This is a genomic window from Burkholderia sp. AU30198, from assembly GCF_020419825.1.
GTDB lineage: Bacteria > Pseudomonadota > Gammaproteobacteria > Burkholderiales > Burkholderiaceae > Burkholderia.
This window is the reverse complement of sequence record NZ_JAIZSA010000006.1, coordinates 1-230,686: the sequence shown is the minus strand read 5'-3', so window position 1 is coordinate 230,686 and position 230,686 is coordinate 1. Positions and strand designations below refer to the sequence as shown.

General features: G+C 67.3%; 194 protein-coding genes, 2 tRNA genes and 2 pseudogenes (1 of these 198 cut by a window edge). 136 read left to right on the top strand and 62 right to left on the bottom strand.

The window, feature by feature from the left end; all coding sequences use genetic code 11:
• The 8 genes from glmM to phoR form a co-directional block, all read left to right on the top strand.
• A protein-coding gene (gene glmM, locus LGN19_RS15945; RefSeq protein WP_226215851.1) for a phosphoglucosamine mutase crosses the window boundary here: on the top strand, positions 1-289 show its 3' end. It extends 1,067 nt beyond the left edge of the window; only the last 289 of its 1,356 coding nucleotides appear in the window; its start codon lies beyond the left edge, outside the window; its stop codon occupies positions 287-289.
• A gap of 453 nt (positions 290-742) precedes the next feature.
• Positions 743-1,777 (top strand): phosphate ABC transporter substrate-binding protein PstS, encoded by a 1,035-nt coding sequence (gene pstS / locus LGN19_RS15940; protein WP_174957194.1) that lies wholly within the window; start codon positions 743-745, stop codon positions 1,775-1,777.
• Positions 1,778-1,871: 94 nt separating this feature from the next.
• Positions 1,872-2,858 carry a phosphate ABC transporter permease PstC gene (pstC, locus tag LGN19_RS15935; protein ID WP_031400991.1) on the top strand — a complete coding sequence of 329 codons (987 nt, stop codon included), beginning with the start codon at positions 1,872-1,874 and terminating at the stop codon, positions 2,856-2,858.
• Positions 2,855-3,748, top strand: coding sequence for a phosphate ABC transporter permease PstA (pstA, locus tag LGN19_RS15930; protein WP_122944996.1), 894 nt, complete (start codon positions 2,855-2,857; stop codon positions 3,746-3,748). Before pstC ends, pstA begins: the two co-directional genes overlap by 4 nt.
• Before the next feature lie 15 nt (positions 3,749-3,763).
• On the top strand, positions 3,764-4,612 hold the full coding sequence (gene pstB, locus LGN19_RS15925; protein ID WP_069247653.1) for a phosphate ABC transporter ATP-binding protein PstB: 849 nt from the start codon (positions 3,764-3,766) through the stop codon (positions 4,610-4,612).
• Positions 4,613-4,630: 18 nt separating this feature from the next.
• The gene (gene phoU / locus LGN19_RS15920; RefSeq protein ID WP_122944997.1) at positions 4,631-5,335 is read left to right on the top strand and encodes a phosphate signaling complex protein PhoU; all 705 of its coding nucleotides are present in this window, start codon (positions 4,631-4,633) and stop codon (positions 5,333-5,335) included.
• Between the two features lie 31 nt (positions 5,336-5,366).
• Positions 5,367-6,068 (top strand): phosphate regulon transcriptional regulator PhoB, encoded by a 702-nt coding sequence (phoB, locus tag LGN19_RS15915; protein ID WP_043182296.1) that lies wholly within the window; start codon positions 5,367-5,369, stop codon positions 6,066-6,068.
• Between the two features lie 57 nt (positions 6,069-6,125).
• Positions 6,126-7,445, top strand: a complete 1,320-nt coding sequence (gene phoR, locus LGN19_RS15910; RefSeq protein ID WP_226215849.1) for a phosphate regulon sensor histidine kinase PhoR — start codon at positions 6,126-6,128, stop codon at positions 7,443-7,445.
• A 126-nt stretch (positions 7,446-7,571) separates the two neighbouring features.
• Here the strand turns inward: phoR and ppk1 are convergent, their stop codons facing one another.
• Complete coding sequence (ppk1, locus tag LGN19_RS15905) at positions 7,572-9,635, bottom strand: polyphosphate kinase 1 (protein ID WP_226215847.1); 2,064 nt, start codon at positions 9,633-9,635, stop codon at positions 7,572-7,574.
• A 279-nt stretch (positions 9,636-9,914) separates the two neighbouring features.
• Between ppk1 and ppx the strand changes: the two genes are divergently transcribed.
• Complete coding sequence (gene ppx / locus LGN19_RS15900; protein WP_043182302.1) at positions 9,915-11,429, top strand: exopolyphosphatase; 1,515 nt, start codon at positions 9,915-9,917, stop codon at positions 11,427-11,429.
• Between the two features lie 86 nt (positions 11,430-11,515).
• Here ppx and LGN19_RS15895 read toward each other — a convergent pair whose 3' ends face one another.
• Entirely contained in the window at positions 11,516-11,950 is a 435-nt protein-coding gene (locus LGN19_RS15895) for a hypothetical protein (protein WP_122946640.1), read from the bottom strand.
• Positions 11,951-12,107: 157 nt separating this feature from the next.
• On the opposite strand from LGN19_RS15895, the gene LGN19_RS15890 reads away from it, so the two are divergent.
• The gene (locus tag LGN19_RS15890) at positions 12,108-12,563 is read left to right on the top strand and encodes a hypothetical protein (protein ID WP_226215845.1); all 456 of its coding nucleotides are present in this window, start codon (positions 12,108-12,110) and stop codon (positions 12,561-12,563) included.
• A gap of 157 nt (positions 12,564-12,720) precedes the next feature.
• On the opposite strand, the gene LGN19_RS15885 is transcribed toward LGN19_RS15890, so the two are convergent.
• Positions 12,721-12,797, bottom strand: a tRNA-Pro gene (locus LGN19_RS15885).
• Between the two features lie 160 nt (positions 12,798-12,957).
• Here LGN19_RS15885 and sixA point away from each other — a divergent pair.
• Both sixA and LGN19_RS15875 read left to right on the top strand, forming a co-directional pair.
• Positions 12,958-13,419: a phosphohistidine phosphatase SixA gene (sixA, locus tag LGN19_RS15880; RefSeq protein WP_122945001.1), complete on the top strand. Its 462-nt coding sequence runs from the start codon at positions 12,958-12,960 to the stop codon at positions 13,417-13,419.
• A gap of 170 nt (positions 13,420-13,589) precedes the next feature.
• Positions 13,590-14,396 (top strand): GNAT family N-acetyltransferase, encoded by an 807-nt coding sequence (locus LGN19_RS15875; RefSeq protein ID WP_011351620.1) that lies wholly within the window; start codon positions 13,590-13,592, stop codon positions 14,394-14,396.
• Positions 14,397-14,595: 199 nt separating this feature from the next.
• Here the strand turns inward: LGN19_RS15875 and LGN19_RS15870 are convergent, their stop codons facing one another.
• Positions 14,596-14,814 carry a hypothetical protein gene (locus tag LGN19_RS15870; RefSeq protein WP_226216037.1) on the bottom strand — a complete coding sequence of 73 codons (219 nt, stop codon included), beginning with the start codon at positions 14,812-14,814 and terminating at the stop codon, positions 14,596-14,598.
• A gap of 88 nt (positions 14,815-14,902) precedes the next feature.
• Between LGN19_RS15870 and LGN19_RS15865 the strand changes: the two genes are divergently transcribed.
• Positions 14,903-15,079 (top strand): hypothetical protein, encoded by a 177-nt coding sequence (locus tag LGN19_RS15865; RefSeq protein ID WP_164462558.1) that lies wholly within the window; start codon positions 14,903-14,905, stop codon positions 15,077-15,079.
• Between the two features lie 19 nt (positions 15,080-15,098).
• Here LGN19_RS15865 and LGN19_RS15860 read toward each other — a convergent pair whose 3' ends face one another.
• From LGN19_RS15860 to LGN19_RS15850, 3 genes are all read right to left on the bottom strand, one after another.
• The gene (locus LGN19_RS15860; RefSeq protein WP_226215843.1) at positions 15,099-16,478 is read right to left on the bottom strand and encodes an MATE family efflux transporter; all 1,380 of its coding nucleotides are present in this window, start codon (positions 16,476-16,478) and stop codon (positions 15,099-15,101) included.
• A gap of 10 nt (positions 16,479-16,488) precedes the next feature.
• A complete protein-coding gene (locus LGN19_RS15855; protein ID WP_226215837.1) occupies positions 16,489-16,812 on the bottom strand; it encodes a DUF2288 domain-containing protein in 324 nt (107 codons plus the stop codon).
• A 76-nt stretch (positions 16,813-16,888) separates the two neighbouring features.
• Positions 16,889-18,508, bottom strand: a complete 1,620-nt coding sequence (locus tag LGN19_RS15850) for an acyl-CoA synthetase (protein WP_226215835.1) — start codon at positions 18,506-18,508, stop codon at positions 16,889-16,891.
• A 141-nt stretch (positions 18,509-18,649) separates the two neighbouring features.
• On the opposite strand from LGN19_RS15850, the gene LGN19_RS15845 reads away from it, so the two are divergent.
• Positions 18,650-18,805, top strand: a complete 156-nt coding sequence (locus LGN19_RS15845) for a hypothetical protein (RefSeq protein WP_155291875.1) — start codon at positions 18,650-18,652, stop codon at positions 18,803-18,805.
• 71 nt (positions 18,806-18,876) lie between these two features.
• Here the strand turns inward: LGN19_RS15845 and LGN19_RS15840 are convergent, their stop codons facing one another.
• Complete coding sequence (locus tag LGN19_RS15840) at positions 18,877-19,578, bottom strand: peptidoglycan DD-metalloendopeptidase family protein (RefSeq protein ID WP_027787858.1); 702 nt, start codon at positions 19,576-19,578, stop codon at positions 18,877-18,879.
• Between the two features lie 152 nt (positions 19,579-19,730).
• Positions 19,731-20,642 carry an aldose epimerase gene (locus LGN19_RS15835; protein WP_226215833.1) on the bottom strand — a complete coding sequence of 304 codons (912 nt, stop codon included), beginning with the start codon at positions 20,640-20,642 and terminating at the stop codon, positions 19,731-19,733.
• A gap of 478 nt (positions 20,643-21,120) precedes the next feature.
• On the opposite strand from LGN19_RS15835, the gene LGN19_RS15830 reads away from it, so the two are divergent.
• The 6 genes from LGN19_RS15830 to LGN19_RS15805 all read left to right on the top strand — a co-directional run bounded on the left by LGN19_RS15830 (position 21,121) and on the right by LGN19_RS15805 (position 24,843).
• Positions 21,121-21,951, top strand: coding sequence for an undecaprenyl-diphosphate phosphatase (locus tag LGN19_RS15830; RefSeq protein WP_027787856.1), 831 nt, complete (start codon positions 21,121-21,123; stop codon positions 21,949-21,951).
• A gap of 168 nt (positions 21,952-22,119) precedes the next feature.
• Positions 22,120-22,196: transfer RNA gene (locus tag LGN19_RS15825), tRNA-Arg, on the top strand.
• Between the two features lie 305 nt (positions 22,197-22,501).
• The gene (locus LGN19_RS15820) at positions 22,502-22,783 is read left to right on the top strand and encodes a type II toxin-antitoxin system HigB family toxin (RefSeq protein ID WP_226215831.1); all 282 of its coding nucleotides are present in this window, start codon (positions 22,502-22,504) and stop codon (positions 22,781-22,783) included.
• On the top strand, positions 22,771-23,205 hold the full coding sequence (locus LGN19_RS15815) for a helix-turn-helix domain-containing protein (protein WP_226215830.1): 435 nt from the start codon (positions 22,771-22,773) through the stop codon (positions 23,203-23,205). Before LGN19_RS15820 ends, LGN19_RS15815 begins: the two co-directional genes overlap by 13 nt.
• Positions 23,206-23,332: 127 nt before the next feature.
• Positions 23,333-23,515 carry a hypothetical protein gene (locus tag LGN19_RS15810; RefSeq protein ID WP_226215828.1) on the top strand — a complete coding sequence of 61 codons (183 nt, stop codon included), beginning with the start codon at positions 23,333-23,335 and terminating at the stop codon, positions 23,513-23,515.
• A gap of 1,085 nt (positions 23,516-24,600) precedes the next feature.
• A complete protein-coding gene (locus LGN19_RS15805) occupies positions 24,601-24,843 on the top strand; it encodes a tyrosine-type recombinase/integrase (protein ID WP_226216030.1) in 243 nt (80 codons plus the stop codon).
• Positions 24,844-24,899: 56 nt separating this feature from the next.
• Here LGN19_RS15805 and LGN19_RS15800 read toward each other — a convergent pair whose 3' ends face one another.
• Together LGN19_RS15800 and LGN19_RS15795 are read right to left on the bottom strand one after the other, a co-directional pair.
• Positions 24,900-26,588, bottom strand: a complete 1,689-nt coding sequence (locus LGN19_RS15800) for a hypothetical protein (RefSeq protein ID WP_226215826.1) — start codon at positions 26,586-26,588, stop codon at positions 24,900-24,902.
• Positions 26,589-26,824: 236 nt separating this feature from the next.
• Positions 26,825-27,256: a recombinase family protein gene (locus tag LGN19_RS15795; protein WP_226216028.1), complete on the bottom strand. Its 432-nt coding sequence runs from the start codon at positions 27,254-27,256 to the stop codon at positions 26,825-26,827.
• A gap of 303 nt (positions 27,257-27,559) precedes the next feature.
• Here LGN19_RS15795 and LGN19_RS15790 point away from each other — a divergent pair, with 303 nt between their 5' ends.
• The 10 genes and pseudogenes from LGN19_RS15790 to LGN19_RS15745 all read left to right on the top strand — a co-directional run.
• Complete coding sequence (locus LGN19_RS15790) at positions 27,560-28,276, top strand: TetR/AcrR family transcriptional regulator (RefSeq protein ID WP_226215824.1); 717 nt, start codon at positions 27,560-27,562, stop codon at positions 28,274-28,276.
• Positions 28,277-28,546: 270 nt separating this feature from the next.
• Complete coding sequence (locus LGN19_RS15785) at positions 28,547-30,541, top strand: TonB-dependent siderophore receptor (protein ID WP_226215822.1); 1,995 nt, start codon at positions 28,547-28,549, stop codon at positions 30,539-30,541.
• The gene (locus LGN19_RS15780) at positions 30,538-31,365 is read left to right on the top strand and encodes an energy transducer TonB (RefSeq protein ID WP_226215820.1); all 828 of its coding nucleotides are present in this window, start codon (positions 30,538-30,540) and stop codon (positions 31,363-31,365) included. Before LGN19_RS15785 ends, LGN19_RS15780 begins: the two co-directional genes overlap by 4 nt.
• Positions 31,366-31,381: 16 nt before the next feature.
• Positions 31,382-32,122, top strand: coding sequence for a MotA/TolQ/ExbB proton channel family protein (locus tag LGN19_RS15775; protein ID WP_226215819.1), 741 nt, complete (start codon positions 31,382-31,384; stop codon positions 32,120-32,122).
• Positions 32,122-32,529, top strand: coding sequence for an ExbD/TolR family protein (locus LGN19_RS15770; protein ID WP_174957179.1), 408 nt, complete (start codon positions 32,122-32,124; stop codon positions 32,527-32,529). The genes LGN19_RS15775 and LGN19_RS15770 overlap by 1 nt, the downstream gene beginning before the upstream one ends.
• 119 nt (positions 32,530-32,648) lie before the next feature.
• Positions 32,649-34,487: an extracellular solute-binding protein gene (locus LGN19_RS15765; protein ID WP_226215817.1), complete on the top strand. Its 1,839-nt coding sequence runs from the start codon at positions 32,649-32,651 to the stop codon at positions 34,485-34,487.
• A gap of 5 nt (positions 34,488-34,492) precedes the next feature.
• Positions 34,493-35,542 (top strand): ABC transporter permease subunit, encoded by a 1,050-nt coding sequence (locus LGN19_RS15760; RefSeq protein ID WP_226215815.1) that lies wholly within the window; start codon positions 34,493-34,495, stop codon positions 35,540-35,542.
• A 14-nt stretch (positions 35,543-35,556) separates the two neighbouring features.
• On the top strand, positions 35,557-36,789 hold the full coding sequence (locus tag LGN19_RS15755) for an ABC transporter permease (protein WP_226215814.1): 1,233 nt from the start codon (positions 35,557-35,559) through the stop codon (positions 36,787-36,789).
• Positions 36,786-38,375 carry an ABC transporter ATP-binding protein gene (locus LGN19_RS15750; protein ID WP_226215812.1) on the top strand — a complete coding sequence of 530 codons (1,590 nt, stop codon included), beginning with the start codon at positions 36,786-36,788 and terminating at the stop codon, positions 38,373-38,375. The genes LGN19_RS15755 and LGN19_RS15750 overlap by 4 nt, the downstream gene beginning before the upstream one ends.
• Before the next feature lie 286 nt (positions 38,376-38,661).
• A pseudogene (locus LGN19_RS15745) lies at positions 38,662-38,934 on the top strand (transposase); the annotation flags it as partial.
• 15 nt (positions 38,935-38,949) lie between these two features.
• Here LGN19_RS15745 and glmS read toward each other — a convergent pair.
• Entirely contained in the window at positions 38,950-40,767 is a 1,818-nt protein-coding gene (gene glmS, locus LGN19_RS15740) for a glutamine--fructose-6-phosphate transaminase (isomerizing) (RefSeq protein ID WP_226215810.1), read from the bottom strand.
• Positions 40,768-40,816: 49 nt separating this feature from the next.
• The gene (locus tag LGN19_RS15735; RefSeq protein WP_226215809.1) at positions 40,817-41,905 is read right to left on the bottom strand and encodes a hypothetical protein; all 1,089 of its coding nucleotides are present in this window, start codon (positions 41,903-41,905) and stop codon (positions 40,817-40,819) included.
• Between the two features lie 1,325 nt (positions 41,906-43,230).
• Here LGN19_RS15735 and wecB point away from each other — a divergent pair.
• The 7 genes from wecB (at position 43,231) to LGN19_RS15700 (ending at position 52,194) form a co-directional block, all read left to right on the top strand.
• On the top strand, positions 43,231-44,448 hold the full coding sequence (wecB, locus tag LGN19_RS15730; protein WP_226215807.1) for a non-hydrolyzing UDP-N-acetylglucosamine 2-epimerase: 1,218 nt from the start codon (positions 43,231-43,233) through the stop codon (positions 44,446-44,448).
• A gap of 403 nt (positions 44,449-44,851) precedes the next feature.
• Entirely contained in the window at positions 44,852-45,148 is a 297-nt protein-coding gene (locus LGN19_RS15725) for a hypothetical protein (RefSeq protein ID WP_226215805.1), read from the top strand.
• 357 nt (positions 45,149-45,505) lie between these two features.
• Positions 45,506-45,967, top strand: a complete 462-nt coding sequence (locus LGN19_RS15720) for a (2Fe-2S)-binding protein (RefSeq protein WP_011351636.1) — start codon at positions 45,506-45,508, stop codon at positions 45,965-45,967.
• Entirely contained in the window at positions 45,964-48,288 is a 2,325-nt protein-coding gene (locus LGN19_RS15715) for a xanthine dehydrogenase family protein molybdopterin-binding subunit (RefSeq protein ID WP_226215797.1), read from the top strand. Before LGN19_RS15720 ends, LGN19_RS15715 begins: the two co-directional genes overlap by 4 nt.
• A 72-nt stretch (positions 48,289-48,360) precedes the next feature.
• Entirely contained in the window at positions 48,361-49,128 is a 768-nt protein-coding gene (locus LGN19_RS15710) for a class II aldolase/adducin family protein (protein ID WP_174983278.1), read from the top strand.
• A gap of 107 nt (positions 49,129-49,235) precedes the next feature.
• Positions 49,236-51,065 carry an acyl-CoA dehydrogenase gene (locus LGN19_RS15705; protein ID WP_226215795.1) on the top strand — a complete coding sequence of 610 codons (1,830 nt, stop codon included), beginning with the start codon at positions 49,236-49,238 and terminating at the stop codon, positions 51,063-51,065.
• Between the two features lie 148 nt (positions 51,066-51,213).
• Positions 51,214-52,194: an NADPH:quinone oxidoreductase family protein gene (locus LGN19_RS15700; RefSeq protein ID WP_089450266.1), complete on the top strand. Its 981-nt coding sequence runs from the start codon at positions 51,214-51,216 to the stop codon at positions 52,192-52,194.
• 70 nt (positions 52,195-52,264) lie between these two features.
• Here LGN19_RS15700 and LGN19_RS15695 read toward each other — a convergent pair whose 3' ends face one another.
• Both LGN19_RS15695 and LGN19_RS15690 read right to left on the bottom strand, forming a co-directional pair.
• Positions 52,265-52,909 (bottom strand): SGNH/GDSL hydrolase family protein, encoded by a 645-nt coding sequence (locus LGN19_RS15695; RefSeq protein ID WP_122946641.1) that lies wholly within the window; start codon positions 52,907-52,909, stop codon positions 52,265-52,267.
• A gap of 22 nt (positions 52,910-52,931) precedes the next feature.
• Complete coding sequence (locus LGN19_RS15690) at positions 52,932-53,468, bottom strand: PadR family transcriptional regulator (protein WP_226215793.1); 537 nt, start codon at positions 53,466-53,468, stop codon at positions 52,932-52,934.
• 150 nt (positions 53,469-53,618) lie between these two features.
• Between LGN19_RS15690 and LGN19_RS15685 the strand changes: the two genes are divergently transcribed.
• Both LGN19_RS15685 and LGN19_RS15680 read left to right on the top strand, forming a co-directional pair.
• Complete coding sequence (locus tag LGN19_RS15685; protein ID WP_226215791.1) at positions 53,619-55,643, top strand: NADPH-dependent 2,4-dienoyl-CoA reductase; 2,025 nt, start codon at positions 53,619-53,621, stop codon at positions 55,641-55,643.
• Positions 55,644-55,686: 43 nt separating this feature from the next.
• On the top strand, positions 55,687-56,127 hold the full coding sequence (locus LGN19_RS15680; RefSeq protein WP_122945027.1) for a nuclear transport factor 2 family protein: 441 nt from the start codon (positions 55,687-55,689) through the stop codon (positions 56,125-56,127).
• Positions 56,128-56,159: 32 nt separating this feature from the next.
• On the opposite strand, the gene LGN19_RS15675 is transcribed toward LGN19_RS15680, so the two are convergent.
• A complete protein-coding gene (locus LGN19_RS15675) occupies positions 56,160-57,593 on the bottom strand; it encodes a PLP-dependent aminotransferase family protein (RefSeq protein WP_226215789.1) in 1,434 nt (477 codons plus the stop codon).
• Positions 57,594-57,759: 166 nt separating this feature from the next.
• On the opposite strand from LGN19_RS15675, the gene LGN19_RS15670 reads away from it, so the two are divergent.
• A complete protein-coding gene (locus tag LGN19_RS15670; RefSeq protein WP_226215787.1) occupies positions 57,760-58,920 on the top strand; it encodes a pyridoxal phosphate-dependent aminotransferase in 1,161 nt (386 codons plus the stop codon).
• Positions 58,921-58,976: 56 nt separating this feature from the next.
• Positions 58,977-59,708, top strand: coding sequence for a transporter substrate-binding domain-containing protein (locus LGN19_RS15665; protein WP_226215785.1), 732 nt, complete (start codon positions 58,977-58,979; stop codon positions 59,706-59,708).
• 48 nt (positions 59,709-59,756) lie between these two features.
• On the opposite strand, the gene LGN19_RS15660 is transcribed toward LGN19_RS15665, so the two are convergent.
• Genes LGN19_RS15660 through LGN19_RS15640 form a run of 5 tightly spaced genes read right to left on the bottom strand, consistent with a single transcriptional unit; the run spans position 59,757 to position 64,820 of the window.
• The gene (locus LGN19_RS15660) at positions 59,757-60,833 is read right to left on the bottom strand and encodes an alpha/beta hydrolase (RefSeq protein WP_226215783.1); all 1,077 of its coding nucleotides are present in this window, start codon (positions 60,831-60,833) and stop codon (positions 59,757-59,759) included.
• A gap of 13 nt (positions 60,834-60,846) precedes the next feature.
• The gene (locus LGN19_RS15655) at positions 60,847-62,514 is read right to left on the bottom strand and encodes a bifunctional 3-(3-hydroxy-phenyl)propionate/3-hydroxycinnamic acid hydroxylase (RefSeq protein WP_226215781.1); all 1,668 of its coding nucleotides are present in this window, start codon (positions 62,512-62,514) and stop codon (positions 60,847-60,849) included.
• A gap of 50 nt (positions 62,515-62,564) precedes the next feature.
• Positions 62,565-63,632: a maleylacetate reductase gene (locus tag LGN19_RS15650; protein ID WP_122945033.1), complete on the bottom strand. Its 1,068-nt coding sequence runs from the start codon at positions 63,630-63,632 to the stop codon at positions 62,565-62,567.
• A gap of 7 nt (positions 63,633-63,639) precedes the next feature.
• Complete coding sequence (locus LGN19_RS15645) at positions 63,640-63,942, bottom strand: Dabb family protein (protein WP_174957156.1); 303 nt, start codon at positions 63,940-63,942, stop codon at positions 63,640-63,642.
• The gene (locus LGN19_RS15640) at positions 63,939-64,820 is read right to left on the bottom strand and encodes an intradiol ring-cleavage dioxygenase (protein WP_226215779.1); all 882 of its coding nucleotides are present in this window, start codon (positions 64,818-64,820) and stop codon (positions 63,939-63,941) included. Before LGN19_RS15640 ends, LGN19_RS15645 begins: the two co-directional genes overlap by 4 nt.
• Before the next feature lie 118 nt (positions 64,821-64,938).
• Between LGN19_RS15640 and LGN19_RS15635 the strand changes: the two genes are divergently transcribed.
• From LGN19_RS15635 to LGN19_RS15610, 6 genes are all read left to right on the top strand, one after another.
• Complete coding sequence (locus LGN19_RS15635) at positions 64,939-65,862, top strand: LysR family transcriptional regulator (RefSeq protein WP_226215777.1); 924 nt, start codon at positions 64,939-64,941, stop codon at positions 65,860-65,862.
• Between the two features lie 162 nt (positions 65,863-66,024).
• A complete protein-coding gene (locus LGN19_RS15630; protein WP_226215775.1) occupies positions 66,025-66,933 on the top strand; it encodes a transporter in 909 nt (302 codons plus the stop codon).
• Between the two features lie 270 nt (positions 66,934-67,203).
• Positions 67,204-69,294, top strand: coding sequence for a TonB-dependent receptor (locus tag LGN19_RS15625; RefSeq protein WP_226216026.1), 2,091 nt, complete (start codon positions 67,204-67,206; stop codon positions 69,292-69,294).
• 29 nt (positions 69,295-69,323) lie between these two features.
• On the top strand, positions 69,324-70,091 hold the full coding sequence (locus LGN19_RS15620) for an ABC transporter ATP-binding protein (RefSeq protein ID WP_226215773.1): 768 nt from the start codon (positions 69,324-69,326) through the stop codon (positions 70,089-70,091).
• The gene (locus tag LGN19_RS15615; RefSeq protein WP_226215772.1) at positions 70,088-71,098 is read left to right on the top strand and encodes an ABC transporter substrate-binding protein; all 1,011 of its coding nucleotides are present in this window, start codon (positions 70,088-70,090) and stop codon (positions 71,096-71,098) included. The genes LGN19_RS15620 and LGN19_RS15615 overlap by 4 nt, the downstream gene beginning before the upstream one ends.
• Entirely contained in the window at positions 71,095-72,135 is a 1,041-nt protein-coding gene (locus tag LGN19_RS15610) for a FecCD family ABC transporter permease (protein WP_164462564.1), read from the top strand. The genes LGN19_RS15615 and LGN19_RS15610 overlap by 4 nt, the downstream gene beginning before the upstream one ends.
• A gap of 106 nt (positions 72,136-72,241) precedes the next feature.
• Here the strand turns inward: LGN19_RS15610 and LGN19_RS15605 are convergent, their stop codons facing one another.
• A complete protein-coding gene (locus tag LGN19_RS15605; protein WP_226215771.1) occupies positions 72,242-73,618 on the bottom strand; it encodes an ATP-binding protein in 1,377 nt (458 codons plus the stop codon).
• The gene (locus LGN19_RS15600; protein ID WP_226215770.1) at positions 73,619-74,344 is read right to left on the bottom strand and encodes a response regulator; all 726 of its coding nucleotides are present in this window, start codon (positions 74,342-74,344) and stop codon (positions 73,619-73,621) included.
• Positions 74,345-74,590: 246 nt separating this feature from the next.
• On the opposite strand from LGN19_RS15600, the gene LGN19_RS15595 reads away from it, so the two are divergent.
• From LGN19_RS15595 to tssF, 3 genes are all read left to right on the top strand, one after another.
• Entirely contained in the window at positions 74,591-75,337 is a 747-nt protein-coding gene (locus tag LGN19_RS15595; RefSeq protein WP_226215769.1) for a MipA/OmpV family protein, read from the top strand.
• 327 nt (positions 75,338-75,664) lie between these two features.
• Positions 75,665-75,994, top strand: a complete 330-nt coding sequence (locus LGN19_RS15590; RefSeq protein ID WP_122945042.1) for a hypothetical protein — start codon at positions 75,665-75,667, stop codon at positions 75,992-75,994.
• Positions 75,995-76,273: 279 nt separating this feature from the next.
• On the top strand, positions 76,274-78,127 hold the full coding sequence (tssF, locus tag LGN19_RS15585; protein WP_226215768.1) for a type VI secretion system baseplate subunit TssF: 1,854 nt from the start codon (positions 76,274-76,276) through the stop codon (positions 78,125-78,127).
• Between the two features lie 31 nt (positions 78,128-78,158).
• Here tssF and LGN19_RS15580 read toward each other — a convergent pair whose 3' ends face one another.
• Complete coding sequence (locus LGN19_RS15580) at positions 78,159-79,556, bottom strand: hypothetical protein (RefSeq protein ID WP_226215765.1); 1,398 nt, start codon at positions 79,554-79,556, stop codon at positions 78,159-78,161.
• A 53-nt stretch (positions 79,557-79,609) separates the two neighbouring features.
• Complete coding sequence (locus LGN19_RS15575) at positions 79,610-79,873, bottom strand: PAAR domain-containing protein (protein ID WP_122945045.1); 264 nt, start codon at positions 79,871-79,873, stop codon at positions 79,610-79,612.
• Between the two features lie 494 nt (positions 79,874-80,367).
• On the opposite strand from LGN19_RS15575, the pseudogene LGN19_RS15570 reads away from it, so the two are divergent.
• From LGN19_RS15570 to LGN19_RS15505, 14 genes and pseudogenes are all read left to right on the top strand, one after another.
• A pseudogene (locus LGN19_RS15570) lies at positions 80,368-83,162 on the top strand (type VI secretion system Vgr family protein).
• Positions 83,163-83,164: 2 nt separating this feature from the next.
• Positions 83,165-84,025, top strand: coding sequence for a DUF4123 domain-containing protein (locus LGN19_RS15565; protein WP_226215763.1), 861 nt, complete (start codon positions 83,165-83,167; stop codon positions 84,023-84,025).
• A gap of 121 nt (positions 84,026-84,146) precedes the next feature.
• Complete coding sequence (locus LGN19_RS15560; RefSeq protein WP_226215761.1) at positions 84,147-84,749, top strand: DUF3304 domain-containing protein; 603 nt, start codon at positions 84,147-84,149, stop codon at positions 84,747-84,749.
• Positions 84,746-87,148 (top strand): phospholipase effector Tle1 domain-containing protein, encoded by a 2,403-nt coding sequence (locus LGN19_RS15555; protein WP_226215759.1) that lies wholly within the window; start codon positions 84,746-84,748, stop codon positions 87,146-87,148. Before LGN19_RS15560 ends, LGN19_RS15555 begins: the two co-directional genes overlap by 4 nt.
• A gap of 112 nt (positions 87,149-87,260) precedes the next feature.
• Positions 87,261-91,073 carry a type VI secretion system Vgr family protein gene (tssI, locus tag LGN19_RS15550; protein WP_226215757.1) on the top strand — a complete coding sequence of 1,271 codons (3,813 nt, stop codon included), beginning with the start codon at positions 87,261-87,263 and terminating at the stop codon, positions 91,071-91,073.
• 53 nt (positions 91,074-91,126) lie between these two features.
• Complete coding sequence (locus LGN19_RS15545; RefSeq protein WP_226215755.1) at positions 91,127-91,999, top strand: hypothetical protein; 873 nt, start codon at positions 91,127-91,129, stop codon at positions 91,997-91,999.
• A gap of 229 nt (positions 92,000-92,228) precedes the next feature.
• Positions 92,229-93,155: a hypothetical protein gene (locus tag LGN19_RS15540; RefSeq protein ID WP_226215753.1), complete on the top strand. Its 927-nt coding sequence runs from the start codon at positions 92,229-92,231 to the stop codon at positions 93,153-93,155.
• A gap of 16 nt (positions 93,156-93,171) precedes the next feature.
• On the top strand, positions 93,172-94,092 hold the full coding sequence (locus LGN19_RS15535; protein WP_226215752.1) for a hypothetical protein: 921 nt from the start codon (positions 93,172-93,174) through the stop codon (positions 94,090-94,092).
• A gap of 1 nt (position 94,093) precedes the next feature.
• Positions 94,094-95,110, top strand: coding sequence for a hypothetical protein (locus tag LGN19_RS15530; RefSeq protein WP_226215750.1), 1,017 nt, complete (start codon positions 94,094-94,096; stop codon positions 95,108-95,110).
• 69 nt (positions 95,111-95,179) lie between these two features.
• Positions 95,180-97,984, top strand: a complete 2,805-nt coding sequence (locus LGN19_RS15525; RefSeq protein WP_226215748.1) for a type VI secretion system Vgr family protein — start codon at positions 95,180-95,182, stop codon at positions 97,982-97,984.
• A gap of 5 nt (positions 97,985-97,989) precedes the next feature.
• Positions 97,990-98,880, top strand: a complete 891-nt coding sequence (locus LGN19_RS15520; protein ID WP_226215746.1) for a DUF4123 domain-containing protein — start codon at positions 97,990-97,992, stop codon at positions 98,878-98,880.
• Complete coding sequence (locus tag LGN19_RS15515; RefSeq protein WP_226215744.1) at positions 98,877-99,251, top strand: DUF805 domain-containing protein; 375 nt, start codon at positions 98,877-98,879, stop codon at positions 99,249-99,251. Before LGN19_RS15520 ends, LGN19_RS15515 begins: the two co-directional genes overlap by 4 nt.
• A gap of 8 nt (positions 99,252-99,259) precedes the next feature.
• Positions 99,260-99,739, top strand: coding sequence for a DUF3304 domain-containing protein (locus tag LGN19_RS15510; RefSeq protein WP_122945056.1), 480 nt, complete (start codon positions 99,260-99,262; stop codon positions 99,737-99,739).
• A 5-nt stretch (positions 99,740-99,744) separates the two neighbouring features.
• The gene (locus tag LGN19_RS15505; RefSeq protein ID WP_226215742.1) at positions 99,745-101,868 is read left to right on the top strand and encodes a phospholipase effector Tle1 domain-containing protein; all 2,124 of its coding nucleotides are present in this window, start codon (positions 99,745-99,747) and stop codon (positions 101,866-101,868) included.
• Positions 101,869-101,919: 51 nt separating this feature from the next.
• On the opposite strand, the gene LGN19_RS15500 is transcribed toward LGN19_RS15505, so the two are convergent.
• Entirely contained in the window at positions 101,920-103,167 is a 1,248-nt protein-coding gene (locus tag LGN19_RS15500) for a transglycosylase SLT domain-containing protein (RefSeq protein ID WP_226215740.1), read from the bottom strand.
• A 412-nt stretch (positions 103,168-103,579) separates the two neighbouring features.
• Positions 103,580-104,740, bottom strand: a complete 1,161-nt coding sequence (locus LGN19_RS15495; protein ID WP_122945059.1) for a porin — start codon at positions 104,738-104,740, stop codon at positions 103,580-103,582.
• Between the two features lie 571 nt (positions 104,741-105,311).
• Here LGN19_RS15495 and LGN19_RS15490 point away from each other — a divergent pair.
• Genes LGN19_RS15490 through LGN19_RS15475 form a run of 4 tightly spaced genes read left to right on the top strand, consistent with a single transcriptional unit; the run spans position 105,312 to position 110,277 of the window.
• The gene (locus LGN19_RS15490; RefSeq protein WP_226215732.1) at positions 105,312-105,821 is read left to right on the top strand and encodes a sigma-70 family RNA polymerase sigma factor; all 510 of its coding nucleotides are present in this window, start codon (positions 105,312-105,314) and stop codon (positions 105,819-105,821) included.
• Between the two features lie 3 nt (positions 105,822-105,824).
• The gene (locus LGN19_RS15485; RefSeq protein WP_226215730.1) at positions 105,825-106,811 is read left to right on the top strand and encodes a FecR domain-containing protein; all 987 of its coding nucleotides are present in this window, start codon (positions 105,825-105,827) and stop codon (positions 106,809-106,811) included.
• Between the two features lie 54 nt (positions 106,812-106,865).
• The gene (locus tag LGN19_RS15480) at positions 106,866-109,442 is read left to right on the top strand and encodes a TonB-dependent siderophore receptor (RefSeq protein ID WP_226215728.1); all 2,577 of its coding nucleotides are present in this window, start codon (positions 106,866-106,868) and stop codon (positions 109,440-109,442) included.
• 55 nt (positions 109,443-109,497) lie between these two features.
• Positions 109,498-110,277 (top strand): hypothetical protein, encoded by a 780-nt coding sequence (locus tag LGN19_RS15475; RefSeq protein WP_122945063.1) that lies wholly within the window; start codon positions 109,498-109,500, stop codon positions 110,275-110,277.
• Between the two features lie 23 nt (positions 110,278-110,300).
• Here the strand turns inward: LGN19_RS15475 and LGN19_RS15470 are convergent, their stop codons facing one another.
• On the bottom strand, positions 110,301-111,173 hold the full coding sequence (locus tag LGN19_RS15470) for a LysR family transcriptional regulator (RefSeq protein WP_226215727.1): 873 nt from the start codon (positions 111,171-111,173) through the stop codon (positions 110,301-110,303).
• 112 nt (positions 111,174-111,285) lie between these two features.
• Between LGN19_RS15470 and LGN19_RS15465 the strand changes: the two genes are divergently transcribed.
• Together LGN19_RS15465 and LGN19_RS15460 are read left to right on the top strand one after the other, a co-directional pair.
• Positions 111,286-111,711, top strand: coding sequence for a VOC family protein (locus LGN19_RS15465; RefSeq protein ID WP_226215725.1), 426 nt, complete (start codon positions 111,286-111,288; stop codon positions 111,709-111,711).
• Between the two features lie 133 nt (positions 111,712-111,844).
• Entirely contained in the window at positions 111,845-112,429 is a 585-nt protein-coding gene (locus tag LGN19_RS15460) for a flavin reductase family protein (RefSeq protein ID WP_122945065.1), read from the top strand.
• A gap of 214 nt (positions 112,430-112,643) precedes the next feature.
• On the opposite strand, the gene LGN19_RS15455 is transcribed toward LGN19_RS15460, so the two are convergent.
• Both LGN19_RS15455 and LGN19_RS15450 read right to left on the bottom strand, forming a co-directional pair.
• Positions 112,644-113,465 (bottom strand): nitrilase-related carbon-nitrogen hydrolase, encoded by an 822-nt coding sequence (locus LGN19_RS15455; protein ID WP_226215723.1) that lies wholly within the window; start codon positions 113,463-113,465, stop codon positions 112,644-112,646.
• Between the two features lie 178 nt (positions 113,466-113,643).
• Positions 113,644-114,435, bottom strand: a complete 792-nt coding sequence (locus LGN19_RS15450) for a response regulator transcription factor (protein ID WP_226215720.1) — start codon at positions 114,433-114,435, stop codon at positions 113,644-113,646.
• A 224-nt stretch (positions 114,436-114,659) separates the two neighbouring features.
• Here LGN19_RS15450 and LGN19_RS15445 point away from each other — a divergent pair, with 224 nt between their 5' ends.
• The 6 genes from LGN19_RS15445 (at position 114,660) to LGN19_RS15420 (ending at position 125,192) form a co-directional block, all read left to right on the top strand.
• Positions 114,660-116,999, top strand: a complete 2,340-nt coding sequence (locus tag LGN19_RS15445) for a hypothetical protein (protein WP_226215719.1) — start codon at positions 114,660-114,662, stop codon at positions 116,997-116,999.
• The gene (locus LGN19_RS15440) at positions 116,996-118,216 is read left to right on the top strand and encodes a hypothetical protein (protein ID WP_226215717.1); all 1,221 of its coding nucleotides are present in this window, start codon (positions 116,996-116,998) and stop codon (positions 118,214-118,216) included. The genes LGN19_RS15445 and LGN19_RS15440 overlap by 4 nt, the downstream gene beginning before the upstream one ends.
• 13 nt (positions 118,217-118,229) lie before the next feature.
• Complete coding sequence (locus tag LGN19_RS15435; protein ID WP_205191970.1) at positions 118,230-118,901, top strand: DUF1266 domain-containing protein; 672 nt, start codon at positions 118,230-118,232, stop codon at positions 118,899-118,901.
• Positions 118,902-118,961: 60 nt separating this feature from the next.
• Positions 118,962-119,753: a topoisomerase IV gene (locus LGN19_RS15430; protein WP_226215715.1), complete on the top strand. Its 792-nt coding sequence runs from the start codon at positions 118,962-118,964 to the stop codon at positions 119,751-119,753.
• Between the two features lie 323 nt (positions 119,754-120,076).
• Positions 120,077-121,741 (top strand): ShlB/FhaC/HecB family hemolysin secretion/activation protein, encoded by a 1,665-nt coding sequence (locus tag LGN19_RS15425; protein WP_226215713.1) that lies wholly within the window; start codon positions 120,077-120,079, stop codon positions 121,739-121,741.
• A gap of 118 nt (positions 121,742-121,859) precedes the next feature.
• Positions 121,860-125,192, top strand: a complete 3,333-nt coding sequence (locus LGN19_RS15420) for a filamentous hemagglutinin N-terminal domain-containing protein (RefSeq protein ID WP_226215711.1) — start codon at positions 121,860-121,862, stop codon at positions 125,190-125,192.
• A gap of 148 nt (positions 125,193-125,340) precedes the next feature.
• Here the strand turns inward: LGN19_RS15420 and LGN19_RS15415 are convergent, their stop codons facing one another.
• The 3 genes from LGN19_RS15415 to LGN19_RS15405 all read right to left on the bottom strand — a co-directional run bounded on the left by LGN19_RS15415 (position 125,341) and on the right by LGN19_RS15405 (position 127,273).
• Positions 125,341-126,270 carry a phosphatidate cytidylyltransferase gene (locus tag LGN19_RS15415; protein ID WP_122945072.1) on the bottom strand — a complete coding sequence of 310 codons (930 nt, stop codon included), beginning with the start codon at positions 126,268-126,270 and terminating at the stop codon, positions 125,341-125,343.
• Positions 126,271-126,307: 37 nt separating this feature from the next.
• Positions 126,308-126,940: a lysophospholipid acyltransferase family protein gene (locus LGN19_RS15410; RefSeq protein WP_226215709.1), complete on the bottom strand. Its 633-nt coding sequence runs from the start codon at positions 126,938-126,940 to the stop codon at positions 126,308-126,310.
• Between the two features lie 102 nt (positions 126,941-127,042).
• The gene (locus LGN19_RS15405) at positions 127,043-127,273 is read right to left on the bottom strand and encodes a hypothetical protein (protein ID WP_174957126.1); all 231 of its coding nucleotides are present in this window, start codon (positions 127,271-127,273) and stop codon (positions 127,043-127,045) included.
• Between the two features lie 124 nt (positions 127,274-127,397).
• On the opposite strand from LGN19_RS15405, the gene LGN19_RS15400 reads away from it, so the two are divergent.
• The 4 genes from LGN19_RS15400 to LGN19_RS15385 all read left to right on the top strand — a co-directional run bounded on the left by LGN19_RS15400 (position 127,398) and on the right by LGN19_RS15385 (position 131,711).
• Positions 127,398-128,003: a CDP-alcohol phosphatidyltransferase family protein gene (locus LGN19_RS15400; protein ID WP_089450299.1), complete on the top strand. Its 606-nt coding sequence runs from the start codon at positions 127,398-127,400 to the stop codon at positions 128,001-128,003.
• 80 nt (positions 128,004-128,083) lie between these two features.
• A complete protein-coding gene (locus tag LGN19_RS15395) occupies positions 128,084-129,853 on the top strand; it encodes a bifunctional alpha/beta hydrolase/class I SAM-dependent methyltransferase (protein ID WP_226215707.1) in 1,770 nt (589 codons plus the stop codon).
• Complete coding sequence (locus LGN19_RS15390) at positions 129,850-131,259, top strand: phosphatase PAP2/dual specificity phosphatase family protein (protein ID WP_226215705.1); 1,410 nt, start codon at positions 129,850-129,852, stop codon at positions 131,257-131,259. The genes LGN19_RS15395 and LGN19_RS15390 overlap by 4 nt, the downstream gene beginning before the upstream one ends.
• Positions 131,259-131,711: a hypothetical protein gene (locus tag LGN19_RS15385; protein ID WP_226215703.1), complete on the top strand. Its 453-nt coding sequence runs from the start codon at positions 131,259-131,261 to the stop codon at positions 131,709-131,711. Before LGN19_RS15390 ends, LGN19_RS15385 begins: the two co-directional genes overlap by 1 nt.
• A gap of 81 nt (positions 131,712-131,792) precedes the next feature.
• Here the strand turns inward: LGN19_RS15385 and LGN19_RS15380 are convergent, their stop codons facing one another.
• Positions 131,793-132,815 carry a sensor domain-containing diguanylate cyclase gene (locus LGN19_RS15380; RefSeq protein ID WP_226215701.1) on the bottom strand — a complete coding sequence of 341 codons (1,023 nt, stop codon included), beginning with the start codon at positions 132,813-132,815 and terminating at the stop codon, positions 131,793-131,795.
• Positions 132,816-133,298: 483 nt separating this feature from the next.
• On the opposite strand from LGN19_RS15380, the gene bcsB reads away from it, so the two are divergent.
• The 10 genes from bcsB (at position 133,299) to LGN19_RS15330 (ending at position 148,306) form a co-directional block, all read left to right on the top strand.
• Positions 133,299-135,611, top strand: coding sequence for a cellulose biosynthesis cyclic di-GMP-binding regulatory protein BcsB (bcsB, locus tag LGN19_RS15375; RefSeq protein ID WP_226215691.1), 2,313 nt, complete (start codon positions 133,299-133,301; stop codon positions 135,609-135,611).
• A gap of 3 nt (positions 135,612-135,614) precedes the next feature.
• Positions 135,615-136,853, top strand: a complete 1,239-nt coding sequence (bcsZ, locus tag LGN19_RS15370; protein ID WP_226215689.1) for a cellulose synthase complex periplasmic endoglucanase BcsZ — start codon at positions 135,615-135,617, stop codon at positions 136,851-136,853.
• Positions 136,838-140,740 carry a cellulose synthase subunit BcsC-related outer membrane protein gene (locus LGN19_RS15365; RefSeq protein WP_226215687.1) on the top strand — a complete coding sequence of 1,301 codons (3,903 nt, stop codon included), beginning with the start codon at positions 136,838-136,840 and terminating at the stop codon, positions 140,738-140,740. The genes bcsZ and LGN19_RS15365 overlap by 16 nt, the downstream gene beginning before the upstream one ends.
• 9 nt (positions 140,741-140,749) lie before the next feature.
• Entirely contained in the window at positions 140,750-142,711 is a 1,962-nt protein-coding gene (gene bcsE / locus LGN19_RS15360; RefSeq protein WP_226215685.1) for a cellulose biosynthesis protein BcsE, read from the top strand.
• Entirely contained in the window at positions 142,708-142,926 is a 219-nt protein-coding gene (locus LGN19_RS15355; RefSeq protein WP_226215676.1) for a hypothetical protein, read from the top strand. The genes bcsE and LGN19_RS15355 overlap by 4 nt, the downstream gene beginning before the upstream one ends.
• Entirely contained in the window at positions 142,923-143,702 is a 780-nt protein-coding gene (gene bcsQ, locus LGN19_RS15350) for a cellulose biosynthesis protein BcsQ (RefSeq protein ID WP_122945083.1), read from the top strand. The genes LGN19_RS15355 and bcsQ overlap by 4 nt, the downstream gene beginning before the upstream one ends.
• Positions 143,699-146,236 (top strand): UDP-forming cellulose synthase catalytic subunit, encoded by a 2,538-nt coding sequence (bcsA, locus tag LGN19_RS15345; protein WP_226215674.1) that lies wholly within the window; start codon positions 143,699-143,701, stop codon positions 146,234-146,236. The genes bcsQ and bcsA overlap by 4 nt, the downstream gene beginning before the upstream one ends.
• A gap of 27 nt (positions 146,237-146,263) precedes the next feature.
• The gene (bcsG, locus tag LGN19_RS15340) at positions 146,264-147,820 is read left to right on the top strand and encodes a cellulose biosynthesis protein BcsG (RefSeq protein ID WP_174961379.1); all 1,557 of its coding nucleotides are present in this window, start codon (positions 146,264-146,266) and stop codon (positions 147,818-147,820) included.
• Positions 147,802-148,008 (top strand): hypothetical protein, encoded by a 207-nt coding sequence (locus LGN19_RS15335; protein WP_226215672.1) that lies wholly within the window; start codon positions 147,802-147,804, stop codon positions 148,006-148,008. Before bcsG ends, LGN19_RS15335 begins: the two co-directional genes overlap by 19 nt.
• A 100-nt stretch (positions 148,009-148,108) precedes the next feature.
• Positions 148,109-148,306 carry a hypothetical protein gene (locus tag LGN19_RS15330; RefSeq protein WP_226215670.1) on the top strand — a complete coding sequence of 66 codons (198 nt, stop codon included), beginning with the start codon at positions 148,109-148,111 and terminating at the stop codon, positions 148,304-148,306.
• Between the two features lie 10 nt (positions 148,307-148,316).
• Here the strand turns inward: LGN19_RS15330 and LGN19_RS15325 are convergent, their stop codons facing one another.
• Genes LGN19_RS15325 through LGN19_RS15310 form a run of 4 tightly spaced genes read right to left on the bottom strand, consistent with a single transcriptional unit; the run spans position 148,317 to position 151,537 of the window.
• A complete protein-coding gene (locus tag LGN19_RS15325) occupies positions 148,317-149,201 on the bottom strand; it encodes a pirin family protein (protein ID WP_174961375.1) in 885 nt (294 codons plus the stop codon).
• 30 nt (positions 149,202-149,231) lie between these two features.
• Positions 149,232-149,624: an OsmC family protein gene (locus tag LGN19_RS15320; protein ID WP_122945088.1), complete on the bottom strand. Its 393-nt coding sequence runs from the start codon at positions 149,622-149,624 to the stop codon at positions 149,232-149,234.
• A 46-nt stretch (positions 149,625-149,670) separates the two neighbouring features.
• Complete coding sequence (locus LGN19_RS15315; protein ID WP_174961373.1) at positions 149,671-151,251, bottom strand: cation:proton antiporter; 1,581 nt, start codon at positions 151,249-151,251, stop codon at positions 149,671-149,673.
• 25 nt (positions 151,252-151,276) lie between these two features.
• On the bottom strand, positions 151,277-151,537 hold the full coding sequence (locus LGN19_RS15310; RefSeq protein ID WP_122945090.1) for a XapX domain-containing protein: 261 nt from the start codon (positions 151,535-151,537) through the stop codon (positions 151,277-151,279).
• A gap of 274 nt (positions 151,538-151,811) precedes the next feature.
• Between LGN19_RS15310 and LGN19_RS15305 the strand changes: the two genes are divergently transcribed.
• Entirely contained in the window at positions 151,812-152,498 is a 687-nt protein-coding gene (locus LGN19_RS15305) for a hydrolase (RefSeq protein ID WP_043182441.1), read from the top strand.
• Positions 152,499-152,561: 63 nt separating this feature from the next.
• Here LGN19_RS15305 and LGN19_RS15300 read toward each other — a convergent pair whose 3' ends face one another.
• On the bottom strand, positions 152,562-153,485 hold the full coding sequence (locus tag LGN19_RS15300) for a LysR family transcriptional regulator (protein WP_122945091.1): 924 nt from the start codon (positions 153,483-153,485) through the stop codon (positions 152,562-152,564).
• A 98-nt stretch (positions 153,486-153,583) separates the two neighbouring features.
• Between LGN19_RS15300 and LGN19_RS15295 the strand changes: the two genes are divergently transcribed.
• From LGN19_RS15295 to LGN19_RS39795, 7 genes are read left to right on the top strand one after another with little or no spacing between them, the layout of a single operon-like run.
• The gene (locus LGN19_RS15295) at positions 153,584-153,751 is read left to right on the top strand and encodes a DUF1427 family protein (RefSeq protein ID WP_043182444.1); all 168 of its coding nucleotides are present in this window, start codon (positions 153,584-153,586) and stop codon (positions 153,749-153,751) included.
• 18 nt (positions 153,752-153,769) lie between these two features.
• Entirely contained in the window at positions 153,770-155,659 is a 1,890-nt protein-coding gene (locus LGN19_RS15290) for an amidohydrolase (RefSeq protein ID WP_226215669.1), read from the top strand.
• A gap of 1 nt (position 155,660) precedes the next feature.
• Complete coding sequence (locus LGN19_RS15285; protein WP_226215667.1) at positions 155,661-156,122, top strand: DoxX family protein; 462 nt, start codon at positions 155,661-155,663, stop codon at positions 156,120-156,122.
• A 26-nt stretch (positions 156,123-156,148) separates the two neighbouring features.
• The gene (locus LGN19_RS15280) at positions 156,149-157,063 is read left to right on the top strand and encodes a VOC family protein (protein WP_122945094.1); all 915 of its coding nucleotides are present in this window, start codon (positions 156,149-156,151) and stop codon (positions 157,061-157,063) included.
• Positions 157,060-157,755, top strand: a complete 696-nt coding sequence (locus LGN19_RS15275; protein ID WP_226215665.1) for a YoaK family protein — start codon at positions 157,060-157,062, stop codon at positions 157,753-157,755. Before LGN19_RS15280 ends, LGN19_RS15275 begins: the two co-directional genes overlap by 4 nt.
• Positions 157,752-159,224 (top strand): alginate export family protein, encoded by a 1,473-nt coding sequence (locus LGN19_RS15270; protein WP_226215663.1) that lies wholly within the window; start codon positions 157,752-157,754, stop codon positions 159,222-159,224. Before LGN19_RS15275 ends, LGN19_RS15270 begins: the two co-directional genes overlap by 4 nt.
• A gap of 54 nt (positions 159,225-159,278) precedes the next feature.
• Positions 159,279-159,779 carry a DUF3331 domain-containing protein gene (locus LGN19_RS39795; RefSeq protein WP_122945097.1) on the top strand — a complete coding sequence of 167 codons (501 nt, stop codon included), beginning with the start codon at positions 159,279-159,281 and terminating at the stop codon, positions 159,777-159,779.
• A gap of 111 nt (positions 159,780-159,890) precedes the next feature.
• Here LGN19_RS39795 and LGN19_RS15255 read toward each other — a convergent pair whose 3' ends face one another.
• Complete coding sequence (locus LGN19_RS15255; protein ID WP_174961365.1) at positions 159,891-161,477, bottom strand: acid phosphatase; 1,587 nt, start codon at positions 161,475-161,477, stop codon at positions 159,891-159,893.
• A gap of 225 nt (positions 161,478-161,702) precedes the next feature.
• Here LGN19_RS15255 and LGN19_RS15250 point away from each other — a divergent pair, with 225 nt between their 5' ends.
• The 3 genes from LGN19_RS15250 to LGN19_RS15240 all read left to right on the top strand — a co-directional run bounded on the left by LGN19_RS15250 (position 161,703) and on the right by LGN19_RS15240 (position 164,070).
• Positions 161,703-163,088 (top strand): cytochrome-c peroxidase, encoded by a 1,386-nt coding sequence (locus LGN19_RS15250; RefSeq protein WP_226215661.1) that lies wholly within the window; start codon positions 161,703-161,705, stop codon positions 163,086-163,088.
• 113 nt (positions 163,089-163,201) lie between these two features.
• Positions 163,202-163,588, top strand: a complete 387-nt coding sequence (locus LGN19_RS15245) for a hypothetical protein (RefSeq protein ID WP_122946647.1) — start codon at positions 163,202-163,204, stop codon at positions 163,586-163,588.
• Between the two features lie 11 nt (positions 163,589-163,599).
• Complete coding sequence (locus LGN19_RS15240; RefSeq protein WP_174961391.1) at positions 163,600-164,070, top strand: NUDIX hydrolase; 471 nt, start codon at positions 163,600-163,602, stop codon at positions 164,068-164,070.
• Positions 164,071-164,208: 138 nt separating this feature from the next.
• On the opposite strand, the gene LGN19_RS15235 is transcribed toward LGN19_RS15240, so the two are convergent.
• Positions 164,209-165,918: a glutamine--tRNA ligase/YqeY domain fusion protein gene (locus LGN19_RS15235; protein WP_122945100.1), complete on the bottom strand. Its 1,710-nt coding sequence runs from the start codon at positions 165,916-165,918 to the stop codon at positions 164,209-164,211.
• Positions 165,919-166,166: 248 nt separating this feature from the next.
• Between LGN19_RS15235 and LGN19_RS15230 the strand changes: the two genes are divergently transcribed.
• Together LGN19_RS15230 and LGN19_RS15225 are read left to right on the top strand one after the other, a co-directional pair.
• Positions 166,167-166,376 (top strand): ornithine acetyltransferase, encoded by a 210-nt coding sequence (locus LGN19_RS15230; protein ID WP_011351716.1) that lies wholly within the window; start codon positions 166,167-166,169, stop codon positions 166,374-166,376.
• Between the two features lie 178 nt (positions 166,377-166,554).
• Positions 166,555-167,109 carry an RBBP9/YdeN family alpha/beta hydrolase gene (locus LGN19_RS15225; protein WP_226215659.1) on the top strand — a complete coding sequence of 185 codons (555 nt, stop codon included), beginning with the start codon at positions 166,555-166,557 and terminating at the stop codon, positions 167,107-167,109.
• 69 nt (positions 167,110-167,178) lie between these two features.
• On the opposite strand, the gene LGN19_RS15220 is transcribed toward LGN19_RS15225, so the two are convergent.
• The gene (locus LGN19_RS15220) at positions 167,179-168,399 is read right to left on the bottom strand and encodes a CaiB/BaiF CoA transferase family protein (RefSeq protein ID WP_226215657.1); all 1,221 of its coding nucleotides are present in this window, start codon (positions 168,397-168,399) and stop codon (positions 167,179-167,181) included.
• Between the two features lie 248 nt (positions 168,400-168,647).
• Here LGN19_RS15220 and alaS point away from each other — a divergent pair, with 248 nt between their 5' ends.
• The gene (alaS, locus tag LGN19_RS15215) at positions 168,648-171,272 is read left to right on the top strand and encodes an alanine--tRNA ligase (RefSeq protein ID WP_226215655.1); all 2,625 of its coding nucleotides are present in this window, start codon (positions 168,648-168,650) and stop codon (positions 171,270-171,272) included.
• Positions 171,273-171,398: 126 nt separating this feature from the next.
• Here alaS and LGN19_RS15210 read toward each other — a convergent pair whose 3' ends face one another.
• The gene (locus tag LGN19_RS15210) at positions 171,399-172,313 is read right to left on the bottom strand and encodes a LysR family transcriptional regulator (RefSeq protein ID WP_122945104.1); all 915 of its coding nucleotides are present in this window, start codon (positions 172,311-172,313) and stop codon (positions 171,399-171,401) included.
• Between the two features lie 123 nt (positions 172,314-172,436).
• On the opposite strand from LGN19_RS15210, the gene LGN19_RS15205 reads away from it, so the two are divergent.
• The 8 genes from LGN19_RS15205 (at position 172,437) to LGN19_RS15170 (ending at position 179,452) form a co-directional block, all read left to right on the top strand.
• A complete protein-coding gene (locus LGN19_RS15205; RefSeq protein WP_226215653.1) occupies positions 172,437-173,678 on the top strand; it encodes a YbfB/YjiJ family MFS transporter in 1,242 nt (413 codons plus the stop codon).
• Between the two features lie 121 nt (positions 173,679-173,799).
• Positions 173,800-174,336 (top strand): NUDIX domain-containing protein, encoded by a 537-nt coding sequence (locus LGN19_RS15200; protein ID WP_226215652.1) that lies wholly within the window; start codon positions 173,800-173,802, stop codon positions 174,334-174,336.
• Between the two features lie 139 nt (positions 174,337-174,475).
• Positions 174,476-174,913 (top strand): acyl-CoA thioesterase, encoded by a 438-nt coding sequence (locus tag LGN19_RS15195; RefSeq protein WP_226215651.1) that lies wholly within the window; start codon positions 174,476-174,478, stop codon positions 174,911-174,913.
• A gap of 7 nt (positions 174,914-174,920) precedes the next feature.
• On the top strand, positions 174,921-175,856 hold the full coding sequence (locus LGN19_RS15190; protein WP_174961389.1) for a branched-chain amino acid ABC transporter permease: 936 nt from the start codon (positions 174,921-174,923) through the stop codon (positions 175,854-175,856).
• Positions 175,849-177,078 (top strand): branched-chain amino acid ABC transporter permease, encoded by a 1,230-nt coding sequence (locus LGN19_RS15185; protein WP_226215650.1) that lies wholly within the window; start codon positions 175,849-175,851, stop codon positions 177,076-177,078. The genes LGN19_RS15190 and LGN19_RS15185 overlap by 8 nt, the downstream gene beginning before the upstream one ends.
• Positions 177,075-177,827 carry an ABC transporter ATP-binding protein gene (locus LGN19_RS15180; protein ID WP_226215649.1) on the top strand — a complete coding sequence of 251 codons (753 nt, stop codon included), beginning with the start codon at positions 177,075-177,077 and terminating at the stop codon, positions 177,825-177,827. The genes LGN19_RS15185 and LGN19_RS15180 overlap by 4 nt, the downstream gene beginning before the upstream one ends.
• Positions 177,824-178,528, top strand: a complete 705-nt coding sequence (locus LGN19_RS15175) for an ABC transporter ATP-binding protein (protein WP_226215648.1) — start codon at positions 177,824-177,826, stop codon at positions 178,526-178,528. The genes LGN19_RS15180 and LGN19_RS15175 overlap by 4 nt, the downstream gene beginning before the upstream one ends.
• Positions 178,529-178,705: 177 nt before the next feature.
• Entirely contained in the window at positions 178,706-179,452 is a 747-nt protein-coding gene (locus LGN19_RS15170) for a glucose 1-dehydrogenase (RefSeq protein WP_122945110.1), read from the top strand.
• Positions 179,453-179,505: 53 nt separating this feature from the next.
• On the opposite strand, the gene LGN19_RS15165 is transcribed toward LGN19_RS15170, so the two are convergent.
• The 5 genes from LGN19_RS15165 to LGN19_RS15145 form a co-directional block, all read right to left on the bottom strand.
• Positions 179,506-180,000: a heme-degrading domain-containing protein gene (locus LGN19_RS15165; RefSeq protein ID WP_122946648.1), complete on the bottom strand. Its 495-nt coding sequence runs from the start codon at positions 179,998-180,000 to the stop codon at positions 179,506-179,508.
• Positions 180,001-180,083: 83 nt separating this feature from the next.
• On the bottom strand, positions 180,084-180,899 hold the full coding sequence (iolB, locus tag LGN19_RS15160; RefSeq protein ID WP_226215647.1) for a 5-deoxy-glucuronate isomerase: 816 nt from the start codon (positions 180,897-180,899) through the stop codon (positions 180,084-180,086).
• A 44-nt stretch (positions 180,900-180,943) separates the two neighbouring features.
• A complete protein-coding gene (gene iolE, locus LGN19_RS15155) occupies positions 180,944-181,873 on the bottom strand; it encodes a myo-inosose-2 dehydratase (RefSeq protein WP_226215645.1) in 930 nt (309 codons plus the stop codon).
• Positions 181,874-181,934: 61 nt separating this feature from the next.
• On the bottom strand, positions 181,935-183,818 hold the full coding sequence (iolD, locus tag LGN19_RS15150) for a 3D-(3,5/4)-trihydroxycyclohexane-1,2-dione acylhydrolase (decyclizing) (RefSeq protein ID WP_226215643.1): 1,884 nt from the start codon (positions 183,816-183,818) through the stop codon (positions 181,935-181,937).
• Positions 183,819-183,858: 40 nt separating this feature from the next.
• The gene (locus LGN19_RS15145) at positions 183,859-185,817 is read right to left on the bottom strand and encodes a bifunctional 5-dehydro-2-deoxygluconokinase/5-dehydro-2-deoxyphosphogluconate aldolase (protein ID WP_122945113.1); all 1,959 of its coding nucleotides are present in this window, start codon (positions 185,815-185,817) and stop codon (positions 183,859-183,861) included.
• A 307-nt stretch (positions 185,818-186,124) separates the two neighbouring features.
• Between LGN19_RS15145 and LGN19_RS15140 the strand changes: the two genes are divergently transcribed.
• From LGN19_RS15140 to LGN19_RS15105, 8 genes are all read left to right on the top strand, one after another.
• Positions 186,125-187,051 (top strand): sugar ABC transporter substrate-binding protein, encoded by a 927-nt coding sequence (locus tag LGN19_RS15140; protein ID WP_226215641.1) that lies wholly within the window; start codon positions 186,125-186,127, stop codon positions 187,049-187,051.
• A gap of 68 nt (positions 187,052-187,119) precedes the next feature.
• Positions 187,120-188,703, top strand: a complete 1,584-nt coding sequence (locus LGN19_RS15135) for a sugar ABC transporter ATP-binding protein (RefSeq protein ID WP_174961344.1) — start codon at positions 187,120-187,122, stop codon at positions 188,701-188,703.
• A gap of 26 nt (positions 188,704-188,729) precedes the next feature.
• Positions 188,730-189,755: an ABC transporter permease gene (locus LGN19_RS15130; protein ID WP_031402340.1), complete on the top strand. Its 1,026-nt coding sequence runs from the start codon at positions 188,730-188,732 to the stop codon at positions 189,753-189,755.
• A 76-nt stretch (positions 189,756-189,831) separates the two neighbouring features.
• The gene (locus tag LGN19_RS15125; RefSeq protein WP_226215639.1) at positions 189,832-190,743 is read left to right on the top strand and encodes a sugar phosphate isomerase/epimerase family protein; all 912 of its coding nucleotides are present in this window, start codon (positions 189,832-189,834) and stop codon (positions 190,741-190,743) included.
• A 59-nt stretch (positions 190,744-190,802) separates the two neighbouring features.
• Entirely contained in the window at positions 190,803-191,816 is a 1,014-nt protein-coding gene (locus LGN19_RS15120; protein ID WP_226215637.1) for a Gfo/Idh/MocA family protein, read from the top strand.
• A gap of 30 nt (positions 191,817-191,846) precedes the next feature.
• Positions 191,847-192,773 (top strand): TIM barrel protein, encoded by a 927-nt coding sequence (locus LGN19_RS15115; RefSeq protein ID WP_226215635.1) that lies wholly within the window; start codon positions 191,847-191,849, stop codon positions 192,771-192,773.
• A gap of 32 nt (positions 192,774-192,805) precedes the next feature.
• A complete protein-coding gene (locus LGN19_RS15110) occupies positions 192,806-193,978 on the top strand; it encodes a Gfo/Idh/MocA family protein (RefSeq protein WP_226215633.1) in 1,173 nt (390 codons plus the stop codon).
• Between the two features lie 298 nt (positions 193,979-194,276).
• Positions 194,277-195,161 carry a MurR/RpiR family transcriptional regulator gene (locus LGN19_RS15105; RefSeq protein ID WP_043182499.1) on the top strand — a complete coding sequence of 295 codons (885 nt, stop codon included), beginning with the start codon at positions 194,277-194,279 and terminating at the stop codon, positions 195,159-195,161.
• A gap of 59 nt (positions 195,162-195,220) precedes the next feature.
• Here the strand turns inward: LGN19_RS15105 and LGN19_RS15100 are convergent, their stop codons facing one another.
• Entirely contained in the window at positions 195,221-196,741 is a 1,521-nt protein-coding gene (locus tag LGN19_RS15100; RefSeq protein ID WP_174954531.1) for a CoA-acylating methylmalonate-semialdehyde dehydrogenase, read from the bottom strand.
• A gap of 113 nt (positions 196,742-196,854) precedes the next feature.
• Between LGN19_RS15100 and LGN19_RS15095 the strand changes: the two genes are divergently transcribed.
• The 7 genes from LGN19_RS15095 (at position 196,855) to LGN19_RS15065 (ending at position 204,134) form a co-directional block, all read left to right on the top strand.
• The gene (locus LGN19_RS15095) at positions 196,855-197,790 is read left to right on the top strand and encodes a LysR family transcriptional regulator (protein WP_226215631.1); all 936 of its coding nucleotides are present in this window, start codon (positions 196,855-196,857) and stop codon (positions 197,788-197,790) included.
• A 117-nt stretch (positions 197,791-197,907) separates the two neighbouring features.
• Positions 197,908-198,135 (top strand): sulfurtransferase TusA family protein, encoded by a 228-nt coding sequence (locus tag LGN19_RS15090; protein WP_006402122.1) that lies wholly within the window; start codon positions 197,908-197,910, stop codon positions 198,133-198,135.
• A gap of 195 nt (positions 198,136-198,330) precedes the next feature.
• Positions 198,331-198,753 carry a peptidase gene (locus LGN19_RS15085; RefSeq protein WP_122945122.1) on the top strand — a complete coding sequence of 141 codons (423 nt, stop codon included), beginning with the start codon at positions 198,331-198,333 and terminating at the stop codon, positions 198,751-198,753.
• A 268-nt stretch (positions 198,754-199,021) separates the two neighbouring features.
• Positions 199,022-199,726, top strand: coding sequence for a response regulator transcription factor (locus LGN19_RS15080; protein ID WP_006490421.1), 705 nt, complete (start codon positions 199,022-199,024; stop codon positions 199,724-199,726).
• A complete protein-coding gene (locus tag LGN19_RS15075) occupies positions 199,723-201,084 on the top strand; it encodes a FecR domain-containing protein (protein ID WP_226215629.1) in 1,362 nt (453 codons plus the stop codon). The genes LGN19_RS15080 and LGN19_RS15075 overlap by 4 nt, the downstream gene beginning before the upstream one ends.
• 10 nt (positions 201,085-201,094) lie before the next feature.
• Positions 201,095-203,482 carry a CHASE2 domain-containing protein gene (locus tag LGN19_RS15070; protein ID WP_226215627.1) on the top strand — a complete coding sequence of 796 codons (2,388 nt, stop codon included), beginning with the start codon at positions 201,095-201,097 and terminating at the stop codon, positions 203,480-203,482.
• 37 nt (positions 203,483-203,519) lie between these two features.
• Positions 203,520-204,134 carry a DUF4136 domain-containing protein gene (locus tag LGN19_RS15065; protein WP_122945125.1) on the top strand — a complete coding sequence of 205 codons (615 nt, stop codon included), beginning with the start codon at positions 203,520-203,522 and terminating at the stop codon, positions 204,132-204,134.
• Positions 204,135-204,194: 60 nt separating this feature from the next.
• Here the strand turns inward: LGN19_RS15065 and galU are convergent, their stop codons facing one another.
• Both galU and LGN19_RS15055 read right to left on the bottom strand, forming a co-directional pair.
• Positions 204,195-205,079 (bottom strand): UTP--glucose-1-phosphate uridylyltransferase GalU, encoded by an 885-nt coding sequence (galU, locus tag LGN19_RS15060; RefSeq protein ID WP_122945126.1) that lies wholly within the window; start codon positions 205,077-205,079, stop codon positions 204,195-204,197.
• A gap of 87 nt (positions 205,080-205,166) precedes the next feature.
• Positions 205,167-208,034 (bottom strand): valine--tRNA ligase, encoded by a 2,868-nt coding sequence (locus LGN19_RS15055; RefSeq protein WP_226215625.1) that lies wholly within the window; start codon positions 208,032-208,034, stop codon positions 205,167-205,169.
• 272 nt (positions 208,035-208,306) lie between these two features.
• Here LGN19_RS15055 and LGN19_RS15050 point away from each other — a divergent pair, with 272 nt between their 5' ends.
• A complete protein-coding gene (locus LGN19_RS15050) occupies positions 208,307-210,670 on the top strand; it encodes a UvrD-helicase domain-containing protein (protein WP_122945128.1) in 2,364 nt (787 codons plus the stop codon).
• Positions 210,667-211,464, top strand: coding sequence for a 5'-methylthioadenosine/adenosylhomocysteine nucleosidase (locus tag LGN19_RS15045; RefSeq protein WP_174961319.1), 798 nt, complete (start codon positions 210,667-210,669; stop codon positions 211,462-211,464). Before LGN19_RS15050 ends, LGN19_RS15045 begins: the two co-directional genes overlap by 4 nt.
• A gap of 77 nt (positions 211,465-211,541) precedes the next feature.
• Here LGN19_RS15045 and LGN19_RS15040 read toward each other — a convergent pair whose 3' ends face one another.
• Positions 211,542-212,780, bottom strand: coding sequence for an MFS transporter (locus tag LGN19_RS15040; RefSeq protein WP_122945130.1), 1,239 nt, complete (start codon positions 212,778-212,780; stop codon positions 211,542-211,544).
• Positions 212,781-213,188: 408 nt separating this feature from the next.
• Between LGN19_RS15040 and LGN19_RS15035 the strand changes: the two genes are divergently transcribed.
• The gene (locus LGN19_RS15035; RefSeq protein ID WP_226215622.1) at positions 213,189-214,862 is read left to right on the top strand and encodes a methyl-accepting chemotaxis protein; all 1,674 of its coding nucleotides are present in this window, start codon (positions 213,189-213,191) and stop codon (positions 214,860-214,862) included.
• A 21-nt stretch (positions 214,863-214,883) separates the two neighbouring features.
• On the opposite strand, the gene LGN19_RS15030 is transcribed toward LGN19_RS15035, so the two are convergent.
• From LGN19_RS15030 to LGN19_RS15015, 4 genes are read right to left on the bottom strand one after another with little or no spacing between them, the layout of a single operon-like run.
• Positions 214,884-215,759, bottom strand: a complete 876-nt coding sequence (locus tag LGN19_RS15030) for an HlyD family secretion protein (protein ID WP_043182521.1) — start codon at positions 215,757-215,759, stop codon at positions 214,884-214,886.
• A gap of 12 nt (positions 215,760-215,771) precedes the next feature.
• Positions 215,772-215,975 (bottom strand): DUF1656 domain-containing protein, encoded by a 204-nt coding sequence (locus LGN19_RS15025; RefSeq protein ID WP_043182522.1) that lies wholly within the window; start codon positions 215,973-215,975, stop codon positions 215,772-215,774.
• Positions 215,972-218,179 (bottom strand): FUSC family protein, encoded by a 2,208-nt coding sequence (locus LGN19_RS15020; RefSeq protein ID WP_226215620.1) that lies wholly within the window; start codon positions 218,177-218,179, stop codon positions 215,972-215,974. Before LGN19_RS15020 ends, LGN19_RS15025 begins: the two co-directional genes overlap by 4 nt.
• A 14-nt stretch (positions 218,180-218,193) precedes the next feature.
• The gene (locus LGN19_RS15015; RefSeq protein ID WP_226215619.1) at positions 218,194-219,771 is read right to left on the bottom strand and encodes an efflux transporter outer membrane subunit; all 1,578 of its coding nucleotides are present in this window, start codon (positions 219,769-219,771) and stop codon (positions 218,194-218,196) included.
• 157 nt (positions 219,772-219,928) lie between these two features.
• Here LGN19_RS15015 and LGN19_RS15010 point away from each other — a divergent pair, with 157 nt between their 5' ends.
• Together LGN19_RS15010 and LGN19_RS15005 are read left to right on the top strand one after the other, a co-directional pair.
• The gene (locus LGN19_RS15010; RefSeq protein WP_122945134.1) at positions 219,929-220,870 is read left to right on the top strand and encodes a LysR family transcriptional regulator; all 942 of its coding nucleotides are present in this window, start codon (positions 219,929-219,931) and stop codon (positions 220,868-220,870) included.
• Between the two features lie 117 nt (positions 220,871-220,987).
• On the top strand, positions 220,988-221,140 hold the full coding sequence (locus LGN19_RS15005; protein WP_006476208.1) for a hypothetical protein: 153 nt from the start codon (positions 220,988-220,990) through the stop codon (positions 221,138-221,140).
• Positions 221,141-221,200: 60 nt separating this feature from the next.
• On the opposite strand, the gene LGN19_RS15000 is transcribed toward LGN19_RS15005, so the two are convergent.
• Genes LGN19_RS15000 through wrbA form a run of 4 tightly spaced genes read right to left on the bottom strand, consistent with a single transcriptional unit; the run spans position 221,201 to position 224,506 of the window.
• On the bottom strand, positions 221,201-222,031 hold the full coding sequence (locus LGN19_RS15000) for a metallophosphoesterase (protein ID WP_122945135.1): 831 nt from the start codon (positions 222,029-222,031) through the stop codon (positions 221,201-221,203).
• 25 nt (positions 222,032-222,056) lie between these two features.
• On the bottom strand, positions 222,057-223,478 hold the full coding sequence (locus tag LGN19_RS14995) for an FAD-binding oxidoreductase (protein ID WP_226215617.1): 1,422 nt from the start codon (positions 223,476-223,478) through the stop codon (positions 222,057-222,059).
• An 18-nt stretch (positions 223,479-223,496) separates the two neighbouring features.
• A complete protein-coding gene (locus LGN19_RS14990; RefSeq protein ID WP_226215615.1) occupies positions 223,497-223,889 on the bottom strand; it encodes a DUF2069 domain-containing protein in 393 nt (130 codons plus the stop codon).
• Positions 223,886-224,506, bottom strand: a complete 621-nt coding sequence (wrbA, locus tag LGN19_RS14985; protein ID WP_011351764.1) for an NAD(P)H:quinone oxidoreductase — start codon at positions 224,504-224,506, stop codon at positions 223,886-223,888. Before wrbA ends, LGN19_RS14990 begins: the two co-directional genes overlap by 4 nt.
• 145 nt (positions 224,507-224,651) lie before the next feature.
• On the opposite strand from wrbA, the gene LGN19_RS14980 reads away from it, so the two are divergent.
• Positions 224,652-225,983: a YihY family inner membrane protein gene (locus tag LGN19_RS14980; protein WP_226215613.1), complete on the top strand. Its 1,332-nt coding sequence runs from the start codon at positions 224,652-224,654 to the stop codon at positions 225,981-225,983.
• A gap of 16 nt (positions 225,984-225,999) precedes the next feature.
• Here the strand turns inward: LGN19_RS14980 and LGN19_RS14975 are convergent, their stop codons facing one another.
• Entirely contained in the window at positions 226,000-226,317 is a 318-nt protein-coding gene (locus tag LGN19_RS14975) for an Mpo1-like protein (RefSeq protein ID WP_043182533.1), read from the bottom strand.
• A gap of 159 nt (positions 226,318-226,476) precedes the next feature.
• Here LGN19_RS14975 and LGN19_RS14970 point away from each other — a divergent pair, with 159 nt between their 5' ends.
• The 3 genes from LGN19_RS14970 (at position 226,477) to aroC (ending at position 230,373) form a co-directional block, all read left to right on the top strand.
• A complete protein-coding gene (locus LGN19_RS14970; RefSeq protein ID WP_043182535.1) occupies positions 226,477-226,932 on the top strand; it encodes a CBS domain-containing protein in 456 nt (151 codons plus the stop codon).
• Between the two features lie 139 nt (positions 226,933-227,071).
• Positions 227,072-229,006 (top strand): MFS transporter, encoded by a 1,935-nt coding sequence (locus LGN19_RS14965; protein ID WP_226215608.1) that lies wholly within the window; start codon positions 227,072-227,074, stop codon positions 229,004-229,006.
• Between the two features lie 266 nt (positions 229,007-229,272).
• Positions 229,273-230,373, top strand: coding sequence for a chorismate synthase (aroC, locus tag LGN19_RS14960; protein ID WP_226215606.1), 1,101 nt, complete (start codon positions 229,273-229,275; stop codon positions 230,371-230,373).
• Between the two features lie 137 nt (positions 230,374-230,510).
• Here the strand turns inward: aroC and LGN19_RS14955 are convergent.
• The coding region (locus LGN19_RS14955) for a 4Fe-4S dicluster domain-containing protein (RefSeq protein ID WP_174928750.1) at positions 230,511-230,686 on the bottom strand (176 nt) is incomplete at its 5' end.

Below are 230,686 nucleotides of genomic sequence, written 5' to 3'. Positions count from 1 at the left end.
GCTCAAGCGCAGCGGCGAGACGCTCGCGCAGATGCTCGACGGCGTCACGCTGTTCCCGCAGAAGCTGATCAACGTGCGGATGAAGCCGGGCGCCGACTGGAAGGGCAGCACGTCGATTCGCGCCGCGATCGAGGCAGCCGAAGCCGCACTCGCCGGCAGCGGCCGCGTACTGATCCGTGCATCGGGCACGGAGCCCGTGCTGCGCGTGATGGTCGAAGCGCAGCAGGCGGCCGATGCGGTCCGCCATGCGGAGGCGATTGCCGACGCGGTGCGTGCTGCGACAACCTGACGCGCATGCCCGGCGCGCGGCGGTCAAGCGCCCGCGCGCCGGCGCCCCGGTGAACCGGCATGCGGCGCCTTCGGGGCGCCGCGATTTCGTCAGACGCAAAGGTTTGCGCTACCTATAAGAAGCGTGCATCGATCACCGCATGCCGGGGTCGAAAAATCGTCGAACCCCTGATGTCGGGTGAGCCACGGGCGGTGCTTTCCGTCCCGCAGATGCTGCGCTACCATCCGCTCGCACCCATGTGAAACGGGTCGTCATTCCGTCCCTTCCTGGCCGGCAATTCTTGCCGCCATCGCCGTTCCGGCGCCGTCCGGGCGCCGCGTGCGCCGCACCCGATACTCCCTTTCAACCAGTCATGTTACTGTCACGCCAGTTTCATCGATTGTCACATTACCGTCATGAGGAGCCCCTAACCTTCGCGGTGCCGTAGTCATCCGCTCACACACTGGAGGTCTCATGAAATTGATGCAAACCGCGATTGCCGGCCTGGCTGGCGCGCTTTTCGCCGTCGCCGCTCACGCTGCCGACATCACGGGCGCAGGCAGCACGTTCGCGATGCCGATCTATACGAAATGGGCTGCTGACTACCAGCAGACCGGCGGCGCGAAGGTCAACTACCAAGGTATCGGTTCGTCGGGCGGCCTGAAGCAGATCGTCGCGAAGACGGTCGATTTTGCCGGTTCGGACGCTCCGCTGAAGGATGACGAGCTCGCGAAGGAAGGCCTGTTCCAGTTCCCGACGGTGGTCGGCGGCGTGGTGCCGGTCATCAACGTGCCGGGCGTGAAGGCCGGTGAACTGACGCTGTCGGGCCCGGTGCTCGGCGACATCTACCTCGGCAAGATCAAGAAGTGGAACGACCCGGCGATCGCCGCGCTGAACCCGAAGGTCAAGCTGCCGGACACGGACATCGCCGTGGTTCGCCGCGCTGACGGTTCGGGCACGAGCTTCATCTGGACGAACTACCTGTCGAAGGTCAACGACGAGTGGAAGTCGAAGGTCGGCGAAGGCACGACGGTCAACTGGCCGACGGGCACGGGCGGCAAGGGCAACGACGGCGTCGCAGCCTTCGTGCAGCGCCTGCCGGGCGCAGTCGGCTACGTCGAATGGGCGTACGCGAAGAAGAACAACATGATCTACACGGCCCTGAAGAACTCGACGGGCACGGTGGTCGAGCCGAAGACGGAAACGTTCAAGGCCGCTGCCGCAGGCGCGAACTGGTCGAAGTCGTTCTACCAGATCCTGACGAACCAGCCGGGCAAGGAAGCATGGCCGGTCGTCGGCGCGACGTTCGTGCTGCTGCACGCGAAGCAGGACAAGCCGGAGCAGGGCGCGGAAACGCTGAAGTTCTTCAGCTGGGCGTTCAAGAACGGCGAGAAGGCTGCTGACAGCCTCGACTACATCTCGCTGCCGCCGGCAGTCGAAGTGGAAATCCGCAAGCAGTGGAAGGCCAAGGTGACGGACGCTTCGGGCAAGTCGGTCGCCGCCGAGTAAGTATTGCAGCGGTTCGCTGCCCGGCCGTGCAGGTCGGGCAGTGTGTGCGGTAAAGCCGGGCGTTACGGCGTCCGGCAATCAAAAGCAGGCACCCATGTCTGATATTTCCTATACGTCCTCACGGTCCGCCGACGTTGCGCAGCAACGCGCGCCGAGCCGCCTCGGGGATGTCGTATTCGGCGGTCTTGCACGGCTGGCCGCCATCGTGACCCTGCTGCTGCTCGGCGGGATCATCGTTTCCCTGATCATCGCGTCGATGCCGACCATCCAGAAGTTCGGCCTCGGATTCCTGTGGCAATCCGAGTGGGATCCCAACTCGGACATCTATGGCGCGCTCGTGCCGATCTACGGCACGATCGTGACGTCGCTCATCGCGCTCGTCATCGCCGTGCCGGTCAGCTTCGGCATCGCGCTGTTCCTCACCGAGCTGTCGCCCGTGTGGCTGCGCCGTCCGCTCGGCATCGCGATCGAGCTGCTCGCTGCGATTCCGTCGATCGTCTACGGCATGTGGGGCCTGCTCGTGTTCGCGCCGATCTTCGCGGAATATTTCCAGAAGCCGCTCGGCCGTCTGTTCAAGGACGTGTGGATTCTCGGCCCGCTGACCGCCGGCCCGCCGATCGGTATCGGCATCCTCGCCGCGGGCGTGATCCTCGCGATCATGATCATCCCGTACATCGCATCGGTGATGCGCGACGTGTTCGAAGTCACGCCCGTGCTGCTGAAGGAATCGGCATACGGCATCGGCTGCACGACCTGGGAAGTGATGTGGAAGGTCGTGCTGCCCTACACGAAGACCGGCGTGATCGGCGGCGTGATGCTCGGCCTCGGCCGCGCACTCGGCGAGACGATGGCCGTGACCTTCGTGATCGGCAACACGAACCTGCTCGACAGCGTGTCGCTGTTCGCGCCGGGTAACAGCATCACGTCGGCGCTCGCGAACGAATTCGCAGAAGCGCAGCCGGGCCTGCATACGTCCGCCCTGATGGAACTGGGCCTGATCCTGTTCGTGATCACGTTCATCGTGCTGACCATCTCCAAACTGCTGCTGCTTCGTCTCGAGAAGGGAGAGGGCAAGAAATGAGCGAGCCCATCATGAATTTCCCGGGGCCGGACGGCGCCGTGCTCGACGCGATGCGCAACCGCCTGCAGCGCAAGCGCAAGGCCGTCAACGCGATCGCGCTGACCGCGTCGCTCGGCGCGATGGCCTTCGGCCTGCTGTGGCTCGTGTGGATTCTCTACACGACGGTGCATCTCGGCATCGGTGGCCTGTCGCTGCAGCTGTTCACCGAATCGACGCCGGCCCCGAACACGGAAGGCGGCGGTCTCGCGAACGCAATCGTCGGCAGCCTGCTGCTGTGCGGTTTCGGCACGCTGGTCGGCACGCCGATCGGCATCCTCGCGGGCGTCTATCTCGCCGAATACGGCCAGAAGAACCTGCTGGCGAGCACGATCCGCTTCATCAACGACATCCTGCTGTCCGCGCCGTCGATCGTCATCGGCCTGTTCGTGTACGCGATCGTCGTCGCGAAGTCGGGGCGCTTCTCGGGCTGGGCCGGCGTGATCGCGCTCGCGCTGCTGCAGATTCCGATCGTGATCCGCACGACCGAGAACATGCTGAAGCTCGTGCCGAACGCGCTGCGCGAAGCGGCCTTCGCGCTCGGCACGCCGAAGTGGCGCATGGTGCTGAAGATCACGCTGCGCGCCTCGGTCGGCGGGATCATCACGGGCGTGCTGCTCGCCATCGCGCGGATCGCCGGCGAAACGGCGCCGCTGCTGTTCACCGCGTTGTCGAACCAGTTCTTCTCGTGGGACATGAGCCAGCCGATGGCGAACCTGCCCGTCACGATCTACAAGTTCGCGATGAGCCCGTTCGCCGAATGGCAGTCGCTCGCATGGGCGGGCGTGTTCCTGATTACGCTCGGGGTGCTGGGACTCAACGTTCTGGCGCGCTCGATCTTCTCGAAAAAGTAACGGCGGAGCAATCCGATGAATATGGCAGAAAGCCACCTGAATCCCGTCGAGCGCACCGCAGCGCCCGCCGGCACGCAAGATGCGGCGCACGGCCGTCCGCTCGAGCCGCTGAACGCGAAGATCGAGGTCAACAACCTCAACTTCTTCTACAACAAGTTCCATGCGCTGAAGAACATCAACCTGAGCATTCCCGAAGGGAAGGTGACGGCGTTCATCGGCCCGTCGGGCTGCGGCAAGTCGACGCTGCTGCGCACGTTCAACAAGATGTTCGCGCTCTATCCGGAGCAGCGCGCCGAAGGCGAAATCCTGATGGACGGCGAGAACCTGCTGACGACGAAGCGCGACATCTCGCTGCTGCGCGCGCGGATCGGCATGGTGTTCCAGAAGCCGACCCCGTTCCCGATGTCGATCTACGACAACATCGCGTTCGGCGTGAAGATGTTCGAAAAGCTCACGCGCTCGGAAATGGACGATCGCGTCGAGTGGGCGCTCACGAAGGCCGCGCTGTGGAACGAAGTGAAGGACAAGCTGAACCAGAGCGGCTACGGCCTCTCGGGCGGCCAGCAGCAGCGTCTGTGTATCGCGCGCGGCATCGCGATTCGTCCGGAAGTGTTGCTGCTCGACGAACCGTGCTCGGCGCTCGACCCGATCTCGACCGGCCGCATCGAGGAACTGATCGCGGAGCTGAAGAGCGACTACACGGTCGTGATCGTCACGCACAACATGCAGCAGGCCGCACGCTGCTCGGATTTCACGGCCTACATGTACCTGGGCGAGCTGATCGAATTCGGTGAGACCGAAAAGATCTTCATCAAGCCGGTGCGCAAGGAAACGGAAGACTACATCACCGGCCGCTTCGGTTGATGACGGAGAACAACAGCCATGTCGGATAAACATCTGTCGAGCCAGTTCGACGCGGACCTGAATGCCGTGTCGTCGAAAGTGCTGGAAATGGGCGGGCTCGTCGAGTCGCAGATCGTCGGCGCGATGCACGCGTTGAACGATTTCGATCGCGACGCGGCCGAGAAGGTGATCACGAACGAAGAAGTCCTGAACACGATGGAAGTCGACATCGATCAGGAATGCGGCAACATCATCGCGCTGAGGCAGCCTGCCGCGCGTGACCTGCGTCTTTTGATGTCGATTTCGAAAACGATTACGAACCTCGAGCGCGCAGGCGACGAGGCCGAGAAGATCGCGAAGCGCGTGCGCCGCCTGGTCGACGAGCCGGCCGCACGCACGGTCAACATCGCCGAGATCAAGGTGTCGGGCGAAATGGCCGTGACGATCCTGCGCCGCGCGCTTGACGCGTTTGCGCGTCTCGATACGGTGGCTGCCGCGCAGATCGTCAAGGACGACAAGGAAATCGACCTGGAATTCCGTGCATTCGTGCGCAAGCTCGTGTCGTACATGCAGGAAGATCCGCGCACGATCTCGGTCGGCCTGGAATACCTGTTCATCGCGAAGGCGATCGAGCGGATCGGCGACCACGCGAAGAACATCGCCGAGTTCATCATCTACATCGTGAAGGGCACGGACGTGCGGCACCAGCCGCGCGACACGCTCGATCGCGAAGCCAACAGTTAATCGACTCCGTATAGGAAGAATAGAGGTGCCGATGCCCAGCAACATACTCGTCGTTGAAGATGAGCCCGCGATTTCCGAACTGATCTCGGTGAATCTCCAGCACGCCGGTCACTGCCCGATTCGGGCGTACAACGCCGAACAGGCGCAAAACCTGATCAGCGACGTGCTGCCCGATCTCGTGCTGCTCGACTGGATGCTGCCGGGCAAATCCGGTATCGCGTTCGCGCGCGACCTGCGCAACAACGAACGGACCAAGCACATCCCGATCATCATGCTGACTGCACGCGGCGACGAGCAGGACAAGGTGCTCGGCCTCGAAATCGGCGCGGACGACTACGTGACGAAGCCGTTCTCGCCGAAGGAGCTGATGGCGCGGATCAAGGCCGTGCTGCGCCGCCGCGCGCCGCAGCTGACCGAGGACGTCGTGTCGATCAACGGGCTGCGCCTCGACCCGGCCACGCATCGCGTCGCCGCGCACGGAGAAGGCAACGAGATCAAGCTCGATCTCGGTCCGACCGAGTTCCGCCTGCTGCATTTCTTCATGACGCATCCGGAGCGCGTGCACAGCCGCACGCAACTGCTCGACCAGGTGTGGGGCGACCACGTGTTCGTCGAGGAGCGCACTGTCGACGTGCACATCAAACGATTGCGCGCGGCCTTGAAACCGGCCGGCTGCGATGCGATGATCGAGACCGTGCGCGGCAGCGGCTACCGGCTCGCCAAGCACGCGTAACGTATCCCCGCATGCCGTGTGCCACGGCATGCCGTTCATTCTTTCGGGCGCTGAATCATGAACATCATCTGGGCGCGCTTTCTGGTGTCGCTCGTGCTGCTCGTGCTGATCGGCGTATTGGTCGGCGTCTTCGCCGGCCCGACCGCGGGCCTCGTGTTCGTGGTCGTGATGCTGATCGCGCAGGGCTTTTTCAGCACCTTTCATACGCAGCGTCTGTGGCGGCTGCTCGATGCGCCGGTCTATGGCGAGGTGCCGAGTGCGCCGGGCATCTGGGGCGAGATCTACTATCGTTTGCACAAGCTCGCGAAGCAGTGGCATGCGCAGGTGCGTCAGGTCGAGCAGCAGCATTCGCGCTTCATCCAGGCGATCCAGGCGTCGCCGAACGGCGTCGCGATGCTCGACGACCACGACCAGATCGAGTGGTGCAATGCGATCGCCGAGGTTCACTTCGGCCTCGATGCGAAGCGCGACCTGCGCCAGCACATCACCAACCTGGTACGCCATCCCGAGTTCGTCCGCTATCTGAACGCGCAGCATTACGACGAGACGCTCGTGATGCGGGGCATGGGCGATTCGCGGCAGAACGTGCTGGAAGTGCAGGTGTTTCCGTATGGCGAGAATCGCAAGCTGCTGCTCACGCAGGACATCACGGAGCTCGAGCGTACCGATGCAATGCGGCGTGACTTCGTCGCGAACGTGTCGCACGAGCTGAAGACGCCGCTCACCGTGCTGTCGGGTTTCCTCGAGACGATGCGCGAGCTGCCGCTGAACGAGGAAGACCGTGCACGTTATCTCGAGATGATGGAGCAGCAGGCATCGCGGATGCGGCACATCGTGACCGACCTGCTGGTGCTCGCGAAGCTGGAGGGCGAGAGCAAGCCGCCGCTCGATCGCGCGATCGACATGCGCGCCGTGTTCGACCATCTGAAGGAAGACGCGCAGACGCTGTCGAACGGGCATCACGACATCGCGTTCTCGATCGACGAGACGCTCGGTGTCACCGGTGCGCAGACGGAGCTGTTCAGCGCGTTCGCGAATCTCGTCACCAACGCGATTCGCTATACGCCGGAAGGGGGCAAGATCGTCGTGACGTGGCGGCGCGAAGGCGCGCAGGGCGTGTTTTCCGTCACGGACAGCGGCTTCGGCATCCCGGCCGCCGACCTGCCGCGGCTCACCGAACGTTTCTATCGCGTTGACCGCAGCCGTTCGCGCGATACGGGCGGCACGGGGCTCGGGCTTGCGATCGTCAAGCACGTGCTGCAGCGGCACGACGCGCATCTGTACGTGCAGAGCGAGGAAGGACGCGGCAGCACGTTCACCGCGCGGTTCCCGGGCTCGCGCATCATCGCGATCCGGCCGGCCGCGTACGAGGCGTGATCGCGTAACGGCATCCGTCGCTCGCCCGGCGAGCGGCGGCCTGTCGGCTCCGCCATAAAAAAACGCAGCCCGCGGGCTGCGTTTTTTTATGGCGATGCGGCGCGCCACTCGCGCCGCGCTGCCGGATCAGGAGCAGAACTTCCCGAGCAACCCGAGTTGCGCGTTGCGGATCGTCTTGCCCGCGCGGCGCCGGCGGTAGTGGCCGTCGCTGTGCATCAGCCACGCCGACTGGTTGTCGCCGAGGCACACCGACAGGCCTTCGGCGATCACGCGCCGCTTGAGCTTGCGATCGCGAACCGGGAACGCGACTTCGACGCGGCGGAACAGGTTGCGGTCCATCCAGTCGGCGCTCGACAGATAGACGTCCTCGGCGCCGTTCGCGTGGAAATAGTAGATCCGGTGATGCTCGAGGAAGCGGCCGACGATCGAGCGCACGGTGATGTTGTCCGACAGCCCCGGCACGCCGGGCTTCAGCGCGCAGACACCGCGTACGATCAGGTCGACCTTGACGCCGGCCTGCGACGCTTCGTACAGCGCGGCGATCACCGTCGGCTCCAGCAGCGCGTTCATCTTCGCGACGACGCGCGCGCGCTTGCCGGCGCGTGCATTGTCGATCTCCGCGCGGATCGCGTCGATGATGCGCGGATGCAGCGTGAACGGCGACTGCCACAGTTCGTGCAGCGTGAGTTCGCCGCCGATGCCGGTCAGTTGCTGGAACACGTGATGGACGTCCTCGCAGATCTTCTGGTCGGCCGTCATCAGCCCGAAGTCGGTGTAGAGGCGTGCCGTGCGCGGGTGGTAGTTGCCGGTGCCGAGGTGCACGTAGCGGCGCAGCGACGCCTTGCCGGCCTGCACGACGCGCCGCACGATCAGCATCATCTTCGCGTGGCACTTGTGGCCGACCACGCCGTATACGACATGCGCGCCGACGGCTTCGAGCTGCGACGCCCAGTTGATGTTGGTTTCCTCGTCGAAGCGCGCGAGCAACTCGACGACGACGGTCACTTCCTTGCCGTTGCGCGCGGCTTCCATCAGCGCGTCCATCAGCGGCGAATCGGTGCCGGTGCGGTAGATCGTCTGCTTGATCGCGACGACGCTCGGATCCCTCGCAGCCTGCTGCAGCAGTTCGAGCACCGGCTGGAAGCTCTCGTACGGGTGGTGCAGCAGGATGTCGCCGTTGTCGATCGCGTCGAACATCGTCGGCGTGTTCGTGATCGCGGCCGGGGTCGACGCGGTGAACGGCGTGAACTTCAGGTCGGGGCGGTCGACGAGATCGGGAATCTGCATCAGTCGCACGAGGTTCACCGATCCGGCCACGCGATAGCAGTCCTTCTCGCCGAGTTCGCTTTCCACGAGCAGGCGTCGCACGATGTGCGGCGGCGTGTCGGCCGACACCTCGAGGCGCACCGCGTTGCCGAGGTGTCGCGCGGGCAGTTCGCCCTGCAGCGCGACGCGCAGGTTCGTGATTTCGTCTTCGTCGACGAACAGCTCGCTGTTGCGCGTGATACGGAACTGGTTGCAGCTCTTCACGACGAGTTGCGGGAAAAGTTCGCCGACGAAGCACTGCATGAACGAGCTGAGCAGCACGAAGCCGTGCTCGAAGCCCGACAGCGCGTGCGGCATGCGCACGACGCGCGGCAGCGCGCGCGGCGCCTGCACGATGCCCATCACGGCCTGGCGGCCGAATGCGTCGCGGCCTTCGAGCTCGACGACGAAGTTCAGGCTCTTGTTCAGCACGCGCGGGAACGGGTGGGCAGGATCGAGGCCGATCGGCGTCAGCACGGGCAGCAGCTCGTCGAGGAAGTAGCGCCGCGCCCATTCGAGCTGCTCGTCGTTCCACGTGTCGCTCGCATGGAAGTAGATGCCTTCCTGTTCGAGCGCGGGCAGCACGGTTTCGTGCAGCAGCGTGTACTGTCGATGGACGAGCCGCTGCGCGCGTTCGACGACGAGATCGTAAGCATGTTGTAACGACATGCCGTCGGGCGTCAGCGCGCCGGGGTTGTCGCGGATCTGCTCCTGCAGGCCGGCCATCCGGACTTCGAAGAATTCGTCGAGGTTGCTGCTGGTGATGCAGATGAAGCGGAGGCGCTCGAGCAGCGGGACTTGAGGATCGGCTGCCTGGGCCAGCACGCGCTCGTTGAAGCCGAGGATGCCGAGTTCACGATTGAGAAGCGGGTAACGGACGGACATCGGCAGAGTAGGGGGTGATTCGGGCGATGATTCGAAAGGACGCTCGGAAACTCTCACGGTACGATGACGTGCTGATGACACGGGTGTATTTATATCGGGAAATTCTACGCTGTAACCGTTTCGTCTCATAAATGTTTCGACGATATGCAAACGAGCAGTGTGCATGCCCGTGAAGCGTGGCAATGGCAAGCGTTCCACGCTTAAAATGTCGCCTTTGATTGATCGCCCATGGCTGTCGCACCGGCTGCCGCGGGAGAACGCGCACGGAGCCCCCTTCTGATGGTTACAACCCCCCACTTGCTGGCTGCCGTGGATCTCGGCTCGAACAGCTTCCGGCTGATCGTCGGTCGCGTCGAGGAAACGTCGGCGGGCAGCCAGATCTATCCCGTCGACGCGCTGCGCGAGCCCGTCCGGCTGGCCGCCGGCCTGTCGAGCGACAAGATGCTCGATCGGGCGTCGCAGGAGCGTGGCTGGGAGGCGCTCAAGCGGTTCGGCGAGCGCCTGCGCGATTTCCATCCCGACCATGTGCGCGCGGTGGCAACCAACACGCTGCGTGTCGCGAAGAACGCGGGCGAATTTCTCGGTGAGGCCGAAGCGGCGCTCGGTTTCCCGATCGAAGTGATTGCGGGCCGCGAAGAAGCGCGCCTGATCTATGCGGGCGCCGCGCACTCGGTGCCGGCGAGCGCCGGCAAGCGGCTCGTCGTCGACATCGGCGGCGGCTCGACCGAATTCATCATCGGCTCGCACTACACGCCGATCGTGATGGAGAGTCTCTATATCGGCTGCGTGAGCCACAGCCGCACCTTCTTCCCGGCCGGCAACGTCGACGAATACACGATGCGGCAGGCCGAACTCGCGGCCAAGCGCGAGATCCAGATCATCTCAAGCGAGTACAAGAAGGCCGGGTGGGATCAGGCGATCGGCTCGTCCGGCACCGCGCGCGCACTCGCGGAGCTCGTCGAGGCGAACGGCTTCAACGATCCGGGCATCACGCACGGCATTTCGCGCGGCGGCCTCGAGCGCCTGAAGCGTGCGCTGATCAAGTCGGAGAACGTCAACCGGCTGAAGCTGATCGCGCTGAAGCCCGACCGCGTGCCGGTGCTCGCGGGCGGCCTTGCGATCATGCTCGCGGTGTTCGAGGAGCTGGGTGTCGACTACGTCGATACGACCGACGGCGCGCTGCGCCTCGGTGTGCTGTACGACCTGCTCGGCCGGACGCAGCACGAGGACATGCGTGCGGTGACCGTCGAGGGCTTTACGCGCCGCTACGGTGTCGATCGCGCGCAGGCCGAGCGGATCGGCGCGCTGGCGGTGCGTTTCTACGATGAACTCGAGGAAGCCGACGACGAAGCACGCGAGGAAGGGCGGATGTTCCTCGGCTGGTCGGCCGCGTTGCACGAGATCGGCTTGTCGATCTCGCACAGCGCGTATCACAAGCATTCGTCCTATATCGCGAGCAACGCGGACATGCCGGGTTTTTCGCGTACCGACCAGGCGCGCCTCGCCGCGCTCGTGCTCGGTCACGCAGGCAAGCTCGGCAAGCTGTCGCAGGCGCGCGAGGTCGAGTGGCCGCTGCTGTTCTGCCTGCGGCTCGCGGCATTGCTGTGCCGGCGCCGGACCGATGCGGGGCTGCCGGACATTTCCGTTTCGCAGATGAAGAAGGGCGGCTATGAAGTGCGCCTGCCGAGCGCGTGGGTCGAGCAGAACCCGCTGACCGACTACAGCCTCAGCCAGGAGGCGGCCGAGTGGGAGAAGGTCGGTATCCCGTATCGCGTGGTGTACACCGGCGCGTAAAAGGTTGCTGGCGGGGCCGGGAGCGGCCGGGCAGCAGGAGGGCTTGCTGCCCCTCTGGATGGCCGTTCGGGCGTCCCGGCGGCCGCTTAGTCCGACGAGCAGACGATCGCGGTCAGGAACGGAAACGCCTGCCTGACGGTCGCGTCGCTGCCTGCCTTGCGCACGGCTTCTTCCACCGCGCTCTTCGTGCCGCGCACCACGACGCCGTAGGCCCAGTCGCCGATCGGCGTGCCGTCGCCCGTGCGGAAGATCGGGTCGTTCGCCTGGTATCCGAGTACGACATACACGCCGAAGCCGTACGCCGTCAGCGAGTGGCTCGTGCGGAATGCGTTGACCGAGTTCGATTCGACGTGCATCGGCTCCGACTGGATGTCGCCGGCGGCGAGCAGCGGCGCGACGAACTTGTGGCCGGTCGAATGGCAGTCGAGCGCGTCGTCGAGCGCCTTGGCCGACGCGGAGCCGGAGGTTGCCAGTGCGAGCAGGGATGCGCAGAGGGCGATCTTGAGAATGTTGTTTTTCATGCGCGGAGGCGGGTTGTCCACGCGCATTATCGCGTGTTCCGGCCCGTGTCGTGTGCGGGCTGCGGGCGGCTCGTTGGCCTGTATCGCGTCGGCAACCCGACGGGCTGGCCAGACGAACTTCGATTATTTCCAGCTGGTCTTTCCACGAACCTTTTCGATGATGAAGCTATCCGCACATGCCGCATGCGCGTTGATCCTGGCCGTGACCTCGGTTACCGCGGCGCATGCCCGCGATCTCGACAAGAGCGACCCCGACCGCGCGCAGATACTGGCAGCCGTCCATCGGCTGAACGACAGCAATTCGAACCTGAAGGACTATCGCTATGTCGTGGTCGATCTGGTGAAGGACCGTGACGCCGCGTTCTTGTGCGTTGCATTGGCGGATCAGGACGGCGGCTTGATATCGACGGACGACCAGGCCGGGATCATGACGTTCGCGCTGGAAAAGCGTGATCCGCGATGGGTGGCGATCAATCTCGGGGGTGTCGGATTTGCTGCCGGCGCCAGGCCCGTGCAATCGGATTGCGTGGTGAACGGCCGTACCGTGAATACGCGGGCTGATATCAATGCCGCATTGAAAGCGAAAGGCCGTCAGCCGTTTGCTTCGCGCTGACCGCCGAAAAGTGTCCGCCGGAGAGGGGCGTTGTAGCTTCGATGCCCCAATGGAACCCTACAATGGATTGAGGCGCGGCGAGAATCCCGATCGACGTTTCAAGGGCCCGGAAATGGAAAAGGGGCTACGGTGTTTAACCGTAACCCCTTGATTCCTTTGGTCGGAGCGATAGGATTCGAACCTACGACCCTCTGATCCCAAATCAGATGCGCTACCAGGCTGCGCTACGCTCCGACAAGCCAAAGAGTATAGCGTTGAATGAATGATCAGGTCAATTGCGATATGCGGGTAAATGCCGCGGCGGCGAACCGGCCGAATTTGCGACAATTCGCACGGTAATCGGCCGGCCCGGACGCATGGGCGCGGAGCCGCTCGCCGAAGCAAGGAGAACATCATGATGAACCTGATCCTGTGGCGCCACGCCGAAGCCGAAGACTACGCGACGAGCGATCTCGCGCGCCAGTTGACCGTTCGGGGCCGCAAGGACGCGCAAGCGATGGCCAAATGGCTGCGTGGCCGGCTCGAGACGAATGCCGTGATCCTCGCGAGCCCGGCGGCCCGCACCGTGCAGACCGTCGAGGCGCTGACCGACCAGTACCGGACGGTCGACGCGCTCGCGCCGGGCGGCAGTGTCGACGACGTGCTGGCGGCGGCCGGCTGGCCGGAAGGCATCGCGCCGACGGTCGTGATCGTCGGGCATCAGCCGACGCTCGGCAGCGTCGCCGCGCAGCTGATCGCCGGCGACGACGACAGCTGGAGCGTCAAGAAGGGCGGAATCGTGTGGCTCGCGAGCCGCACGCGTGACGGCAGCCGGCAGGCCGTGCTGCGGGCGGTATTGACGCCCGACCTGGTGTGAGGCCCGCCTGAAGCGCCTTGCAGGGATTCATCATACGGTTTCGCAAGCTTTCTGCTAAAGTCAATTCGGCGACACGTCATTGAAAGGACATGGTCGTGCCACATGACGGTCACGGCCGATTACTACATTGGCGGGCATGTCGTCCTATTCCTTACGACCAGGAAAGCCTAATGCGAGAACTGCCGACGCCTACGCTCCCTTTTGCCTCGCTGCCCCTCGACACGTCGCGGCGCCACCTGCCGCGCGCTGCTGAAACCGTCACATCGGAGTATCGCCTGCGCGCCGCGTGGGCGCGTACCGAAGACGAATTGCGCGAAGCCCAGCGCCTGCGTTACAGCGTGTTCGCCGAAGAGATGGGCGCGCAGGTCAGCGGCCCCTCCGGTCTCGATGTCGATCCGTTCGATGCGTACTGCGACCATCTGCTGGTTCGCGATCTCGACACGTTGAAAGTCGTCGGTACGTACCGCGTGCTGCCGCCGCACCAGGCGGCGCGGGTCGGCCGCCTGTACGCCGAAGGCGAATTCGACCTGTCGCGCCTCACGCACCTGCGCGGCAAGATGGTCGAGGTCGGCCGCTCGTGCGTGCACAGCGACTACCGCAGCGGCGCCGTCATCATGGCGCTGTGGGGCGGCCTTGGCGCGTACATGATGCAGAACGGCTACGAGACGATGCTCGGCTGCGCGAGCGTGTCGATGGCCGACGGCGGCCACTATGCGGCGAACCTGTACCAGTCGCTGTCGGCCGGCTCGCTGACGGCGCCCGAGTATCGCGCGTTCCCGCACACGGCCCTGCCGGTCGACGAACTGCAGACGGGCACCGTCGTGGCGCCGCCGCCGCTGATCAAGGGTTACCTGCGTCTCGGCGCGAAGATCTGCGGTGCACCGGCCTGGGATCCCGACTTCAACTGCGCGGATTTCCTGACGCTGTTCCGACTGTCCGACATCAACGCGCGCTACGCCCGCCACTTCCTGGGCTGAGCCGTCCGAACCGCATCGCGCCTCCGGGCGCGCGCAAGCGAACGCCGTCGCGTGGCCTCAGCCGCGCGGCGGCGTTGGTCCATCTGACCAACGTGCGTGAATCGAACCCTGTTAATTTCGGCGATACGCGATTACCACCGTGCCGCGGGACGGCACGTTCGCGAATGGCCCGGGGAGGGGCCGGACGGCAGCGGCGGGCTTAGTGCTTGCGCCGCCAGTCGAGCAAGTGGTGTTCGGCCATCCAGTGATGGATCATCCCTTCGCCGCCATGGCTGCGCTTGTATTCGCGCGACTCGAAGAACGACAGGGCGACGAGCACCATCAGACCGACAATCAGACCGATCAGGCCGGCAATTTCTTCAGACGACATGGCAGCCTCCTTTCCACGGCACAGCGCCATGCGTACATAGTAGGACATGCGCGGCACGACTCCGAAGCCCGATTTCCGCTAGACTCGGCGCGGTCCCGGCGTGCGATGGGCGCGCCGATTTCCGGAGCCATACCCGATGACCCGTTTCGTGCTGGCCGTGCTGGCCGCATCTTTCCTCGCCGCCTGTACCAGCGATCCGCACCAGGCCCGTCGCGGCCATCCGCCGGAAGATCCGGCCGACTATCACGGCGTGCCGACCGACATGACGCCGCCGTCGATGCTCGACGCGCCGCCGCCGAAACCCGTGCAGTAACGGCCGGTTCGGCCCGCCGTCAGGCGCGGGCCGCGGGCGCGTCGGTGCCGATGTGCCGCAACAGCCCCGGCAGGTAGCGCGCCAGCGTCGCGCCGCGTGCGGCCATGAACAGCAGCAGCGCGAACCAGAGACCGTGATTGCCGAACGTGCCGACGGCAGCGAGCGTGGCCACGACAAAGATCGAGAATGACGCGACCATCGCGCGCATCAGCGACTGCGTCTGCGTGGCGCCGATGAAGACGCCGTCGAGCAGGAAGCCCCAGACCGACACGATCGGGGAAATCGCGGCCCACGGCAGGTAGCGCAGCGCCACGTCGCGGATCTCGGCCTGATCGGTCAGGCGCGCGATGATCCAGCCGCCGGCGGCCCAGTACACGAGCGCGAACAGCAGCGCGCCGAGCGCCGACCAGAACAGCGTGACGCGCACGGCCTGCCGGAACGCGCGGCGGTCGCGCGCGCCGGCCGCCGCACCGACGAGTGCCTCGGCCGCATGGGCGAAGCCGTCGAGGCCGTACGCCATGAACGTCTGGAAATTCAGCAGCAGTGCGTTCGCCGCGAGCGTCGCATCGCCCTGTTTCGCACCGAGGTGCGCGAACCAGCCGAATGCGCCGAGCAGGCACAGCGTGCGCAGGAAGATGTCGCGATTGAGCGCGATCAACCGCTTGAGCGCGACGCGGTCGGCGAGCGCACGCGCGACGATCGGCGCAAGGCCGCGCGGTCGCAGCCGCCACAGCATCCATGCGCCGAGCGCGAAACCGCATGCGTCCGCGGTGGCGGTCGCGGCGCCGATGCCGGCGATGCCCCAGCCGAAGCCGTAGACATAGAGCAGTACGGCGCCGATGTTCACGGCATTGATGAACACCTGCGCGACGAGCGCGAGCCGCACGCGCTGCATACCGAGCAGGTAGCCGAGCACGACGTAGTTCGCGAGCGCGAACGGCGCGCTCCAGATCCGTGTGTGACTGTAGGCAAGCGCCGTCGCGCGGACGGCATCGCTGCCGCCGAGCGCGGACAGCGCAAATGACAGCAGCGGCACCTGCAGCGCAAGCACCGCGGCGCCGAGCGCGAATGCGACGATCAACGCGCGCAGCAGGTTCAGGCGGATCCCGGCGGCGTCGCCGGCACCGTGCGCCTGCGCGACGAGGCCGGTCGTCCCCATCCGCAGGAAACCGAACCCCCAGAACACGAAATTGAAGAACAGCCCGCCGAGCGCGACGCCGCCGAGGTACTGCGCGCCGTCGAGGTGGCCGGCGACGGCCGTGTCGACGGCACCGAGGATCGGCTGGGTCAGGTTCGCGAGGACGATCGGGAATGCGAGCGCGAGGACGCGCCGGTGCGTGACAGTGGCCGACGTAGCTGAGCCCGTGCCGGCGCCGTGCGGTAACGCGGATTCGGACATGGCGGACGCGTCAGGAGCGTTCCTGCACGCAGACCCACGGCGATACGACGACCGCCCACAGCTCCGGGTTGCGCGCCGCGTAGTCGGCAGCGGTTTCGGCCGGCATGCGCGCGACGAGGCCCGCCGACAGCCAGCGCGTGACCTGTTCGGCATCGTCGTCGGCAACCGCTTCCGCGACGCTGACGAGATCGAGGTCGCGCGCAACGGACAGCAGCTTGCCCTGCGCGAAGAAGCGTTCGAGATCGCACCAGTCGATCTTGGCGGTTTCGCCGAGGAGTTTGGCGTAGAGCGGGCTGTGCGACGCGCCCGCGTCGGAGTGGTGATCAGAGGACATCGTTTTCTTGGAAAGACTGCGTGGTGGCGCCACTATAAACCATCCGGCCGGGCGGGCGGCGCGGGTGGCGGCCGGCTTACGCGTCGCGCAGCGCGCGGCGCACGATCTTGCCGGTTGCGGTCATCGGCAGGCTGTCGACGAACGCGATCGCGCGCGGATACTCGTGCGCGGCGAGGCGCGTGCGCACGTGCGCCTGCAGTGCCTGAACGAGCGCATCGTCGCCGGCGTGGCCGGGATTCAGTACGACGAACGCCTTGACGATCTCGGTGCGCGTCGCGTCGGGCACGCCGACGACAGCCGCCATCCGCACCGCCGGATGCGTGAGCAGGCAGTCCTCGATCGGGCCCGGGCCGATCCGGTAGCCGGCGCTCGTGATCACGTCGTCGTCGCGGCCGACGAAGCGCACGAAACCGTCGGCGTCGATCATGCCCGTATCGCCGGTGAGCAGGTAGTCGCCCGCGAACTTGTCGCGGGTCGCGTCGGCGTTGCGCCAGTATTCGAGGAACATCACCGGGTCGGGGCGGCGCACCGCGATGCGCCCTTCGACGCCGGGCGGCAGCGGCGTGCCGTCCGCATCGACGATCGCGACCGCGTGGCCGGGCACCGCTTTGCCGATTGCGCCGGGCTGCGCATCGAACAGCGCCGCGCATGACGACAGCACCATGTTGCACTCGGTTTGCCCGTAGAACTCGTTGATCGTCACGCCGAGCGCGTCGCGCCCCCAGGCCGTCAGTTCGGTGCCGAGCGACTCGCCGCCGCTCGCGACCGATTTCAGCGACAGCGCGTAGCGTTCGCGCGGTGCCACGACGGTGCGCATCAGCTTCAGCGCGGTGGGCGGCAGGAACGCGTGGGTGACGCCGTGCCGTGCCATCAGCGCGAATGCCGCGTCGCCGTCGAATTTCTCGAAGCGGCGGGCGAGCACGGGCACGCCGTGATGCCATGACGGCAGCAGCACGTCGAGCAGGCCGCCGATCCACGCCCAGTCGGCGGGAGTCCAGAACAGGCGCGCATCGCGCGGGAAGCACTGCTGCGACATCTCCACGCCGGGCAGGTGGCCCAGCAGCACGCGATGCGCGTGCAGCGCGCCTTTCGGTTTGCCCGTCGTGCCGGACGTATAGATGATGACCGCCGGATCGTCGGCAGCCGTATCGGCCGGCACGAAGTCGGGCGTTTCGGCGGCGAGCGCCGCGTCGTAGCGCAGCACGCCCGGCGCGTCGGGCGCATCGTCGCCGATGCAGTAGATGGCATGCAATGCCGGCAGCTGCGCGCGCAGCGGCGCGATCTTCGCGTAGCCGGCCGCGTCGGTGACGAGCGCGGCCGCCTCGCTGTTCGCAAGCCGGTATTCGAGCGCATCGACGCCGAACAACGTGAAGAGCGGCACCGCGATCGCGCCGAGCTTGTAGGCAGCGAGGTGCGCGATGGCCGTTTCGGGCCCCTGCGCGAGAAAGATGCCGACGCGGTCGCCGCGCCGCAGGCCGGCGCGCACGAAGCTGTTCGCGAGCCGGTTAGAGGCACTCCTCAGGTCGTCGAACGTGAGGCGGGACACGTCGCCTTGCGCCGTTTCGTGGATCAGCGCGAGGCGTCCGCTGCCGTCGGCCCATTTGTCGCAGACGTCAACACCGATGTTGTAGCGCGCCGGAACGTCCCACGCGAAGCGGGAGAGCAGGTCGTCGTAGCGGTCGGTGGCGGGCAGCATCGCGTTGTCTCCGGGGTGGCGGGCGTGGTGTCGGGCGGACGGCTTACATCAGGGTTTCACGCAGGCGAATCCACAATGTCGTCTGAGGGCAGGGAATCTTCGCACTCGTCCGATAGCCTCGGCTCAGTGCACGATTCCACAATGACGCATAAGATCACGAAAAAACAGTGTGTGACCATGGATTTGCTTCTGATAGCTGCGGGGTTCAGCCTGATCGGGATCGGCCTGCTGGTAGCGTTTGCGCGTCACGTCGATCCGTTGTCCGGCCGTTTCACCGGACGTCTGCGCAAGCGCTGACACCACCTTTCCCGATGTTTGCCGCGACGGCACGCGATGCGCGCCGGCATCGCGTGTCGCCTATCGGGTGCTCAGCGCGCCGGCAGGTAGCGTGACGGGTCGATCGATCGGCCGCCGTAGCGCAACTCGAAATGCAGCGCGACGCGATCGCTGTCGCTGTTGCCCATCTCGGCGATCGATTGCCCCTGCGTGACCGACTGGCCTTCCTTCACCAGCAGCGCGCGGTTGTGCGCGTAGGCGGTCAGGTAGTCGGCGTTGTGCTTGAGGATGATCAGGTTGCCGTAGCCGCGCAGCCCGTTACCCGCATAGACCACCACACCCGGCGCAGCCGCGACCACCGGCGTGCCCGGCGAGTTCGCGATGTCGATGCCCTTCGATTTCGAGCCGTCGAACGTGCGAACCACGTTGCCGGCTGCCGGCCAGATCAGCGCGATGCTCGTGGCCGGCTTGACGGCCGACTCAACCGGTGCGGACGGCGCGGGGCGGGCCCGGCCGGCACTGCCGGTACCGGTGGTCGACGGCGTCGATGCGGTGGTCGTGCCGGGCGGCGGCGCGACGCGCAGCACCTGGCCGACTTCGATCGCATCGGGGTTCGTCATCTGGTTCCAGCGCACGATGTTCGATACCGACGTGCGGTTGTCGCGCGCGATCTTGTAGAGCGTATCGCCGCGCTCGACGCGATAGAACCCGGGGCCGACAGGCGCGGAGCCGCACGCGACGAGCAGGGCGGCGCAGGCGGCTGCGAAGAGTCGCTTCGTTGTTGTTCCGAACATTGAACCTCGCAAAACCCTGCCGCTCGTGACGCGGCAGGCAACACAAAACGTCCGATTTTAACGGGTTCGACCCGCGCTACGCAGTTTGGGCCGTTGCCGGGGCTGCGGCGCGCCGGTTCGGAGCGCTGCTTGATGACGTCTCAGCCTGCGTATCAGCCGGCGAGCGGGACGACGCGAATCCGCAGTGTGGCGGTTTCCGTTGCGCCCGGTGCGAGCATGCGCAGCCCGAGGCCGTTGTGGATCGCATCCGGCAGGCCAAGCCACGGTTCGACGCAATAGAAGTCCGAATCCGGCTTCTCGGTCCAGGTCGTCACCGCGTACCACGGGATCGAACCCGGCACGTCGAGCGAGATCTCGATCGTGCGGCGGCGGCCCGGCATCACGATGCGCACCGGCGTGGCCGGTACACCGTCGAGGCAGTGGAAGCGGTCGAGGATGTCCGCGTTGTCGAGGCGATAACGGGTGTCGCCCGGTTCGGGCGTGCTGATCGAACCGTCCGGCTGCTGCGCGCAACGATGCGTAGGCGGCAGCTCAAGCGTGGTTTCGGCGCGTTCGCCGTGGGGCAGCGCGAAATAGAAATGGTGGCCGGCGTAGTAGGGTAGCGGCGTGTCGCCGCGATTGGTCGTCGTCAGTGCGACTTCGAGCGTGTGCGCGTCGGCCAGCCGGTAGGTCGTTTCGAACCGGAAATCGAACGGGTAGCTCGCCCGCAGCGCGTCGGTCGCGTCGAGCGTCATCGACAACGCGGCGCCATCGGCCGACGGTTGCGCGGCGAACGGCAGGTCGCGCGCGAAGCCGTGCATCGGCAGGTCGCGCACCACGCCGGCGGCGTCGCGCCAGCGGCCCAGTTCGCCGTCGACGCGGTGACGGCCGAGGAACGGGAACAGCAGCGGGTTGCCGCCGCGCACGCGCGCAAGGTTGCTCCAGTCAGCCGTTTCCGGCCAGAAGATCACCGGTTCGCCGTCGACATGCCAGGACAACAGGCGGCCGCCGAATTGCGGAGCGACCCGGACGAGCGACGGGCCGGCGTGAAGTTCGTGAATCTCGTGTTGCTGGAAGGTCGGCATGGCGAATCGGGGTGGGCGGGTGGACGGGAACGGCGCGCTCCATTATCGGGCCGTGGCGGCTCGGGGAAAACCCTTCTCGGGAAATCGCGAGTTTTTAAGACTGTCAACGGTCGGGATAATGCCTCTAAACCGGTGAGGTTGCCGGGTCATGACACTTCGTGGAGGGGGCCATGGATCTGGCAATGGCAATGGGTATCGCACTGTTCGGCATGTTCACCGGCAGCACGGTATTATTTTTCTATCAGCTCGGCCGCTGACGGCAATTCCTGCCGAAGTCGAAAGGCCCGCCATGCAAATGGCGGGCTTTTTGCTTTCTGTGTGCTTACAAATTGCAAGCGTTTGTGTGCAATGCCGCAATATCCAGCCAAATGCCTTGGCGCAGTAATCCGGGCTCGGCATAATCGGGGCGCGTTTTTTCGGACGCGCATCGCGTCGTCCGTCTTTCTTCCCGCTTAATCTCGACTAAAAGGACCGACGCGTGAGTCTCTGGTTTCTGGTATTCCTGAGCGTCCTGCAGGGCGTCACCGAACTCTTTCCCGTCAGCAGCCTTGGCCATACGCTGCTCGTGCCGGCACTGTTCGGCATGCACATCGACAAGCACGCACCGCAACTGCTGCCGTTTCTCGTCGCGCTGCACCTTGGCACCGCGCTGGCGCTGCTGTGGTATTTCCGCGCGCGCTGGATCGCGCTGATCGGCGGCTTCTTCGCGCAACTCGGCGGCCGCAAGAACGATGACGGGCACCTGATGTGGGCGCTCATCATCGGTACGATTCCGACCGGCATCGTCGGGCTGCTCCTCGAGAAGCGCATCGAACGCGTGTTCCACGACCTGCGGATCGTCGCGATCGCGCTGATCGTGAACGGCGTGCTGCTGTGGCTTGGCGATCGCATCCAGCGCAGCCGCGCGCATCAGGCGCCCGAGAAGATGACGTTCAAGCAGGCGTTCTTCGTGGGTCTCGCGCAGATCGGCGCGCTGATTCCGGGTTTCTCGCGCAGCGGGCTGACGATGATCGCCGGCAATGCGGCGGGGCTGACGGCGGAGAAGGCCGCGGAATTCTCGTTCCTGCTCGGTACGCCGATCATTTTCGCGGCGGGGGTGCTCGAACTGCCGAAGCTGTTCCATGCACGCGACCAGCTCGCCGATGCGCTGCTCGGCGGCGTGCTGACGGCGATCGCCGCCTACCTGAGCGTGCGGTTCCTGATGCGCTATTTCGAAGGACGTGGCCGGTTGGCTTCGTTCGGCGTGTATTGCGTGATCGCCGGTGTGTTCTGCCTCGGCTGGTTCATGATGCATCCGCAGCCGGTTTGATGCTGCGAAGGCCGGTCTCGCGTGATGTGACGCGATGATCGGGTATAATTTCGGGCTCGGCTTCATGCCGGGCCCGTTTTGTTTCTCGGCTTTGGTTTTGGCGGTTCTGCCGTCGCTCGAAGCCCTGTGTCAAATTCGGCCCGCGCCGGCCGTGTCTTTTCTCCCCGACCGCCCTTAGCTCAGTTGGATAGAGCAACGGCCTTCTAAGCCGTAGGTCACACGTTCGAATCGTGTAGGGCGGGCCAGTCCGAGCGCTTCCAGACATCCCGGGGTTACGCCGGGGTTACGCGCGTCCGTGAACAAAGGTTCGTGGTCTTGAGTCGACAAACGAGCGCAATCTCAACCGAGACCGGATCGAGCGGCAACTTGCCCACACCGAGCGCGATGAGACTCGGGCGGCGTAGAACCGTTCCGAATACCTGCCCGAGCGTCGGGAGATGATGCTGTGGCGGGGCAATTACCGCCAGCAAAGGGTGACCCAGAAGAGAGCCTCGTTATCTAATGTGTAACAGCGCTCGGATGCAATCTCATCCTGAGATATCGTCACTTCATGCGAGTCATCTCCAACAAAGCCTTGACTGATTTCGCCACCCAGCATCCGGACGCTGGCGTGCCGCTCCAGATATGGAGAAAGACGATCGAGGCTGGATCGTTCGTGAGCTTTGCGGACCTGAAGAAAGCTTTCAACGCGACGGACAAGGTTGGAGCGTTTTATGTGTTCGATCTCGGCGGCAATAAGTTCCGGATCATTGCTGCAGTGCACTTCAACGTGCAGAAGTTATACGTGCGTTATGTATTCACGCACCGGGAGTACAACAAATGGAAGCTTTGAGTTTTACGCGGAATGACATCGAGGAGCTGGCCGCACACTTCGAGGCTATCTCCAAAAAAGTGCCGCTTCATCCAATCAACTCGGATATCGAGTACGACTTTGCTGTGCGTGCGTTGAACGCATTGCTTGACGCTGGCGCCGCTGACGAAGGACATCGACTCGCTCCGCTCGCTGACACGCTGGGCGACTTCATCAGTGAATACGATGAAGGGCATCATCAACTGCCAGATGCATCGCCCGCTGACATCCTCAAACACCTAATGCTAGAGAATGATGTCCGACAGGCTGATCTGCCCGAGATTGGGAGTCAGGGGGTGGTTTCTGAAATCCTCAGTGGGAAGCGAGAGCTGAATGTACGGCAGATCGCGGCATTGGGTCGTCGATTCAATGTCAGCCCGGTGGTATTTCTGCCGTTTGATTAATTCGACTTTCCACGGGATAACTCATCCTAAGACTGCCGCAGTCATGTTGCGACAGCCGTCCGAAGCCGGACATGCCTCACCAAGCCCCGTCCCAGAAAAGGCACTGTATTTCTGCCAGGAGAGTGACGTGAAGAAACTCGCAGTTGCTCTCGTTGCATCGATGTTCGCTACGGTCGCATTCGCTCAGGCTTCGGCACCGCCCGCTGCCCCTGCGAAGGTGAGTGCCAAGGTGAAGAAGCACAAGCCTCATAGCAACAAGCCGTTCACCTTGGATAAATCGAAGCTCGATAGCGGCGACAAGTTGCAGTGAGTGCGACGTAGCCGAGACAAAGCCCTGCCCCGAGCGGGGCTTTTCACATCTGGTGGCGCCAGGTCGCGGACGACCGAGGCTACTTGCTTCGAGTTGAGCCGGCGTCAATGGCGCCGGCACTTATCATCACGCCATAGTCGCGAAGAGTTCCTCCACTCCTCGCGCGCTCGATGCAGCCCTGAATCGTCAATGCCTACGGTGCATCCAACTCATGTGATGCGCGTCGAGCCATTGACCCATGCTGGCTCCCGGATGTTCGCCCCTGTAACGACGCACAATCGCGAACGCCACTACCAACGCAGCTGCTAGACCGACCAACCAGCTAATCATCGACTGAGACATGGCAGGCTCCTTATCAGGTCCAAACCATGCTTACATTCTAGGTGATCGGATTCCGCCCGACCTACTTCACCAAACGCGTGCGCCGCCGCCGCACTGATTCGACGCTGCATCAGCGTTACCGCATCCCCGCGCGTCTCGTCTCCTCGCGTAGCAGATGCATCAATCGATGCAGTTGCCCCTGCGCCCCGGCGAGATCACCTTTGTTCGCGACGTTCTTGGGCGGCGGCGCCTGAAGCGCGACGAGATATTTGATGCGCTGCCGCAGTACAGCAGCCGTACGAAGGAGCCGCGGCCGCTGTCGAGCACCACGAAGAACCTCTATCTGTCGACTTTGCACGGGATGCTGAATCGCGCAACGCCCGAATGGGACTGGATCGACAAAGCACCGAAGCTGTCCGTCCTGCCCGGCAAGCCGAAGCGGATCCGCTGGGTAGCGAGGGAGGAAGCGCAGCGCCTGATCGACGTTATTCGCGCTGACTGGCTGCGCGATTTAGCAATCCTGGGCTTTGCTACGGGCCTGCGCCGTGCGAATCTGCTGAATCTGGAGTCGTCACTGGTCGATCTGGTGAATCGGCGCGCGAGGATTCACTCCGACCAGGCGAAGGCGGGCAAGTCTATCGATGTGCCATGCGGCTATCCGCAGGTGAATCGGCAAGCACCAGACCCGCGTGTTCGTCCGGAACGGGCACCCGATCGAGAGCTAGGACAACGAGCAGTGGCAACGCAGCTGCGAGCGTGCCGGCATCGAGAATTTTCGGTTCCACGACGTCCGCCATACGTGGGCAAGCTGGCACGTGCGGGCCGGTACGCCGCTGAATCGGCTCATGGAGCTCGGCGGCTCGTCGAAGTACGAGATGGTGCTGCGTTACGCCCACCTCGCGCCCGATCACTTGGCGGCGCATGCGGCAGCGGTCACAATCTGGGCTGGCGACAAATCGACGGTTGGTGAGCCGGGGCCGTCGGGGCTGCGCCTGCTAGTGGGGTGAGTGGAAAACTGTTGAAAGGTGCTGATGAAGGGCGTGGAAGACTGCGCCCTCGAACATCAGGCGCGAGGCATTTTTTCTCGGTCACGCATAGTTGCGCGCCAGCGTCCGTCAATCGAGCGCCACCCGTTGATCATCGTTCCACCGTCGATTTCGAAAGCAAATGTTTCCCCAACATTCACTGCGTCTGCGGTGACATCTTCGAATGACAACCGGATGTTCGACACCCCGACTCCATCGGCAGTGTCGTTGGCGACATCCTCGCCGAGCCAGAGGGTCAACCGACCGGAAAGGCCGTTGTGAAGATCCTGCGAATCTGATCCGGTTTCGACTGCATGCAGTTCGCGCATGCCGTCCGCATTCATTTGAATGTGTCCGATCAATGCTCTTGAATTGAACGAGATACCGTCGTGCGGGAGGTCGCGAAGTTGCAAAGCCTCAAGTAAAGGTTGGGTACCGAGTTCAATTTGCCTAAAGAGATCAGAGTGTTCAGTAACCGCCGGCCACGGTAGCAACGTCGTCTCGCTTGCGAAAGCGTGATTCTCTGACGCGAGCAACGTCGTCTGAATTTCGTTCACCTGTTCACCGAGGTTCGCGTATGCCAGATGTAGCTCGTGCACGTAGTAGCCCCAGCGTTCAGCAAGTAGGCGTGCAGCCGCTCGCACTAGTTTCGCTGCGCTTACCCACCACACCAGACTTTCGTCGTCGTTCTCATCGATGAAAGCGCGGTGCAGGTCGACCCGCTGATGCATATTCCAGAACGCAACGTACACCGCCGGAACGCATTGGCTCCAGTGTGCTCGTTCGAAATCGCGGTAGTGATCAAGAAAATTGAAAAAGGTCGAAGCGGAGAGTGGGCGCGATTTTCCTGAAGATGCTGGTGAAAGTGTCGTGACGCGATGAAGTAGTTCGGTGCCGAAGGGGTCTCCTTCGAGCCAGATCAAGCGCTTTTCTGCCATTACCGCAATCAAGTTGGCCATGTACGGGGCCGGTGCTGGTAACGTGGGGTCGATGGGGATCGCATTGCGATGGACGATGCAAGGGCCACACGAATCACCTTGACACGCTCGATCTGGAATCGGTGCGAGTGCCAGTGGCCACGCACTCGCGAAACGGCCGTCGGGAACGCTGACGCACGAAATCGCAGCCGAATGTGCCGGGAGCGTCAGTATCCCGCCTTGTGACACACTGATCGAAGCGCCCGGGCGACCGTGGGCAAGCCGGCTGTCGAGTTGTCCGCGAGCTGAATTTCGCTGATCAGCCAAACCTGCACAGACATAAAGGGATGAGCCGTTATTGCGCTTGACCGCGAAATGATCCACGGTCGAGCCTTTGCACTCAAGCAAATGATAGGAACGATGCGCCATTGCCTGACTGATGAGCAAATAGTCAGGCGAGGGACCTTCGTTCGATTCTACGATGCGAACAATGTCGAGCCGTCCACCGAGCTGTGCAATGCGCAGCATTAACCCGAATAACTCGCCATAGGTCGATGTGAATGCATCCTGCGGCTCGTCGCTGGTCGATGTGAGTTGTCCTGTTAGCGTTTCCCACACGGACGGCGCGACTGCACGGGTTGCCGATGGCGCCAAGCGTCGACCGCTGATGCTCAGCAATATGTCCACCGTGGTGTCGTCAAACTCTAACGTACCGGATGGCTGTCTGACCCGGTCGGTCTGCTTATGCAGTCGCATTGAGGGGAGGAGATCCACTTCGGCGAAGCGAATCGGCAGTTTCCAAGTCGGCATGGTTTTGATTGAAACGGCAGCGTGTGGGTACAGTAGAGCGTTAACTGGTGCATAGCTCTATACAGTGCGGGGCGATTGTATGCTCGCAAACGCGGTGTGGCTATGACCGTGCATGCTGGGGCGGCAGCGTCGACGGGGCAGGGCGGCCGGCTACAGCCGTGCGAGCACGCGTTGCAACTGCGCAAGGGGCCACTCGCCGCCGCGCGCCGTCTTGACGCCGAGCTTGTTCAGTTCCGTCACCATCGCTCGCTGTGACAGGCCGGCGGCGCGGAACCCGCCCAGAACGCCCGAAAGTGACCCGGCAAACGCATCAGCAGCCTCCTGGCGGGCTTCGATGTTCCGCTTGAGGTTCCCGGCCCAGTCGCGCCCAGGACAATGCTACGGACCTTTGCTGCGGCCAGCGCGTCCCTCGTGCGTTCGCCGATCCGCCTTGCCTCGTGCTCGGCAAAGGCGGCCATGATGTGGATCGTCAGCTCGGTGGCCTCCGGCATGTCGGCCGCGCCGAACTTCACCTTGCTTTCCATGAGTCCCGAGATGAAGTGCACGTTGCGCGCGAGGCGGTCGAGCTTGGCGATCAGCAGTCGGGCGCCATGTTTGCGGCAGCGCTCGAGCACCGCGTGCAGTTGCGGACGCTTTGCTAGCGCGTCGGCACCCTTGCCTGTTTCGATATCAGTGAACTCGCCGACGAACTCCCAGGATCCGCCGTTGAGGTATCACGTGACTGCCTTACGCTGCGCGTCGAGGCCCAGGCCGCTCGCGCCTTGATTCGCTGTCGACATGCGGTAGTACGCCACGAATTTCCCGTTTGCCATCACGTCATCCCGCGTTGACTTCGTTTAAGGACGAAGGCACAACCCGTACATTCGCATCCACCTGAAACCGTACGGACGCGCGGATTCTCCAGCTAAGCATGTGAAGGAAATTTCTTGGACACGTCGATGCCCGCTCAATAACATGACAGTCGTACTGTTTTGCTGCAGCGACGCAGCAAAGTTTTAACGAGCAACCTCAATGAGCCGTTGTCCGATCGAGCAGGATGTGAGATGGACGCGCCAAGCATCATGACGAATCCGACATCCGATACCGGTAAACCTACGAGGCGTTCGCAGCGCGCGCGGAGCGCGGCCGCTCGTCATGCACTGATCAACGCGACGCTTTCGTGCCTCAAGGACGTGGGACTCGCGAACACGTCGATCAGCGAAATCTGCCGGCGCTCGGGACTGTCTCGCGGCGCGCTGCTTCATCATTTTCCGCACAAGAACGAGTTGCTCGTGGCGTCATACGTCACGTGGATCGGCACGAAAATCGACATGCTCGAACGGCGCATCGCAGCCGGCGCGAGCGTGCGCGACGAGGTGACAGCATGGCACGCGCAGATGCGCGAAACCTTCCCGACGTCGCTGGAGTTCTATTGGGCGTTGCAAAACGATGCGGATCTGCGAGAACGCTTCAACACGGCGCTGCTGTCGCACCCGATCGGCGACGATAAGAGCGGTCACCCGGTGGATACGTGTATCGACGCATCGTCGACGCCGTCGCTCACGCGCTATGTGATCGTTTGTTTCATTCGCGGCCTGTGTCTGCAGGAGTTTTTCGTTCGGGATCCGTCGATTCCCGATCAGGCTTTCGAGCATTTCATCGAGATTCTGAGCACGTACATCGAGCATTCGCTCGCGGCTGAGACCTGACACGTGGAAGTTCCGGTTCGGCTTCGGTGCTCTTCGGACTCTCCATATCATATCGGACTACTAAAATTGAAAACAGGAATTCTCCATCAGCGTGTACTTCCTGCCATGCTGATCGGTGCGGGGTTGTTGACGGCAGGCCACGTTTACGCCGCCGACGAAAACAGCACGAACGATGACGCGTCGTCGGCTACGTCGACGAAAAATTCAGCGGGTAAGCAGACTGCAACGCCAGCCGCAAAGTCGCGCGAAACCGTACGCAGCCTTGCCACCGTGACGGTGCAGGGATCGCGCCAGCAAGCGCCGAAGGTGTCGAGCGGCGCGCTCGGCACGCGTTCGGATCTGGAAACGCCATTTTCCACGCGCGTGGTCACGCAACAGGATCTCGAAGACCGTCAGGTGAAGTCGCTCGGCAAGGTATTCGCCGAGGACGCGGCGGTGCTGTCGCTAGGCGATACGTATTCGTTCAACGCGTATTCGATCAATGTTCGCGGCATGGCGCTCGACGATTTCAACGGCTACAAGATCAATGGCCTGCCGTTCTATATGACGACCGTCGAACTGCCCGTCGAGTCGTTCGAATCGATTCAGTTGCTCAAAGGTGCATCCGGTTTCATGTATGGCTTCGGTGCGCCGGGCGGCATCATCAACTTCGTGACGAAGAAGCCGACCGATACATTCACGTTCAGTGCCGATGTCGGTTATAGCTCCGACGGCATCGCGAGCGAACACATCGACACGGGCGGACGCTTTGGCCCGCAAAGCATGTTTGGCTATCGCTTCAACATCACGCACGAGCAGGGCGATACGTATAACGGCGCACATGTGCTGCGCAATTCGGAGTCGCTATCGCTCGATGCGCGCCTGACGCAGTCGCTTACGTGGACGTTCGACGGTCTTTATCAGTCGCGCAAGGTGGACGGCGGCATTCAGGACATCACGCTCGGCAATTTCGCTGGCACGAGCGTGCCGCGCGCGCCGAGCGGACGCACGAATCTTTCCGCATATGGCGATACGTTCTTCAATTCGAACGTCTATTTCCTGAGCAGCGGCTTGCATTGGCAGATCGATCCGGTGTGGAAAGCGAGCATCGACTACAGCCATAGCAAGGACGAACGGAGCTACTCGGGGCAATGGCTCAATCTGCTCAATCCGCAGGGCGATTTCGATACGATCCTGAACCGTGCTCGCGGCTCGTCGATCTACGATATCGTGCAGATGACGCTCGAAGGCAAATTCTCGACGGGGCCGATCGATCATCAGGTCGTGCTCGGCGCGTCGGAACAGTGGCTCTCGAAGAAGACCGTGCCGAAGGCGCTGTACACGGACATCGGCTCGAACAACCTTTACCACCCGATCACGCCACTAACGTGGAACGGCACGTTCGACTATGGCCAGCAGTACAACAACTTCAATTCGCAGCAGAAGTCGCTGTTTGCAAGCGACACGCTGAGCTTCCTGAAATACTGGTCGATTCTCGCAGGCGTTCGCTACACGAGCTATCGCCAGACGTCGTATACCGCGCCCAATACGGCCGGCAGCACCTATACGCAGACGCCGGTCACGCCCACACTCGCACTGATGTTTCGTCCGCGCAGTGACCTGCTGTTCTACGCGAGCTACGTCGAGGCGCTCGAGGACGGTGGCACGGCGGCGTCAAGCTACGCGAACGCGGACCAGGTGCTCGACCCGATCAAGAGCAAGCAATACGAAGTGGGCGTGAAGTATGACGCCCAGCACTATGGCGCGTCCGCTGCGCTGTTCCGCATCGAGCGCGGCGCGCAATACGGCAACGCGCAGAACGTGTACGTGTCGAACGGCAAGGTGCGCATCAACGGCCTCGAACTAAACGGTCGCGTCGATTTGCCTGCGGGTTTCCGCATCGCGGCGAGCACCGCGTGGGAAACGGGAACGTATAACGAGACCGAAGCGGATCTCGTCGGCAATCGCGTCGAGGGGATTCCGCGCTGGCAGGCCACGTTGCAGGTGAGCGACCGCATTCCGGGCCTGCAAGGCGTGACCGCGAACGTCGAGGCTCATTACTACGGCAGCATGAAGGCCGATGCGAACAACCAGTTTGTGCTGCCGAGTTACACGCTGTTCAACACAGGCCTCAGCTATCGCACGACGATCGGCGGCCATGGCGTGACGCTGCGCGCCGAAGTCGACAACATCTTCAATCGCCATTACTGGGGCTTCCTGCAGTCCGACTACCTCTTCGTCGGTGCGCCACGCACGCTCGCGCTCAACGCGAGGTTCGACCTGTGAGCGCCGCATCGCTGACCGTCGAAGATCCCGCGCTGTCGCAGCGGCGGCGCGCGGCGTGGCGGGCGGTCGTCGCCGGCGCCCGGCATGGTGTGTCAGCTGAGTCGCGGCAGGAAATCGCCCGCGACGATGCATCGTTCGACGCACGTGACGGCGGTCCTGTCACCGTGCGTCAGGCCGTGGGCGGCGCGCTCGTCGTCGGTGTGTTGCATGCGGCGCTGATCGCCGCGTGGCTGCATGCGCGGCCCGCGTCGCACGAACCGGTGGTCACGCCGCCGATCGCGTTGCAGATGACGGCCGCACCGCAACCGCTGCCGCAAGCGCCCGCGCCCAAGCCGGTGACACCGCCGAAGCCGTTGCCTCAGGCGCGGCATGCGCCGAAGCCGCGCCACGTGCCGACACCCGCGCAAGCGCCGTCTGCATCCGTACCGCCGCCCGCTGCGCGGCCCTCGGCTGCGCCGGCGGAATCGGCCGCGCCCGCACCGGCGGCGGCGCCTGCCGCACCCGCTGCACCGGCCGCAGCCACCGCACCGGCCACGCAAAAAACCACGCTGCCCGACGGAAATGCCGACTACCTGCACAATCCCGCGCCCGACTACCCGGCGACAGCGCAGGACTACGGCTGGCAGGGCAGGGTCGTCCTGCATGTCCACGTACGTGCGGACGGCTCGCCCGACACACTCGAGGTCCGTCGCTCGAGCGGCCACCGCGTGCTCGACGATGCCGCCGTCGCCGCCGTGCGGCACTGGAGCTTCGTGCCCGCGAAGCGGGGCGACACGCCTGTCGATGGCTGGGTCGACGTTCCGCTCAATTTCCAACTTGACTGATTTCCGGAGTCCGAACATGAATTCGTTGCCGCTTACCCTTATCGTGCAAGGCGCCTTGTGGCTGCTCGGCGCGTTCTCCATCGCAACGTGGACGATCATCGTCCTGAAGGCGATTCAGCACACACGCGCCGCACGCGTCGATCGGCGCACCGACGATGCACTCGACGGTGCACTTACGCTCGTCGATATCGCTTCGCGCGCGCTGCCCGAAGGCCCCAAGGCGCGCGTGACGGGCGCAGCGCTCGCCGCGCTCGAACAGGCGCGCACGTTTGGCAGCGACCATCCTGAAGACCTGTGGAGCCGCCAGGACACGCTGGAGCGCCAACTCACGCGCCAAATTGCGCACGAACGCCGACGCCTCGAACATTCGCTCGCGTGGCTTGCGTCGGTGGGCAGCATCGCGCCGTTCGTCGGGCTGTTCGGCACGGTGTTCGGCATCATTCACGCGCTCGGGGCGATTTCGCATGCGGCATCGGCGAGCATCGACGTGGTGGCCGGACCGATCGGCGAGGCGCTCGTCGCGACGGGCATCGGCATCGCCGTCGCCGTGCCGGCCGTGCTCGCGTACAACATCTTTGTGCGCGGAACGAAAGCCGCGGTCGCGCGCCTCGACGATCACGCCGGCACGCTCTACGCGCTCGCGCAGCGCCAGCAGTTTCGCCTTTCAGTAAAAAACGCCGCCGAGAGCGCGGCGACTGCGCCGCGCGCCGATCAATCCCGACCGGTTCTCGCCCGCGCTACGGAGGTCGCCGCCTGATGGCTTTCTCCTCCAACCAGGACGACGACGTCCTCAGCGAAATCAATATCACGCCGCTCGTCGACGTGATGCTCGTGCTGCTCGTCGCGTTCATCGTGACGACGCCGCTGCTCAACAAGGCGATCCAGGTCAATCTACCGAAGACCGAAGCGACCGCTTCCGCTGATCCGAAAAAACCGCTCACGGTGAGCGTCGACGACGCGGGCACAGTCTGGTTCGACAAGCAGCCAGTGCCGCTCGCTCAGGTGGAATCGCAACTCGAACAACGCAAGCAGCAGGACGCGGATCTCGCCGTGTCGCTGCAAGCCGACGAGCGCGTGCCGTACGGTCCCGTCGCGAAGGTGCTGGGCGCGGTGCAGCACGCGGGCATCACGAAGCTGTCGCTGGTGACGCAGCCGGAGCAGTAATGACCGATTCCGTCCGTCCGACGTCGCGCGCGCAGCTGTCCGCTCTGATTGTGCGAGTTTCACGAGTTGCACAGGTTGTACGTGTTGCGCAAGTTGCACGCGTTGCGCGATGCGTGTGCATGGCCGGCGCCGTCACGCTTGCACACGCGGCGCCCGATCCTCAGTGGCAAACCACGCTTGCGCTCTTTGACGACGCGCGGCCCGATGCGTCGATGCAGCGCTTCGCGTGGGCCGACCACGCGCCACCGCGTGACGGCACACTGCGCCTCGCGAACTACACGGAGATCGCGACGTACGACTCGCTCAATCCGTTTCTGCTGCGCGGCAACGCGGCGCCCGACGAAGTCAATCTGATGTTCGAGACGCTGATGCAACGCAGCCTCGACGAAGTCGGCACGCAATATCCGTTGCTCGCCGATCGCGTCGAGATCGCGCCTGACGGCCTTTCGGCGACGTTCCACCTTAATCCGGCTGCGCGCTTTTCGAATGGCGCGCCGGTGACGGCGCAGGACGTGCGCTACTCGTTCGAGCAGTTGACGGGGTCGTTGACATCGCCGATCTACAGCAGCCGCTACGCGCTCATTCGCGCGGTGGACGTGATCGACGCGCAGACGGTGCGCTTTGCATTTCGCACGGTGCAGCGCCGCGCGGTGCTCGAAGCGGGCGATCTCTACGTGTTTTCGCGCGACTGGGCGCGCGCGGCGGACGGCGGCACGCTGACGTTCGACCAACTTGCCACGGTTGCGCCCATCGCGAGCGGGCCGTATCTGATCGGCGCGCGCGCGAGCAATCACGAGATCGTGTATCGGCGCAATCCGCGCTATTGGGGCGCGGATCTGCCGGTGCGGCGCGGCATGTTCAACTTTGCCAACGTGAGTTTCCGGCTCTACAGTGACCCGTCGGCGCCGCTTCAGGCTTTTCGCGCCGGCGATGTCGACGCGCTGACCGAAGGCAGCGCGGAGCAATGGTCGCGCAACTACAGCGGCCCCGCCTTTGCGAACGGAACGCTGCGGAAGCAGGAGTTTCCGGATCACGGCATCAGCAATGCGCAGGGTCTGTTCTTCAATCTGCGGCGTCCCAAGTTCCAGGACATTCGCGTGCGCGAGGCGATCGGTCTCGCGCTCGATTACGAATGGATCAACCGGAACATGTTTTTCGGCCAGTACACGCGCACTCGCAGTTTTTTCGACGAAAGCGTGTTCGCCGCGAGCGGCGTACCGGGCGCCGACGAGCTGACGCTGCTCGAGCCGCTACGGGGCGGCGTGCCGCCCGAGGTGTTCGGCGCACTGCCGCCGCAGCCGGATACGTCGGCGCACCACGGGCTGCGCCGCAATCTTGCACGGGCCGAGGCGCTGCTCGCGAGCGCGGGCTGGCATTACCGCGATGGCATGCTGCGCAACGCGGCCGGCACGCCGTTCACGATCGAACTGATCGACGACGGCACGGGCATGGAGCGCATCCTGATGATCGTCGTGCGCAACCTGAGGCTGCTCGGCATCGATGCGCGGCTGCGCATCATGGATCAGACCATCATCGTCGAGCGCCTCAAGCATTTCGATTTCGACATGACGACGTTGGGCTACCGCGCCGCGAGCATTCCGGGCGTCGAACTGGAACGCCGCTTCGGCAGCCGCGCGGCGCACACGCCGGGCTCCGAGAATTACACGGGAATCGCGTCGCCCGCCATCGATGCGCTGATCGACGACGTACAGCGCGCCGGCAGCGAACGCGAGGTGATTGCCGCGGCGCGCGCGCTCGATCGCGTGCTGCTGTGCGAACGCATCATGATTCCGGAGTGGCACGCCACGCACTCGCGCATCGCGTGGAACCGGCGTATCGCGCCGCCCGCACGCGTGCCGCGGCAATACGGCGAGCTCGATTGGGTCATCGGCTGGTGGCACGCCGCACCCGACGCGCAGAGCACGAACGCCGCGACGCACGCGGCCCAACAGGAGTAAGTGTCATGTTTGCGTATATCGGGCGCAGATTGCTGCTCATGATTCCCACGCTGCTGGGCGTGCTGACGGTGACGTTCGTCATCATGCAGTTTGTGCCGGGCGGCCCTGTCGAGCAGGTGATGGCGCGGCTGCAAGGCTCGTCGGTTCACGGCGAGGGCGCTTCCGGCCCAGGCGGCTATCACGGCGACGAAGGCGTCGATCCCGCGCAAGTCGCCGCGATCCGCCGCACGTTCGGCTTCGACGTGCCGCCGCTCACGCGCTACGTGCGCATGCTCACGCATTACGCGCGCTTCGACCTCGGCGAGTCGTTCTTTCAGCATCGCTCGGTCTGGGCGCTGATCGTCAGCAAGCTGCCGGTGACGGTCACGCTCGGCACCTGCACGCTCGTGCTCACGTATTTGATCGCGGTGCCGCTCGGCATTGCGAAGGCGCTGCGGCGCGACACGACGTTCGACTTCGCGACGAGCGCTGCGCTGCTCGCCGCGTACGCGATCCCGGGCTTCGTCCTCGGTGTGCTGCTGATGATGCTGTTGAGCGGCGATCTGTTTCTGCATGTGTTTCCGCTCGGCGGTTTCGGCGCCGAAGAGCACGACACGCTGCCGCTCGCGCAACGCGTGCTCGACCGCATCTGGCATCTGGTGCTGCCGGTCACGGCGTCGGTGGCGAGCAGCCTCGCCGTCGTGTCGTTTCTCACGCGCAACGCGTTCATCGACGAATTGTCGCGCCAGTACGTGCTGACTGCGCGCGCGAAGGGCGTGTCGCGCAACGCAGTGGTGTGGCGACACGTGCTGCGCAACGCGCTGATTCCGATCGCGACTGGTTTTCCCGCGGCGTTCGTGTCCGCGTACGTGAGCGGCAGCCTGCTGATCGAGACGCTGTTTTCGCTCGACGGCGTAGGGCGCCTGTCTTACGACGCGATCATCGGCCGCGATTATCCGGTCGTGCTGGGTTCGCTGTTCGTGTTTACGACCGTGAGTCTGTTCGCGAAGCTCGCGGGCGATCTCGCGTATGCGCTGATCGATCCGCGCATTCACTTCGGCGGCAACGGCCGCTGAATCCGGGGTTCTCCATGGAAGTCATCAGCTCATCGCACGCGGATACGAAGCAGGCGGACTACGCCGATGCCGTGCCGCATGCCGTTCCCGATACGCCAACGGGTGCCGCATTCGTGCCGCCGCCGCGCGCCATTGCGTCACACCGCGACGCGGCGAAATTCGCGCGCGCGTTCGCATGGTGGCGGCGCTTGCGCCGTCAACGGCTCGGCTTCGCGAGCCTGGTCGTGTTCGCGGTGCTGTTTGTCGCGAGCCTGCTTGCCGGCATGATCGCCTATGATCGGCCGCTCGTCGCGCGCTATCACGGCCAGTGGCTGTTCCCGGCGCTGCACACCTATGCCGATAGCGACTTCGGCGGCGCACTGCCCACGGAGGCCGACTATCTCGACCCGTTCATCCGCGAGCAGTTTTCGCGCGACGGCAATTTCGCGCTCTACGCGCCCGATCCGTATCGTTACGACACCGTGAACTATCACGCAGCGCAGCCATTTCCGGCGCCGCCTTCGGCGCAGAACTGGCTCGGCACCGACGCATACGGTCGCGACGTGTTCGCGCGCGTACTCTACGGCTTTCGCAGTTCGGTCCTGTTCGCGCTTGCGCTGACGCTGACAGGCGCGCTCGTCGGCATGCTCGCGGGCGCGCTCCAGGGCTATTACGCGGGCCTCGTCGACCTGCTCGGCCAGCGCGTGATCGAGGTATGGACCGCGTTGCCCGATCTCTATCTGCTGATCATCCTGTCGTCGATTTTCGAGCCGAGCCTCGTGCTGCTGTTCTTGCTCCTCGCCGCCTTCGGATGGATCACGCTGTCCGATTACGTGCGTGGCGAATTCCTGCAAAAGCGAGCGCTCGAATACGTGCGCGCCGCGCGCACGCTCGGGCTGTCCGATCGCCAGATTATATGGCGGCACATTCTGCCGAACAGTCTTACGCCGGTCATCACCTGGCTGCCGTTTCGGATGAGTGCGGCGATCGTGTCGCTTGCGAGCCTCGATTTTCTCGGGCTCGGCGTTCCGCCGCCCCAGCCGAGCCTCGGCGAGTTGCTGGCAGAAGGCAAAGGTCATCTGTCGGCGTGGTGGATTTCGGCGACGGCCATCACGGCGCTTGTGGTCACGTTGCTGTTGCTCACGTTCATCGGCGACGCGTTGCGCGAATCGTTCGCCACCGACCGCAATCGTGCCGCCGACGGTGCAGATGCCGACGATACCAACACCCACGGTGGCGACACCCACACCGCAGGAGCCGCCCGATGACGATGCCCGTACTCGAAGTCGAAGACCTGAACATCAGGATCGGCGCGCGGACGATCGTGTCCGGGCTCGATCTGACGATCGGGCGCGGCGAGCGCGTCGCGCTCGTTGGCGAATCGGGATCGGGCAAGAGCCTGACCGCGCTCGCGTTGCTCGGGCTCGCCGACGCTGCGCGCGTGAGCGGCCGCGTGCGGCTCGCGGGCGACGAGTTGCTCGGTAAAAGCGAAGCGCAATGGCGTGCGACGCGCGGCCGCGACATCGCGATGGTGTTCCAGGAGCCGATGACTGCGCTCAATCCACTCAAGACCATCGGGCGGCAGATTGGTGAAAGCCTGCGTCTGCACGCGGGGCTGAGGGGCGCGGCGGCACGCGAGCGGGCGATCGCGCTGTTGCGGCGCATGGGGATCGTCGAACCCGAACGCAAGATCGATGCCTATCCGCACCAGTTGTCGGGCGGCCAGCGGCAACGCGCGATGATCGCGATGGCGCTCGCGGGCAGCCCGCGTCTGCTGGTCGCCGACGAGCCCACCACGGCGCTCGATGTCACCGTGCGCCGGCAGATCGTCGATCTGCTCATCGAACTACAGGAAGCCGACTCCGACGGGAAAGGTCTCGCCATTCTGCTCATCACGCATGATCTGCATCTGGTGCGCCGCTTCGCGCATCGCGTCGCGGTGATGCAGCACGGCGAGATCGTGGAGCAGGGTGCGACCGACGCGCTGTTCGCCGCGCAGCAGCACGCGTACACGCGCAAACTGTTCGACAGCGCACCGCGCCGTACGATCGTGCCGGTGGCCACCGATGCGCCGCGCGTGCTCGACGTGCGCGCGCTGCACGCGGGGTATCGCACACGCGCGCGCGGCTGGCGCGGCCTGTTTCGCAGCGAGACGCCCGCCGTGCTGCGCGGCGTCGAGCTTCAGCTGCGAGAAGGCGAAACGCTCGGCGTGCTCGGTGAATCGGGCTGCGGAAAGTCGACGCTGGCCGCGTCGCTCGTCGGACTCGTCACGCCGACGGCGGGCGCGATCCGCTACGCGGCGCTGGAAGCCGCGGGCAATGCGGTAACGCGGCTAGAACGGGCCGCGCAAGTTCAGATGGTGTTCCAGGACCCATTCGGCTCGCTTGCGCAGCGCCTGAACGTGGGTGAGATCGTCGAGGAAGGACTCGCACTGCATCATCCGCACATGACGTTCGACGCTCGGCGTGCACGTGTGGCGGCGCTGCTCGCGGAAATCGGCTTGCCGGCCGACGCGGCGTTGCGTCATCCGGTGGCGTTCTCGGGTGGGCAACGGCAACGCATCGCAATTGCGCGGGCGCTTGCGGTCGATCCGCGCATCCTCGTGCTCGACGAACCAACGAGCGCGCTCGATGTGTCGATCCAGAAGCAGATTCTCGAACTGTTGGTGACGTTGCAGCGGCGGCGTCGACTGAGCTATGTGTTCATCAGCCACGATGTCGACGTGCTGCGCGCGGTGTCACACCGACTCGTCGTGATGCACGACGGAAGGATCATCGAGAGCGGGGAGACGCAGGCGGTGCTGGCGGCGCCGCGTCATGCTTATACGCGTACGCTCGTCAATGCGAACGATTGAGCCGGCTCAACCACGACGATACGCGGTCGACCGGCTGGACCGGGTGCGATAACAGATGGCGCGGCAGCCGACGGCTTGCCTGTGAAGGCACCTCGCCATGATCGTCGGCTTGTATGGACGATCCTCTGAAAGTGATTCGGGACAGCATGGTTTCACCGCGACTCCGGGCAGCATGTGATAAGGGTGACACCCTCCGGATTGTTGGGAATATCGAGCTTGACCTGCCCAGGGATTTTCGGACCAACTGACACTTGAGAGAATGGCTTCCACCGGAGAAATGGAAGTCATGAAGACGAGCCGGTTTGGCGACGAACAGATGGTGACGATCTTGCGCGAGGCGGACACGGCGCCAGCCGCCGAGGTCGCGAAGAAGCACGGAATCGGCGAGCAGGCGATCTACAACTGGCGCCAGCATTTCTGTGGCAGGGCGGCGACCGACGACAAGCGGCTCAAGCAACTCGAGCAGGAGACCGCGCGGCTGAAGAAGATGCTGGCGGAACGCGATCTCGAGCTCGACGTGATGAAAGAGATGAACGCAAAAAATGTATGGTCCGCCCCCGGCGACCCAACCCCCTCACTCCACCGTCACCGATTTCGCCAGATTCCTCGGCTTGTCGATATCCGCGCCACGCAAACACGCCGCGTGATACGCGAGCAGTTGCAACGGCACGACGTGCAGGATCGGCGACAACAACCCGTAGTAATCGGGCATCCGCAGCACCGACACGCCTTCGCTGTTGTCGATCCGCGTGTCGGCATCGGCGAACACGTAAAGCTGCCCGCCGCGCGCGCGCACTTCCTGCATGTTCGACTTCAGCTTCTCGAGCAGCGCGTCGTTCGGCGCGATCGTCGCGACGGGCATCGTGTGGGTCACGAGCGCGAGCGGCCCATGCTTCAGTTCGCCGGCGGGATACGCCTCCGCGTGGATATACGAAATCTCCTTGAGCTTCAGCGCACCTTCGAGTGCGATCGGGTAGTGCAGCCCGCGCCCGAGAAACAGCGCATTCTCGTGCTGCGAGAATTCGGCCGCCCAGCGCTCGATCTGCGGCTCGAGCCCGAGCACATCCTCGAGCGCGCCGGGCAGCCGCCGCAGTTGCGTCGTATAGCGCGCAAGCTGCGCATCGTCGACGTAGCCGCGCAGCCGCCCGAGCGTGACCGCGAGAATGAACAGCGCGACGAGCTGCGTCGTGAACGCCTTGGTCGACGCGACGCCGATTTCCGGGCCGGCCCGCGTCAGGAAGCGCAGGCCGGTCTGCCGCATCATCGCGCTGGTCGGCACGTTGCAGATCGCCAGCGTGTCGATATGGCCGAGCGCCTGCGCGTACTTGAGCGCGGCGAGCGTGTCGGCGGTCTCACCGGATTGCGACACGCTCACCACCAGCGTATTCGGCATCGCGAGCGCGTCGCTGTAACGGTATTCGCTCGCGATCTCGACTTGCGCGGGCACGCGCGCGATCGTTTCGAGCCAGCGGCGTGCCGTCAGGCCGGAGTAGTGACTGGTGCCGCACGCGAGAATCAGCACGTTGTCGATCTGCTCGAATGCCCGCGCGGCGTCCGGGCCGAATACGGCCGGATCGAATAGCCCCGCATCCGGGATGGTCGCGGCCACGGCCTGCGGTTGCTCGAAGATCTCCTTTTGCATGAAGTGCCGGTACGGCCCGAGTTCGACGGCGGCCTCGGCGGAGGAAATGGTTTGTACCGCGCGCTCGACCGGTGCGCCGCCGCGATCGAGCACGCGCACGCCGCCCGGCGTCAACTCGACGATGTCGCCTTCCTCGAGGAAGATGAAGCGGTCGGTGATGCCGGCGAGTGCGAGCGCGTCGGAGGCAAGAAAGCATTCACCATCCTTCACGCCGACGACGAGCGGCGAGCCCACCCGCGCGCCGATCAGCCGCTGCGGCTCGTGCTTGCTGAACACGGCGATCGCGTAGGCGCCGTGAAGCTGCGACGTTGCGGCACGCACGGCGGCGAGCAGGTCGCCGCGGTACTTGCTGTGGATCAGGTGTGCGACGACCTCGGTGTCGGTCTGGCTATCGAATTCGTAGTGCGCATCTGAAAGTTGCTTGCGCAACGTTTCGTGGTTCTCGATGATGCCGTTGTGAACGAGCGCGATTTCATCGCGCGAGAAGATCGGATGCGCGTTGCAGGTTGCCGGCGCGCCGTGCGTCGCCCAGCGCGTGTGCGCGATACCGGTGCTGCCGGTCAGGCCGGCGGTGCGCACGTGCGCGTCGAGATCGGCGACGCGCGACACGCTGCGCTCGCGACGCGCCTGGCCGTCGACGACCGTCGCCACGCCGCATGAGTCGTAGCCGCGATACTCGAGGCGACGCAAACCTTCAATCAGAATCGGGACGATATCCCGTTGCGCGACCGCGCCGACGATGCCACACATGACACGTCTCCTTCCCTTTTAGTCATCATGGACCGCACGCACCCTTGCGTCAGCGCGATGCGGTCGCCGTTGCCGCCGCCGTCGTGAATCCGCATCGAGCGGGTATGACGGGGGCGGCCATCCGTCTTTCGAATGCCAGATATAGCGACTCCTCCAGTACGTTCCAGTGTGCGCCGTGCCGGTATGGCGCTGATCGCGCTTGCCAGCAGGCGACCGTGCCCCAATCGTTCATCTTGACCGCGACCAGCGCGATCAAGCTCCACGGATAATCGGTGTCGGCGAGTTGCGGCCAGCTCTTGCCGTACTTCCTCATCCACTGCGCGTAGATCGTCTCGCCAGATTGTTCGGGAACCTGAATGTCAGACAGGAGCGGGAGGATCTGCGCGATCTTCGCAGGATAAAAACTCGTGTCGCTGACCTGCTGCGTGCTGGCGCGAAAGCCGGATTCCGTGCCGCGCCAGAACACCTTCAGGATCGCGGATGCCAGCCGGTCGGCGCGCTGGCTCCACGGGCCCGCATGCGTGTAGTCGGCGCGCCGGACGTAGTACGCCGCGAGTGCCTGGAACGCGCTGTGTACCTCGACGTTGTCCATCAGCAACGCGACGTGCAGTGACGACGAGATCTGATAGACGCCGGAGGGCTTGTCGAGCAGCGTGTCCAGATGCAGGCCGGCCCGGTTCAGGCTGAGTTCCCATGCGGCGGGCAAGCCGTCAGGCGGCGCGAAGCGGGCGAGCAGTTCGATCCAGGTCGCCATCATCGCGTCGTCGGTTTCCGCGTCGGCGCATGCGCGGTAGCGGTCGTTCTTCAGGCAATAGCGATCGAAGCCGCCATCCGGACGCTGGCGCGGCAGTACCCATGCGATCCACGCGAGCGCAGCCGGACGGGCGTCGAGTTGCGCGTCGGACGCGGCCAGCAGCGCTTTCGCCGCGAAATACGGATCGATGCCGACGCCGTTCACGCGCACGGTGATCGCGCCGTCGGCGCGCTGGTACATCCCGTTGAGCCGGAGTTCGGCGGCGCTCGCGTGCAGCGCGAAGCCGCACGCGGCGATACAACAGGCGACGTGCCACAGGCGGCACAGCGCGACGGTGGCCGCTACGCGCGAGCGTACGGTCGGGCAAAGCGCGGGCCGGTTCATGGTCTTGGGCGCCTGCGCGGCGGTCCTGTGCAATCGTCGCCGGGCGCGGCGTTGGCCGCGTCGCACCCGGCGAGCGCGTCGACGTTGTGGCTCGGTTCACCGTGGCGCGGGTGAACCCGAGGCGGGTACCGATATTGGCGTTCGCGGCCAGGTTCTTTACTTCGGAGCCGGAACCAGGCTCGCGGATCGCACGTACTGCAACAGGACACGTCGGCACGTTCGGCGCGTACGAGCGCTTGTCTTTCGCTCCAGGCGGACGCGTTGCGTTTCGTCCCTGCTTCGTTGCTTGGGCGTCCCCGTTCGTCCGCGGTCGGGCGGGCGCTTCGGGGCACACCTGACTGTCATTAAGCAAGGCGTGAGCCATCGGCCGCGATGCCGCGCGCAGCAAGGGGCCGGGGTGGAGGGCAGGCGCGTGGCGCAGACGATGGCGGCGGATTTTGATTCATCGAAGAATCAGCGTCCGCGGGCCGAGCGCCCGAGCGCGATCGGCGTTACGGCCCGTACGCGTCATGCGTCGAGCGAATTGTCTGCCGAACCGGTGCGACCTCGGCGGCACGACCCTGCTCGGTGATGCGCATCGCGTCGTTCGTTGCGTGTGCATCGGCCGGAATGCCGGTGCATTGCATGAGGACGCATGCGTTGCGTGGACCGGACTCCGATGCAACCCCCCCGTTCAAAACCTGCGTTACACATTCGCAACGTTTCCCACCCTCCCGATTCGTGCGACGTAAACGACGTTGCGTGTCGGGTAAATCCCTCGTGCATGACCTCAGCCGAGTGGTCGATTGTGTCGCCCGCTGCACAGACAAAAGTGGCGGATCAAGGAAGCGCAACGCGCTTCGACAGATGCGTGAGATCCGACGCGCAAGGAGCGCTCGACACGGGTTCGCGATTCGTCGGACGACGTCGCCGAAGGAACCGCACGACTGCCCGGATAGGCGCCTGTATCGCGCACATCCGGCGCTGCGACACGCGTAGCAGTTGTGAAACATTCCGTCGCTCACTGCGTGTGCGCGGTGCATGCAGGGTGAACCGCACACGGCTGCAGGGCGGCTGGTTTGAATATTGCTGTAGTGGAAGGGAAGTGAAGAACAGAGGTGACGCCAGGTTCAGCGAGGAACGACTCATGACGTGACTGATCAAGTGCAACGGGACGCCGGTAGTACGACGATTCGCGTGGCGTAGACCGCGCGAACCGGGCGGCGCACTCGCTCCGCGACATCGCAACGTGTCGACTGCGTGCGAGTACGGGAGGTGCCGCCTGAATACATGCTTCGCGCCACGAGCAGGGTCATTCAGCGCGAAATGGCTCAACGAGGATAACGATGAAGAAGATTTTGCTTGTGTTCGGGACTCGGCCGGAGGCCATCAAGATGGCACCGCTGGTGCGTGCATTGAAGGCACAAGCGGGCGTCGACGCCAGGGTATGCGTGACCGCGCAGCACCGTGAAATGCTCGATCAGGTGCTGACGCTGTTCGACATCAAGCCCGACTACGATCTCAACGTGATGCGGCAAAGTCAGACCCTGACCGACGTGACGACGGGCATTCTGCAGGCGATCGGCGTCGTCTTTGACGAGTTGCGTCCCGACGTCGTGCTGGTACATGGCGATACGACGACCACGCTCGCGGTCAGTCTTGCGGCCTTCTACCGCTATCTGCCGGTCGGGCACGTGGAGGCCGGCTTGCGCAGCGGCGACATCTGGTCGCCGTGGCCGGAGGAGTTGAACCGCCGCGTGACCGACGCGGTGTCGTCGTGGCATTTCGCGCCGACCGGGCAGGCACGCGACAACCTGCTCAGCGAGGGCGTACCGGGCGGGGCGGTCGTGCTGACCGGCAATACCGTGATCGACGCGCTGCACGAGGTCAAGCGCATGCTCGACTGCACCGCGGCGCTGACGGAGCGGGTCGCGGGACAGTTTCCGTTTCTCGAGCCGTCGCGGCGCGTGGTGCTGATCACCGGCCATCGCCGCGAAAGTTTCGGCGAGCCGTTCCAGAATTTCTGCGATGCGCTGTGTATGCTGGCGAATCGCTATCGCGACGCGCAGTTCGTCTATCCGCTGCACATGAACCCGAACGTGCGTGAGCCGGCGCGTGCACGGCTCGGCAACGTGCCGAACATCTACCTGATCGAGCCGCAGGAATATCTGTCGTTCGTATTCCTGATGTCGCGCGCGCATTTCATCATCACCGATTCGGGCGGCATTCAGGAAGAAGGGCCGGCACTGGGCAAGCCGGTGCTGGTCACGCGCGAGACGACGGAGCGGCCGGAAGCGATCCAGGCCGGTACCGCACGGCTCGTCGGCACCAATCAGGAGCGGATCGTGTGGGAGGCCTCGCGTCTGTTCGACAGCGAGAGCGCGTACGGGGAAATGGCGCACGCGAGCAATCCGTACGGCGACGGTCATGCGAGCGAGCGGATCGTTCACGCGCTGATGCGTAATCCGGGGGCACCCACGAAGGCGACGAGCTTTTCGATGGGGACGTCGGAGATGCCGATGAATCCGCTCACGCTGGGATTGCAGGCGTTGAGGTCGCGGTGAGGGTGGTGGCGCGCTAGCGCCCGAACGGCTCGTTACCGTCATCCGATGATCCGGTCCGGCCAGCAGGCCGGCCGGACGTTTGCGTTTGCGCGATCTCGCCGTTCGGCGAGACCGGCGAATTCGTGTGTCTGCGTGAGCGGCCGCACCCACCCCCACCCCGACAACGACCGCTTCCGGGCAAACCGGCAATTCCTGTCGGCGCGTAGAAAAATTCGACGGATTGCGACATCGCAACGGCCGGTTCGTCCAGCGTGCCATCCACTCCCGAACGAAGTCATGTGTTTCGCGACCATGCGACGATCGTGCGCGTCGGTGTATGCTTTTCGGCAATTCGCAGCGGACGAGCCCATCCTTGGCGCGATGGCGTATCCGCTTGGCAGGACGATGGTTGACGGAGAGGTCAATGCGTAAGTCGACGATGGGTGCGATCGCAGTCGCAGTCGGTCTGCTTCTGGCAGCGTGGGGAGTGCTTGCCGTCCTCGGAGCGGCGGCTCAGGTGAGTGGCGGCAGCTACGGGGCGCAACCCGTCAGCGATTTCGCGATCGAGCATTTCCTGTCCCTCGGCCCGCTGATTGCCCTGGGCGGTCTGGTCGTGTGGCTTTACTACCGTCGCAGCGAGGCGTCCGGTGATCGCGGACCGTCGCCATCCGGCAGCGAGAGCGAATCGCCTTCGGCCGCGCATCGAAACATCGATACCTGAATCACCGGCCTGTCTCATCCGCAAGCGTGGCCGGCCGCAGCATTCCATCCCCGGGTGACTTTCCCGCTCCGATGACCTGAAACGCCCGAATCGCCCCGATCCGACGGCAAATCCGAAATGGTTCGATAATGCGGTCGGCGATCCATGCGGGCGAGCAAGCGGCCGGGAAGTCGTTGTCATGTTGCGCAGGCAACCGGGCGGCCGCATCGTTGACATGTATCTGCCGGGCCGTGTTTGCAGGCAACTCGGCCCACGACACGGCGCCTTGCCTGCCTGGTTGTTCGGAATGTGCGCCGCGCCGTTCGAATCCCCACCCGATGCCTGCCCGATGCGGGCACCGCAACCAGGAGGTGAACGATGATCACGCTGACCGTCAACGGTAGCGAGCAGCACTTCGACGGCAATCCCGACATGCCGTTGCTCTGGTATCTGCGCGATGTCCTCGGCCACACCGGCACCAAGTTCGGCTGCGGCATGGCGCTGTGCGGCGCGTGCACCGTGCACCTTGACGGCGTCGCGATCCGGTCGTGCATCACCCCGGTCGCGGCCGCTTCCGGCAAGCGCGTGACGACGATCGAGGGACTGTCGACGGATCTCGATCATCCGCTGCAGCAGGCCTGGCAGGAACTGAACGTCGCGCAGTGCGGCTACTGCCAGTCCGGGCAGATCATGCAGGCCGCGTCGTTGCTGAAGACGAATCCCCATCCGACCGACGCCGACATCGACGATGCGATGTCGGGCAACATCTGCCGCTGCGGCACCTACACGCGCATTCGCGCGGCGATCCGTCTGGCCGTGCGCCGCGGAGGTGCCGCATGAGCGCGCCCGAACTCTCCGTCCATAACGAAAGTCGTCGCGCGCTGCTGCTCGGCTTCGCGTCCGGCGGGCTGCTGCTTGCGTTCGGCGTGCCGTCGCTGGTTCGTGCGGCCGTGCCCGTGCAGCCGCCCGTCAGCGCGAATCCGCAGTATGGCGGCGCGGGGATGCCACACGGGTTGCGCGACGATCCGCACCTGTTCGTCGCGATCGCGCCGGATGGCACGGTCACCGTGACCTGCATCCGCTCCGAGATGGGGCAGGGCGTGCGCACGAGCGTCGCGCTCGTGGTGGCGGATGAGCTGGGCGCGGATTGGGCGCGCGTGAAGGTCGCGCAGGCCGTCGGCGACGAGCCACGCTACGGTAACCAGAACACCGACGGGTCGCGCAGCCTGCGCCAGAGCTTCGCCGCGCTGCGTCGCGCGGGCGCGGCCGCGCGCACGATGCTCGAACAGGCTGCCGCCGCGGCGTGGGGCGTCGATGCGCGTCAGGTCAAGGCGACGGTGCATGAGGTCGTCGACACGAAGAGCGGGCGCAAGCTCGGCTTCGGTGAACTGGCGGCGAAGGCGGCCGCGTTGCCGGCGCCGGATCCGGCAACGGTGGTGCTGAAAGCGCCCGCCGAATTCCGCTATATCGGCAAGGGCGAAACGGCGCTGATCGACGGACGCGATATCGTCGGCGGCCGCGCGCACTATGGAATCGACACGCGGCTCGACGGGATGCTGTATGCGGTCGTCGCGCGACCGCCAGCCTACGGTGACACGGTGGCGTCGTTCGACGCGTCGACGGCGGAGAAGCTGCCGGGCGTCGTCAAGGTCGTGTCGCTCGCGCCAACGCCGCTGCCGTCCGGGTTCCAGCCGCTTGGCGGCGTGGCGGTCATCGCGCGCGATACGTGGACAGCGATCCAGGCACGCGCGCAACTGAAGATCGACTGGAAGCGCGGGCCCAACGCGAACTACGATTCGGCCGCCTATCGCAAGACACTCGAAGCGGCGGCCGCGCAACCGGGCGACGTGATCCGCAACGATGGCGACGCGGCGGCGGCGCTGGCCGGCGCCGCCAAGCGCGTGCGTGCGACGTACTACATTCCGCATCTCGCGCACGCGACGATGGAGCCGCCTGCCGCTGTCGCGCGCGTGGCGGACGGCCGTTGCGAAGTGTGGACCTGCACGCAGGCGCCGCAGACCACGCGCGACGAGATCGCGAAGGCGCTCGGGTTGCCGACGGAGCGCGTGACGGTCAACGTGACACTGCTCGGCGGCGGCTTCGGCCGCAAGTCGAAGCCCGACTACGTGGTGGAGGCGGCGCTGCTGTCGAAGGCGGTCGGCGCGCCCGTCAAGCTGACGTTCACGCGCGAGGACGACATCGCGCACGACTATTTCCATGCGGTGTCGCTCGAGGCGTTCGACGGCGGGATCGACGCGTCGGGGAAAGTGGTCGCGTGGCAGCATCGCACGGTCGCGCCGTCGATCCAGTCGACGTTCAGGGCCGGCGTCATGCACGAGCAACCGGGCGAGCTCGCGCAGGGAATTGCCGACCTGCCGTTCGCGATTCCGAACGTGCGGATCGAGAATCCGGCCGCGGAAGCGCACACGCGGATCGGCTGGTTCCGCTCGGTCTACAACATCCCCCACGCATTCGGCATCCAGAGCTTCGTGTCGGAGCTGGCGCACGCGGCCGGCCGCGACCCGAAGGATTTCCTGCTCGAACTGATCGGGCCCGCGCGGCGATTCGAGCCGCACATCACGGTGAAGAACGTGAACTACGGCGAGGATCCGGCGTTGTATCCGGTCGATACCGGGCGGCTGCGGCGCGTGATCGAGACGGTCGCGCACGGCGCCGGCTGGGGACGCAAGCTGCCGAAGGGGCACGGGCTCGGGATTGCCGCGCATCGCAGCTTCGTGTCGTATACGGCGGTGGTGTGCGAGGTGCAGGTCGATGCCGACGGCAAGATCGCGGTGCCGCGGGTCGACATCGCGATCGACTGCGGGCCGCAGGTCAATCCGGAGCGCGTCCGCTCGCAACTCGAGGGCGCGGTGGTGATGGGGCTCGGCATCGCGCTGCACGGCGAGATCACGTTCAAGGACGGCCATCCGGAGCAGAGCAACTTCAACGGCTTCCAGGTGCTGCGCATGAACGAGGCGCCGCGCGAAATCCGCGTGCATCTCGTTGCGCCGGACGATTTTGCGACGCCGCTCGGCGGCGTGGGCGAGCCGGGCCTGCCGCCCGTCGCGCCGGCGCTGACCAATGCGATCTTCGCGGCGACCGGCACGCGCATCCGCAGCCTGCCGGTTGCCGATCAGCTCGCGAAGCCGGACGCCGGTTGACGCACAATATCCCCCACGCCGGGCCGCATCGTGCGGCCCGGTGCACATCGACCCCTGAGCAAGGAGCGTGACGTGACCTCATCCGAAGTCAGTGTGAAGCAGTCGGTTTCCCCCGCCGAATGGGAAGCGCGAGTCAACCTCGCGGCGGCCTATCGCCTCACCGCGCTGTTCGGCTGGGACGATCTCGTGTTTACCCATATTTCCGCGCGCGTGCCCGGCCCGGAGCATCATTTCCTGATCAACCCGTACGGGATGATGTTCGACGAGATCACCGCATCGTCGCTGGTGAAAGTGGATCTCGACGGACGCAAGGTGTCCGAATCACCGTACGAGATCAACCCGGCCGGCTTCACCATTCACAGCGCGGTGCATGCGGCCCGCGACGACGCGCTGTGCGTGATGCATACGCATTCGATCAACGGCGTCGCCGTGTCGGCGCAGGAAGGGGGCTTGCTGCCGCTGTCGCAGCAGTCGCTCGGCGTGCTGGCGTCGCTCGGCTATCACGACTACGAGGGCATTGCGCTCAACGAGGGCGAGAAAGCGCGCCTCGTGCGCGACCTCGGCGCCAACACGAACCTGATGCTGCGCAACCACGGCCTGCTGACCGTCGGCGCGACGCCGGCAGACGCGTTCGTCGCGATGTACTTCTTCGAAGCGGCCTGCATGATCCAGGTCCGCGCGCAGGCCGGCGGCTCGGCGTTGTTGCCGATCGCACAACCGATTCTCGACGGCATCAAGCAGCAGATCGCCGCGGTGACGCGCGGGATGGGCGCCGGAGCGCTCGTCTGGCCCGGCTTGCTGCGCCGGCTCGATCGGCGCAACCCCGGTTACGCGGACTAGCGCATCCGTCGTTGTCGTTTGCGAACGACCGTGCTAAATTCCTGCCAGCACTTGCAGACCCGAAACCCTTCATTCGGCTGACGAAGCCGGCCCCGGGAGGCAGCACGATGAGCTTGTTGATGTCGCGACGCGATCTCGCGTTCCTGCTGTATGACTGGCTCGACGCGGAAGCGCTCGTCGCGCTGCCGCATTACGCCGAGCACAGTCGCGAGACCTTCGACGCGGTGCTCGATACCAGCGAGCGGATTGCGGAAGACCTGTTCGCGCCGCATGCGGCGCGTGGCGATCGCGAGGAGCCGCAGTTCGACGGCGAGCGCGTGACGCTGATCCCGGACGTCGAGCCGGCCGTGCGCGCCTTTGCGGACGCCGGGCTGATTGCCGCGGGCCATGACGAAGCGCTCGGCGGCATGCGCTTGCCGAAGCTGGTCGAAGCCGCGTCGTTTCTGTTCTTCCAGGCCGCGAACATCGCGACGGCCGCCTATCCGTTCCTGACCGTCGCCAACGCGAACCTGCTCGTCGCGCACGGCAGCCCCGCGCAGATCGACGCGTTCGCGCGCCCGGAACTGGAAGGGCGCTACCTCGGCACCATGTGCCTGTCCGAGCCGCAAGCCGGTTCGTCGCTGTCGGACATCGCGACGCGCGCGGATTTCGAAGGCGACTCGCCGCTCGGCCCGCGCTACCGGCTGACCGGCAACAAGATGTGGATCTCGGGCGGCGAACACGAACTGACGGAGAACATCGTCCACCTTGTGCTCGCGAAGATTCCCGACGAACACGGCCGGCTGCTGCCCGGCACGCGCGGCATCTCGCTGTTCATCGTGCCCAAGTACCTGCCGGGCGCCGATGGCGCCGCGCAGGGCGAGCACAACGACGTGGTGCTCGCGGGGCTGAACCACAAGATGGGCTATCGCGGCACCACCAACTGCCTGCTGAACTTCGGCGAAGGCACGCGCTACCGTCCGGAAGGGCGCGCAGGCGCGATCGGCTATCTGGTCGGCCAGCCGAACCATGGGCTCGCGTACATGTTCCACATGATGAACGAAGCGCGCATCGGTGTCGGCGCGGGCGCGGTGGCGCTCGGCTACACGGGCTATCTGCACGCGCTCGACTACGCGCGCAACCGGCCGCAGGGGCGTCCGCTCGGGCCGGCCGGCAAGGATGCCGCCGCGCCGCAGGCACCGATCGTCGAACATCCGGACGTGCGGCGCATGCTGCTCGCGCAGAAGGCCTATGTCGAAGGCGGTCTCGCGCTGATCCTGTACTGCGCGAAGCTGGTGGACGAAGCACGCGCGCACGATGATGCGGACGTGCGCGAAGGTGCCGCGCGCCTGCTCGACATCCTGACGCCGATCGCGAAAAGCTGGCCGTCGCAGTGGTGTCTGGCTGCGAACGACCTCGCGATCCAGGTGCACGGCGGCTATGGCTACACGCGCGATTACGCGGTCGAGCGGCTCTATCGCGACAATCGGCTCAATCCGATTCACGAAGGCACGCACGGGATCCAGGCGCTCGACCTGCTGGGCCGCAAGGTCGCACAGGACGATGGCGTATTGCTGCGCGCACTTGATGCGCGGATCGGCGCGACCGTCGAACGAGCGCGCCTGCTCGATGGCAACCTCCGCGAGCAGGCCGATGCGCTGGCGCAGCGCTGGGCACGGCTGGTCGACGTCACGCGTCAGCTCGGCGCGATCGGGGATCCGCAGGTGCGGCTCGCGAACGCGAGCGTCTATCTGGAAGCGTTCGGCCATCTCGTCGTCGCGTGGATGTGGCTCGATGTGACGCTCGCCGCGCACGGGAAAGCCGACGATTTCCACGACGGCAAGCGTGCGGCGGCCCGCTATTTCTTCAACTGGGAATTGCCGAAAGTGGATGCGCAGCTCGATCTGCTGGCGAGTGTCGACACGACGACACTCGAGATGCGCGACGCGTGGTTCTGATCGTTGCTTCACCGACATTCCGGAATGCAGACGATGTCGCGGATGCCGATTACGTCGGCAGTTGCGTATTCGTCTTGAACCGGCCGTGCGGGCGTGCCCCGCAGGCTGACCCGATGCCCGCCTACACCGCACTAGGAGAGAGACGAACATGAAAGCCCTGTTGTGTACCGCATTCGGCCCGATCGACAGCTTGCGTATCGAGGACGTGGCGATTCCCGAACCGGCCGCAGGCCAGGTCCGGGTTCAGGTCAAGGCCGCGTCGCTCAATTTCCCCGACGCGCTGATCGTCCAGGGCTTGTATCAGGTGAAACCGGCACTGCCGTTTTCACCGGGTGCGGAATTTGCCGGCGTGATCGACGCGGTGGGCGAGGGCGTGACCGCATGGCAGCCGGGTGATTCGGTGGTTGCGTTCACCGGGCACGGCGGGTTCGCGCAACAGTGCGTGGCCGACGTGCACCAGATTGCCGCGTTGCCGCCGGGCATGACATTCGAGCAGGGCGCGGCGCTCGTGCTCGCGTACGGCACGTCGCTGCACGCGTTGCAGCAGCGCGCGCGGCTGCAAGAAGGCGAGACGTTGCTCGTGCTGGGCGCGGCGGGTGGCGTCGGGCTCGCCGCGATCGAGATCGCGAAGGCGCTCGGCGCGCGCGTGATTGCGGCGGCGTCGAGTGCGGACAAGCTGGCACTGTGTCGTGAAGCGGGCGCCGACGAGACGATCGACTATGCGACCGAAGACCTGCGCCGCCGTGTCGACGAATTGACCGGCGGGCGCGGTGCGGACGTCGTCTACGATCCGGTGGGCGGCGCCTACAGCGAGGCGGCGTTGCGCGCGACCGCCTGGCGCGGCCGGTTCCTCGTGGTCGGTTTTGCAGCCGGCGAGATTCCGAAGATCGCGCTGAACCTGGCGCTGCTCAAGGAGCGCGACATTCTCGGCGTGTTCTGGGGCGATGCGGTGCGCCGCGATCCGAAGCAGCATGTCGCGAACATGCGCCTGCTCGCCGAATGGTTCGCGGCCGGCAAGGTGCGACCCGCGATCACCGAGCGCGTGTCGCTGGCCGGCGCCGCCGACGCGATCGCGCGGATGGCGAACCGGCAGGTGAAGGGCAAGGTGGTGATCCTGCCGGACGCGTGACCGGCTTTCCGCGCGCCGCGTGCCGCGCACCGGCACCGGCCGCGCGGCTGCGGTTCAGCGCGCGGGCGGGTTACGCGATCTGCTGCAGAAGGGCCGCGACCCGCTGCCCGAGCGCGCGATGCTGGTCGGCCGCGAAGTGAACGCCGTCCACCGGGCTGACCTCGATGATCGCGCCGGCGTCGAGGAAGTGCGCACCGGCATCGCTTGCTACCTGTTCGTACCGCTTCGCGAGCTGCCGCGACTTCGCTGCGCCGCCCGCGAAGATCTCGCCGAGGAAACCGACCTCGACGATCGGGGCAGGCGCCATCAGCACGAGCTTCGGTGACGCGCCGGACGGGCCGGCACGGCATGCAGCGATCTCGGCAAGCAGCACGCCGACCGAGGTCGCGATGTCGGCGGGCGTGACCGAGAAGCGCGTCTTCAGATCGTTCGTCCCGAGCATCAGCACGACGACATCGACGGGCAAGTGGCTCTCGATGCACGCGCGCAGATACGACAGACCGTTCTTGTGCCGGCCTTCGATCGGATCGTCATGCACGGTCGTACGCGCGGGCAACCCTTCTTCAATGACCCGCCAGCCCGCGCCGAGCGTCTGTGCCAGCACGCCGGTCCAGCGTTCTTCGCGCTCGAACCGCTCCAGTACGCCGGCACGCGTCATCGGGCGCGTGCCGTGCGTGTTCGAATCGCCGTAGCAGAGCACGGTTTTCTGCGTCATCGTCATCTCCTCCTTCAGTCGTTCAGTCTTTCGGCGAGCGCAGCACGTCGAGTGCGTGCTGCGAAAATTCGACCCAGAACCGCTCGTTCGCGATACCGGCCTGCAGTACCAGATGTTGAAGGCGCTTCGTGCGCGAATCCGACTCCTCCGAAAAATCGCGCGCCTCGATCTGCAAGTACAGGTCGAGCTTCTCCTGGTGCAGTGCGATGCGCCGCCTGATTTCGTCCTCGAGGCCGGCCGGGCCGAGCACCGCTTCCGCGCGCAGGCGCACCATCAACGCTTCGCGCAGCGGCGTCGGATCTTCCGGTTCGGCGATCCAGCGCCGCAACTCCTTCTTGCCGGCCGGCAGGATCCGGTACGCGCGCTTGCGGCCGCGCCCCGATTCGGCCGGCAGCGATTCGATCCAGCCCGTTTCCTCGAGACGCCCCAGCTCGCGATAAATCTGCTGGTGCGTCGCCTGCCAGAAATAGCCGATCGAGCGATCGAAACGGTCGGCGAGTTCGGAGCCTGAACCCGGGCGTTCGGCGAGAGCGGTGAGGAGTGCGTGGGGCAGGGACATGTCGGATCGGAGGAGGCCGCGGAATGAATCGCATCTTGCCATATCGGGGCCATAGTACAAGATGATGGACGCGTTTATGCAACGGGTTGCATAAACGAAAGTCGTGAACTACTATCTGTGCAACTTGTTGCATAAAAATGGAGACACCCCATGACACCGCGTTATCCGCATCTGACGACCCCGCTCGAACTCGGCTTCACGTCGCTCAGGAACCGAGTGCTGATGGGGGCGATGCACGTGGGCCTCGAGGAAGCGCCGAACGGCTTCGAGCGGATGGCGGCGTTCTATGCGGAGCGTGCGCGAGGCGAGGCCGGCCTGATCATCACGGGTGGATTCGCGCCGAACGAACGGGGGCGCCCGGCGCCAGGCGGCGCGATGCTGACGACCGACGCGGAAGCCGAGCGTCATCGTGTCGTGACGCGCGCGGTGCATGCGGAGGGCGGCAAGATCGCGCTGCAGATCCTGCATTTCGGGCGCTACGCATATCACCCGGCGCTCGCCGCACCGAGTGCGCTGAAGGCGCCAATCAACCCGTTCACGCCGCATGCGCTGAGCAGCGATGAAGTCGACGAGACGATCGCCGATTTCGTGCGATGCGCGGCGCTTGCGCAGCATGCGGGTTACGACGGCGTCGAGATCATGGGGTCGGAGGGCTACCTGATCAACGAATTCATCGCCGCGCGCACGAATCATCGCGACGACGCATGGGGCGGCGCCTACGAGAACCGTATCCGTTTTCCGGTCGAGATCGTGCGGCGCGTGCGCGAGCAGGTCGGTACGAACTTCATCGTGATCTACCGGCTGTCGATGCTCGATCTCGTCGAAGGCGGCTCGACGCTCGACGAGGTGATCCGGCTCGCGCAGGCGATCGAGGCGGCCGGTGCGACGATCATCAATACGGGCATCGGCTGGCACGAGGCGCGCATTCCGACCATCGCGACCAAGGTGCCGCGTGCCGCGTACGCGTGGGTCACGCGGCAGCTGATGGGCAAGGTCGGCATCCCGCTCGTCGCGACCAACCGGATCAATACGCCGGAAGTTGCCGAGCAACTGCTCGCCGACGGCTATTGCGACATGGTGTCGATGGCGCGGCCGTTCCTCGCCGACGCCGAATTCGTCCGCAAGGCGCGGGAAGGGCGTGCGGACGAAATCAACACGTGCATCGGCTGCAACCAGGCGTGCCTCGACCATACGTTCAGCGGCAGGATCACGTCGTGTCTGGTGAATCCGCGTGCGTGCCATGAAACCGAGCTCGTGATTCGCCCCGCGCCGCAGCGCAAACGGATTGCCGTGGTCGGTGCCGGGCCGGCGGGCCTCGGCTTCGCGGTCACCGCGGCCGAGCGCGGTCATGCAGTGACGTTGTACGAGGCCAGCGCCGAGATCGGTGGCCAGTTCAACATCGCGAAGAAGGTGCCGGGCAAGGAAGAATTCAACGAGACGCTGCGGTATTTCCGCCGGCAGATCGAACTGCGTGGCGTGACGCTCCACCTCAATACGCGTGCGACTGCCGAGATGCTGTTGCAAGGCAAATTCGACGAAGTGGTGATCGCGACGGGCATCGTGCCGCGTACGCCGCCGATCGACGGCGTCGGGCATGCGAAGACGCTCGGCTACCTCGACGTACTGCGCGACGACAAGGCGGTGGGCCGCAGCGTCGCGATCGTCGGCGCGGGCGGCATCGGCTTCGACGTCGCGGAATATCTGGTCCATCGCTACGGCGGCGAACGGGCCGGCGTGGACGGGTTCTTGGCCGAATGGGGCGTCGACCCGTCGTATGCGAACGCAGGTGGCTTGCGCCATGCGCGGCCCGAGCCGGCGGCCCGGCACATCCATCTGCTGCAGCGCAAGGCGTCGAAGGTCGGCGACGGGCTCGGCAAGACCACCGGATGGATCCACCGCACGGCACTGAAGGCGCGCGGCGTCGGGATGTCGTCGGCGGTGACCTACCGGCGCATCGACGACGAAGGCTTCCACGTGACGATCGACGGTGTCGAGCAGACGCTGCAGGTGGACAACGTCGTGATCTGCGCGGGGCAGGAGCCGTTGCGCGAACTGGCGGTGCAACTGGAGGCCGCCGGGCGCAAGGTTCACGTGATCGGTGGCGCGCACGAAGCCGCCGAGCTCGATGCGAAGCGCGCGATTCACCAGGGCACGACGCTGGCCGCCACGCTTTGAGATTGACTCGCTTCTTTTCCGCCCGACGATACAGGAGACTTCGATGACGAACGCACCGCTGCACCTTCAACCCGCTGTCGCGCAATCGCTCGACAAGTGGCACGCGATGATCGAACGCAAGGATTTTGGCGCACTGGAGTCGATCGTCCATCCGGACGCCGTGTTCCGTTCGCCGATGGCGTTCAAGCCCTACGGGCCGGCGCCCGCGCTATTGCTGGCGCTGCGCACGGTGATCACGATCCTCGAGAAGTTCACCTATCACCGCCAGTTCGTCACCGACGACGGCAAGAGCGTGGTGCTGGAGTTCAGCGCGGCGATCGGCGACAAGGCGCTGAAGGGGATCGACATGATCCGCTTCGACGACGAAGGGCGGATCGTCGAATTCGAGGTCATGATCCGGCCGTTCAATGCGCTGCAGGCGCTCGGTACGGAAATGGGCGCCCGGCTCGGGCAGCAGTTGCCGACGTTCAAGATCGGCGGCTGAGCGGAGCGATCGCGAGGCGGCGGCCGCCGCGCTCAGCGCGCGAGTTGTGCCCGCGCGAGCCGGCCCAGGCACCGGACGCCGTCCTCGATGCGTTCGTTCCACACATGCCCCGCGCTCAGGCGCAGGCAATGGCGAAAGCGCCGGCTGGCGGAGAAGATGTCGCCCGGCGCAAAGCAGATGCCGTGTTCGAGCGCGGCATCGAACAGCGCGCGTGAATCGAATCGCTTCGGCAGTTCGAGCCAGAGCACGAAACCGCCGGCCGGCCGGCTCACTTTCGTGTCGGCCGGAAAGCTGGCCTCGATCGTGCGCGTCATCCGCGCCAGGTTGTCCTCGAACACGCGCCGGATGCGGCGCAAATGCGCGTCGTATACGCCGCTCGCGAGGAACTCGGCCAGCGCGACCTGTGGCAACACCGGGCCGCACAGGCTGAGCGCAAGCTTGCGTTCCATCACCTGCTGAGTGCGCGCACCCGCCGCGATCCAGCCGATCCGGTATCCCGGAGCGAGGCTCTTCGAGAACGAACTGCAGTAGATCGTATCGGCACCGTTGTCGAGTGCGCTGAACGGCCTCGGCCGATCCCGCCCGAAGTGGATGTCGCCGTAGACGTCATCTTCGATCAGCGGCACCCGATGGCGCGCGAGCAGCGCAAGCAGCGCCCGTTTGTCGTCGTCGCTCATCGCGGAGCCGAGCGGATTGCCGAAGCTCGACGACAGCACGCACGCGGCGATCGGTTCCGATTCGAGCCGCTGCGCGAGCAGGCCGACGTCGACGCCGCGCAGCGGGTCGGTCGGCAGCTCCAGCGCCTTCAGTCCCAGCGCCTCCAGTGTGTGAAGCAGACCGAAGTAGGTCGGCGATTCCACCGCGATCGTATCGCCGCGGGTGGCCACGGTATTCAGCGCGAGCGTCAGCGCCTCGGTACAGCCGTTCGTGACGAGGATGTCGTCGGCGGACAGCGGGTGCCCGAAACGCATCGCACGCCGCGCGATTTCGCGGCGCAGCGCCGGTTCGCCGTAGGGCGCGCAATACACGTTGTAGCGCGTGCCATGCTGGCGCGCCGCGCGGGCGAGGGCGAGATCGAGCCGCTTCGATTGCAGCAGCGCCGGATCGGGTACCGCACATCCGAGCGGCACGAGCGCCGAGTTGGCGGCATGTTCGAGCATCGCGGCGACTGCGCCGCTGATCGACACCGTCGACGCCTTGGCGCGCGAGCGCGATGCGCTCGGCAAGGCAAGCGTGCCGCCGCGCGCGGCCGCGACGTAGAAGCCCGACTGCGGCCGCGATACGAGCACGCCGCGATCTTCGAGCAGACGGTAGGCCTGCAGCGCGGTGGAGACGCTGATGCGCTGCTGTTCGCTGACGGCACGCACGGACGGCAGCCGCGTGCCGGGTGCCAGCGTACCGTTTTCGATCATGCCGACGATGAGGTCGGCCAGCTGCCTGTAGCGGAATGACGTTTGCGTTTCCATGGGACACCAGCGCAGGGGAGTGTCCGATTATCGGCCGTTCAGCGCGTGCGCGCCACGCAGAATTGTGTTGGTCAAATCGACGAAAAATTGTGGCTGTTATGGTTTTTGGGCGAGCGCTACGATGGCTGTGTTTCGATCCTTCGATCGGCCATTGTGAGGCTTGCCCATGCAGACGACTCAAGCGTATTCCAGTGAGTGGCGCGGACGATTTCCGCACAACGAAATCATCTCGCTGCTCGATGTGAACCGGACCTTCAACCTGGCGGAGAGCACGTCGCAAGACCTGACGGTCGGCGAACTGCTGGATCTGGCCGGTGTCGAGGCGGTCCGTCACCTGAAGCTCGGCTACAGCCAGTCGGCGGGGGCTGCCGTGCTGCGCGATGCGATTGCCGATACCTGCGATGTGCCGGCCGCGCAGATCGTGACGACGCAAGGCACCGCGCTCGGGCTGTTTCTGCTGGCCTATGAAGTGTGCCGGCCGGGCGACGAGGCCGTGCTCGCGACGCCGTGCTTTCCGCCGAGCCGCGACTGCCTGGTCGGCGCCGGCGCAACGGTGCGAGAAGTGCGGCTGTCGTTCGAGACCGGTTACCGGCTGGACCTTGCGCAGTTCGACGCGAGCCTGTCGTCGAAGACGCGGCTGGTCAGCATCGCGTCCCCGCAGAATCCGGGCGGCGTACAGGCATCGCGCGCCGAGATCGATGCATTGCTGGCGTTGATGGCGCAACGGTGTCCGGACGCGATACTGTTCATCGACGAGACCTATCGCGAAGCGACTTATGGCGATGCCGCCGTGGCAGCCAGTTTCGCGGGTGTCGATCCACGTGTCGTCACGGGTTCATCGGTGTCGAAAGCGCTGGGCGCCCCCGGTCTGCGGACGGGGTGGCTCACGGTGGCCGACGCGGGGCTTCGGGCGCGTCTGCTCGTCGCGAAGCTGAATACGGTGATCTCGGGTTCGGTACTCGACGAGACGCTCGCCGCAACCGTGTTGCGCAACCGCGAGCACGTGCTCGCGCCTCGCCGCCGGTTGCTTGCCGGCGCGCTCGACATCGTGTCGGGCTGGTGCGAGCGTGAACGTGCGCGGGTGGAGTGGGTGCGGCCCGACGCGGGCGCACTGTGCTGCGTGCGGTTGCGTCAGGATGCTTTCGACGAGCAGGCCGTGTCGCGCTTCTGGCAGGTCCTGGCCGACCATGACGTGCAGCTCGCATCGGGTGCGTGGTTCGGCGAAAGCAGCCGCGTGTTCAGGCTTGGGTTCGGTTATCTTCCGCTGGAGCGCCTGCCGCCTGCGTTGTCGGCGCTGTCGCAGGCGATGGATGCAGCGGTTGCATGAAGCGGGTGCCCGGCGTCCGGGCGCGGCGAACATCATTGAACGTCAGGAGTGACACCATGAAGGTAAGGATTGCGTACATCGAGGAGCCGCCGTTCTACTGGACGGCGGAAGACGGTACCGTGACCGGCGCGGATATCGAACTGGCCGAGTGGGTGCTGCGCGCGATCGGCGTGACGGAAATCGAATATCACCCGACGTCGTTCGACGCGCTGCTGCCGGGTGTGCAGGCCGGGCGCTGGGACATGAACGTGCCGATCTTCGTGACGGCCGAACGGGCGCGGCACGTGACGTACAGCGTGCCGGTGTGGGCGATCGGCGACGGATTCGTGCTGCAGGCCGGCAACCCGAAGCGGCTGACGAGCTACGCGGCTGTCGCGGCCCGCGGCGATGCGCGGCTGGGCTGCGTGACCGACCAGGTGCAGATCGATTCGGCAAAGGCGGCCGGTGTGAGCGACGACCGGATCGTCATCTTCAAGGATCAACCCGACGCCGTGGCTGCGTTGCTGGCGGGGCAGGTCGACGCGTTCGCGAGCACCGCGATCGGGGCCCGCGTGGTCGCCGACACGGACGAGCGGCTGGAGGCCGTCTCGCACGAGCGTGACGCGGGTGCGGCCGTGCCGGTCGGCGGGTTTTCGTTCAGCAAGAACAGCGACGCGCTCGTGCAGGCCGTGAACGCGAAGCTGCGCGAGTATCTCGGCTCGGCCGATCATCGCGAGCGGATGGCGAAGTATGGCTTCACGCGGGCGGAAATCGACGGCGTGGTGGAGAGCGGTGGCGGGAAGTCGTAATGCCGTGCGCGGTGTCGACCCTCCGCACGGTCGACACCGCCTGCGTGATTACGCAGCCGCAGCCTGCGTCAGCCGCTCGACGAACCAGTCGCAGACGACCGCGGTTCGCTCGGACGCGTGGTTGTAGATCGTGTGCTCGCCCTCCGGCCAGACCCTGAGCGTTGCATCGCCGGACGTCGCCGCATCGAGAAACGGCTGCTGGTCGTCGAGCCGGATCAGCGGATCCTCACCGCCGTGCAGCACCAGCAGCGGACACGCGATGCGGTCGCGTTCGGACGAGAAGCTCATCCGCGCGAAGTTCGCCGCGACCGCGTCGGGATGGTCGTTACCGAGCATCGCCGCGGCCTGTTCGACGAACGTGCGGAACGGCAGCAGTGTTGGCGCCGCGAGGGCGCCGTTCACGCAACAGGCGGCGAGACGTCGGTCGCTCGCAGCAGTCGAAGCGGCCCACAATCCGCCGATGCTGTTCCCCCAGATGCCGATCGGCCCGGGCACGCGATCGGCGACGTGATCGACGAAGCGACGATACGCGGCGCTCATGTCGACGTCGACGAAGATCCGCTGTTCGAGCCGCGTCTCGCCCTGGCCCGGCCCTTCGGCGAGCAGCGTGGCGAGGCCGCGCGCCGCGAGCGCGCGCGCGATCGGCCAGTACGCGAAGCCCCAGCCGCTTTGGCCACCGAACACGATGACGGTGCCTCGTACACGCTCGGTCGGGGGCTGGACCAGCCAGCCGATCAGGTGCGCATCGCCAAACGGCACTTCGACGCGTTCGATGCGCTTGTCGGACCAGCGCGCGAGGCCGTGCGACGCGTCGATGAGGCGCGCATAGAGCGCGCGCTTGCGCGGCACGTCGTGGTTGAACGCCATCTGCGCAAACAGCAGGTTCGCGATAGCCATCGCCTGAGCATCGGCAGCGGTGACCAGGTGGCCGGCATCGGCGGCCTGGGTGGCGCGCGCGAGCTGCGCGTCGGCCAGTGCTTCGGCCGCGACGTCCCACGGTTCGCCTGCCGACGTGCGCGCGTGCAGCGCCATTGCGTCGGCGTAGTCCATCCCGCAGTCGAGCAAGCGCGTGACGGGCATCGCGCGTTGCAGGGACAGCGCGAACGGTGACAGTTCAGTCGTCATGCGTACGTCTCCTTCACGATGCGTGGGTGACAGCCGCCGAGGCGGCCGAAGCCGCGGACGGCTCGCTCGACGCGGCTGGCCCGTGCAGCTTGTCGCGGAGCGAATCGACGAGCGTCCCGAGGTCGCGCAGGTCGACCACCGAACCGAACACGATGAAATCGGGCCGCGCGACATACGCGCCGATCCCGTGCGCCGTCATGAACGCATGCTGGTCGCCGTCGAGATCGACCACGGCATCCGGTGCGCTCACGTCGTCGGACAGCACCGCCACGTGACAGCCGAGCCGTGCGAGGAACGCGCGCTGCGCGTCGTCGAGATAGCGGGAAGGGTGTTCGCGCGCGACGAGCTGGAATCCCCGGCCGACCACGTCGTCGAAACGGCCCTCGGCTGCGCCGCGGCGAAAGCGCCCTTGCGGCGCGGGCGCGCCGGTCGTCGGCAGGCGCGTGCCGTCGGCTTCGTCGTGCACGATACCGCGGTCGAGCTTCGGGAACGGCGGCATCGGCGGCATGGTGCCCGAGCGGAACGCCGCGTCGCGCTCGGCGACCTTGCGCGGATCGTCCTCGTTGACGACCTGCCCGAGAAACAGCGACATCTGCGTGATCGCGGTCACGTGCGGACGGCGTTCGGCTTCAAACGTGTCGAGCAGGTCGGCGGATGCGCGCCCGGTCAGCACCAGGTCGAGCTTCCACGCGAGGTTGATGCCGTCGCGCATGCCGGAGCACGCGCCTTGTCCCATGTACGGCATCATCGTGTGCGCGGCATCGCCCGCGAGCAGCACGCGGCCGGCGCGCCAGCGTTCGGCCATGCGCGTCTCGAACGTGTAGACGACGTGGCGCAGCAGTGTCAGGTCGTCCGGGCCGTAGCCGTAGTGGTCGTTGAGCCACTTCCAGCCGGCGGCTTCCGTTTCCCATTCGGCCGTCGATTCGTTCGGCAGCACGCGCAGCTCGAAACGCGTGCGCTTCGTGCCGATCGGCATGTGCATGTACGCGCGCGCCGGATCGCAGTAGATCGTCGTGCGCGCGCAGCCGTCGCCGAGATCGCGCTTGTTTTCCGAATCGAGATTGAGCCAGCGCTCGTTGTAGCCGAAATCCGATCGTTCGATGCCGAGCGTGCGGCGCACGAAGCTGTTTGCACCGTCCGCGCCGATCACGTACCGCGCGCGGAGGGTGCGCGGCTTGCCGGTCCATTGCGCGTCCTGGCCGCCGCGCCACGGATGCGCGGTCAGCGTCACGCCGTCGTCGTCCTGCAGCAGCGTATCGACTTCCCAGCCGCGCAGGATCGTCACGTTCTTGAAGGTGCTGGCGCGCGCGTCGATCGCATCCTCGATGTCGGGCTGATAGATCGAGATGTGCGCGGGATAGCCGCATGCACGGCCGGTCCAGTTCAGTTCGAGCAGCAGGTCGCCGTTCGCATCGCGGTAGTGATACGAGTCGACCGCCTTCGCGTTGCGCAGCGCGTGATCGACGTCGGCGCTGGCCTGCACGATGCGCGCGGTTTCGCCGTCGATGTGGGTGAGGCGTGGCAGGCCGTAGGGCGTCGGCCAGCGTTCGAGCACGATCACGCGATGGCCGGCGCGGCCCAGCATCGATGCGGCGACGAGGCCGGTCGGGCCGTAGCCGACGATGGCGACGTCACAGTGTTCGGCGGTGCTGTCGCCGGGTGCGCTCGATTCGGTATTCATGCGGGGTGTCTCCATGACGGGGGCGTTCGTTGGTTTGTCGTGTGTTCGGCTCAGTGCGCGCTCGAGCGGGGCAGGTTGCCGTCGAAGGCGTCCTGCAGCAGCGCGCGCAGGCCGTCGCGTTCGATCGGGCGCGGGTTCCAGTACGGATTGGCGGCCGCGAGATCGGCCGCGCGATCGAGGTCGGCTTCCTGCATGCCGATCGCCTTCAGCGAGACCGGCGCGCCGTTGTCGAGCGCCAGTGCGTAGAGGCCGCGCGCCGCGTCGTTGGTGCCGATCGCGCGGGCGATCCGCTGCATCGCGTCCGGTGCGTGCGCGGCGTTGTACGCGAGCGCATGCGGCAGTACGACCGTGTGGGTCGGCGCGTGCGGCAGGTTGAAGCTGCCGCCGAGGGTATGACAGAGCTTGTGATGCAGCGCCATGCCGACGTTGCCGAGCACCATGCCGCACAGCCAGGCACCGTAAAGCGCGTCGCTGCGTGCGCCGAGATCGGCGGGGTCGCGCCGCACGCCGGGCAGGCCGCGTGCCAGTGCGCGAATGCCTTCTTCGGCGACGAGGCTCATCACCGGATTCGCGTTGTTCGCGTAGAGGCCTTCCGCTGCGTGCGCGATTGCGTTGAGGCCGCTCGTGACGGACAGCTCGACGGGCAGCGTGACGGTGAGCGCGGGATCGTAGATCACCGTCTTCGGCAACACGCGTGCGTCGGAGCCCGTGCGCTTGAGGCCGCCTTCGGTCAGGCCGTAGATCGGCGTCATTTCGCTGCCGGCGTAGGTCGTCGGTATCGCGAGGATCGGCAGGCTGCTTTCGAGCGCAATCGCCTTGCCGAGGCCGATCGTCGAGCCGCCGCCGATCGCGATCGCACAATCCGCGTCGCACGACCTCGCGAACGCCTGCGCATCGCGGGCGATCTCGATCGGCACGTGCATCGTCGCGCGATCGTAGAGTCCGGCTGCACGCGCACCGAGCCGCTCGACGATGCGTTGCGCGAGGTCGCGCTGTTCCGGCGTAGAGAGCACGATTGCGCGTTGCGCGCCCAGTTCCAGCACTTCGCGTTCGAGATGCTCGAGGCTGCCCGCGCCGAAGATCACGCGTGCGGGGCGTGCCTGGTAGATGAAATTCATGTCGTTCTCACTCCGTTGCGTAGTCGACCTGGTGGCGCGCGATGCGCAGGCCGGTCAGTGCGTCGCGTACGCGAGCGTGTTCAGGATGCGTCGCGTAAGCGTCGAGCGCTTCACGCGACTCGAATTCGGCGACGAGAATCAGGTCGCACGCGTAATCGGCCGCGCTGAAATCCGCGCCGACCTCGAGGTGCGTCATGCCCGGAATCCGGCCGCGCAGGCTTTCGAACGCGGTCTTGACGGTGGTGCGTGCCACCGCGCGCTCGGGCTCGGTCGCGCCGGCGACGTTCCACATCACGACGTGGCGGATCATGCGGCGCGCTCCGCGGGATTCAGCACGAAGTCGTAATCGAGCGTGTAGAACGGCGTGTCCATGCGCGATCCATCCGGCGCAAGGCCGGGCGCGTGCCGGACCCAGTCGGCGACGAGCGTCGAGCGCACGCCGAATACCGCATCGGAGTCGAGATAGCGGTCGCCGTCGCGGAACACGTGCGTGATCAGCGTGTCGTAGCCGCGTGCCTCGATCATGAAGTGCAAGTGCGCGGGGCGCCACGGATGACGGCCGAGCGCATCGAGCATCGCGCCGACGGGGCCGTCGTGCGGAATCGGATACGGCTCGGCGAGGATCGAGCGGAATGCGTAGCGGCCGTCGGCACCGGTGCGCAGCCGGCCACGCGCGCGGTGCGTGACCGAGCCATCGTCGGCCGGGAGCTGTACGTCGTAGTGCCCGTCTTCATCGGCTTGCCAGACTTCCAGCGATGCGTGCGCGATCGGCGTGCCGTCGATGTCGCGCACATGGCCCGACACGAAGCAGGGCTCGCCGCATGCGCCGTTCGCGATGTCGTCGAACATCCCGAAGTCGCGGCTGCCTTCGACGTAGAACGGGCCGAATACGGTGGCCTCCGTGCAGCCGGGCGGCTTCGCATGGTTCTGCGCGGTGACGAGGGTCGACAGCCCGAGCACGTCGGACAGCAGGATGAACTCCTGGCGCGTGTCGTCGGTGATATGGCCGACGGCGGTCAGGAAGCCGACCGCGGTTTGCCATTCGGCCTCGGTGAGCTTCGTCTCCCGCGCAAACGAATGCAGGTGCTGGACGAGACTGGTCATGACCGTGCGCAGCCGCTCGTCGCGACAGCCGCCCAGCGACGCGATCACGGCCTGCGTGATGGTGTCTTCATTGAGATTGCGCATTGGGGTTGTCTCCTGATGTCGTTGGATGGCGCGTTGACGTAACATTAATTCCTCCTTGAATCGTAAAAAAGATGGTTTGGAGGAGTTTTGTTCTCCGCCAGGTGGAAGAATTGAACGCATGGACAAGTGGACGCAGATCGAATTTTTCGTGCAGGTCGCCGAGCTGGGCAGCCTGTCGAAGGCCGCCGAGCGGCTCGGCATGTCGAGCGCGGCGGCGAGCCGCTGCCTGAACGCGCTGGAGGAGCGGCTGGGTGCGCGGCTCGTCGAGCGCACCACGCGCCGCCTGTGGCTGACCGACGCGGGGCACGAGTACCACCGGCGTTGCGTCGCGATCCTGATGGAACTGTCGGAGGCCGATGCGGCGGTCAACGAAGCGAGCGTCAATCCGGCCGGCACGCTGCGCGTGACCGCTTCGGTATCGTTCGCGTCGATCTATATCGCACCGGCGTTGCCGGAGTTTCACCGGCGCTACCCGAACCTGAACGTGCAGATCGTCGCGGCGAACCGCTACCCGGATTTCATCGAGGCCGGCATCGACGTGGCGATCCGCACGCGCGAGCATGAAGCGGATTCGGGCATCACCGTGCGCAAGCTCGCCGAGACGCGACGCGTGCTGGCCGCGTCGCCCGGATATCTGGCGAAGCACGGCGCGCCGGCGACGCCCGATGCGCTGTGCGACCACCAGCTGCTGGTCTACAACCTCGCGAACGATCCGTACGTCCTGCATTTCCTTCACGGCGCGCGGAAGCAGTCGGTCACGATCAAGAGCGTGCTCGATGCGAACGAAGGGCAGGTGATCCGCGCCGCGGCGCTTGCGGGCCTCGGCATCCTGATCCAGCCGCTCTACATCATCCACGACGATATCGTCGCGGGGAAGCTGGTGCCGGTGCTCACCGACTGGCAACTGCCGGCACTCACCGTCAACATCGCGTACCAGAGCCGCCGTCACCAGCCGGCGAAGATCCGCGTGTTTACCGAGTTCCTGATCGAGCGTTTCGAACGCCTCGAGCTCGCGCGCAAGTGGAAGGAAGTCGGCCGCTGATATCAGGCCGGTGCTGCGCCGTCGCGCATTTCTCCGTGTGACGGAGAACTGTTCTCCTGAACGTCGTCTTTTTCGCCGCTGTCGTGCGCATTACATTGCGTCTCCCCGGGCCTGCGATGCCCGGCTTGCGATGACACGATAACAATCCGGTCTGGAGACGACATGAAATTCGCATTGCGACGGGTGCCGTTGGCACTCCTGATCGCCGGGGCCATTCAGGCTCCGGCGTCGGCCACGGAGAACGGGCAGATCAGCTATCCGTTCGGCGTCAACACGGTGCTGAACGGGATGCTCCCGCCGCCCGGCAACACGCAGTACTTCAACTACGCGCTGTACTCGGCATCGAACCGGTTTGCCGGACCGAGCGGCGGCAGCGCGGTGCCGGGATTCCACCTGAGCGTCGTCGCGGAAACGCCGCGCGTGGTCCACACCTGGGGCGCGACCTTCGGGCCGTTTTCGCTGTCGAGCAGCGCGATCGTGCCGATCGTGCACCTGCATCTGTCGACGCCGGGCGGCACCGGCAACCGCACGTCGCTCGGCGACTTGATCCTCGAGCCGTTCATGATCAACTATGCGAACGCATCGAAGACCTTCTTCGCGTTCTTCTCGCCGTCGTTCGCGGTGCCGACGGGTGCGTATGCGGCGAACCGGATCGCGAACACGGGGCTGAACACGTATGCGTTCCTGCCGTACGTCAGCACGACCTGGTTTCCGGGCCGCGACTGGGAGATCTCGACAACCACGCTGCTGGAGCTGAATTCGCCGAACCATGCGACGCGGTACCACTCGGGCGCGGTCGCCGTGCTCGACTACCTGATCGGCTATTCGATCGACCGGCGCGTTCAGCTCGGCGTGCAGGGCACGTTCCTGAAGCAGTTCACCGACGATACGCAGGACGGCATCAAGGTCGCGTCGGACGGCTTTCGCGGGCAGTCGGTGGCGATCGGCCCGCAGCTGCGTTACATGTGGGGGCCGGCGTCGGGCGTGGTCGTGAAATACCAGCACGAGTTCGCGGTGCGCAACCGGCCGCAGGGCGACAAGCTGTGGGTGCAGTTCAGTTTTCCGCTGTAGACGCCGGCGCGGCGCCCGTCGGCCGGGCGCCCGGCACAAGCTGACAAAATCCTGACGAAGTGAATTGATATTTTGTATCATCTGACGTTTCGCGTCGCCGGCCGCCCGGGCTACCCGGTGCGGCCGCGTGCGGCGACTCCAGACGAAGATCGATACGACGTGACGAAAACCAGAAACAACCCGGCGCGCGGGGAGCGGCACGCTGCCGCGCTGCGCCGGACCACCCGCGCGTGGCGTGCACGCGGCTGCACGACCCTGGTGGGTTGCGCGATGGCGACCTCCGGCGCGTTGGCCGCCGAAGTGGCCGCACCCGCAGCGGACGAGCGGCATGCGCTGCCGGCGATCAACGTCAGTGCGCAATCCGCACCGGCCGATCCGCTGACGCAACCGCTCGAAACGGGCTCGCGGCTCGGGCTTGCGAGCCTCGATACGCCCGCGAGCGTCGAGACGGTCACGTCCGACACGATCGACGCCCGCGGCGATCGCACGGTGCTCGACGCGGTGACGCGCACCGCGGGGTTCTCGAGCGCGATGGCACCCGGCACCGGCGGCACCGCATTGAGCGTGCGCGGTTTCAGCGGGCAGGAATCGGTGATGACGCTGCTCGACGGCGTGCGGCTGATGCCGGCCGCCGGCACGATCACGTTTCCGTTCGATACGTGGTCGGTCGAGCGCATCGAGGTGCTGCGCGGCCCGGCGTCGGTGCTGTACGGCGAAGGGGCGATCGGCGGCGTCGTGAACGTCGTGCCGAAGCGGCCGCAGCGCACGCGCGAGACGACGCTGCAGGTCGGTGTCGGACCGGACGGCGCGAAGCGCGCCGCGTTCGATACGACGGGCGCGCTGGGCCCGCAGCTGTCGTATCGCTTTTATGCGAGCGATACGCGCGCGAACGGTCTCGCCGAGCGGGCCGATACGCATACGACGGCCGTCGGCGGCGCGCTGAAATTCGACGTGAGCCCGAAGCTCACGCTGACGCTCGACTTCGACTACGGCCGCCAGATGCCGGCGACCTACTATGGCGTGCCGGCGCCGAACGGCGTGCTCGATCCGTCGCTGCGCAAGCTCAACTACAACGTCGGCGATGCGACGATTTCGTACTACGACCAGTGGACGCGCCTGTCGGCCAGCTACCGGCCGACGGCCGGCGTGACGATCGACAACCAGCTCTACTACCTGACGTCGAACCGCCACTGGCGCAATGCCGAATCGTATGCGCTCGAGGCCGCGACGGGTCTCGTCACGCGCAGCGACTATCTCGACATCGGCCACCATCAGCGGCAGATCGGCGATCGGCTGAGCGCACGCTTCGACGGCACGCTGTTCGGCCGCGCAAACCGCTTCGTCGTCGGCACGGAATTCAGTCAGATCACGTTCAGCGGCACCAACAATTCGCCGTACGGCGGCGAATCGACGGTGCCCGCGCACGGCTTCGATCCCGGCGTGTTCACGAGCCCCGACCCGACGGTGCCGCAGTTCAGCACGCGGGCGCGGCAGGCCGCGGTGTTCGCCGAGAACCGGCTCGAAGTGCTGCCGCGGCTCGCGTGGGTGAGCGGCCTGCGCTACGACCACATCGCGTTCAGCCGCGAGCAGGCGGCAACCGGCGCGGGCTTCGACAAGCGCTTCGCGAACGTTGGCTGGCGCACGGGCTTCGTGTTCGAAGTCGCGCCGACGCTCAGCGCGTACGCGCAGTACACGACGGGCGCAGAGGGCCTCGGCTCGCTCGTGACGCTGTCCGCGTCGCAGGCAAGCTACCGGCTCGCGACCGGCGAACAGTGGGAAGCCGGCGTCAAGCAGACGTTGCTCGACGGCCGCGCGTACTGGACGTTCGCCGTGTACGACATCACGAAGCGCAACCTGCTGAGCACCGATCCGTTCAATCCCGCGCTGCGCCAGCAGGTCGGCCGGCAATCGTCGCGCGGCATCGAGCTGACGGGCGGCGCTCGGCTGCCGCACGGCTGGACGGTCGATGCGAACGTCGCGCTGCTGCGTGCGCGTTATGACGAGTTCAACCAGAAGGTCGGCAGCGCGACGGTGTCGCACGCCGGCAATGCGCCGGCCAACGTGCCGCAGCAGACGGCGAACCTGTGGCTCGGCTGGGCGTTCGCCGAACGCTGGCAGGCGAATGCGGGCGTGCGTTATGTCGGCGCGACGTACGGCGACGACGCGAACCGCGTGCAGGTGCCGTCGTACACGGTGTTCGATGCGTCGCTGCGCTGGCAGCCGACGTCGCGCACCGAGCTGGCACTGTACCTGCGCAATCTCGCGAACCGCACGTATGCGGTGACGACGTCGAACGGCGGCGAGCAATGGCTGCTCGGCCCGTCGCGCTCGGCGGAGCTCGTCGCGACGATGCGCTTCTAGTGCGGCGCGGCGAGCTTCCCGTGGCGCACATGCTCGACATCGAACGCGTGAGCTGGTCTCCCGGCGGCGCGATCAGCGTGCTCGATTCGGTGACGCTGAGCGTGGCCGCAGGCGAGTTCGTCGGGCTGGTCGGCCCGAACGGCAGCGGCAAGACCAGCCTGCTGCGCTGCGTGTTCCGTTACGCGCGCCCCGATGCCGGCCGTGTCGCGCTCGACGCGCAGGACGTGTGGCGCATGCGGCCGCGCGCGGTCGCGCAGCGCATCGCGGTGCTGCAGCAGGAGACGCCGGACGATTTCGGGCTGACGGTCGACGAACTGGTCGGCATGGGGCGTACGCCGCACCAGGGGCCGTTCGATGCGGAGTCGGTGGACGATCGCCGGATCGTCGAAACCGCACTGCACGACGTCGGCCTCGTCGAGCGTCGTGCGCAACGCTTCGCGTCGCTGTCGGGCGGCGAGAAGCAGCGCGCGCTGCTGGCCCGCGCGCTCGCGCAGCAGCCGGAATTGCTGCTGCTCGACGAACCGACCAACCACCTCGACCTGCGCCATCAGCTCGAACTGCTCGCGCGCGTGCGGCGCCTCGGCATCGCGACGCTCGCCACGATTCACGACCTCAATCTCGCGGCCGCGTATTGCGACCGGCTCCACGTGCTCGCGCATGGCCGGATCGTCGCATCGGGCACGCCGGCCGACGTGCTGACCGAAGCGCTGCTGCGCGACGTGTTCGGCGTCGCCGCGCTCGTCGATCGCCATCCCGTCACGGGCCGGCCGCGCATCACGCCGCTTCATCCGGAATGACCACCATGCCATTTCCTGTCTTGTTCTCCGCCTTGTCGTTGTCGTCCGTATCCCGCCGGCTGGTTGCCGCGACCGTGCTCGGTTGCGCGGCCGCTCAGGCGGCGGCCTATCCCGTCACCGTGCGCAGTTGCGATCGCGACGTGACGTTCGAGCGCGCGCCGACGCGCGCGGTGAGCAACGACGTGAACCTGACCGAGATGATGCTCGTGCTCGGCTTGAAGGACCGGCTCGTCGGCTATACCGGCATCGGCGGCTGGAAGACCGGCACCGCGCGCGTGCGCGACGCGCTGCGCGGCGTGCCTGAGCTGGCGAGCCAGTATCCGTCGCTCGAGGTGCTGGCGGCCGCGCGCGCCGACTTCTATCTCGCGGGCTGGAACTACGGGATGCATGTCGGCGGCCCGGTGACGCCCGCGACGCTTGCGCCATTCGGCATCCGCACATACGAGCTGACTGAATCGTGCTCGCACGTGATGAAGCAGGCGGCTGCTTCGTTCGACGACGTGTTCCGCGACCTGAGCAATCTGGGCCGGATCTTCGGCGTCGACGCGCGCGCCGCGCAGGTCGTCGCAGCGATGCGCGCGCGTCTCGCGGCGGTGTCGCGCGCGATCGGGCATCCGGAGCCGCTGCGCGTGTTCGTCTACGACAGCGGCACTGACAAGCCGATGACGGCCGGCGGGCTCGCGATGCCGACCGCGCTGCTGGCGGCGGCCGGGGCGCGCAACGTGATGGCCGATGTGCCGCGCAGCTGGACGCAGGTGAGCTGGGAAAGCGTGGTCGCGCGCGATCCGCAGGTGATCGTGATCGTCGACTATTCGGCCGTGACGGCTGCGCAGAAGCAGCAGTTCCTGCTGAGCCAGCCGTCGCTCGCGCGCGTGGCCGCGATCCGCGACCGGCGCTTCATCGTGATTCCGTACGATGCGGCAACACCGGGCCCCGAGAACGTCGCGGCCGTCGAGACGCTGGCGCGCGCGCTGTATCCGGCCGCGTTCGCCGGGGCGGTGCGATGAGCGTGGGCGTGCGGGCGTCGCGGCCCGGCATGCGCGTGGTGCTGCCGGTGCTGGCGCTGCTGCTGGTCGTGTCGATCGTGGCATCGGCCGCGTTCGGGCCGGCGCCGATCGCGATGCCGGCCGCGGTGCGAATCGTCGCCACGCACATCGTGTCGGCGTTCGGCGAGGCCGGCGCGTTCGCGGCGGGGGCGGGCGACGACAGCATCGTCTGGCTGATCCGGATGCCGCGCGCGCTGCTGGCCGCGATCGTCGGCGCGACGCTGGCCGCGGTCGGCGTGGCACTGCAGGCGGCGACCGCGAACCGCCTGGCCGATCCGCACCTGCTCGGCGTGAGCGCGGGCGCGATGCTCGGCGCCGTCGCGGTCACCGTGATGGCCGGCGCGGCATTCGGCCCGTTCACGCTGTCGGCTGCCGCCTTCGCGGGCGCACTCGCCGCGACCGCCTGCGTCGTCGCGCTCGCTTACCGGCGCGGCCGGCTCGAATCGGACCGGCTGCTGCTCGCGGGCGTATCGGTGTCGTTCATGATGGCCGCGTTCGGCAACCTGCTGCTGTATCTCGGCGACCAGCGCGCCGCGTCGTCGGTGCTGTTCTGGATGCTCGGTGGCGTCGGGCTCGCGCGCTGGGATCTGCTGCCGGTGCCGGCCGTGTGCGCGGTACTCGCCGGCGGTGCGTTGTACGCGCGCCGGCGCGAACTGAATGCGCTGATGTCGGGTGATGTCGCCGCGGCGGCGCTCGGCGTGCCGAGCGCGCGGATGCGGCGCGAGGTGTTCGTCGTCGCGTCGTTCGCGACGGGGGCGATGGTGGCGGTGAGTGGCGCGATCGGCTTCGTCGGGCTCGTGACACCGCATCTGTGCCGGCGCGTTGTCGGCGCCGAGCACGGCAGGCTGCTGCCGGTGGCCGCGCTGACCGGCGCGATCCTGCTCGTCTGGGCCGATGTGGCCGCCCGCACGCTCGCGGCACCGGAGGATCTGCCGATCGGGATCGTGACCGCGATGTTCGGCAGCCTGTTCTTCGTCGCGCTGCTGCGCCGCCACTGAGCGGCGTGCACGCGCCGGCGGCAGGCGGTCGGGCAATCGAGCGGTCGGGCGAGGGCAGCGAGGGCCGCGAGGGCCGCGAGGGCCGCGAGGGCGCCTGCCGCGCGCGTCATTGCCGCGGGACGGCCACGCCCGTGCTGCCGCCGAATGCGTCGGCATGGGCGAGGGCGCCCGGCATATCGAACAGATTGTCGGGCAGCATTCGCGCGGGCAGCGTGATCACGAAGCGTGCGCCGCCGAGCGGCGAATCCTCGAGCCGCACGTCGCCGCCATGCACTTGCGCGACACGCCGCACGATCGCGAGCCCGAGCCCGAAGCCGCCGGTCTGCCGGTCGCGGCTGGAGTCGAGCCGCTGGAATGGTTCGAACACGCGGGCGCGTTCGGCGGCCGGGATGCCGGGGCCATCGTCGTCGACACTCAGCACGAGCGCGCCGGATGCGTCGCGCTCGGCTGCGAGCAGCACCGTGCGCGAGGCGTAGCGCGCGCCGTTGCGGATCAGGTTCAGCAACGCGCGGGCGACCAGCTTCGGGTCGCACACGTGGGCGGCGGGTGCGCCGAGCGTCGACACATCGAGCGTGATCCCGCGATCGGCGATGTCGTTCGCGACGTTGCCGGCGACGCTGTCGATCAGCGCATCGACGTCGACTTCCATCGGCGCGAGCTGGCTCGCGCCCTGTTCGAGCCGGCCGATCGTCAGCAGCTCGGTGACAAGCTCGTCGAGTTCGCGCACGTCGCGCCGCAGCGCATCGCGGCGTTCGCGCATCCGTCCCGTTTCGTCAGGCTCGGCGAGCAGCGCGAGCCCGAATTCGAGCCGCGCGAGCGGCGTCTTCAGTTCGTGCGAGATGCCGTGCATCATTTCGCGCTGCTGCTTGATCGATGCCTCGATACGCTCGGCCATGTCGTTGAACTGCTGCGACAGTTCATAGATGTTCGACTTGCCGGACAGTTTCACGCGCGTCGACAGCGTGCCGGTGCCGAATGCGCGGGCGGCTTCCTGCAGCTTGCGCAGGTCGCGCCAGTGATAATGAATCCACAGCACCACCGCGAACAGCGTACTGAGCGCGAGCAGCAGGTACGCATAGATCTTGATGTCGAGATCGGAGGCTTCGATCGGCCGCGCATGCAGGACCGACCCGTCCGCGAGCGGCATGTAGTAATCCTTGCCGTTGTAGCTGATCGCGATCCGGCCGGCATCGAGATCACGCAGCGGCACGCCGCTCAATTGCGCTCGGGCTGCGGCCATCGACAGGAAGCCGAATCCTTCGTTGCCGTGTTTCGCGAGCTCGCGTAGCGCGAATTCGCGCTGCCCGCCCGGATGGCGCTCGAGGTAGTCGTTGAGCACGAACGCATAGGTGGTCAACGAGTCGCGCTGCGCCTGCGCGCTGCGGTCGTAGAAGATCCGGTCGAACGACAGCTGGATGAACAGGATCGACGCGGCGACGAACAGGATTACGACGAGGTACAGCCTGATCAACGGACGCAGCATTTATTCGTCCCACGCAGAAGGGCTGAACAGGTAGCCGCGGCCCCAGATCGTCTTGATCTTGTGCGGCTCCGACGATGCATCCTCGAAGCGGCGTCGCAGCTTCGAGATGCCGGAATCGACCGAGCGGTCGAGTCCGTCGAACTCGATCCCGCGCAGCTGCTTGAGGATGTCGTCGCGGCTCAGCACGGTGCCGGCCGCGCGCGCGAGGATCAGCAGCAAGTTGAATTCGGCGGTCTTCAGGTCGACCGGCTCGCCGCGCCACGTGACGGTGCGGTTCGGCGGCGAGATCGCCAGTTCGCCGAACACGAGCGCTTCGGGCGCGGCCACGGGCGCTTCGGCGGCGGCCGGCTGCGCACGGCGCAGCAGCGCGCGGGCGCGGGCGACCAGTACGCGCGGCTCGATCGGCTTCGTCACGTAGTCGTCGGCGCCCGTCTCGAGGCCCGCGACCTGGTCGTAGACGTCCAGGCGCGCGGTCAGGATCAGCACGGGGACGTTGGTGAACGCGCGGATACGCCGGCAGACTTCCATCCCGTCGAGGTTCGGCAGCATCAGGTCGAGTATCACGAGGGCCGGCTGGTGCTCGCGCACCGCCGCGACGGCGAGGTCGCCGCGCCGGACGACCGTCACCGCGAATTCATAGCCGTCGAGGTATTCGCGGACGAGTTGCGCCAAGCGGTCGTCGTCCTCGATCAGCAGTACGCGGTATTTGAGCGGATTTTCGTTCATGGTCTCCTCGAGATGCACGCGCCATTTCACACACGGGCAAGCCAGTGTGCGGCGCGGCACGCGAATTCTATCCGGCGCACCGACGGCCGGGGGAGCGGGACGACAATCTCGAACAATCGAACACAATTGAGCACAGATTCCCCGAAGATTCAGGACAGTCTCGGCGCAGGGCGGCACCTAGACTGCGGGCTCCGTCACTCTTATCTCAATATTGTGCGCCCAATACTCCGCCGCTACCGCTATTGCATGCCGCTTGCCGGCCTGACCCTCGCCGCCGCCGCCCACGCGGAAAACCAGTATTCGCTGTCGCTCGGCGGCGGTTTCGCGCCACGCTATCAGGGCAGCAATCAGACCCGCGGCGTCGTTGCGCCGGGCTTTTCCGCGAAGTTCGGCAACGGCTTCTTCATCGACAGCACCGAGGGCGCCGGCTACCGGCTGGACCTGCCGCACGGCGTGTTCGTGTCGGCGGCGGTGAGCTACGACGCGGGCCGCACCGACGAGAACCGCTTCGACATGCCAGGCTCCGCCTACCTGAAGGGCATGGGCCGGATTCCGGGCTCGGTGCTGGTCGGCGTGCGTGCGGGCGTGACGCTGTTCAACGCGGCGGAACTGAGCGTCACGATCGACACACCCGTGACGCACACGTCGCGCGGCGTGTCGGGGCACATGGATCTCGCGGTGCCGGTGTTCAAGACCTCGCAGCACGAGATCATCGTGACGGGCACCGTGCATGCGGGCTCGGGGCGCTATACGCAGACGTTCTACGGCGTGACCGACGCACAGTCGATGACGAGCCGGTTCCGGCCGTACTCGACGAGCGGCGGGATTGACAGCGCGTCGATGGCGGTCGCATGGAACTGGACCCTGTCGCAGCACTGGTCGGTGCTCGCGACCGGCGGCGTGACGCGGCTGCTCGGCCGCTACGGCGACAGTCCGATCGTCCAGTCGCGCAGCAACTACTACGGGATCGTGGGCGCGACCTACAAGTTCTGAGTGGCCGTCTGGCGAGTCAAGTGGAATGAAGCGAGCTGTCCCGAGGGGTGCTGGTTTCGGCCATGGCGTCGAGCACGGTCAGGCGCTTGCGCGTGCCGTCTCGCCGCGCAGCGTGCGGTAACATGCTGGCGGCTTCGGCATCAGGCCGAGGTGGCGACACCGGTGCGCCGAAGCAGCGCGGCCGGCGGGCACGAGGCCGCGGTTCGCTGGCTGGCATCCGTCCGGAAACGGCCAGCGCCGTGCGGAACCGAACATGCATGCAACGTCCGGTCGGCGCTGGCATGCCCACATGACCATGATCCACCGGGCGCGAAAAGGGAGAAGCCGATGAAGAAGACGATCGCGATGATGATGGCGCTGGTTGCGAGCGCAACGTTTGCGGGATGTACGGACATGAAGACGAAGAACGCGACCGCAGGCGGCATGGTGATGAATGGCGAGCCGGCAGGCACGTCGCAGGCCTGCAAGGCGGACGCGGGCCCGGACGACGCACTGGTCGGCAGGACCGAGGCCGATGCGGCGGCGCAACTGGACGGCTGCCTGTGGCGCGTGCTCGAACGCGACGGCAAGGCACTGCCCGGCACGATGGATTACCGACAGGAACGCCGCAATCTCGGCATTCGCGACGGCAAGGTGATCTGGGTGCGGCGCGGCTAACGCGTTGCACCCGGCAGGAAACGGCGCGTGGCTGCGCGGGCCGCTGCGGCCGACGTCAGACGGCACGCCGGCAACCGGTTCGCGTTTCGACGTCGATTCATCGCCTGTCGTGCGCGCGCCGGATGATCCGTGGACTGCGCGGAATCAATCCGGTAGAGTGAGGCGCCTTGACCGCATGCCAACCTGCCGTACGAAGACGACATGCGCGCCCCCGGCGTGGCGGGCAGCCTGCCAGGGCCGGCCCCGGTGCGGTGCGCGGTGCGTTTTCGACACTCGCCGATGGATGACCTGCTTTCATTCTATGAGCGTGAGCTGAACCTTCTGCGCCACCAGGCGAAGGAGTTTGCGCGACGCTACCCGAAGATCGCGGCCCGCGTGCAGCTCGCGAGCGGGGCCGATGCCAGCAGCGCCGACCCGCATGTCGAGCGCCTGTTCGAGTCGTTTGCATTGCTCGGCGCACGCGTATCGCGCCGCATCGACGACGACTACCCGGAATTCACGGCCGCGCTGGCCGACGCGCTGTATCCGCACTTCCTGCGGCCGTTTCCGTCATGTTCGATCGCGTGCTTCGAGATCGACGCGAGTCGGGCCGCGCAGATGTCGGCATCGGTCGTGATACCACGCGGCACCGAGTTGTACAGCCGGCCCGTGAAGGGCGCAAAGATCTTTTTCCGGACCGCGTACGACGTGACGTTGTCGCCGCTGCGGCTGACGGCCGCGCGCTTTCACGCGGTTGCCCAGGCGCCGCGCGCGCTCAGGCTGCGGCCGGACGCGAGCGCGCAGATCTCGTTCACGTTCGAGATTCAGTCTCCGCATGCATCGATTGCCGATCTGAAGCTCGACGTCGCGCGTCTCCATGTGCGGGGCGAGCCGCTGTTCCGCGCGGCGTTGCACGACGCGCTGTCGATTCACGCGCTGCAGGCGTTCGTCGAGCCGGACGAGGGCGGGCGCTGGGTTGCGCTCGATCGCGTGCCGTTTTCGCCGGTCGGTTTCGAGCCCGACGAGAGCCTGATTCCGCCACCGGTCGTCGGACACCCCGTTCATGCGTTGCTGACCGAGTACTTCGCGTATCCGGAGAAATTCGATTTCTGCGATTGCGACTTGCGCCGTGCGGGACGCATCGGCGGCAGGCGCTTCACGCTGCATCTGCTGCTGAAGGACGTGGGTGCGGATTCCCGGATCGCGCACGCGCTGGCGCCGCTCGACGCCGGGCATGTGCTGCTCGGCTGTACGCCCGTCGTCAATCTGTTCGGTGCCGGTGGCAAGCTCGGGCACCGGCCGGATACCGCATCGCCGGATGCGGACATGTATCCGCTCGTGGTCGACGACAAGAGCGCGTTCGCGTACGAGATCCATTCGGTGGACACCGTGACGCAGGTCGAAGCGACGCCGCAGGGCGAGCGCACGGTCGGCTATCGACCGCTGCATGCGCTGTATCACGGCGGCCAGGCGCCGAATGCGGCGCTGTACTGGCGGACGCAGCGCGATGCGCTGGTGGCGAAGCGCGAACCGGGACGCGAGATGACGCTGGGCTTCGTCGACCGTTCGCTGCGGCCGGTTGCGGCGCCGGCCGCGCTCGTGCTGAAACTTACCTGCAGCAATCGCGACCTGCCGACCGAACTGGCGCCCGGCACACCGGAGGGCGAATTGATGCTCGAGGGCGGCACGCTTGCGCGGCGGATCGGCCTGTTGCACCGGCCGACGCCGTCACGGCAGTTTCGCGGCGACCGTGGTGCGATGTGGCGGCTCGTGTCGATGCTGTCGGCCAATCCGGTGCGACTGTCGGGCGGTGCCGCGCCCGTGCGCGACGCGCTGGCGCTGCACGACATGGCCCGCTTGCCGGCTACCGTCCGGCAGATCGACAGTGTCGTCGACGTGACGCACCAGGTCGTGACCGCATGGGTGTCCAGCAAGCCGTTTGCGAGCGTGGTGCGCGGGCTGGAGATTCGCGTGGTCGTGGACGAGGACGGGTTGGCGGGAACCGGCGTCCACGCTTTTGCGCAGGTGCTGGATCGCTTGCTCGGCGAATTCGCGGCACCGAATGCGTTCACGCAGCTGGTGATGGTGTCGGGCCGCAGCGGGGCCGAGCTGTTTCGCTGTGCGAGGCGGCCCGGTACGGCGATGCTGCTGTAGCGGCCGCTGGTCTACCCGTCGCCGCGACCGCTCAGGCGGCCGCCGTCAGCGGTTGCAGGGCGGGTGCCGCCGCCTCGGTCGGCAGTGCGGGCGTGACGAGCATCACGCCACGTTCGAGCGGGTCGCTGATCGATACCGCGAACACGGCTTGCCGATCCTCGGTCGCGCGATCCGCGGCGACGGCCAGCGCAGTCAGTGCGAGCGCGGTGCCGCTGGTGCCGTTGGCGAGCCCGAGATGCCGGCAGCGCTCCGTCGCATCGTCTCCCCATGCCTGTTCGGCGACACTCACGATCTCGGTGCGACGGCTGCTGCGCAGGTCGGCATCGCTGACGAGCCGCGGTGCCGACAGGTCAGGGTAGCGCGCGGTGAGCCGGGCGCGCGCCGCATCGAGCAACTGCCCGAGCGTGGCCGATTCCGTCTTGCCGTGGTCGGCGGACGTCGGGCGGCGCGCGGACGCAAGCCGGTGAACCGACGCGACCGGTGTCGCATGCGGTGCATCGGGATGGGCGAGCAGCAGCGCGCATGCCCCTTCACCGGGGGTGAGGCCGTTTGGACGATCGCGGCCGTAAAGCCGGCCTGCACGATCCAGCGCGTCGACGGCATCCTGGCTGGCGGTCGAATCGAAGGCGAGCACGATGTGAAGATCGCCGGCGGGCTGCAGGTGCACGGCCTGGATCAGCTCGTCGACGAGGGCCCACGCCTGCACCGGATCGTCGACCGTGCGCAGTTGCACGCGGGCGATGCCGGGGGGGATCGGAGCGCGTGCCGTATGCGCATCGAGCCATGCGGCGAGCGTCGACGCCACCGGCTGCCAGCGCCCGGGCATCAGCAGATGCAGCTTGAGCGGTGCCGCATCGGCGCCCGCGCCGGACAAGGCGGCGTGACGCTCGCGCAATTCGTCGAGCGCGTCGGCCGCCAGCAGCAGCCCGCGCCAGTGCTCGTCCTTCAGCGTTTCGCCGGCGTCGGGCGGCAGCAGGCGCTTGTCGAGGCGGTCAAGCGACACCGATTCGACGGTGCTCGCAAAGACGCCCGTGCCATCGGGGCGTTGCAGATCGGGATGCAGCTGGATCGGGCGCTGTTCCCGAGCCACCGCGTCGATCTCGGCGGTCGTTTCGCCCGTCGGCAGCCTGACGCTGCTGTCGAGCACCAGCGCCGTCCACGTGTGCGACGCGGCATCCTGCGCATCCGGTGCGGCCTGCGGCGCGAGCGCAGCCGCGGGGGCCGCGGCGCCGGCCGGCGTGCGCGGGGTGAATGTCCGGCGCGCCCATGCCGCGCAAATGGCGAGTGCCGCCGGCAGCACGAGGCCGCACAGCAGCAGTTCCCGCGCAGTCGGCGCATGGTAGGTCGTTTTCCACCAGACAAGGACGGCGGCCCACACTGCAACGAATATCGCTGCAATCCACGCCGTTCCGCGCAACCCCGTGATCATCCCGTCGTTTCCTCTCGTGACGTGCTTGTGCTTGTGTTTGTGCGTGTCGTGTATCAGGTGCCGTCGCTGCCCGTTGACCGACTCGCGATCAGCACGGCGCCGCAGGCGGTCTTGTAGCCATCGCGCGCGACGCCTTCGCCTTGCACGATCATCGTGTCGTCGCCGTCGACGATGTAATTCGGTCCGTGCACCGGGCACGTCACCGTGTCGTTGCGGCGCGCGATGCCGCGGCCGGCGACCGACGACATGGAGGACGCGCTGGTGACGGTGCCGCCGTGGCTGTGCTTGTCGCCAAGAACAATGAAGGGCGTTGTCATCGAGTTGGTCTCCTGGCTGAATGGCTGTCGGTGCGGGTGAAGCGCACCGCCGCGCCGCACGCTGGCGCATTTTACATCGCGTAATGTTCGTAATGAAAATCGTCCGTCAGGTAGTTATTACCTTACGGAAATTAATACCGTCTTTCATCGAATATTCATCTGCCCGGTAACCCGGTCGGCGTCATTGTCGGGCGAGAAGACCGTGCGTCAAGGTTTTGTGTTTTAAATCACTAGGCTCGTTTGCCTATGGCGAAGCGGCACAACGTAATCTAAAATAGTAAGCTAAAAATAGGGGTCGTATTACATTGCCGGGCTTGCGTGAATCCCGTTTGACAGCGGGGCAGCCGGCATTCCATGCAGGGTCATGCAGAAGGCATGCGCATGCCGATCCGGTTTGGGGGCGGCAGTCGCGCTGCCGGTGATCATCCGTCGTCCCGTGTTCGTCGCAGCAATATGCATTTAAAAACGTCAAATCCTGAGAGAGCGGGAATCGCATGAGCGTCATCGCGGAATTTGCGTCACTTTTCGGCGCATTCAATCGCCTGTATTCGCTGGAAGGATCCGGCGCGCTTGCTGCGTTTCAAGTCGAACGCTGGACCGGTCGTGAATCGCTCTCCGATCTCTTTCAGTGGGACGTCCATGCGCTGTCGACCGATCCGGCGCTGGACCTCGACGCGATGCTCGGGCAGCGCGCGGCGATTCGCACCACGCTGGCGGACGGGACGACGACGCTGCGCAGCGGGCTCGTCGCGGAAACCGAGTGCATCGGCTACGATGCGGGCCTCGCGCGCTACCACCTCGGGATCGTGCCGTGGCTTGCGGCATTGACGCATGCGCGCGACGAGCGAACCTTCGTGAACCAGACGCTCGCCGACGTGCTCGACACGGTGTTCGCGCCGTACGCCGGGATCGCGCGATGGCGCCTGACGCCGGATGCGAGCCGGCGTATCGATGCGCTGGGCCCCTGTGCGTACCGCGTGCAGTACCGGACGCACACGCACTACGAATTCGTGCAGCATCTGCTGGCCGAGGCCGGCCTCGGCTTCTGCTTCGTCGAAGACGAGGATGCGCCCGCCGGTCATGCGATGCTGATCTTCGACGACAGCGCGCAACTGGCCGAGGACGACACGTCCGCGCGGCGCGGCGGGGTGCCGCGCCGGTCGAGCGGCACGGCGACCGGCACCGACGAGGTGATCCTCGGGATCGGGCAGTCGCTGTCGCTGACGGCCGATCGCATCACGCTGATCAGCAGCGACTACCGCGCGAACCAGGCGACCACCGCGGGGGCCGGCCTCGGTCGGCCGAATGGCGCGCGCGAGCTTTACGACGACGTGGGCCCCGAAGCGTTCGACAGCTGGCGCGAAGCGGAAGACACCGCACGGCGGCACGCCGATGCGATCGTGTCGCGCGCGTGTCGCTGGACCGGCTACGGCACGCTGCGTACCGCGCGTGCCGGCCGCGCGCTGAGAATCGTCGAGACGGGATGGCAAGGCGCGCGCGGCGTCGCGCCGCCGGACGCCTTTCTCGTGACCGATGTCGAGCACTTCGGCATCAACAACCTTCCCGATACCGTGATGCAGGCCGTCGAGCGGCAGCTTGGACCGTTGCCGCCGACGGCGCTCGATCCGCGCGTGCTCAGGCAGGCGCAAGCGGGCGGCTACGCGAACCGGTTCGATGCGGTGCCGCGCACCCAGGTGTGGCGGCCGACGCTGGCGGACGGTACCGGCCAGCGCCTCAATCCGCGCCCGACGGCGCTCGGCGCGCAGACCGCGATCGTCGTCGGTCCGGCGGGTGAATCCCGGCCCGGCGCGACGGGGCCGGTGCATGCCGATGCGCAGGGCCGGTTGCGCGTCCGTTTCCACTGGCAGGCGGAAGACGACACGGGTACGTATCCGACGCGTGCGATCCAGCGGCTCGCGAGTGAAGGGCACGGTCTCCAGCAGGTACCGCGCATCGGCCATGAGGTGCTCGTGCAGTTCCATCACGGGCTCGTGCATCGTCCGATCGTGCTCGGCGGGCTGTTCAACGGCCGCGGCGAGGGCGGCGAGTCGCCTTCGCCGGGCGGTGCGACCGGCCAGCCGCTTGATGCGTCGATCTATACGCAGGCGGGCGATCACGCGCCGAGCGCGCAGGGCAATCTCGCGAGCGGGCACAGCCCGGCGTGGCACGGTGCCGGCGGCGGCGCCGAGCGCCACAACCACGCCGGTGCGCTGTCGGGCTTCAAGAGTCAGGGGTTCGACGGGCAGGGCCACAATCAGCTCGTCGCCGACGATACCGACGGCATGGGGCGCATGCAGATGGCGACGACGCACGCGGCGACGCAGCTCAACCTCGGCCATCTGCGGCATCAGTCCGACAACTATCTCGGCAGTTTCCGCGGGCAGGGCGTCGAACTGCGTTCGGACGCATACGGTGCGGTGCGCGCGACGCGCGGCATGCTGGTGTCGAGTTACGCACCTGCCGGTGCCGCGCAGCCGGCTGGCGATGCGTCCGCACTGCAGGCGCTGCTGGCACGGCAGATCGCGCTGGTCGGCCGGTTCGACCGGACCGCCGACACGCATGGCACGTTGCCGTTCGCTGCCCGGCGCGGCGTCGAGCAGGCCGGCCAGTCGTCGTTGAACGGCAGTGCCGCACCGCTCGATGCGCTCGAGCAGAGCTTTGCGACGACGGTCGGTGCGAACGGCTTTGCGCAGGCATCGGCCGACGCGGCGCAGCGCTCGACCGGCAACGCGCTGCCGCATACCGGCGACGCCGTGCTCGGCATCGAGGCACAGGGCGAGCACGGGCTGGTCGCCGGGCAGGCGTTGCAGTGGGCGGCCGGTGAAACGCTGTCGCTCGGCAGCGGTGCCGACTTCAATCTCGCCGTCGCGCAGCAGTTGCGCATCCACGGCGGGCAGGGCATCGGGTGGCTGGCCGGCGCAGGCCACGCGAACGGCGTCGGCATTAGCGTGATCGCCGGCCGGGACGGCCTGACGTTGCAGGCCCAGCGCGATGTGCTCGGCCTGCGTGCGCGCGACGACCTGAAGGTCGCGTCCGCGAGCGCGGACGTCGAGATCGCCGCGAAGAAGACCGTGCATCTGGCGGTGAGTGGCGGTGCACACGTGACGATCGAAGGCGGCGACGTCACGTTCGGCTGCCCGGGCAAATTCGTCGTGTATGCCGCGCAGCACGCATTCGTGGGCCCGGAGCAGATGAGCACGCCGTTGCCGCAGTTTCCCGAGAAGGTGTCGTCGAGTGCCTGCTGCATGCGATGCAGTCGGGCAGCGTGCTCGCGGGCAAGGCGATCTGAGCATGACGATCGATACACCCGACTGGATCGACCGTTATCCCGACGAGACGCTGGACCGGCTGCGCGCGCTGTTCGAGCCGCCGGTTCCGGAGAACGGCCGCTGGCACCTGCTGCTCGACATGGGCTTCGCGCCGGCGTTGCGCGACCGGCTGCCCGTGTCCGGCCGCAACGATCGTGTCGTCGCGCTGTACGAAGGCGTGTACGACGGCGCCGACCTGATGTCGATTTCGCCGTGCGTCGTGCCGCTGCCTGCCGACGAGAAGGCGCGCACGGCGCTGTTCGAGACCGTGCTGCGCGAGACGTCCGGGCGGCCGATGGTGAGCCTGTTGTCCGGTACGCGTGATACGGATGCCCTCGTTGCGCATTTGCGCGGACAGCTCGAAGCGAGTGCGGCGGCCGACGGCGAAGCGTTTCTCGTGCGTCTGGCCGACACGCGCGGTCTGCCAGCGTGGCTCGCTGCGCTCACGCCGGCGCAGCGCCGCCGCTTCACGGACGGCATCGACGCGTGGCACGTGTTCGACCGTACGGGAAAGTGCGTGGCGCTCGATCTCGACGCCGCGGACGGGGCGCCCGCGCGCGCCGCGGATGCGGGGCGAAGCGGGGAGCCGTATGTGCTCGACGAACACCAGGTCGAACGGCTGCGGCAGGCGGCGAAGATCGACACGCTGATTTTTCACGTGCGCCAGCGGCCGGAAAGCTTCGGCCGGCTGGTTGGCACGCCGTCGCAGGCGCATGCGTGCGTGAGCGCGGCGTGGGCGCGTCACGACGGGCCGCCCGCGGCAGCCTCGCGGGCCGCGCTCGATGCGCTCGAGGCGGCCGGCTTGCTCGTGACGGAGTCGCTGCCGGCCGCGTCGTCCGCGTAGTGCGACACGGGTTCACGCGCATGCGGACGAGGGCCCGGCACTTGCCGGCGAACGTGCGTGCGATGCATCGCGGAGTGGATAACGACCTGCGCCGGACGGCGTCGGACAAGAGGATCAAGAGATGAGTTTGAACGGCGGTTCCACGACGATTGTTGCCCGGCTGCTGATGTGCGTGGCCATCATGCTGGGGACGGTCGGGTTCGCGCGGGCAATCGAGCTGCCGCGGCCCGCGTCGGCGGCGCAGGACGCACCGGCTGCGCCGGTTGCGGCGCCCGCTACGATGGCACTGAAGCTCAATGCCCTCAACTACACCGACGTGCCGGTCGGCGCGTTCTATGTCGACGGCACGTGGGGCGGGACGGTGCCGGCGCGCATCGGCAGCGGCGGCGGCGCGATCGTCTGCTGTGTCGCGTTGCCGAAGCAGTGGCATCCGGGCCTGACCGTCAACGTGCAATGGCGCGACGACAACCTGTACAGGAAGGATCCGAAGGCGCTCGCGAGCCGGGTCGTGCCGGTCGAGCGCTACGACGCATTTTCCGACGGATTCCTGTGGGTCCTGTTTTTCCCGCATGACCGTATCAAGGTCTACGCCTCGCAGTGGATGCCCGGATACCGGGGCTTTCCGGAAAACCTCCAGGCGCCCGACGAGGCCTGCCCGGGGAACTTCACGTTACGGAACGATGATGCGCGCTGTCCGCATCCCGACAAGAGGATCGCGCGATGAGTTTCCGGTTCGCGAGCGCCGATCGGCAGGACGTGGGAGTCGTGACCAAGGAGGAGCAGGACGCGATCATGCGCCGGCTCCACGATGACGACGGGATGAGCTGCTGCAAGACGCTGCATGTCGGCATCTTCTTCGACGGCACGCGCAACAACGCCGATCGCGATCGTGCGGGTGGCAAGCACAGCAACGTCGCGCGTCTGTTCGACGTGTTTCCCCGCGACAAGTACCACCGCGCCATCTATGTGGCGGGTGTCGGCACGCCGTTCGTCGACGAGGTCGGCGACCAGGGCGTCGGCCTGCAGGCCGCGGCGGGCGCCGCGACGGGCTGGGCCGGCGAGGGGCGTATCAACTGGGCGCTACTGCAGATCCACAACGTCGTGCATGCGCACGCGTTCGGCAATTCGCTTTCCGCGGCGCTCGGCAAGAGCGACCGGGAACTCGCGAAGGCCGTCAGCCTCGACCTGAATTTCAAGGGCATCAATCTCGGCGGCACGCCGCCGAAGCCGGGCAGCCTCGGCGACATCAACGCACGCGAGAATGCGGGTGTCGGCGCGCTCAAGTTGATGGCGGCCGAGCAGAACGGTATCGAGCTGACCTGGGATCGCGACACGATCTGGGCGCAGCTGAAGGGTGAGGCCGACACGGCGAACTGGACCAGGACGATGCGCGCGTGGGACGACAAGCGTCGCACGGCGTTGCGTGCCCGTTGCGCGCATCTCAAAGAGCGCGTCGGCGATCAACTGGCGAAAGGCAAGCCGAAGCTGCAGCGGATCCGGCTGTACGTGTTCGGTTTTTCGCGTGGCGCGGCCGAGGCGCGCACGTTCTCGAACTGGCTGGCCGATGCGCTCGATCCGGATTTCAGTTTGTGCGGCGTGCCCGTGTCGTACGACTATCTCGGCCTCTTCGATACGGTCGCGTCGGTCGGCATCGCGCAGAGCACGGCCGCGACGTTGTTCGACGGGCACGGCGGTTGGGGGCGCAAGGAATTGATGGCGGTGCCGGGCTACGTGCGCCGCTGCGTGCACATGGTCGCCGCGCACGAGCCGCGCGGGTCGTTTCCGCTCGACCTGATCAATTCGTCGCTCGGCGGGCGCGAGGAGATCGTCTATCCGGGCGTGCATTCGGATGTCGGCGGCGGCTACGGGCCGGGCGAGCAGGGGCGCGGCACGAGCGATGCCGACAAGCTGTCGCAGGTGCCGCTGCTCGACATGTATCGCGAAGCGCGCAAGGCCGGCGTGCCGCTCGACATCAAGGGGCCGGGCGTCGCCGCGGAAGCGGCGTCGGCGTTCGCGATTTCCCCGGCGCTCAAGCGCGCGTTCTCGTCCTACGTCAGTACGAGCGCGGATTACTACTACGCGAAGGAGCACGGCACGCCCGGCCTGATGCGCGCGCACTACGGCCTTTACCTGCGCTGGCGCAAGATGCGGCTCGACAACCTGCGCGCGCAACCGTCGTATGCCGCCGCGAGAGCGGCCTATCAGCAGGATGCCGTCGATCTCGACAGCGCGAACGAGGAGCTGCGGCTCGAGTGGCGCGACCTGCTGGAGTGCGAGAAGGCGGGCGGTCCGACCGTGAAACGGTACGCGGGCAACGCGGTCAGCCGGAAGATCACGCTCAACCCGAAGGCGGCGGCCGTCATTTCGCCGGCCGTGCTGCCGGTTGCCGCGGGCCTGGAATCGGCGATTCCGGTCGTCGGCCCGCTGGTGCGCACGAGCGCGAAGCGCGCTGAAGCATTCTTCCAGCAGCAGCTCGACGAGAAATGGAAGCAGTGGCTCGAGGTGCGGGGCGACTGGAACATGGGGCCGCCGGAAGCGCCGATCAGTGCGCTGTACGACAATTTCATGCACGACTCGCGCGCGTGGTTCAAGCCGCTCGGCGACGATGACGACGTGTGGAACCACAAGCAGATCAAGGCGCTGAAAACCCGGCAGGCCGATTTCGAGCGGCAGCATGCCGCGTGGAAGAAACGCCAGGAGAGCGGCGTGCCGGGGCCGTCGCAGATCATGCAGATGGTGGGTGCCGGCGCGCTGGGGCTCGGGCCCGCGATCAACGTCGCACCTGAACCCGAGCCGCGATCGCCGCTGACCGCGCCTCAGGCCGACATCCTGAAACGCTACGACGCCGCGCAGCAGGCGGCGCAGAAGGCGCGCGCCGCGAAGGATCCGGCGGCGCCGACGGACAGCGCGATCCTGACCGACCCGAAAGTGACGGGCGGGCTCGCGCTGCAGAATTCGGGGCGCGAGTTTTCGTTCGTGTGGGGCTACCTGCGCTGGCGAACCGTCTATGTCGACGGCGTGCGCTGGGATGCGCCGTACGTGCCGACCGTGCAGGAAGACATGGAGGCGCAGCGCAGGATGTTGCAGTACAAGATCGACATCAACGGAATCTTCCCGAATTGATGCGGTGTACTGACTCCAGCCGGTGGCGGCCGCTCGCCGTTGCACCACAGAACCGATTCGATACGAACCAGCCGGCGCGAAGAGGGTTCGCGCACGATTGCCGAGAGAGCACATGGATCTTGTTGCCACACTAACGGGTTACGGGCAAGCGACCCGCCATATCCAGATCGATACCGCGATGCCGGGCGCATTCGTGGTCGAGCGCTTTCACGGTCGTGAAGGCATCAACGAATCCTTCCGGTTCGAGATCGATGTGCTGTCGAGCGAGCCGTTTCTCGACCTGTCGCCGCTGATCGGCAGCGCCGCGCGCTTGCGGCTCGCGACGGGCGCCGGCGAGCGTTGCTGGAACGGCTACGTCACGCATGCTGCGTATGCGGAGAGCGACGGCGAATTCACGCGGTACCGGCTGACGATGGAATCGTGGCTTGCGTTGCTGCAACTGCGCCGCAATTGCCTGTACTTCGTCGATCTCGATGTCGAGGGGATCTGCGAACGCGTGTTCGGCGACTACCCTGAAGCGCACCGGCGCTATGAACGGATGGAACCGTTGCGGACGTTCCGCCTGCGCGGCCAGTATCGTGAAACCGATCTGGATTTCGTGCTGCGCCAGTTGTCGGAGGCCGCGCTGTCGTTTCGCATCGAGCATGCGCAGGACGCGGGGCAGGCACCGTCGGGCGACCACACGGTCGTCGTGTTCGACCGCCATGCGCGGCTGCCCGACGGCAGTCGCATCGCGTTCAATGCGCAGGACGTCGGCGATCCGGACGGCGTGATGACGCAGTTCACCGATCGGCGCCAGCTCGTGCCGGATCGTGTGGTGGCGACGAGCTGGAAAGCCAGCGAACTGCATGCGCTGGCCGGCCAGGCGCAACAGCCCGCCGACGCGCATGCACCGGTGCTGCCGGTGCGCGAGATCTACGACGGCCAGCGTGCCGGCCGCTTCGATACGAGCGGCGATGCGCAGCGCTACGCGGAACAGCGTCTCGATGCGCTGCAGCTCGCGAAGCGGATTCACCACGGCGCGGGTACGTCGCGCACGCTCGAGACGGGCAAGGTGCATACGCTGACGGACTACATGGGCGGCACCGTGCGGTTCGTGCCGCTGTCGATCGAGCATGAGGCCGTCAACAATCTCGGCGCACAGATCGGTGAGCTGTTCGGGCGGGGCGAGCTGGAGAGCGGGTTGTATCGCAACCGGTTCGTCGCGGTGCCGGAGGGCACCCCGATCGTGCCGCCGTTCCGAGACCGGCCGACCGTGCACGGCGTGCAGACCGCGATCGTCGTCGGCGAGCCGGGCGGACGCGTCAGCAGCACGCGCGATCACCAGGTCCGCGTCCAGTTTCCGTGGATGCGCGGCACCGCGCCGTTGCGTGGCGGGCTGACGGATACGGCGAGCCGCTCCAATCCCGCCGGCCATGCGCCGGGCAACCACCGCTCGGGCATTCTGGCCCGGGTCGCCGAACAGGCCGCCGGGCCGAATTTCGGTCACGCGTTCACGCCGCGCGTGGGCACGGAAGTGGTGATCGGCTTCGAGTCGGGGAACATCGATTCGCCGGTCGTGCTCGGCCAGGTGTATGGCGGCCAGGTCCGCCCGCCGTTCGCGGCGGGCGAAGGCAGTGATGCGAACCATTCGGGGACGCTGACGGGCCTGCAGACGCAGACACTCGACGGGCAACCGGGCAGCCGCTGGGTCATGGACGATGCCGCTGGCCAGTTGCGCCACGAACTGAACAATTCGACCGCCGGCACGCGTCTGGCACAGGGCTACCTGATCGACCAGCAGGGCACGATGCGCGGCGCGTATCGCGGCGAAGGCTTCGAGCTCGCGACGCAGGGCTGGGGCGTGGTACGCGCCGGGGCCGGTGTGCTGGTATCGAGTACCGCGCGGGCGCTCGGCGCGTCGACGCAGATGGATGTGGCCGAGCGCGTGGAGCAGTTGAAGGACGCGGCGAAAACCGCGCAGGAACTTGACAAGGCGGCCACGGGCGCGCAGGCGGTCGGCCTGGAGGCGAACGCCGCGCAGTCGGATTTCCTGAAGGCGATCGATCCCGCGCAGGACGGCAAGTTCACCGGCAGCGTGAGCGGCCAGAGCGCGACCAAGCCGAACGGGACGCAACGTGATGGCGGCGATCCGGTCGAGCGTTTCGCGGTGCCGGCGATCCTGATGGAGTCGCCGGAGAACATCGTCGTGACGACGCCGGATAGTGCGGTGTCGTATGCGGCGCAGCACGTGCATGTGACGTCGCAGGGCGATGCGCACGTGGGCGCCGGGGCGACGGTGGCGGCGGCGACCGGCGATGCGATGAGCCTGTACAGCGTGGCCGGCGGGCTGAAGGCGATCGCCGGTGAAGGGCCGGTGAGCGTCGCGGCGCATGCGTCGACGATGGAGATTCTCGGCGACCAGACGGTGCGCGTGACGTCGACTGACGAGCGTGTCGACGTGCTCGCGCAGGATGCGATCGTGCTGCAGCAAGGGCCGAACCGGATCACGTTGAAGGGCGGCGACATCATCGTCGAAACGCCGGGGCAGTTCGCGGTGAAGTCGGGCGGGCATCCGTTCCCGGGGCCGCTGGCGGCGAACGTGAAACTGCCGGCGCTGCCGGTGCTGCCGCAGGGAGACCCGTGCGACTTCCTCGTGCAGGCGCTGGCAGCGAGTCCGGCGGGGCGCGGGGCGGTGGGGGCGGGGGTGAGTGCGGCAGGTGCGGCGGCGGCGCCTTATGTGGCCACGTCAGTGGCGTCGGGCGCGGGATCGAGCGCTGCCGGCTCGGCACTGGATCTGGCAGGGCTCGGTTCGATGGCCGCCAACGCTGCAGCCCTCGGCAAAGCCGCGATTTCCGGTGGCGCGCAGGAAGCAGGCGCTGGGGTGCCGGTGGTTGCGGAATCATTTGCCGCAAAGGCGCCCGTCAAGTCGCAGCGGACGTCGGCCAATGCTACGTCGGCACCGGCTGGGTCGGCCACGATGCCCGATGCAACGGCTGCGAATGCACGTGCGGGCCAGGGTGGCGGTGCCGCCTCCGCTGGCTCCGGTCAGCCGTGCAACCTTCATGTGCCTGCGGTCAAGGAACTCAATTATGTCGTCGACATGGGATGTGTCGACTATTACGAAACCGATGCGAATGGCAATGCGGTCATCGACAAGGAGACGCATAAACCGATACTCAACCCGATGGGGGATTCTTCCGCAAAGTACGATATCGAGTACTCGCCCGCAACGTCGACGTTGACGGCGACTGTGCGCATCAAGATCCATTTGAAGGACCAGCATGCGGTCAAATATGGTGCGGATGCGATCGACAAGAAGACGGGCAAGCTACGTTCAATACCCTATTTCAACGGTAAACCGGCACCTGGGGTCATTCTGACCGTGTTTGATCGTCCGGGAGAAATGAAGGATCCGCAGGGTGTCAAGAAGCTGATTGAAGATTGTCTCAATCGTAATGGCTACACCATGCGGCCGAAAAAGTGCCCGCTCGGCAAGGCATGCACCTGCGTTGTCAAAGTGAGGGCGGAAGTGGAATTCGTCAAGGATGAGCGGTTCCATGAAGAGGTCAATTTGTTTCCGTTTGAATCGAGAGCGGATTCCGGAAACTGGGGCGAGCAATCGGTCACATGGGATGCCGAGGTCCAGGACTATGTGCCAGACGGCACCGTGAATGTACGGGCACACGAAGTCGGGCATTTGTTCGGCTGGCCGGACGAGTATTTCGAAAACAGCGGCGCGGTGTACGGGAAGTACATCAATTCAAAAAAACTCGTCGACGTCAAGATGAAGCAGCTCGTCGACAATTGGCAACGCACAACCGACACGAACCTGATGGGGCAAGGTCTCGATAACCCGGTGTCGCTCGTACCGAAGTACTACTTTTATGGCTTCCGTGACTGGTTCAACAGAAAAACGCATATCGACTGGGAGGTGCTGGAATGAGGCGATGTGCGTGGGTCGGGTTGATATCGGTTCTTCTAATCGGGATAACGGAAATGGCATTGGCTGAAACAAGGGTAGATTACTTCACGATCGCAGACAGCCCCGGGCAGGCCAAGCCTTTGCCTCCGCTGGCTTTCGCGTTCGACGGCAATCGTGCCGCCTATTATTCGCGTGGGGTGGATCTTGATCTCATGCCGCCGGCGAAGTATGTGGGCATCGGGAAATACACGGGAGAACTGAGCGATCGATATCGTCGGGCGATCGATCAGGTCAAGCAGATTCTGGTCAGTCACGAGATCGAGTCGGTCCCGGGCCGGAATATCGGATCGGTCCTGAGATATTCGTTCGATCAGAATGGGACACGTTACCAGGGCAGTCTTCAGTATCGATCCAACGACGAGATCAACGGAAAACTGTTGTTTCTTCCTGAGCTTGCACTGGATCTACTTGAGCACGGCAAGCCGGAAATCAATCTGCATCCGGAGTTTTCCGTACGTTCTGCGTCGCGACATCTGGTGGTCGATGTCGTGTTCAGGAATGAGGGAGAACAGGACGTCGTTATCGACGGTCCTGCCGAATGGGCACCGAAAATTACGAACCCGAATGTGCAATACCTTCAGATCCGCGCACTTGGCGACTCCGGTGTCAACTTCAAGGTCAGAATGGTTGCGAAGTACCTGACCGCCGCATCCCGCCCCTATGCTTCGGCGATTGCCGTCAAACCAGGGCAGCCGGTAAAGGTCGAATTCGTCGTGCCCTATACGGAGCTCACTTTTGATCCGGGGTCGTCTGCACAGCAGATCCATGCGGGTACGTACCGGATGGGAGGCGCACTCTACGTCAACATTCAGTCGCCCGACGAAATGAAGGGCAAGGTGTTTACGCGAATGGACATGCTGCCCGCCGTCGAATTGACCGAGCGGTAATGGGGCTATCTGATGGATGAGGGGATGTTGCTCGCGAAACCGGAGAGTCCGACGTGCTACCTGTACGGATTCCGCGATTGACTCCGGAAGAAGATCGATATCGAGTGGGACCTCCTGAATTGATGCGCTTTGCACGGGCCCTGATGGTGATGACATTGATTCCTGGAGGGACGGACATGGTGTTTGCGAAAAAACGAGCGCAGCTATTGATTGACTGGGAAGTGCCTAAATGATGCGTTCTGTCCTTTTTTTCGTGGTGTCGATGATTTCTTTCGGAGCGATTGAAATGGCGTTTGCACAAGATCGCCATGATTATTTCGAAATTCGTAGTGGGCAGGGGCAGATGAATCCGTCGCCGTCGATGGTCTTCACGGCCGATGGCCACACGGTGTCGTATTTTTCGCGAGGACGGGATATCGACCCGATGCCGCCATCGAGTTACTTCGGAATCGGAAAATATACGGCGAGTCTCACGGGAACCTATCGCCAGCATGTCGACCTGGTGAAGGCGACGCTGAGCAGCAGGACGATCCCCCAGATCCGTGCGATCAATAGGGGGGCCGTGTTCGTCTATTCGTTTGACAAGGGCGGCCGCCATTACGAGGGCACGTACAACTATCAGTTTGACGAACAATTCAACGAAAACCTTTCGGTGCTGTATGACCTCGCGCACGATTTGCTGGCACATGGCGCGCCGGAGATCAATCTGCATCCGACATTTTCGGTGCGTTCCACCGCAGACCATCTTGCTGTTGACGTGACTTTCACAAACGATGGCAAGCAGGACGTGACGGTCGACGGCCCTGATCATTGGTCGCCGGATCTGACGAGGCCCGATCTGCAATACGTGCAGGTCGGTGGCAGCAACAGACTCGTAGATTTCGACGTCCGGCTTGTCGGCAGATATCTGAGTGACGCATCGCGCCACTATCGCCGCGAAATCGTCGTCAAGCCGGGCCAGCACGAGAGGGTGGAATTCCTCGTGCCTTATGCCGATCTGGCCTATGACGCCCGTTCGCCGATGCGCCGTGTCGAGGCCGGTAACTACGGTTTCGTCGGCGAGATGAACCTCGACATCCTTCGTCCGGAGGAAATGAACGGGCGGTTCTTTACGCCGATGGACCGGCTGGACAACGTGACACTGTCGGGGGAGTGATCCGGAAGTGATGCGTATGACACAAACCCTGGTGGTGATGACATCGGTTCTCGGCATGACGGGCATGGTGTCTGCGCACACCGAGCGCGGCTATTTCGAGATCCGCAGCGGAGCCGGGCAAACCAATCCTGCACCGAGCATGGCGATCACGGACGAACACGGAATGCTTTCCTACTATTCGCGAGGAAGAGATCTCGATCACAGCTCGCAAGGCCGCTATCTGGGCATCGGAAAATATACCGCCGAATCGAGCGACACCTATGTCCGGCAACTCTCGGAAATCAAGCGCGTGCTGAGCGAGCGCGATGCTGCGGTCCGGGACGCGGTCAATGCGGGACCGGTGCTGTCCTATTCGTTCGCCATGGACGGGCATCACTACAAAGGCGCGTTCAATTACCGGGCGGAAAAGCCGGTACAGGACAAGATCGTTGTGTTGTATTCGCTCGCGAAGGAACTGCTGAGCCACGGAAAAGCGGAGATCAATATCCGTCCGGCATTGTCGATTCGCGCCGACGCGAATCGCTTGCTGGTCGAACTCGAATTCAGCAACGAAGGTTGGCGCGAGGTACTCATCGATGGTCCGGAAACCTGGACGGGCAATCTCGCGATTCCGACCCGGCAATACGTCGAAGTCCAGGGAAGCAACAGCGCGGGTGCCGAGTTCAAGGTCCGGCTCGACAGCAAGTATCTGACCGATGCATCGCGGCGCTACGCCAGCGAAATCGCAGTCAAACCAGGCGAAGTGATCCGTGTCGGATTCGCAGTTCCCTTCGACGCGCTGTCGTTCGACAGCGATTCGTCCATCCAGCGAATGGAAACCGGCACCTACGATTTTGTCGGTCGGATGCAGGGCAATTTTGACAAGCCGGACGAGATGGCCGGCAGGTTCTTCACATGGACGGATCCGGTTCCGTCTGTCGGCTTGACCCGGGAGTGACATGATGCAGACTGAACACCCGTCGCGAGCGAAACCGGCGGTCAGAAAGGCAAAAGACGCGCGTCGATCGGGCACCCGGACGGGCGGAGTCGCGCGCCGTGCGTCGTGTTTCCTTGCTGCGGCATTGCTGTTCGGCGTGACGGCATCGGCATCGGCAGGAGAGAGCGGCGACTACTTCGCAATACGGAGCAGCCCGGGGCAGGTCAAGCCCGCGCCGCCATTTCGTTTCACGTTCGACGGCAATCGTGTTTCCTATTATTCGCATGGACGGGATCTAGACCTGTTTCCCGAGGCGAAGTATGCGGGTATCGGAAAATACACGGGAGAACTGAGCGATCGTTACCGGCAGGAACTCGAACAGGTGAAGCGGATTCTGGCCAATCACGAGATCGCTTCGGTCCGGGGCCGGAATATCGGATCGGTCCTCACGTATTCGTTCGATCAGAACGGAACGCGTTATCAGGGTGCTCTGCAGTATCGATCCAGCGACGAGATCGCCGTCAAGCTGCAGTTTCTTTACGAAATCGCACAGGACCTGCTTGAGCACGGTACGCCGGAGATCAATCTGCATCCGGCGCTCGCCGTGCGTTCCGAGTCGGGAAACCTGCTGGTTGACATCGTGTTCAGGAATGAAGGTGCACAGGACGTCGTCATTGACGGTCCCGAGAAATGGTCGCCGCTACTTGTCGACCCGAACGTGCAATACATCCAGGTCGGCGGGCTCAGCGATTCCGGTGTCGGCTTCGAGGTCAGGCTGATTGCAAAATACCTGAGCGCCGCTTCCCGGCACTATGCGTCGACGATTGCCGTCAAACCGGGGGAGCCGGTAAAGGTTGAATTCATCGTCCCCTATACCGCGCTGACGTTCGATCTGAATTCGTCCGCGCAACGGGTTCATTCGGGAACGTATCGGATCGTAGGTAAAGCCAACCTCGACATTCAGTCGCCCGACGAAATGAAGGGCAAGGCGTTTACGCGAATGGACATGCTGCCCGCCGTCGACTTGACCGAACGGTAAGGCGTGCATCGATGCATCGACTCCCGTCACTGAACCTATCGCCTCCCGCGAACCCCGAACCCACCCATCATGTCGACCCAATCTGATCTCATCCAGGCATTCTTCGGCGGCTGGTCGCAGCACGACCGATTCTTGTGGCTGACCACGCCGCTCGGCGCGGACAAGCTCGTTGCCGAGAGCCTGCACGGATGGGAGTCGCTCGATCTCGGCGGCTTCCGGTTCCAGGTCACCGCGCTGACCGAGCGCCCCGACGTGCCGCTCGACGCGTTGATCGGTGCGCCGATCCTCGTCGAGTGGCAGGCCGCGGACGCACAGGACGCGCGTCGCCCGTTCCACGGCCACGTGATCGCCGCGGAGCTCGTCGGCTACAACGGCGGGCTTGCGCGCGTGAAGCTCGTCGTCGAGCCGTGGCTGGCGCTGCTGCACCAGCGCGTCGACAGCTACAACTTCCAGAACGCGAGCGTCGTCGAGATCAGCGAACAGGTCTTCGCGCACTATGCGCATGGCGCGATCGCGCCGGCGTGGCGCTGGGCGCTCGCGGACACGACGAAATACGCCAAGCGCAGCCTGACCGCGCAGGCCGGCGAATCGGACTTCGCCTTTCTCGAACGACTGTGGGGGGAAGAAGGGATCTTCTACTGGTTCGAACATGAAGGCGATGCGCACTCGGCGAGCCTCGGCAAGCACACGCTCGTCCTCGCCGACACGAACCAGCGCTTTGCGCCCGAGCAACCCGAGCTGGTCGGATTCCACCAGACGAGCGACGGCGATCCGCGCGGCAGTATCCGGCAATTCGTGAGTGCGCGTCGCTGGCGCATCGGCAGCGTCGCGCGGGCCAGCTGGGACCATCGGAGCCTGTCGACGCGTCCGGCCGGCGTGCGGGCAACCGGTGCGGTCGTGCCGGGCGAGGACCGCGATGTCGCCGGCCCGTACGCATTCCAGACCGCGGCCATCGGCGATCAGCGTGCGCAGCAGCAACTCGACGCGCAGCGCGTGGCTGCGCTGCAGGCCGAAGGCAGCGGCACGCGTCGCGATCTGCGGCCGGGGCTGCGGTTCGCGATGTCGCAGCATCCGTCGTTCGGCACGTCGAATGCGTTTGTGTGCCTGCACGTCGAACACGACGCGCGCGCTAATGTGGGCGCCGACGTGCATGGCGCGATTGCGCAACGGCTGGGCAGCATGCCGGCGATGACCGATGCGGCGCCCGGCACTCACGGCGCTCACGGCGGCGCGCAGGCGCTGCATGCGGTATTCGATGCGGCGACGCACGACGGCAGCACGCTCGTGGACGGCGACGAAGTCTATCGGAACCGCTTTGCCGCGTTGCCGTTCGAGCAGACCTATCGACCGCTGGCACCGGATGGCCACGGTGCGCGGGTGCATCCGGTTGCCGTGATGCCGGGCGCGCAGACGACCGTCGTCGTTGGTGCGGGTGACCCCATCCACACCGAGCGTGACCACCGGATCCGGATCCAGCATCATGCGCAGCGCGGGCAGAATTCCGCGAGCCGCGAGGATCATCCGCGCACCGCGAACGCGCCGGCCGATCGCAGCGCCGGTACCTGGACGCGCATGGTGACGCCCGTGGGCGGCGACAACTGGGGCGGCGTGAGCGTGCCGCGCGTCGGCCAGGAAGTCTGGACCGAGTGGCTCGAAGGCCAGCCGGACCGGCCGGTCGCGGTTGCGGCGCTCTATAACGGACAGGGCAAAGCGGATGCCCAGCACAATGCGCTCGCGGGCGGCCCGAGCAGCAGCACCGCGAATGCGGCGGCGTGGTTTGCCGGCAATGACCATACGGCCGTGCTGACCGGCTTCAAGACGCAGGACATGAACGCGAGCCAGACCGGTGCGGGCGGCTCGCGGCAATTCATGCTCGACGACACCGCGGGCCAGTCGAGCGCACGCCTTTACACGACCGATCAGAGTAGCGGCCTGACACTCGGGCACATCAAGCAGGTGCAGGACAACAAACGCCTCGCCGATCGCGGCTATGGCGCCGAACTGTCGACTCAGGCTGCCGGCGCGCTGCGCGGCGGCGCGGGCCTCCTGATCAGCACGGCACCCGGCGTGAACCAGATGGACGCGAGCGGGCCGAGCCAGGTGCTCGCGCAGCAGCACGAGATGCTGCAGGGGCTCGCGGACTTCGCGCGCAAGCAGGGCGCGGAGCCCGGCGCCGGGCAGCCCGATGCGGCGGCTGCAGGCACGGGGGCGCCGCTGGCTGCCATCGACGGATTGCAGCAGACCCGGGCATCGATCGGCGCGACGCGCGAAGGCAACGGCGCGGACGGCGCCGGTGGTGGCGGGGCGGTCGCGTGGAAGCAGCCGCATCTCGTCGCGCACGGTGCGGCCGGCGTCGCCGCGCTGACCGCGAAAAGTCACATCTGGACGTCGGGTACGCACACCGTGCTGAGCGCCGGCCGCGACGTGCAGGTCACGGTTCAGGGCAAGTCGAGCGTCGTGGCGAAGGAAGGGATCGCGCTGTACGCACATGGCACGTCCGGCGGCGATCGTCCGGTGCCGGCCACGGGCATCACGCTGCATGCGGCGACGGGCGCCGTCACCGTGCAGGCGCAGAACGGCGGGACGCTCGATGCGAATGCGCAACGCGCGGTCACGGTGTCGAGCGCGCAGGCGAGCGTGGCGCTGCAGTCGCCGAAACGGCTGCTGCTGACGGCAGCCAACGCGTTCCTCAAGATGGAAGGCAACGACATCGTGATCGGCGCGCCAGGCAAGGCGACGTTCCATGCCGCACAGCACACGCTGACCGGCCCGCGTTCCGCGAACGTGCAGTTGCCGTCGATGAACAAGCCCGCATGCGTGGAGTGCATGCGGGATCTCGCGCATCGCCACGAAGCGATCGCCACGCGCGGGTGATGGCGATGACTACGCTGGTTCAGACATGGGAAACGGCGGGTGCCGGCGAGCAGGCGGCGTTTCCCGATACGCATCGCTATCTGTTGACCGATGCATCGCAACTGCCGATCAATGCGGCGCCCTGGCGCGACCTGATCGCGCAAGGGCAGGTTCGCAACGTGCTGGACGGCCAGCCCGAGGCGAGCGATCCGGAAGTCTGCGCGCTGTTGTGCGACTATCGTGCGCCGCATGTTCCGGCGCTGCTTGAACGGCACCTCGCGCGACGGCCATTCGCGTTTTTGTCGCTGGTCAGCGTCTATCCGCTCGACGAGCTGGCGGCGAAACTCGGCGTCCGGACGCGCGTGATGCTGCCCGACGATCGTGACGGCCTGCTGCGGTTCTACGACGCGGCCGTGTTCCAGACGCTGGCGGGGGCGCTGTCGGAATCGCGCTATCAGGCGTTGCTGTCGCCATGCGTATCGTGGACCTATGTCGGTCGCGATGGTGTGGTCGGTACGGCACGGCATCCGCGCCGGCATGAACGGATCTTCTATGCACGGGTGGATGCGCGCGAGCTCGACGCGTTGCGCCGCGATAGCCGGCCGGACGCCGTGATCGCCGAACTGCGGCGCAACGGCCGGATTGCCGTCGATGCCGATCCGTTCGAAATGTATGCGGGCATGCGCAATCTGTTCGGCGTACTGGACGCACAGGGGCTGCAGGACGAGCGGCTGGCGTACCGGATCGCCGCGACGCTGGCGATGGTCGGCCATGTCCAGCTCGGCGATACGATCGTCGCCGAGTGCATCGCGGCGCATCGGAACGATCACGATGCGTTGTGCGACGCGTTGCTCGATCGTCTGATCGAACAGGACGATGCACGGGTTGAAGAGCCGGAACAGGAGGCGCGGCGATGAGCGTGCGGACCCTGTTCTCGTTCAGCCGCCGTGCCGGACGCATGCAGTGGTGGGGCGTGACCGTGCCGCTGCTGATCGCCGCTTCCGCGATCGATGCACTGGCCGATCTGCCGTTCGCGCAGCGCATGATGTCGGTCGTCGATGTCGCTGGCTGGGCATTCGCGATCGTGATGGTCTGGATGCTCGTGGCGGTATCGGTCAGGCGCTGGCACGACCTCGGCAAGTCCGGGTGGTGGACGCTCCTTCATGCCGTTCCGATCGGCGGCGCGTTCGTCGCCATCGCGATGAACGGGTTCTATCGCGGGGACGGCGCACGCAACCGGTTCGGTCCGCCATGGCCGGAAGCAAGCAACAACGACGCAAGTTTGTGAGGATATCGATGAAATTCAGGGCAGGGATGCATGGTTTGGCGCTCGTCGGGCTGGGTGTGCTCGCGGCATGCGGCAAGCACGGTGTCGATGCGTCGGCGGAGCCGCACAACGTGTGCGTCACCGGATACAACGAGTACGGCCGCAAGCTTCACGAGTTCTGGCTCGACAACGAGCACAAGTCGGGATGCTTCGGCAATCCGTCGGCACGGGAAGACGGCGAGGCCTTCGGCGGCGGCGGCGGATTCGCGTGCGGCTGCAAGGTGACGCCGGGGCAGAAGGTGAAGCTGTTCTGGGAGTTCGCGCAGCCGCTGGACGACATTCAGCGTGGCATTCAACCGGAACGCAAGACGATCGACGTGACGATCCCGCAGCCGGAATCGTCGACGTCGCGCTATCTGCGCGTGTATTTCCGCAAGAACGGCACCGCCGAGCTGCAGTGGGTCGACGACATGAACGCGCCCGAGCTCAAGCCGACTCAGGAGAAGTGAGCGCCATGGCCGAAATCAACCTGAAGAAGGATGCCGCAAGCGCGGAGACGGATCGCGTCAAGGCGGAAGCCGAGCAGATGTGTCCCGCGTGCGAGCACATGCTGTGGGTCAGCTTCTATTTCGACGGATTCGGTTTCGGCGACAAGGAAGGACCGCGAACCAACATCCTGAAGCTGTTCAATGCCGCATACGACAAGAAGAACAAGAACATGCGGCGCTTCTACTATCCGGGGCTCGGCGCCGACTTCGACCCCGAAGCCGGCGTGCTGCGCCAGGTCCTGAAGGACAAGGCGCTGGATACCGCCGGCGAAAAGGCTGGCGACAAGCTCAAGGACGCGACCATCGGCAAGGCCAAGGAAAAGGCGCAGAAGGCCACCGAGGACGCGTGGAAGCAGAGCGGCAAGATCGGGAATCCGACGTTGGGCAACCGCGTGAGCGACACGTTCGATACGCTGGTCGGCAAGGCGAAGGGCAGCATGGGCGACGCGCGCAAGCGGGTCGAGCGCGCGATCGAGCGGCCGGGTTCGGAAAAGAACCGCGCGTTGCGCTACCTGAAGCGCGAATGGAGAGGGTTCTGGCGCGATGTCGTCAAGTATCCGTACCGGATTCCGAAGACCGTGCTGAAGGAGGTCGGCAAGGAAACGCTCGGTGCGCTGGCCGAGTCGTTCCAGCTCTCGCGCGACACGAAGCTCGGTGCCGCCCTGTTCAATACGGGCGTCGATACGCGCCTGAAGGCGGCGGACGAGGATTTCAAGGCGGCGGTGGCCGGCGCGAAGCAAGCGGGAACGATCAACAAGATTCACATCGCGATCTTCGGCTACGACATGGGCGGCGGCCTCGCGCTGGCCTTTGCCAAGCAGCTGCTCGACGAAACCTGCAAGGGCGGGAAATACGACGGCGTGGCGGTCAGGATCAAGTTCATGGGACTGTTCGACTGCGTGACGAACCGCTTCGACGACAACCTGCTGACGGGCTACATTCCGTTGAGCAATGCGGTGTCGTCGGATCTGATCCTGTCGCCGGACATCGAGAAATGCGTGCACTACGCGGCCGCGCATGAACTGCGCGTGTACAAGCCGCTGACGATGCTGGGCGTCGATCCGGCAGACATGCGCGGCCGGCGGCAGGAGCGGCTCTTCCCGGGCGCGCAGGTCGATGTCGGCGGCGGGGCGATCGAAGGCGAGGACGGGATTTCCGACAAGCTCGCGCGCCTGCCGCTCGAGATGATGTACCACCGCGCATACGGCGCCGGGATACCGATGCCGAGCCTGACTGCGCTGGCGAAGGAGGACGGTGCGCTGTATCAGCAGGTGGTCGCGCCGCAGGAGGTCCAGGGCTTCCAGCTCGACTACCGGATCGCCGTCAAGAAGCTGGTGTCGACGACGCGCGAGATTCCGCCGCTGTCACCGCTGGGCGCGGGCATCGGCTATCCGTCGGCGGCGCGCAAGCCGTCGACCGGGCCGCTCGATTTCCTCAATCCGAAGCCGGTGCCCGACATGACGGACGGTTGCCGCGTGCCTGACACGACGCCGCCGCGCCCGGTCGTCGTGACCGACCTGCCGAAAGACATCCAGGGTGAGCTCAAGGGCCACATGGTCGTGTATATCCAGTGGCTGCGCATGTGGTACGACCGCGCGGAAAACCGCACGGCCGCGGAGCAGCGCAAGCCGGGCTGGCTGGGCGGCGCGGCCAACCCGCTGGCGTACGGTCGTTACGAGAAGCTGGTGCGCGAAATCGACTACCAGAAGCAGCACGGTACGCGGCCGATGTCCGGTTTCGATCAGAAGCAGGCGATGAAACAGCTCGGCGGCGAGCTGCCGGCGTCGATGTTCAACACCGATCCCCAGGCGCAGGCGCTGTTCTGGTTGTGGAACAATCCTGGCCAGCGCCTGCCGCAAGTCGAAGCGATGTATCCGCTGTTCGTGAAGCACGTGCACGACAGCATGGCGGAGAGCGACATCGAGGCCGTGTGGAGCCACCTCGTGTCGATCAAGAACTACATGAACACGCGGGCGATGCAGAAGATCGCGACTGCGCCCGACAAGTCCTTCCTGGATCGCGTCGCAGACGTCTATCACTCGCTGGTGTTGTCGGTATCGACGCCGTCCGGTACGACGGCCGCTCGATAACCGGCCAGCGCGTGACGCATGCCGGTTGCCGACGCGCAACCGGCATGCACGTTACTTCGAGATGTACCAGAGCGCGTCGGTGCTGACGCGCGTGGCCGGCGTCGTCGCGGCCGGTGCCTGAGGCGTGGCGGCAGGCGGCGTGTTCGACGTCACCGCGGTGGGCCACGTGGCCGGTGCGTTCGACGCGGGTGAGGGCGTGGCCGTGTTCGCGGCTGTTGCCGTTCCCGACGTCGACGGCGTATTCAGGTACCACAGCGCATCGGTCGACGCCGAGCGTTTCGCGGCCGTTGCGTTCGTCGCGGCCGGACTGGCTGCCGCGTTCGTCGACGCACTGGCCGACTTCTTCGATGCAGCGGCCGAAGCCGTCGCCGGGCCTGCCGTACCGGCCTGCGCCGTCATGCCGGCGCCATTGCCCGCGCTACGCTGCGCGCGCGCCTCGAACGGCCCGAGCTGGAAGATTAGCGTTTGCGCGGGACGCGTCAGAACGGCATACGGAAACTGCAGCTCCCACGACATCAGCACGCGCCCGGCCGACGTCTCGGTGAAGATCGCCGGCACGTGCTTCATGTCGCTGAACTGCACGTAGATCCGCGCGCCGTCGTCGAAGACCTGGGTCGGCTTCGCCTGGTCCGCACCTGTGACCGTCCATCCGAAGTTGTACGAGCCGGCCGGGCCTGCGGGGCCACCCTGCGGCGGCGGAGGCGGCGGGGCCGGCGAAATCGTGCGCGGGCGCGTGACCTGCTGCGGTGCGGACACGCTCAGGCTCGCGAACGGGTTGTACGCCTGGGCCTGTTGCGGCGGCGTAAAGGACGGTGGAAGGATAGGCATGGGTGTATCCGGCGAATCCGGCATGGTCCGGATTGCATCATAGACCTTGCGCGCATACGCGAGGCGCTTGTCGGGCGACGCGGCGTTGTACGCGCCGATCGCATTCCAGTTGGGGCCGAGCTGGCGGATGTTCTGCGACAGGATCCACGCGCCGACATACGCGTTCGTGCACGCGTCGAACAGGCTCTCCCGCGTGATGCCTTCGCGCGCGAGCGTCGGCAGCCAGGTGCTGTTGATCTGCATCAGGCCGATGTCGACCGTGCCGTTGGTATTCGTGTTGAGCGCGTTCGGATTCATCCCCGATTCGACTTGCGCGATGCCGCGCATCAGGCTGACGCTCACGTGCTGGAACGCGGCCGCGTCGTCGAGGCAATCGGCCCGTGCGACGCCGGCGAGCGCGCACGACATTGCAATCGTCGCGGCGATTTTCAGCGTTTCTCGGCTGATTGAACGGGTTGTCTGACGCGGCATGGCAGGATGGGGCGGAATCCGGCCGCCCGGTGCAAGGAAATTACGCAGACGCGAAGTGTGCCATAGCGAGCACGCAAATGGCTCGCGTCAAACTTTCCTTTGCATTTGCCCGTGCGTTCGCCACGCCTTTTTATCGCGTCCGATCACGGGGTTCAGCGAAGCATTGTCGGTAAAAATGGCCGGATTTTCGCGTGAATGCCGGGGCAGTGGCGGCGCTGAAATACTGGCGCGTCGCGACATTCGCTCGGGAAAATCGGTGTTGAATCAAACCGGATGGAAATCGCGCGGCAGTCGATATCCGGGTTGAAAAAGGTAATGAATAGGCGATCCGGAAACAACGGCGGCCGAAGCCGCCGTGTCGGTTCATGCGAATTCGACCGGCCGCGCAGCGCGCAGCGCCGGCCGTTTGGCATCAGAAGCGGTGACGCAGGCCGAGGTTGACCATCGTCTGCGAGCTCGTGCCCGCATAGCCGTACGAACCGATCGACGCCTGCGCGGCCATCGAGCCGCCCTTGCCGTCGCCGGTCTGGCCGCTTGCGTGTTGATAGGCGGCGGTCAGGTAGACGTCGGTGCGCTTCGACAGGTTGTAGTCCGCGCCGGCCGATACCTGGTGATAGGTGGCCGACGTGTCGCCGCCCGAGCGCGTGTAGCTGTAGCCGACGCCGACCAGCAGCGCAGTCGTCGCCTGGTAGTTCACGAAGCCTTGCCCCGTGTTGTAGTGCTCGTTCGAGCCGAACACCGAGCTGCCATCGCGGCGGTACTGCGCGTTGCTGTAGCCGAGGCCGAACGTGAACGGGCCGGCAACGTACTGGCCCGCGATGCGCGCGATGCCGATCGAATGCGCGCTCGCATAGCCGCTGTTGATCGGGCCGTCGAAGGTGCCGTCCGACGAGCTGGTCCAGCCGCTGCGCAGGGTGTTCGACGCGGGGCTGTTGGTCGTGTGGAAGTAGCCGCCCGCGACGCTGAACGGCCCGTTGTTGTACGACACGGCGGCCGAATACGAATTCGCGGCGCCGGTGCTGCCGGCGATGCCGCCGAACGAATACATCGCCGAGAACTGCAGGCCCGCATAGACGGCCGACGTGTATTTCACCGCGTTGTCGACGCGGAAGCTGTTGTCGTAGTTGTCGACGTCGCCGGCCGTCGCGAACACGCTGCCGAGATAGTTGTCGGCGGTGATGCCCTGCACGAGGTCGACGAGCGGATCGTACTGGCGGCCGAACGTGAGCGTGCCGTAGCGGTCGCTCGTCAGGCCGACGAACGCCTGCCGGCCGAACAGGCGGCCGCCCTGGCCCTGCCGGCCGGTGCTCGGGTCGAAGCCGTCCTCGAGCTGGAACAGTGCCTTCAGCCCGCCGCCGAGATCCTCGGTGCCTTTCACGCCCCAGCGGCTGCCGGCCAGGTTGCCCGCGCTGCTGTTGCCGAGCATCCACGCGTTGTCCTTGCCCTGCGCATGGTTCACGTAGGTGATCGACGTGTCGATCACGCCATACAGCGTGACGCTCGACTGCGCATGCGCGACGGGTATCGCCGCGAATGACGCGATGGAAATCAGCGAGAGGGTCGTGCGTTTCATGTCATCTCCTTGCGCATTGGCTCGTGTTCGTGATCCGGAATGGCAGGAGACTACCGAGCCCGATTGAATCGGCAAAAATGAAATTCTCTTTTGTGGCCTGAGACAGACAGGGATGTCCTCCGATCTCGGCGATCGAGGGATTTGAATTGTTGAGAAAACGCGTATCAATTGGCGGTCATTTTGTGATTTCGCCATTGCGACTTGCATATCTCGCGATAATTTCGGGCAATGGGGGGAGGAATCAAGGTGGCCGGGATATTGTTTTCGATGCATCAAATAACTATTTAATGAATCGAATTGGCCGGGTGTAATGAATGTGTTAGCGACGCGCCGTGCGCATCTGGCGACGGCATCGCGGCCCGGTCGCCCATACCTGTCTCATTGCCGCGGCGTGCGTGGAACGCCGTGCCTGGGCTCTCCTGGCGTGACCGGCAGCGGCGCGCCGCCCGCCGGAGCACGCCGGCGCCCACCGCCCACCGCCCACCGAAACCGCGGCCGCCTGTCTCGTTTTGTATATAATAATCATTCTCATTTACAAAATCGTTGACGCCTGCGCGCCCGGAACCCGGCCATGACTGCTGACAAGCTGTCTCTCCATCGAGAAATCGACGCCCTCTACACGGGCCACCACGCGTGGCTGCGCGGCTGGTTGAGCCGGAAACTCGGTTGCGCGCACCGCGCGGCCGATCTCGCGCACGACACGTTCATGCGCCTGCTCGCGCGCGACGAGCCGATCGGCGCCGACGAGCCGCGCGCGTTCCTGACGACGGTCGCGCAGCGTGTGCTGAGCAATCACTGGCGGCGCGAGCAGATCGAGCGAGCGTATCTCGATGTGCTCGCGCAGCGCCCTGAAGCCTATGCGCCGTCGCCGGAAGAGCGGGCCGTCGTGATCGAGACGCTGCTCGAAATCGACCGGCTGCTCGATGGCCTGCCGCTCGCGGCGAAGCGTGCGTTCCTGCTCGCGCAGCTCGACGGGCTCACGCAGGCCGAGATCGCGCGCGAACTCGGCGTGTCGCTTGCAACGGTGAAGCGCCATCTCGTGAAGGCCGGCACGCAGTGCTTCTTCGCGATGGCGGCCTGACCGATGGCCACTCCCGGAGCGCCGGTGGTGCCGCCGCAGGTTGCGCGGCGCGCGGTCGAATGGTGGGTCGACCGCCAGGCCGGCCGCACCGATGAAGCGTTCGACGCCGCGCTCGCGCGCTGGCGCGCGGAAGATCCGGTGCACGACGCGGCATGGCGCCATATCGAAACGATGCAGCGCAGGTTCGGCGGGCTGGCGGCCGGGCTCGACCCGCAGGCCGCGCACGCGGCGCTGCTGCCGCCGCGTGTGGGCCGCCGCCGCGCGGCCGTGAAGGCGCTGGCCGTGCTGCTGTTCGCGGGCGGCGCCGCATGGATGGCCGAGCCCGCGCGACGCGCGGCGATCTGGCCGGCCGACCTGCGCACGGCGGTCGGCGAACGGCGCACGGTGACGCTCGCGGATCGCACGGTCGTCGTGCTCGATACCGACACGGCGCTCGACGTGCGCTTCGACGACACCGCGCGCCGCCTGCGCCTGCTGCGCGGCACGATCATGGTGACGAGCGGCCACGACGAGCGCGTGCCCGCGCGTCCGCTCGTCGTCGCGACCGCGCAGGGCGAGCTGCGGCCGCTCGGCACGCGCTTCACGGTGCGGCAGCACGATGGCGCGACGCGTATCGAGGTGTTCGCCGGTGCCGTACACGTGCAGCCCGCCGATGCGACGGCCGGCGCGCGTGTGATCGCGGCCGGAGAGGGCGCGGATTTCACGCGCGACACGATCGGCGCATCGGCCCCGCTCGACGCGTATGCGTCCGCGTGGACGGGCGGCATGCTCGTCGCGTCGCGCATGCGGCTGGCCGACCTCGTCGCCGAACTCGATCGCTATCGCCGCGGCAGCCTGCGCTGCGATGCGGCCGTGGCCGACCTGCGCGTGTCCGGTACCTATCCGCTCGACGATCCCGCGCGCGTGCTCGACACGCTGAAGGCGACCTTGCCGATCGACGTTCACTACCTGACGCGCTACTGGGCGACGGTCGTGCCGGCCCGTTCGTGAGCCTGTCGAAAAAATTTTCCGCCGACCTGAGCTGTTTTTCGATGTTCGCGTGACATGGGTAATGAAAGCAGCACTGGCCCATCGTCCACCGACTTCCCGATCATGGTTTCCATCCGTCTCACGTATCGGCGCCGTCCGGCGCCCGCCCGACATCTGCCGCACGCCACGCGCCCGGCCGCACTTGCCGTGCCCGGTCGCCTAGCGCGCCGGCTGGCCGGCGCCGTCCTGTTGTCGGCGCTGTTGCCGCTGCCCGCGCTGGCCGACACCGACACCGATGCGGCGCCGGCCGCGCAGCGCGCGGCGCGCCGTGCGTTCGACATTCCGGCCGGCCCGCTCGAAGCGGCATTGAACCGGTTCGGCCGCGACGCGGGCATCCTGCTCGCGTTTCCGGCCGAGCTGACGGTCGGCCTGACGAGCGGCGGCGTGCAGGGCCGCTTCGACGTCGACGGCGCGCTCGACCGTCTGCTGGCGGGCACCGGGCTCGTCGCGTTGCGCCAGCCGGGCGGTGGTTACACGGTGAAGCGCGCGGACGGTGCCGTGGCACGCCCCGCGGCGGCCGGCGTGGCCGCGGGCGCCGAATTGCCCGCGATCAATGTGCGCACCAGCGCGCTGCGCGCCGAAAGCTATCGCGCGCCGAAGGAGGCGGGCGTGCTGCGTTCCGACATCCCGCTGCTCGACACCGCGCAGGCCGTCAACATCGTGCCCGCGCAGGTGCTGCGCGACCAGCGTCCGCGCAATCTCGACGACGCGCTCGGCAACGTCAGCGGCATCACGCAGGGCAACACGCTCGCGGGCACGCAGGACACCATCATGAAGCGCGGCTTCGGCGGCAACCGCGACGGCTCGATCATGCAGAACGGGATGCCGCTCGTGCAGGGGCGCGCGTTCAACGCGGCGGTCGACAGCGTCGAGGTGCTGAAGGGGCCGACGTCGCTGCTGTACGGGCTGATGGACCCGGGCGGCGTGGTCAACGTCGTCACCAAGCAGCCGCAGCTCAAGCGCTACAACGCGATCTCGCTCGGTGCGTCGACGTTCGGGCACGGCAAGAACGGCGGCGGCGCGACGTTCGATTCGACCGGGCCGGTCGGCGATTCGCGGCTTGCGTACCGGCTGATCGTCGACCAGTCGAACGAGCAGTACTGGCGCAACTTTGGCGAATACCGGCAGACCTTCGTCGCGCCGTCGCTCGCATGGTATGGCCGCGATACGCAGGTCGCGGTGTCCTATCAGTACCGGACATTCCATTCGCCGTTCGATCGCGGCACGGCGCTCGACCCGCGCACCAACGCACCGCTCGACATTCCCGCGCGGCGGCGCATCGACGAGCCGTTCAACAACATGGACGGTGAATCACACCTTGCGCAGTTGAGCGTCGATCACCAGTTCAACGCGGACTGGAGCGCGCATTTCGGCTACAGCTACAACCGTGAGACCTACGACGCGAACCAGTTGCGCACGACGGGCGTCGATCCGGTGAAGGGCACGATGACGCGCAGCAACGACGCGACGCACGGCTCGCTCAGCACCGACAGCTACGGGATCGGCTACGTGAACGGCAAGCTGATGCTGGGCGGGATGCGGCACGACGTGCAGGTCGGCTTCGACACCGAATACCGCCGCATCTACCGCAAGGACATGCTGCGGCAGGCCGTGAAGACGCCGTTCAGCTATCTCAATCCCGTCTACGGGCTGCTGCCGCCGTCGAGCACGGTGTCCGCGAGCGACAGCGACCAGACCGACACGCTGCACGATGCATCGGCGTTCGTACAGGACACGATCCACCTGACCGACAAGTGGATCGTGTCGGGCGGGTTGCGCTACATCACGTACAACCAGGTCGCGGGGCGCGGCCGGCCGTTCGTCGCGAACACCGATCTCAGCGGCTCGAAGTGGCTGCCGCGCGCGGGCGTCGTCTACAAGTGGACCGACACGTTCTCGCTGTACGGCAGCTATTCGCAGTCGCTGAAGCCGTCATCGTCGATCGCGCCGATGACGGGCTACATCATCGACGGCGCGACGCCGCCCGAGGAAGCGACCGCGTGGGAGGTGGGCGGCAAGCTCGACCTGCCGGGCGGGATGACCGGCACGCTCGCGTTCTTCAACATCGACAAGAAGAACGTGCTCGTGTCGCAGTACAACGACGCGACCAAGCTGACCGACTGGCGCACGTCGGGCAAGGCGCGCTCGCGCGGGATCGAGCTCGACGTGTCGGGCAGGATCGGCGAGCGCGTGAACGTGATCGCGAGCTACGCGTATATCGACGCGAAGACCACCGAGGATCCGCTGTACGCGGGCAATCAGCTGTGGAACGTCGCGCGCCACACGGCATCGCTCGCGGGCGTCTACGACTTCGGCACGGTGATCGGCGGCGACGACCTGCGCATCGGCGCGGACGTGCGCTACGTCGGCGCGCGCCCCGGCGATTCGGCGAACAGCTTCACGCTGCCTTCGTACGTGCTCGCCGACGCGTTCGCCACGTACGACACGCGGATCGGCAAGCAGAAGCTGTCGTTCCAGCTCAACGTGAAGAACCTCTTCAATCGCACGTACTACCCGTCGAGCGCGAACCGCTACTTCGTCGCGATCGGCGATGCGCGACAGGTGTCGCTGCTCACCACGCTGCAGTTCTGACCACGCAATCGCCGCGCGGCCGTCATGATGGCGCGCGGCTTCGGAGAAGCTCCAGATGAACCGGAACATGAAGACCGGCGCCGTGCGCGCCGTTGCCGCCAGTGCGCGGCGTCGTACCTTGCGCGCGATCGCGGGCTCGGTGCTCGCGATCGGCGCAGGCCTTGGCCTCGGCGCGGGTGTGGCCACCCCCGCATTGGCAGCCGATGCGCCGCAGGCCGTCACGCGCGTCGCGATGCTCGTGCAGTTGCGCGGCCCGAACCTGAAGGTCGACGAACGCATCGTCCAGCATCTCGGCGAACGCGGCTATGCGGTACGCCTGATCGACGAATCGTCGACGCCGGATGCGGCGCGCGATGCCGACCTGGTCGTGATCTCGTCGACGGTGTCGTCGAAGAACGTGCGGCCCGGCTGGCGCACGCTCGACAAGCCGCTCGTGACCTGGGAAAACGACCTGCTCGACGATCTCGCGATGACGGGCAAGCGTCACGACGTTGACTTCGGCGAAACGGGCAAGGAGCGCTACCTGTGGCTCGTCAATGCGCCGCACCCGATCTCGGCCGGGCTGCCGGCCGGCGCGACGAACGTGTACGGCAAGCAGGCGCCGATGAGCTGGGGCAAGCCGGGGCTCGGCGCGATCACGATCGCGACCGTGTACGGCCAACCCGACAAGGCCGCGATCTTCGCGTACGAGAAGGGCGCGACGATGGACTACGAAGCGCTCGCGCCGGCGCGCCGCGTGATGTTCTTCCTCGACAACGACACGTTCGTGAACCTGTCGCCGGCCGGTGTCGCGCTGTTCGACGCGGCCGTCGACTGGGCGGCCGGGCGGCGCTGATTTGCAACGGCGGCCCTGGGCCGCTAGGCCGCCTGCGCCGCCGCTTCGATCAGTTGCGCCAGTTGCTGCGCCGGCTCCGACATCGTCCGCCGCGCGCGATGCACGAGCCCGATGTCGCGGTGAAACGTGTGAGGCCCGAGGTCGATCGCGCGCACGCCGGCCGGCCAGCGGCGATACACGCCGGTCTGCGGGACGAGCGCGACGCCGACGCCGTTCTCGACCAGCTTGACGATCGCGTCGAGCTCGTCGAGTTCGCAGGTGTCGCGCACCGCAATGTGCATCTTCCTCAGAAAGCGATCGACCTGGCGGCCGCCGAACGACGCGCGGTCGTAGCGCACGAACGGTTCGCTCGCGAGCAGTTCGGCCCAGTCCCTGCCTTTCACGCTGCGCGGCACGATGAGCCGGAACGGTTCCTGCACGAGCGTCGTCCAGTGCAGGTCGCTTTGCAGCGAAAACGGCGGCCGGATGATCGCGGCCATGTCGATCTCGCCCGCGTCGACCCGGTTGACCAGTTCGATCGACAGCCCCGGTATCACGCGTGTCCGGCACGCGGGATGCCGGCGATGGAAATCGGCGAGCGCGGCCGGCAGCAGCGCGCTCTGCACCGACGCGATCGCGCCGATCGTCACGCGCACGGCGGCCGGCGAACCGGGCGCCGTCGAGCTCAGGTTCTCGTACAGGCCGATCAGCGCCTGCGCCTGGTCGAGCACGTGATGACCCATCTCGTTGAGTCGCGCCGACCGGCCTTGCCGGTCGAACAGCGCGAAGCCGAGCTCGGCTTCGAGACGCTGCATCTGCGCGCTCACGGCCGCCTGCGTGAGCCCGATACAGTTGCCGGCCGCGGCGAACGTGCCTTCCCGGGCGACGGCGACGAGGGTTTTCAGTTCGCGGATCATTCATCAATTCCGTTTGTGAATGACGCAACTATATATTGATTTAATTTCTGCTCGAGCTTGACTACCATGGTGCCGTCCTCGCGCCACGCGAGCGTTCCATCACGAGGCAACCATGAGTCTTTCCCCGTTTCACCTGGCGATCCCGGTCTACGACCTGCCGGCCGCGCGCGATTTCTACGGCCGTGTGTTCGGGCTGGCAGAGGGGCGTTCGAGCGCGCAGTGGGTCGACTTCGACTTCTACGGGCACCAGCTCGTGATCCACGAGCATCCGAGGACCGCGTCGCAGGAAGGTGCGCACACGAACGCGGTCGACGGTCACGACGTGCCGGTGCCGCATTTCGGGATCGTGCTCGACTGGCCGAGCTGGGAAGCGCTTGCCGAGCGGCTGCGATCGTTCGGCGTGACCTTCGTGATCGAGCCGTATGTGCGGTTCCAGGGGCAGGTCGGCGAACAGGCGACGATGTTCCTGTTCGATCCGTGCGGCAATGCGCTCGAATTCAAGGCGTTCCGCGATATCGGCCAGTTGTTCGCGAAGTGACCGGCGGCGCGGTCAGCGCCGATTGAAATTGGGTGCGAGAATGCGGCCTCCGGCCCGGCTGTGCGCATGCGCACCGACCGGCGCCGCGCCGCGCCGCACGGCATTCGTGCGTGCCGTTCTCCAAGGAACCCGTATGGACAGTCATATCGCGCCGGTTGAGCTGAAGAAAGCCTACCGTCTCCTCAACCACGGCCCGACCGTGCTCGTGTCGGCCCGCCACGACGGCGTCGACAACGTGATGGCCGCCGCATGGGCGTGCGCGCTGGACTTCCAGCCGCCGAAGCTGACGGTCGTGCTCGACAAGACCGCGAAGACGCGCGAGCTCGTCGAGCGCAGCGGCACGTTCGTGATCCAGGTGCCGACGGCCGCACAGATTCAGCTCACGCATGCGGTCGGCAGCCACAGTCTCGCGGAGCGGCCCGACAAGCTGCGCGAAGCAGGCGTCACGCTGTTCGACGTCGAAGGCCACGATCTGCCGTTCGTCGCCGGCTGTTCGGGCTGGCTCGCGTGCAAGCTGATTCCGGAGCCGCACAACCAGCAGACCTACGACCTGTTCATCGGCGAGGTGGTCGCGGCGTGGTCCGACACGCGCGTGTTCCGCGACGGCCACTGGTATTTCGAATCGGCCGATCCGGCACTGCGCAGCCTGCATTACATCGCGGGCGGCAATTTCTATGCGATCGGCGAATCGCTGCACGTGGACCCGGACGCGAAGTAAGCGTCGGCCGGGTGTGCTGTCCCGATCCGGGCGCGCGGTTCACGCGCGCCTTTTCAATTCCATCCGCATGGTTTCGGCGAATGCCTGCGCGACGCACGGCAGCGTGCGCTCGCTGGCGCTCGACGCGCACCGCAAATCGGTCGGTTCGGTGCTGCTGGCGAGCGAGGTGCCCGACCCGGCGTGACGGATGGTGTCGCGCCGGGCGGGCACGCCCTTACGGAATCAGCAGTTCGCGAAGGCCGTTTGCGTGCTCGATGCGTTCTCCCGCAATGTGCAGGCGCTGATCCCGGCGATACTCGTAGACCGCGCGCGACGCAGCGAGCTGGTCGAAATCGAGTTCGACCGCGTGACGCGATTCGGCATTGCCGGCCTCGAAGATCAGGTTTCCGAACGGATCGGCCGCAAGGCTGCCGCCTGCGAACACGACGTCGTGCGTGCTGCCGCCGACGCGGTTGGCGACCACCGCGAACACCTGGTTCTCCATCGCGCGCGCCGTTGCCGACGTGCGGTGGACGGCGCGGTACGGTTCCATGTTGCCATCGGTGATGAGGATCAGCTCGGCGCCGAGTGCGGCGAGCGCGCGGCCGGTTTCGGGGAATTCGTTGTCGTAGCAGATCAGCAGGCCGATCCGCACGCCGCGCCATTCGATCGTCGCGTAACGGTCGCCGGGCAGCACGACGCCGTGCTCGCTCACCCACAGATGCGTCTTGCGATAGCGCATTGCGATGCCGTCCGGCGTGACGAATACCGTGGTGTTGTAGAAGCGGCCGCCGTCGTTCTCGATCAGCCCGACCACGACGGCAACGTCACGCGCGCGTGCGGCCGCGATGACCGCGCCGACGCTCGGACCGTCGAGCGGCTCGGCGCATTCGGCGAGATTCGACGGATCGAGGAAGCCGGTGAGCTGCGCTTCCGGAAACATCACGATGTCGGTGCCCGGCGCGCAGGTCGCGATTGCCGCGAGCGTGCGCTGCAGGTTGTAGTGCGTGTCGCCGTCGCGACCGGCGAGCTGGACGATGTCAAGCTTCAGTTTCATGGCGATGTCGGTAGCAGGGGGGCCGTCGCCGGTGGCGCCGGACGGGTGGGTAAAGAGGCCCCAGTATGCGCCGAAGCGGCGGATTTCCCATCCCGCCGGTGCGTTAACCCGTCGGGGGTATTGCTCTTTGACGCCGCCGGTGGCGGCGAGCGCCGACCCGCGTGACCCGCGATGCGTTTCAGGGGCCGGTCTGCGCGTTCAGGAACAGCGAGAACAGCTCCGATTGCGAGTTGATCGCGAGCTTCCCGTAGATGTTGCGGCGATGCACCTTGACCGTTTCCGCCGAGATGGCCAGCTTGTTCGCGACTTCCTTGTTCGACCGGCCGCTGAGGATCAGCCGGATCACGTCGAGTTCGCGCGCGGTGAGCGGCGTGCCGAGCCGCGCCATCGCCTGCTCGAAACCGTCGTGTGCGCCGGGCCGGCGCGGCGGCGCATGGTTCGCGGAGGCGGGTTCGAACGCGAGCCGCTGCCGCATCAGCCCGGCCACCCACGGCCGGATCAGGTCGAGCAACGCCACCTGCTCGGGGCTGAAGCGCCGCTTGCTGCCGAGCGACAGGCACAGCGTGCGCGCATCATCGAGCACGACGTTGAACTGCACCTCGTCCTCGACGACGTTGTGCGTGAAATAGAGCGTGTAGTACTCGGTATCGCGGAAGCATTCGGGCGCGACGTCGGACAGCCGGAACAGGCCGCTCTTCGGCGCATCGCGGTTCGCGATGTAGAACGGGTCGAGCTGGTACAGGCCCTGCACGTAGTCGCGGAACAGCGGGTCGGGGCCGCCGCCTTCGTACGGGCATTCGGCGAACACCTGCGGGCGGCCGTCGCCGAACGTCAGCGCGACCCAGCTGTCGACCGCGACGTATTCCTCGATCAGCCGGATCAGCGCCAGCCAGAAGCCCGGCTGGTCGAGCGACTCGATGAGCCGCCCGACCGAGCGGTGCCAGGCGACATCCTGCAACGTGAGGTTCATGCGTGTTCCGGGTCGGGCGGGACCGGTCGGGACGCATCGCGCCGTCGCGCCGTGCGCATCGACCGGATCCGGGAATGAAGAACGAGATCGTAACGCCGGACGCCACGAATGGCGAGGCCGCGCACCGCCTCCGTCTCCTGATAAGCTATCGCGATTCCGAGAGGGAGCAGTCGTTGACTCCCAGTGCCAATACCAAGACCAAGACCCATAACGATATGACAACGATGCCTTTGACGGGCCAGCCGCTCGACACGTTGATGAACCGGCTCGAAGCCGATCTCGAGGAAAGCGACTCGAGCCGCGAGAGCGACCTTGCGGCAAGACTGCGGGCCCAGCCGTTGCGTGCCGATTCGCTCGACGCGATCGCGCGCCTGCACACGCTCTGGATGCACGCCGGCGATCCGGCCGCCGCGCGTGCCGTGCTCGACGACGACGGCACGGCCGTGCAAGACGCGGCGCCGCCCGACGCGCGGCCCGATATCCGCATGCAACTCGCGCTGTACCGGCTGCAGGTCGCCCGGCACCTGGAGGAGAACGATGCCGTCACCCACGCGATCGGCCAGATGCACGACGTCGTGCGCACGTCGCCGACGCTCGATGCCGACCGCTTCGTCCGCGCACGCATTCTCGATACGCTGGAATACGACCACGCGGAGCACGCGCTCGACGCGATCGAACTGCGGCATGCGTTGAATGGCGCGCTGGCCGACCGGGCCAGGTTTCGCGCCTGGGACGAGGCGAACCGGCAATGCCTGCGTGCGTGGGCACTGCGGCGGCTTGGCCGGGACGACGACGCGCGGGCGGCGGCCGAGGCCGCGGTGGCGGCCGTCGCGTCGGCAGGCGCGGACCAGGACATCGATGCCGATGACTGGCTGCGGATCGGCCGGGCGATGATCGAGATTGCGCCGCTGCAGTTCGACACGATTCGCCAGGCCGTCGAGTCGCGCATTGCCGACTGGGCACTGCCGCCGCGCCGCGAGGCCGAGGTGAGGCTGGCGCGGCTTGCCGCACGGGCGGCACACGCGCAGGGCGATCTCGACGGCGCGCTCGCCCGTTGCGAGATGGCGAGTCACAGCCTCGAGTCGGACGGCGGAGACGACTTCATCGAATACGAGCTGCCGTGGCTGCTCGAGGCGGGCCGCTTCGACGACGCGGGGCGCCGCGCGTTCTTCCACGTGTACCAGGTCGAAAGCAGCATGCTCGACCGGGTGGGGCAGATCATCCACGCACGCCTCGCCGAGCCGACCGATACATCGGTCTGGTGGCCGCTGTGCGCGATGCGCGCAGCCGGTTTCGAGCCGACGCTCGAGCGGCTCGTCGAGCTCGGCGCGGAGCAGCCCGACGCGCTGGCCGCGCGTTCGCCGACGCATGGCGAGATCTTTGCCGCGCTCGGCTCGCTCGAGGGCGATGCGTTGCGCTACGCGGTCGCCGACGCCGCACGCGAGGTCGCGCTGCGGCGCGCGCCCGGCCATCCGTGGATCGCACGGCTCGCGGCGGTCTACGATGGCGAAACCGGCCGCATCGACGCGATGACCCAGGCCGCGCGCCTGCTCGCGGCCGCGCAGGAAGGCGAGATGCACGACAACCGCACCGCGTTCGTGCTGACCGAGACGCGCATGCGCGCGCTGGGCGTCGCCGCCGCGCTGAAACTGCCGCCGCCGTCGCTGCGCAGCGGCTTGTGGAGCTACGCATTCTCCGGCTGGATCGAGGGCCGGGTCGAGGAGGCGATCGACGCGCTGCCGGCCGCGGAACGGGCGCCGGTGCGCGCCGACCTTCTGCGCCTGAGGATCGCCGCCTACGAGCAGGGCCGCGCGTGCATGGAGCGCTTCTTCGAGACCGGCAAAGGGCACCCGTACGACGCGTGTGCGCACCTGTATTCGATGCTCTGCAACAACCTTGCGATTCTCTACCGCGACGAGGACCGTTACGACGAGGCGCTGGTCCTGCATCGCAGCGGGATTGCGGCGAGTTCGTTTGCCGAGCATTACTCCGGTGTCCGCTACGTGCTCGCGTGCCAGGAGAAGGACGACGAGATGCTCGAGGCCGCCGAGCAGCTATGGCATTACGCCGCCGAATACGGTTACAGCCGGCACGACCCGAACTGGTACGTGCGCGATGTGGTGCGCGCGCTGTATCGCGTCGATCGTTGCAACGAACTGCCGATCTGGCTCGAGCGCCTCGTCGGCTGGCAGCGCGAACACGATCAGGTCGACGGCAGTCTGCCCGACGAGGCGCTGATCGCCCGCTTCGTGTTCGTGTCCCACATGGCGGCGTCGCATCCGGACCAGGCGTCGGCGCTGTACGACGCCGCGCGTGGGCAGGCCGACGCGTCGCGCGATCTGGACGTGCTGATCCGGGCCGCCGACGCGGCATACGATCTGGGCCGCCAGTCGGATGCGAAGTATTTCTACGAACGTGTGCTCGCCGGCAACCGGCACGCCGCCGAACCGCTCGACCTGATGGAGGACGTGATCGAGCGTCGGATCCGCGAGGCCGACGCGCCGGCGGCGCAGGATCCGGCGACAGCCGCGCCGAACAAGCGCTGGTGGAAGTTCTGGCAATGACGGCCGTCGGTCGGCGGGCCGGCTACGCGCCGCGCAACGCGCTGAACGCCGATGCGCTGAAAGCGGCGATCGCCGCGCGCAGCACCGCGCGGGGCGATGCCGACGCGGTGCGCGCGTGGCTGCTCAACCATTTCTACCGGCATGTCGTCGCGAACTTCGAGCCCGCGCGCACGATCGGGTCGCTCGACGATGCGCGGCAGGCGCTCGGCCAGGCCGCGCCGCCGGCGTGGGTCGCGCAGCGCTTCGGTCCCGGCGCGAAGACGATCGGCGAGGCCGACGCCGGCAGGCAGGCACCCGTCGTCTGGGTCGACCCGGCCGATCCGCACCTTCTTGCACTCGAAACCACGCTCGTCGAGTTTCTCGAATCGCGCAAGGGAACCGGGCTCGAGGGCAAGCTCGATCGTGTCAATTGCCCGCAGGCGCTCGCGATGTGGGAACGCGAGCATGCGGAGATGGCGGCCCGGATCTCACGCGGCTGGCGCGAGAGCCAGCCCGATGCGCTGGGTACGTGGTGCGAAACCGCCAACGGGCGCTTTGTCGAGTTCCTGCCCGACAGCGCGCTGCTGCGCGCCGAAATGGCGTTCGAGAGTTACGTGATGCGCCATTGCCTCGGGCAGTTCGCCGACCGGCAGGCGCTGACGGGCGGCTACGGCGGACGCTATGCCGAAGCGATCGAGGCGCGCACGCTGCGGTTGCTGAGCTTCCGGGATGCGGGCGGCCAGCCGCACATCACGATCAGCGTCGCGGTGAGTGCGGACGGCGGCCTCGACGTCGATCAGGTCAAGGGCAAGCAGAACCGGCCGCCGGTCGAGCGCTACGTCGACGACGTGCTGGCCTGCCTGAATGCACTGGGGACGACGGATCGCACGCCGTCCGACTGCATCGCGCTCGGCGTCGTCCATACGCCGTCGGGGTGGTGCAGGATCGAGGACGTGACGGATGCCGCGTCGCAAGCACGGCTCGTCGCGCGCCATCCGCAATTGTTCGGGCGGCTCGCCGAGCCGACGCCGACCGTCGAGTGGCTGGTCGCCGCGCGGCAGCCTGAACTGCTGCAGGCGCGGCCGCCGCGTGCGGGTTCGGTGCGTTACGCGGTGCGCGCGGCACTCGCGCCGGCGGGGTCGTCCGCACGGCCGGACGATGCGCAGCCTGCCTTTGCAACCGAGGACGTGCGCTGGCCCGGCTACGCCGCGCCGCATGGCGTCGGTGCCGCGGAATGACGGGGCGAAGACCATGATATTCAAGTTGATCGTTGCCCTGTTCGTGCTGTGGCGCATCGTGCGCTACTTCCGCCGGCGCGGCGGGCGTTATTCGGCCTTGTCGGCCCGCAAGCACTGGGCGCTGCTGCTCGCGCATCCGTACGTGGAAGCGACGGGATTCTCGGGTTTCGACGATGCGGACACGAGCCACCTGAACGACACGTCGCGCAAGTTCCTGCGTGCCCAGATGCTGCACCAGATGGAGTTGCGCACCGACGCGACGGACGACGATGCGCGCGCGCATCTGGCGCGCGTGCTCGAGACGCAGTGGTTTCGCGCCGACCTGCATGCGCTGCAGCCGACCGACGATCCGCGTGCGGCGCTCGCGTTCGCCTGTGCGCGGATGGCGTTCCTCGCGCGCGTGGCGATGCTGATGGGCTGGACCGAGCCGGACACCGCCTGGCGCGTGTTGCTGCTCAACGCGCAGCGCGCCCAGGACTGTTTCGACAGCTGGACGGATTTCGGCCACGCCTACGTCGCGGGCCGCAAGCAGTGGGTGGCCGGATTTCGCGCCGATCCGTTCGGCAAGGCGTTCGACGACGCGACGCTGCAACGCTGGCTCGCACCGGGTGGCGGTGCATGGGGGCAGGCGGCGTGGCCGGGGCTGGCGGCGTTCGATCCCGAGCCGGTCGCGCAACCGCGTTGATGTCGTGATGCCGCCGGCCGCTTGCTTCCTGCACCGTTTCCCATCCCTGTCGACGTCGACATGATCTCATCCGTTCATCCCCTGGTGCGACGTCTGGCGCTGTCCGTTGCGTGTGCGGTGCCGGCGGCGGCGCATGCCGTCGAGCCGGCTGCCACCGACCACCTGCTGCGCACGTTCATTCACGACAGTTACGGCAACTGGCGCGCGGACCGCAAGGGCTGGCAGTCGGACCCGGGCGATTTCATCTATGCATCGTGCGGCTCGCTGCGCGTGGCAACGGCCGACGGCCCGCGCTACTTGCTCGCGATGTGCGGCGAAACCGAGGCGGCCGAGCAGAACGGGAATCCGGGCATGGATTCGGACGGCACGACGGGGACGATCGACCTGTACGTGCTGAAGCCGGCGGCGGACGGCAAGACCCTCGAGCCGGTGGTGAAGAAGACGGACATCGCGTCCGGCAAGCGCGGCGAGCCGGGCGCCGTGCGCATCGAGCGGTACGGCCCGCACCTGTTCGGTTTCACGATTGGCGACGGCGTCACGCTGCAGGGCTACACGATGGCGATGCGGTCGATCTGGCTGCCGGTCGGCAATGCGCTCGTCGAGGCCGCTCCGCGCATCGACGAAGCGCTCGACAACATGGGATCGCTCGATTGCGGCAACGCGAAATCGCATTGCGAGAGCCGCACGTTCACGATCATGCCCGACACGACCGGCACCGGCGACGTCTATCCGCTGACGGTCACGGAAACGGGCACGCGCGGCGACAAGGCCATCCATGCGCGCTATACGGTGAAGTTCGACGCAACACGCGGCCGCTACGTCGTGCCGAAGGCATTGCGCGAAGGGTACTGAAGCGGCCCGCCCGACGAACCGGGACACGATCTTCCGCAGCCCCGGTGCCTGCTTTAACAAGGCTAGTCACGCGCGCAATAGGACAAGTCAGAATTGCGCGAAAGTGTCGTGAAGCCGCGACTTTCACATTCGCTTGACAATTTTCCCGCACGCTGCCGGGTAATCTCCGACCTTTCACGAGACGGCACGCATGCGAGTGCTGTCGCGCGTGGCGGGCCGGTTCGGTGCCGCCTCGCCGGGATGTCCGGCGACGCGCGACACACGAGGATCAAACATCACATCGCCTGCCGGATTCACCCGTAACATAGGTAGTCCGAATCAATATGAAGGTATCCGGCATGGTGGGCGCCGCGATGGCGTCGAGCCTGCTGTCGCTTTCGGCAGGGACAGCGGCGGCGCCGTTGTCGACGTCCGATCCGCAGCGGCATCAGGAACAGCAGCTCGACGCCGTGCGTCGGCAGGCCCTTCAGTCCGCCGATGTGCTGACGCCGGAGGCGGGCGCACGTGGCGACACACTCAAGCTGCCGCACGAAACGCCGTGCGTGCCGATCCGTTCGATCGAATGGCGCGGCGCGGCCGATTTCCCCTGGCTGTCGAAACAGGCCCCGGGCGTCGGGCAGTGTGCCGGCACTCGCGGGCTCGCGGCGATTCGCAGCTGGGCCACCGATCAGCTGGTGGCGCGCGGCTACATCACGTCGCTTGCCGCGATTCCGGACCAGGACTATGCAGACGGACGGGTGATCGTCGAGGTGCTGCCCGGCCGGATCGGTGCGATCGACGACGCGCAGGGCGGCATCGGTACGGCTCGGGGCGTATTTCCGCACGGACCGGGCGCGCTGCTGAACGTGCGCGATCTCGACCAGGCGCTCGAAAACATGCGCCGCCTGCCGGGGCAGTCGGCCGCGACCTTCGCGATCGCACCCGGCGCGGCATTCGGCGACAGCGATATCCGCGTCGGGCATCCGGCCGGCGCGCGCCGCATCCGCGGGGTACTTACCGCGGACAACAGCGGTCAGGACGCGACGGGGCGCAACCAGGTGGCCGCGATCGTCGCGGTCGATTCGCCGCTCGGCCTGTATGACCAACTGCTGCTGACCGCCGGCAATGATGCGTATCCGCGGCGCTCGACGCGCGGATCGCGTTCCCTCAGCGCCAGCTGGGACGTACCGGTCGGCTATGCGTCGTTTTCGCTCGCCGCGAGCGAGTGGGCGACCCGGCAGGCGATTCCCGTCGGCGATACCACGTTCGTGTACGCGCGCCGCACGCGGCGGATCGAAGCCGGCATCGGCTATGTGCCGTACCGGTCGGGCAGCGGGCGCACCCGCGTCGGCCTGACGCTGGCGCGGCGGGAAGACCGCGCGTGGTTCGACTCGTTCGAACTGCGCGTCCAGAAGCACGTCATCACGAGCTACACATTCTCGGCCAGCCACCTGCAGCGGTTCACGCGCGCGTCGGTGGAGGCCGGCGCATCGTGGCGCGGCAGCCTGCGCGGGCTGAGCGCCTTTCCCGGCTACGTGCAGGACCGCAGTGACTGGAATGGCCGCTACGGGATCGCGACGGCGAACGTGGCGGTCGACGCGCCGTTCACGGTCGGCGCGCGCCGGGCGAACTACCGCGGCACATTCGTCGTGCAGCGTGCGCCGTCCCCCGTGCCGTCGACGGAATTCCTGCAGATCGGCGGACGCTACACGGTACGCGGCTTCGACGGCAACGAAACGCTGGCCGCACGCAGCGGCTGGGTGCTGCGCAACGAGCTGTCGACACGCGCGGTGGCGGGCATCGACGCCTATGCCGCGCTCGACGCGGGCAGCGTGACAGCCGACGCGGATACGCCGGGCGGCCGCACGCTGGTTGGCGGCGCGCTCGGCCTGCGCGGCGGCTACAAGCGCGTGAGCTTCGACGTCGCGCTCGGCATGCCGCTGCTGAAACCCTCCACGCTGCACAGCGCAAGCCCGACGCTCGACGTTCAGATTGCCGCGCGGTTCTGACGGCATCTGATTGCTTCATCCCGTGCAGCGGGGCGTGCTGTCGCGACGACATCGCGCTCCCGTTGAACGGTCCGGTGCGGGATTGTCCCGCCCGTCATCCACCCAAGCGAGGACCACCATGAAAATGACTCGAAAGCGTGCGGCGCACCGTCACGCGCCCCTGACCCCGAAGCGGCTCGCGCAGTTGCTGGCCGTCGCGTTGCCGGCGTTGTCCGCGCCGGCCGCCCATGCGCAGATTTCCACGGGCGGCTCCGACAACCCCCACGTGCCTGGCATCAGCTTCAAGAACAAGAACATCATCGTCGAGATCGTCAAGCCGAACGAGGCAGGCGTATCGCACAACCAGTTCATCAACTACAACGTCGGGTCGAACGGGTTGATCCTGAACAACGGCAGCACGGCGTCCGATACCCAGCTGGCGGGCCGGATCGACGGCAACGCGAGGCTCGGCGGACAATCGGCGAAGGTGATCCTGAACGAAGTCATCGGCGGTGAACGGACGAAGCTGCTCGGGCCGACGGAAATCGCCGGCCAGTCGGCGCAGCTGATCGTTGCGAACCCGAACGGGATCACCGCGGACGGCGCGAGTTTCATCAATGCGTCGCAGGTGAAACTGGTCGCGGGCACACCGGTGTTCGATGCGAACGGCAATGCGGGCGCGTTCGATACGAAAGGCGGGATCGAGATCGAAGGCAGCGGCCTCGATGCTCGAGGCGCGGCACGTACCGACCTGATCGCCCGCACGCTGCGCGTCAACGCAGCCCTGCAGGCGCAGCAGCTCGTGGCAACCGCGATCGACGGCAACGTGAAGATCGAAGGCGACAAGCTGACCTATGCACTCGCGCAAGGCACGAACCGCCCGGAGATTGCGATCGACGTGTCGCAGCTCGGCAGCATTCATGCGAATGCGATCACGCTGATCGGCAAGGGTTCGAGCATCGGCGTCAACGTCGCGGGCCGGATCGAGGCGATCGCCGGCGACCCGGTCGTGCCGAAGACGCGCGGTATCGTGTCGGGCGGCGGCATCGTGGTGATGGGGTCGACCGGCACGGTGAAGGACGCCGGCGCGAATGGCGATGTCCGGCTGGTGGGCGATGCGAATATCGATGGGACGATTGCGGGAAGCGTGCTGACGATGCTCGGCGAGACGAAGATCGGCAAGCGCGGCATCGTGACGGCGAGCGACGCGTTGCTCGCCGTCGGCTCGAATTCGGCCGGCACGACGTTGACGAACGACGGGTTCGTGCGGGCCGGGGCGGTGCGGGTGACCGGCAGCGTGCACAACAGCGGCACGCTGCGCGGTGATCGGTCGGTATCGCTCACCGGCAACGCATTCGTCAACGAGGCGGGCGGGCTGGTCAGTTCCGGCGGAGCGGTGGACGTCGTCGGGGGTACGTATCGAAACGACGGGAAAGTTGAGCAAAACGCGGTGTTTCCTGGCGGCAACCCTGAAGGCGGCGGCAATCAGGGAGGGGACGGTCAGGAGGGCGGTAACCAGGGAGGTGGCAACGCGGGAGGTGGTAACGCGGGAGGTGGTAACGCGGGAGGTGGTAACGCGGGAGATGGCAACGCGGGAGGCGGTAACGCGGGAGATGGCAACCAGGGAGATGGCAACCAGGGAGGTGGCAACGCGGGAGATGGCAACGCGGGAGATGGCAACGCGGGAGGTGGTAACGCGGGAGGTGGTAACACGGGAGGTGGTAACGCGGGAGATGGCAACCAGGAAGGCGGCAACCCCGGCACCGGTAATCCCGGATCGTCGGTCCCGGGCCTCGTCGCTGACACGAACGACGCGAACTCGCCCCGGATCGACGTGAAGGACGGCGTACCCGTCGTCGACATCGCGAAGCCGAACGGCTCGGGCCTGTCGCACAACCGTTTCACGGAGTACAACGTTGGCCCGGACGGGCTGGTCCTGAACAACAGCACGAAGCCCGTCGACACTGAACTCGCCGGCCAGATCGGCGGCAACGCGCGGCTCGGCGGCCGGGCGGCCCGCGTGATCCTGAACGAGGTGACCGGCAGCGGGAAGTCGATGCTGAAAGGGCCGACGGAGATCGCCGGGGCGTCGGCGCTGCTGGTGATCGCGAACCCGAACGGGATCACCGCCAATGGCGCGAGTTTCATCAATGCGTCGCAGGTGAAACTGGTGGCCGGCACGCCGTCGCTCGACGCGAACGGCAACGCGAACCGCTTCGACACGAAAGGCGAGATCGTCGTCGAAGGCGGCGGGCTCGACGCGCGCGATGCGAACCGGATCGACCTGATTGCACGGACGTTGCGTATCGATGCAGCGCTGCATGCGCTGAAGCTGGCCGCCATCGCGGGTGATGGCACGGTGACCTACGACGGCGACAATTCTGCATTCCGTCTCGCGCAGTCGCCGAACCGGCCGGAGGTCGCGATCGACGTGTCGAAGCGCGGCAGCATCGACGCCCACGACATCACGCTGACCGGCAACGGCTCGGATACCGGCGTGAACATCGACGGCGCGATCCGGTCGACGATCGCATCGGGCACGGGCCTCGACGGCAACGTGACGATTGCCGGTGGTTCGCGCATCGGCGGGTCGGTCGACGGCGAATCGATTCAATTGCTGGGCGGTGCTGACGTCGGCAGCGCTGGCAGCGTGACCGCGCGCGACGCATTGAGCGTGCTGGGCGGCCTGAAGAACGGCGGCACGGTCACGGCGGCATCGGTCAGCGTGAACGGCGGAACGATCAATGCGGGCAAACTGATCGCACACGGCCGGTTCGCCACCAACGGCGGGCTCAGAAACGACGGCACGCTCACGGCCACGTTCGCCAGCGTGAACGACGGCGCATCGAACACCGGCACGCTTAGCGTGGAAGGCAGGCTCGGCGTCAATGGCGGGCTGACGAACGACGGCACGATCGAGGCGGCGACGGTGAACGTCAACGGTGACACGTCGAACTCGAAGCGGCTGTTCGCCAGCGACGCCCTGATCCTGAATGGCCGCACGACGAACACGGGCCACCTCGTCACGGACGGCACGCTGTCGATCAACAGGGGGCTGGAGAACGGCCTCGAAGTCTGGGCCAAGGCCGTCAGCGTAAACGGCGGCGTGACCAACAAGGGCACCTTGACAGCGCTCGACCGGCTCGCCGTCAACGGCGGGTTGACGAACGGCGGCACGGTCGAAGCCGAATCGATCAGCGTGAACGGCGGTGCGACGAATCGGGGTACGCTGACCGCGGATACGCGTCTGGCGATCAACGGCGGGCTGCGGAATCACGCCGAGGTGCATGCGGCGACGATCAGCGTGAACGGTGGCGTGTTCAATGCCGGGACGCTACGCGGTGACGACCGGATCGGGATCAACGGCGGACTCGACAACCTGACCGGCGCACGGGTCAGCAGTGGTGGCGTCGTGAAGGTGAACGGGCGGGTGGCCAACGCGGGCGAGATCGAGCAGTACGTCAAGCGTTGATCCGCCAGTTCTTCCGGTCGGGGCCTGCCTGACCGGAAGACTGCCGCGCGCCGCGCCGCGTCGCGCGGGTAAGGGGTGCCGGCCGCGTGCAATGCGCGGCCGGCACATGCGGGCGCACCAGGCCGGAAGCGGCCGGCGCGCCCGCGCATTACACGTACAGATACCGCACGAGGTGGAAGAACACCGGTGCGGCGAAGCAGATCGAGTCGACGCGATCGAGCATCCCGCCGTGGCCCGCGATCATCGAGCCCCAGTCCTTGGTGCCGAGCGAGCGCTTGACGGCCGACAGCACGAGGCCGCCGACGAAGCCCGCGATCACGATCGCGAGCGAGATGCCGAATGCCGACCAGAAGCTGAACGGCGTCACGCGATACAGCGATGCGCCGCACAGCGTGGCCAGCAAGCCGCCACCGATGAAACCTTCGATCGTCTTCGACGGCGACAGTTGCGGCGCGATCTTGCGCTTCCCGAACAGCTTGCCGACCACGTACTGCAGCACGTCGCTGATCTGCACGACGAACAGGAAGAAGAACAGCAGCAGCGCGTTCTGCCCCGCGTAGTGGGGAATGTCGAGGATCAGCACGGCCGGCGCGTGGCTCAACCCGTACACGCACACCATCAGCGCCCAGTTGATTTTCGCGTTGCGGCTCAGGAATTCGCGCGTGTCCTGCGTGAGCGCCGACACGAGCGACATCGCGAAGAACAGGTGCACCGGCACGAAGATCGAATACATCCCGTACCAGTTGATCCCGAGCAGCAGGTACTGTACGGGGATCGCGACGAAGAACGCGATGAACAGCGTCGTGTGGTCGCTCGCGGTGGTTGGCGTGAGCGTGATGAATTCACGCAGCGTCAGGTAGGACAGCACCGCGAACACCAGATACGTGATGTTGTTGCCGAGGCCGATCGCGATGGCCATGATCGCGATCATCGCCCACCACGCGCGGATGCGCTGGTTCAGGTTGACGATGGTCGCGCTCGTGCCGCCGCTGCGTGCGCCGAGGATCGCGCCGATCACGGTCGCGACGACGAGCACGCCCGTGACGCCCGCGACCAGTTCCCAGAAAATTGTTCGCATTGTTGATATCCGGAAAAGAGAGAAGAGGGCGCCGGGTTCAGCCGGCCGGCCGCTGCGGCGGCGCGAGCGCGACGATCGCGTCGCGCATGCGGGCGAGGAACGACGGCTTGTCTTCCTGGGCGCCGAGCGCGTCGTTCGCGCCGAAGTGCACCTTGCAGATCAGCGGCACCGGCCAGATCGCGCCCTTCGGCATGATCCGCTGCAGGTTCTCGAGATAGACGGGCGCGAGCGCGACGTCCGGAAACTCGGTCGCGAGGTGGAACAGCCCGCTCTTGAACGGCTGCGGCAGGATCTCGGCGCCGCGCGTGCCTTCCGGGAAAATGATGATCGAATGGCCCTGCTTGAGCGCATCGCGCACGGGGTCGAGTGGATCGCCGCCCGATTCACGGTGGCGGTCGATCAGCACGACGTTCAGCAGCTTCTGCGCGATGTGGCGCTTCATGTCGCTGCTGTCCCAGTAGTCGCGCGCGGCGACCGGCCGCACGACCGCGCGCACGTTGCGCGGCAGTGCAGCGAGGATCGCGAGCGTGTCGATGTGGCTCGTATGGTTCGAGAAGTAGATCTTCTGCGTCGGCGACGGCGGCGCCTGATGCCAGACCGGATACGCGCCGGCCACGAGCCGCACGATGGACAGCAGGAAATCGCGCTGCCAGACGTTGAGGATGTTCATCGGCGCTGCGCCTCCTGCCTGCCTGCATGGCCCGCTGCGCGTGCGCGGCGGGCGGGACCCCGGAATGCCGGCGCGGCAGGATGCGCGCCGGACGGCCCTTGTTTAAATTTTTTCAAATTCGTGGCTGCCTGTCGCAGGTCCGCGATAATCGGACGGTTCGCCGTCACACGCTGTTGCGTCGCGGCGAATGCGCCGGTCGGCGGCGTGATAATCGGCTGTTGCACGAGTGCCCGTTTGCAGTTCGAATGGATCTCGCTGCGATCGGGCCAGCGGATTATCGCGAGTTTCCGTCAAAAACGCCAGATTGGCGCCATGCGCGTGGGCCGGGCGCATGCTTGACGCATCGGGGCTGCTCGGCGACGATTAGGGCCGTCCATGGAAGGCCGTCCAAGGCCGTTTCGCCGCCCCGGGGCAGGGTGGCGGGAAACGTATCCGACTGTGCCGCGCAAATAAAACGATGAGCCTCTACGCACTCAAACCCAAATTCCAGAACCGTCTGCGCCCGTTCGCGAACTCGCTCGCCGAACGCGGCGTCACGGCCAACCAGGTAACGCTGTTCGCGGCCGGCGGCTCGATCGTCGTCGGCGCGCTCGCCGGGCTCGGTGTGTTCGCCCGCGCGCTGTTCCTGCTGATCCCGCTATGGCTGTTCGTGCGGATGGCGCTCAACGCGATCGACGGGATGCTCGCCCGCGAGCACAACCAGAAGAGCACGCTCGGCGCGTACCTGAACGAACTCGGCGACGTCGTGTCCGATATCGCGCTGGTGCTGCCGTTTCTCGCGATTCCGGCGTTCGCTCCGGCAGACGTCTGGCTGTTCGCGCTGACGGCGGTGATCGTCGAATGCGCGGGGCTGATCGGCCCGCTGGTCGGCGTGAGCCGCCGCTACGACGGCCCGTTCGGCAAGAGCGACCGCGCGCTCGCCCTCGGCGCGTTCGCACTGTGGATCGGGCTCGGGTTTTCGGTCGGCGGCGTCGCCGCGTGGCTGTGGCGCCTGCTGATCGTGCTGTCGATCGTGACCGTGGTGCGGCGCGTGCAGGCCGGCATCGCGGAAAAGGGCGGTTGAAAAGGTAGTCCAGGCAGTTGCAGTACCGGGCGCCGGAGGGCGGCGCACCAAGATTCGAATAACGAAACGAGAGAGATCGCATGAGCGCACGCATGGCCCGCGAGGCCGACTTCATCACGCACGACGGCGAAACGCTGTTCTATCGTCACTGGCCCGCAACGGGCTCGCGCTGCCGCGGCGCAATCGTGTTGCTGCATCGCGGCCACGAACACTCGGCGCGCGTCGCGCACCTCGTCGACGAGCTCGACCTGCCCGATTTCGCGTTCTTCGCGTGGGATGCGCGCGGCCACGGCCGCTCGCCCGGCGCGCGCGGCTACAGCCCGAGCGCGGCCGCGTCGGTGCGCGACCTGCAGACCTTCGTCGAACATATCCGCGACACGCACGGCATCGCGATCGAGGACATGGCCGTGGTCGGCCAGAGCGTCGGCGCGGTGCTCGTCGCCACCTGGGCGCACGATTACGCGCCGCCGATCCGTGCGCTCGTCGTCGCATCGCCGGCGTTCCACATCAAGCTCTACGTGCCGTTCGCGCGGCCTGGCCTGCGGCTGATGCACAAGCTGCGCGGGCTGTTCTACGTGAACAGCTACGTGAAGCCAAAATTCCTCACGCACGATCCCGAGCGGATCGCGAGCTATGCGTCCGATCCGCTGATCACGCGGCCGATCGCGGTCAACATGCTGCTCGACCTGCACGACACCGCGCAGCGGATCGTCGCCGACGCGGCTGCGATCACCGTGCCGACGCAACTGCTGATCTCGGGGGCCGACTGGGTCGTGCATCGCGGCCCGCAGGACCGTTTCTTCGAACGCCTCGGCGCGGCGCGCAAGGAGCGCATCGTGCTGCCGGGCTTTTATCACGATACGCTCGGTGAACGCGACCGCGCGCAGGCGCTCACGCCGCTGCGTGCGTTCGTGCTGCGCGAATTCGATGCGCCGAGCCCGCGTGTATCGCTCGCCGACGCCGACCGGCGCGGTGCGTTTCACGACGAATACGCGGCGCTCGGCCGGCCGCCCGCGAACGTGTTCGCGCGTGCGTACTGGGCGCTCACGCGGGCCGGACTGAAGGCCGGCGGCGCGCTGTCGGACGGCATCGCGCTCGGGCTGCGGCTCGGCTTCGACTCGGGCTCGACGCTCGACTACGTGTACCGCAACCGCGCGCAGGGGCGCCTCGGCGTCGGCGCGCTGATCGACCGCACGTATCTCGACTCTCCGGGCTGGGTTGGCATCCGCCAGCGCAAGGTGCATCTGCAGGAACTGATCGGCGCGGCGATCGGCCGCCTGCGCGGCGGCGGCACGCCGGTGCGGATCGTCGACATCGCGGCCGGGCACGGGCGCTACGTGCTCGACGCGATCGCGTCGGCCGCCGAGCGCGACGGCGCGGCGCCCGACGACATCACGCTGCGCGACTACAGCCCGCCGAACGTCGAGGCCGGGCGTGTGCTGATCGCGCAGCGCGGCCTCGAGCCGATCGCGCGCTTCGAGCGCGGCGACGCGTTCGACGAGGCGTCGCTCGCGACGCTCGAGCCGCGTCCGACGCTCGCGATCGTGTCGGGCCTCTACGAGCTGTTCGGCGAGAACGCGCTGATCGAGCGCTCGCTGCGCGGGCTCGCGCAGGCCGTGCCGCCGGGCGGCTATCTCGTCTATACGGGGCAGCCGTGGCATCCGCAGCTCGAATTCATCGCGCGCGCGCTGAACAATCACCGCGGCGAGGCGACCTGGGTGATGCGCCGCCGCTCGCAGGCCGAGATGGACGAACTCGTCGCGCGCGCGGGCTTCCGCAAGCTCGACCAGCGGATCGACGCAATGGGCATCTTCACGGTCAGCCTCGCGCAGCGGGTCGACGCGTCATGAGCGCGCTCGACGGCGGCGCGAGCGGCCTCGCCGAGCCGGCCGCGGCCGCCGGCGCGCGCGACGCGTCGTTCGCGCTGCGCTTCGGCTGGCTCGCGGCGATGGGCGCCGTGTTCTTCTCGACCTACGGTTTCGCGAACTGGCTCGCCGCGCGCCGCGCGGCAGTGCCGACCTTCGCGTTCGGCTGGGAGCACGCGATCCCGTTCGTGCCGTGGACGATCGTGCCGTACTGGTCGATCGACCTGCTGTATGCGCTGTCGTTCTTCTTCTGGACGCGCCGCGCCGACCTGCTCGATCACGTGAAGCGGCTGCTGACCGTGCAACTGATCTCGGTCGCGTGCTTCATCGCGTGGCCGTTGCGCTTCGGCTTCGAGCGGCCCGACGCGGGCGGCGCGGCCGGTGCGCTGTTCACGCTGCTGATGGGCTTCGACAAGCCGTTCAACCAGGCGCCATCGCTGCACATCGGGCTGCTCGTCGTGCTGTGGGCCGTCTATGCAAAGCATCTGCGCGGCACGCTCGCGCGCGTCGTGCTGCACCTGTGGTTCGCGGCGATCGGCGTGTCGGTGCTGACGACCTACCAGCATCACGTGATCGACGTACCGACCGGCGCGGCCGTCGGCTGTCTCGCGCTGTTCCTGTTTCCGCTGAGCGATGCCGCGGGCCGGCTGCCGGGCGCCGACGCTTCGCCGGGCGCGGCCGGCCGCGCGCTCGCGCGCCGCTATGCGCTCGGCGCGGCGGTGGTGGCGCTCGCGGCGCTCTGGTGCGTGCCGCGCGCGCCCGGCTGGGCGCTGGCGGCCGGGTGGGTCGCGCTGGCGCTCGCGTGTGTCGCGTGGATCTACCGGCGCGGCGCGCCCGGCGCGTTCCAGAAGGACGCGCACGGGCGTTTTCCGGTCGTCATCCGCTGGCTGCTCGCGCCGACGATTGCGGGCGCGTTCGTCAATTCGCGGTTGTGGACGTTCCGGCAGCCGGCGCCGGTGCGGATCGACGAACGCGTATCGATCGGCCGCACGCCGACCACGCGCGACGTGCGCCGCCACGGTTTCACCGCACTGGTCGACCTGACCGCCGAAATGCCGCGCTGGACGTCGATCCATGCGTCGTCGCTCGCGTATGCGACCGTGCCTCAGCTCGACCTCGTCGCGCCGACGGCCGCGCAACTCGCGCAGGCCGTCGCGGCGCTCGAACGCCTGCATGGGGAAGGGCGCGACGTGCTGGTCTGTTGCGCGCTCGGCTACGGGCGCAGCGTACTGTGCGCGGCTGCGTGGCTGGCCGCGCGACGCGGGTTCGGTGATGCGCGCGACGCGCTGGCCGCGGTGCGCGCGGTGCGGCCGCACGCTGTGTGGTCGGACGACGGCGTAGCCGTGCTGCAGCACTGGATCGATCGCCGTCGCGGCGTGGGGAGCGTGTGATGCGCGACCCGTCCGCGCCGTTCAGGATCGCCGCCGCGCGTGGCGCGCTCGATGCGGGCGCGTGGGCGATCGCGGCCGCGCTGGCCGCGTCCGGCGCCGGCTGGTGGATTGCGTCGGGCTGGGCGCCGGCGACGATCGCCCGCGTGCTGCTGGCCGTCGTCAGCACCGGGTCGGGGATCGCGGCGCTGTGGTACGCGGTGCGGATCGAGATCGACCGCCGGCTGTTCGCCGCGCTCGCGCGCGCGGCGGCCGGCGACGCATCGGTCGACGACGGGCTCGCGGCGCTCGACCGCGCGCTCACCGATCTCGGCTGGATCGACGCGTCGAAGGCCGGACGTGCGCTCGATGCACGTGTACGCGGCGCGGTCGGGTTGTGCCGCGCCGGTGTGCTGGTCGCGATCGTGCAATGGCTCGTGGTCGGGCTCGCGATCGCCGTTCCGCAGATCGGCTAGCGGCCGTTCAAGCCAGCCGGGGGCGGTCGACGGTGTCGTTCCGCCCGCCGGTTCGTCAAGAAAACCGCCTTCGAGTGCGCGTTACGCGTGAGCCGTCCGCTGCGACCGCGTGCGCTTCACTTCATACATCGCCTGATCCGCATGCTCGATCAGCGCGTTCATGTCGGTGCCGTCGTCGGGCAGCAGCGCGATCCCGACGCTGACGCCGAGCCGCATCGGGCGCCCCTCGAATTCGAACGGTTCGCCGACCTGACGCGCGAGCCGCGTGCTTTGCGCATGCGCATCGTCGCGGTTGCCGATGTTCGGCAGGATCACCGCGAATTCGTCGCCGCCGATGCGCGCGACCGTGTCCGAGCGCCGCACCGCCCCCTGCATCCGCGTGGCGATCTCGCGCAGTGCCGCGTCGCCCGCGCGGTGGCCGAAGCCGTCGTTGATCGGCTTCAGCCCGTCCATGTCGATGTTGAGGATGCCGAGCCGGCCATTCGCGCGCAGCGTCGTGTGCATCGACTGCCGCAGGCGGTCGTAGAACAGCGCGCGGTTCGGCAGGCCCGTGAGCGCGTCGTGCGTCGCGCGCAGGTACAGCTCGTTCGCCTCGTTGCGCGCCGCGTGGAACATCGCGGCGGCGATCAGGTCGGCCGTCAGCCGCAGCGTGCCGGCGTCGGCTTTCGAAAAGCCGTCGACCTCCGGCGACATCACCTTCAGCACGCCGACCGTCGTGTCGGCATGGGTGAGGGGCATCACGAGCATCGAGCGCAAGCCGACCCGCCGGCATGCGTCACGGTCGACGCGCGGGTCGGTTTCCGAATCGGTGCAGTGCAGCAACGCGCCTTGCTGCACGCACAGGCCCGACAGGCTGCCCGAGCGCCGCAGCCGCAGGCCGAGCATCCCGGCCGCGGTGCCGGACGCGGCGCGGTACACCATGTCCTCGCCCTCGGCGAATTCGACCGCGGCGGCGCTCGCGCCGGTGAGGAGCGGCACCTGCTCGGCGACGTAGGCCATCACGCTGCCGAGGTCGAGGCCGAGCTTCGCGATCTCGGTCTGCGCGGCGATGATGCGCAGCAGCGTGTCGGGGGACGGAGTGGCGGTGTCGGCTGTTTGAGTCAAGTCAGTTTTCCGTGAAAGAAAGCGCATCCGGCGGTGCGGGATTGCGGTAGCATACGCGCCGCCTCGCGGCCGAGCGTCCCGGGCGGTCTGCAACGGACCGCCGCCGGCCAGCCGTACCGCGCCGGCAGTATGCCGTTCAGCCTGTTCGGCGACAACGGCGCAATTCTTGCCATTCGTCCCGCTAGTGCGGCAATTCCGACCGGAGTGAGGTTTTTTCGCCTCATCGTCGCGAATCGAGGTGAGTTTTGTCCTATTTTTGAGATAGTGTGACGAATGGGTGTGCGCCGGTGCCAGGCGCGCACAACTCGACGAAGGGCGATTAAAGAAATCGCCGCATCGTTTCGATAACTGAATCAGGCCACTTCGTTACTTCGTTACATGAGGGGAAGCAGTGGGGATGTTCACTCACGGGCATTGCTGCTTTGCGCGCGTCGGCTTCGATGCGACGGTTGACCGGATGATCCTGACGAAACGGAGCGGCGCATGAAGCCGGCCGTGTCGCTGTTCGTCCTGTCGGCCGCCATGGCCGGCGCTTTCCATACCGCTGCGCTGTCGGCCGCGCCGATGCCGGCCGTGCCGTCCGCCGGCGCGTCGTCCGGCGCTGCGTCGGTGCCGGTGCTCGCGGCCGCGCCTGCGGCGGCCGGCGTGCCGCCTGCCGGCCTGCCGGCGACGACGGTGCACCTGCCGTTCGCGTCGCTCGGGGCGTTCGATCCGCTGCGCCTGCGCGGCGCCGACGACGCGCGCACGATCAACGCCGGCGTGCGGCTCGATCGCGTGGTCACCGGCGCGCGGTTGCGCCTGACCTACGCGTATTCACCGTCGCTGGTGTTCCCGATGTCGCACCTGAAGGTGTCGGTGAACGGCGAGGTCATCGCGACCGTCCCGTTCGACGCCGCGCAGGCGGGCCGCACGGTCACGCAGGACATCCCGATCGATCCACGCTACTTCTCGGATTTCAACCAGATCGGCCTGCGCCTGATCGCGCACTACACGCTCGACCATTGCGAGGATCCGTCGAACTCGGCGCTGTGGGCCGACGTGAGCCCGAAGAGCGAGCTGATCCTTGACGAATCGCCGGTCCGCCTGCCGAACGATCTCGCGCTGCTGCCCGCGCCGTTCTTCGACCGGCGCGACAACGGCCGGGTGCGGCTGCCGTTCGTGCTGCCGGCATCGCCCGATTCGGCGACGCTGCGCAGCGCGGGCGTGCTCGCGTCGTGGTTCGGCGCGCTGGCCGACTACCGGCATGCGCGGTTCCCGGTGTCGTCCGGGCTGCCGGCCGACGACCAGGCGGTGGTGATCGGCACGGCCGCGATGCTGCCGGCCGGCCTCGCGCTGCCGTCGATCACCGGCCCGCTGCTCGCGGTGGCCGACAACCCGGCCGCGCCGGGGCGCAAGCTGCTCGTCGTCACGGGCCGCACCGCGGCCGAGGTCGACGATGCGGTGGCGACGCTCGTATTGGGCCGCGTCGCGCTGTCGGGGCCGGCGGCGACGGTCGCGCACGTCGATCTCGGCGCGCCGCGCAAGCCGTACGATGCGCCGCGCTGGCTGCCGGTGAACCGGCCGATCACGTTCCGCGAGCTCGTATCCGATACGCGCGAGCTGGAAGTGCGCGGCACGGCGCCCGATGCCATCCGCCTGAACCTGCGCGTGCCGGCCGATCTGCATTCGTGGAACGGCGCGGGCGTGCCGATCATCCTGCGCTACCGCTACACGGCGCCGACGGTGCAGGACAATTCGACGCTCGCCGTCGAGATCAACGACCAGCTCGTGAAGTCGTACCGGCTCGGGCCGGCCCATGCCGAGGACGCGCACGGCCGCATGCAGCTGCCGCTGCTGTCGGTGCCGGAAGGGCGCGTGACGAGCGACGTCGACATCCCGGCGTTCCGGGTCGGCAGCGGCAACCAGCTGCAATTCCGCTTCACGCTCGACACGCAGAAGACGGGCCTGTGCGCGAGCACGGCGACCGAGCCGCAGCGGGCGGCGATCGATCCCGATTCGACGATCGACTTCTCGCACTTCGTCCATTACGCGCAATTGCCGAACCTCGCGTTTTTCGCGAACAGCGGCTTCCCGTTCACGCGCTTCGCCGACCTGTCGCAGACGGCCGTCGTGCTGCCCGACCGGCCGTCGCCGCAGGAACTCGAGGCCTACCTGACGATGCTCGGCCACATGGGCGAATGGACCGGTTTCCCGGCGCTGCGCGTGCAGGTCGCGCGGCCTGGCGACGTCGCCGCGCTGTCGGGCAGCAAGGATCTGCTCGTGATCGACGGCTCGCCCGCGTCGCCGCTGCTCGCGCACTGGCGCTCGGCGCTGCCGCTCGTGATCGGCGAGCAGGGCGGCGCGGGAGGCGAAGGCGCCGCGCGCGTCGCGTTCTCGGTGAAGGAGCGCTGGCGCAACGGCGTCGGCCTGGCCGAAGGCGGCGCGCATATCGAACAGACGGGCTCGCTTGCGGCGCTCGCCGGGTTCGAGCTGCCGGGCAGCCGGGGGCGCAGCGTCGTCGCGCTCACGGCGACCGACCAGCCGCGCCTCGGCGATCTGCTCAACGTGTTCGAGAATGCCGGGCTCGTGTCGCAGTTGCAGGGCGACCTTGCACTGGTGCGGCCGGGGCAGGTCGACAGCCTGCGCGTCGGCGACCCTTACGTGGTCGGCTTCGTGCCGTGGTACGCGCGCGTGTGGACGCAAGCGGCGCGGCATCCGGTCGTGCTCGGCGCGGTCGGCGTCGTCGCGGGGCTGCTGCTCGCGCTCGGCGCGTTCAGCGTGCTGCAGAGAATCGCCGCGCGCCGACGGGGGATGTAACGGATGGCGCGGGCAATGGCGAAGCGACGGGCAACGCGGCCGGCGCGGCGCGTCGGCGCGGCACTCGCGCTGGCGGTTGCGGTGACGTGTGCGGCGGCCGGGATGGCCACGCGCGCGCAGGCCGCGGGGGCCGGTGCGACCGACGCGGCCGATGCGGCCAACGCGGGATGCGGCGCGGCATGGCCGCGCTGGGACGCGTTCAAGCGCGATTTCATCTCGGCCGACGGCCGCGTGATCGATGTCGGCTCGGCCGATTCGCGCACGGTGTCGGAGGGGCAGGCGTATGGACTTTTCTTCGCGCTGGTCGCGAACGACCGGCGCATGTTCGACACGATCCTCGCATGGACCGAGAACAACCTCGCGCAGGGCGACCTGAGCGCGCATTTGCCGGCGTGGCTGTGGGGCCGTGCGCCCGACGGCGCTTGGCGCGTGCTCGACGCGAACGCGGCGTCGGACGCCGACCTGTGGATCGCGTATGCGCTCGTCGAGGCCGGGCGGCTGTGGCACGAGCGCAGCTACACGGCGCGCGGCACGCTGCTCGCGAAGCGCGTGCTCGACGACGAGACGGCGACCGTGCCGGGCCTCGGCCTCACGCTGCTGCCGGGGCCGACGGGGTTCAAGCTGGCCGATGGTCAGTGGCGCGTGAACCCGAGCTATTCGCCGCCGCAATTGATCCGCGCGCTCGGCGCGCGGCTGCCCGACGACCAGCGCTGGGCCGCGCTCGTCTCCAGTACCGGGCGCGTGCTGCTCGACACCGCGCCGAAAGGCTTTTCGCCCGACTGGGCGCTGTATCGCGCGGGCACGGGTTTCGGGCCCGATCGGGAAACGCATGCGGAGAGCGCGTACAACGCGATCCGTGTCTATCTGTGGGCCGGCATGATCGACCGCGCCGATCCGCTCGCCGCCCCGTTGCTCGCACGCTTTGCGCCGTTCGCCGACCACATCGCCGCGCATGGCGCGCCGCCGGAGAAGGTCGACACGACGACGGGCATCGCGGGGCCGAACGACGGCAACGGCGGGTTCTCGGCGGCGGCCGTGCCATTCCTCGACGCGCGCGGCCAGCCCGCGCTCGCGGATGCGCAGGCGGCGCGTGTCGATACGCTCGCGCGCCAGTCGGCGCCCGGCTACTACACGAGCGTGCTGACGCTGTTCGGGCTCGGCTGGCGCGACGGACGCTACCGGTTCGGTGCGGACGGCACGCTCGATGCCCGCTGGGGAGGCCGTTCGTGCGCCGCCCGCTGAAGCGCGCCGTGCCGCACGTCGCGGGATTCGCGTGGCTCGCGTCGTCGGTGTGCGCGGCGGCGCCGGGTACCGCGTCGGATGCGACGATGGCGGCCCCGGCGGCGACCTCCGCGTCCGCCGATGCGCAGCGTCAGCTCGACACCGCGCGGATGTGGGGCGTCAAGCATCGCGACGACCTGGCGCGCGATGCGCTGCGCAAGGGGCTGCTGATCGCGCCGGGCGATCCCGACCTGCTGGCCGAGCAGGTTCGCGTGCTGCTGCGGCTCGGCGACGCGCAAGGCGCGCAGGCGTCGCTCGCGCGGCTGCAGGCGCTGGCGCCGAATGCGCCCGCCACGCGGCGGGTGGCCGACGAATACCGCGTCGCGACGAGCGGGCGCGGCGAGATGGCGCAGATCCGCCTGCTCGCGCGCAGCGGTCGCGCCGACGAGGCGGCCAGGCGGATCGTCGCGCTGTTTCCGAACGGCGCACCGTCGGGCGCGCTCGGCGCCGAGTATTACCAGATCGTGTCGAATGCGCCGGGCGGGCGCGAGCCGGCGATCGCCGCGCTGCGTCGCGCGGTCGCGGCCGATCCGCAGGACACGAGCGCGACGATGGCGCTCGCGCGCCTCTTGAACCAGCGCGCCGACACGCGGCCGGAGGCGAACCGGATCGCCTGGGCGCTCGTGAAGCGCGCCGACGCCGACCATACGGAGGCGATGGCGCTGTGGCGGCGCGTGCTGCAGCCGGCCGGCAACGATCCCGCGTATCTCGATGCGCTGCATGCGTATCTCGCGCTCGCACCGGACGATACCGAATTCGTCGACCGCGTCGCGGCACTGGATCGCCAGCGCGACGCGCAGCGCAAGCTCGAACGCAATCCCGACTACATCGCGCAGCAGCGCGGCCTGCAGGCACTCGCACGCGGCGACCTGGCCGGCGCCGATCCGCTGCTGACGCGTGCCGCGCGCTCGCGCGCGGACGACGCCGATGCGGTCGGCGGGCTCGGCCTGCTGCGTCTGCGCGAAGGGCGGCACGACGAAGCGCGCGCGCTGTTCACACGCGCCGCGACGCTCGCGACCGACCAGCGCGACAAATGGCAGGGCCTCGCGCGTACCGCGCAATTCTGGGGGCTGCTCGCGCAAGGCCGCACGGCGGCCGCTGCGGGGCGACCCCAGGATGCGGAGCGTGCGGCCCGTGCGGCACTCGCGATGCAGCCGGGCAGCCCGGACGCGAAGTTGCAGCTGGCCGATGCATTGCTCGCGCAGCGCGACTGGGCGCGCGCGGAGCCGCTGCTGCGCGCGCTGCTGGCCGCGCGTTCGCCGAACCTCGCGGCCGTGCGCGACACGGCCACGCTGTATGAGAACACCGGCCGTGCGGATCAGGTCGGCCCGCTGCTCGACGCGCTGCAAGGCCGCGTGACGGGCCGCGACGATCGGCGCGCGCTCGACGGCCTGCATGCCGACCTGCTCGCGAACCAGGCGCGCGCGCTGGCGGACAAGGGCGAACGCGGGCCCGCCGCGCAGCGCTACGAGGCGGCCGTGCGTGCGGCGCCCGACGCGCCGTGGACACGCTTCGCGCTCGCGCGCCTCTATCGCGACATGGGGTTGCCGCAGCTCGGCCGCACGGTGATGGACGACGGGCTCGTGCAAAGCGCGACGCCCGAGATGCGCTACGCAACCGCGCTGTATCGTAATTCGCTCGACGACGTCGCGGGTGCGCAGGCCGCGCTCGCACCGGTCGACGACGCGCACCGTTCGGACGGGATGCGTGCGCTGGCACGCAAGCTCGACGCGGAAAGCGCGCTGGCGGACGCGCGCGGTGCGCTCGCACGCGGCGACCGCACGGCGTTCGCCGCGTCGCTCGCCCGGGCGCAGGCGAGTGCGCCGGACGATCCCGACATGCTCGCGGCGATCGGCGCGCAGTGGATCGATGCGGGCGAACCGGACCGCGGCCTCGCGCCCTTGCACGACTGGATCGACGCACATCCGCGCGAAGCCGATGCGGACGTGCGGCTGCGCTACGGCGACCTGCTCGGCAGCGCGGGGCGCGACGATGCGCTTGCCGCGTGGCTCGACACGCTGCGCAGGGAACCGTCGCTGACGCCCGCGCAGACGGCGAGGATCGAGGACCAGTCGCTGCGGCTCGTGTTGCGGCAGACCGACGAGGCGATCGCACAGCAGGACTACGCGCAGGCGCGAACACTGCTCGATCGCGCGAGCCCGGCCGGCCGTGCGGACAAGCGCTATGCGCTCGAACGGGCCGATCTCGAACGCGCGCAAGGCCATTACGACGCGGCGCGCGATGCGCTCGCGCCGGTCGTCGCGCGCACGCCGGACGATGCCGATACGCAGCTCGCGCTGGCACGTATCGACGAAGACAGCGGCAACCGTGCAGCCGCGCTTGCGCGCGTGCAGGCGGTGCTCGCGCGCACGCCGGACGACGACGTCGACACGCAACTGTCGGCCGTGCGCCGCCTGAATGCACTGCGCCGCCCGGACCAGGCCGTGCCGGTGACCGACCGGCTGCATGCCGCATATCCGGCGCGCGCCGACGTGACGGTCGCGGCCGGGCGCGTGGCCGAGGCGCAGGGCCGCTATGACGATGCGGCGTCGCTGTACCGGTTGTCGCAGTCGCAGGAACGCGCGACGGGCGTGAGCCCGGGGCGCAACGGGCTCACGCCCGCGCAGGCCGCGTTCGCGGATCTCGAGCAGCGGCGCAATCCCGAGATCGAGACCGGCTGGATGCCCGCGTACAAGTCGGGCGACGAAGGCAGTTCGTCGTATCGTGCACAGCAGGTGCCGATCTACGTGCAGGTGCCGGTGCGCTACGACGGGCACGTGTTCGCGCAGATCGACACCGTGCATCTCGACGCAGGCACGCTCGATACGAGCAACCCGAACGCGTATTCGCTGAAATCCTTCGGCACCTACGGGGGGCTCAGCGCACTGGCCGCGTCGCCTCTCCAGTCGCCGCTGGATCAGCAGGCCGCCGCGTTGATCGCGCATCCGCAGGGCGACCTGCACCAGCCGATCACGGGCGTCGCGCTTGGCGCCGGCTATCTGTCGGACGCATGGCGTTTCGATCTCGGCACGTCGCCGCTCGGTTTTCCCGTGCATTACCTCGTCGGCGGCGTGCGCTATCGCTTCGACGCGGGCCCGGCCAGTTTCTCGGTGAACGCGTCGCGGCGGCCGGAAACGAGCAGCGTGCTGTCGTACTCCGGGATGCGCGACCCGTGGACGGGCGCGGTCTGGGGCGGCGTGCGCCGCGACGGCGTGAACCTGCGCGCGTCGGTCGACGTCGGCCGCACGAACCTGTTCGCGGAACTCGGCGCGGGCGTGCTGTCCGGCCGCAACGTCGAACGCAACGCGGCAGTCACGCTGCGCACGGGCTTCACGATGCCCGTGTACGAGCGCGCGACGATGAAGGTCAGCACCGGGCTCGTCGGCAATGCGTGGCACTACGCGCAGAACCTGCGCTACTACACGTACGGGCAGGGCGGCTACTACAGTCCGCAGCGCTACCTGTCGCTCGGCGTGCCGATCGAATGGGCGGGGCGGCACGATGCGCTGTCGTGGGACCTGACCGTCACGGGCGGGATCTCGAACAGCTACGAGAAAGATTCGCTGTATTACCCGACGTTCCAGGATCGGCGGGCCGACCAGGTGGCGGCCGGGTTCGTGTACGCGGGCAGTTCGACGCGCGGCGTGTCGTTCTCGTACGCCATCAACGGAATCGTCGAGTACCGCGTGAACCCGCACCTGAGCGTCGGCGCACAACTGAACGTCGACCGGTCGCACGACTACGCGCCGAGTTCGGCGCTCGTGTACCTGCGCTATGCGTTCGATGCGCGCGCGCAACGCAGCTGGCTCGTCACGCCGACGCCGGTGCGGCTTTATTCGGATTACTAGGGGAACGCCGTGAATACGGAAATCGATGCCACCCGTCCCGCGCTCGGCGCCGCCAGTCTGGTGGGCCGCCTGCGCGCGCTGCTGGGTGCCGGGTCGGCCGGCGGTCGCGCCGGCACGGTGAGCCGGCTCGCGATCGACGGCTTGCCCGATGCCTGGACGCAACTGGAAGCCGGTGGCCTGTATGCGATCTACGCGGCCGGCGGCACGCCGGCCTGCGACGCGCTCGTGTGGGAGAGCGCGCGACAGGCGCGCACGCGTGACGTGACGGTCGTGCTCGCGCGCGACGCGGCGCACGTCGCCGCAGAGATGCAGGCGCGCGGCTTCGCGGGCGGCTCGCAGCCGGCCGGCTGGCCGCGCAACCTGAACGTGCTGGCGATGCCGCCGGCGGCCGAGCCGGCCCACGGCGACGGTTCCGGCGCAGCTGCCGGCGCACCGCGCCGCGCGGCACCGGGCCCGTTCGCACGGCTGACCGGCGGCCTGCGCGCGCTGAAGCGTTACGGCTTTCGCGCGCGCTCGCTGTATTTCGTCGAGGGCGCGCAGCGCTGGTTCAGCTGGGACGACCCGATCGCGCTCGCCGACGAGGCGCACGCACTCGCCGACTGGTGCCGCACGCGCCGGATTGCGCTCGTGCTGCTGCTCGATCCCGAGGCGGACCATGCAGGCGAAGAACCACGCACCGACGATGCCGCGTTCGTGCGCGATGCGGATCGCACGCCGCGCAGTGGTTTCCACGGTATCTGCTCGGGGGTCGCGCAGTTGCAGCGCACGCACGGCGAGCTGCTGTGGATCGTCGATTTCTGGCGCGCGGGCGACACGCTCGCGGCCGGCGAGGTACGGTCACTGCGCTTTGCGCCGGGCGGCCGGCTGTCGGGGAGCGTCGACGGCGACGCGACCGAGCCCGCGCGCCGCATGAAGCTCGCGAGCGACGAGGATCGCGTCGTCGTCAGCCGCGCAGTGCTCGACGGCACGACCCGCGTGCCCGAGGGCTGGGAAATCGTCGCAGACAACGCGGCCGTCGTTGCCGCCTGCGCGCATGCGCAGGCCGCGACCGCGGTGCTCGTGTTCCATTCGCATGCGCAGCTCGAAGCGCTGTGCGCGGACGTGCATGCGCTGCGCCGGCAGTGCGGCGGTGCGCTGAAGATCGCGGTCGTCGAGCGCGGCGAAGTGCTGCGCCAGCAGTTCGAGATGCTCGTGCTGAGCGTCGGCGCGAGCCGCGTCGTCGCGCGCGACCTGCCGGTATCGCGGATGCAGGCCGCCGTGCACGCGCTGCGCGGCCAGCTCTATGCGCGGCCCGTGGCCGCCGACTATCGTGCGGCGCTCGCGGCCGCGCTCGGCGATTCGGTGCTCGGCTACCTGCCGGTCGGCGCGTTCTGCCTGCGGATTCGCGCGGTACTCGATCGCGGTGCCGTGCTCGCGCTGCCGCACACGCTCGCGAAGATCGCGCTGCTGCCGGGGGTGTCGCACGTCGATGCGCTGCGGCATTGCCGGCCGCGCCGCGCAGGCGACGTCGTGACGGCCGATGCCGGGCACCTGTACGTGTTCCTGTTCGCGTGCGAACCGGTCGACGCGGAGGACGCGCTCGCGCGCATCTTCGACGTGCCGGTCGACACGCTGTCCGACCGCGTCGTGTGCCTCGGGCACGGCAGCATCGACACCGAACTGAATGCGCTGAAGGCCGAGAACCGGCGCGCGCCGATCGCCGACTACAGCGATTTGTTCGGGGCCACGCCGGCGGCGGGCGCGACGCGCACACCGCCGGCGCGCGCCGGTCTGGGCGACGCGCTGCCCGACGCGAGCGAGGTGAGCGACGCGATCGATACGATCGATACGATCGTCGCGCTCGAAGCGATCGGTGCGACGCCGTCGGTCGCGGCCGTCGACGCGTCGCCGCCGGAACCCGTCATTCCCGCCGCGCGCAAGCGCGGTGCCATCCGCAGCGCGATGCCGTTGCGCAAGCCGGAGGTCGCATGATCGCCGAACTCGTCATCGGTTTCATCGTTGGCATCGCGATCGCGGTGCCGGTGTGGATCGTCGCCCAGCACCTCGGCATCGGCCGCGGTTTTCATGCGCCGCGCGGGATCGACCGGCGCGACGCGGTGCCCTGCGCACTCGTGCCGGTTGCGCTGCGCGGGCGGCTGTTGCCCGATGCCGAGCGCGGCGAACACGCTGGTGAGGCGGCCCGATGAAGACGATCGCCATTACGTCGACGACAGGCGGCGCGGGCCGCACGACGCTCACGGCCGCGCTCGCGGTGCTGCTGGCGCGCCGCGGCCGGCCGGTCGTCGCCGTCGAATTCGATGCGCAGAACCTGATGGGCGCGACGCTCGGTCTCGACTCGCTGGCCGAGCACGGCCTCGCACAGAGCGTGCTCGGCGGCGCCGAGCCGTGGCATGCGCATACGTGGCGCAGCGCCGACGGCGTGCTGTTCGTGCCGTACGGGCAGGTCGACGCGGCCGGCGCCGCCGCCTGCGATGCGCGGCTCGCGGCCGACCCGGCATGGCTGTCGCGCGCGCTCGACGAGATCGCGTTGCCGGCCGATGGCGTCGTGCTGATCGACACCGCACGCTATCCGTCGACGCAGGCCGAGCAGGCGATTCGCCGCGCGGACCTGACGCTCGTCGTCGTGCCGCCCGAGCCGACCGCCTGCGCGACGACGGCCGCGCGGCTCGGTGCGCTGCGCGCCGGCGGCGGCGAACTGCAGATCGTCGTGAACCGGCTGAATCCGGCGCGCGACATGCAGCGCGATGCGCTCGCGATGCTGCGCGCGGTCGCGGGGCCCGCATCGATGCTCGAGCAGCGCATCCACGTCGACGCGGCCATGCCCGAAGCGCTTGCGCGCGGGAGCTGGATCTTCGACGATGCGCCGTATTCGCAGGCCTCGCACGACCTGAACGGCATCGCGAACTGGGTTCATGCGTGGCTGGCGGCGGTCACCGCCGGCCGCACCGGAGTGGCGCGATGAAGGCCGCGTTCGCGCCGCGACTGCGCACGTTCGGCCGCCGTGTGGCCGACTGGTGCGCACGCGGCATCGGGCTGCCGGCCGAGCGCACGCTGGTCGACTGGCTCGTGCGGCTGTCGTTCCACGCGCCGCCGCCGGGCCGGCCCGATCACGTGCGCCGCTGGGTGCGCGTCGCGACCCTGCGGCTTGCGCAGGAGTGGGGCGTGCTGCAGCCGCTCAGCCCGCGCGAATGGCTGTGGCGCGCGATCGTGCGTGCGCCGCGCGCGGCCGATGGCCGGCCCGCGCGCGATCCGCTCGCGTGGTTCGACCGGTATGTCGTGCCCGTCTACGTGGCCGGGCGCGCGGTCGGCCGGCGCATCGACGCGCTACTCGCGCGCCTGCCGTGGGTACGCTGGGGCGGCTGGCTCGATGCGCGCGCACACGGCGTCGGCCGGCGCCGCTGGCTCGCGCCGCTGCTGCTGGTAGCCGGCGCGCTGCTGTGGGCCGCCGCCGGGATGTCGCCGCTGATGCCCGGCGCGCAGTTCGCGTTCTTCGCGATCGTCGCGGTGCTGGCACTCACGCTGCGCCGCCTGCCGGGCCATCTGCCGACGCTCGCGCTCGCATCGCTCGCGCTGCTCGCGACCGTGCGCTACGTGTGGTGGCGCACCACGCAGACGCTCGATTTCCGCAGCCCGGTCGAGGCCGTTGCCGGCTACCTGCTGTACGGCGCCGAAGCCTATACGTGGATGATCCTGCTGCTCGGTTTCGTGCAGACCGCGTGGCCGCTCGACCGGCCGATCGTGCCGCTGCCCGACGATCCCGACACCTGGCCGACCGTCGACATCTACATCCCGACCTACAACGAGCCGCTGTCGGTCGTGAAGCCGACGGTATTCGCCGCACAGAGCATCGACTGGCCGAGCGCGAAGCTGCGCGTGTACCTGCTGGACGACGGCAAGCGCCCCGAATTCGAGGCGTTCGCGCACGAGGCCGGCATCGACTACGTGACGCGCGACGACAACCGCCACGCGAAGGCCGGCAACATCAACCGCGCGCTGCCGAAGACGCACGGCGAATACATCGCGATCTTCGACTGCGATCACGTGCCGACGCGCTCGTTCCTGCAGACGACGATGGGCGTGTTCCTGCGCGACCCGAAGTGCGCGCTGGTGCAGACGCCGCACCATTTCTTCTCGCCCGATCCGTTCGAGCGCAACCTCGGCACGTTCCGCGAGATCCCGAACGAGGGCAACCTGTTCTACGGGCTCGTGCAATCGGGCAACGACCTGTGGAACGCGACGTTCTTCTGTGGCTCGTGCGCGGTGCTCAAGCGCAGCGCACTGGAAGAGGTGGGTGGCGTGGCGGTCGAGACCGTGACCGAGGATGCGCACACGGCGCTCAAGCTGCACCGGCGCGGCTATACGTCGGCGTACCTGCCGACCGTGCAGGCGGCCGGCCTCGCGACCGAAAGCCTCGCGGGCCACGTGAAGCAGCGCACGCGCTGGGCGCGCGGGATGGCGCAGATCTTCCGCATCGACAACCCGTTCCTCGGGCGCGGGCTCGGCTTCATCCAGCGGATCTGCTACGGCAACGCGATGCTGCACTTCTTCTACGGGATTCCGCGGCTGGTGTTCCTGACGATCCCGCTCGCATACCTGTTCTTCCACCTGTACTTCATCAACGCGTCGGCGCTCGCGCTCGCGAGCTACGTGATCCCGTACCTGGTGCTCGCGAACGTCGCGAACTCGCGGATGCAGGGGCGCTACCGCCATTCGTTCTGGGCCGAGGTCTACGAGTCGGTGCTCGCGTGGTACATCGCACTGCCGACCACCGTCGCGTTCTTCAGCCCGAAGCACGGCAAGTTCAACGTGACCGACAAGGGCGGCAAGATCGACGAAGGCTACGTCGACTGGTCGACGTCGAAGCCGTATCTGGTGCTGTTCGGGCTGAACGTGCTCGCGATCGTCGCCGGCCTGTGGCGGCTGGTGATCGACCAGGGCGACGAGGCGTCGACGATCCTGATCACGCTCGGCTGGACCGTGTACAACCTCGCGATGCTCGGCGCGGCGCTGGCCGTGGCGCGCGAGACCAAGCAGGTGCGCGTCACGCACCGGATCGCGATGCGCGTGCCGGCCACGCTGCTGCTCGCCGACGGCTCGACGGCCGCGTGCTTCACGAGCGACTACTCGACCGGCGGCCTCGGCCTCGAAGCGGTGCCGGGGCTGTCGGTCGCCGTCGGCGATACGCTGACGGTGTGCGTGACGCGCGGCGACCGGCCGTTCCCGTTCCCGGTGCGCGTGAGCCGCGTGACGCCGACCCATGTCGGCGTGAGCTTCGAGGAACTGACGCTCGAACAGGAGCGCCAGCTCGTGCAATGCACGTTCGGCCGCGCGGATGCGTGGCTCGACTGGCACGAAGGCGAGCGTCTCGACACGCCGCTCGGCGGGCTGAAGGAAGTATTGCGTATCGGCCTGGACGGCAATGTACGGATGTGGAAGGGTGCGGCGCGCGGCCTGCTGGCCATGCTGGCGCCGAAACTCGATCGGGCGCGCGACTGACGCGGCGCTTATCATGGAGTGGGTTAGATGACGTTCTGGAATCTGTATTTCATCCTGAAGTTCGCGCTGTTCGCGACCGGCCACCTGCAGCCGTTCTGGCTCGCGAACCTCGCGTTCGCGGTGGCGCTCGCGGCGAGCGCGCCGATCCGGCAGCGCGCGTGGCGCATCGTCCGGCAACTCGTCGCGATCGCGATCGCGGTGCCGCTGCTCGCCCGCGAGATGCATGCGCCGCCGCTCGCCCGTCTCGTCGAGGCCGCACGCGAAGTGAGCACGTTCCGCTTCGAGTACTGGATGGAGCTGCTGCCGCGCCTGTTGCCGCCGGTGCTGCTGCTGACGGTGGCCGGCGCGCTGATCGTCTACTTCATCGTCAACCGCTGGCTGCGCGTCGCGACCTTCGTGCTGGCCGTGCTGATCGTGATGCCGCTGTGGCAGGCCGGCAGCGGGCTGATGGCGCGCGTCGTCGCACCGCTTCCGCAGCAGGCGAACGCGACGGGCACGACGCTCGCCGGCCAGCCCGAGGATCACAACGCCGCACTCGCGACGTTCCGCACGCAGGAATCGCAGCGGCAGGTCGCGTTCGGCCATCTCGGCAACGATCCGTCCGCACAGTTCGACGTGATCGTGCTGCACATCTGCTCGCTGTCGTGGGACGACCTCGATGCCGCGAAGGTGCGCAACCATCCGATGCTGAGCCATTTCGACTACCTGTTCACGAACTTCAGCACGGCCGCGAGCTACAGCGGCCCGGCGGCGATCCGCGTGCTGCGCGCAAGCTGCGGGCAGGAGGCTCACGCGGACCTGTACCAGCCCGCGCCGCAGCAGTGCTACCTGTTCTCGCAGCTGGCGAGCGCGGGCTACAAGGTGCAGTCGCTGCTGAACCACGACGGCCACTTCGACAACTTCCTGCAGGTGATCCACGACAACATCGGGGTGCCGGACGCGCCGCCGGTGTCGAACGCGGCCGCGCCGGTCGCGATGCACGCGTTCGACGGCTCGGAGATCAAGGGCGACTACGCGACGCTCGCGAACTGGTACGCGCAGCGCGCGTCGGTGCCGGGCCCGGTCGCGCTGTACTACAACACGATCAGCCTGCACGACGGCAACCGCATCGTCGGCAGCCCGCTGACGAGCATCGACTCGTATCCGCAGCGCGTGACGAAACTGATGGACGACTTCGATCACCTGGCCGACCTGATCGCGCAATCGGGCCGCCGCGCGGTGATCGTGTTCGTGCCCGAGCACGGCGCCGCGTTGCGCGGCGACAAGAACCAGGTCGCGGGCCTGCGCGAGATCCCGACGCCGCGCATCGTGCACGGGCCGGTCGGCGTGCGGCTCGTCGGCTTTACCGGCAACCACGGCGCGACGACCGTGATCGATCAGCCGGCCAGCTTCCTCGCGCTCGCGCAGTTGCTGTCGAACCTCGTGTCGAACAGCCCGTTCAAGCCGGGCACGACGCTCGCGCAGTACGCGGCCGATCTGCCGCGCACGCGGATGGTCGGCGAGAACGAGGGCACGGTGGCGATGCAGACGGCCAACGGTTACGCGGTGAAAACTCCGGATGGCGTATGGATCGACGAACAGTAATCCTTCCCGGCGATGCCGACGACGAGCGCCTGTCGCAACCGAACGACGTGCTCGGCCTCGCGCGGCATCTGCCCGCGCTCGATCCCGACCGTTATGTCGATGAGCAGGCGCGCCGCGCGTTCATCGAGTCGCTCGACCGCTGGCCGACGCTCGCGAAGCTGATGGGGCTGCGGGGAGAGGGGGCGTGACACCGCGTGCCGGGGCGATGCGCCTGGTCGCGCTCGCGATCATGGCGCTCGCACTGGCGCCGCACAGGCGAGGAAGCGCCAGTGCATCAAGTATCTGACCGTGACGGTTCCCGACCGGATCGTGTCCGATGTCGCGATGGTGCATGTCTTCGATCGCGACGGGAAGCATCTCGCGAGCGGGCGCCTCTATCCGGACGGCGTGGCCCACGTCTGCCTGCGCGAACTGCCGCCGGGCGCGCAGGTGCTGGTCGATCAGTCTCCGCCGCGACCGGCGGCGATCGACCGCGGCGGTGCCTGATGGCGGCGCGTTACTGCGCGCGACGTTCCGGCTGGCGCGTCCACTCGTCTTCTTCTCCCGGCACCTTGCCGAAGGTCTGATCGGCCCACGCCGCGCGAGCCGCGTCGATCTTCGCGCGCGCACTCGACACGAAATTCCATTCAATGAAGCGCTCGCCCGGCAGATGCGCACCGCCGAGCAGCATCACGCGCGCGCCGTTCGCGCTGGCGAGTGCCGCGGTCGCGCCGGGTTCGAGCACGGCCATCGTCGCGGGGGCGAGCGGCGTGCCGTCGATGGTCAGGTCGCCGTCGACCAGATACACGCCGCGTTCCTCATGTTCGGCATCGAGCGCCAGCGTGCCGCCTGCCGCGAATTCCGCATACGCATAGAGCGTCGGTGAGAACACGGCGACCGGCGACGTGAGCCCGAACGCGGTGCCCGCGATCACGCGCACGCTTGCACCGTCGCGCGTGAACGACGGCAGCGTGTCGGCCGGATGATGGACGAACGCGGGTGCGGTGTCCTCATGCTCGACCGGCAGCGCGACCCACGTCTGGATCCCGTGGACCGGCTGCTCGCGCGGCCGGTCTTCATCGGGCGAGCGCTCCGAATGCACGATGCCGCGGCCGGCCGTCATCCAGTTCACGTCGCCCGGCACGATCTTCTGCCGGAAGCCGAGGCTGTCGTGATGCATCAGCGAGCCTTCGAACAGGTAGGTGACGGTCGCGAGGCCGATGTGCGGATGCGGCAGCACGTCGATGCCGCGGCCGGCCGGCAACACGGCCGGCCCCATCTCGTCGAAGAAGATGAACGGGCCGACGAGGCGTGCGGCACGCGCGGGCAGCACACGGCGCACGACGAGGTTGCCGATGTCGCTTTCGCGCGGCGTGAGCAGGGTCTTGATCGAGGCGGACATGGTGGGGATCTCGTGGTCGAGTCGGGCGCGTCAGGCGATCGCCGTGTCGATGGTGATCGGATGCGTGAGGATCTTGTGTACCGGGCACGCGTTCGCGATCTGCAGCAGGCGTTCGCGCTGTTCGCCGGACAGGTCGCCGTCGAGCGTGATGCGGCGCACGATCGTGCTGCCCGCGCTGCCGGATTCGTGCGCGAGCTTCACGTGCACTTCGGCGAGCGGCCAGCCCTTGCGTTGCGCGTACATCTTCAGCGTGATCGCGGTGCACGCGCCGAGGCTCGACAGCAGCAGTGCGACGGGTGTCGGCGCGGCATCGCCGCCGCCGAGCGGCGCCGGTTCGTCGGCGCGCCACTGGTGGACGCCATCGCTGAAGTGGACGAGATAATCGACGGAGCCGATGCTCGCTTCGACGGACAGTTCGCTCATTGCAGTTCCATGGAAAAAGGGGGAAGGCCGGCGGCTTGACCGGGCGTTACGGTTCGAGCAGCCGCTGCAGCCGCAGTTCCTCGAAATCGAGTTCCGATTCGATCCGGTGCAGCACGGCGTCGTCGACCTTGCCGTCGCGATGCAGGTCGAGCAGCGCTGCGCGCGACACGCCGACGAGCTCGAGTTCGACGCGCAGCATGCGCGAGCGCACGTTGGCCGGTTCGGCGCCGTGGCGATGCGCGCGTTCGTTGAACGTGACGCGGTTCCGGTATTCGGCGAGCAGGCGGTCGAGCGACGGCCGCTCGAGGCTCGAGCCGCGTTGTTCGAGCGCGTCGAGTTCGGCGAGCGCCGCGCCGAACGCATGGGCGCGCACCGCATGCTCGGACATCGTGTGCCGAGCGGCCGGGCGCAGCTTCAGCATGCGGATCAGCGGCGCGAGCGTGCCGCCCTGCACGACGAGCGTCGCGATGATCAGCAGGAACGTGCTGAACAGGATCAGGTCGCGGCCGGGGAAGTTGGCGGGCAGCGCGATCGCGGCCGCGAGACTCACGACACCGCGCATGCCCGACCAGCCGAGCACGACGGCCTCGCGCCACGACCACGGTGCGTGGCCGGCACGCGGCGCGCGCAGGCGGCCCGGCAGCCACATCGCGACGAACACCCAGACGATGCGCGCGGCGATCGCGGCGGCGGTGGCGGGCAGCGCGACGCGCAGGCCGGCCATCAGCACCGCGCCTTCGTGGTTCACGCGCGCGAGGATCGCGTGCAACGCGAGACCGATCAGGATGAAGACGAGCGCGTCGAGCATGAACACGATCGCTTCCCAGGTCGCCTTCGCCTTGATCCGCATGTCGGCGTCGAACACGCGATGCTGGCGCACGCCGAGCACGAGGCCGCAGGTGACGACCGACAGCACGCCCGAGCCGTCGACGGCTTCGGCGATCCCGTAGCTGCCCCACGCCATCGCGAAGGTCACGACGATGCCGAGCATCGGGTCGCGCAGGCGCGGCAGCACCCAGCTCATCGCATGGCCGCACGCGAGGCCGACCGCGATGCCGATCAGCGTGAGCGAGAAGAACAGCCCGGTGGCGCTTGCGGCCGTGATCGACACGGCAAGCGCGGCCGACACGGCCATCTGGTACAGCAGCAGTCCCGATGCATCGTTGACGAGGCTTTCGCCTTCGAGCACCGCGACGAGCCGCGCGGGCAGCGGGTGGCGCTGCAGGATCGCCTTCGCGGCGACCGCATCGGGCGGCGACACGATCGCGCCGAGCGTGAAGCATGCGGCCCAGGGCAGCGCCGGGTTCGCGGCATGCACGGCGAGCGCGACCGCGACGGTCGTGAACACCACTGCGCCGAGCGCGAGCGACGCGATCGATGCAAGCTCCTGCCGGAATTCCTTCCACGCGGTGTAGAACCCGCTCGACATCAGCAGCGGCGGCAACACGGCCGCGAGCAGCAGCGCCGGGTCCATGTCGGGCACGCGCTTGCCGGCGACCGCGACCACGCAGCCGCCGAGCAGCAGCACGACGGCCGGTGGAATCGAAATCCGCTCGGCGAGCCACGTGAGCGCGCCCGCACCGCAAATCAACAGCAGCAGGTAATGAAACAGCTCGACGTTGGTCATGCGCGGCCGCGGACGACGGGGACCATCACGACGGCTTGCGGTCGTTCGCGGTGCCGCCCGGCAGTGCGCCGAACATGTGCTGGCTGCATTGTGCATCGCGCCATGCGGTGTTCAGGCGATGGCCCGCGAACATCCGGCGCGCGACGGGCAGGATCTGTTCGCCGGCCAGCATGCCGAGCAGGCCGGTGAGCGCGATGATCGGCGGGGCCGGCGAATTCACGCCGAGCGCGCCGTAGATGACGCCGGCGAGGATGCCGGCGCACAGCGACAGGAAATACGGTTTCATGGCGAGCCCCGTGTTGGCAGACGAGCGGCGCGATGCGCGGCTTCAAGGTCTTGAGAGCGTATCGGGTTTGCGTGAAGAAAAAAAGGGCGGATCGCTCAGAACACGCATCGATTCAGGAATCGGATCGATTCCGTTTCTTGGGTGTTCGTGCCGCGCGTTTGCGGCTTAAATATTTCGAGCCGGAAGACGATCCGGCACCAATGCACCCCAGGCTCCTCCCGCTGTCGCGGTCGAGGCAGGCCCCCCTTTTTTCGTTCACAGGACGACTTGCGCCATGAGCAATCCGAAACTCGAAGTACTCACTCCGCAGAACAGCCAGCTGATCTTCATCGACCAGCAGCCGCAAATGGCGTTCGGCGTGCAGTCGATCGATCGCCAGACGCTGAAGAACAACGTCGTCGGTCTCGCGAAGGCCGCGAAGGCATTCAACATCCCGACCACGATCACGACGGTCGAGACCGAAAGCTTCTCCGGCCACACGTACCCCGAATTGCTCGACGTGTTCCCGAACCAGCCGCTGCTGGAGCGTACGTCGATGAACTCGTGGGACGACCAGAAGGTGCGCGACGCGCTGGCCGCGAATGGCCGCAAGAAGGTGATCGTGTCGGGCCTGTGGACCGAAGTCTGCAATACGACGTTCGCGCTGTGCGCGATGCTCGAAGGCGAATACGAGATCTACATGGTGGCCGATGCGTCGGGCGGCACGTCGAAGGACGCGCACGACTTCGCGATGCAGCGGATGGTGCAGGCCGGCGCGGTGCCCGTCACGTGGCAGCAGGTCGTGCTCGAGTGGCAGCGCGACTGGGCGCGCCGCGATACGTACGAGGCGGTGATGGCGGTCGTGCGCGAGCATTCGGGCGCATACGGGATGGGTGTCGACTACGCGTACACGATGGTCCACAAGGCACCGCAACGCACCGCGACGCCGCACGAGTCGCTCGCGGCGGTTCCGGCGAAGTAACGGGCCGCCGGCCGCGATCGTCGCGATGGACGCGACGATCGCCTGCCAGGGGCCGTCGAGCGTTCAGGCGACGGGCAGCGCCCACGGCGCATGCACGAAGCGTTCCGCGAGAAAGTCGAGCAGCACCGTCACGCGCGCGGCGCGCAGCATGCCGGGCGGCGTGACGAGGTTGACGTTGATGTCGGCGATCTTCCAGTCGGACATCACTTCCTCGAGTTCGCCGCGCTGCATCTCGTCCCACACCAGGAACTCGGGCTGAAGGGCGAGGCCGTGACCGGCGACGAGCGCGGGGAGGATCACGTCCGCGTTGTTGGTGCGGATGCGGCCATGCACGGATACGCCGAACTCGTCGCCCGATCCCGGTTGGCGGAAGCGCCAGTACTCGGGCGTCGGCAGGTTCGTGTAGGTGAGGCACACGTGCTGTTCGATGTCGCGCGGATGCGTGGGGCGGCCGCGCCGGTCGAGGTAATCGGGCGACGCGACGAGCGGGCGGCGCACCGCGCAGAGCCGGCGCGAGCGCAGCGACGAATCGCTCAGCTCGGCGATGCGGATCGCGACGTCGAAGCCGCCCGACACGATGTCGACGATGTGGTCGGTGAGCACGAGGTCGATGTCGACGCGCGGATAGCGTTCGAGAAACGCGGGCAGCACCGGCGACAGATGGCGCAGCCCGAACGACATCGGCGCGTTCACGCGCACGAGGCCGTGCGGTTCGAGCGCCTGCGCGGACGCTTCGCTCTCGATCAGGTCCGCATCGGCGAGCAGGCGGATCGCGCGGTCTCGCAGCAGTTCGCCGGTCGGCGTGAGCGACAGCTTGCGCGACGTGCGGTACAGCAGCATCGCGCCGAGGCGTTTTTCGAGGCGCGCGATTGCCTTCGACACGGTCGGTTGCGATACGCCGAGCAGGTCGGCGGCTTTCGCGAACGAACCGGTCTCCGCGACGCGCGCAAAGATGGCCCAGGCTTCGAGATCAGGAAGGTGTTGCATGGTCGGGACGAATGGCAGGGAAGCGGAACGGATGCGGCGCACCGCGAAGGCGGCCGCGCGATGCCGATGATTCTAATCCGGCCGGGAGAAAAATCGTTATGGAATCTTATCTACTTTCGTTGGGCGCCGGCGTGTTGATCGGCGTCGTGTACAGCGTAATCAAGGTGCGCTCGCCGGCACCGCCGCTGATCGCGCTGGTCGGCCTGGCCGGCATGCTGATCGGCGCACAGGCCATCGCGCCGGTCCGTCACTGGCTCGGCTTCTGACCGCATCGAGGACACTTCATGAGCGCAATCGCTACTCAACCCGATCTCATCCTGCACAACGGGCGCATCACGACGCTCGATCGTGCGAACCCCGTCGCAACCGCCGTGGCGATCAAGGACGGCCGCTTCGTCGCAGTCGGCGCCGACTCGGACATCATGCCGCTCGCGGGCCGCGCGACGAAGGTCGTCGATCTCGACTGCCGCACCGTGCTGCCGGGGCTGATCGACAACCACACGCACGTGATTCGCGGCGGCCTGAACTACAACCTCGAGCTGCGCTGGGATGGCGTGCGTTCGCTCGCGGTCGCGATGGAAATGCTGAAACACCAGGTCGCGATCACGCCCGCGCCGCAATGGGTGCGCGTGGTCGGCGGCTTCACCGAACACCAGTTCGCCGAGAAGCGCCTGCCGACGATCGACGAGCTCAATGCGGCCGCACCCGATACGCCGGTATTCATCCTGCACCTGTACGACCGCGCGCTGCTGAACGCGGCCGCGCTGCGGGTGGTCGGCTACACGAAGGACACGCCCGAGCCGCCGGGCGGCACGATCCTGCGCGACGCTGCGGGCAACCCGACCGGCCTGCTGCTCGCGAACCCGAACGCGACGATCCTCTATGCGACGCTCGCGAAAGGCCCGAAGCTGCCGTTCGAATACCAGTACAACTCGACGCGCCACTTCATGCGCGAACTCAATCGCCTGGGCGTCACGGGCGTGATCGATGCAGGCGGCGGCTCGCAGAATTATCCCGACGATTACGAGGTGATCCGCAAGCTGCACGATGCCAACGAGATGACGGTGCGGATCGCGTACAACCTGTTCACGCAGAAGCCGAATGCGGAGAAGGAAGACTTCGTGAACTGGACGAAGAGCGTCAAGTACCACGACGGCACCGACTATTTCCGCCACAACGGCGCGGGCGAGATGCTGGTGTTTTCGGCGGCCGATTTCGAGGATTTCCGTGTTGCGCGCCCGGACCTGCCGGCGCAGATGGAGGACGATCTCGAAGGCGTCGTGCGCGTGCTCGCGCAGAACCGCTGGCCGTGGCGCATGCATGCGACTTACGATGAAACGATCAGCCGTGCGCTCGACGTGTTCGAGAAGGTGAACCGCGACATCCCGCTCGACGGGCTGAACTGGTTCTTCGATCACGCGGAAACGGTTTCGGAAAAATCGATGGATCGCATTGCCGCGCTCGGCGGCGGTATTGCGGTGCAGCACCGGATGGCGTACCAGGGCGAATATTTCGTCGAGCGCTACGGCGCACGCGCGGCCGAGGCGACGCCGCCCGTCGCGAAGATGCTCGACAAGGGGCTCAAGGTGTCGGCCGGCACCGACGCGACACGGGTGGCGTCGTACAACCCGTGGGTGTCGCTCGCGTGGCTCGTGACGGGCAAGACGGTCGGCGGCCTGCGGATGTATCCGCAGCGCAACCTGCTCGATCGCGAGACCGCGCTGCGCATGTGGACCGAGTACGTGACGTGGTTCTCGAACGAGGAGGGGAAGAAGGGGCGTATCGCGGTTGGCCAGCTCGCCGACCTGATGGTTCCGGATCGCGATTTCTTCACGTGCGCGGAGGACGATATCGTCGATACGACGGCATTGCTGACGGTGGTCGGCGGCCGGATCGTGTGGGGTGCGGGGCCGTTCGCGTCGCACGATGCGCCGATTCCGCCCGCGATGCCCGACTGGTCGCCCGTGCGCGAGTACGGCGGCTATGGCGGCTGGGGCGCGACGCAGCGCAACGGCGCGCCGCTGCAGCGCGCAGCGGCCGCCGCGATGTGCGGCTGCGCGAGCGCATGCAACCTGCACGGGCACGCACATGCGGGCGCATGGGGCCGCACGTTGCCGACGTCGGACGCGAAGGGCTTCTGGGGCGCGTTCGGCTGTTCGTGCTGGGCGGTCTGACATGGCGGCCCCGACCCGGCGCGGCGGTGCCGGCAACCCGGCGTGGATCCGTGCGCTGCTGGCGCAGCCGTGGGTCCTCCCGCTCGCGCGCCTGGCGCTGGTGTCCGCGTACCTGATCGGCGGAGTCGCGAAGGCGCTGGACTTCGACGGCGCGGTCGCGGAGCAGGCGCATTTCGGGCTGCAGCCGGCCGCGCTCTGGGCGGCGCTGGCGATCGCGGTCGAGATCGCCGGCTCGCTGTGCATCGTGCTGGGCCGCTTCACGTGGCTCGGCGCCGGCAGCCTCGGCATGCTGACGCTGGTCGCGATGGCGGTGGCGAACGACTTCTGGAACCGCACGGGCGCCGAGCATTTCATGGCGCTCAACAGCTTTTTCGAGCATCTCGGGCTGATCGCCGCACTTGTGCTCGCGACCGTGCTCGCCGATGCGAAGCACCTGGCCGGCGACGGCCGCATTACTCGATGACGATGAAACAACCAGGAAACCCTGTCATGAAAACCCTTCGTTCCGTGTTGCTTGCCGCGATGATCGCAGGCGGTCTTGCCGTCGCGCCGGTCGTGTTCGCGAAGCCGCCGGTCGTCCCCGCGCCGGTGCCGGTGCTGGCCGTCGGGCCGCAGTACGACACGACGCACGTGTGCGTGTCGCCGGACGATTTCGATCGTTTCACCGACAGCTTCGTCGCGACCTTCGGCGGCAAGAAGTCGAAGCAGGGCGTGTTCCAGGTTACGCCCACGCCGAGCCAGACGATGTCGCAGCTCGTGCTCACGCCGGTCGGCACGGTCTCGGTGTTCGGCTTCAAGACGCCGATCCCGTATCCGTTCTGCTCGGAGCGCACCGGCTACCTCGTCACCGATCTCGACGTCGCGATGAAGACGGCGCGTGCGCACGGCGCGGACGTGATCGTCGACACGTTCCCCGATCCGATCGGCCGCGACGCGATCATCCGCTGGACCGGCGGGCTGAACATGCAGCTCTATTGGCATACCGAAGCGCCGCACTACGATGCGCTGGAGACGGTGCCCGAGAACCGCGTGTACGTATCGCCGGAAAGCGTGCGCAAGCTGGTCCACGATTTCGTCAAGTTCTCGAACGGCAAGGTGGTATCCGACAACCTCAAGGCGCCGGGCATCGAGATTGGCCGGCCGAACGAGACCTACCGCCGTATCCGCATCGAATCGGGCTTCGGCAAGATGACCGTGCTCGTGACCGACGGCCACCTGCCTTACCCGTTCGGCCGCGAGATGACCGGCTACGAAGTGCCCGATCTCGCCGCGACGCTGAAGAAGGCGCAGGCCGCGGGCGTGACGGTGCTCGTGCCGCCGTTCACGTCGGACGGCCGCGACGCGGCGCTCGTGCAGTTCCCGGGCGGCTACGTTGCCGAGATCCACGCGAGCGCGGCACGATGAAGCACGAGGACACGATCCTTGCCGCGGTGGCCGGCTTCGTCGACACGCTGAGCTTCGTCGCGCTGTTCGGGCTGTTCACCGCGCACGTGACAGGCAACTTCGTGTTGATCGGCGCCGGCATCGCGGGCTTCGGCCAGGGCGTCGTGCTGAAGCTCAGCGTGTTTCCCGCCTTCGTGTGCGGCGTGATCGCGAGCAGCCTGATCGCGCGGTCGCTGTCCGCGCGGCCCGCGTGGCAGGGCACGCGCGCGCTGCATGCGGTGCAGGCCGTGCTGCTGCTCGGTTTTTGCGCGGCCGGCGTATGGGCGACGCCCGTCACGCAGCCCGACAGCCTGCCGGCGCTCGTGGCCGGTATCGTCGGCACGTTCGCGATGGGCGTGCAGAACGCGCATCCGCGCGTGATCCCGCGCGCGGGCGTGCCGAACACGGTGATGACCGGCAACGTCACGCAGGCGATCCTCGACGTCGTCGACATGCTGTCCGCCGGCACGGCCGACAGCGTGCGCGCGGCGGCACGCGCGCGGTTCGCGAAGATGCTGCCGGCGATCGTCGCGTTCGCGCTCGGCGCGGCGTGCGGGGCGCTCGGATTCCGCTATATCGGTTTTCTGGCGCTGCTCGCGCCCGTTTGCGCGCTGGCGGCGCTCGCGCTGTGCGCGGCCCAATCGGCGGGCGCCATCACGAAGGAGCGCGCATGAGCGGGCAATGGGAACGGGCGCATCGCGGCCGCCGCTTCGATCGTGCCGCGCGCGTGTCCGTCGTCGCGGGGCTGCTGTTCGCCGGGCGCAGTGCCGCGTTCGCGGACACGTCGCCGGCATCCGCACCGGCCACGGATGGCACCGCGTCGACGTGCACGGCCAAGCGGCCGACCGTGCTGTTCAATCGCTGGCAGGAAGACTGGTCGGTGCTCGCGAATCCGTGCGTGCCGCGCGCACCGCTCGACGGCCTCAAGTACATTCCGCTCGGCAACGATCCGGCCTCCTATCTGTCGCTCGGCGTGAACCTGCGCGAGCGTCTCGAGACCGTCGACGCGCCGCTGTTCGGCATCGGTTCCGCGCAATCGGACACGTACCTGATCCAGCGCGTCGAAGTGCATGCCGATGCGCATCTCGGTCAGCACTGGCAGTTCTTCGTGCAGTTGCAGGACGACCGCGCGTACGGCAAGAACACGATCTCGCCGGTCGACAAGAACCCGCTCGACCTCGAGCAGGCATTCGCGACCTACACCGGCGCGCTCGGCGGCGGCACGTTCAAGTTCCGCGTCGGCCGGCAGGAGATGGCATTCGACCTGCAGCGCTTCATCGCCGCACGCGACGGCCCGAACGTGCGGCAGGCGTTCGATGCGGTGTGGGCCGACTACGAATACCAGAAATGGCGTTTCATCGCGTATGCGACGCAGCCGGTGCAGAACCGCAGCGCGTCCACGTTCGACGACGTGTCGAACCGCGACCTCACGTTCAGCGGCGTGCGCTTCGAGCGGCAGGCGGTGGGGCCCGGCGACCTGTCGGGCTACTGGTCGCGCTACAACCGCAGCAACGCGCGCTTTCTCGATGCGAGCGGCGCGGAGCGCCGTGACGTGTGGGACCTGCGGTACAGCGGAACGCAAGGTCGTTTCGACTGGGATCTCGAAACGATGCTGCAGACGGGGACGGTCGGCAGCAGCACGATCCGCGCGTGGGCGGTCGGCTCGATCGCCGGCTACCGGCTCGACGCGCCGTGGTCGCCGCGCATCGCGTTGCAGCTCGACGCGGCATCGGGCGACCGGCATCCGCACGACGGCCGCGTCGAAACCTTCAATCCGCTGTTCCCGAACGGCTATTACTTCACGCTGGCCGGCTTCACCGGGTATTCGAACCTGATCCACGTGAAGCCGTCGGTGACGCTGAAGCCGTCGCCGAACCTGTCGCTGCTCGGTGCGCTCGGTTTCCAGTGGCGCGAGACAACCGGCGATGCGGTCTACCAGCAGGGCAACGCGGTGGTGCCGGGCACGGCAGGCAAGGGCGGGTTGTGGACGGGGATGTACGTGCAGCTGCGTGCGGACTGGACGATCGCCGCGAACCTGATCGGTGCGGTCGAGGCCGTGCATTTCCAGGTCGGCGATGCGATCCGCCAGGCGGGCGGGCATAACGCCGACTATGTCGGCGTCGAGCTGAAGTATGGGTGGTAGCACGCGTGCCGCGGCGCGTTCGCCGGTGATGGGCTACGCGATGCGGGGTGTCGGATGAATGCGCGCGTGCAGGTGCTCGTGTATTCGGACGAGATGCTGATCGTGCGCTGGCTTGCGCCGGGCGGTGCGGAGCAGCGCTGGACACCCGGGCGCGCGCTGCGCTCGGGCCAGTGTGCGCTGTCCGGCGAGAAGATCGTCTGCGGCGACGCCGTCTTCAGCCCCCGCGGGCGGGCGCCGTTCGAACCGAAAGCCATGATCCTGGCGGCGGCGCTCGACCGGCCGCGCGCGTCGACGGTTCGCCCGCACGTACAGGTGCTCGAGCGCTCGGCGCAGCTGCTGGTCGTGCGCTGGGTCGAACCGGGGCGTGCGCACTTCGGCGAGCAGCACTGGAAACCCGGGCGCGCACGGCAGGCCGGTTTCTGCGTGCTGTCGGGCGCGCGGATCGCGTGCGGCGACGACGTGTTCCGCCCGAGCGGACGACCGACGCCACCGAATGCACGCGCGATGATTCTGGCCATCGCGCTCGATGGCGCCGGGCTGAAGCACGCCGGGTGACGCGGCGCGCACGTGCTGGCACGAGCGCAACGACCAAGGGCGGCCGAAGCCGCCCTTGGTCGTATGCGGCCGGCATCGCGCCGGCCGGTGCATTGCCGTGCCGCTCTGCCGTTACAGGTTCGGCGACAGGGCGAGCGCGTTCGTCAGGTCGCCCATCGGCTGGCCGCCGTTGGCCTTCAGCGCGTCGTCGCGCTGTTGCAGGCCCGCGAGGCGCGGCAGCGAGAAGCGGCGCGTGATGAAGCGCAGGATCGACGCGGTGTCGTACTGCGTGTGGTCGACGAAACCCTTCTTCGAGAACGGCGACACGACGAGTGCCGGAATCCGCGTGCCCGGGCCCCAGCGGTCGCCCTTCGGCGGCGACACGTGATCCCAGAAGCCGCCGTTTTCGTCGTACGTGACGACCACGACCATGTTCTTCCACTGCGGGCTGGCCTGCAGGTGGGCGATCACGTTCGCGATGTGCTGGTCGCCGCTCGACACGTCGGTGTAGCCCGCGTGTTCGTTCAGGTTACCCTGCGGCTTGTAGAACGCGACCTGCGGCAGCGTGCCCGCGTCGATCGCCTTGATGAACTCGCTGCCGTCGGTGCCGCCGTCGAGCAAGTGCTGCGCGCGGCTCGTGCTGCCCGGTGCCTGGTTCGCGTAGTAGTTGAACGGCTGATGGTGCGGCTGGAAGTTCGGCGCCGTCATGTTCGGGCCGTAGATCACGTTCGCGGTGCCGCTTTGAGCCGCCTGCAGCGCCTGGTTCCACGCACCGCCGTACCATGCCCACGACACGCCTGCGTTGGTCATCAGGTCGCCGATGTTCTGCTGCGATTGCGGCGGCAGCGTCGATGCGGCCGACGGGTCGGCGAGGTTCGGATCGCCGCCGGAAGCCGCCTTGTTGCCGCTCGGCTGGTACGGCGGCTGCATCGTGTTGATCGCGTAGAAGTCCGGCGTCAGGTTGCCCGAGTTCACGAACTTCGGAATGCCGTCGAGCGCGGAAGCCGGCGAGTTGGTCGCGAGCTGCAGCGACTTGCCGTCGGCGGCGACGGCCGAGATCGAGCCGGCGGCGGGGCTCTTGTCCGCGTTCGCGTAGAACGGCGCGCACGCGCAGATCAGGTACTGGTGATTCAGGAACGAGCCGCCGAACGCGCCCATGAAGAAGTTGTCGGCCAGCGTGAACTGCTGCGCGATCTTCCACAGCGGCAGCTTCGTCGCGTCGGGCGTGTAGTGGCCCATCACGAGGCCGCCGGAATCGGCCCAGGCGGCGAACATGTCGTTCTTGCCGCCGTTGATCTGCATCTGGTTCTCGTAGAAGCGGTGATACAGGTCGCGCGTCGTCACGCTCATCGACGTGTTGAAGCCGTTCGGATCGTCGATCGCGAACGGCGCGTTCGGCAGGTTGGCCGTCATCGCTTCGGTCACGGCCGGCGTGACGCCCTTCGCGGTCAGGCCGCCCCAGACCTTCGGCAGCGTCGCGAGCGGCTGGCCGTTGCGGTCCTTCTGCTGCGCGCTTGCCGCGGTCACGTTCTGCAGGCCGTTCGCGCCCGGGAAGTTGCCGTACAGGTTGTCGAAGCTGCGGTTCTCGGCGTAGATCACGACGACGTTCTTCACCGTCGACAGGCCTTGCTGCTGCACGTCGTCGCCGCCGCAGGCGGTGAGGGCGGCGGCCGCGGCAACGGCGATCGGTGTAAAGCGAATCCAGGCGTGGTTTTTCATCCGTTGTACTCTCTATCTCTCTCTTGTCGCGTGGGGAACCGGAGCATTCGTGTACCGCCGGTTCGCGAGGGTGACCGTGGCATGTCCGGCTGTAAGCATTTTGAGGGTGCGATTTGACAGCCGGGTGTAGGCGTCCTTTCGATTAGCTGTCGGTTGGTCGTCATGTAACGGTCATGCGGCTGACATAAACTCCGGCCGCTCCTGAACCCACTTTCCGACGAATCGATGAAGCCTCGCCAACCGACAGCCGGCGCGTTCGCGCGTTCGTGGCTGCACCTGACCGGCGCATTCGCGCTGGCCACCACGCTTGCAACCCTTGCCGGCTGTGACGGACAGCCGGGGGCGGGCGCACCGTCCGTGCAGGCCGCGAGCGCGGCGAGTGCACCGGGCGCCGCCCATGTAGTTGCGTCCGCAACGGTTGCGTCCAGCGGCGCGGTGGTCGAGACGAACCAGCCGCAGACGCGGGCACAAGTTTACGAAGGCGTGCGCCGGATGACGGCGCTCGGCAAGCAACTTTTCTTTGACCCTACGCTGTCAGGTTCCGGCAAGCTCGCGTGCGCGTCGTGCCACAGCCCCGATCACGCATTCGGCCCGCCCAATGCGCTGGCCGTGCAGTTCGGCGGCGACGACATGAAGCGCCCGGGCTTCCGTGCGGTGCCGTCGCTCAAGTACCTGCAGGGCGTGCCGCAGTTCACCGAACACTTCCACGATTCCGACGACGAAGGCGATGAAAGCGTCGATGCGGGCCCGACGGGCGGCCTCACGTGGGACGGCCGCGTCGACACGGGCGCCGAGCAGGCGCGCATTCCGCTCACGTCGCCGTTCGAGATGAACAGCTCGCCCGCGAAGGTCGCGCAGGCCGTGAAGGCCGCGCCGTATGCGGACGAGTTCCGCGCGGTGTTCGGCGTGAAGGTGCTCGACGACGATGCGGCCACGTTCAAGGCCGTGCTGCGCGCGCTCGAGACGTTCGAGCAGACACCCGAACTGTTCTCGCCGTACACGAGCAAGTACGACGCGTATCTCGCCGGCCATGCGCAGCTCACGCCGGCCGAATTGCGCGGGCTGCAGTTGTTCAACGACGAGAAGAAGGGCAATTGCGCGAGCTGCCACATCAGCCAGCGCGCGCTCGACGGCACGCCGCCGCAGTTCAGCGATTTCGGGCTGATCGCGGTCGCGGTGCCGCGCAACCGCGCGCTGCCCGTCAATCGCGATCCGCGCTTCTACGATCTCGGCGCGTGCGGCCCCGAGCGCACCGACCTGAAGGGCCGCGACGAATTCTGCGGGCTGTTCCGCACGCCGTCGCTGCGCAACGTCACCCTGCGCAAGACGTTCTTCCACAACGGCGTGTATCACACGCTCGAGGACGTGATGCGCTTCTACGTCGAGCGCGACATCCATCCGGAGAAGTTCTATCCGGTCGTGCACGGGAAGGTGCAGATCTACGACGACCTGCCCAAGCGCTACTGGCCGAACATCAACCGCGAGGCGCCGTTCGACCGCAAGCGCGGCGAGCAGCCCGCGCTGAACGAGGCCAAGATCAAGGACGTGATCGCGTTCCTGGGTACGCTGACTGACGGATATCAGCAAACGGCCGCGCCGGCCGGCCACTAGAAGGCGGCGTCGACGGCACGCATGCTATCCTCGCTCGCTGACAGGCGCAGTGTGCGTGCCGGTTTGCCGGCATGCACACTGCGCCGTTCGATCGAACATCCAAGGAGAACAACATGTCGATGCGTGCATCCCTTTCCGTCGTCACGCGCGTGCTGGCCGGCGCCGCGTGCGCAGCTGCGATGCTGCCCGCCCATGCGCAGAACAACCTGAACTTCCTGAACGACACGCCGCTCAGCTACTTCAGCAAGACCGACCGCGCGTCGCTTTCCAAGGCGGTCGTGCAAGTGCGCGACGAAGGCAAGGACGGCGAGACCACGACGTGGCAGAGCAGCGGCCGCGGCACGCAGATCGATGCGAAGCTCACGCCGAGCACGACCGAGGCGGACGGCAAGACCTGCCGTGAAATCGCCACCGAGATCACCGCGAAGGGCCAGACGATGACGCTCAAGCCTGTCTATTGCAAGACCGACGCGGGCAAGTGGCAGCTGCAGAAGCGCTGAGCACGCACGTGATGAAGCGGGGCGGCGCGCCGCGCACGGTGTCGTGCGGCGTCGTGATCCTCGACGGGGCCGGCCGCGTGTTCCTCGCACACGCGACGGATACCACGCACTGGGACATCCCGAAGGGGCAGGGTGAGCCGGGCGAGTCGCCGGCCGACGCGGCGCTGCGCGAACTGCTCGAGGAAACCGGCATTGCATTCGCGCCGGCCCGATTGCTCGATCTCGGCCGCTTCGCGTACCGGCACGACAAGGACCTGCATCTGTTCGCGGTGCAGGTGGCCGACGGCGAGATCGATGCCGCGCAGTGCACGTGTACGTCGCTGTTTCCGAGCCGTCGCGACGGCTCGATGATTCCCGAGATGGATGCGTACCGCTGGACCCTGCCCGGCGACATCGACGCGTATGCGAGCCGCAGCCTCGCGCGGCTGTTTCGCACGAAGCTGTCGCTGGCGGATTTGCATCGGCGGTTGATGGGTGGGTGAATCAGCGTGGCGGTTTGCGCTGCCACGTGACCTAGCTTCGCTTCAAAGCACGCAACAAAAAACCGGCCCTGAGGCCGGTTTTTTTATGGTCACGCGACGGTGGCTTGCGAAGCCGCGCGCCGCGTGCGAAGCACGCCGTTACGCCGGCTTGCCCCAGCTGTCGCGCAGCCCGACGATCCGGTTGAACACCGGCTTGCCCGGCTTCGAATCGACACGATCGGCCACAAAATAGCCGTGACGCTCGAACTGCAGGCGCGTTTCCGGTGCGATGTCGTCGTTGCCCGGCTCGATGTATGCCTGCACGATCTTCTTCGAATCGGGGTTCAACGCCTCGAGGAAGTTCGCGCCGCCCGCGTCCGGATGCGGCTCCTTGAACAGGCGGTCGTAGATCCGCACTTCGGCCGGTTGCGCATGCTTCGCGCTGACCCAGTGAATGTTGCCCTTGACCTTGTACGTGTTCGCGCCTTCGGTGCCCGACTTGCTGTCCGGGAAGTAGTTGCAGTGCACGGCCGTCACGTTGCCGTCGGCGTCCTTGTCGAAGCCCGTGCACTCGATCACGTAGCCGTAGCGCAGGCGCACCTTGTTGCCCGGGAACAGGCGGAAATAGCCCTTCGGCGGGTTTTCGACGAAGTCTTCGCGCTCGATCCACAGCTCGCGCGAGATCGGGAACGTGCGCACGCCGCGTTCCGGATGATGCGGGTGCACGGGGGCCGTGCACGCCTCTTCGAGATCTTCCGGATAGTTGTCGATCACGAGCTTCAGCGGATCGAGCACCGCGACGGTACGCGCGGCCTTGTCGTCGAGGTCGTCGCGCAGCGCGCCTTCGAAGATGCTCATGTCGATCCACGAGTCGATCTTCGTCACGCCGATGCGCTCGCAGAACAGGTGGATGCTCTCCGGCGTGAAGCCGCGGCGGCGCACGCCGACGATCGTCGGCATCCGCGGGTCGTCCCAGCCGTCGACGTGGCCTTCGGTAACGAGCTGCAGCAGCTTGCGCTTGCTGGTGATCGCGTACGTGAGGTTCAGTCGCGAGAATTCGATCTGTTGCGGCAGCGGGCGCGTGAACATGCCGGCTTCCGCGAGTTCGTTCAGCACCCAGTCGTACAGCGGGCGGTGATCCTCGAATTCGAGCGTGCACAGCGAATGCGTGATGCCTTCGATCGCATCCGAGATGCAGTGCGTGTAGTCGTACATCGGGTACACGCACCACGCGTCGCCGGTGCGGTAGTGGTGCGCATAGCGGATCCGGTAGATCACCGGGTCGCGCATGTTCATGTTCGGCGAAGCCATGTCGATCTTCGCGCGAAGCACGTGCTCGCCTTCCTTGAACTCGCCGGCCTTCATGCGGCGGAACAGGTCGAGGTTTTCTTCAGGCGTGCGCTCGCGGAACGGCGACGGCTTGCCGCCTTCGGTCAGCGAGCCGCGGTTCGCGCGCATTTCGTCGGCGCTCTGGCTGTCGACATACGCACGGCCGCGCTGGATCAGCAGCTCGGCGAATTCGTACAGCTTGTCGTAGTAGTCGCTCGCGAAGTACTGGTGATCGACCGCTTCCTTGCGCCAGTCGAAGCCGAGCCAGCGCACCGCGTCGACGATCGAGTCGACGTATTCGACGCTTTCTTTTTCCGGGTTCGTGTCGTCGAAGCGCAGGTGGCACACGCCGCCGTAGTCGCGCGCGACGCTGAAGTTCAGGCAGATGCTCTTGGCATGGCCGATGTGCAGATAGCCGTTCGGCTCGGGCGGAAAGCGCGTCTCGACGCGGCCGCCCCATTTGCCGGTGCGGTTGTCGTCGTCGATGATGTTGCGGATGAAATTGGAAGCCGCGGGGGCGTCGTTGCGTTCGGTGCTCATGCGGATGGCGTCAGGTTGTGTCGGCGCGCGCGTCGCGCCGGTTTAATCCCGTGATTCTACCTGACCGGGGTCCGTCCCGCGCGGCTTGCGGCATGACAGACGCGGGTTTCGACCGATTATCTCGATATTGTGTCGGCTGTAACACGACGTAAATCGGATTGCCCGGGCCGTTTGGCGTTGCCTATGATGGCCTCACCGATTCAATGCCGCCGTTCGGGTTGCCGCGCGGCGGGAGGAAACTAAAAATCATGATGAAGAAGACCACGTTTATCGTTCGTACCGCCGTGATTGTCGCGGCCCTGTCGCAACTTGGCGCATGCGCGATGACGCATACGCAGCGCAATGCCGGTATCGGCGCGGCCGCAGGCGGCGCGCTCGGCTACCTGGTGACGGGCGGCCCGCTCGGCACGGTCGCGGGCGCCGCGGCGGGCGGTATCGTCGGCGCGAACGTGCGCTGACCGATGACATGACGCGAGCCGCCTGCCAGGCGGCTTGCCGTCCGGTCGTGACGCTGTTCCGAATGCGTCCCGACCCCACGCACATCCTTCCGGTTTCAGACAGGCGGCATCAGGGAGGAACGGGTGTGCGACACTGCGTCGACGCCACATAACGATTTCACTCGTCGACGCACTTTCCATGAGCCGATTCCCCGTTCTCGTCCTGCCGGGCTACGCCAATTCGGGCCCGCTTCATTGGCAGAGCCGCTGGGAGCGTGCCGATGCACGCTTCTCGCGCGTCGCGATGCCCGACTGGGACAGTGCGTTCCGCAACGGCTGGTGTCTCGCACTCGATCGCGCGGTCGAAGCCGCGCGCGGCCCGGTACTGCTTGCCGGTCACAGTCTCGGTACGCTGACTGCCGCGTGGTGGGCGACGCGCTATGCGCGCCCGGCCGCGCTCGCGAAAGTGCGCGGCGCGTTACTGGTCGCGCTGCCCGATCCCGACGGTCCCGCGTTTCCGTGCGATGCGCACGGCTTCGGGCCCGTGCCGTATGAACGGCTGCCGTTTCCGACCTGCGTCGTCGCCAGCAGCGACGATCCGTATGGCTCGCTCGCGTTCGCCCGCACCTGCGCGAGCGCATGGGGCAGCGCATTCCACGAGATCGGCCCGCGCGGCCACATCAATGCAGACAGCGGGCTGGGCGACTGGCCCGATGCGCGCGGCTGGCTCGACGCGCTCGCCCGTCGCGATTGATCGCGCGGGGCGGGGCGGTGGCTGAGGCCGTTGCCACGCGCCCACCCGCACCCGCCCCGCCCGCCGTCCTCAGATCGCCTGTTTCGCCCGCAGGCTGGCGATCTTCGCGTCGTCGTAGCCGAGCATGTCGCGCAGCACGTCGTCGGTCTGCGCGCCGAGCAGCGGCGGGGCCGTGCGCGCGTCAGGCGGCGTCGCGCTCATCCGGATCGGGTTGCGGACGAGCTTCGCGTCCGCCCCGCACGGGTGCGGCAGCGACACCTGCATCCCGCGCGCGACGACCTGCTCGTTGTCGAACACCTCGTCGAGATCGTTGATCGGCCCGCACGGCACGCCGGCCGCTTCGAGCGCGCCGATCCAGTCGGCCTTGTCGCGCGCCTTCACCATCTCCGCGAGGATCGGCACCAGCGTGTCGCGGTGGCGCACGCGCGACGGATTCGTCGCAAAACGCTCGTCGTCGGCCAGCCCGGGCGGGCCGCCGACCTCGACGAACTTGCGGAACTGCCCGTCATTGCCGACCGCGACGATGATCCACCCGTCACGCGTCTGGAACGTCTGGTACGGCACGATGTTCGGATGCGCATTGCCCCAGCGCACCGGCGGCTTGCCGCTCGCGAGGAAGTTGGTGTTCATGTTCGCGAGCAGCGCGACCTGCACGTCGAGCAGCGCCATGTCGATGTACTGGCCTTCGCCCGTCCGGTCGCGGTGCGCGAGCGCGGCGAGCACCGCGATCGTCGAATAGAGGCCGGTCGCGAGGTCGGCGATCGCGACGCCGGCCTTCTGCGGGCCGCCGCCCGGCTCGCCGTCGCGCTCGCCGGTGATGCTCATGAAGCCGCCGATCCCCTGGATGATGAAGTCGTAGCCCGCGCGGTGCGCGTACGGGCCCGTCTGGCCGAAGCCGGTGACCGAGCAGTAGACGAGATCGGGCTTCACCGCGCGCAGCGAGTCGTAATCGAGCCCGTATTTCTTCAACTGGCCGACCTTGTAGTTCTCGAGCACGACATCGCTCTGCGCGGCGAGCTCGCGCACGATCTGCTGGCCCTCGGGCGTCGCGATGTCGACCGTCACCGAGCGCTTGTTGCGGTTCGCCGCCAGGTAGTACGCGGCTTCTGCGGTATCCGCGCCGTCCGCGTCCTTCAGGTACGGCGGCCCCCAGTGGCGCGTGTCGTCGCCGGCGCCCGGGCGCTCGACCTTGATCACGTCCGCGCCGAAATCGGCAAGCGTCTGCGCGCACCACGGGCCCGCGAGCACGCGGGTGAGGTCCAGCACGCGGATATGGCTCAGGGCACCCATCGTCGAATCGTCTCCTTTCATGGCTGGCCTTGTCGGGCAAGGCCGGTTGGCATGCCGAGCATCTTAAGGCGAATCGGCCGCGGCGGTGGCCCGGTGCACTCGTCCGCGGAGGCGGGCCGCCCGCGCGGCCGCGCCGGCTGGGGCGTCAGTCTGTATCGTATAATCGAGCGTTTACGATAACTGCCGCCGTGCGTCCGCGAGGACGGCCGGCGTTTGAAGCCGTCTCAGCCAGACATTCCCCGCACGCCATGAAAGCTGCCGAAATCCGCGAGAAATTCCTCAAATTCTTCGAATCGAAGGGCCACACGATCGTCCGCTCGTCGAGCCTCGTGCCCGGAAACGACCCCACGCTGATGTTCACGAACTCGGGCATGGTCCAGTTCAAGGACGTGTTCCTGGGCACCGATCCGCGCCCGTACTCGCGCGCCACGACGGCACAGCGCAGCGTGCGCGCGGGCGGCAAGCACAACGACCTCGAGAACGTGGGCTACACGGCGCGCCACCACACGTTCTTCGAGATGCTCGGCAACTTCTCGTTCGGCGACTACTTCAAGCACGACGCGATCAAGTTCGCGTGGGAGCTGCTGACCACGGTCTACCAGCTGCCGAAGGACAAGCTGTGGGTCACGGTCTACCAGGAAGACGACGAAGCGTACGACATCTGGGCGAAGGAAGTCGGCGTGCCGACTGAGCGCATCATCCGCATCGGCGACAACAAGGGCGCGCGCTACGCGTCGGACAACTTCTGGACGATGGGCGACACGGGCCCGTGCGGCCCGTGCACGGAAATCTTCTACGATCACGGCCCGGACGTGTGGGGCGGCCCGCCGGGGTCTCCTGAAGAAGACGGCGATCGCTACATCGAGATCTGGAACCTCGTGTTCATGCAGTTCAACCGCGACGCGCAGGGCAACATGACGCGCCTGCCGAAGCAGTCGGTCGACACCGGCATGGGCCTCGAGCGTCTCGCCGCGGTGCTGCAGCACGTGCACAGCAACTACGAGATCGACCTGTTCCAGAACCTGATCAAGGCCGCCGCGCGCGTGACCGACATCAGCGACCTCACGAACAACTCGCTGAAGGTGATCGCCGATCACATCCGCGCGTGCTCGTTCCTGATCGTCGACGGCGTGATTCCCGGCAACGAAGGCCGCGGCTACGTGCTGCGCCGCATCGTGCGCCGCGCGATCCGCCACGGCTACAAGCTCGGCCGCAAGGGTGCGTTCTTCCACAAGCTGGTGGCCGACCTCGTCGCCGAGATGGGCGTCGCGTATCCGGAGCTGAAGGAAGCCGAACAGCGCGTGACCGACGTGCTGCGCCAGGAAGAAGAGCGCTTCTTCGAGACGATCGAGCACGGCATGTCGATCCTCGAAGCCGCGCTGGCCGACGTCGAGGCGAAGGGCGGCAAGGTGCTCGACGGCGAGCTCGCGTTCAAGCTGCACGACACCTACGGCTTCCCGCTCGACCTCACGGCCGACGTGTGCCGCGAGCGCGGGATGACGGTCGACGAACCGGCGTTCGACGACGCAATGGCGCGCCAGCGCGAACAGGCGCGTGCGGCCGGCAAGTTCAAGGCCACGCAGGGCCTCGAATACACGGGCGCGAAGACCACCTTCCACGGCTATGAGGAAATCGCGTTCGACGACGCGAAGATCGTCGCGCTGTACGTCGACGGTTCGTCAGTCAAGGAAGTGAAGACCGGCCAGGACGCAGTCGTCGTGCTCGACCACACGCCGTTCTACGCGGAATCGGGCGGCCAGGTCGGCGACCAGGGCGTGCTCGCAAACGCCGCGACGCGCTTCGCGGTGGCCGATACGCTGAAGGTGCAGGCCGACGTGATCGGCCACCACGGCACGCTGGAACAAGGCACGCTGAAGGTCGGCGACGTGCTGCGCGCGGAGATCGACGCGCACCGTCGTGCGCGCACGCAGCGCAACCACTCGGCGACCCACCTGATGCACAAGGCGCTGCGCGAAGTGCTCGGCGCGCACGTGCAGCAGAAGGGTTCGCTGGTCGACGCGGAAAAGACCCGCTTCGACTTCGCGCACAACGCACCGATGACCGACGACGAAATCCGTCGCGTCGAGCAGATCGTCAACAACGAAATCCTCGCGAACGCGCCGGGCATCGTGCGCGTGATGCCGTACGACGAAGCGGTGAAGGGCGGCGCGATGGCGCTGTTCGGCGAGAAGTACGGCGATGAAGTGCGCGTGCTCGACCTCGGCTTCTCGCGCGAACTGTGCGGCGGCACGCACGTGAGCCGCAGCGGCGACATCGGCTTCTTCAAGATCGTCGTCGAAGGCGGCGTCGCGGCCGGCATCCGCCGTGTCGAGGCGATCACCGGCGACAACGCGGTGCGCTACGTGCAGGAACTCGACGCCCGCGTGAACGAAGCCGCGGCCGCGCTGAAGGCGCAGCCGTCGGAACTCACGCAGCGTATCGCGCAGGTGCAGGACCAGGTGAAGTCGCTCGAGAAGGAACTGGGCGCGCTGAAGTCGAAGCTCGCATCGAGCCAGGGCGACGAGCTCGCGCAGCAGGCCATCGAAATCGGCGGCGTGTTCGTGCTGGCCGCGACGCTCGACGGCGCCGACGCGAAGACGTTGCGCGAAACGGTCGACAAGCTGAAGGACAAGCTGAAGAGCGCGGCGATCGTGCTGGCAGCGGTCGAAGGCGGCAAGGTCAGCCTGATCGCGGGCGTCACGCCCGACGCGAGCAAGAAGGTCAAGGCCGGCGAGCTCGTGAACTTCGTCGCGCAGCAGGTCGGCGGCAAGGGCGGTGGCCGTCCGGACATGGCGCAGGCAGGCGGCACCGAGCCGGCGAACCTGCCGGGCGCGCTGGCTGGCGTGAAGGGCTGGGTCGAAGAGCGGCTCTGATCGTCACGACCGATGTGATGCCGCCTCGTTGCGGCATCGCGTGACATGAAAAAGACCCGATCGGCATGTGCCGGTCGGGTCTTTTTGTTGGTGCGCCGGCACAATGTGTGCCGGCCGCCCGACGATTCAGGCCGGCACGGTGACCGGCGGCTTCGCCGCACCGTCCGGTTGCCGCGCGGCTTCGGTGAGCGCCTCGCGCAACGCGGCCAATGCCGCCGACGCATAACCCTGCCGCCACGCGAGCAGCGTGTCGATGCCTTCCAGTTCGGGGATCGCATGCGCGGCGATGTTGCCGGTTTCGGGCTGCAGGTCGAGCACCGAGCGCGGCGCGACCGCGACGCCGGCACCCGCTGCGACGCACGCGACGATCGCGTGATACGACCCGAGTTCGAGCACGCGTGCCGGTTTGACGCCGTGCGCCGCGTACCACTGCTCGACGTACTTGCGATACGAGCAGCCGCGCTCGAATGCGATCAGCGTCGGCAGGATCACGTCGCGTGGCGTGCGCACGGGCGGATGGCCGCGTGGGGTGAGCAGCACCAGGTTCTCACGGAACACCGGCACCGTCTCGAACGTGTCGGGCAGCATGTTCGGCGCGGGTGGGCGGGCGAACAGCGCGGCGTCGATCTCGAAGTCGCGCACGCGGTCGATCAGCCAGCCCGTCGTGCCCGTCAGCAGTTCGAGCGATACGTCGGGCCATGCGTGGTGGTAGCGCGCGAGCACGGTCGGCAGGCGGCTGGCGGCCGTGCTCTCCATCGTGCCGAGCCGCAGCCGCCCGCGCGGCGTGTCCTCTCGCACCGCGTCGCGCGCCTCGTCGGCGAGCGCGAGCAGGCGCTCCGCATACGGCAGCAGCGTGTGCCCGGCGGGTGTCAGCACGAGCCGGCGGCCGTCGCGCACGAACAGCGCCGCGCCGAGTTCTTCCTCGAGCTGCTTGATGCGCGTCGTGACGTTCGACTGCACGCGATTGAGCTTGGCCGCCGCGCGCGTCACGCCGTTCTCGCGCACTACGGCCCGGAAAATCGCCAGCGCCGCCAGATCCATGATTCTCTCCGAGCGATGAGTGGATTCTTAATTATTCATTTTTCGAGAACGTTTGGTCAAGCTACGATGGAAGCATTCCGATTTCCGATCCGGCTGGCGCGTTGAACGCCGGCCCATGCCGCCATGTCCCGCTCCGATGCCCCGACCGCTGCCGCCGCACCTCCCGTCGATGACGCCGACCGCCGCGCCCGCACGGCCGCACTGGCCTGCATGGTCGGCCTCGCGGTCGTGCTCGGCGTCGGCCGCTTTGCGTTCACGCCCTTGTTGCCGCTGATGCTTGCGGACGGCTCGATCGGCCTGAAGGCCGGCGGCTGGCTCGCATCGGCGAACTATGCGGGCTACTTCGTCGGTGCGGTCAGTTGCGCGGCGCTGCGCTTTGCGCCCGCGCGAATGGTGCGCTTCGGGCTCGTGGCCACCGTGTTGCTCACGGCCGCGATGGGCGTCGGCCACCTGCTGCCGGTATGGCTCGCGGTGCGCTTCGTCGCGGGCGTCGTCAGCGCGTGGACGTTCGTGTTCGTGTCGCAGTGGGGGCTGCGGCGGCTGACCGAACTGCATGCGCCCGAGTGGAGCGGGGTGATCTACGCGGGGCCCGGCGTCGGCATCGTGGTGACGGGGCTGATCGGCAGCGCGCTGGTCGGCCAGCGCGCTGCATCGGGCTGGCTCGGTTTCGCGGCGCTGTCGGCCGTGCTGTCGGTCGCGATCTGGCGCACGTTTGCAGTTGCGCCGGCGCAAGCCGGAGCGCCGCGCGGCGCCGCGCCGCACGCGGCCGCCGCAACCGCGGCGACGCCGGCCCCTACGCACCGTCATCGCGCGGACGCCGCATGGCTCGTCGTGCTGTACGGCATGCCGGGCTTCGGCTACATCATCACCGCGACATTCCTGCCCGTGATCGCGCGCGCCGCGCTGCCGGCCGGTTCGCCGTGGCCCGACCTGTTCTGGCCGATGTTCGGCGCGGCGCTGATCGTCGGCGCGATCACCGCTGCGCGGCTGCCCGGCCACTGGGACAACCGTCTGCTGCTGGCTGCCGGCTGCGCGACGCAGGCGCTCGGCATTGCCGCCGGGATCGTGTGGCCGAACGCGGCCGGCTTCTCGGTCGGCAGCGCGCTGCTCGGCCTGCCGTTCACCGCGATCACGCTGTTCGCGATGCGCGAAGCGCGGCGTTTGCACGGCGAGCGGGCCGCCGGGCTGATGGGCTATGCGACCGCGTCGTATGGAGTCGGTCAGATTCTCGGCCCGCTCGTCGCGGCGCCGCTGGCCGCGCGCTTCGGGTCGTTTTCCCCGGCGCTGTGGGTGGCGGTGGCCGCGTTGCTGCTGGGTGCCGCCGGCTTCGCGGCGACCGCCGCACGAGGGCGCCTGCAACCCTGAAATCGACGGGGACGGATCGTCTGCGGCACGGGCAAACTCGCTAGAATGAAGCCTTTCCCGCGCCGAGCGGGTGCGCGGGCAGCCGGCTGGCGGCCGTCCGGCGCCTGCCAGATCCCCATCGATGACCACCGCCGACTACCGCTTTTGCCCGCGCTGCGCGAGCCCGCTCACCGAGCGCGCCGATCCCGACCATGAAGGCGGCCGCATTCGCCAGGCGTGCCCCGACGACAGCTGCGGCTATGTGCACTGGAACAACCCGTTGCCCGTCGTCGCCGCGATCGTCGAGCTCGACGGCAAGATCCTGCTCGCGCGCAACGCGGCGTGGCCCGAAGGGATGTTCGCGCTGATCACCGGCTTCCTCGAGAACGGCGAAACGCCCGAGGACGGCATCGCGCGCGAGGTGTTCGAGGAAACGGCGCTGAAGGCCGAGCACGTGTCGCTCGTCGGCGTCTATGAATTCATCCGCAAGAACGAGTTGATCATCGCGTACCACGTGCGTGCGTCGGGCACGGTCGCGCTGTCGCCGGAACTGCTCGAATACAAGCTCGTCGATCCGCCGCTGCTGCGCCCGTGGCGCACCGGCACGGGCGTCGCGCTCGCCGACTGGATGCGAGCGCGCGGCCTCGATTTCGAGTTCGTCGACCGGCCGGGGCAGTGACGGGCCGGCCTGCCCGCAGCGTTGCATCCGCCGTGCCGCGATCGATCGCAGCGCGGCACTCTGCTTCGTGCCGGTGCGCCGTGTCCTGCGGCCGCCGCGCTTCGTCCACCTCGCTTCCCTCGTCCTGACCGCCATCGCCATGTCCGACAAGCCGCAACCGCGTCCGCGCGACGCCTATCGCCACTTCCTGCTGATCACGACCCGCTGGATGGACAACGACGTCTACGGGCACGTGAACAACGTCGTCTACTACAGCTACTTCGACACGGTCGTGAACGAATACCTGATCCGCGCGGGCGTGCTCGACGTCGAGCACGGGCAGACGATCGGCCTCGTGGTCGAGACGCAGTGCAACTACTTCGCGCCGCTGGTGTTTCCGCAGTCGGTCGACGCGGGGCTGCGGGTCGTGAAGCTCGGCACGTCGAGCGTGCGCTACGAAGTCGGGCTGTTCGCGCAGGGCGAAGCCACGCCCGCCGCACAGGGGCACTTCGTGCACGTGTACGTCGATCGCGGCACGCGCCGGCCGGTGCCGCTGCCCGACGCGCTGCGCGCCGCGCTCGAGCCGCTCGCCGCCTGACTGCGCGGTGCACGCGTTCGCGCTCCAGGCCTTCAACGGCCTCAGCTACGGCTTGCTGCTGTTCATGCTGTCGGCCGGACTCACGCTGATCTTCAGCGTGCAGGGCGTGCTCAACTTCGCGCATGCGAGCTTCTACATGCTCGGCGCGTATGTCGGCTACAGCATCGCGGCCAGCGCGGGTTTCTGGCCCGCGCTGGTGCTTGCGCCGCTCGCGGTCGGGCTGCTCGGCGCCGGTTGCGAACGCATGCTGCTGCGCCGTGTGCAGGCGCGCGGCCATACGAGCGAACTGCTGCTGACCTTTGGCCTCGCGTACCTGATCGGCGAGGGCGCGAAACTCGTGTGGGGGCTTGCGCCGCTGCCGGCGCCCGTGCCGGCGCTGTTCGATGGCGCGCCCGTGACCGTATTCGGCCTCGCGCTGCCGCGCTACCGGTTGTTCATGATGGGGATGTCCGCGACGATGCTGGTCGCGCTCGGCGCGTTGCTGCGCGCGTCGCGCATCGGGCTCGTCGTGCGCGCGGCGCTCACGCATCGCGCGGCCGTCGAGGCGCTCGGCTATGACGTGCCGCGCGTGATGACGGCGCTGTTCGGCGCGGGCACCGCGCTCGCGGCGCTGGCCGGCGTGATCGGCGCGCCGCTCGCGGTGATCGAGCCCGCGCTGGCCGAAACCGTCGGGTCGGTCGTGTTCGCGGTCGTCGTGATCGGCGGGCTCGGCTCGCTTGGCGGCGCGTTCGCGGCGTCGCTCGCGGTCGGCTTCGCGCAGACCTTCGCGGCTGCGAGCGATACGTCGCTGCGCGACCTCACGGAATGGGCCGGCATCGCGCTGCCCGACAGCGTGGCCGCGGTGTCGATCGCGCAGCTGGCGCCGCTGGTGCCGTACCTGCTGCTCGTCGCGGTGCTGGTCGCGCGGCCGCGCGGGCTGTTCGGGGAGCGTGCCGATGCGTAACCACGCGCTCGCCGGCGTCGCGCGCTGGTCCCTGTTCGCCGCGTGCGTCGCGCTGCCCGCGTGGCTGTGGCCGCATGGCGCGGTGCTCGGCTATCTCGCGCAGACGGCCGCGCTCGTCGTGCTCGCACTGTCGTACAACCTGCAGCTCGGCACGACCGGGCTGCTGTCGTTCGGGCACGCGGCGTTCGCGGGCCTCGGCGCGTTCGCGGCCGCGCACTGGTTCAACCACTTGGGCGGCCCGCTGCCGCTGTTGCCGCTCGTCGGCGGCGTGGCCGGTGCCGTGTTCGGCTTCGCCGCCGGGCTGCTCGCGACGCGCCGTTCGGGCACCGCGTTCGCGATGATCACGCTCGGGCTCGGCGAATGCGTCGCGGCCGCCGCGTGGAGCGTGCCGGCCTGGTTCGGCGGAATCGGCGGCGTGCCGATCGACCGCGCGAGCGGCACGCCGTGGGGCGGCTGGCATTTCGGCGCACCCGTCCAGGCGTATGCGGTGATCGCCGCGTGGTGTCTCGCATCGGCGTGGGCGATGCACGCGCTGACGCGCACGCCGCTTGCGCGGCTCGCGAATGCGGTGCGCGACAACCCCGTGCGCGTCGCCGCGCTCGGCACCGATCCGCGCCGCGTACGGCTCGCGATGGTCACCTGCGCATCGTTCTTCGCAGGCGTCGCCGGCACGCTGACGCTGATCGACGTCGAAATCGCGACACCCGACAGCGTGTCGATGGCGCGTTCGGCGACCGTGCTGATCGCCGCGGTGATCGGCGGCACCGGCGCGTTCTTCGGGCCGGCGGCCGGGGCCGTCGTGCTGACCGTGCTGAGCATCGTCGTGGCGGGCGTATCGCGCGCGTGGGCGCTGTATCTCGGCGTGCTGTTCGTCGCGATCGTCGTGGCCGCGCCGCGCGGGATCGCCGGCATCGTGCAAGCGCTCGCGCAGGCGTTGCGGCGCGGCGCGCCGGCGGCCGAGCGGTGGCGCATGCTGTGCGCGGTCGGCGCGTGCGTGTTCTGGGGCGTCGCGATCGTCTGCGCGGCCGAGCTCGGCTATGCGTGGCGCTTCTCGCAGGACGACGGCGCGGGCTTCGCGTTCGGCGCCTGGGGTATCGACGCCGATACGCCGGCCGGCTGGGCCGTCGCATGCTCGGCGTTCGGTATCGGCACGCTGCTGTGGGGCTGGCGCGCGCGGCTCGTGCCGGGCGGGCAGGCCGGCAAGCGGGAGGGCGGGCGATGAACGGCAATGCGATCGCGCTTCACGGCATCGTGCAGCGCTTCGGCGCGCAGACGGTGCTCGACGGCGTCGAGCTGAGCATCGCGGCCGGCGAGCGTCATGCACTGATCGGGCCGAACGGCGCGGGCAAGTCGACGCTGTTCGGCGTGATCGCCGGTGCAACGCGGCCTACGCGCGGGCGCGTCGTGCTGCACGGCGTCGAGCTGCGCGGGCGCGGGCCGGTCGTCGCGAGCCGGCTCGGCATCGGCCGCAGTTTCCAGCAGACGAGCGCGTTCGCGCGGCTGACCGTGTTCGACAACCTGCGCTGCGCGGCGCTGCATGCACCGGCCGAACGGCGGCGCTGGTGGAACCGGCTGCGCGAATCGGCGTCGGTCGATCGCGCGGCCGCACGCGTGCTGCACGACATCGGCCTCGATGCGCATCGCGACACGCTGGCCGGCGAACTGAGCTATGCGGAACAGCGCGCGCTCGATCTCGGGATCGCACTCGCGAGCGGCGCACGCACGCTGCTGCTCGACGAGCCGACGGCCGGCATGAGCCGTGCGCAGGCGGCGCGGATGATCGCGCTGATTCGCGCGACGACGCAGGGTCGCACGGTCCTGCTGATCGAACACGACATGGACGCGGTGTTCGGCTTCGCCGAACGCATCACGGTGCTCGTGCGCGGCACGGTGGTCGCGACCGGCGCGCCGGATGCGATCCGCGCCGATCCGGCCGTGCGTGCCGCCTATCTGGGCGAGGGCAGCCCATGAGCGCGTTGCTCGAGATTCGCGACCTGCGCGCATGGTACGGGCTGCAACCGGTGCTCGACGGCGTCGATCTCGCGCTGGCGCCGGGCGAGACGCTCGCGCTGCTCGGCCGCAACGGCTCGGGGCGTTCGACGCTCGCGAAGGCGGTAATGGGGCTCGTGCGCACGGCCGGCTCGGTGCGCATCGCCGGCGCGGAGTGCGTGGGGGCACGCACGTTCGAGATCGCGCGGCGCGGCGTGGCTTACGTCGCCGAAAGCCGCGACGTGTTCCCGCTGCTGACGGTACGCGACAACCTGCGGCTCGGGCTGCGCGGTGCCAGCGGTGCGGCCGAACGCGCGGCGCTCGAACGGCTGTTCGACCGTTTTCCGTTGCTGGCCGCGCGCGCGGACGTGAAGGCGGCGCGGCTGTCGGGGGGCGAGCAGCAGGTGCTCGCGCTGGTGCGGGCGCTGGCCGGCCGCCCGCGCGTGCTGATCGTCGACGAGCCGGCCGAAGGGCTCGCGCCGCTCGCGGTCGACGAAGTCGGCGCGTGCCTCGCTGCGCTGCAAGCCGACGGCGTTGCGATCGTGCTGATCGAGCAGCGGCTGCAGTTCGCGCCGCGGCTCGCGCGGCGCGTCGCCGTCATGGGGCGCGGACGGATCGTCTACGACGGCACGCTCGACGGCCTCGGCGGCGAGGTCGCGAACGCATGGCTGAGTGCCGGCTGACGGTGCGCGCGAGATTGTTCGGCAAACTCCGCCAGTCAATTCGTGCCGAGCCGCTTTATCGCCGCCGGAACGCACAGTAAATTGCCAGTCATGCCGGTCGCCGCATCCACGCATCCACGTCCCCGCGCGGGGCAACCGGTGCCATCCATCGAAAGTCTTGGACTGAGGAATGAAATCATGAGCAAGCTGGCAAACAAGGTCGCGATCGTCACGGGCGGGTCGAAGGGCATCGGCGCGGCGATCGCGAAGGCACTGGCCGCGGAAGGCGCGTCGGTCGTCGTCAACTATGCGAGCAGCAAGGCGGGTGCCGACGCGGTCGTCGGCGCGATCGTCGAGGCCGGCGGCCGCGCGGTCGCGGTGGGCGGCGACGTGTCGAAGGCAGCCGACGCGCAGCGCATCGTCGACACGGCGATCGACACGTACGGCCGTCTCGACGTGCTCGTCAACAATTCCGGCGTGTACGAATTCGGTGCGATCGAGGAGATCACGGAAGAACATTACCGCCGCCAGTTCGACACGAACGTGTTCGGCGTGCTGCTGATGACGCAGGCAGCCGTCAAGCATCTCGGTGAAGGCGCCAGCATCGTCAACATCAGCTCGGTGGTGACCAGCATCACGCCGCCCGCCAGCGCCGTCTACAGCGGTACCAAGGGCGCGGTCGACGCGATCACCGGCGTGCTCGCGCTCGAACTCGGCCCGCGCAAGATTCGCGTGAACGCGATCAACCCGGGGATGATCGTGACCGAGGGCACGCACAGCGCGGGCATCATCGGTTCCGATCTCGACAAGCAGGTGCGCAGCGAGACGCCGCTCGGCCGCCTCGGCGAGCCGGACGACATCGCGTCGGTTGCCGTGTTCCTCGCCTCGGACGACGCGCGCTGGATGACCGGCGAGCATCTCATCGTGAGTGGCGGGTTGAACTGATCCTGCAAGGGCGGTGCATCAGCGCGCGTGTGCCGATCGTGCCGCCCGTCCCGTTACGCGTGCATCGCGAGCGCGTAACGGCCGACGTGCCACTGCAGGCTCTCGACGACGAGCGCGTGATTGTGTTCCGAGTCGAGCCCCGCGATCGTCATCGCGCCGACGATGCCGGCACCGGCGATCCGCAACGGCACGCCGCCGCCGTCGAGCGCATAGTCGTCATCCGACAGCCCCTGCGACTGCAGCGACCAGCCGGCGCGGCGAAAGCGCTCGCCGACCGCGAGCGAACTGAGGCCGAAGCGCAACACCGTGTTCTGCCGCCGGCGGATCGCGTCGCTGTCGCCGGCGTGGCTGCCGTCGAGCGCGCAGTAGAACAGCGGCGCCTGCTCGCCGACGATGCTCACCGCAATCGGCAGCCCGCGGCGCGACGCGAGGTTGACCGCGATCTCACCCATCCGGCGGGCGACCGCCGCATCGAAGCGCGGCAGCGCGGGGTTCGACGCGTCGTCGTCGAAGGCTTGGGGGTCGAGGCGAAAGAGGGTCGTCACCATGGCGGCTCCGTGGCGTCGCCGGCGCTGGGTGCGCGTGCCGGGCGTCGCATCGTCACGGGCCGCGCGCGGGCCCGTCTTTTCCATCAGCGCTTCGGTGCGTCGAGCATCCATTCGTGCGCGGGATCGTTCTTGAACGCCCATGCGCGGCTCGGCCCGGCCATCACGTTCAGGTAGTACAGGTTGTAGCCGTGCGGCGCGACCACCGGGTGGTAGCCGCGCGGCACCATCACGACGTCGTGGTTCTCGACCGCGCACGCTTCGTCGAGGCTGCGGTCGTCCGTGTACACGCGCTGGAACGCGAAACCCTGCGGCGGATCGATCCGGTGGTAATAGGTTTCCTCGAGCGACGTTTCTTCAGGTGCCGCGTCGCGGTCGTGCTTGTGCGGCGGATAGCTGCTCGAATGGCTCGCCGGCGTGACGACTTCGACCACGAGCAGCCGGTCGGCGGCCGGGTTGTCGCCCATCAGGATGTCGCACACGTAACGCGTGTTGGTGCCTTGCCCGCGTACCGAGCGGCGCATCCGCTCGCCATCGAGGCGTTGCACGGGCTTGTCGCCGCTCACGTATGGCGCGGTGCACAGCGCGATTTCCGCATCGCGCGTCGCGACCAGCGTAACCGTCTTGCCGCCCGGCACGTACAGCGCGTCCGGCGAGACATCCTCGAAGACACTGTCGCGCTTGCCGAGCGCATCGTAGGTGGTGCCGTCGACGTCCGCGCGCACCGTGCCCGTGAGCACGACGACGCACAGTTCGCGCGCGCCGGTGTCGAGGGTTTCGGTATCGCCGGCCTGCAGCCGCAGCGCACGGAAACCGACGTGCTTCCAGCCGGCCGACTCGGGCGTGACGTTGCAGATTTCGCGGTCGGCAGAGGCCTTGACCAGCAGGGGAGAAATCGTCATGGGGTGGGGCTCCGCAACAGGGTAGGGCTCATGCGTTCACGCGCTTACGCGCTCAACCGGTCGACGATCGCGCGCAGCGATTCGTAGCCCTTCTTCGCATACGCATAGCTCGGCGCGACAGCCGGGTCCTGCTCGGCCTCGACGACGAGCCAGCCTTCGTAGCCGGCGTCCTTCAGCGTGTGCAGCGTCGCCTCGTAGTCGAGCGCGCCGTCGCCCGGCACCGTGAAGGTGCCGTTGATTACGCCGTTCAGGAAGCTCCAGCCGTCGTTGCGCGCCTGCGTGACGACCTGCGGCCGCACGTCCTTGCAATGTACGTGGACCACCCGTGACACATGCTTCTTCAGCAGCTTCACCGGGTCGGCCGCGCCACCGAAATACGCGTGGCCGGTGTCGAACAGCAGGAACACCTTCGCCGGGTCGGTGAGTGCCATCAGCCGGTCGACGTCGTCGGGCGACTCGACGTACGCGCCCATGTGGTGATGGTAGGCGAGCTTGATCCCGTACGTGTCGAGCAGGTGCGCGCCGAACGCGTCGAGGCGTGCCGCGTAGCGCCGCCATGCTTCATCGTCGACGAAGCGCGGCCGCTTCGCGACCGGCGTGTCGATGTTGCCCTGGATCGTGCCCGCGCATTCGCCGTAGACGACTACCTTCACGTCGTTGTACTGCAGCTTCGTCATGTGCGCGCGGCAGCGTTCGATTTCCGCGGCGACCGCATCGGCGTCGCTCATGCCCGGTTCGACTTCGGCGAGGAAGCCCGAATACCAGCCCGACACGCACACGAGCCCGAACTCGGCGAGCTTCGCTTTCAGTTCGGGGCCCGTCTTCGGAAACTTGTTGCCGAGCTCGAAGCCCGCGTAGCCGATTTCGGCGCCTTCCTTCAGCGCCGTTTCGAGCGGCGTCTCGCCGCCGAGCGACGGCAGATCGTCGTTCATCCACGACAGGGGATTGATACCGATGCGTACGTTCCAGCTCATGACGTGTTTCCTTGGTTCGAATGTGTTTTTCGCGGGGAGGGTGCGTGGGCCGTGCGCGCCATCAGCGCCGCTGCCGGGTCTTCGCATCGAGATACGCGTGGTGTGCTGCGTCGACGCCGGCGCGTTCGGACACTTGCGGCACCGCGACTTCCCACCATGCGCCGCCGTCGTCGGTCGTGCGGCGGTGCGTGGTGTCGATCACGAGTACCTGGCTCTTCTTCGCCGCGCGGGCGCGCTTCATTTCGCTGCGCAGCTCGCCGATGTCGCGCACGTGCACGGCTTCGGCGCCCATCGCGCGCGCATGCATCGCGAAATCGATCGTCGAGCGCTCGCCGCCCTCCGGCACGCAGTCGTCGAGCATGTTGTTGAAGCTCGCGCCGCCGCAATTCAGTTGCAGCCGCTCGATGCAGCCGTAGCCGCGGTTGTCGAGGATCACGACGATGATCTTGCGGCCGAGCATCACGGACGTCGCGAGTTCCGCGTTGAGCATCATGTACGAGCCGTCGCCGACGATCACGATCACTTCGCGCTCGGGCCGCGCGAGCTTCGCGCCCAGGCCGCCCGCGACCTCGTAGCCCATGCACGAGTACGCATAGTCCATGTGGTAGTTGCCCGGCACGCCGCTGCGCCACAGCTTGTGCAGTTCGGCCGGCAGCGTGCCGGCCGCGCACACGACGAGGTCGTCGCGCGCGCTGTCGCGTCCCGCGTCGGTTGCGGAATCGCGCACCGCGCCGATTACTTCCGCGTCATACGGCAACGTGTCTGTCGGCACGCGCGTCGTCAGCTCGGTCACGCGCGCGTTCCATGCGGCGGCCTGGTCGCGGTTGCTTGCGGTCCATGCCGGATCGGCGCGCCAGCCGGCCAGCGCGGCCGACAGCTGGCCGAGGCCCGTGCGCGCATCGGCCACCAGTTGACGGCCGCGTTTCTTGCCGGCGTCGAACGGCTGCACGTTCAGGCTCAATAGCGTCGCATTGCCAAAGAGCGCATGCGAGCCGGTCGTGAAGTCCTGCAGCCGCGTGCCGACCGCGAACACCACGTCGGCCTGCGCGGCCGCGCGGTTCGCGGCAGGCGAGCCCGTCACGCCGATCGAGCCGAGATTCAGCGGATGGTCCCACGCGAGGCTGCCCTTGCCGGCCTGCGATTCGGCGACCGGCACGCCATGCGTATCGGCGAACGCGCGCAGTGCGTCCCATGCCTGGCTGTACAGCACGCCGCCGCCCGCGACGATCAGCGGCTTCTTCGCGGCCTTCAGCACGTCGAGCGCATCGGCGAGCTCGAGCGCGTCGGCCGGCGCCCGGCGCATCCGGATCACCGGCGGCGCGAAGAAGTCCTCGGGCCAGTCGTACGCGAAGGTCTGCACGTCTTGCGGCAACGCGAGGCACACGGGGCCGCATTGCGCGGGATCGGTCATCACCTGGATCGCGCGCGGCAACGCGACGAGCAGCTGCTCGGGCGACGTGATCCGGTCGAAGTAGCGCGTCACGGGCCGGAAGCAGTCGTTCGCGCTGACGTCGCCCTGTTCGAAATCCTCGACCTGCTGCAGCACCGGGTCGGGCAGACGCGACACGAATACGTCGCCGGGCAGCAGCAGCAACGGCAGCCGGCCGACGTGCGCGAGTGCGGCCGACGTCAGCATGTTGGTCGCGCCGGGGCCGATGCTCGACGTCGCGGCCATCATCCGCTGGCGGAAATTCGCTTTCGCGAACGCGACGGCTGCATTGGCCATCCCTTGCTCGTTGTGGGCGCGGAAGGTCGGCAGCCGGTCTTTTTCGGCGTGCAGCGCCTCGCCGAGCCCGGCCACGTTGCCGTGACCGAAGATCGCGAACACGCCGCCGCAGTACGGCAGGATCTCGGTGCGGCCGTCGGGCTGGACGACTTCGGCGCGCAGGGCGGCCAGGTAGCGCACGAGCGCCTGGCTGACGGTCAGTCTCACGGTAGAGGTCATGTCGGTCGGTGAAGAGGAAGGGGTCATCGCAGGCGTCGCGTCAGGCCGCGGCGGCGCGGGCGGCCGCGGCACGGCGGCCGAGCCACGCATCCACGAGCTGCGCGAAATTGCCGGCGACTTCGTCGATCAGCGCCTGGTCGTCGATCCGGCCGGCGAACCAGTTCAGCGACGCATCGGCCCACAGCGTGCGCCCAACCATGAAGCCCTTGACGATCGGGTTGGTCGCCGAGCGGAAGCTGTCGACGAGATAGTCCAGCGGCTGGTTCAGCCCGAGGATCACTGCGCCGCGGCAGTGCGGATCGCGCTCGGCGATCAGCGCTTCGAGCCGCGCCCAGCCGTCGGCGCTCAGCGGCGTGAGCTTCCACCATTCGGGCATCACGCCGAGGTTGTAGAAGCGCGCGATCGTGCGCAGCACCGCGTCGTCCTCGGTGCCGGCCGGCGTGACCGCGCGCGGCGGAATCATTTCCAGCAGCAGCTCGTTGCCGCTGGCGCGCGTGGCTTCCCACAGTTCCAGCACGCGCTGTTCCTGTTCGACGCGCAGGTCCACCTGGTCATCGGGGTGATAGTGAACGAGGCACTTCACGACCTGTTCGGTCGGCCAGTGCGTGAGCGACGAGCCGACCGAGCGCGTTTCGTCGAAACGCAGCGGCCGCGAGCCCGGCAGCTCGACCGGGCGGCCGACCCACCAGCCACGCCCGGTGGCCGACGCGAGCGCGTCGCTGCCGTAGCCGCCGCCGTCGATCAGCACGCCGACATGGCCTTCGATCTGACGATCGCGCTCGACTTGTTCGACCGCGCGCACGAGCAGGCGCTTCAGCGTCTTGATCCGCGCTTCGTCCGCGCCGGCCTGCACCGCGAGTTCGTAGAACTGGCTGCGATGGTCGAACGCCATCACGCACAGGTCGTCCCATTCCCGGCGCGGCACCGTCACGCGATGCAGGTGCGCGAGCGTCTGGTCGGCATCGACCACCGGATTGCGGCTGCCGTCGAACCAGTGCGCGAGCTCGGCCGGCGTCGGCATCGCGGCCGAGCACGCATGGCGCGACACGACGATCGCGCCGCACGCGTTCGCGATGCGCGTCGACTCGGCCCAGTCGCGGCCGCGCAGCAGCCCCGACAGCAGGCCCGACAGGAACGCGTCGCCCGCGCCGAGCACGTTGAGCACCTCGACGCGTTCGCCGAGGAAGGTCGGCGCATCGTCGAGGCGGGGGGGAATGTCGCCTTCGATCACGCAGCAGCCGAGCGCGCCGCGCTTGACGACCAGCGTCGCGTTCGTGATCTTGCGCACCGCCTGCAACGAGCCGATCACGTCGTGCGGCACGCCGCCCGCGATCAGGAATTCCTCCTCGGTGCCGACCAGCAGGTCGAATTCGCCGAGCACCTGCTGCAGTTGCCGCGTCACCTGCGCGTCCGGCACGTAGCGGTTCTCACCGGCGCCGCGCGCGGTCAGGCCCCACAGCACGGGCCGGTAGTCGATGTCGAGGATCCGCACGACGCCGTGGCGGCGCGCATAACCGAGCGCCGTCAGCGACGCCTCGCGCGTGCCCGGCGTCGACAGGTGCGTGCCGGTGATCGCGAGCGCGCGGCAGCCGGCGATGAAGTCCTCGCGGATCTCGTCGGCGCGCACGGCCATGTCCGCGCAGTTCTCGCGCATGAAGAGCAGCGGGAACGTGTCGCGATCCTTCAGCCCGAGCAGCACCAGCGCGGTGAGTCGTTCGCGATCGGTCTGCAGCTGGCTCGTATCGCAGCCTTCGCGCTCGAGCGTCTCGCGCAGGAAGCGGCCCATCTGCTCGTCGCCGACGCGCGAGATCATCGCGGTCTTCAGCCCGAGCCGGGCCACGCCGAACGCGACGTTGCCGGACGAGCCGCCGAGATACATCTGGAAAGTGCGCGCGTCTTCCAGGCGGCTGCCGTACTGCTGCGCATAGAGATCCACGGCCACGCGGCCGAGGCAGGCGAGATCGATGGGGCGGTCACTCGGAAAGTTCAGCAGGCTCATATCACGTGTCACGCTCGCGGCCGGCGTTCGGCGATGCCGGCAGATTAGGGGACCGATCCGTTCGCGGTCGTCCGCACCGTGCGCTGCACGACGCGGGACTGCCTGCCGCAAGGAATCGGGCTACGGAACGGAGTCTAGACTTTTTGGAAATCCAGTTCCCTAGGTGAAATCACGTAGAAATAAATTTCCAAATTTTCGAGGAAGTGATCTACAGTTTCATCCGGATGCTTCAGTCCGTATCGGACTCGGCCCGGCGGCGCGCAACGCGCCGTCTTCCGCCCCCCGGAGATGAGGAGACAGATTGATCATGAAGACCAAGCTGATGGCCGTCGCGGCCGCCGCGATCCTGGCTGTGCCGCTCGCGCATGCCGAGAAGATCGGCGTGACGATGGCGTCGTTCGACGACACGTTCCTGACCATCCTGCGCAACAGCATCGCCGATTCGGCGAAGAAGGACGGCGCGACGGTACAGATCGAGGACGGCGGCAACGACGTCGGCAAGCAGTTGAGCCAGGTCCAGAACATGATCGCGCAGAAGGTCGACGCGATCATCGTGAACGCGGTCGATACCGACGCGACGCCGAAGATCACCAAGATGGTGACGGCCGCGAAAATCCCGCTCGTGTACGTGAACCGCAAGCCGGTCGATTTCGACAAGCTGCCGGCCGGCGTCGCGGTGGTCGCGTCCGACGAGAAACAGTCGGGCACGCTGCAGGCGCGCCAGGTGTGCAAGCTGCTCGGCGGCAAGGGCGACCTGCTCGTGCTGATGGGCGAGCTGTCCAACGAATCGGCGCGCGCCCGCACCAAGGACATCGAGGACGTGATCGCGACGAAGGATTGCGCGGGCATGAAGATCGTCGACAAGCGCGAAGGCAAGTGGAGTCGCACGCAGGGCCAGGACATCACGATGAACTGGCTGAGCTCCGGGACGAAGTTCGACGCGATCGTGTCGAACAACGACGAGATGGCGATCGGCGCGATCAACGCGCTGAAGGCCGCGCGCAAGCTGACGCCGAAAACGATCGTCGCCGGCATCGACGCGACGCCGGACGGCCTTGCGTCGATGAAGAGCGGCGAGCTGAAGGTGTCGGTCTACCAGAATGCGGCCGGGCAGGGGCAGCAGGCCGTCGCGGCCGCGCTCAAGCTCGCGAAGAAGCAGCCCGTCGACCGTTTCGTGAACGTGCCGTTCGAGCTCGTGACGCCCGAGAACATGAACCAGTACGCGAAGCACTGACCGGTGATCCGTTGAACTGCGCGAGCCCGGCATGGCCGGGTTCGCGCGCGACTCGTCGAGGAACGTCCATGTTTACAGCCAGGATCGCGCGCCCGATGGCCGGCGGCGATGCGCCGGCCGCTTCGTCCGGCTCCACCGGCTCGTCGGCCCCGCCGGCTTCTTCCGCGGCCGACTGCGTGCTCGAGGTACGCGGCGTCGGCAAGACCTTTCCGGGCGTCGTCGCGCTCGACGGCGTGCAGTTCCGCGTGCGCCGCGGCACCGTCCATGCGCTGATGGGCGAGAACGGCGCGGGCAAGTCGACGCTGATGAAGATCATCGCGGGCGTCTACACGCCCGACCAGGGCGAGATCCTGATCAACGGCGAGCCCGTCGTGCTGAACGGCCCGCTCGATGCACTCAACCGCGGCATCGCGATGATCCACCAGGAACTCAACCTGATGCCGTACATGACGGTCGCGGAGAACATCTGGATCCGCCGCGAACCGAAGAACCGCTTCGGCCTGATCGATCACACGGCGCTGCGCCGCCAGACGGCCGAACTGTTCGAGCGGCTGTCGATCGACATCGATCCGGAAACCGACGTGCGCACGCTGACCGTCGCGAGCCGCCAGATGGTCGAGATCGCGAAGGCCGTGTCGTTCGATTCCGACGTGCTGATCATGGACGAGCCGACCTCCGCTCTGACCGACAAGGAAGTCACGCACCTGTTCCGGATCATTCGCCAGCTGCGCGAGCAGGGCAAGGGCATCGTCTACATCACGCACAAGATGAACGAGCTGTTCGAGATCGCCGACGAGTTCTCGGTGTTCCGCGACGGCAAGTACATCGGCACGCATGCGTCGAGCGACGTCACGCGCGACGACATCATCCGCATGATGGTCGGGCGCGAGATCACGCAGATGTTCCCGAAGGAGGAGGTGCCGATCGGCGAGGTCGTGCTGTCGGTGCAGAACCTCGGCGTCGACGGCGTGTTCCGCGACGTGAGCTTCGAGCTGCGCGCGGGCGAGATCCTCGGCGTGGCCGGCCTCGTCGGCTCGGGGCGCTCGAACGTTGCCGAGGCGCTGTTCGGCGTCGTGCCGGCCACGACGGGCGAGATCCGGATCGACGGCAAGCCGGTGCGCATCGCGACGCCCGCGCAGGCGATGAAGCACGGGATGGCCTTCCTCACCGAAGACCGCAAGGACACCGGCTGCTTCCTGAATCTCGACCTGCTCGCGAACATGGAAGCCGCGGTGCTCAGTAACCGCTACGTGAAGTTCAATTTCGTGCAGCAGGCGCAACTGAAGCGCGACTGCGAGGAAATGAGCCGGATGCTGCGCGTGAAGTCGCCCGGGCTGCACGAGGAGATCCAGAACCTGTCGGGCGGCAACCAGCAGAAGGTGCTGATCGGCCGGTGGCTGCTCACGCAGCCGCGCATCCTGATCCTCGACGAGCCGACGCGCGGCATCGACGTCGGTGCGAAGGCCGAGATTCACCGGCTCGTCAGCGCGCTCGCCGGCAAGGGCGTCGCGGTGCTGATGATCTCGTCGGAAATGCCGGAAGTGCTGGGAATGAGCGATCGCGTGATGGTGATGCACGAAGGGCGCATGACCGGCATCGTCGATCGCAAGGACGCCGACCAGGTCCGCATCATGGATCTCGCGTCGCGTTGAGCCGAAACAAGATTGGAGACAAAGCAATGGGCAACCTGAACCCGGTCGCGGATGCGCAGACCATGACCATCAAGGCGCGGCACACGAAGTGGCCGCCCGAACTGAGCATCTTCCTCGTGCTCGTCGGCATCAGCCTGTTCTTCGAGATCGTCGGCTGGATCGTCGTCGGCCAGAGCTTCCTGTTCAATGCCGAACGGCTCGAGATCATCGTGCTGCAGATGGCCGTGATCGGCATCATCGCGGTCGGCGTGAACCTCGTGATCATCACCAGCGGGATCGACCTGTCGTCGGGCTCGGTCGTGGCTGCGGCGGCGGTCGTATCCGCGAGTCTCGCGCAGGTATCCGATTTTCCACGCGCGGTGTTTCCGCACCTGACCGACCTGCCGATCATCTGGCCGGTGCTGGCCGGCGTATGCGTCGGGCTGCTGGTCGGCCTGCTGAACGGCTCGCTGATCGCGATGACGGGCATCCCGCCGTTCATCGCGACGCTCGGCACGATGGTGGCTGCGCGCGGGTTCGCGAAGTGGTTCACCAACGGGATGCCGGTGTCGATGCTGACCGACCAGTTCGCGGCCATCGGCGCAGGCGCCAACCCGGTGATCATCTTTCTCGTGATCGCCGCGATCTTCCACGTCGTGCTGCGCTACACGCGCTTCGGCAAGTACACGTATGCGATCGGCGCGAACCGTCACGCGGCCGTCGTGTCGGGCATCAACGTCACGCGGCACCTGATCTTCGTCTACGCGATCGCGGGACTGCTGAGCGGGATTGCCGGCACCGTGACGGCCGCGCGGGCGATCTCGGGCCAGTCGGGCATGGGCGTGATGTACGAGCTCGATGCGATCGCGGCGGTCGTGATCGGCGGCACGTCGCTGTCGGGTGGCCTCGGCCGCGTGACGGGCACCGTGATCGGCGTGCTGATCCTCGGCGTGATGACGTCGGGCTTCACGTTCATCCGCATCGACGCGTATTACCAGGAGATGGTCAAGGGCGCGATCATCGTCGCGGCCGTGATCGCCGACCAGTACCGCAACAAGAAGAAGCGCCGCTGACCCTTCGTGCATCGCCGGGCGGGGGCGGCACGTGCCGCCGCCTTCGTCCGGAACCCGCCACCGTCGAGGACATTCGATGAAGATCGCGCTGGACCCCTACATGATTCGCCACCTGTCGCTCGACCGCCTGCCGCACGCGGTGGCCGAGCTTGGCTACGACCAGATCGAGTTGTCGCCGCGCAGCGACTTTCTCGACTGGTGGGTGATGCCGCGCGCCACGCGCGAGCGGATGGCCGCGTTCCGGCAGGCGATGCGCGCGAGCGGCGTCGGCCTCGCGTCGCTGCAGCCGATGTACCGCTGGGCGAGCCCGTTCGAGGACGAGCGGCAATGGGCGGTGCGCTGCTGGAAGAAGGCGATCGAGGTGGCGGTCGAGATGGAGTGCGCGCTGATGGTGTCGGAGTTCGGGCGCGGCGCGTCGCCCGAGCGCTCGGTCGGCGAGCGGCCCGGCGCGAACCCGAAGGAGCTGTGCGAAGCCGCGTGGTTCCGTTCGATGGACGAGCTGCTGCCGATCCTCGAGCGCGAACGCATCGTGCTGTCGGTCGAGCCGCATCCGGAGGACTGGATCGAGCAGCTGCAGCCCGCGATCGACATCGTCACGAATATCGGCTCGCCGTCGTTGAAGCTGTCGTACATCGCGCCGCACACCTTCTACTACGGCGACGACATGGCCGCGATGATCGCGCAGGCCGCGCCGATTCTCGCGCACGTGCGCGTGGCCGACACCTTCGACCACCGCAAGAGCAGCCAGCTGCGCTACATCGTGAACCCGCCCGGTTCGAACCAGGTCCGCGTGCACCAGCATCTCGACATCGGGCAGGGCGAGATCGACTGGGACGTGTTTTTCCGCGCACTCGGCGTGGCAGGCTTCGACGGCGTGATGTCGTCGTGCGTGTTCGCGTGGGAGGACCGCGCGGAAGCATCGTCGCGTTACATGCGCGACACGATCCAGCGCTACGTCGATCGTCATTTCGATCGCACGACGCGCTGACGGATGACTGACCGGTGCGGCGCGTGCCGCACCGCCAATGAACGACTGGAGACTTTGAGATGACCTTGCAAATCGGCGTGATCGGCTGCGGTGCGATCGGCCAGGACCATATTCGCAGACTGACCCGCACGCTGTCCGGCGCGCGGGTCGTGGCCGTCAACGACATCGATCCGCAGCAGGCGCGTGACGCGGTGACGAAGTACGGGCTCGATGCCGAGATCTATGGCGATGGCCACGAGGTGGTCGCGGCCGCCGACGTGCAGGCCGTGCTCGTCACGTCGTGGGGGCCGACGCACGAAGCGTTCGTGCTCGATGCAATCGCGCACGGCAAGCCCGTTTTCTGCGAGAAGCCGCTCGCCGTCACGGCCGACGGTTGCATGCGGATCGTCGAGGCTGAAGTCGCGCACGGCAAGCGGCTCGTGCAGGTCGGCTTCATGCGTCCGTACGACGAAGGCTATCGCGCGCTGAAGCGCGTGATCGACAGCGGCGAGATCGGCGCGCCGCTGATGCTGCATTGCGCGCACCGCAACCAGTCGGTCGGCGAGCGCTACACGACCGACATGGCGATCACCGACACGCTGATCCACGAACTCGACGTGCTGCGCTGGCTGCTCGGCGAGGACTACGTGAGCACCCAGGTCGTCTATCCGAAGAAGACGCGCCATGCGTCCGCGCATCTCGCCGATCCGCAGATCGTGCTGCTGGAAACCGCGAGTGGCGTGCGTATCGACGTCGAGATCTTCGTGAACTGCCAGTACGGCTACGACATCCAGTGCGAGGTGGTGGGCGAGCAGGGCATCGCGAAGCTGCCCGATCCGCCTGCGGTGGGGCTCAAGCATGCGGCGCGAAAGTCGGTCGAGATCATGACCGACTGGAAGGAGCGCTTCATCGCGTCGTACGACGTCGAACTGCAGGCGTTCATCGACGGCGTGCGGGCGCACGCGCTGACCGGGCCGTCGGCCTGGGACGGCTACGCTGCGGCGGTCGCGGCCGACGCGTGCGTGCGTGCGCAAAAGAGCGGGGCGGTCGAGCCGATCGCGATGGCCGAACGTCCCGCGTTCTATTGCGGCTGAACCCTGCGCATTCCTGCCGGATCGACCGACATGACGATGAAGATTGGCTGTGCGCCCTGCTGCTGGGGTGTCGACGATGTAAAGAATCCACATCTGCCGCCGTGGCGGCACGTGCTCGCCGAGGCGGCGCAGGCCGGCTACTCGGGTATCGAGCTTGGGCCATACGGCTACATCCCGCTGGAACTCGACGTGGTGAGCGCGGAGCTGGAGCGGCAGCGCCTGAGCATCACCGCCGGCACGATCTTCGATGATCTCGTGTCGCCGGCGAACCTGCCGAACCTGCTGCGCCAGACGCGCGAGATCTGCGCGCTGATCACGCGGCTGCCGAAGCTGCCGACGCAGGACGGCCAGCGCCATGCGGCGCCGTACCTGGTCGTGATGGACTGGGGCCATGAGGAACGCGACTACGCGGCGGGCCATGGCGATCGCGCGCCGCGGCTGTCGGACGAAAGCTGGTCGACGATGGTCGAGCACATCCGGCAGATCGCGACGCTCGCGCGCGACGCATTCGGCGTGCGCACGGTGATCCATCCGCATGCGGGCGGTTACATCGAGTTCGCGGACGAGATCGACCGGATCATCGCCGACATCCCGGCCGACACGGCCGGCCTGTGTCTCGACACGGGCCACCTGTACTACTCGGGCATGGATCCGGAAACCTGGCTGCGCCGCCACGCGGCGCGCCTCGACTACGTGCATTTCAAGGACATCGACGCGGCCGTGTACGACGCGGTGATGGGCGAGCACATCGCGTTCTTCGCGGCTTGCGCGCGCGGCGTGATGTGCCCGATCGGCAAGGGCGTGCTCGACTACCGGTCGATCAAGCAGGCGCTCGACGAGATCGGCTACGCCGGCTACATCACGATCGAACAGGAGCGCGACCCGCGCAATGCCGGCACGAGCCTGCGCGACGTGGCCGCGAGCCGCGCGTTTCTCGCGTCGGCCGGTTTCGCTTGATGATCTGACTACGGACAAGGAACGACACAATCATGATCGACGGACAGATTCTGCTTGGACATTCGATTCGCTGGGGCATGGTCGGCGGCGGGCTCGGCAGCCAGATCGGCTACAGCCACCGGTCGGCCGCGTTGCGCGACGGCAGCTTCCAGCTGGTCGCCGGCGCATTCGACATCGATCCCGAACGCGGCCGCCAGTTCGGCGTGAAGCTCGGCGTCGCGGCCGAGCGCTGCTATCCCGACTACGCGACGATGTTCGACGCCGAGGCGCGCCGTCCGGACGGCATTCGCGCGGTGTCGATCGCGACGCCGAACAACACGCACTTCGAGATCTGCCGCGCCGCGCTGAACGCGGGGCTGCACGTGGTCTGCGAGAAGCCGCTGTGCTTCACGACCGAGGAGGCCGAGGCGCTGGAGCGGCTGTCGGTCGAGAAGAACCGGATCGTCGGCGTCGCGTATGGCTATTCCGGACACCAGATGATCGAACAGGCGCGCGAGATGATCGCGCGCGGCGATCTCGGCGAGATCCGCATCGTGCAGATGCAGTTCGCGCACGGGTTCCACAGCGAGGGCGTCGAGGCCGCGAGCGCGGCCGCGCGCTGGCGCGTCGATCCGAAGATCGCGGGCCCGAGCTACGTGCTCGGCGACATCGGCACGCATCCGCTGTACATCTCCGAAGTGATGGCGCCCGAGCTGAAGATCCGGCGGCTGATGTGTTCGCGGCAGAGCTTCGTGAAAAGCCGCGCGCCGCTGGAAGACAACGCGTTCACGATCATGGAATACGACACGGGCGCGGTCGGCTACGTGTGGTCGAGCGCGGTGAATGCAGGCTCGATGCACAGCCAGAAGGTGCGCGTGATCGGCTCGAAGGCGAGTGTCGAGTGGTGGGACGAGCATCCGAACCAGTTGCGCTACGAAGTGCAGGGGCAGCCCGCGCAGGTGCTCGATCGCGGGATGGGTTATCTGCATCCGCACGCATTGCGCGAGGATCGCATCGGCGCCGGGCATCCGGAAGGGCTGTTCGAGGCGTGGTCGAATCTCTATGCGCGCTTCGCGCTCGCGATGGATGCGGCCGATCGCGGCGACGCCGCGGCGTTGAAGAGCATCCGCTATCCGGACGTCCATGCGGGCGTGGAAGGTGTGCGCTGGGTCGAGAACTGCGTGCGCTCCGCCGATGCGGGCGGCGTGTGGGTCGACTATCGCTGAACCGCGCGCGACGGGCCGGCTGCGGTGCGCGGCGCGCCCGTCGTGCAAGGCTTCGCACCGGCGGCCGGCCTTGGTAGACACCCTAATCTTTACGACGCCGCGAGAGCGTTGGACAATCGCTTCCAGTATTGCCGTGGAGCGTAGGCAAGTGATGATCGAGCGCGTGGGAGCGAGCACGCGGCGCGGGCCGCGCCGCAAACGTGATTAAATTCGCCCTTCATGCATGTATCCAGGTGAGCCCCGGGCCGCGTTCGTCAACCTCGCGCGCACGTCGGGGCCGTCAACTTCGCGCTATCCGATGAGCTCATCCGAGAAACCTCCCGCCACTGTCGAGCAGTTCCTGCAGCATCTGACGCAGGAGTACGACGGCCTCAGCAATCGCCTGAAGGTGATTGCGCGCCACGTGGAAACGCATCGGGACCAGCTTGGCCTGGAAGGCATCCAGTCGCTCGCGGAAGCGTGCGGCGTCCAGCCGTCGGCCGTCGTGCGCTTCGCGAAGCATTTCGGGTTTTCCGGCTTCTCCGAGATGCAGAAGCTGTTCCGCGAAGGCCTCGCCCAGCAGATCGCGCCAGGGCGTGCGTACAACCTGCGGCTGCGCGACGTGATCGAATCGGGCTCGTCGAGCCTGCAGCCCGAGCAGATCGCCGACGAATTCATCAAGGGCAGTATTGCCGGGATGCAGCAGCTGCGGCAGACGCTCGATTCGCAGGCGCTCGCGCAGGCCGTCGACCTGCTCGCCGACACGCAGGCGATCTGGATCGCGGGCTCGCGGCGCGCGTTTCCGATCGCCGTGTACCTCGACTATGCATTGCAGCACACCGACAAGCGCATCGGCCTGTTCAGTGCGCTCGGCAGCATGCATCTCGGCCAGATCCGGTCGGTGCGCGAGGGCGACGTGATGATCGTCATCTCGTTCATGCCGTATGCGGAGGAAACCGTGCAGGTTGCGCAGCAGGCCGTGCAGCGCGGCGCGCGGCTGATCGCGATCACCGACAGCCGGATGAGCCCGCTGGCGCGGGAGGCCGAGGTGACGCTGATGGTGCAGGACAGCGCGACGTTCGGCTTCCGCGCGCTGACGGCCACGATGGGCCTCGCGCAGAGCCTGTTCGTCGCGCTCGCGTACCGGCTCGAACTGTCATACCTGCCGACCGCCGACGGCGCGCACGGCACGCAGGCCGGCTGACGCAGCCTGCCGGCGTACCGCCCGCGCGACCGATCGGCGGGCGGCGTGCCGTCAGGCGGTTACTTCGCGGTCGGCATCGCGAATTCGGCACCCTTGCCGATGCTCGACGACCAGCGCTGCATCACCGACTTCTGGCGCGTGTAGAAGCGCACGCCTTCCTCGCCGTACGCGTGCATGTCACCGAACAGGCTCTTCTTCCAGCCGCCGAAGCCGTGCCACGCCATCGGCACCGGAATCGGCACGTTGATGCCGACCATGCCGACCTGGATGCGCCGCGAGAACTCGCGCGCGATGCCGCCGTCGCTCGTGAAGCACGACACGCCGTTGCCGAACTCGTGCGCGTTGATCAGGTCGACCGCCTCGCCGAAATCCTTCACGCGCACGCAGCCGAGCACGGGCCCGAAGATTTCTTCCTTGTAGATGCGCATGTCGGGCGTCACGTGGTCGAACAGGGTGCCGCCGGTGAAGAAGCCGGCCTCGCGGCCCGGTACGCGCAGCCCGCGGCCGTCGACCACCAGTTGCGCGCCTTCGTTCACGCCTTGCTCGATATAGCCTTCGATACGCTTCAACGCATCGCCGGTGACGATCGGGCCCATCTCGACTTCCGGCGACATCCCGTCGCCGATCACCAGCTTGCGCGCGCGCTCGGCCACCAGCGGCACGATCTGGTCCGCAATGTCGCCAACCAGCACCGCGACGCTGATCGCCATGCAGCGTTCGCCGGCCGAGCCGTACGCGGCGCCGATCAGCGCATCGACGGCCTGCTCGAGGTTCGCGTCGGGCATCACGACGAGGTGATTCTTCGCGCCGCCGAGTGCCTGCACACGCTTGCCGGATTGCACGGCACGCTGCTGCACGTAGGCCGCGATCGGCGTCGAGCCGACGAAGCTGACGGCCTGCACGTCGGGGTGATCGAGCAGCGCGTCGACCGCGCCCTTGTCGCCTTGCACGACGTTGAACACGCCGGCCGGCAGCCCGGCCTGCGTGAGCAGGTCGGCGATGAACAAGGCTGCCGACGGGTCGCGCTCGCTCGGCTTCAGCACGAACGTATTGCCCGTCGCGATCGCGACCGGGAACATCCAGCACGGCACCATGCACGGGAAGTTGAACGGCGTGATGCCCGCGACGACGCCGAGCGGCTGACGCATCGTCCAGTTGTCGATGCCGGTGCTGACCTGGTCGGTGAAGTCGCCCTTCAGCAGTTGCGGCACGCCGCAGGCGAATTCGATGATGTCGATGCCGCGGGCGACTTCGCCCTGCGCGTCGGAGAACACCTTGCCGTGCTCGGCGGTAATGATCGCCGCAAGTGCGTCGCGGTGCTCGTTCATCAGTTGCAGGAAGCGGTGCATCACGCGCGCGCGGCGGATCGGCGGCGTCGCGGCCCAGGCCGGGAACGCGGCGTGGGCCGACGCGACGGCCTGCTGCACTTCGCTGTCGTCGGCGAGCGCGACGCGGCGCACCGCGCGGCCGAGCGCCGGGTTGAGGACGTCCTGGAAGCGGCCGCTGCGGCCGGCGACGGGCGCGCCGTCGACATAGTGGCCGACGTCGGCGTCGGAGGTGTACGCGGGAACCGGATTCATCGTGTCTCCTGGGGATCGGGTGGGGGTGGACAGCACCAAGTCTAGGCAAACGGGCAGGGCGGGAGAAGGCCGCGCAGCTTGATTCACTGTTCAGAATTCTGAATAATCACCGGATGAATCAGCAAAATGTCCAGGCGCTCTGGCCACATATCCATTCGCTGACGGTGCTGGCCGCGGCCGGCAGTTTCACGGCTGCCGCACAGCGGCTCGGCATCAGCAAGGCCGCGATGAGCCAGCGCATCGCCGATCTCGAAAAGGCCGCCGGCGTGCCGCTCGTGCGACGTACGACGCGCAGCGTGCGGCTCACCGACGCGGGCCAGACGCTCGTCGACAGCACGCGCGACGCGTTCGAGTCGATCGGGCAGCACTTCGCGCGCGTGAAGGATCTGGCCGGCGAGCCGCGCGGCTTGCTGCGCGTGACGGTGCCGGTCGCGCTCGGGCGCCAGCAGGTCGTGCCGCACCTGCCCGATTTCCTGCGCCAGCATCCGGGCGTGCAGATCGAACTCGACCTGTCGGACCGGCTGCATTCGCTGACGCAGGAGGGCTTCGACCTCGCGATCCGCCATACGACCACCGCGCCGCAGACCCACGTCGCGTGGAAGTTGTGCGACACGCGCTCGCTGCTGGTCGCGAGCCGCGACTATCTCGACGCGCGCGGCGAGCCGCGGCACCCGAGCGAACTGGTCGACCACAGCTGCCTATGCTACCTGCGCGACAACGAACCGGCCGCGTGGAGCTTCGAGCCGGACGGCCGGCGCCGCGAGCGCGTAAGCGTGCCCGTGCGCGGCAGTTTCGCGGCAAACAACAGCGAGGCGATGCGCGAGGCTGCGCTCGGCGGGCTCGGCATCGCGCTGCTGCCGGATTTCAGCGCGCAGCGCGATCTCGACGCCGGCCGGCTCGTCGCGCTGCTCGACGGCTGGCGGCCGTCGGGCGCGTTCGGCGACCACATCTTCGCGATCCGCCCGTACAGCCCGGTGGTGCCGAGCGCGGTGCGCGCGCTCGTGCGGCACCTGCGCGAGCGGCTCGCGGGCGGCTTCTCGGGCACCTGAGCCCGGTGTCCGCGGGCGTCGCGCCGCTGACGGCCCGGGCAGGCACGGCGGCGCTGCGGTAAAATCACCGCTTCTTTCCGCGCCTTGAATGGCGCGTCATTCGAAGGTCGACAGCCGATGCAGATTCACAAGGAAGTGGACGCGCGCGGGCTCAATTGCCCGTTGCCGATCCTGCGTGCCAAGAAAGCGCTCGCCGATATGGAAAGCGGGCAAATCCTCAAGGTGCTCGCGACCGATCCGGGCTCGCAGCGCGATTTCGCCGCGTTCGCGAAGCAGACGGGCAACGAGATCGTCGAATCGACGACACAGGACAAGACCTTCGTGTTCCTGATGCGCCGCCGCTGACGGCTCGCATCACGGCGCCGGCAGCGCCTGGCGCCGGCCACACTTTTCTGACAATTCTTAAACCTCGCTTCGTGATCGGCTGCGTATACTGACCCGGCCGGTCGTCCGCTCCCAGCGGATGCGCCGGCCACGGTACGTCATACGGCGGGCACGGGGGCCATGCCTGACGCTACCGTCGTACAACGGGGAGAGGACATGTCCTTCAGACCAGGGACCATTCGAAGTCCGTCCGGAGCGGAACGCAGCGTATCGGGACTGAGCCGTATCGAGCTCGACCCGCAACGGGATCGCCACGCGCGTGCCGCGCTGGAGGCCTACGCGGATTCGGCCGCGGCCGAGATGCCGTGGCTGGCCGAGTGGCTCGACGAACGGCTGCGCGATGCCGCGCAGGACGACGGCTCGGGCCTGACCTACTGCGGTGCGACGATCGAACGTGTGTTCGATCTGGCGCAGGCGTGGGCGGCGAGCCAACCGGACTATGCGGCCACCGCGTGGGAGCGTGTGCGCGGCCAGCTGCAGCGGATGCTTGTGCAACCGGCGCGTTCGGAACCGCTGTCGCCGCGTGTGCCGGCCGACGATGTCGCCGAGTCGGTGGCCGGTATCGCGGGCGTCGACTAGGCGCTCGATTGCGCGGTAGAAAGGATTATTCGAAGAAAAGACGGTAGTCCGCGCAATTTATTGGCGAATTTCATACTACTATGATGAAATCGCCGGTTCGTCCGTACCCCGTTTTTGAGATATTTAGCCGGGGGCGCCGGTTTGCGCAGGTGGCGCGAGCGGCGAACGACGGCTCGCCGGCCGGTATTCTGCAGCCGCGCGCGTGCTGCGCGGCGGGATGGGGGCGGGGAGCTGAACTGGACGAATCGATTTCGATTTGCGGGGTGCTATGAGAATTGCTGTACTGGATGACGATCCGGCCCAGACGGATTTCGTCAGTCAAACGCTGACGGCCGTTGGCCATACGTGCTATGCGTTCAAGGAAGGCAAGGCCCTGAAGAAGCGTCTGCAGCGCGAGACGTTCGATCTGCTGGTGCTCGACTGGAACGTGCCCGACATGTCCGGCGAGGAAGTGCTGAAGTGGGTGCGTGCCAATCAGACCGAGCACAGCCTGCCGATCATCTTCATGACGAGCCGTGACGACGAGGCGGGGATCACGCAGATCCTCAATGCCGGCGCCGACGATTACGTGGTCAAGCCCGTGTCGGGCCCGATCTTGCGCGCGCGCATCGGCTCGCTGCTGCGCCGTGCGTATCCGGTCAACGCCGAGGCGACCGTTCGCGAATTCGATCAATTCCGTTTCGACGTGAACCTGAAGCAGGCCTACGTCGGCGACAAGGCCGTGAGCCTCACGCAGAAGGAATTCGAACTCGCACTGCTGCTGTTCCAGCACCTCGACCGGCCGCTGTCGCGCGCGCACATTCTCGATCTCGTGTGGAAGCAGGCGACCGACATCCCGTCGCGCACGATGGATACGCACATCTCGATGCTGCGCACCAAGCTCGGCCTGCGGCCCGAAAACGGCTATCGCCTTGCGCCGATCTACGGCTACGGCTACCGGCTCGAGCGGGTCGGCCAGGGAGAACCGGAGTGACCACGGGAATCACGCAGCGCACGGCGCCCCGGCGCACGATCGCGCTGCACGCGGCCTGCGCGGTCGCGTTCGCGTTTGCTGCGCAGCATGCGGCTGCGCAGCCGCCCGCCGCGGCAGGCAAGATGGTCGTCTATCGTACGCAGGCGGGCGACACGCTGTACGACGTCGCCGCGCGCTATCTGCAGGGCGCGGACGACTGGCAGCTGCTTCAGCAGATCAACGGCGTGCCCGCACCGAAGCACCTGCAGCCCGGCATCGCGCTGAAGCTGCCGGTCGCGCGTCTGCGCAAGGAAAAGCTGACCGCGCGCGTCGTCGCGGTGCAGGGCACGGCCGAACGTGCGTCCGGCGACGCTTTTACGCCGCTCGCGAACGATGCGACCCTCGCCGAAGGCGACCGCGTGCGCACGGGCCCGAACGGCTTCGTGACGCTCGAGCTGGCCGACGGCACGCACATGAGCCTGCCGCCCGACAGCCAGCTCGACCTGAAGGCGCTGCGCCGCACGGTGCTGACCGGCACGCTCGATCGTGAGTTCGAACTCACGCGCGGCTCGGTCGACAGCGAGGTCACCCATCTGAAGAAACGCGAAGACCGCTTCCAGATCCGTTCGCCGTCGGTCGTGGCCGGCGTGCGCGGCACGCACTTTCGCGTGAATTACGACGCGGCCGGCAATGCGTCGACGCGCGTCGAAGTGCTCGATGGCACCGTCGGTGTCGCGGGCGACCGGCAGCCGGCCGGCCCGACGCTCGTGCATGCGAATTTCGGCAGCGTCGCGACGTCGTCCGGTGCCGTCGGCGCGCCCGTCGAGCTGCTGTCCGCGCCGGCGCTCGCGAATCCCGACAAGGTGCAGGACGAGCCCGACGTCACGTTCGACGTCGCACCGCTCGCCCAGGCGCATGCGTACCGCGTGCAGCTCGCGCACGACGCGGGGCTGCTCGACCTGTTCAGCGAAACGCGCACCGATTCGCCGCGCGCAGTCTTCCACGGCGTACCGAACGGGAACTACTTCGTGCGGGTCGCCGCGATCGATGCGAACGGCCTCGAGGGCCGGCCGCGCACGTACGCGTTCGAACGCCGCGTAATGGGGCTCGACGCGAGCGCGTCGCCGGGTGCCGGCGGCTATGAGTTCCGCTGGTCGCCGAACGGTTCGGGCAAGGATGCGCGCTACCGGTTCGTGCTGTCGCGCTCGAAGGACCTGAGCGCGCCGGTCGTCGACCAGGTCGGCCTGCATGCGCGCCAGATCACCGTCGCGCATCTGCCGCCGGGCGACTATTTCTGGGCCGTGACCGTCGAGGAGTTCGAGGGCGGCAAGTTCTACGAGAAGACCAGTCCGGTCAGCGCGTTCACGCTGTCGCGCTGATTCGCGGCGCATGAAACCCGACTCCGTTTCCCCGCGGCGGGGCCTCGGCCGCCGCTTCCTGATCGAATGGATCGCGATCGGCTGCCTCGGGATCGCGGTGATCCTCGTATGCGCGCTCGGCCGCCTGTCGGGAAGCGTCGACGGCCTGATCTACGACCGGCTGCTGATGTTGCGCAGCCTGCCGCTGTCGCCCGACGTGGTCGTCGTCGACATCGACAACCGGAGCGTGTCCGCGCTCGGCCGCTGGCCATGGCCGCGTGACGTGCATGCGCGGCTGCTCGATACGCTGGCGCGCGCGCAGCCGGCTGCCGTCGTCTACGACGTGCTGTTTACCGAACCGTCGCCGGAGGATCGCGCGTTCGCGGATGCGATGAGCCACGTACCGACCTTCCTGCCCGTGCTGCTGAGCCCCGAGCAGGCGGACGGCACGCGCGCGGTCGATCCGCCGGTGGCCGCGCTCGCGGCGCGCGCGGTCGGGCTCGGCCACATCAATCTCGAAGTCGACCGCGACGGCATCGTACGCAGCGTTGCGCTGTTCGAAAGCGACGGCCGCGTGCGCTGGCCGCAACTGATGGTGCCGGTGTACCAGGCGATCCAGGGCGGCCGGCTGCATCCGGTCGGCGGTGCACCCGGCGCGCACGCGCACGACCTGTCGCGCGACGCGGCCGGCGAGGGCCGCTACCTGATCCCGTTCAGCCGCAACACGCCCGCTTATCCGACGCTGTCGTTCAACGACGTGCTCGAAGGGCGCGTGAAGCCCGACGCGCTGCGCGGCAAGATCGTCGTCGTCGGCGTGACGGCGTCGGGGCTGTACGACCGCTTCGCGACGCCCGTGTCCGGCGAGTTCGGGCCGCTCGCCGGCGTGTATATCCATGCCAACGTGCTCGACATGCTGGCGACCGGCAGTGCGATCTCGCCCGCGTCGCGCGCCGGGCTGTTCGCCGCGTCGCTGCTGCCGCTTGCCGCGCTGCTGGGCGGCTTCCTGATGCTGTCGCCGTGGCGCGCGCTGCTGCTGACGCTGAGCCTCGCCGCGCTCGCCGTCGTCGCGAGCATGGCGCTGCTGTTCGCGGCACGCATCTGGCTGTCGCCGGCGCCCGCGATCTTCGGGCTGGTCGCCGTCTACCCGATCTGGAACTGGCGGCGCCTCGAAATGACGATGTCGTACTTGCGCCGCGAGCTGCAGCGGCTCGCCGACGAGCCGCACCTGCTGCCCGAGGCGCCGCGCACGCGCAGCGTCGGCGGCGACGTGCTCGAGCGGCAGATGGCGCTGATGGCACAAGCCGCGCAGCGCGTGCAGGACATGAAGCGCTTCGTGTGGGACAGCCTCGACAGCATGCCCGAGCCGATCTTCGTGACCGACCTGGCCGGCACCGTGCTGATCGCGAACCATGCGGCCAAGCGCTACGGGTCGCGCCTCGCGCTGCCGTTGCCGGAAGGGCGGCCGCTGCGCACCGCGCTCGGCGAGCTGACGTTCATGAAGACCGTCGACGGCAACGTCGAACACGACGTGGCGATCCGCGAGCACTGGCCGGCCGTGCTCGACCCGACGCTCGAGGCCGAACACGACGCGATGGCCCGCGGCATCGAGGTGCGCGATCGCGACGGGCTCGACCATCTGCTACGCTACGCGGCTTGCACGAACGCGCAGGGCCGCGTGACGGGCTGGATCGCCGGTCTCGTCGACGTGACCGAACTGCACGCGGCCGAGCGGCAGCGCGAGGAAGCGTTGCACCTGCTGTCGCACGACATGCGCTCGCCGCAGGCGTCGATTCTCGCGCTCGTCGAGATCGAACGCGACCGCGCCGAGACCGACGCGATGCGCGGGCTCCTCGCGCGGATCGAACGCTATGCGCATCGCGCGCTGTCGCTGGCCGACGAGTTCGTGCAGCTGGCGCGCGCGGAGTCGCAGGTGTACCAGCTCGACGTGACGAGCCTCGTCGACGTGCTGATCGATGCGAGCGACGAGGTGTGGCCGCAGGCACAGGCGAAGCACATCCGCGTCGACACCGATGTCGGCACCGACATGTGCTGGGTGCGCGCGGATCGCTCGCTGATCACGCGCGCGTTCGTGAACCTGCTGAACAATGCAGTCAAATACAGTCCGTCCGGTACCGTGATCACGTGTACGCTGGCGGTCGAGCACGCGTCGAAACGGATGTTCTGTACGATTCGCGATCGGGGATACGGCATTGCGCCGGAAGATCAGCGGCATCTGTTCGAGCGTTTCAAGCGGTTCCATGCCGGCGAGCGGCCCGAGATCTCGGGTTCCGGGCTCGGCATGGCATTCGTGAAGACGGTCGTCACGCGCCATGGGGGCAGCGTGTCGGTCGACAGCGAGGTGGGTGTCGGCACCGCGGTGACGGTGTCGCTGCCTGCGATCGACGAGCCGTCCGCCTGACAGGGCCGGGTGCGACGGCAGGCATTTGGGGAAAGCCATGAGAAAGGAATGGGCAGCGACCGCGCTGGCGGCGTCGCTGTTGACGGGTTGCGCCGGTGTGACGAGCGGCGTGAGTGCGGTCGGGCAGCCGAACGCGTTCGCCGCCGATGCGCACGGTTACGATTTCGTGCGGACGGCCGCGCAGGCCGACGATGCCGAATACCGGCAGATCGAGACGCTCGTGCGCGACGAACTCGCGCACCGCGGCTTCGATGCGAAGCCGCTCGCGGCCGCGCACTACCGGCTGTCGATCGCGTATGCGACGCAGCCGGCCTCGGTCGCGGCGAGCGCCGACGGGTGTGGCGCCGCGAGCAGTGCATGCGTGACGGTCGACGGGCCGGCGCCGTTCGCGCTGCCGTTCATGGGCCGCGTATATCGCCATGTGCTGACGCTGCGTTTCGTCGACGCGAAATCGGGCGCCGACGTCTACCGCGTATCGGCGGCGCTGCGCGATCGCGATCCCGGCACGCAGCAGGCCGCGCCGGCGCTCGTGAAGAGCGCGCTCGCGAAGGTGCCCTTCGGCGACGGCGGCGGCTGGCTCGTCAAGACGAAAAAAGACGACGCGGGCGGGATGCCGGGCGTCGTCTCGGTGAAGCCGGCCAACGCGCGCTGAGCGGCGGCCGGTGAGGTGAGGGCGGGCTCACCGGAGTGAGCCCTGGTGCCCTGGCCGCGTTCAGTCGGCCGGGTGCGCGCCGCCGCGCGTGCGCAGGTACGCGTCGAAGTCCGCACCGACTTCCGAGTGGCGCAGCGCGAATTCGACCGTCGCCTTCAGGTAGCCGAGCTTGCTGCCGCAGTCGTAGCGCGTGCCCTGGTACTTGTAGGCCAGCACTTGCTCATCGGCGAGCAGCGACTGGATCGCGTCGGTGAGCTGCAACTCGCCGCCCGCGCCGGGCTTCAGCGCGCGCAGGTGCTGGAAGATCCGCGGCTTCAGGATGTAGCGGCCGACCACGCCGAGGTTCGACGGCGCGACTTCCGGCGCCGGCTTTTCGACGATCGCCGACATCTTGACGATCGACTCCTCCCACTCCTTGCCGTCGACGATCCCGTACGACTTCGTTTCCGACGGCGGGATCTCTTCGACGCCGATCACCGAGCTGTGATAGTGGTCGAACACGTCGACCATCTGCTTCATCACGGGCGGGTTGCCGTCGAGCAGGTCGTCGGCAAGGATGACCGCGAACGGGTTGTCGGCCACGAGCTTTTCCGCGCACAGCACCGCATGGCCGAGGCCGAGCGCTTCCGGCTGGCGTACGTAGAAGCAGTCGACATGGCTGGGCTTGATGCTGCGCACGAGCTCGAGCAGCTTTTCCTTGCCGCGCGCCTCGAGCTCGGCCTCGATTTCATACGACTTGTCGAAGTGATCCTCGATCGCGCGCTTGCTGCGCCCGGTGACGAAGATCATCTCGGTAATGCCGGCGGCGATCGCTTCCTCGACTGCGTACTGGATCAGCGGCTTGTCGACGACCGGCAGCATTTCCTTCGGGCTTGCCTTCGTTGCCGGGAGGAAGCGTGTGCCGAGACCGGCAACAGGGAATACCGCCTTGGTGACTTTCAACATGATCGAACCTTTATTCCTGTAATCGATTTGTCAGACGGTTTATGTTCACGCCCGCATTATAGTGAACGCAAACGACCTTGCGGTTTGTTACGCAGGCAACCGATCCAGCTGCGCGCGCAGTTTCTCAAGGGTGCTCTGGAATTCCGCGACGCGCTTCTGCTCCTGTTCGACCACGGCCGGCGGCGCTTTCGCGACGAATGCCTCGTTGCCGAGCTTTGCATTGCACTTCACGATCTCGCCCGTCAGGCGCGCGATTTCCTTCGACAGACGTTCGCGTTCGGCTGCAACGTCGATCTCGACCTTCAGCACCAGCTTGTTCGGCCCGACGATCGCGATCGGCGCGCCGTGCGCTTCCTTGTCGAGCGCTGCTTCGTCCGCGAGGATCTGCACTTCCGACAGGCGTGCAAGCGCCTGGACGTACGGTGCGAACGAGCGCAGGCGCTCGGCATCGCCGGCTGCAAGCAGCGGCACCTTGGTGGCCGGCGACAGGCTCATCTCGCCGCGCAGGTTGCGGCACGCGTCGACGATCGCCTTCAGGTCGGCCGCCCACTGCTCGGACGCCTCGTCGATCTTCTGCAGGTTCGCGACCGGGTACGCCTGCGTCATCAGCGACGCTTCGCCCTCGGCCTTGCCCTGCGGATAGCGGCCCGCCAGCGGCGCGACCTTCTGCCAGAGTGCTTCGGTGATGAACGGGATGATCGGGTGCGCGAGGCGCAGCACCGTTTCCAGCACGCGCAGCAGCGTGCGGCGCGTCGCGCGCTGCTGTTCCGGCGTGCCGTTCTGGATCTGCACCTTCGCGAGTTCGAGATACCAGTCGCAGTATTCGTCCCACACGAACTTGTAGATGCTGCTGGCGATATTGTCGAAGCGGTAATCAGCGAAGCCCTTCGCAATGTCGGCCTCGGTGCGCTGCAGCAGCGACACGATCCAGCGGTCGGCCGCCGAGAAGTCGAGGTAGCCGCCCGGGCCGCAATCGCCCGCGCCGCAGACTTCCGGCTTGTCGCTGCCGCAGTCGTGGCCTTCGCAGTTCATCAGCACGAAGCGCGTGGCGTTCCACAGCTTGTTGCAGAAGTTGCGGTAGCCTTCGCAGCGCGCGAGGTCGAAGTTCACGTTGCGGCCGAGCGTTGCCATCGATGCCATCGTGAAGCGCAGCGCGTCGGTGCCGAACGCGGCGATGCCGTCCGGGAATTCCTTGCGCGTCTTCTTCTCGATCGTCGCGGCCTGCTTCGGGTTCATCAGGCCCGTCGTGCGTTTCGCGACCAGCGTGTCGAGGTCGATGCCGTCGACGATGTCGATCGGGTCGAGCGTGTTGCCCTTGCTCTTCGACATCTTCTGGCCTTCCGCGTCACGCACGAGGCCATGCACGTACACGGTGTGGAACGGCACCTGGCCCGTGAAGTGCGTGGTCATCATCACCATCCGGGCGACCCAGAAGAAGATGATGTCGAAGCCCGTGACGAGCACGGACGACGGTAGGAAGTGCTTCAGTTCAGGCGTTTCGTTCGGCCAGCCGAGCGACGAGAACGGCACCAGCGCCGACGAGAACCACGTGTCGAGCACGTCTTCGTCGCGCTTCAGCGCGCCCGCATAACCCTTCGCGGCAGCCTTCGCGCGCGCTTCTTCCTCGTTGCGGGCGACGAACACCTCGCCGTTCTCGCCGTACCACGCGGGAATCTGGTGGCCCCACCACAGCTGGCGCGAGATGCACCAGTCCTGGATGTTCTCGAGCCACTGGTAGTAGGTGGTCGTCCAGTTTTCCGGGACGAACTTGATCTGGCCGTTGCGCACGACGTCGAGCGACGTTTCCGTGATCGACTTGCCGGGGTTGAACGTGCCTTCCGGCGCCGGCTTCGTCATCGCGACGAACCACTGGTCGGTCAGCATCGGCTCGATCACGACGCCCGTACGGTCGCCGCGCGGCACCATCAGCTTGTGCGGCTTCACCGAGTCGAGGAAACCCTCGGCGTCGAGGTCGGCGACGATCGCCTTGCGCGCGTCGAAGCGGTCGAGGCCGCGATACTGCTCGGGGCCGTTGTCATTGATCTTCGCGTCGAGCGTCAGGATCTCGATCGGCGCGATCTTGTGACGCTGGCCGACCTGGTAGTCGTTGAAGTCGTGCGCGGGCGTGACCTTCACGACGCCCGTGCCGAACTCGCGGTCGACGTAGTCGTCGGCGATCACCGGGATCTCGCGGCCCGTCAGCGGCAGCGTGACGAGCTTGCCGATCAGGTGCGCATAGCGCTCGTCTTCCGGGTGGACCATCAGCGCGACGTCGCCGAGCATCGTTTCCGGGCGGGTCGTGGCAACGGTCAGCGAGCCCGAGCCGTCGACGAGCGGGTAGCGGATGTGCCACAGGTGGCCGTTTTCCTCTTCGCTCACCACTTCGAGGTCCGACACGGCGGTCAGCAGCACCGGATCCCAGTTGACGAGGCGTTTGCCGCGATAGATCAGGCCCTGTTCATAGAGCGTGACGAACACGTCGCGCACGGCGGCCGACATCTTGTCGTCCATCGTGAAGTATTCGCGCGACCAGTCGGGCGACGCGCCGAGGCGACGCACCTGGCCGGTGATCGTCGAACCCGACTTTTCCTTCCATTCCCACACGCGCTCGACGAACTTCTCGCGGCCGAGGTCGTGGCGCGACACGCCCTGCGCGTCGAGTTGACGCTCGACGACGATCTGGGTTGCGATCCCCGCGTGGTCGGTGCCGGGCAACCACAGCGTGTTCTCGCCGAGCATCCGGTGGTACCGGGTGAGGCCGTCCATGATCGTCTGGTTGAACGCGTGGCCCATGTGCAGCGTGCCCGTCACGTTCGGCGGCGGCAACTGGATCGAGAAATCGGGGCGGGCCGGGTCGAATGCCGGGGCCGCGTAGCCGCGCTTTTCCCACTCAGGCCCCCATTGGGACTCGATGGTGTGGGGCTCGAAACTCTTCGCAAGCGTGTTGTCGCTCATAGTGGAAATCTGCCGAAAAATGCGTGTGAACTAGATGCCGAATCTGACAATTATAGATGCATCGATATTGATGGTCAGTCACCGTTATCGATGCATCGATATTGATGGCGAGTCGGCGGGCATCCACGCATTGATATTTGCCGGCTATTGCGGACCTCACATCGGCGCATTCTGCGACCGTTGCAGCAGGTTTGCTCGATCACGGACGGCAAGCGTCGCGGCCGACTTATAATGTCGGGTCCGCATTTTTATCGCCCGTCCGCTGCCGCTCCATGCCCGATCTGCTCGCCAATCTGAACCCCGAACAACTCGCCGCCGTCACGTTGCCGAACGAACCGGCGCTGATCCTCGCAGGGGCGGGTAGCGGCAAGACCCGCGTACTGATTACCCGCATCGCGTGGCTGATCCAGCAGGGCTACGCGTCGCCGCCCACCGTGCTCGCCGTCACCTTCACGAACAAGGCCGCGCGCGAGATGATGGCGCGCCTGTCGGCGATGATGCCGATCGACACGCGCGGGATGTGGATCGGCACGTTCCACGGCCTGTGCAACCGGATGCTGCGCACGCACTGGCGCGACGCCGGCCTGCCGCAGACCTTCCAGATCCTGGATACCGCCGACCAGCTGTCCGCGATCAAGCGGCTGATGAAGGCGGCGAACGTCGATGACGAGAAGTATCCGCCGAAGAACGTGCAGTACTTCATCAACAACGCGAAGGAGCAGGGGCTGCGCCCCGACAAGGTCGACGCGTCCGACAACTTCAACCGCAAGTTCGTCGAGCTGTACCAGGCGTACGACCAGCAATGCCAGCGCGAGGGCGTGGTCGATTTCCCCGAGCTGCTGCTGCGCTGCTACGAATTGCTCGCGTACAACGCGCCGCTGCGCGCGCACTACCAGGCGCGGTTCAAGCACATCCTCGTCGACGAGTTCCAGGATACCAACAAGCTGCAGTACGCGTGGCTCAAGATGCTCGCGGGCGGCGAGAACGCGATTTTCGCGGTCGGCGACGACGACCAGTCGATCTACGCGTTCCGCGGCGCGAACGTCGGCAACATGCGCGACTTCGAAGACGAATTCCGCGTGCGCAACCTGATCAAGCTCGAGCAGAACTACCGGTCGCACGGCAACATCCTCGACGCGGCGAACCAGCTGATCTCGAACAACGCGCACCGTCTCGGCAAGAACCTGCGCACCGACGCGGGCCACGGCGAACCCGTGCGCGTGTACGAGGCGAGCACCGATTCGCAAGAAGCCGGCTGGATCGTCGAGGAGATCCGCTCGCTGATCAACACCGGAATGGCGCGCAGTGAAGTGGCCGTCCTGTACCGCAGCAACGCGCAGTCGCGCTCGATCGAGCACACGCTGATGTCGTCGGGCATTCCGTACCGCGTGTACGGCGGCCTGCGCTTCTTCGAACGCCAGGAAGTGAAGCACGCGCTCGCGTACCTGCGCCTGATCGACAATCCGAACGACGACACCGCATTCGTGCGCGTCGTGAACTTCCCGACCCGCGGCATCGGCGCGCGCTCGATCGAGCAGCTCGCCGACGCCGCGCGCCTGTACGGCTGCTCGATGGCCGCCGCGATTCCTTACGTGACGGGCAAGGCCGGCACGAGCCTCGGCGGGTTCGCGAACCTGGTCGCGAAGATGCGCGCCGATACGCAGCAGATGAACCTGCCCGACACCGTCGAACACATCGTGCGCGCCAGCGGTCTTGCCGATTTCTACCAGGGCGAGCGCGAAGGCCAGGACCGTCTCGAGAACTTGCAGGAACTCGTGAACGCGGCCACCGCGTTCATCGCCGAGGAAGGCTACGGGCTCGACACGCCGGCCCGTTCGATCCCGCTGCGCGCGGGCGCGATCGCGGCGCCCGAGCTCGGCACCGCGACGGACGATCCGTCGGTCGACGTGCTCGATCCGGTATCGCCCGCCGACCCGGCACAGAACCCCGACACGATGACGCCGCTCGCCGGCTTCCTGTCGCATGCGTCGCTGGAGGCCGGCGACAACCAGGCGCAGGCTGGGCAGGACGCCGTGCAGCTGATGACGGTGCACGCGGCGAAGGGGCTCGAATTCTCGGCCGTGTTCATCACGGGCCTCGAGGAAGGGCTGTTCCCGCACGAGAACAGCGTGCTCGAATCGGACGGCCTCGAGGAAGAGCGCCGGCTGATGTATGTCGCGATCACGCGCGCGAAGGAGCGGCTCTACCTGTCGTTCGCGCAGAGCCGGATGCTGCATGGCCAGACGCGCTACAACGTGCGCTCGCGCTTCTTCGACGAGCTGCCCGAACATGTGCTCAAGTGGCTGACGCCGAAGGTCGAGGCCGGTTCGCGCTGGGGCGGGCGGTCGGACAACGCCGGGTACGGGCGCGACTGGTTCGCACGGCCGGGCGGCGGCAGCCGCGAGCAGATCGTCGACCCGGCCGTGTCCGCGCCGCTGCCCGCGTTCGCGAACAAGCAGCGCGCGGCCGATACCGGCTTCCGGGTCGGCCAGCAGGTGTTCCACACCAAGTTCGGCGAAGGCACGGTCACCGCGCTCGAAGGCAACGGCACCGATGCGAAGGCGCAGGTGAAATTCAAGCGGCACGGCGAGAAGTGGCTTGCACTCGCGGTCGCGAAACTGCAGGCGGTGGAATGATGGGCATCGACAACGTTGTGACGCCTGCGGCTCGTCCGCTCGGCATTCTCGCTGCGCTGCCCGAGGAACTCGGCGACCTGATCGCCGCGATGCGTGCCGAAGGCGCGATGCAGACGGTCACGCTCGGCCGCCGCGATTATCACGTCGGCACCGTGCATGGCGCGGCCTGCGTCGTGACGCTCGCACGGGTCGGCAAGGTCGCGGCCGCCGCGACGGTCAGTGCGCTGATCCACGTGTTCGGCGTGGCGGGTGTCGTGTTCACCGGCGTCGCGGGTGGCGTGTCGCGCACGGTGCGCGTCGGCGATGTCGTCGTGGCCGATACGCTGCTGCAGCACGATCTCGACGCTTCGCCGCTCTTTCCGCGCTACGAGGTGCCGCTGCTCGGCATCACGCGTTTCGCGACCGACGCGGCGCTGACGGCATGCTTGCGGGCCGCGTGCACGCAATTCGTCGCGGAAGAGGGCGCGCAGTTCGCCGCGCGCTTCGGCCTGGCCGGTGCGACGCTGCACGCGGGGCTCATCATCAGCGGCGACCGCTTCGTGTCGAGCGAGCGCGAGGTCGTCACGCTGCGTGACGCGCTGCCGGATGCGCTCGCGGTCGAAATGGAAGGGGCCGCGATCGCGCAGGTGTGCGCGGAGCACGACGTGCCGTTCGCACTCGTGCGCACGATCTCCGATACGGCCGACGACCACGCGACGCAGTCGTTCTCGCACTTTCTGTCGGCGATCGCGAGCAGCTATTCGTCCGGCATCCTCAAGCGTTTCCTGACGCTGCATGCAACGACGGCGGCCTGAAGCCGCCGCCGTTCTCTTCATTCCTTCATTCGAGCCGTTCGACCGGCCGCCGCATGTACGCGGTGGCCGGTCGTTCGTCACGCCTTCTTGCGCCGGCTGCTTTCGAGGTTCGGCAGGAAGATCGTCAGCACGCCGATCAGCGGCAGGAACGAGCACACCTTGTAGACGAACGTGATGCTCGTTGCGTCGGCGAGCTGGCCGAGCACGGCCGCGCCGACACCGCCGAGGCCGAACGCGAAGCCGAAGAACAGTCCCGCGACCATCCCGACCTTGCCCGGCATCAGTTCCGTCGCGTAGACGAGGATTGCGGCGAACGCCGACGCCAGCACGACGCCGATGATCACGGTCAGCACGGTCGTCCAGAACAGGTTCGCGTACGGCAGCAGCAACGTGAACGGCGCGACGCCGAGGATCGATACCCAGATCACGTACTTGCGGCCGATCCGGTCGCCCACCGGCCCGCCGATCAGCGTGCCGGCCGCCACGGCCGCGAGGAACACGAACAGGTGGATCTGCGCGGCCTGCACCGACAGGTGGAACTTGTCGATCAGGTAGAACGTGAAATAGCTGTTGATGCTCGCGAGGTAGAAGTACTTCGAGAACACCAGCAGCACCAGCACGCCGATCGCGCCGAGCACGCGGCCGCGCGACAGCGTCGGGTGGCCGGCTGCCGCGGCCTTCTTCTTCATCGACGGATGCTTCTTGTACCAGTGGCCGATCTGCGTGAGCACGATCATCGCGACGAGCGCGGCCGCCGAGAACCACGCGATGCTGTGCTGGCCGTGCGGAATGATCACGAGCGCGGCGAGCAGCGGCCCGAGCGCGGAGCCCGCATTGCCACCGACCTGGAACACCGACTGCGCGAGCCCGTGCTGGCCGCCCGACGCCATCCGCGCAACGCGCGACGATTCCGGATGGAACACCGACGAGCCGCAGCCGACGAGCGCCGCGGCCACCAGCAGCATCGGGAAATTGGGTGCGACCGACATCAGCAGCAGCCCCGCGAGCGTGAAGCCCATGCCGACCGGCAGCGAATACGGCTTCGGACGCTTGTCGGTATAGAGGCCGATGAGCGGCTGCAGCAGCGATGCGGTGATCTGGTAGGTGAGCGTGATCAGGCCGATCTGCGCGAACGACAGCGCGAACTGGCTCTTGAGCATCGGATAGATCGCCAGGATCAACGACTGGATCATGTCATTGAGCATGTGCGAGAAGCTGATCGCGCCGAGCACCGGGTAGACGGTGCGGGCGACGGGTGGCGCGGAGGGCTGGGTGGCGGCTGCGCCGGCGGAGCCGGTGTCGAGGCTGGTTTCCATGTGAGAGCTGAACGAGTTGAGGTGGCGGGCGCGCTCTGCTGGGGATCGGCGCGTCTTGAATCGTTGCTGCGTCAAAGAAGTGTAATGTGGCGTATTGAGAATGTCAGGACAAGTTTTGTCGTGAATCGGACATTCATCCGACGGATCGGCCGATGCCTGTTTTTTTGACCGGGTATAACGCTGGCGGCGCGCCCGCCCGTCTGCAGGGGCGAGCGCCCTGGGCCGGTGCGTGGTTTACCGGACTCAAGAAACGGCGGTGGCGGCCGTAGAACGACCCAATGACAACAGGCGCGCCGCGCCCGGCACCGGCTATCCGCCGTGCGGGCGCAGGACGCGCGGCATGGCCAGCCATCGCGGGAACGCCGGGACCGACCTTTCCGGCCGCGTGATCCATACGGGGATAGTTCGATGAAAGCAGCATCTTTGCATCCACAGCCCGGTGCGGCCGCCGCCGCACCCGACGTTGCCACCGGTCGCGCCGCCCGGCGCCCGCGCGCGGCGCGTCGCGAGCGCCGGCCGTGGACCGTCAAGGCGACATTGCGCGCCGCATTCGCGATCCTGCTCGCCGGTACGCTGGCGATCGGCGTGTTTTCGCTGTGGCAGATCAGCCGGCTGAACGCGTCGATCGCGTCGGTCTACGAGCAGGGCCACGTCGCGAGCCGCGCGGCCGAGGAGGTTCGGGCCGAAGTGCTGCGCGCGAGCCGTGCCCAGAAGATGCTGCTGACGGCGACCACCGCGAAGGAGCGCGACGAACTGGGCGCCGAAGTCGGCGCGGGGCTCGCGTCGATCGGCCAGGCGCTTGGCACGCTGCAGCGCTACGCGGATCCGGGCGACGTCGACGATTCGGCGCGGCTGCGTGCATTCTCGACGGCGGTCGGCACGTGGAGCACGCATCTGCGCGATTTCGTCGCGCTCGTGCGCGCGCAGCCGCTCGACCTGTCGCAGATGAACTGGCAGGTCGGCACGCAGGACGTGTCATTGCTGGTCGAGACCGGCAAGCTCGAGAAACTCGTTGCCGAACTCGTGAAGACGCGCGGCGCGAAGTCGAAGGCCACGCTCGATGCGTCCGCCACCATTTTCTCGTCGTCGTTCGCGATGATCGCGGCGATGACGGCTGCGCTGATCGTGCTCGCGATCGTGATCGCCGAGCGCGTGGTGCGCCGTCTCGCGTCGCAGCTCGGCGGCGAGCCCGCGCACGCGAAGGCGATCGCCGCGGACATCGCGCGCGGCGACCTGACGCGACCGATCGAGCTGGGCCGGCACGACCGCGACAGCATGGTGCGTGCGCTGGCCGAGATGCAGACGGGGCTCGCGGCGACCGTCGGCGAGATCGCCGTCAGCGCCGAGGCGATCGCGGCCGCATCGGGCGAGATCTCCACCGGCAACCTCGATCTGTCGAAGCGCACCGAGCAGCAGGCCGTCGCGCTCGAACGCACCGCGGCCAGCATGGAGCAGCTCACGTCGACCGTACGGCAGAACGCCGAGAATGCGCGGCAGGCGAGCGCGCTCGCGGCCAATGCGTCGGCCGTTGCGGAGACGGGTGGGGAAGTCGTCGGGCGTGTGGTGGCGACGATGAGCGAGATCGACGACAGCGCGAAGAACATCCGCGACATCATCGGCACGATCGAGGGGATCGCGTTCCAGACCAACATTCTCGCGTTGAACGCGGCAGTCGAGGCGGCGCGTGCCGGCGAGCAGGGGCGCGGCTTCTCGGTGGTGGCGGGCGAGGTCCGCCTGCTCGCGCAGCGTGCGGCGACCGCGGCGAAGGAGATCCGTGCGCTGATCGGCGCGTCGGTCGAGCGCGTCGCGAACGGTGCGGCGCTCGCGCACGATGCGGGCCGCACGATGGGTGACGTCGTGCGCGCGGTCAAGCGGGTGACCGACATCATCGGCGAGATTTCCGCCGCATCGGACGAGCAGAGCGCCGGGATCGACGAGATCGGCCGCGCGGTCACGCAGATGGACGCCGGCACCCAGCAGAACGCGGCACTCGTCGAGCAGGCGGCCGCCGCGGCGAACGCGCTCGACGAGCAGGCGCAGGCGTTGAAGTCGCTGGTCGGGCGCTTTCGTATCGCGGCCTGAGCGCGCCCGGCCGTTCGGGTATTACGACTTCTTCTGCTTGTCGGGATCGATGATGACCGTGCAGGTCGTGCCCGCCGACAGCACCACGTCGGCCGGCACTTCGTCGATCCTGATGCGCACCGGCACGCGCTGCGCGAGGCGCACCCAGTTGAAGGTCGGGTTCACGTCGGCGACGAGATCGCGGCTTTGCGGGTTGTCGCGATCGTAGATGCCGCGCGAGATGCTCTCGACGTGGCCCTTCATCACGCCGCCGCTCATCAGCCGCATTTCGGCCGGCGCGCCGATCTTCACGCGCGGCAGCTTGGTTTCCTCGAAGTAGCCGTAGACCCAGAACGAGTGGCTGTCGACGATCGCGAGCTTGGCCTGGCCGGCGACCGCATAGTTACCCTTGAAGGTCTGCAGGTTCGTGACGTAGCCGTCGACCGGCGCAACGACGCGCGTGCGTTCGAGGTTGAGCTTCGCGGCGTCGAGCGCGGCGATTGCCTGCTGGTACTGCGCGTCGGCGCTCGATGCGCTGTGCGCGGCGTTCTCGCGGTTTTCCTTCGACACGACGAGCGCGTCGAGGTCTGCGCGGCGGGCCGCGTCGTCACGGCGCATCTGCAGTTCCGCGCGGCGGGCGGCGACGGCCGCCTGCGCCTGCTCGACCGCGATCTGGTAGTGCGACGGGTCGATCTGCATGATCAGGTCGCCTTTCTTGACGAGCTGGTTGTCATGCACGGGCAGCTCGACGATCGCGCCCGACACGTCCGGCGCGACGTTGACGATCTCGGCGCGCACGCGCCCGTCGCGCGTCCACGGATCGTCCATGTAGTGCACCCACAGCGAGCGCCCGATCAGGATCGCGACGATGAGAATGACGGCGGTCGCGACGAAGCCGAAGAGTTTTCTGAGCATCATGATGGTTCTGGATCAACGATAAACGGCAAGACTCAGTCCGCCGCAAATACAGACGAGAAGGCAGGCCCGGAACAGCGACGGGTGCCAGACGAGACGGTAGAGGCCCGTGTAGGCGAGCAGGCGATCGACGGCCCACGTGGCCAGCGCGCCGATGACGAACATCAGCACCACCGTGGGCATGTAGGCATCGAGAATGGCGATTTCACGCGGCATCATGACGAGGCTCCGGGTTGGGTGCGCGCGGTCGTGGCGCGGTTTCGGTTGAGCGCATCGAGCGGCGATTCGGGATCGAGCAGCGCCGTGCGCACGAAATGCAGGTGGCTCAGGATGCGCTGCAGCCGGTGGCGTTCTTCACGCGTCGGCGTGAACGCGTCGAGCGTCTGCCGGGTCGCGTCGATCGCGTCGTTCACCGCGGCGAGCGTCGCGTCGAAGCGTGCGGCGTCCGGCTTCGTGAACAGCGACGACAGCGCGGCGCGCATCGTCTCGATCGCGCGTCGCCACGGCGTCGCCGGCGCATAGCGCGGGTCGGACGGCAGCGCCGCCAGCTCGTGGCGCAGGTCGATCGTCGCGTTGCCGGTCTCGAGCACCGCGAACATCCAGCGCAGCGCGTCACGCTGCACGTCGGGCTGGTCGGCCGACAGCGTGTGCGCCTGGTGCATCAGGTCGCGCGCACCGCTCTCGAAGCGTGTGCGCAGGCCGGCGAGCCGTGCGTGGCAGGCCGCGACGGCCTGATGGCGCAGGTCCGCGAACAGGCGCTTCTTCAGCCATGGCGCGGTCGGCGGGAACAGCACCGCGAACGCGATCGCCGACACGAGCATTGCCAGCACGAGTGCGAGCGCGTCGTTCATGAAGCTTGACGGATCGTAATGCGTGATGTTGTCCGGGCCCGCGAGGAAGCAGAAGAAGATCAGGTAGCCCATTCCGTAGCCTGCGAGCTTCGGCTTCAGCGTCATGTAGATGCCGATCGCGAGTAGCGGCGCGAGCGCCACGCACAGCAGCACGAAGCCGTCGATCCGCGGATAGATCCCGAACATCAGCACGAAGCCGGTGCAGACGGCCAGCGCCGTGCCCATCCCCATCTGGGCGGACATCGCGGTCGGGCGCGGCGTCGACGACGCGAGCGCGCAGGTCGCCGCGGCCGTCAGCACCAGCGTGACGCCGTTCGGCCAGGCCGTTTCGATCCAGAACCAGCCGAGCGTGAGGATCACCACCGCGGTGCGGATGCCCGCGATCAGCGCGGCCGTCATGTTGGTGCGCGGCTCGTAGCGTTCGATCCAGCGTTCACGCTCGTGCGTCGCGCTCGACAGCGACGCGTAGGTCGCCGCGTATTCCTGCAGGTCGGTGATGAAGCGATATAGCAATTCGGCCGCCGTGTCGAAGTCGAGCAGCGGGAAGTCCGGGCGCGTTTCGAGTTCGGCGCGCGTCGCGCGGATGCGGCGCGGCAGCGCGTCGCGCCACGCGAGCAGCTGCTCGGCCGCGTGCGCGGCGTCGACCGACGTGCGCACCGGTTCGCCGTTGCGCGTGAGCAGCGGCGCGATTTCACGGAAATACGGTTCGATCGCGTCGATTGCGGCTTGCGCGCCGGCCGCGTGCAGCCGGTTCATCAACTGGTGCAGCGCGTGGAAGCGGCTCGACGCGCTCATGAACTCGCTGTTCAGCCGCGCGAGGCGGCCGCTGCGCATGCGCGTGCCGGGATCCTCGAACACCGCCATGCTGCGCGCGGCCTCGAAGCCGACCACGTCGGCGACGAAGCGCGTATGAATGGTCTCGATGTGCGCGCGGTCGAGCTGGCCCGACAGCGCCGACGCGACATAGTCGACGAAGCTGCCGAAGCGCTTGCGGACCGTCGTGCGCATCTGCTCGCCCGTGTACTGCGGAAACACGAGCGCGCTGACGACGCCGGCCGACACGATCCCGATGATGACCTCGGACACGCGCGTCATCGCGCTCATGAAGGCGCCGTCCGGGTGCTGCGACGCGGGCAGGCCGATCAGCGCGGTCGTATAGCCGGCGAGCAGGAAGCCGTAGCTGCGGAAGTTGCGGTTGCGTGCGGCACCGGCCGTGCACAGCGCGATCCACAGTGCGATTGCCAGCAGGAACAGCTGCGGCTGCTGCGGGAACAGCCCGACGAACGTGAGCGTCGCGATCAACCCGAAGATCGTGCCGGCGACGCGGTAGAAGCTCTTCGCGAGCACCGCGCCGCTTTGCGGCTGCATCACGATGAACACCGTGGTCATCGCCGTCTTCGGTGCGGGCAGGTCGAGCCGCATCGACACGCCGGTCGCGATGAACGCGGCGAGCAGCGCCTTGAACAGGTAGAGCCACGCGGCACCGTCAGTGCGGGCCCAGTCGCCGAACGCGGCGGTCCAGGCCGCGAACGGGCTACCGGCGTGCGTGGAAGCGGGGGAGGAGGCTGACATGGCGTCGCTCCGCGTTACCGTGCAGCCGGCACGCCGGACGCACCGGCGGCCGCGACCTGCGCGGGCCGGGCGACTGCTGCCACCGGCTTCGTACCCGACGCGGCGGCAGGCGCAGCTGCGCCGGCGGCGGATTCGTCATGAGGAACGTCGGTACCCGTCTCGACGCCACCGCCGAGCGCGGCCATCAACTGCGCGTGCGCGGCGAGGCGTTCCGCATCGATGCGGGCGGCCGTCTCCTGCGCGCGCAGCAACTGCTGCTGCGCGACCAGCACGTTCACGTAGTCGGTCAGCCCGCGCCGGAAGCCTTCGCGCGACAGCTGGTAGCTGCGGTCGTTGGCGGCCACCGAGCGTGCGGCGTCCTTCTTCTGCGTATCGAGCGAACGGATCCGCACGACCTGGTCGGCGATGTCCTTGAGCGCGCCGACGATCGTCTGGTTGTAGCGCTCGACCGCCTGGTCGTAGCCGGCATTCGCCGCGCCGAGCTGCGCACGCAGCCGGCCGCCTTCGAAGATCGGCAGCGACAGCGCGGGGCCCGCCGTCCAGCCGCCGTTCATCGCGCGCAGGAAGTCGGTGAACGGCGCGGTCACGCCGAAGCCGCCGACCGTCGCGAGCAGGTCGATGTTCGGGTAGAACGATGCTTTCGCGACATCGATGCCGCGCGCCTGCGCGTCGACGGTCCAGCGCGCCGCGACGACGTCGGGGCGACGGCCGAGCAGGTCGGCCGGCATTGCCGACGGCAGGCCGGCATGCGCGTCGAGCGACAGCTGCGGCCGCTTGATCGTGTCGCCCGCGCCCGGGCCCTTGCCGGCCAGCGCGGCGAGCTGGTGCCGTGCGAGCTGGATCGCTTCCTCATAGCTGTCGATCTGGCGCTCATAGTCGGGCAGCGTCGATTCCGCCTGGCTCACTTCGAGCTGCGTGCCGAGGCCGGCCTGCAGCCGTTTGCGCGCGAGATCGGCGAGCGAGCGCTGGCGTTCGAACGTTTCGTGCGCGAGGTCGAGCAGCGCGTAGTTCATCGACATGCCGACATACGCGCGCACGACGTTGACTTCGAGTTCGAGCTTCGCTGCACGCGCGTCGGCGGCGGTCGCATGCGCGGTGTCGAGCGCGCGCTCGGTCGCGTTCTTGTCCTTGCCCCACAGATCGAGGTGGTACGACAGGCCGAGCGTGCCGGTGTTGTTCCAGGTATCCGCGTTCGCGAGCGGGCCGGGGCCGTAATACACGTTGTCCGGCCAGTGCTCGCGCATCAGCGAGAGGTTGCCGTTGATCTGCGGCAATTCGGCCGAGCGGGCCACGCGCGCCATTGCCTGCGCTTCGCGCACCCGTGCCTCGGCGGCCGCGAGCGTCGGGTTGCCGGCCTGGGCATTGGCGATCCAGGCGTCGAGTTGCGGATCGCGGTAGGCGCGCCACCAGTCGGCCGCGGGCCAGCCCGCGTCACGGTCGGCCGCGCGGATCGCGGCGCCGGCGTCGAGCGCGTTCGCCTCGATGCGGGCTGACTGCGGCTTGTTGTCGCCCATGCTCGCGCATCCGGCCATTATTAATGAGACTGCAAGAACCGCCAGTGCGAGCGTCCCTTTTTTTGCCGGAGACTGCACGATTTTCTCCCTTTCGGATATAGATGAGTCGGATGCGATTATATTTTTCAGCGATTCCTGAATAAATGGACAAGGGTGCAAGTCATTTTTACGAATCCTGAGACAATACTCGTTCGCCTCTGTGCAACAATCCGTCCGGATTCAAACGGGTAATGGGATGGATACGTTACAAAACATGCGGGTGTTCGTCCGCGTGGTCGACGCGGGAAGCTTTACCGCAGCGGCCCAGCAGATGAATTCGACCACCGCCTACGCGTCGCGCGCGGTCTCGGATCTCGAGGCGCACCTGCGCACGCGCCTCCTGAACCGCACGACGCGCCGGATCGCGCTGACCGAAGCCGGCGAGCGCTACCTGCAGCGCTGCGAGCAGATCCTCGCGTACGTCGACCAGGCCGAAGCCGAGGCGGGCGACGCGCATGCGCGCCCGTCGGGCAAGCTGAAGGTCCATTGCTTCACGAGCCTCGGCCAGCACTACCTGGTACCGGCCATCGCGCGCTATCGCGAGCGCTACCCGGACGTGCACGTCGAGCTGACGCTCGCGCAGCGGATGCCCGACCTGCTCGACGAGGGGTATGACGTCGCGATCGTCGTCGGCCGCGACCTGCCGGATTCGGGGCTCGTGTCGCAGCGGCTCGGCGAGAGCTACAGCGTGGTGTGCGCATCGCGCAACTACGTCGAGGCGCACGGCGTGCCGCAGCGGCCGGCGGATCTCGCGCAGCACGTATGCCTCGGGATGGTCACGCCGGGCTTTCAGTTCGACGAATGGGCGCTGGCGGGGCCGAACGGCGACGAGGTCGTCCCGATCACGGCGCCGCCGTTTCGCGTGAACGTCGCCGAGGCGCTCGCGGTGGCCGTGCGGGAAGGGATGGGGATCGGCGGGTTGCCGCTTTACTCGGCGATCGGCTGGTTGCGCAGCGGGCACATCGTGCGCGTGATGCCCGAATACCGGTCGCACGTGATGAACATCTACGCGCTGTATCCGTCGCGCCAGTACCTCGACGCGAAAATTCGCACCTGGGTCGATTTCCTGCGCGACGAACTGCCGGCCACGCTCGCAGCCGACGAAGCCGCGCTCGAGCAGTACACGCGTGCGACATGACAGCGCGGTTGACCGCAATCTGACGAGATTTGTCCTTCACGCAACATTTTTTTACGAACGCGTGTCAGACAGTTTGATACTGTGGGAATTAACGAGATACGCAACCCCGGAGTAGCAATGGATACGCACCTGATGATCGGCCTTGGCGTCCTGCTGGGCGCAGCCGCGGCCGCCGCCGCGACCCGCGACCTGCTGCGCGCGATGAAGGCGAAGGCGCAGATGAAGCCGGTCCCGGTGCGCGTGCGCGAGCCGCGCCGCCCCGGCCGCTGATCCCGCGGTCACGCTTCGGGTCGAAAAAAGGCCGCGCAACGCGGCCGGGCGGGCCGGCGTTCAGCCGAGCTCGACGACCTTGTCCCACGCGAACGCGGTATTTTCCAGTTCACCGGTGCGCCGGTGGATGTAGCCGCGCGGATTGCACACCACGCGTGTGCCGCCGTCCGCCACATAATCGAATGACGTATGCGTGTGGCCGTGGAGCCACAGATCCACCGGCGGCCGCACGAGTTCCGCCATATCCGTGACGAATCCCGCCGACGCAAGGTCTTCCGCATAGCGCTCCGCCAGCGAGCGGCGGTGCGGCGCATGGTGGGTGACGACGATCGTCCGGCCCGCGAACGGCGTCGCGAGCTGCATTTCCAGCCACGCGCGGCTGCGTCGATGCAGTGCGATTGCGTCAGCCGGCGAGAAATCCCGTTCCGGCGTGCCCGGCGCCGCATGCAGCGCCGCGTCATGCGGCCAGGTCACCTGGATCAATCCCTTGAAATCGAGCATCACGCGCAGCCCGGCCTCGATCGAGCTGGCAAGGCTGGCTTCGTCGGCGCCGAACAGCGAAAAATCGGCCCAGAGCGTCGTGCCGAGCACGCGGAAACGCTGCGCGGGATCGACGTAGACGCCGTTGTTCAGGTAATGCACGTTGTCGAGCGCCTGCGCCGCATCGCGCATCGCCGTCTCCAGCGCGCCGAATTCCCCGTCGTAATACTCGTGGTTGCCCGGCACGTAGATCACCGGCACCGCGGGGTCGAACGTTTCGGCGGCCCAGCGCAGGCCTTCCGCGTGATTGTGGATGTCGCCGGCCAGCACGACGAGATCCGCATCGGCATGCGGGATCGCGTCGGGCAGGTTGCTTTCGAGATGCAGGTCGGACAGGACGCGGATTTTCACGGGCTAGGCTCCGGAGTGGGCGGCTTCAGCGCAGGACCTTGCCGGGGTTCATCAGGCCGCGCGGGTCGAGCGCGGTCTTCAGCGTGCGCATCAGCGTCGTTTCGACCGGCGACTTGTAACGCTGTGCGTCGTCGATCTTCAGCTGGCCGATGCCGTGCTCCGCGCTGATCGTGCCGTGGTGGCGGTGCACGTTGTCGTAGACGATCCGGTTGATCGGCGCCTGGAACGCGGCCAGGAACGCTTTCGGGTCGCCGCCTTCGGGCATCTGCACGTTGTAGTGGAGGTTGCCGTCGCCGAGGTGGCCGAACGTGACCATCCGCGCGCCCGGCGCGGCCTGCTGGATCGCCGCGTCGGTCTCGTCGATGAAGCGTGCGATCGACGAAATCGGCACCGCGATGTCGTGCTTGATGTTGAGCCCCTCGTCTGCCTGCGCGAGCGGGATGTGCTCGCGCAGGTCCCAGAACGCGCGCGACTGCGCAAGATTTTCCGCGACCACCGCGTCGACCACGAGCCCGGCCTCGAACGCTTCTTCCATCAGTTTCTCGAACAGCGTGCGCGCATGCGCTTCGCTTTCGTTGTCGGACAGTTCGAGCAGCACTGTCTGTGCATGCGTCTGCGCGAACGGGTAGCGCAGTTGCGGGTAGTGCTTGCCGACGAGCTGCATGCAGAAGTCCGACATCAGCTCGAAGCCGGTCAGCAGCGGCCCGGCGGCGCGCTGCGCGAGCGCGAGGAAGTCGAGCGCCGCGTGCGGCGATTCGAGCGCGGCGAGTGCGGTGACCTGCGCGGCCGGCAGCGGGTGCAGCTTCATCACGGCCGCGGTGATGATGCCGAGTGTGCCTTCCGCGCCGATGAACAGGTCGCGCAGGTCGTAGCCCGTGTTGTCCTTGCGCAGTCCGCGCAGGCCGTCCCAGATCTCGCCTTGCGGCGTCACGACCTCGAGCCCGAGACACAGCTCGCGCGCGTTGCCGTAGCGCAGCACCGCGGTGCCGCCCGCATTGGTCGACAGGTTGCCGCCGATCGTGCAGCTGCCTTCCGCCGCGAGGCTCAGCGCGAACAGCCGGCCGCCGTCGCGGGCACGGGCCTGCACGTCGGCGAGGATCACGCCGGCTTCGACGGTGATCGTGTTGTTGTGCGGGTCGAGCGCGCGCACGCGGTTCAGGCGCGCGACGCTCAGCACGGCCTGGCTGCCGCTCGCATCGGGCGTGGCGCCGCCGGCCAGGCCCGTGTTGCCGCCCTGCGGCACGAGCGCGATGCCGTGCGCGTTGGCCAGCTTGACGAGCGCGGCGACTTCGGCCGTGTTCGCGGGCTTCAGCACCGCGCACGCGGTACCTTTGTAGCGGCGGCGCCAGTCGGTCAGGAACGGTTCGGTATCGTGCGGATCGGTCAGCACGTGATCGGCGCCGATCGCATCGCGGCACGCGGAAACGAAAGCTTCGGAGGACATCATCACCTTGTCGCGTAAGGGTCAGGACGCGGCGCGCGATTTTTTCGCCGCGCGCTTGAACGGCGCGACGTACGCCAGCGCCGCCACGAAGAAGGCGACGGCGAGCGCGGTTTCGCACCAGCCGAGCGTCGCGGACAGCCCGCGATCGGACATGCCACGCACGACGCCTTCGGCGAAATAGACGAGTATCAGCATGCTCGCCCACTGCATCGTATAGATGTTACGCCGCCAGACGCCGGGCAGCGCGAGCGCAAGCGGGATGGCCTTGAGCATCAGCGCGGAGCCGCCCGGGCGCAGCGGCGCGAGCCACAGCTCCCACGCGAGCGACAGCGCGATCAGTGCGACGAGGCACGCGGTGGCGATCAGCGCGTAGCGTGGCCGGGCCGCGACGGCGGGGCGGGCGGGGGCGTTCATGCGGCCTCGGCGGCCTGGGCGCTGGAGAGGGCCGCCGCCGCGCGCGCGAGCCGCACGCCGAGCGCGGCCGCGAGCGCCTTTTCGTCGGCCGACAGCCCGGCGGCTGCCGAGCGGTCGTGTTGCGCGACGTGCGACGCGCCGTACGGCGTGCCGCCGGTGCGCGTCGTGGTGAGCGCGGATTCCGTGTACGGGATCCCGACGATCATCATCCCGTGATGGAGCAGCGGCAGCATCATCGACAGTAACGTCGATTCCTGGCCGCCATGCAGGCTGCCCGTCGACGTGAACACGCTGGCCGGCTTGCCGGTCAGCGCGCCCGACAACCATTGCGGTGTGGTGCCGTCGAGGAAATACTTGAGCGAGGCGGCCATGTTGCCGAAGCGGGTCGGCGAGCCGAGCGCGAGGCCCGCGCATTCCTCGAGATCCCGCAGTTCCGCGTACGGCGGGCCGTCGGCGGGGATGTCGGGAGCGGTGGCTTCGCAAACGGCCGACACGGGCGGCACGGTGCGGATGCGGGCCTGCATGCCCGGCACGCTGTCGATGCCGTTCGCGATCGCGAGCGCGAGATCGCGCGTGGCGCCGTGACGGCTGTAATAGAGGACGAGGATGTCTTTCATGGGCGACGGAGCCGCGTGCGGCCGCGCGCGTGCCCGGTGCAGTCGGCCCCTGCTGGAATCGAGCGGCTATTATAGGGGCTGAAGCCGTCGCGCAGCGCGACGGCGGCGCGCCGTCGGGCGCGCGGCATCAAGAAGGAGAAGCCGTTTGCCGAAGTTGAGCGTCGATCTCGACACCCTCAAGCGCCTCGCGCAGTTCGCGGCCCGGCGCAGCGCCGAGGATCGCATCCCGCAAGTGGCGGGCAGCCTGACGTTCACGACGATGCTGGCGCTCGTGCCGCTCGTGACGGTCGCGTTCGCGCTGTTCACCGCGTTCCCGATGTTCGCGTCGTTCCAGATCTCGCTGCAGGGGTTCCTCGCGGATCACCTGATGCCCGCGCAGTTCAATGTCCAGATCTTCAAGTACCTGAACCAGTTCGCGTCGAAGGCGAAAGGTCTGACGACGGCCGGCCTGATCGTGCTCGTCGTCACGTCGGTGATGACGATGATGACGATCGAGTCGGCCTTCAACCTGATCTGGCGGGTGCGCAAGCCGCGACCGTTCGCGCAGCGCGTGCTCGCGTACTGGGCGCTGATCACGCTCGGCCCGCTGCTGTTCGGCGTGAGCCTGTCGATCTCGTCGTACCTGTTCACGCAGTCGCTGGCCTTTACCGGCGCCGCGCCGTCGACGTCGATCGTCGAGTGGCTGCTCGCGCTCGTGTCACTGCCGCTGACGGTGCTCGCGTTCACGCTGCTGTACGTGTACCTGCCGAACTGCACGGTCGCATGGCGCGACGCGGTGATCGGCGGGCTGTTCGCGGCCATCGCGTTCGAGCTTGCGAAGCGCGGCTTCGGCTACTACGTGCGGCGCATTCCGACTTATACGGCGGTCTACGGCGCGTTCGCCGCGTTGCCCGTCTTCCTGCTGTGGGTGTACCTGAGCTGGTTCATCGCGCTGCTCGGCGCGATGGTGGCCTCCGCGCTGCCGGCGATCCGCGTGGGCCAGTTCCACCGCATCCACTATCCGGGCAGCGACCTGCTCGACGCGCTGGAAATGCTCGCGCGGCTGGCCGAGGCGCGCGCGGCCGGCAAGCGCGGCTACACGGCGATACGGATTGCGACCATGCTGCGCTGCGACATGGAAACCGCGCAGCGCTTGCTGACGACGATGGAGGAGCAGGAATGGATTGCGCGGCTCGACGGCGGTGGCGAGACCACGCTGCGCTATATCCTGCTCGCGAATCCGGAGCAGCTGACGCTCGCGCAGCTGTTCGACGTGCTGGTGATCGACCGCACGGAACTCACTTACCAGCTGCAGCGGCGCCGCAGCCATGTCGATGGCGCGGCGCTGCTCGCGGTGCTGTCGAGCGACCGGTTCGACGTGTCGCTCGCGTCGCTGATCGCCGCGCACCGGCTTGCCGGCGCACCGCCGACGGGCGTTCCGGGGCAGGCGCCGAGCAGCGTGTCCGACCCGCATGCGCGGCCGCCGCGGCCCGCGTGAGCAGGGCGCCCGGCCACTACAACGGGATCTTGCCGGTGCAAATGTCCTTGAACATCACCCAGTCGCCCATCAGGCTGTAGATCGGGTGCCGGAACGTGGCCGGTCGGTTCTTCTCGAAGAAGAAGTGTCCGACCCACGCGAACCCGTAGCCGCAGACGACCGCTGCCGGCAGCCACAGCCAGTCGCCGGTCGCGATCGCCATTGCGACGCAGCCGATCACGCCGAGCGAGCCGATAAAGTGCAGCCGCCGCGAGGTCAGGTTCTGGTGTTCGTTCAGGTAATACGGGTAGAAATCAGCGAAGCTGGCGAATTGCTCCGAATGCGTATGGGCCATGGCCGTCTCCTCGGGCCGCTGTTCATGGGGCCATTGTGCTGCCGGCGGCCCGCTTCGGCAAGCGGGGGGCAGGCCCGCCGCGCGGTCCCGCGCTTTCCTTTTGACAGGCTTTCCGATAGGATCGAAAGAGATTTTGCATTCAAGCAAGAGGGGACTACGATGCGCGTCAGCGATATTCTGAAAGTGAAGGGCAACACGCTGTTTACGGTGACGCCCGATATGCCGCTGCGCGAAGCGGTCGATACGATGGCCGAGCACGACATCGGTTCGCTCGTCGTGATGGAGTACGGCGATCTCGTCGGGATGCTGACGTTCCGCGAGATCATCCTGCGCCTGCACGTGAACGGCGGCGCGATCGGCGACGTGCAGGTACGCAAGGTGATGGACGAACCGCTCACGTGCACGCCGGAAACGGACGTCAACGAAGTGCGCCGGATGATGCTCGAGCGCCACGCGCGCTACATGCCGGTGCTCGACAAGAAGGTGCTGATGGGCGTCATTTCGTTCTACGACGTCGCGAAGACGGTCGTCGAGGCGCAGAGCTTCGAGAACCGGATGCTGAAGGCGTACATCCGCGACTGGCCGGAATCGGAAGCCGAAGCGCACAAATCGTGAGCCACGCCGCGCCCGTCGCCGTCATGCGCGGGCGCCGCCACCCGGCACGCGGCGGCGCAGGCTTGTCCTGCGCCGCCGTTTTTTCAATGACCACACAAGGCCCGCGCAGCGTCGCCCAGACGACGCACGCGTATTCCGCATGAGCGATCAAACGCAAGCCACTTCCAGGCGGCGTGGCGAACAGCACGCGCACGCGTCGCAGTTCGACCTGCTGCGCGAGCGCCGTTTCGCGCCGTTCTTCACGACCCAGTTCCTCGGCGCGCTGAACGACAACGTCTTCAAGATTGGCTTCACGTCGCTCGTCACCTATCACACCGCGCGATTCTCCGGCGTCGATGCGAAGACGGCGGCCTTCCTGATTTCCGCGATCTTCATCCTGCCGTTCGTGCTGTTCTCGGCGACGTCCGGCCAGATCGCCGACAAGTACGACAAGGCGACCCTCACGCGCTTCGTGAAGACCTTCGAGATCGTGCTGATGCTGGTCGGCGCGGCCGGCTTCGTCACGCACAGCGCGCCGCTGCTGTATCTGTGCACGTTCATGATGGGGATGCACTCGACGCTGTTCGGGCCCGTCAAGTATTCGTACCTGCCGCAGCATCTCGGTGAACATGAGCTGGTTGGCGGCAACGGCCTCGTCGAGATGGGCACGTTCATCGCGATCCTGATCGGCACGATCATCGGCGGCGCGGCGGCGGGCATCGAGGGCAGCGGCGAGCGCGTGCTCGCGGTGAGTGTCGTCGTCATCGCGATCGCGGGGCGGTTCGTCGCGCAGCGCGTGCCATCCACGCCGGCACCGCAACCCGATCTCGTGATCAACTGGAATCCGGTCAGCGAGACCTGGCGCAACCTCGGGCTCGCACGCCAGAACCGCACCGTGTTCCTGAGCCTGCTCGGCATCTCGTGGCTGTGGTTCGTCGGCGCGACGTTCCTCACCTCGTTCTTCAATTTCGCGAAGGACGTGCTGTCCGCGAGCCCCGACGTCGTCACGATCCTGCTCGCGACGTTCTCGGTCGGCATCGGCCTCGGCTCGCTGCTGTGCGAACGGCTGTCGCAGCGGCGCGTCGAGATCGGCCTCGTGCCGCTCGGCTCGATCGGCATCAGCGTGTTCGCGATCGAGCTGTATTTCGCGAGCCACGCGCTGCCGTCGCCCGGCCATCTGCTGTCGGTCGGCGAGTTCCTGGCCGGCGCGCGCCACTGGCGTATCCTCGCCGACCTGTTCCTGCTCGCGATGTTCGGCGGCTTCTACAGCGTGCCGCTGTACGCGCTGATCCAGAGCCGCAGCGCACCCACGCACCGTGCGCGGATCATCGCCGCGAACAACATCCTGAACGCGCTGTTCATGATTCTGTCGGCCGTGATGGCGATGGGGCTGACCAAGGCCGGCGTCGACATCCCGGGGCTGTTCCTCGTCACCGCGCTGCTGAACGTCATCGTCGCCGCGTATATCTATCTGCTCGTGCCCGAGTTCCTGCTGCGCTTCGTTGCGTGGGTGCTCGTGCACACCTTCTACCGGATTCGCCTCGTGCACGCGGAGCGGATTCCGGCGGAAGGGGCGGCCGTGCTCGTGTGCAACCACGTCAGCTATGTCGATGCGCTCGTGCTGGCCGCCGCGAGCCCGCGCCCGATCCGTTTCGTGATGGATCACCGGATCTTCAAGACGCGCTTCGCGAGCTGGGTGTTCCGGCACGCGAAGGCGATCCCGATCGCGCCGCGTCACGAAGATCCCGCGATGCTCGCGCGCGCGTACGATGCCTGCGAGGCTGCGCTGAAGGAAGGCGAACTCGTGTGCATCTTCCCCGAAGGCAAGCTCACGAAGACGGGCGACATCAATACGTTCCACCACGGCATCATGGAGATCCTGGGCCGCACGCCGGCGCCCGTGATTCCGATGGCGCTGCGCGGGCTGTGGGGCAGCTATTTTTCGCGGCATACCGATGCGCGGATGCCGCGGCCGATCAAGCGCGGCGTGATGAGCCGGCTGACGCTGGCGGTCGGCGAGCCGATCCCGGCGTCGGTCGCGACGCCCGAGTCGCTGCAGGCCGCGGTCACCGAACTGCGCGGCGCGCGGAAGTAGGCGGGTGGGGCGGGCCCGGCGGGATTACGCCGGGTCGCGCTGCCGGTCGCGAACGGCCCGTTTGAACGGAGCGGCGCGGATCGCCGACCGTCGCGCACGAGCCGTGCCGTGGCCGGCCGGTGTGGTCTGAACGGTTCACGCGACCCGCGGGCCCGGGACGGCTGGCATAATAGCGGTTTACCTCTTTTCTCGACCGGCGAACGATCGGCCTGCCTGCGGCCCTGGCAGCGCATCGGTTTGCGCATTTCTCATTGGGCGGTTCCATCATGTCCGGCAATACCCTCGGCACGCTTTTCACTGTCACGACCTTCGGCGAATCGCACGGTCCCGCGATCGGCTGCGTGATCGACGGCTGCCCGCCGGGAATGGGGCTGACCGAAGCCGACATCCAGGTCGAGCTCGATCGCCGCAAGCCCGGCACGTCGCGTCACGTGACGCAGCGACAGGAGGCCGACGAGGTCGAGATCCTGTCTGGCGTGTTCGAAGGCGTGACGACCGGCACGCCGATCGCGCTGCTGATCCGCAACACCGACCAGCGCAGCAAGGACTACGGCAACATCGTCGAGACGTTCCGTCCCGGCCATGCTGACTACACCTACTGGCAGAAATACGGCATCCGCGACTACCGCGGCGGCGGCCGCTCGTCTGCGCGCCTGACCGCGCCGATCGTCGGCGCGGGCGCAGTCGCGAAGAAGTGGCTGCGCGAGCGCTTCGGTGTCGAGGTGCGCGGCTACATGAGCGGCCTCGGCGAGATCGACGTGCCGTTCGTCGACTGGTCGCACGTGCACGAGAATCCGTTCTTCTCGCCGAATGCGGCGGTCGTGCCGGAGCTCGAGGCGTACATGGATGCGCTGCGCAAGGACGGCGATTCGATCGGCGCGCGCATCGACGTCGTCGCGTCGGGCGTGCCGGTCGGCTGGGGCGAGCCGGTGTTCGACCGTCTCGATGCCGATATCGCGAAGGCGATGATGAGCATCAACGCGGTGAAGGGCGTCGAGATCGGCGCTGGCTTTGAGAGCGTCGCGCAGCGTGGCTCGGTGCATGGCGACGAGCTGACGCCGGGCGGTTTCGTCGGCAACCATGCGGGTGGCGTGCTCGGCGGGATTTCGACGGGGCAGGACATCACCGTGTCGATCGCGATCAAGCCGACGTCGAGCATCCGCACGCCGCGCCGCTCGATCACGAAGGCGGGCGACGAGGCGACGGTGGAAACGTTCGGCCGCCACGACCCGTGCGTCGGCATTCGTGCGACGCCGATCGCCGAGTCGATGCTCGCGCTGGTGCTGATCGATCATGCGCTGCGTCATCGCGCGCAGTGCGGGGACGTCGCGACGCCGACGCCGAAGATCGCGGGCAGCGCGACCTGACACAAGCGGGCGCGGTGCAGCGCGTCTCGCCCGGCAGGGATGCGGAGCATGCAAAACGGGGCGCTGCTTGAAGCAGCGCCCCGTTTCGTTTGCGGCAGCCAAAAAAACGCACCGCTCGTGGCGGCGCGCTTCGGCCATTACATGTTCGGGTAGTTCGGTCCGCCGCCACCTTCCGGCGTGACCCACACGATGTTCTGCGTCGGGTCCTTGATGTCGCAGGTCTTGCAGTGCACGCAGTTCTGCGCGTTGATCACCAGGCGATCGCTGCCGTCGTCGTTCTTCACGAACTCGTACACGGCCGCCGGGCAGAAGC

Bases quoted from the DNA above. Each gene is read 5' to 3' on its own strand.
- pstS (WP_174957194.1), top strand. From the start codon at position 743: ATGAAATTGATGCAAACCGCGATTGCCGGCCTGGCTGGCGCGCTTTTC.
- pstC (WP_031400991.1), top strand. From the start codon at position 1,872: ATGTCTGATATTTCCTATACGTCCTCACGGTCCGCCGACGTTGCGCAG.
- pstA (WP_122944996.1), top strand. From the start codon at position 2,855: ATGAGCGAGCCCATCATGAATTTCCCGGGGCCGGACGGCGCCGTGCTC.
- pstB (WP_069247653.1), top strand. From the start codon at position 3,764: ATGAATATGGCAGAAAGCCACCTGAATCCCGTCGAGCGCACCGCAGCG.
- phoU (WP_122944997.1), top strand. From the start codon at position 4,631: ATGTCGGATAAACATCTGTCGAGCCAGTTCGACGCGGACCTGAATGCC.
- phoB (WP_043182296.1), top strand. From the start codon at position 5,367: ATGCCCAGCAACATACTCGTCGTTGAAGATGAGCCCGCGATTTCCGAA.
- phoR (WP_226215849.1), top strand. From the start codon at position 6,126: ATGAACATCATCTGGGCGCGCTTTCTGGTGTCGCTCGTGCTGCTCGTG.
- ppk1 (WP_226215847.1), bottom strand. From the start codon at position 9,635: ATGTCCGTCCGTTACCCGCTTCTCAATCGTGAACTCGGCATCCTCGGC.
- ppx (WP_043182302.1), top strand. From the start codon at position 9,915: ATGGTTACAACCCCCCACTTGCTGGCTGCCGTGGATCTCGGCTCGAAC.
- LGN19_RS15895 (WP_122946640.1), bottom strand. From the start codon at position 11,950: ATGAAAAACAACATTCTCAAGATCGCCCTCTGCGCATCCCTGCTCGCA.
- LGN19_RS15890 (WP_226215845.1), top strand. From the start codon at position 12,108: ATGATGAAGCTATCCGCACATGCCGCATGCGCGTTGATCCTGGCCGTG.
- sixA (WP_122945001.1), top strand. From the start codon at position 12,958: ATGATGAACCTGATCCTGTGGCGCCACGCCGAAGCCGAAGACTACGCG.
- LGN19_RS15875 (WP_011351620.1), top strand. From the start codon at position 13,590: ATGCGAGAACTGCCGACGCCTACGCTCCCTTTTGCCTCGCTGCCCCTC.
- LGN19_RS15870 (WP_226216037.1), bottom strand. From the start codon at position 14,814: ATGTCCTACTATGTACGCATGGCGCTGTGCCGTGGAAAGGAGGCTGCC.
- LGN19_RS15865 (WP_164462558.1), top strand. From the start codon at position 14,903: ATGACCCGTTTCGTGCTGGCCGTGCTGGCCGCATCTTTCCTCGCCGCC.
- LGN19_RS15860 (WP_226215843.1), bottom strand. From the start codon at position 16,478: ATGTCCGAATCCGCGTTACCGCACGGCGCCGGCACGGGCTCAGCTACG.
- LGN19_RS15855 (WP_226215837.1), bottom strand. From the start codon at position 16,812: ATGTCCTCTGATCACCACTCCGACGCGGGCGCGTCGCACAGCCCGCTC.
- LGN19_RS15850 (WP_226215835.1), bottom strand. From the start codon at position 18,508: ATGCTGCCCGCCACCGACCGCTACGACGACCTGCTCTCCCGCTTCGCG.
- LGN19_RS15845 (WP_155291875.1), top strand. From the start codon at position 18,650: ATGACGCATAAGATCACGAAAAAACAGTGTGTGACCATGGATTTGCTT.
- LGN19_RS15840 (WP_027787858.1), bottom strand. From the start codon at position 19,578: ATGTTCGGAACAACAACGAAGCGACTCTTCGCAGCCGCCTGCGCCGCC.
- LGN19_RS15835 (WP_226215833.1), bottom strand. From the start codon at position 20,642: ATGCCGACCTTCCAGCAACACGAGATTCACGAACTTCACGCCGGCCCG.
- LGN19_RS15820 (WP_226215831.1), top strand. From the start codon at position 22,502: ATGCGAGTCATCTCCAACAAAGCCTTGACTGATTTCGCCACCCAGCAT.
- LGN19_RS15815 (WP_226215830.1), top strand. From the start codon at position 22,771: ATGGAAGCTTTGAGTTTTACGCGGAATGACATCGAGGAGCTGGCCGCA.
- LGN19_RS15800 (WP_226215826.1), bottom strand. From the start codon at position 26,588: ATGCCGACTTGGAAACTGCCGATTCGCTTCGCCGAAGTGGATCTCCTC.
- LGN19_RS15775 (WP_226215819.1), top strand. From the start codon at position 31,382: ATGAATTCGTTGCCGCTTACCCTTATCGTGCAAGGCGCCTTGTGGCTG.
- LGN19_RS15770 (WP_174957179.1), top strand. From the start codon at position 32,122: ATGGCTTTCTCCTCCAACCAGGACGACGACGTCCTCAGCGAAATCAAT.
- LGN19_RS15765 (WP_226215817.1), top strand. From the start codon at position 32,649: ATGGCCGGCGCCGTCACGCTTGCACACGCGGCGCCCGATCCTCAGTGG.
- LGN19_RS15760 (WP_226215815.1), top strand. From the start codon at position 34,493: ATGTTTGCGTATATCGGGCGCAGATTGCTGCTCATGATTCCCACGCTG.
- LGN19_RS15755 (WP_226215814.1), top strand. From the start codon at position 35,557: ATGGAAGTCATCAGCTCATCGCACGCGGATACGAAGCAGGCGGACTAC.
- LGN19_RS15750 (WP_226215812.1), top strand. From the start codon at position 36,786: ATGACGATGCCCGTACTCGAAGTCGAAGACCTGAACATCAGGATCGGC.
- glmS (WP_226215810.1), bottom strand. From the start codon at position 40,767: ATGTGTGGCATCGTCGGCGCGGTCGCGCAACGGGATATCGTCCCGATT.
- LGN19_RS15735 (WP_226215809.1), bottom strand. From the start codon at position 41,905: ATGAACCGGCCCGCGCTTTGCCCGACCGTACGCTCGCGCGTAGCGGCC.
- wecB (WP_226215807.1), top strand. From the start codon at position 43,231: ATGAAGAAGATTTTGCTTGTGTTCGGGACTCGGCCGGAGGCCATCAAG.
- LGN19_RS15725 (WP_226215805.1), top strand. From the start codon at position 44,852: ATGCGTAAGTCGACGATGGGTGCGATCGCAGTCGCAGTCGGTCTGCTT.
- LGN19_RS15720 (WP_011351636.1), top strand. From the start codon at position 45,506: ATGATCACGCTGACCGTCAACGGTAGCGAGCAGCACTTCGACGGCAAT.
- LGN19_RS15715 (WP_226215797.1), top strand. From the start codon at position 45,964: ATGAGCGCGCCCGAACTCTCCGTCCATAACGAAAGTCGTCGCGCGCTG.
- LGN19_RS15705 (WP_226215795.1), top strand. From the start codon at position 49,236: ATGAGCTTGTTGATGTCGCGACGCGATCTCGCGTTCCTGCTGTATGAC.
- LGN19_RS15700 (WP_089450266.1), top strand. From the start codon at position 51,214: ATGAAAGCCCTGTTGTGTACCGCATTCGGCCCGATCGACAGCTTGCGT.
- LGN19_RS15695 (WP_122946641.1), bottom strand. From the start codon at position 52,909: ATGACGCAGAAAACCGTGCTCTGCTACGGCGATTCGAACACGCACGGC.
- LGN19_RS15690 (WP_226215793.1), bottom strand. From the start codon at position 53,468: ATGTCCCTGCCCCACGCACTCCTCACCGCTCTCGCCGAACGCCCGGGT.
- LGN19_RS15685 (WP_226215791.1), top strand. From the start codon at position 53,619: ATGACACCGCGTTATCCGCATCTGACGACCCCGCTCGAACTCGGCTTC.
- LGN19_RS15680 (WP_122945027.1), top strand. From the start codon at position 55,687: ATGACGAACGCACCGCTGCACCTTCAACCCGCTGTCGCGCAATCGCTC.
- LGN19_RS15675 (WP_226215789.1), bottom strand. From the start codon at position 57,593: ATGGAAACGCAAACGTCATTCCGCTACAGGCAGCTGGCCGACCTCATC.
- LGN19_RS15670 (WP_226215787.1), top strand. From the start codon at position 57,760: ATGCAGACGACTCAAGCGTATTCCAGTGAGTGGCGCGGACGATTTCCG.
- LGN19_RS15665 (WP_226215785.1), top strand. From the start codon at position 58,977: ATGAAGGTAAGGATTGCGTACATCGAGGAGCCGCCGTTCTACTGGACG.
- LGN19_RS15660 (WP_226215783.1), bottom strand. From the start codon at position 60,833: ATGACGACTGAACTGTCACCGTTCGCGCTGTCCCTGCAACGCGCGATG.
- LGN19_RS15655 (WP_226215781.1), bottom strand. From the start codon at position 62,514: ATGAATACCGAATCGAGCGCACCCGGCGACAGCACCGCCGAACACTGT.
- LGN19_RS15650 (WP_122945033.1), bottom strand. From the start codon at position 63,632: ATGAATTTCATCTACCAGGCACGCCCCGCACGCGTGATCTTCGGCGCG.
- LGN19_RS15645 (WP_174957156.1), bottom strand. From the start codon at position 63,942: ATGATCCGCCACGTCGTGATGTGGAACGTCGCCGGCGCGACCGAGCCC.
- LGN19_RS15640 (WP_226215779.1), bottom strand. From the start codon at position 64,820: ATGCGCAATCTCAATGAAGACACCATCACGCAGGCCGTGATCGCGTCG.
- LGN19_RS15635 (WP_226215777.1), top strand. From the start codon at position 64,939: ATGGACAAGTGGACGCAGATCGAATTTTTCGTGCAGGTCGCCGAGCTG.
- LGN19_RS15630 (WP_226215775.1), top strand. From the start codon at position 66,025: ATGAAATTCGCATTGCGACGGGTGCCGTTGGCACTCCTGATCGCCGGG.
- LGN19_RS15625 (WP_226216026.1), top strand. From the start codon at position 67,204: ATGGCGACCTCCGGCGCGTTGGCCGCCGAAGTGGCCGCACCCGCAGCG.
- LGN19_RS15620 (WP_226215773.1), top strand. From the start codon at position 69,324: ATGCTCGACATCGAACGCGTGAGCTGGTCTCCCGGCGGCGCGATCAGC.
- LGN19_RS15615 (WP_226215772.1), top strand. From the start codon at position 70,088: ATGACCACCATGCCATTTCCTGTCTTGTTCTCCGCCTTGTCGTTGTCG.
- LGN19_RS15610 (WP_164462564.1), top strand. From the start codon at position 71,095: ATGAGCGTGGGCGTGCGGGCGTCGCGGCCCGGCATGCGCGTGGTGCTG.
- LGN19_RS15605 (WP_226215771.1), bottom strand. From the start codon at position 73,618: ATGCTGCGTCCGTTGATCAGGCTGTACCTCGTCGTAATCCTGTTCGTC.
- LGN19_RS15600 (WP_226215770.1), bottom strand. From the start codon at position 74,344: ATGAACGAAAATCCGCTCAAATACCGCGTACTGCTGATCGAGGACGAC.
- LGN19_RS15595 (WP_226215769.1), top strand. From the start codon at position 74,591: ATGCCGCTTGCCGGCCTGACCCTCGCCGCCGCCGCCCACGCGGAAAAC.
- LGN19_RS15590 (WP_122945042.1), top strand. From the start codon at position 75,665: ATGAAGAAGACGATCGCGATGATGATGGCGCTGGTTGCGAGCGCAACG.
- tssF (WP_226215768.1), top strand. From the start codon at position 76,274: ATGGATGACCTGCTTTCATTCTATGAGCGTGAGCTGAACCTTCTGCGC.
- LGN19_RS15580 (WP_226215765.1), bottom strand. From the start codon at position 79,556: ATGATCACGGGGTTGCGCGGAACGGCGTGGATTGCAGCGATATTCGTT.
- LGN19_RS15575 (WP_122945045.1), bottom strand. From the start codon at position 79,873: ATGACAACGCCCTTCATTGTTCTTGGCGACAAGCACAGCCACGGCGGC.
- LGN19_RS15565 (WP_226215763.1), top strand. From the start codon at position 83,165: ATGACGATCGATACACCCGACTGGATCGACCGTTATCCCGACGAGACG.
- LGN19_RS15560 (WP_226215761.1), top strand. From the start codon at position 84,147: ATGAGTTTGAACGGCGGTTCCACGACGATTGTTGCCCGGCTGCTGATG.
- LGN19_RS15555 (WP_226215759.1), top strand. From the start codon at position 84,746: ATGAGTTTCCGGTTCGCGAGCGCCGATCGGCAGGACGTGGGAGTCGTG.
- tssI (WP_226215757.1), top strand. From the start codon at position 87,261: ATGGATCTTGTTGCCACACTAACGGGTTACGGGCAAGCGACCCGCCAT.
- LGN19_RS15545 (WP_226215755.1), top strand. From the start codon at position 91,127: ATGGCATTGGCTGAAACAAGGGTAGATTACTTCACGATCGCAGACAGC.
- LGN19_RS15540 (WP_226215753.1), top strand. From the start codon at position 92,229: ATGATGCGTTCTGTCCTTTTTTTCGTGGTGTCGATGATTTCTTTCGGA.
- LGN19_RS15535 (WP_226215752.1), top strand. From the start codon at position 93,172: ATGACACAAACCCTGGTGGTGATGACATCGGTTCTCGGCATGACGGGC.
- LGN19_RS15530 (WP_226215750.1), top strand. From the start codon at position 94,094: ATGATGCAGACTGAACACCCGTCGCGAGCGAAACCGGCGGTCAGAAAG.
- LGN19_RS15525 (WP_226215748.1), top strand. From the start codon at position 95,180: ATGTCGACCCAATCTGATCTCATCCAGGCATTCTTCGGCGGCTGGTCG.
- LGN19_RS15520 (WP_226215746.1), top strand. From the start codon at position 97,990: ATGACTACGCTGGTTCAGACATGGGAAACGGCGGGTGCCGGCGAGCAG.
- LGN19_RS15515 (WP_226215744.1), top strand. From the start codon at position 98,877: ATGAGCGTGCGGACCCTGTTCTCGTTCAGCCGCCGTGCCGGACGCATG.
- LGN19_RS15510 (WP_122945056.1), top strand. From the start codon at position 99,260: ATGAAATTCAGGGCAGGGATGCATGGTTTGGCGCTCGTCGGGCTGGGT.
- LGN19_RS15505 (WP_226215742.1), top strand. From the start codon at position 99,745: ATGGCCGAAATCAACCTGAAGAAGGATGCCGCAAGCGCGGAGACGGAT.
- LGN19_RS15500 (WP_226215740.1), bottom strand. From the start codon at position 103,167: ATGCCGCGTCAGACAACCCGTTCAATCAGCCGAGAAACGCTGAAAATC.
- LGN19_RS15495 (WP_122945059.1), bottom strand. From the start codon at position 104,740: ATGAAACGCACGACCCTCTCGCTGATTTCCATCGCGTCATTCGCGGCG.
- LGN19_RS15490 (WP_226215732.1), top strand. From the start codon at position 105,312: ATGACTGCTGACAAGCTGTCTCTCCATCGAGAAATCGACGCCCTCTAC.
- LGN19_RS15485 (WP_226215730.1), top strand. From the start codon at position 105,825: ATGGCCACTCCCGGAGCGCCGGTGGTGCCGCCGCAGGTTGCGCGGCGC.
- LGN19_RS15480 (WP_226215728.1), top strand. From the start codon at position 106,866: ATGGGTAATGAAAGCAGCACTGGCCCATCGTCCACCGACTTCCCGATC.
- LGN19_RS15475 (WP_122945063.1), top strand. From the start codon at position 109,498: ATGAACCGGAACATGAAGACCGGCGCCGTGCGCGCCGTTGCCGCCAGT.
- LGN19_RS15470 (WP_226215727.1), bottom strand. From the start codon at position 111,173: ATGATCCGCGAACTGAAAACCCTCGTCGCCGTCGCCCGGGAAGGCACG.
- LGN19_RS15465 (WP_226215725.1), top strand. From the start codon at position 111,286: ATGAGTCTTTCCCCGTTTCACCTGGCGATCCCGGTCTACGACCTGCCG.
- LGN19_RS15460 (WP_122945065.1), top strand. From the start codon at position 111,845: ATGGACAGTCATATCGCGCCGGTTGAGCTGAAGAAAGCCTACCGTCTC.
- LGN19_RS15455 (WP_226215723.1), bottom strand. From the start codon at position 113,465: ATGAAACTGAAGCTTGACATCGTCCAGCTCGCCGGTCGCGACGGCGAC.
- LGN19_RS15450 (WP_226215720.1), bottom strand. From the start codon at position 114,435: ATGAACCTCACGTTGCAGGATGTCGCCTGGCACCGCTCGGTCGGGCGG.
- LGN19_RS15445 (WP_226215719.1), top strand. From the start codon at position 114,660: ATGCCTTTGACGGGCCAGCCGCTCGACACGTTGATGAACCGGCTCGAA.
- LGN19_RS15440 (WP_226215717.1), top strand. From the start codon at position 116,996: ATGACGGCCGTCGGTCGGCGGGCCGGCTACGCGCCGCGCAACGCGCTG.
- LGN19_RS15435 (WP_205191970.1), top strand. From the start codon at position 118,230: ATGATATTCAAGTTGATCGTTGCCCTGTTCGTGCTGTGGCGCATCGTG.
- LGN19_RS15430 (WP_226215715.1), top strand. From the start codon at position 118,962: ATGATCTCATCCGTTCATCCCCTGGTGCGACGTCTGGCGCTGTCCGTT.
- LGN19_RS15425 (WP_226215713.1), top strand. From the start codon at position 120,077: ATGAAGGTATCCGGCATGGTGGGCGCCGCGATGGCGTCGAGCCTGCTG.
- LGN19_RS15420 (WP_226215711.1), top strand. From the start codon at position 121,860: ATGAAAATGACTCGAAAGCGTGCGGCGCACCGTCACGCGCCCCTGACC.
- LGN19_RS15415 (WP_122945072.1), bottom strand. From the start codon at position 126,270: ATGCGAACAATTTTCTGGGAACTGGTCGCGGGCGTCACGGGCGTGCTC.
- LGN19_RS15410 (WP_226215709.1), bottom strand. From the start codon at position 126,940: ATGAACATCCTCAACGTCTGGCAGCGCGATTTCCTGCTGTCCATCGTG.
- LGN19_RS15405 (WP_174957126.1), bottom strand. From the start codon at position 127,273: ATGCGCCCGGCCCACGCGCATGGCGCCAATCTGGCGTTTTTGACGGAA.
- LGN19_RS15400 (WP_089450299.1), top strand. From the start codon at position 127,398: ATGAGCCTCTACGCACTCAAACCCAAATTCCAGAACCGTCTGCGCCCG.
- LGN19_RS15395 (WP_226215707.1), top strand. From the start codon at position 128,084: ATGAGCGCACGCATGGCCCGCGAGGCCGACTTCATCACGCACGACGGC.
- LGN19_RS15390 (WP_226215705.1), top strand. From the start codon at position 129,850: ATGAGCGCGCTCGACGGCGGCGCGAGCGGCCTCGCCGAGCCGGCCGCG.
- LGN19_RS15385 (WP_226215703.1), top strand. From the start codon at position 131,259: ATGCGCGACCCGTCCGCGCCGTTCAGGATCGCCGCCGCGCGTGGCGCG.
- bcsB (WP_226215691.1), top strand. From the start codon at position 133,299: ATGAAGCCGGCCGTGTCGCTGTTCGTCCTGTCGGCCGCCATGGCCGGC.
- bcsZ (WP_226215689.1), top strand. From the start codon at position 135,615: ATGGCGCGGGCAATGGCGAAGCGACGGGCAACGCGGCCGGCGCGGCGC.
- LGN19_RS15355 (WP_226215676.1), top strand. From the start codon at position 142,708: ATGATCGCCGAACTCGTCATCGGTTTCATCGTTGGCATCGCGATCGCG.
- bcsQ (WP_122945083.1), top strand. From the start codon at position 142,923: ATGAAGACGATCGCCATTACGTCGACGACAGGCGGCGCGGGCCGCACG.
- bcsA (WP_226215674.1), top strand. From the start codon at position 143,699: ATGAAGGCCGCGTTCGCGCCGCGACTGCGCACGTTCGGCCGCCGTGTG.
- bcsG (WP_174961379.1), top strand. From the start codon at position 146,264: ATGACGTTCTGGAATCTGTATTTCATCCTGAAGTTCGCGCTGTTCGCG.
- LGN19_RS15335 (WP_226215672.1), top strand. From the start codon at position 147,802: ATGGATCGACGAACAGTAATCCTTCCCGGCGATGCCGACGACGAGCGC.
- LGN19_RS15325 (WP_174961375.1), bottom strand. From the start codon at position 149,201: ATGTCCGCCTCGATCAAGACCCTGCTCACGCCGCGCGAAAGCGACATC.
- LGN19_RS15320 (WP_122945088.1), bottom strand. From the start codon at position 149,624: ATGAGCGAACTGTCCGTCGAAGCGAGCATCGGCTCCGTCGATTATCTC.
- LGN19_RS15315 (WP_174961373.1), bottom strand. From the start codon at position 151,251: ATGACCAACGTCGAGCTGTTTCATTACCTGCTGCTGTTGATTTGCGGT.
- LGN19_RS15310 (WP_122945090.1), bottom strand. From the start codon at position 151,537: ATGAAACCGTATTTCCTGTCGCTGTGCGCCGGCATCCTCGCCGGCGTC.
- LGN19_RS15305 (WP_043182441.1), top strand. From the start codon at position 151,812: ATGAGCAATCCGAAACTCGAAGTACTCACTCCGCAGAACAGCCAGCTG.
- LGN19_RS15300 (WP_122945091.1), bottom strand. From the start codon at position 153,485: ATGCAACACCTTCCTGATCTCGAAGCCTGGGCCATCTTTGCGCGCGTC.
- LGN19_RS15295 (WP_043182444.1), top strand. From the start codon at position 153,584: ATGGAATCTTATCTACTTTCGTTGGGCGCCGGCGTGTTGATCGGCGTC.
- LGN19_RS15290 (WP_226215669.1), top strand. From the start codon at position 153,770: ATGAGCGCAATCGCTACTCAACCCGATCTCATCCTGCACAACGGGCGC.
- LGN19_RS15285 (WP_226215667.1), top strand. From the start codon at position 155,661: ATGGCGGCCCCGACCCGGCGCGGCGGTGCCGGCAACCCGGCGTGGATC.
- LGN19_RS15280 (WP_122945094.1), top strand. From the start codon at position 156,149: ATGAAAACCCTTCGTTCCGTGTTGCTTGCCGCGATGATCGCAGGCGGT.
- LGN19_RS15275 (WP_226215665.1), top strand. From the start codon at position 157,060: ATGAAGCACGAGGACACGATCCTTGCCGCGGTGGCCGGCTTCGTCGAC.
- LGN19_RS15270 (WP_226215663.1), top strand. From the start codon at position 157,752: ATGAGCGGGCAATGGGAACGGGCGCATCGCGGCCGCCGCTTCGATCGT.
- LGN19_RS39795 (WP_122945097.1), top strand. From the start codon at position 159,279: ATGAATGCGCGCGTGCAGGTGCTCGTGTATTCGGACGAGATGCTGATC.
- LGN19_RS15255 (WP_174961365.1), bottom strand. From the start codon at position 161,477: ATGAAAAACCACGCCTGGATTCGCTTTACACCGATCGCCGTTGCCGCG.
- LGN19_RS15250 (WP_226215661.1), top strand. From the start codon at position 161,703: ATGAAGCCTCGCCAACCGACAGCCGGCGCGTTCGCGCGTTCGTGGCTG.
- LGN19_RS15245 (WP_122946647.1), top strand. From the start codon at position 163,202: ATGTCGATGCGTGCATCCCTTTCCGTCGTCACGCGCGTGCTGGCCGGC.
- LGN19_RS15240 (WP_174961391.1), top strand. From the start codon at position 163,600: ATGAAGCGGGGCGGCGCGCCGCGCACGGTGTCGTGCGGCGTCGTGATC.
- LGN19_RS15235 (WP_122945100.1), bottom strand. From the start codon at position 165,918: ATGAGCACCGAACGCAACGACGCCCCCGCGGCTTCCAATTTCATCCGC.
- LGN19_RS15230 (WP_011351716.1), top strand. From the start codon at position 166,167: ATGATGAAGAAGACCACGTTTATCGTTCGTACCGCCGTGATTGTCGCG.
- LGN19_RS15225 (WP_226215659.1), top strand. From the start codon at position 166,555: ATGAGCCGATTCCCCGTTCTCGTCCTGCCGGGCTACGCCAATTCGGGC.
- LGN19_RS15220 (WP_226215657.1), bottom strand. From the start codon at position 168,399: ATGGGTGCCCTGAGCCATATCCGCGTGCTGGACCTCACCCGCGTGCTC.
- alaS (WP_226215655.1), top strand. From the start codon at position 168,648: ATGAAAGCTGCCGAAATCCGCGAGAAATTCCTCAAATTCTTCGAATCG.
- LGN19_RS15210 (WP_122945104.1), bottom strand. From the start codon at position 172,313: ATGGATCTGGCGGCGCTGGCGATTTTCCGGGCCGTAGTGCGCGAGAAC.
- LGN19_RS15205 (WP_226215653.1), top strand. From the start codon at position 172,437: ATGTCCCGCTCCGATGCCCCGACCGCTGCCGCCGCACCTCCCGTCGAT.
- LGN19_RS15200 (WP_226215652.1), top strand. From the start codon at position 173,800: ATGACCACCGCCGACTACCGCTTTTGCCCGCGCTGCGCGAGCCCGCTC.
- LGN19_RS15195 (WP_226215651.1), top strand. From the start codon at position 174,476: ATGTCCGACAAGCCGCAACCGCGTCCGCGCGACGCCTATCGCCACTTC.
- LGN19_RS15185 (WP_226215650.1), top strand. From the start codon at position 175,849: ATGCGTAACCACGCGCTCGCCGGCGTCGCGCGCTGGTCCCTGTTCGCC.
- LGN19_RS15180 (WP_226215649.1), top strand. From the start codon at position 177,075: ATGAACGGCAATGCGATCGCGCTTCACGGCATCGTGCAGCGCTTCGGC.
- LGN19_RS15175 (WP_226215648.1), top strand. From the start codon at position 177,824: ATGAGCGCGTTGCTCGAGATTCGCGACCTGCGCGCATGGTACGGGCTG.
- LGN19_RS15170 (WP_122945110.1), top strand. From the start codon at position 178,706: ATGAGCAAGCTGGCAAACAAGGTCGCGATCGTCACGGGCGGGTCGAAG.
- LGN19_RS15165 (WP_122946648.1), bottom strand. From the start codon at position 180,000: ATGGTGACGACCCTCTTTCGCCTCGACCCCCAAGCCTTCGACGACGAC.
- iolB (WP_226215647.1), bottom strand. From the start codon at position 180,899: ATGACGATTTCTCCCCTGCTGGTCAAGGCCTCTGCCGACCGCGAAATC.
- iolE (WP_226215645.1), bottom strand. From the start codon at position 181,873: ATGAGCTGGAACGTACGCATCGGTATCAATCCCCTGTCGTGGATGAAC.
- iolD (WP_226215643.1), bottom strand. From the start codon at position 183,818: ATGACCTCTACCGTGAGACTGACCGTCAGCCAGGCGCTCGTGCGCTAC.
- LGN19_RS15145 (WP_122945113.1), bottom strand. From the start codon at position 185,817: ATGAGCCTGCTGAACTTTCCGAGTGACCGCCCCATCGATCTCGCCTGC.
- LGN19_RS15140 (WP_226215641.1), top strand. From the start codon at position 186,125: ATGAAGACCAAGCTGATGGCCGTCGCGGCCGCCGCGATCCTGGCTGTG.
- LGN19_RS15135 (WP_174961344.1), top strand. From the start codon at position 187,120: ATGTTTACAGCCAGGATCGCGCGCCCGATGGCCGGCGGCGATGCGCCG.
- LGN19_RS15130 (WP_031402340.1), top strand. From the start codon at position 188,730: ATGGGCAACCTGAACCCGGTCGCGGATGCGCAGACCATGACCATCAAG.
- LGN19_RS15125 (WP_226215639.1), top strand. From the start codon at position 189,832: ATGAAGATCGCGCTGGACCCCTACATGATTCGCCACCTGTCGCTCGAC.
- LGN19_RS15120 (WP_226215637.1), top strand. From the start codon at position 190,803: ATGACCTTGCAAATCGGCGTGATCGGCTGCGGTGCGATCGGCCAGGAC.
- LGN19_RS15115 (WP_226215635.1), top strand. From the start codon at position 191,847: ATGACGATGAAGATTGGCTGTGCGCCCTGCTGCTGGGGTGTCGACGAT.
- LGN19_RS15110 (WP_226215633.1), top strand. From the start codon at position 192,806: ATGATCGACGGACAGATTCTGCTTGGACATTCGATTCGCTGGGGCATG.
- LGN19_RS15105 (WP_043182499.1), top strand. From the start codon at position 194,277: ATGAGCTCATCCGAGAAACCTCCCGCCACTGTCGAGCAGTTCCTGCAG.
- LGN19_RS15100 (WP_174954531.1), bottom strand. From the start codon at position 196,741: ATGAATCCGGTTCCCGCGTACACCTCCGACGCCGACGTCGGCCACTAT.
- LGN19_RS15095 (WP_226215631.1), top strand. From the start codon at position 196,855: ATGAATCAGCAAAATGTCCAGGCGCTCTGGCCACATATCCATTCGCTG.
- LGN19_RS15090 (WP_006402122.1), top strand. From the start codon at position 197,908: ATGCAGATTCACAAGGAAGTGGACGCGCGCGGGCTCAATTGCCCGTTG.
- LGN19_RS15085 (WP_122945122.1), top strand. From the start codon at position 198,331: ATGTCCTTCAGACCAGGGACCATTCGAAGTCCGTCCGGAGCGGAACGC.
- LGN19_RS15080 (WP_006490421.1), top strand. From the start codon at position 199,022: ATGAGAATTGCTGTACTGGATGACGATCCGGCCCAGACGGATTTCGTC.
- LGN19_RS15070 (WP_226215627.1), top strand. From the start codon at position 201,095: ATGAAACCCGACTCCGTTTCCCCGCGGCGGGGCCTCGGCCGCCGCTTC.
- LGN19_RS15065 (WP_122945125.1), top strand. From the start codon at position 203,520: ATGAGAAAGGAATGGGCAGCGACCGCGCTGGCGGCGTCGCTGTTGACG.
- galU (WP_122945126.1), bottom strand. From the start codon at position 205,079: ATGTTGAAAGTCACCAAGGCGGTATTCCCTGTTGCCGGTCTCGGCACA.
- LGN19_RS15055 (WP_226215625.1), bottom strand. From the start codon at position 208,034: ATGAGCGACAACACGCTTGCGAAGAGTTTCGAGCCCCACACCATCGAG.
- LGN19_RS15050 (WP_122945128.1), top strand. From the start codon at position 208,307: ATGCCCGATCTGCTCGCCAATCTGAACCCCGAACAACTCGCCGCCGTC.
- LGN19_RS15045 (WP_174961319.1), top strand. From the start codon at position 210,667: ATGATGGGCATCGACAACGTTGTGACGCCTGCGGCTCGTCCGCTCGGC.
- LGN19_RS15040 (WP_122945130.1), bottom strand. From the start codon at position 212,780: ATGGAAACCAGCCTCGACACCGGCTCCGCCGGCGCAGCCGCCACCCAG.
- LGN19_RS15035 (WP_226215622.1), top strand. From the start codon at position 213,189: ATGAAAGCAGCATCTTTGCATCCACAGCCCGGTGCGGCCGCCGCCGCA.
- LGN19_RS15030 (WP_043182521.1), bottom strand. From the start codon at position 215,759: ATGATGCTCAGAAAACTCTTCGGCTTCGTCGCGACCGCCGTCATTCTC.
- LGN19_RS15025 (WP_043182522.1), bottom strand. From the start codon at position 215,975: ATGATGCCGCGTGAAATCGCCATTCTCGATGCCTACATGCCCACGGTG.
- LGN19_RS15020 (WP_226215620.1), bottom strand. From the start codon at position 218,179: ATGTCAGCCTCCTCCCCCGCTTCCACGCACGCCGGTAGCCCGTTCGCG.
- LGN19_RS15010 (WP_122945134.1), top strand. From the start codon at position 219,929: ATGGATACGTTACAAAACATGCGGGTGTTCGTCCGCGTGGTCGACGCG.
- LGN19_RS15005 (WP_006476208.1), top strand. From the start codon at position 220,988: ATGGATACGCACCTGATGATCGGCCTTGGCGTCCTGCTGGGCGCAGCC.
- LGN19_RS14995 (WP_226215617.1), bottom strand. From the start codon at position 223,478: ATGATGTCCTCCGAAGCTTTCGTTTCCGCGTGCCGCGATGCGATCGGC.
- LGN19_RS14990 (WP_226215615.1), bottom strand. From the start codon at position 223,889: ATGAACGCCCCCGCCCGCCCCGCCGTCGCGGCCCGGCCACGCTACGCG.
- wrbA (WP_011351764.1), bottom strand. From the start codon at position 224,506: ATGAAAGACATCCTCGTCCTCTATTACAGCCGTCACGGCGCCACGCGC.
- LGN19_RS14975 (WP_043182533.1), bottom strand. From the start codon at position 226,317: ATGGCCCATACGCATTCGGAGCAATTCGCCAGCTTCGCTGATTTCTAC.
- LGN19_RS14970 (WP_043182535.1), top strand. From the start codon at position 226,477: ATGCGCGTCAGCGATATTCTGAAAGTGAAGGGCAACACGCTGTTTACG.
- LGN19_RS14965 (WP_226215608.1), top strand. From the start codon at position 227,072: ATGAGCGATCAAACGCAAGCCACTTCCAGGCGGCGTGGCGAACAGCAC.
- aroC (WP_226215606.1), top strand. From the start codon at position 229,273: ATGTCCGGCAATACCCTCGGCACGCTTTTCACTGTCACGACCTTCGGC.